This window comes from Agrobacterium sp., from assembly GCF_059499945.1.
Window position 1 is genome coordinate 1 of sequence record NZ_JCABZP010000022.1, and the last position, 228,952, is coordinate 228,952.

General features: G+C 59.6%; 204 protein-coding genes and 2 tRNA genes (1 of these 206 cut by a window edge). 114 read left to right on the forward strand and 92 right to left on the reverse strand.

Annotation, left to right across the window (positions count from 1 at the left end; genetic code table 11):
- Positions 1 to 342: 342 nt before the first annotated feature.
- Positions 343 to 2,289 carry a M23 family metallopeptidase gene (locus tag AC5I5B_RS24525; protein WP_111834551.1) on the forward strand — a complete coding sequence of 649 codons (1,947 nt, stop codon included), beginning with the start codon at positions 343 to 345 and terminating at the stop codon, positions 2,287 to 2,289.
- Positions 2,290 to 2,357: 68 nt separating this feature from the next.
- On the opposite strand, the gene clpB is transcribed toward AC5I5B_RS24525, so the two are convergent.
- From clpB to AC5I5B_RS24555, 6 genes are all read right to left on the reverse strand, one after another.
- Positions 2,358 to 4,982, reverse strand: a complete 2,625-nt coding sequence (clpB, locus tag AC5I5B_RS24530; protein ID WP_003508767.1) for an ATP-dependent chaperone ClpB — start codon at positions 4,980 to 4,982, stop codon at positions 2,358 to 2,360.
- 367 nt (positions 4,983 to 5,349) lie between these two features.
- Positions 5,350 to 6,141, reverse strand: a complete 792-nt coding sequence (locus AC5I5B_RS24535) for a DUF4167 domain-containing protein (protein ID WP_099086375.1) — start codon at positions 6,139 to 6,141, stop codon at positions 5,350 to 5,352.
- A 396-nt stretch (positions 6,142 to 6,537) separates the two neighbouring features.
- Entirely contained in the window at positions 6,538 to 7,407 is an 870-nt protein-coding gene (prmC, locus tag AC5I5B_RS24540; protein ID WP_003508764.1) for a peptide chain release factor N(5)-glutamine methyltransferase, read from the reverse strand.
- Positions 7,404 to 8,483, reverse strand: coding sequence for a peptide chain release factor 1 (gene prfA / locus AC5I5B_RS24545; RefSeq protein WP_111834552.1), 1,080 nt, complete (start codon positions 8,481 to 8,483; stop codon positions 7,404 to 7,406). The genes prmC and prfA overlap by 4 nt, the downstream gene beginning before the upstream one ends.
- Before the next feature lie 30 nt (positions 8,484 to 8,513).
- On the reverse strand, positions 8,514 to 10,781 hold the full coding sequence (gene ptsP, locus AC5I5B_RS24550; RefSeq protein WP_003508762.1) for a phosphoenolpyruvate--protein phosphotransferase: 2,268 nt from the start codon (positions 10,779 to 10,781) through the stop codon (positions 8,514 to 8,516).
- 175 nt (positions 10,782 to 10,956) lie between these two features.
- Positions 10,957 to 12,234 carry an aspartate kinase gene (locus AC5I5B_RS24555; protein ID WP_003508761.1) on the reverse strand — a complete coding sequence of 426 codons (1,278 nt, stop codon included), beginning with the start codon at positions 12,232 to 12,234 and terminating at the stop codon, positions 10,957 to 10,959.
- 390 nt (positions 12,235 to 12,624) lie between these two features.
- On the opposite strand from AC5I5B_RS24555, the gene AC5I5B_RS24560 reads away from it, so the two are divergent.
- Positions 12,625 to 14,472, forward strand: a complete 1,848-nt coding sequence (locus AC5I5B_RS24560) for a DEAD/DEAH box helicase (protein ID WP_003508759.1) — start codon at positions 12,625 to 12,627, stop codon at positions 14,470 to 14,472.
- Positions 14,473 to 14,758: 286 nt separating this feature from the next.
- On the opposite strand, the gene AC5I5B_RS24565 is transcribed toward AC5I5B_RS24560, so the two are convergent.
- Positions 14,759 to 15,997, reverse strand: coding sequence for a saccharopine dehydrogenase family protein (locus AC5I5B_RS24565; RefSeq protein ID WP_003508758.1), 1,239 nt, complete (start codon positions 15,995 to 15,997; stop codon positions 14,759 to 14,761).
- Positions 15,998 to 16,056: 59 nt separating this feature from the next.
- On the reverse strand, positions 16,057 to 17,154 hold the full coding sequence (gene nspC / locus AC5I5B_RS24570; RefSeq protein WP_003508756.1) for a carboxynorspermidine decarboxylase: 1,098 nt from the start codon (positions 17,152 to 17,154) through the stop codon (positions 16,057 to 16,059).
- A gap of 282 nt (positions 17,155 to 17,436) precedes the next feature.
- On the opposite strand from nspC, the gene AC5I5B_RS24575 reads away from it, so the two are divergent.
- From AC5I5B_RS24575 to galE, 3 genes are all read left to right on the forward strand, one after another.
- Complete coding sequence (locus AC5I5B_RS24575) at positions 17,437 to 17,781, forward strand: ElaB/YgaM/YqjD family protein (RefSeq protein ID WP_003508755.1); 345 nt, start codon at positions 17,437 to 17,439, stop codon at positions 17,779 to 17,781.
- A 10-nt stretch (positions 17,782 to 17,791) separates the two neighbouring features.
- Positions 17,792 to 18,229 carry a hypothetical protein gene (locus AC5I5B_RS24580; RefSeq protein WP_020810995.1) on the forward strand — a complete coding sequence of 146 codons (438 nt, stop codon included), beginning with the start codon at positions 17,792 to 17,794 and terminating at the stop codon, positions 18,227 to 18,229.
- 171 nt (positions 18,230 to 18,400) lie between these two features.
- The gene (gene galE, locus AC5I5B_RS24585; protein WP_111797852.1) at positions 18,401 to 19,384 is read left to right on the forward strand and encodes a UDP-glucose 4-epimerase GalE; all 984 of its coding nucleotides are present in this window, start codon (positions 18,401 to 18,403) and stop codon (positions 19,382 to 19,384) included.
- 104 nt (positions 19,385 to 19,488) lie between these two features.
- Here the strand turns inward: galE and AC5I5B_RS24590 are convergent, their stop codons facing one another.
- Positions 19,489 to 20,061 carry a PRC-barrel domain-containing protein gene (locus tag AC5I5B_RS24590; RefSeq protein ID WP_111834553.1) on the reverse strand — a complete coding sequence of 191 codons (573 nt, stop codon included), beginning with the start codon at positions 20,059 to 20,061 and terminating at the stop codon, positions 19,489 to 19,491.
- 236 nt (positions 20,062 to 20,297) lie between these two features.
- Here AC5I5B_RS24590 and AC5I5B_RS24595 point away from each other — a divergent pair, with 236 nt between their 5' ends.
- Complete coding sequence (locus tag AC5I5B_RS24595; protein WP_003508750.1) at positions 20,298 to 22,022, forward strand: sensor histidine kinase; 1,725 nt, start codon at positions 20,298 to 20,300, stop codon at positions 22,020 to 22,022.
- 297 nt (positions 22,023 to 22,319) lie between these two features.
- On the opposite strand, the gene AC5I5B_RS24600 is transcribed toward AC5I5B_RS24595, so the two are convergent.
- Both AC5I5B_RS24600 and AC5I5B_RS24605 read right to left on the reverse strand, forming a co-directional pair.
- Entirely contained in the window at positions 22,320 to 23,309 is a 990-nt protein-coding gene (locus tag AC5I5B_RS24600; protein WP_035213313.1) for a sensor histidine kinase, read from the reverse strand.
- A 95-nt stretch (positions 23,310 to 23,404) separates the two neighbouring features.
- On the reverse strand, positions 23,405 to 24,199 hold the full coding sequence (locus AC5I5B_RS24605; RefSeq protein ID WP_003508747.1) for a response regulator: 795 nt from the start codon (positions 24,197 to 24,199) through the stop codon (positions 23,405 to 23,407).
- Positions 24,200 to 24,337: 138 nt separating this feature from the next.
- On the opposite strand from AC5I5B_RS24605, the gene AC5I5B_RS24610 reads away from it, so the two are divergent.
- Together AC5I5B_RS24610 and AC5I5B_RS24615 are read left to right on the forward strand one after the other, a co-directional pair.
- The gene (locus AC5I5B_RS24610) at positions 24,338 to 24,544 is read left to right on the forward strand and encodes a NepR family anti-sigma factor (protein ID WP_003508746.1); all 207 of its coding nucleotides are present in this window, start codon (positions 24,338 to 24,340) and stop codon (positions 24,542 to 24,544) included.
- Positions 24,544 to 25,110 (forward strand): RNA polymerase sigma factor, encoded by a 567-nt coding sequence (locus AC5I5B_RS24615; protein ID WP_003508744.1) that lies wholly within the window; start codon positions 24,544 to 24,546, stop codon positions 25,108 to 25,110. Before AC5I5B_RS24610 ends, AC5I5B_RS24615 begins: the two co-directional genes overlap by 1 nt.
- Before the next feature lie 58 nt (positions 25,111 to 25,168).
- Here AC5I5B_RS24615 and AC5I5B_RS24620 read toward each other — a convergent pair whose 3' ends face one another.
- Positions 25,169 to 25,639 carry an Lrp/AsnC family transcriptional regulator gene (locus AC5I5B_RS24620; protein WP_003508741.1) on the reverse strand — a complete coding sequence of 157 codons (471 nt, stop codon included), beginning with the start codon at positions 25,637 to 25,639 and terminating at the stop codon, positions 25,169 to 25,171.
- A 175-nt stretch (positions 25,640 to 25,814) separates the two neighbouring features.
- On the opposite strand from AC5I5B_RS24620, the gene putA reads away from it, so the two are divergent.
- Positions 25,815 to 29,489, forward strand: coding sequence for a trifunctional transcriptional regulator/proline dehydrogenase/L-glutamate gamma-semialdehyde dehydrogenase (putA, locus tag AC5I5B_RS24625; RefSeq protein ID WP_111834555.1), 3,675 nt, complete (start codon positions 25,815 to 25,817; stop codon positions 29,487 to 29,489).
- A gap of 45 nt (positions 29,490 to 29,534) precedes the next feature.
- Here putA and AC5I5B_RS24630 read toward each other — a convergent pair whose 3' ends face one another.
- From AC5I5B_RS24630 to amaB, 4 genes are all read right to left on the reverse strand, one after another.
- Positions 29,535 to 30,359, reverse strand: a complete 825-nt coding sequence (locus AC5I5B_RS24630) for an ABC transporter ATP-binding protein (protein ID WP_020009952.1) — start codon at positions 30,357 to 30,359, stop codon at positions 29,535 to 29,537.
- A gap of 8 nt (positions 30,360 to 30,367) precedes the next feature.
- On the reverse strand, positions 30,368 to 31,147 hold the full coding sequence (locus AC5I5B_RS24635; RefSeq protein ID WP_020009953.1) for an ABC transporter permease subunit: 780 nt from the start codon (positions 31,145 to 31,147) through the stop codon (positions 30,368 to 30,370).
- A 15-nt stretch (positions 31,148 to 31,162) separates the two neighbouring features.
- Positions 31,163 to 32,116: a sulfonate ABC transporter substrate-binding protein gene (locus AC5I5B_RS24640; protein WP_060727496.1), complete on the reverse strand. Its 954-nt coding sequence runs from the start codon at positions 32,114 to 32,116 to the stop codon at positions 31,163 to 31,165.
- Between the two features lie 242 nt (positions 32,117 to 32,358).
- A complete protein-coding gene (gene amaB, locus AC5I5B_RS24645) occupies positions 32,359 to 33,888 on the reverse strand; it encodes an L-piperidine-6-carboxylate dehydrogenase (protein ID WP_077998595.1) in 1,530 nt (509 codons plus the stop codon).
- A 201-nt stretch (positions 33,889 to 34,089) separates the two neighbouring features.
- Here amaB and AC5I5B_RS24650 point away from each other — a divergent pair, with 201 nt between their 5' ends.
- Positions 34,090 to 34,992 (forward strand): LysR family transcriptional regulator, encoded by a 903-nt coding sequence (locus AC5I5B_RS24650; protein ID WP_003508730.1) that lies wholly within the window; start codon positions 34,090 to 34,092, stop codon positions 34,990 to 34,992.
- Positions 34,993 to 35,009: 17 nt separating this feature from the next.
- Here AC5I5B_RS24650 and AC5I5B_RS24655 read toward each other — a convergent pair whose 3' ends face one another.
- Positions 35,010 to 35,978 (reverse strand): glutathione S-transferase family protein, encoded by a 969-nt coding sequence (locus tag AC5I5B_RS24655; RefSeq protein WP_107677726.1) that lies wholly within the window; start codon positions 35,976 to 35,978, stop codon positions 35,010 to 35,012.
- A gap of 105 nt (positions 35,979 to 36,083) precedes the next feature.
- Entirely contained in the window at positions 36,084 to 36,971 is an 888-nt protein-coding gene (locus tag AC5I5B_RS24660) for a DMT family transporter (RefSeq protein WP_111792998.1), read from the reverse strand.
- Between the two features lie 382 nt (positions 36,972 to 37,353).
- On the opposite strand from AC5I5B_RS24660, the gene AC5I5B_RS24665 reads away from it, so the two are divergent.
- Positions 37,354 to 38,670 carry a UDP-glucose dehydrogenase family protein gene (locus AC5I5B_RS24665; RefSeq protein ID WP_003508722.1) on the forward strand — a complete coding sequence of 439 codons (1,317 nt, stop codon included), beginning with the start codon at positions 37,354 to 37,356 and terminating at the stop codon, positions 38,668 to 38,670.
- An 86-nt stretch (positions 38,671 to 38,756) separates the two neighbouring features.
- Positions 38,757 to 39,779: an NAD-dependent epimerase gene (locus AC5I5B_RS24670; protein ID WP_495752902.1), complete on the forward strand. Its 1,023-nt coding sequence runs from the start codon at positions 38,757 to 38,759 to the stop codon at positions 39,777 to 39,779.
- A gap of 2 nt (positions 39,780 to 39,781) precedes the next feature.
- On the opposite strand, the gene AC5I5B_RS24675 is transcribed toward AC5I5B_RS24670, so the two are convergent.
- The 3 genes from AC5I5B_RS24675 to AC5I5B_RS24685 are packed head-to-tail and all read right to left on the reverse strand — an operon-like array spanning position 39,782 to position 43,543.
- Positions 39,782 to 40,828: a glutathione synthase gene (locus AC5I5B_RS24675; RefSeq protein ID WP_003508719.1), complete on the reverse strand. Its 1,047-nt coding sequence runs from the start codon at positions 40,826 to 40,828 to the stop codon at positions 39,782 to 39,784.
- Between the two features lie 10 nt (positions 40,829 to 40,838).
- Positions 40,839 to 42,716, reverse strand: coding sequence for a flavohemoglobin expression-modulating QEGLA motif protein (locus tag AC5I5B_RS24680; protein WP_111834588.1), 1,878 nt, complete (start codon positions 42,714 to 42,716; stop codon positions 40,839 to 40,841).
- Positions 42,713 to 43,543: an N-formylglutamate amidohydrolase gene (locus tag AC5I5B_RS24685; RefSeq protein ID WP_080867460.1), complete on the reverse strand. Its 831-nt coding sequence runs from the start codon at positions 43,541 to 43,543 to the stop codon at positions 42,713 to 42,715. The genes AC5I5B_RS24680 and AC5I5B_RS24685 overlap by 4 nt, the downstream gene beginning before the upstream one ends.
- A 291-nt stretch (positions 43,544 to 43,834) precedes the next feature.
- On the opposite strand from AC5I5B_RS24685, the gene AC5I5B_RS24690 reads away from it, so the two are divergent.
- The 6 genes from AC5I5B_RS24690 (at position 43,835) to AC5I5B_RS24715 (ending at position 47,715) form a co-directional block, all read left to right on the forward strand.
- On the forward strand, positions 43,835 to 44,056 hold the full coding sequence (locus AC5I5B_RS24690; RefSeq protein WP_020009963.1) for a hypothetical protein: 222 nt from the start codon (positions 43,835 to 43,837) through the stop codon (positions 44,054 to 44,056).
- A gap of 18 nt (positions 44,057 to 44,074) precedes the next feature.
- Positions 44,075 to 44,635: a type 1 glutamine amidotransferase domain-containing protein gene (locus tag AC5I5B_RS24695; RefSeq protein ID WP_111834557.1), complete on the forward strand. Its 561-nt coding sequence runs from the start codon at positions 44,075 to 44,077 to the stop codon at positions 44,633 to 44,635.
- A gap of 61 nt (positions 44,636 to 44,696) precedes the next feature.
- Entirely contained in the window at positions 44,697 to 45,137 is a 441-nt protein-coding gene (locus AC5I5B_RS24700) for a PPC domain-containing DNA-binding protein (RefSeq protein WP_020009965.1), read from the forward strand.
- 54 nt (positions 45,138 to 45,191) lie between these two features.
- Positions 45,192 to 46,052 carry a TIGR02587 family membrane protein gene (locus tag AC5I5B_RS24705; RefSeq protein ID WP_020009966.1) on the forward strand — a complete coding sequence of 287 codons (861 nt, stop codon included), beginning with the start codon at positions 45,192 to 45,194 and terminating at the stop codon, positions 46,050 to 46,052.
- Between the two features lie 7 nt (positions 46,053 to 46,059).
- A complete protein-coding gene (locus AC5I5B_RS24710; RefSeq protein WP_111834558.1) occupies positions 46,060 to 46,470 on the forward strand; it encodes a TIGR02588 family protein in 411 nt (136 codons plus the stop codon).
- Positions 46,471 to 46,488: 18 nt separating this feature from the next.
- A complete protein-coding gene (locus AC5I5B_RS24715; protein WP_111834559.1) occupies positions 46,489 to 47,715 on the forward strand; it encodes an NAD(P)/FAD-dependent oxidoreductase in 1,227 nt (408 codons plus the stop codon).
- A 6-nt stretch (positions 47,716 to 47,721) separates the two neighbouring features.
- Here AC5I5B_RS24715 and AC5I5B_RS24720 read toward each other — a convergent pair whose 3' ends face one another.
- The gene (locus tag AC5I5B_RS24720) at positions 47,722 to 48,207 is read right to left on the reverse strand and encodes an MgtC/SapB family protein (RefSeq protein WP_003508703.1); all 486 of its coding nucleotides are present in this window, start codon (positions 48,205 to 48,207) and stop codon (positions 47,722 to 47,724) included.
- Positions 48,208 to 48,379: 172 nt separating this feature from the next.
- Here AC5I5B_RS24720 and AC5I5B_RS24725 point away from each other — a divergent pair, with 172 nt between their 5' ends.
- Complete coding sequence (locus AC5I5B_RS24725) at positions 48,380 to 48,880, forward strand: YciE/YciF ferroxidase family protein (RefSeq protein WP_111834560.1); 501 nt, start codon at positions 48,380 to 48,382, stop codon at positions 48,878 to 48,880.
- 68 nt (positions 48,881 to 48,948) lie between these two features.
- On the opposite strand, the gene AC5I5B_RS24730 is transcribed toward AC5I5B_RS24725, so the two are convergent.
- From AC5I5B_RS24730 to AC5I5B_RS24785, 12 genes are all read right to left on the reverse strand, one after another.
- Positions 48,949 to 51,285, reverse strand: coding sequence for a glucose/quinate/shikimate family membrane-bound PQQ-dependent dehydrogenase (locus tag AC5I5B_RS24730; protein WP_111834561.1), 2,337 nt, complete (start codon positions 51,283 to 51,285; stop codon positions 48,949 to 48,951).
- A gap of 103 nt (positions 51,286 to 51,388) precedes the next feature.
- The gene (locus AC5I5B_RS24735) at positions 51,389 to 51,730 is read right to left on the reverse strand and encodes a flagellar basal body-associated FliL family protein (RefSeq protein WP_080867105.1); all 342 of its coding nucleotides are present in this window, start codon (positions 51,728 to 51,730) and stop codon (positions 51,389 to 51,391) included.
- A gap of 494 nt (positions 51,731 to 52,224) precedes the next feature.
- A complete protein-coding gene (locus AC5I5B_RS24740) occupies positions 52,225 to 53,268 on the reverse strand; it encodes a helix-turn-helix domain-containing protein (protein WP_080867104.1) in 1,044 nt (347 codons plus the stop codon).
- A 118-nt stretch (positions 53,269 to 53,386) separates the two neighbouring features.
- Positions 53,387 to 54,172 carry a 3-hydroxybutyrate dehydrogenase gene (locus tag AC5I5B_RS24745; protein WP_099086366.1) on the reverse strand — a complete coding sequence of 262 codons (786 nt, stop codon included), beginning with the start codon at positions 54,170 to 54,172 and terminating at the stop codon, positions 53,387 to 53,389.
- A 4-nt stretch (positions 54,173 to 54,176) separates the two neighbouring features.
- A complete protein-coding gene (locus tag AC5I5B_RS24750) occupies positions 54,177 to 56,132 on the reverse strand; it encodes an acetoacetate--CoA ligase (protein WP_111834562.1) in 1,956 nt (651 codons plus the stop codon).
- A complete protein-coding gene (mmsB, locus tag AC5I5B_RS24755) occupies positions 56,129 to 57,013 on the reverse strand; it encodes a 3-hydroxyisobutyrate dehydrogenase (protein ID WP_111784239.1) in 885 nt (294 codons plus the stop codon). Before mmsB ends, AC5I5B_RS24750 begins: the two co-directional genes overlap by 4 nt.
- 13 nt (positions 57,014 to 57,026) lie before the next feature.
- Complete coding sequence (locus AC5I5B_RS24760; protein ID WP_111834563.1) at positions 57,027 to 58,622, reverse strand: GMC family oxidoreductase; 1,596 nt, start codon at positions 58,620 to 58,622, stop codon at positions 57,027 to 57,029.
- A 74-nt stretch (positions 58,623 to 58,696) separates the two neighbouring features.
- Positions 58,697 to 59,704 carry a branched-chain amino acid ABC transporter permease gene (locus tag AC5I5B_RS24765; protein WP_003508689.1) on the reverse strand — a complete coding sequence of 336 codons (1,008 nt, stop codon included), beginning with the start codon at positions 59,702 to 59,704 and terminating at the stop codon, positions 58,697 to 58,699.
- Between the two features lies 1 nt (position 59,705).
- Positions 59,706 to 60,593, reverse strand: a complete 888-nt coding sequence (locus tag AC5I5B_RS24770) for a branched-chain amino acid ABC transporter permease (RefSeq protein ID WP_026363562.1) — start codon at positions 60,591 to 60,593, stop codon at positions 59,706 to 59,708.
- A gap of 2 nt (positions 60,594 to 60,595) precedes the next feature.
- Positions 60,596 to 61,297, reverse strand: coding sequence for an ABC transporter ATP-binding protein (locus tag AC5I5B_RS24775; RefSeq protein ID WP_020009981.1), 702 nt, complete (start codon positions 61,295 to 61,297; stop codon positions 60,596 to 60,598).
- Position 61,298: 1 nt separating this feature from the next.
- Positions 61,299 to 62,084 carry an ABC transporter ATP-binding protein gene (locus AC5I5B_RS24780; RefSeq protein WP_111792985.1) on the reverse strand — a complete coding sequence of 262 codons (786 nt, stop codon included), beginning with the start codon at positions 62,082 to 62,084 and terminating at the stop codon, positions 61,299 to 61,301.
- Positions 62,085 to 62,113: 29 nt separating this feature from the next.
- Complete coding sequence (locus AC5I5B_RS24785) at positions 62,114 to 63,322, reverse strand: ABC transporter substrate-binding protein (protein ID WP_060723414.1); 1,209 nt, start codon at positions 63,320 to 63,322, stop codon at positions 62,114 to 62,116.
- A gap of 233 nt (positions 63,323 to 63,555) precedes the next feature.
- Between AC5I5B_RS24785 and AC5I5B_RS24790 the strand changes: the two genes are divergently transcribed.
- Together AC5I5B_RS24790 and AC5I5B_RS24795 are read left to right on the forward strand one after the other, a co-directional pair.
- Complete coding sequence (locus AC5I5B_RS24790) at positions 63,556 to 64,473, forward strand: LysR family transcriptional regulator (protein WP_003508684.1); 918 nt, start codon at positions 63,556 to 63,558, stop codon at positions 64,471 to 64,473.
- Between the two features lie 136 nt (positions 64,474 to 64,609).
- Positions 64,610 to 65,632 carry an LLM class flavin-dependent oxidoreductase gene (locus tag AC5I5B_RS24795; protein WP_003508682.1) on the forward strand — a complete coding sequence of 341 codons (1,023 nt, stop codon included), beginning with the start codon at positions 64,610 to 64,612 and terminating at the stop codon, positions 65,630 to 65,632.
- A 187-nt stretch (positions 65,633 to 65,819) separates the two neighbouring features.
- On the opposite strand, the gene AC5I5B_RS24800 is transcribed toward AC5I5B_RS24795, so the two are convergent.
- Positions 65,820 to 66,938, reverse strand: coding sequence for a mandelate racemase/muconate lactonizing enzyme family protein (locus AC5I5B_RS24800; protein WP_111834564.1), 1,119 nt, complete (start codon positions 66,936 to 66,938; stop codon positions 65,820 to 65,822).
- A gap of 229 nt (positions 66,939 to 67,167) precedes the next feature.
- Between AC5I5B_RS24800 and AC5I5B_RS24805 the strand changes: the two genes are divergently transcribed.
- Positions 67,168 to 67,842: a GntR family transcriptional regulator gene (locus AC5I5B_RS24805; protein WP_111834565.1), complete on the forward strand. Its 675-nt coding sequence runs from the start codon at positions 67,168 to 67,170 to the stop codon at positions 67,840 to 67,842.
- A gap of 107 nt (positions 67,843 to 67,949) precedes the next feature.
- Positions 67,950 to 69,419: a mannitol dehydrogenase family protein gene (locus AC5I5B_RS24810; RefSeq protein ID WP_111834566.1), complete on the forward strand. Its 1,470-nt coding sequence runs from the start codon at positions 67,950 to 67,952 to the stop codon at positions 69,417 to 69,419.
- 51 nt (positions 69,420 to 69,470) lie between these two features.
- On the opposite strand, the gene AC5I5B_RS24815 is transcribed toward AC5I5B_RS24810, so the two are convergent.
- From AC5I5B_RS24815 to AC5I5B_RS24850, 8 genes are all read right to left on the reverse strand, one after another.
- Positions 69,471 to 70,316: an ATP-binding cassette domain-containing protein gene (locus AC5I5B_RS24815; protein ID WP_003508678.1), complete on the reverse strand. Its 846-nt coding sequence runs from the start codon at positions 70,314 to 70,316 to the stop codon at positions 69,471 to 69,473.
- Positions 70,313 to 71,152: an ABC transporter ATP-binding protein gene (locus AC5I5B_RS24820; RefSeq protein ID WP_020813549.1), complete on the reverse strand. Its 840-nt coding sequence runs from the start codon at positions 71,150 to 71,152 to the stop codon at positions 70,313 to 70,315. Before AC5I5B_RS24820 ends, AC5I5B_RS24815 begins: the two co-directional genes overlap by 4 nt.
- A 3-nt stretch (positions 71,153 to 71,155) precedes the next feature.
- On the reverse strand, positions 71,156 to 72,070 hold the full coding sequence (locus AC5I5B_RS24825) for an ABC transporter permease subunit (protein ID WP_003508674.1): 915 nt from the start codon (positions 72,068 to 72,070) through the stop codon (positions 71,156 to 71,158).
- Complete coding sequence (locus tag AC5I5B_RS24830) at positions 72,067 to 73,074, reverse strand: ABC transporter permease subunit (RefSeq protein WP_003508673.1); 1,008 nt, start codon at positions 73,072 to 73,074, stop codon at positions 72,067 to 72,069. The genes AC5I5B_RS24825 and AC5I5B_RS24830 overlap by 4 nt, the downstream gene beginning before the upstream one ends.
- Positions 73,075 to 73,135: 61 nt before the next feature.
- Positions 73,136 to 74,740, reverse strand: a complete 1,605-nt coding sequence (locus tag AC5I5B_RS24835) for an ABC transporter substrate-binding protein (RefSeq protein WP_003508672.1) — start codon at positions 74,738 to 74,740, stop codon at positions 73,136 to 73,138.
- A 117-nt stretch (positions 74,741 to 74,857) separates the two neighbouring features.
- Positions 74,858 to 76,045, reverse strand: a complete 1,188-nt coding sequence (locus AC5I5B_RS24840) for a M24 family metallopeptidase (RefSeq protein ID WP_111834567.1) — start codon at positions 76,043 to 76,045, stop codon at positions 74,858 to 74,860.
- Positions 76,046 to 76,597: 552 nt separating this feature from the next.
- A complete protein-coding gene (locus tag AC5I5B_RS24845; RefSeq protein ID WP_060723420.1) occupies positions 76,598 to 77,347 on the reverse strand; it encodes an SDR family oxidoreductase in 750 nt (249 codons plus the stop codon).
- Positions 77,344 to 77,958, reverse strand: a complete 615-nt coding sequence (locus AC5I5B_RS24850; RefSeq protein WP_162686891.1) for a nucleoside 2-deoxyribosyltransferase — start codon at positions 77,956 to 77,958, stop codon at positions 77,344 to 77,346. Before AC5I5B_RS24850 ends, AC5I5B_RS24845 begins: the two co-directional genes overlap by 4 nt.
- Before the next feature lie 163 nt (positions 77,959 to 78,121).
- Here AC5I5B_RS24850 and AC5I5B_RS24855 point away from each other — a divergent pair, with 163 nt between their 5' ends.
- The 4 genes from AC5I5B_RS24855 to AC5I5B_RS24870 all read left to right on the forward strand — a co-directional run bounded on the left by AC5I5B_RS24855 (position 78,122) and on the right by AC5I5B_RS24870 (position 82,230).
- Positions 78,122 to 78,748 (forward strand): ribonuclease D, encoded by a 627-nt coding sequence (locus AC5I5B_RS24855; RefSeq protein ID WP_060723422.1) that lies wholly within the window; start codon positions 78,122 to 78,124, stop codon positions 78,746 to 78,748.
- An 83-nt stretch (positions 78,749 to 78,831) separates the two neighbouring features.
- Positions 78,832 to 80,061, forward strand: a complete 1,230-nt coding sequence (locus AC5I5B_RS24860) for a hypothetical protein (RefSeq protein WP_111834568.1) — start codon at positions 78,832 to 78,834, stop codon at positions 80,059 to 80,061.
- Positions 80,062 to 80,109: 48 nt separating this feature from the next.
- Positions 80,110 to 80,418, forward strand: coding sequence for a hypothetical protein (locus AC5I5B_RS24865; RefSeq protein ID WP_003508655.1), 309 nt, complete (start codon positions 80,110 to 80,112; stop codon positions 80,416 to 80,418).
- A gap of 261 nt (positions 80,419 to 80,679) precedes the next feature.
- Positions 80,680 to 82,230: a hypothetical protein gene (locus AC5I5B_RS24870; RefSeq protein ID WP_111834569.1), complete on the forward strand. Its 1,551-nt coding sequence runs from the start codon at positions 80,680 to 80,682 to the stop codon at positions 82,228 to 82,230.
- A 96-nt stretch (positions 82,231 to 82,326) separates the two neighbouring features.
- On the opposite strand, the gene rpsA is transcribed toward AC5I5B_RS24870, so the two are convergent.
- The gene (gene rpsA, locus AC5I5B_RS24875) at positions 82,327 to 84,027 is read right to left on the reverse strand and encodes a 30S ribosomal protein S1 (RefSeq protein WP_020009998.1); all 1,701 of its coding nucleotides are present in this window, start codon (positions 84,025 to 84,027) and stop codon (positions 82,327 to 82,329) included.
- 150 nt (positions 84,028 to 84,177) lie between these two features.
- Positions 84,178 to 84,858 carry a (d)CMP kinase gene (cmk, locus tag AC5I5B_RS24880; RefSeq protein WP_003508652.1) on the reverse strand — a complete coding sequence of 227 codons (681 nt, stop codon included), beginning with the start codon at positions 84,856 to 84,858 and terminating at the stop codon, positions 84,178 to 84,180.
- Positions 84,859 to 85,057: 199 nt separating this feature from the next.
- Between cmk and AC5I5B_RS24885 the strand changes: the two genes are divergently transcribed.
- The 3 genes from AC5I5B_RS24885 (at position 85,058) to AC5I5B_RS24895 (ending at position 86,251) form a co-directional block, all read left to right on the forward strand.
- Positions 85,058 to 85,444, forward strand: a complete 387-nt coding sequence (locus AC5I5B_RS24885) for a TIGR02300 family protein (RefSeq protein WP_003508651.1) — start codon at positions 85,058 to 85,060, stop codon at positions 85,442 to 85,444.
- Between the two features lie 152 nt (positions 85,445 to 85,596).
- A tRNA-Ala gene (locus AC5I5B_RS24890) sits at positions 85,597 to 85,672 on the forward strand.
- A gap of 294 nt (positions 85,673 to 85,966) precedes the next feature.
- A complete protein-coding gene (locus tag AC5I5B_RS24895; protein WP_448799428.1) occupies positions 85,967 to 86,251 on the forward strand; it encodes a hypothetical protein in 285 nt (94 codons plus the stop codon).
- 55 nt (positions 86,252 to 86,306) lie between these two features.
- Here the strand turns inward: AC5I5B_RS24895 and AC5I5B_RS24900 are convergent, their stop codons facing one another.
- Complete coding sequence (locus AC5I5B_RS24900; RefSeq protein WP_448799427.1) at positions 86,307 to 87,611, reverse strand: hypothetical protein; 1,305 nt, start codon at positions 87,609 to 87,611, stop codon at positions 86,307 to 86,309.
- 303 nt (positions 87,612 to 87,914) lie between these two features.
- On the opposite strand from AC5I5B_RS24900, the gene AC5I5B_RS24905 reads away from it, so the two are divergent.
- The 6 genes from AC5I5B_RS24905 (at position 87,915) to AC5I5B_RS24930 (ending at position 96,503) form a co-directional block, all read left to right on the forward strand.
- Positions 87,915 to 88,193, forward strand: a complete 279-nt coding sequence (locus AC5I5B_RS24905) for a hypothetical protein (protein ID WP_448799426.1) — start codon at positions 87,915 to 87,917, stop codon at positions 88,191 to 88,193.
- A gap of 167 nt (positions 88,194 to 88,360) precedes the next feature.
- Entirely contained in the window at positions 88,361 to 90,628 is a 2,268-nt protein-coding gene (locus AC5I5B_RS24910; RefSeq protein ID WP_495752903.1) for a hypothetical protein, read from the forward strand.
- 50 nt (positions 90,629 to 90,678) lie between these two features.
- Complete coding sequence (locus tag AC5I5B_RS24915) at positions 90,679 to 94,458, forward strand: hypothetical protein (protein WP_495752904.1); 3,780 nt, start codon at positions 90,679 to 90,681, stop codon at positions 94,456 to 94,458.
- A gap of 114 nt (positions 94,459 to 94,572) precedes the next feature.
- A complete protein-coding gene (locus AC5I5B_RS24920) occupies positions 94,573 to 95,172 on the forward strand; it encodes a ribonuclease H family protein (protein WP_495752905.1) in 600 nt (199 codons plus the stop codon).
- Between the two features lie 312 nt (positions 95,173 to 95,484).
- On the forward strand, positions 95,485 to 95,991 hold the full coding sequence (locus tag AC5I5B_RS24925; protein ID WP_495752906.1) for a hypothetical protein: 507 nt from the start codon (positions 95,485 to 95,487) through the stop codon (positions 95,989 to 95,991).
- Entirely contained in the window at positions 95,976 to 96,503 is a 528-nt protein-coding gene (locus AC5I5B_RS24930; RefSeq protein WP_448799421.1) for a virion core protein, T7 gp14 family, read from the forward strand. The genes AC5I5B_RS24925 and AC5I5B_RS24930 overlap by 16 nt, the downstream gene beginning before the upstream one ends.
- A gap of 426 nt (positions 96,504 to 96,929) precedes the next feature.
- Here AC5I5B_RS24930 and AC5I5B_RS24935 read toward each other — a convergent pair whose 3' ends face one another.
- Entirely contained in the window at positions 96,930 to 97,124 is a 195-nt protein-coding gene (locus AC5I5B_RS24935) for a hypothetical protein (RefSeq protein ID WP_448799420.1), read from the reverse strand.
- Between the two features lie 876 nt (positions 97,125 to 98,000).
- Positions 98,001 to 99,110 carry a protein NO VEIN domain-containing protein gene (locus tag AC5I5B_RS24940; protein WP_495752907.1) on the reverse strand — a complete coding sequence of 370 codons (1,110 nt, stop codon included), beginning with the start codon at positions 99,108 to 99,110 and terminating at the stop codon, positions 98,001 to 98,003.
- Between the two features lie 190 nt (positions 99,111 to 99,300).
- On the opposite strand from AC5I5B_RS24940, the gene AC5I5B_RS24945 reads away from it, so the two are divergent.
- The 3 genes from AC5I5B_RS24945 (at position 99,301) to AC5I5B_RS24955 (ending at position 102,364) form a co-directional block, all read left to right on the forward strand.
- Positions 99,301 to 99,846 carry a recombinase family protein gene (locus AC5I5B_RS24945; protein ID WP_448799418.1) on the forward strand — a complete coding sequence of 182 codons (546 nt, stop codon included), beginning with the start codon at positions 99,301 to 99,303 and terminating at the stop codon, positions 99,844 to 99,846.
- 60 nt (positions 99,847 to 99,906) lie between these two features.
- Entirely contained in the window at positions 99,907 to 100,851 is a 945-nt protein-coding gene (locus AC5I5B_RS24950; RefSeq protein ID WP_448799417.1) for a hypothetical protein, read from the forward strand.
- A 154-nt stretch (positions 100,852 to 101,005) separates the two neighbouring features.
- Entirely contained in the window at positions 101,006 to 102,364 is a 1,359-nt protein-coding gene (locus tag AC5I5B_RS24955) for a hypothetical protein (protein WP_495752908.1), read from the forward strand.
- A 38-nt stretch (positions 102,365 to 102,402) separates the two neighbouring features.
- Here AC5I5B_RS24955 and AC5I5B_RS24960 read toward each other — a convergent pair whose 3' ends face one another.
- The 3 genes from AC5I5B_RS24960 to AC5I5B_RS24970 all read right to left on the reverse strand — a co-directional run bounded on the left by AC5I5B_RS24960 (position 102,403) and on the right by AC5I5B_RS24970 (position 104,917).
- Positions 102,403 to 103,716, reverse strand: a complete 1,314-nt coding sequence (locus AC5I5B_RS24960; protein ID WP_448799415.1) for a tyrosine-type recombinase/integrase — start codon at positions 103,714 to 103,716, stop codon at positions 102,403 to 102,405.
- Between the two features lie 265 nt (positions 103,717 to 103,981).
- Positions 103,982 to 104,482, reverse strand: a complete 501-nt coding sequence (locus AC5I5B_RS24965) for a hypothetical protein (protein WP_060727516.1) — start codon at positions 104,480 to 104,482, stop codon at positions 103,982 to 103,984.
- 60 nt (positions 104,483 to 104,542) lie between these two features.
- Positions 104,543 to 104,917, reverse strand: coding sequence for a PAS domain-containing protein (locus AC5I5B_RS24970; RefSeq protein ID WP_111834570.1), 375 nt, complete (start codon positions 104,915 to 104,917; stop codon positions 104,543 to 104,545).
- A gap of 207 nt (positions 104,918 to 105,124) precedes the next feature.
- On the opposite strand from AC5I5B_RS24970, the gene AC5I5B_RS24975 reads away from it, so the two are divergent.
- From AC5I5B_RS24975 to AC5I5B_RS25005, 7 genes are all read left to right on the forward strand, one after another.
- On the forward strand, positions 105,125 to 106,027 hold the full coding sequence (locus AC5I5B_RS24975) for an NUDIX hydrolase (protein WP_111834571.1): 903 nt from the start codon (positions 105,125 to 105,127) through the stop codon (positions 106,025 to 106,027).
- 69 nt (positions 106,028 to 106,096) lie between these two features.
- Positions 106,097 to 107,068 carry a quinolinate synthase NadA gene (gene nadA, locus AC5I5B_RS24980; RefSeq protein ID WP_060723428.1) on the forward strand — a complete coding sequence of 324 codons (972 nt, stop codon included), beginning with the start codon at positions 106,097 to 106,099 and terminating at the stop codon, positions 107,066 to 107,068.
- Positions 107,065 to 108,636, forward strand: a complete 1,572-nt coding sequence (locus tag AC5I5B_RS24985; RefSeq protein ID WP_111834572.1) for an L-aspartate oxidase — start codon at positions 107,065 to 107,067, stop codon at positions 108,634 to 108,636. The genes nadA and AC5I5B_RS24985 overlap by 4 nt, the downstream gene beginning before the upstream one ends.
- A 1-nt stretch (position 108,637) precedes the next feature.
- Positions 108,638 to 109,495, forward strand: a complete 858-nt coding sequence (nadC, locus tag AC5I5B_RS24990) for a carboxylating nicotinate-nucleotide diphosphorylase (RefSeq protein WP_111834573.1) — start codon at positions 108,638 to 108,640, stop codon at positions 109,493 to 109,495.
- 144 nt (positions 109,496 to 109,639) lie between these two features.
- On the forward strand, positions 109,640 to 109,891 hold the full coding sequence (locus AC5I5B_RS24995; protein WP_003508605.1) for a GlsB/YeaQ/YmgE family stress response membrane protein: 252 nt from the start codon (positions 109,640 to 109,642) through the stop codon (positions 109,889 to 109,891).
- 12 nt (positions 109,892 to 109,903) lie between these two features.
- Complete coding sequence (locus tag AC5I5B_RS25000) at positions 109,904 to 110,320, forward strand: DUF3597 domain-containing protein (protein WP_111834574.1); 417 nt, start codon at positions 109,904 to 109,906, stop codon at positions 110,318 to 110,320.
- A gap of 22 nt (positions 110,321 to 110,342) precedes the next feature.
- Positions 110,343 to 110,531 carry a hypothetical protein gene (locus AC5I5B_RS25005; protein WP_003508603.1) on the forward strand — a complete coding sequence of 63 codons (189 nt, stop codon included), beginning with the start codon at positions 110,343 to 110,345 and terminating at the stop codon, positions 110,529 to 110,531.
- A 233-nt stretch (positions 110,532 to 110,764) separates the two neighbouring features.
- On the opposite strand, the gene cydX is transcribed toward AC5I5B_RS25005, so the two are convergent.
- From cydX to AC5I5B_RS25040, 7 genes are all read right to left on the reverse strand, one after another.
- Complete coding sequence (cydX, locus tag AC5I5B_RS25010; protein ID WP_003508602.1) at positions 110,765 to 110,887, reverse strand: cytochrome bd-I oxidase subunit CydX; 123 nt, start codon at positions 110,885 to 110,887, stop codon at positions 110,765 to 110,767.
- A gap of 22 nt (positions 110,888 to 110,909) precedes the next feature.
- Entirely contained in the window at positions 110,910 to 112,067 is a 1,158-nt protein-coding gene (gene cydB, locus AC5I5B_RS25015; protein ID WP_111834575.1) for a cytochrome d ubiquinol oxidase subunit II, read from the reverse strand.
- A 6-nt stretch (positions 112,068 to 112,073) separates the two neighbouring features.
- Positions 112,074 to 113,651: a cytochrome ubiquinol oxidase subunit I gene (locus AC5I5B_RS25020; RefSeq protein ID WP_111834576.1), complete on the reverse strand. Its 1,578-nt coding sequence runs from the start codon at positions 113,649 to 113,651 to the stop codon at positions 112,074 to 112,076.
- Between the two features lie 67 nt (positions 113,652 to 113,718).
- Entirely contained in the window at positions 113,719 to 115,410 is a 1,692-nt protein-coding gene (cydC, locus tag AC5I5B_RS25025) for a thiol reductant ABC exporter subunit CydC (protein WP_111834577.1), read from the reverse strand.
- Positions 115,407 to 117,131 (reverse strand): thiol reductant ABC exporter subunit CydD, encoded by a 1,725-nt coding sequence (gene cydD / locus AC5I5B_RS25030; RefSeq protein WP_423753530.1) that lies wholly within the window; start codon positions 117,129 to 117,131, stop codon positions 115,407 to 115,409. The genes cydC and cydD overlap by 4 nt, the downstream gene beginning before the upstream one ends.
- A gap of 80 nt (positions 117,132 to 117,211) precedes the next feature.
- Complete coding sequence (locus tag AC5I5B_RS25035; RefSeq protein WP_020010012.1) at positions 117,212 to 117,790, reverse strand: GbsR/MarR family transcriptional regulator; 579 nt, start codon at positions 117,788 to 117,790, stop codon at positions 117,212 to 117,214.
- Positions 117,791 to 118,170: 380 nt separating this feature from the next.
- A complete protein-coding gene (locus tag AC5I5B_RS25040) occupies positions 118,171 to 119,202 on the reverse strand; it encodes an L-idonate 5-dehydrogenase (RefSeq protein ID WP_111782236.1) in 1,032 nt (343 codons plus the stop codon).
- Positions 119,203 to 119,421: 219 nt separating this feature from the next.
- On the opposite strand from AC5I5B_RS25040, the gene AC5I5B_RS25045 reads away from it, so the two are divergent.
- From AC5I5B_RS25045 to AC5I5B_RS25055, 3 genes are all read left to right on the forward strand, one after another.
- Positions 119,422 to 120,177 carry an SDR family oxidoreductase gene (locus AC5I5B_RS25045; RefSeq protein ID WP_107677826.1) on the forward strand — a complete coding sequence of 252 codons (756 nt, stop codon included), beginning with the start codon at positions 119,422 to 119,424 and terminating at the stop codon, positions 120,175 to 120,177.
- 89 nt (positions 120,178 to 120,266) lie between these two features.
- The gene (locus AC5I5B_RS25050; RefSeq protein WP_111834589.1) at positions 120,267 to 121,160 is read left to right on the forward strand and encodes an NAD(P)-dependent oxidoreductase; all 894 of its coding nucleotides are present in this window, start codon (positions 120,267 to 120,269) and stop codon (positions 121,158 to 121,160) included.
- Between the two features lie 145 nt (positions 121,161 to 121,305).
- Positions 121,306 to 122,289, forward strand: a complete 984-nt coding sequence (locus tag AC5I5B_RS25055) for an aldose 1-epimerase (RefSeq protein WP_111794669.1) — start codon at positions 121,306 to 121,308, stop codon at positions 122,287 to 122,289.
- 17 nt (positions 122,290 to 122,306) lie between these two features.
- Here AC5I5B_RS25055 and AC5I5B_RS25060 read toward each other — a convergent pair whose 3' ends face one another.
- On the reverse strand, positions 122,307 to 122,768 hold the full coding sequence (locus AC5I5B_RS25060) for an Lrp/AsnC family transcriptional regulator (protein ID WP_003508584.1): 462 nt from the start codon (positions 122,766 to 122,768) through the stop codon (positions 122,307 to 122,309).
- Between the two features lie 167 nt (positions 122,769 to 122,935).
- Between AC5I5B_RS25060 and AC5I5B_RS25065 the strand changes: the two genes are divergently transcribed.
- Together AC5I5B_RS25065 and AC5I5B_RS25070 are read left to right on the forward strand one after the other, a co-directional pair.
- On the forward strand, positions 122,936 to 123,649 hold the full coding sequence (locus AC5I5B_RS25065) for an aspartate/glutamate racemase family protein (RefSeq protein ID WP_080864607.1): 714 nt from the start codon (positions 122,936 to 122,938) through the stop codon (positions 123,647 to 123,649).
- The gene (locus tag AC5I5B_RS25070; RefSeq protein ID WP_107677756.1) at positions 123,650 to 124,420 is read left to right on the forward strand and encodes a class II glutamine amidotransferase; all 771 of its coding nucleotides are present in this window, start codon (positions 123,650 to 123,652) and stop codon (positions 124,418 to 124,420) included.
- 123 nt (positions 124,421 to 124,543) lie between these two features.
- Here the strand turns inward: AC5I5B_RS25070 and AC5I5B_RS25075 are convergent, their stop codons facing one another.
- Positions 124,544 to 124,876: a hypothetical protein gene (locus tag AC5I5B_RS25075; protein ID WP_223564973.1), complete on the reverse strand. Its 333-nt coding sequence runs from the start codon at positions 124,874 to 124,876 to the stop codon at positions 124,544 to 124,546.
- A 36-nt stretch (positions 124,877 to 124,912) separates the two neighbouring features.
- Here AC5I5B_RS25075 and AC5I5B_RS25080 point away from each other — a divergent pair, with 36 nt between their 5' ends.
- The 10 genes from AC5I5B_RS25080 (at position 124,913) to AC5I5B_RS25125 (ending at position 139,021) form a co-directional block, all read left to right on the forward strand.
- Positions 124,913 to 127,375, forward strand: a complete 2,463-nt coding sequence (locus tag AC5I5B_RS25080; protein WP_003508578.1) for a glycogen/starch/alpha-glucan phosphorylase — start codon at positions 124,913 to 124,915, stop codon at positions 127,373 to 127,375.
- Positions 127,375 to 129,582 (forward strand): 1,4-alpha-glucan branching protein GlgB, encoded by a 2,208-nt coding sequence (gene glgB, locus AC5I5B_RS25085; RefSeq protein WP_003508576.1) that lies wholly within the window; start codon positions 127,375 to 127,377, stop codon positions 129,580 to 129,582. The genes AC5I5B_RS25080 and glgB overlap by 1 nt, the downstream gene beginning before the upstream one ends.
- Positions 129,583 to 129,603: 21 nt before the next feature.
- Positions 129,604 to 130,866 (forward strand): glucose-1-phosphate adenylyltransferase, encoded by a 1,263-nt coding sequence (glgC, locus tag AC5I5B_RS25090; protein WP_003508574.1) that lies wholly within the window; start codon positions 129,604 to 129,606, stop codon positions 130,864 to 130,866.
- Positions 130,867 to 130,871: 5 nt separating this feature from the next.
- Positions 130,872 to 132,314 carry a glycogen synthase GlgA gene (gene glgA / locus AC5I5B_RS25095; protein WP_060723437.1) on the forward strand — a complete coding sequence of 481 codons (1,443 nt, stop codon included), beginning with the start codon at positions 130,872 to 130,874 and terminating at the stop codon, positions 132,312 to 132,314.
- A 4-nt stretch (positions 132,315 to 132,318) separates the two neighbouring features.
- Complete coding sequence (locus AC5I5B_RS25100; protein WP_111834580.1) at positions 132,319 to 133,947, forward strand: alpha-D-glucose phosphate-specific phosphoglucomutase; 1,629 nt, start codon at positions 132,319 to 132,321, stop codon at positions 133,945 to 133,947.
- 105 nt (positions 133,948 to 134,052) lie between these two features.
- On the forward strand, positions 134,053 to 136,008 hold the full coding sequence (gene glgX / locus AC5I5B_RS25105) for a glycogen debranching protein GlgX (RefSeq protein WP_111834581.1): 1,956 nt from the start codon (positions 134,053 to 134,055) through the stop codon (positions 136,006 to 136,008).
- Positions 136,009 to 136,062: 54 nt separating this feature from the next.
- Positions 136,063 to 136,551, forward strand: coding sequence for a MaoC family dehydratase (locus AC5I5B_RS25110; protein ID WP_003508562.1), 489 nt, complete (start codon positions 136,063 to 136,065; stop codon positions 136,549 to 136,551).
- Between the two features lie 23 nt (positions 136,552 to 136,574).
- Positions 136,575 to 137,612, forward strand: coding sequence for a DUF2332 domain-containing protein (locus AC5I5B_RS25115; protein ID WP_111834582.1), 1,038 nt, complete (start codon positions 136,575 to 136,577; stop codon positions 137,610 to 137,612).
- A 106-nt stretch (positions 137,613 to 137,718) separates the two neighbouring features.
- On the forward strand, positions 137,719 to 138,270 hold the full coding sequence (locus AC5I5B_RS25120; RefSeq protein ID WP_212318572.1) for a hypothetical protein: 552 nt from the start codon (positions 137,719 to 137,721) through the stop codon (positions 138,268 to 138,270).
- Positions 138,271 to 138,412: 142 nt separating this feature from the next.
- Positions 138,413 to 139,021, forward strand: a complete 609-nt coding sequence (locus AC5I5B_RS25125) for a hypothetical protein (protein WP_003508557.1) — start codon at positions 138,413 to 138,415, stop codon at positions 139,019 to 139,021.
- An 87-nt stretch (positions 139,022 to 139,108) separates the two neighbouring features.
- Here AC5I5B_RS25125 and AC5I5B_RS25130 read toward each other — a convergent pair whose 3' ends face one another.
- Genes AC5I5B_RS25130 through AC5I5B_RS25150 form a run of 5 tightly spaced genes read right to left on the reverse strand, consistent with a single transcriptional unit; the run spans position 139,109 to position 144,605 of the window.
- Positions 139,109 to 139,663, reverse strand: coding sequence for a sarcosine oxidase subunit gamma (locus AC5I5B_RS25130; protein ID WP_003508555.1), 555 nt, complete (start codon positions 139,661 to 139,663; stop codon positions 139,109 to 139,111).
- The gene (locus AC5I5B_RS25135) at positions 139,656 to 142,616 is read right to left on the reverse strand and encodes a sarcosine oxidase subunit alpha (protein ID WP_111834583.1); all 2,961 of its coding nucleotides are present in this window, start codon (positions 142,614 to 142,616) and stop codon (positions 139,656 to 139,658) included. Before AC5I5B_RS25135 ends, AC5I5B_RS25130 begins: the two co-directional genes overlap by 8 nt.
- The gene (locus AC5I5B_RS25140; protein WP_020809520.1) at positions 142,613 to 142,927 is read right to left on the reverse strand and encodes a sarcosine oxidase subunit delta; all 315 of its coding nucleotides are present in this window, start codon (positions 142,925 to 142,927) and stop codon (positions 142,613 to 142,615) included. Before AC5I5B_RS25140 ends, AC5I5B_RS25135 begins: the two co-directional genes overlap by 4 nt.
- 11 nt (positions 142,928 to 142,938) lie before the next feature.
- Entirely contained in the window at positions 142,939 to 143,349 is a 411-nt protein-coding gene (locus AC5I5B_RS25145) for a hypothetical protein (protein ID WP_035213317.1), read from the reverse strand.
- 2 nt (positions 143,350 to 143,351) lie between these two features.
- Positions 143,352 to 144,605: a sarcosine oxidase subunit beta family protein gene (locus AC5I5B_RS25150; protein ID WP_003508543.1), complete on the reverse strand. Its 1,254-nt coding sequence runs from the start codon at positions 144,603 to 144,605 to the stop codon at positions 143,352 to 143,354.
- 317 nt (positions 144,606 to 144,922) lie between these two features.
- On the opposite strand from AC5I5B_RS25150, the gene rpsU reads away from it, so the two are divergent.
- On the forward strand, positions 144,923 to 145,150 hold the full coding sequence (rpsU, locus tag AC5I5B_RS25155; protein WP_003508541.1) for a 30S ribosomal protein S21: 228 nt from the start codon (positions 144,923 to 144,925) through the stop codon (positions 145,148 to 145,150).
- 133 nt (positions 145,151 to 145,283) lie between these two features.
- Positions 145,284 to 146,180 (forward strand): tetratricopeptide repeat protein, encoded by an 897-nt coding sequence (locus AC5I5B_RS25160; RefSeq protein ID WP_003508539.1) that lies wholly within the window; start codon positions 145,284 to 145,286, stop codon positions 146,178 to 146,180.
- A 71-nt stretch (positions 146,181 to 146,251) separates the two neighbouring features.
- Here AC5I5B_RS25160 and AC5I5B_RS25165 read toward each other — a convergent pair whose 3' ends face one another.
- The gene (locus AC5I5B_RS25165; RefSeq protein ID WP_020812422.1) at positions 146,252 to 146,518 is read right to left on the reverse strand and encodes a DUF6074 family protein; all 267 of its coding nucleotides are present in this window, start codon (positions 146,516 to 146,518) and stop codon (positions 146,252 to 146,254) included.
- 340 nt (positions 146,519 to 146,858) lie between these two features.
- Between AC5I5B_RS25165 and AC5I5B_RS25170 the strand changes: the two genes are divergently transcribed.
- Positions 146,859 to 147,137, forward strand: coding sequence for an exopolysaccharide production repressor protein (locus AC5I5B_RS25170; protein WP_003508530.1), 279 nt, complete (start codon positions 146,859 to 146,861; stop codon positions 147,135 to 147,137).
- 110 nt (positions 147,138 to 147,247) lie between these two features.
- Positions 147,248 to 148,237, forward strand: coding sequence for a glycosyltransferase family 2 protein (locus AC5I5B_RS25175; protein ID WP_111834585.1), 990 nt, complete (start codon positions 147,248 to 147,250; stop codon positions 148,235 to 148,237).
- Between the two features lie 255 nt (positions 148,238 to 148,492).
- Here AC5I5B_RS25175 and AC5I5B_RS25180 read toward each other — a convergent pair whose 3' ends face one another.
- Together AC5I5B_RS25180 and AC5I5B_RS25185 are read right to left on the reverse strand one after the other, a co-directional pair.
- Positions 148,493 to 149,461 (reverse strand): polysaccharide pyruvyl transferase family protein, encoded by a 969-nt coding sequence (locus tag AC5I5B_RS25180; RefSeq protein ID WP_080867078.1) that lies wholly within the window; start codon positions 149,459 to 149,461, stop codon positions 148,493 to 148,495.
- Between the two features lie 51 nt (positions 149,462 to 149,512).
- The gene (locus AC5I5B_RS25185) at positions 149,513 to 150,478 is read right to left on the reverse strand and encodes a glycosyltransferase family A protein (protein ID WP_107677763.1); all 966 of its coding nucleotides are present in this window, start codon (positions 150,476 to 150,478) and stop codon (positions 149,513 to 149,515) included.
- 117 nt (positions 150,479 to 150,595) lie between these two features.
- Between AC5I5B_RS25185 and AC5I5B_RS25190 the strand changes: the two genes are divergently transcribed.
- The 10 genes from AC5I5B_RS25190 to AC5I5B_RS25235 all read left to right on the forward strand — a co-directional run bounded on the left by AC5I5B_RS25190 (position 150,596) and on the right by AC5I5B_RS25235 (position 163,110).
- On the forward strand, positions 150,596 to 152,074 hold the full coding sequence (locus AC5I5B_RS25190; protein ID WP_060723448.1) for a lipopolysaccharide biosynthesis protein: 1,479 nt from the start codon (positions 150,596 to 150,598) through the stop codon (positions 152,072 to 152,074).
- A 371-nt stretch (positions 152,075 to 152,445) separates the two neighbouring features.
- A complete protein-coding gene (locus AC5I5B_RS25195; protein WP_111834590.1) occupies positions 152,446 to 153,594 on the forward strand; it encodes an acyltransferase family protein in 1,149 nt (382 codons plus the stop codon).
- Positions 153,595 to 153,598: 4 nt separating this feature from the next.
- Positions 153,599 to 154,390 (forward strand): endo-1,3-1,4-beta-glycanase ExoK, encoded by a 792-nt coding sequence (gene exoK / locus AC5I5B_RS25200; RefSeq protein ID WP_111834587.1) that lies wholly within the window; start codon positions 153,599 to 153,601, stop codon positions 154,388 to 154,390.
- Positions 154,391 to 154,473: 83 nt separating this feature from the next.
- Complete coding sequence (locus AC5I5B_RS25205; RefSeq protein WP_112958448.1) at positions 154,474 to 155,655, forward strand: glycosyltransferase family protein; 1,182 nt, start codon at positions 154,474 to 154,476, stop codon at positions 155,653 to 155,655.
- Between the two features lie 17 nt (positions 155,656 to 155,672).
- Positions 155,673 to 156,671, forward strand: a complete 999-nt coding sequence (locus AC5I5B_RS25210) for a glycosyltransferase family 2 protein (protein WP_060723808.1) — start codon at positions 155,673 to 155,675, stop codon at positions 156,669 to 156,671.
- On the forward strand, positions 156,668 to 157,612 hold the full coding sequence (locus AC5I5B_RS25215) for a glycosyltransferase family 2 protein (RefSeq protein ID WP_060723807.1): 945 nt from the start codon (positions 156,668 to 156,670) through the stop codon (positions 157,610 to 157,612). The genes AC5I5B_RS25210 and AC5I5B_RS25215 overlap by 4 nt, the downstream gene beginning before the upstream one ends.
- Positions 157,612 to 158,607 carry a glycosyltransferase family 2 protein gene (locus tag AC5I5B_RS25220; protein ID WP_111834839.1) on the forward strand — a complete coding sequence of 332 codons (996 nt, stop codon included), beginning with the start codon at positions 157,612 to 157,614 and terminating at the stop codon, positions 158,605 to 158,607. The genes AC5I5B_RS25215 and AC5I5B_RS25220 overlap by 1 nt, the downstream gene beginning before the upstream one ends.
- A 67-nt stretch (positions 158,608 to 158,674) precedes the next feature.
- Positions 158,675 to 159,580 (forward strand): UTP--glucose-1-phosphate uridylyltransferase, encoded by a 906-nt coding sequence (locus AC5I5B_RS25225; protein WP_060723805.1) that lies wholly within the window; start codon positions 158,675 to 158,677, stop codon positions 159,578 to 159,580.
- 107 nt (positions 159,581 to 159,687) lie between these two features.
- A complete protein-coding gene (locus AC5I5B_RS25230) occupies positions 159,688 to 162,036 on the forward strand; it encodes a polysaccharide biosynthesis tyrosine autokinase (RefSeq protein ID WP_111834838.1) in 2,349 nt (782 codons plus the stop codon).
- Between the two features lie 129 nt (positions 162,037 to 162,165).
- On the forward strand, positions 162,166 to 163,110 hold the full coding sequence (locus tag AC5I5B_RS25235) for a 2-hydroxyacid dehydrogenase (protein ID WP_003508503.1): 945 nt from the start codon (positions 162,166 to 162,168) through the stop codon (positions 163,108 to 163,110).
- Between the two features lie 24 nt (positions 163,111 to 163,134).
- On the opposite strand, the gene AC5I5B_RS25240 is transcribed toward AC5I5B_RS25235, so the two are convergent.
- Entirely contained in the window at positions 163,135 to 166,110 is a 2,976-nt protein-coding gene (locus AC5I5B_RS25240; RefSeq protein ID WP_060723804.1) for a PAS domain-containing protein, read from the reverse strand.
- A 366-nt stretch (positions 166,111 to 166,476) separates the two neighbouring features.
- Here AC5I5B_RS25240 and AC5I5B_RS25245 point away from each other — a divergent pair, with 366 nt between their 5' ends.
- The 3 genes from AC5I5B_RS25245 to AC5I5B_RS25255 all read left to right on the forward strand — a co-directional run bounded on the left by AC5I5B_RS25245 (position 166,477) and on the right by AC5I5B_RS25255 (position 169,635).
- Positions 166,477 to 167,475, forward strand: coding sequence for an ABC transporter substrate-binding protein (locus tag AC5I5B_RS25245; RefSeq protein ID WP_003508499.1), 999 nt, complete (start codon positions 166,477 to 166,479; stop codon positions 167,473 to 167,475).
- 218 nt (positions 167,476 to 167,693) lie between these two features.
- Entirely contained in the window at positions 167,694 to 168,581 is an 888-nt protein-coding gene (locus tag AC5I5B_RS25250; RefSeq protein WP_060723802.1) for an ABC transporter permease, read from the forward strand.
- A complete protein-coding gene (locus AC5I5B_RS25255; RefSeq protein WP_003508494.1) occupies positions 168,574 to 169,635 on the forward strand; it encodes a quaternary amine ABC transporter ATP-binding protein in 1,062 nt (353 codons plus the stop codon). Before AC5I5B_RS25250 ends, AC5I5B_RS25255 begins: the two co-directional genes overlap by 8 nt.
- Here the strand turns inward: AC5I5B_RS25255 and AC5I5B_RS25260 are convergent.
- Positions 169,627 to 170,871: a TIGR03862 family flavoprotein gene (locus AC5I5B_RS25260; protein ID WP_111834837.1), complete on the reverse strand. Its 1,245-nt coding sequence runs from the start codon at positions 170,869 to 170,871 to the stop codon at positions 169,627 to 169,629. The two genes, AC5I5B_RS25255 and AC5I5B_RS25260, sit on opposite strands and share 9 nt — an antisense overlap.
- Positions 170,872 to 170,924: 53 nt before the next feature.
- Between AC5I5B_RS25260 and AC5I5B_RS25265 the strand changes: the two genes are divergently transcribed.
- Genes AC5I5B_RS25265 through AC5I5B_RS25275 form a run of 3 tightly spaced genes read left to right on the forward strand, consistent with a single transcriptional unit; the run spans position 170,925 to position 172,855 of the window.
- Positions 170,925 to 171,512, forward strand: a complete 588-nt coding sequence (locus tag AC5I5B_RS25265) for an IMPACT family protein (protein ID WP_111834836.1) — start codon at positions 170,925 to 170,927, stop codon at positions 171,510 to 171,512.
- A 39-nt stretch (positions 171,513 to 171,551) separates the two neighbouring features.
- Complete coding sequence (locus tag AC5I5B_RS25270) at positions 171,552 to 172,220, forward strand: pseudouridine synthase (protein ID WP_111834835.1); 669 nt, start codon at positions 171,552 to 171,554, stop codon at positions 172,218 to 172,220.
- Between the two features lie 8 nt (positions 172,221 to 172,228).
- Complete coding sequence (locus AC5I5B_RS25275; RefSeq protein WP_111834834.1) at positions 172,229 to 172,855, forward strand: class I SAM-dependent methyltransferase; 627 nt, start codon at positions 172,229 to 172,231, stop codon at positions 172,853 to 172,855.
- Here AC5I5B_RS25275 and AC5I5B_RS25280 read toward each other — a convergent pair whose 3' ends face one another.
- Positions 172,856 to 173,041 (reverse strand): hypothetical protein, encoded by a 186-nt coding sequence (locus AC5I5B_RS25280; RefSeq protein WP_003508485.1) that lies wholly within the window; start codon positions 173,039 to 173,041, stop codon positions 172,856 to 172,858.
- Positions 173,042 to 173,224: 183 nt separating this feature from the next.
- Between AC5I5B_RS25280 and AC5I5B_RS25285 the strand changes: the two genes are divergently transcribed.
- Both AC5I5B_RS25285 and AC5I5B_RS25290 read left to right on the forward strand, forming a co-directional pair.
- Positions 173,225 to 174,454 (forward strand): PQQ-dependent sugar dehydrogenase, encoded by a 1,230-nt coding sequence (locus tag AC5I5B_RS25285; RefSeq protein WP_111834833.1) that lies wholly within the window; start codon positions 173,225 to 173,227, stop codon positions 174,452 to 174,454.
- A gap of 86 nt (positions 174,455 to 174,540) precedes the next feature.
- Positions 174,541 to 175,557 (forward strand): DNA topoisomerase IB, encoded by a 1,017-nt coding sequence (locus tag AC5I5B_RS25290; protein ID WP_003508482.1) that lies wholly within the window; start codon positions 174,541 to 174,543, stop codon positions 175,555 to 175,557.
- 4 nt (positions 175,558 to 175,561) lie between these two features.
- Here the strand turns inward: AC5I5B_RS25290 and AC5I5B_RS25295 are convergent, their stop codons facing one another.
- Complete coding sequence (locus AC5I5B_RS25295) at positions 175,562 to 176,284, reverse strand: response regulator transcription factor (protein ID WP_087746354.1); 723 nt, start codon at positions 176,282 to 176,284, stop codon at positions 175,562 to 175,564.
- 1 nt (position 176,285) lies between these two features.
- On the reverse strand, positions 176,286 to 177,521 hold the full coding sequence (locus AC5I5B_RS25300) for a GAF domain-containing sensor histidine kinase (protein ID WP_111834844.1): 1,236 nt from the start codon (positions 177,519 to 177,521) through the stop codon (positions 176,286 to 176,288).
- Between the two features lie 304 nt (positions 177,522 to 177,825).
- Between AC5I5B_RS25300 and AC5I5B_RS25305 the strand changes: the two genes are divergently transcribed.
- The 6 genes from AC5I5B_RS25305 to recX all read left to right on the forward strand — a co-directional run bounded on the left by AC5I5B_RS25305 (position 177,826) and on the right by recX (position 183,907).
- A complete protein-coding gene (locus tag AC5I5B_RS25305) occupies positions 177,826 to 178,842 on the forward strand; it encodes an ABC transporter substrate-binding protein (protein WP_003508476.1) in 1,017 nt (338 codons plus the stop codon).
- 100 nt (positions 178,843 to 178,942) lie between these two features.
- Positions 178,943 to 180,406 carry a sugar ABC transporter ATP-binding protein gene (locus tag AC5I5B_RS25310; RefSeq protein WP_111834832.1) on the forward strand — a complete coding sequence of 488 codons (1,464 nt, stop codon included), beginning with the start codon at positions 178,943 to 178,945 and terminating at the stop codon, positions 180,404 to 180,406.
- Positions 180,403 to 181,344: an ABC transporter permease gene (locus AC5I5B_RS25315; protein WP_111834831.1), complete on the forward strand. Its 942-nt coding sequence runs from the start codon at positions 180,403 to 180,405 to the stop codon at positions 181,342 to 181,344. The genes AC5I5B_RS25310 and AC5I5B_RS25315 overlap by 4 nt, the downstream gene beginning before the upstream one ends.
- Positions 181,341 to 182,288, forward strand: a complete 948-nt coding sequence (locus AC5I5B_RS25320) for an ABC transporter permease (protein ID WP_111834830.1) — start codon at positions 181,341 to 181,343, stop codon at positions 182,286 to 182,288. The genes AC5I5B_RS25315 and AC5I5B_RS25320 overlap by 4 nt, the downstream gene beginning before the upstream one ends.
- 35 nt (positions 182,289 to 182,323) lie before the next feature.
- Positions 182,324 to 183,244 carry an SMP-30/gluconolactonase/LRE family protein gene (locus tag AC5I5B_RS25325; protein ID WP_003508469.1) on the forward strand — a complete coding sequence of 307 codons (921 nt, stop codon included), beginning with the start codon at positions 182,324 to 182,326 and terminating at the stop codon, positions 183,242 to 183,244.
- Positions 183,245 to 183,316: 72 nt separating this feature from the next.
- The gene (gene recX / locus AC5I5B_RS25330; RefSeq protein ID WP_111784232.1) at positions 183,317 to 183,907 is read left to right on the forward strand and encodes a recombination regulator RecX; all 591 of its coding nucleotides are present in this window, start codon (positions 183,317 to 183,319) and stop codon (positions 183,905 to 183,907) included.
- Positions 183,908 to 183,910: 3 nt separating this feature from the next.
- Here the strand turns inward: recX and AC5I5B_RS25335 are convergent, their stop codons facing one another.
- From AC5I5B_RS25335 to AC5I5B_RS25360, 6 genes are all read right to left on the reverse strand, one after another.
- On the reverse strand, positions 183,911 to 184,309 hold the full coding sequence (locus tag AC5I5B_RS25335; protein ID WP_111792929.1) for a c-type cytochrome: 399 nt from the start codon (positions 184,307 to 184,309) through the stop codon (positions 183,911 to 183,913).
- A gap of 97 nt (positions 184,310 to 184,406) precedes the next feature.
- Positions 184,407 to 184,934: a DUF992 domain-containing protein gene (locus AC5I5B_RS25340; protein WP_003508463.1), complete on the reverse strand. Its 528-nt coding sequence runs from the start codon at positions 184,932 to 184,934 to the stop codon at positions 184,407 to 184,409.
- Between the two features lie 247 nt (positions 184,935 to 185,181).
- Positions 185,182 to 185,991, reverse strand: a complete 810-nt coding sequence (locus AC5I5B_RS25345) for an ATP-binding cassette domain-containing protein (RefSeq protein ID WP_060723788.1) — start codon at positions 185,989 to 185,991, stop codon at positions 185,182 to 185,184.
- Between the two features lie 30 nt (positions 185,992 to 186,021).
- A complete protein-coding gene (fhuB, locus tag AC5I5B_RS25350) occupies positions 186,022 to 187,989 on the reverse strand; it encodes a Fe(3+)-hydroxamate ABC transporter permease FhuB (RefSeq protein WP_080864624.1) in 1,968 nt (655 codons plus the stop codon).
- Entirely contained in the window at positions 187,986 to 188,888 is a 903-nt protein-coding gene (locus AC5I5B_RS25355) for an iron-siderophore ABC transporter substrate-binding protein (protein WP_162687294.1), read from the reverse strand. The genes fhuB and AC5I5B_RS25355 overlap by 4 nt, the downstream gene beginning before the upstream one ends.
- A 28-nt stretch (positions 188,889 to 188,916) precedes the next feature.
- Positions 188,917 to 191,079, reverse strand: coding sequence for a TonB-dependent siderophore receptor (locus AC5I5B_RS25360; RefSeq protein ID WP_162695575.1), 2,163 nt, complete (start codon positions 191,077 to 191,079; stop codon positions 188,917 to 188,919).
- A 156-nt stretch (positions 191,080 to 191,235) separates the two neighbouring features.
- Between AC5I5B_RS25360 and AC5I5B_RS25365 the strand changes: the two genes are divergently transcribed.
- From AC5I5B_RS25365 to AC5I5B_RS25385, 5 genes are all read left to right on the forward strand, one after another.
- Complete coding sequence (locus AC5I5B_RS25365) at positions 191,236 to 192,150, forward strand: LysR family transcriptional regulator (protein ID WP_003508453.1); 915 nt, start codon at positions 191,236 to 191,238, stop codon at positions 192,148 to 192,150.
- Between the two features lie 225 nt (positions 192,151 to 192,375).
- Positions 192,376 to 192,639 carry a spike base protein, RCAP_Rcc01079 family gene (locus tag AC5I5B_RS25370; RefSeq protein ID WP_003508451.1) on the forward strand — a complete coding sequence of 88 codons (264 nt, stop codon included), beginning with the start codon at positions 192,376 to 192,378 and terminating at the stop codon, positions 192,637 to 192,639.
- A 196-nt stretch (positions 192,640 to 192,835) separates the two neighbouring features.
- Entirely contained in the window at positions 192,836 to 194,503 is a 1,668-nt protein-coding gene (locus AC5I5B_RS25375) for a phosphoethanolamine transferase (RefSeq protein WP_495752909.1), read from the forward strand.
- A 65-nt stretch (positions 194,504 to 194,568) separates the two neighbouring features.
- The gene (locus tag AC5I5B_RS25380) at positions 194,569 to 195,222 is read left to right on the forward strand and encodes a response regulator (protein WP_020809211.1); all 654 of its coding nucleotides are present in this window, start codon (positions 194,569 to 194,571) and stop codon (positions 195,220 to 195,222) included.
- A gap of 19 nt (positions 195,223 to 195,241) precedes the next feature.
- Positions 195,242 to 196,579, forward strand: a complete 1,338-nt coding sequence (locus AC5I5B_RS25385; protein WP_112295870.1) for a sensor histidine kinase — start codon at positions 195,242 to 195,244, stop codon at positions 196,577 to 196,579.
- 67 nt (positions 196,580 to 196,646) lie between these two features.
- Here AC5I5B_RS25385 and AC5I5B_RS25390 read toward each other — a convergent pair whose 3' ends face one another.
- Positions 196,647 to 197,951: an MFS transporter gene (locus AC5I5B_RS25390; protein WP_065695327.1), complete on the reverse strand. Its 1,305-nt coding sequence runs from the start codon at positions 197,949 to 197,951 to the stop codon at positions 196,647 to 196,649.
- Positions 197,952 to 198,244: 293 nt separating this feature from the next.
- Between AC5I5B_RS25390 and AC5I5B_RS25395 the strand changes: the two genes are divergently transcribed.
- From AC5I5B_RS25395 to AC5I5B_RS25415, 5 genes are all read left to right on the forward strand, one after another.
- Positions 198,245 to 199,354, forward strand: coding sequence for an RHE_PE00001 family protein (locus AC5I5B_RS25395; protein ID WP_112295871.1), 1,110 nt, complete (start codon positions 198,245 to 198,247; stop codon positions 199,352 to 199,354).
- Between the two features lie 250 nt (positions 199,355 to 199,604).
- Positions 199,605 to 199,835 carry a helix-turn-helix domain-containing protein gene (locus AC5I5B_RS25400; protein WP_020809209.1) on the forward strand — a complete coding sequence of 77 codons (231 nt, stop codon included), beginning with the start codon at positions 199,605 to 199,607 and terminating at the stop codon, positions 199,833 to 199,835.
- Between the two features lie 232 nt (positions 199,836 to 200,067).
- Positions 200,068 to 201,312 carry an adenylate/guanylate cyclase domain-containing protein gene (locus AC5I5B_RS25405; RefSeq protein ID WP_003508438.1) on the forward strand — a complete coding sequence of 415 codons (1,245 nt, stop codon included), beginning with the start codon at positions 200,068 to 200,070 and terminating at the stop codon, positions 201,310 to 201,312.
- Between the two features lie 240 nt (positions 201,313 to 201,552).
- Positions 201,553 to 202,545 (forward strand): inositol 2-dehydrogenase, encoded by a 993-nt coding sequence (iolG, locus tag AC5I5B_RS25410; RefSeq protein WP_026363582.1) that lies wholly within the window; start codon positions 201,553 to 201,555, stop codon positions 202,543 to 202,545.
- Positions 202,546 to 203,022: 477 nt separating this feature from the next.
- Positions 203,023 to 203,904 carry a DMT family transporter gene (locus tag AC5I5B_RS25415; protein ID WP_111834827.1) on the forward strand — a complete coding sequence of 294 codons (882 nt, stop codon included), beginning with the start codon at positions 203,023 to 203,025 and terminating at the stop codon, positions 203,902 to 203,904.
- 22 nt (positions 203,905 to 203,926) lie between these two features.
- On the opposite strand, the gene ocd is transcribed toward AC5I5B_RS25415, so the two are convergent.
- The gene (ocd, locus tag AC5I5B_RS25420) at positions 203,927 to 204,982 is read right to left on the reverse strand and encodes an ornithine cyclodeaminase (protein ID WP_111834826.1); all 1,056 of its coding nucleotides are present in this window, start codon (positions 204,980 to 204,982) and stop codon (positions 203,927 to 203,929) included.
- Positions 204,983 to 204,995: 13 nt separating this feature from the next.
- Positions 204,996 to 205,916 (reverse strand): arginase, encoded by a 921-nt coding sequence (rocF, locus tag AC5I5B_RS25425; protein WP_111834825.1) that lies wholly within the window; start codon positions 205,914 to 205,916, stop codon positions 204,996 to 204,998.
- 129 nt (positions 205,917 to 206,045) lie between these two features.
- Here rocF and AC5I5B_RS25430 point away from each other — a divergent pair, with 129 nt between their 5' ends.
- From AC5I5B_RS25430 to AC5I5B_RS25465, 8 genes are all read left to right on the forward strand, one after another.
- On the forward strand, positions 206,046 to 206,483 hold the full coding sequence (locus tag AC5I5B_RS25430) for an Lrp/AsnC family transcriptional regulator (RefSeq protein WP_003508428.1): 438 nt from the start codon (positions 206,046 to 206,048) through the stop codon (positions 206,481 to 206,483).
- Between the two features lie 123 nt (positions 206,484 to 206,606).
- Positions 206,607 to 206,680, forward strand: a tRNA-Gln gene (locus AC5I5B_RS25435).
- Positions 206,681 to 206,768: 88 nt separating this feature from the next.
- Complete coding sequence (locus tag AC5I5B_RS25440) at positions 206,769 to 208,496, forward strand: DUF6538 domain-containing protein (protein ID WP_495752910.1); 1,728 nt, start codon at positions 206,769 to 206,771, stop codon at positions 208,494 to 208,496.
- Positions 208,497 to 209,046: 550 nt separating this feature from the next.
- Positions 209,047 to 209,280, forward strand: a complete 234-nt coding sequence (locus AC5I5B_RS25445) for a hypothetical protein (protein ID WP_495752911.1) — start codon at positions 209,047 to 209,049, stop codon at positions 209,278 to 209,280.
- A 245-nt stretch (positions 209,281 to 209,525) separates the two neighbouring features.
- Positions 209,526 to 209,756 carry a hypothetical protein gene (locus AC5I5B_RS25450; protein ID WP_495752912.1) on the forward strand — a complete coding sequence of 77 codons (231 nt, stop codon included), beginning with the start codon at positions 209,526 to 209,528 and terminating at the stop codon, positions 209,754 to 209,756.
- 331 nt (positions 209,757 to 210,087) lie between these two features.
- Positions 210,088 to 210,606 (forward strand): hypothetical protein, encoded by a 519-nt coding sequence (locus AC5I5B_RS25455; protein WP_495752913.1) that lies wholly within the window; start codon positions 210,088 to 210,090, stop codon positions 210,604 to 210,606.
- A 49-nt stretch (positions 210,607 to 210,655) separates the two neighbouring features.
- Positions 210,656 to 211,033 carry a hypothetical protein gene (locus tag AC5I5B_RS25460; protein ID WP_495752914.1) on the forward strand — a complete coding sequence of 126 codons (378 nt, stop codon included), beginning with the start codon at positions 210,656 to 210,658 and terminating at the stop codon, positions 211,031 to 211,033.
- Complete coding sequence (locus AC5I5B_RS25465; RefSeq protein WP_495752915.1) at positions 211,030 to 211,380, forward strand: hypothetical protein; 351 nt, start codon at positions 211,030 to 211,032, stop codon at positions 211,378 to 211,380. The genes AC5I5B_RS25460 and AC5I5B_RS25465 overlap by 4 nt, the downstream gene beginning before the upstream one ends.
- Positions 211,381 to 211,426: 46 nt before the next feature.
- Here the strand turns inward: AC5I5B_RS25465 and AC5I5B_RS25470 are convergent, their stop codons facing one another.
- Positions 211,427 to 211,642, reverse strand: coding sequence for a hypothetical protein (locus AC5I5B_RS25470; protein ID WP_495752916.1), 216 nt, complete (start codon positions 211,640 to 211,642; stop codon positions 211,427 to 211,429).
- Between the two features lie 93 nt (positions 211,643 to 211,735).
- Between AC5I5B_RS25470 and AC5I5B_RS25475 the strand changes: the two genes are divergently transcribed.
- Complete coding sequence (locus AC5I5B_RS25475) at positions 211,736 to 211,957, forward strand: hypothetical protein (protein ID WP_495752917.1); 222 nt, start codon at positions 211,736 to 211,738, stop codon at positions 211,955 to 211,957.
- Positions 211,958 to 212,542: 585 nt separating this feature from the next.
- On the opposite strand, the gene AC5I5B_RS25480 is transcribed toward AC5I5B_RS25475, so the two are convergent.
- From AC5I5B_RS25480 to AC5I5B_RS25495, 4 genes are all read right to left on the reverse strand, one after another.
- Positions 212,543 to 213,862, reverse strand: coding sequence for a plasmid recombination protein (locus tag AC5I5B_RS25480; RefSeq protein WP_495752918.1), 1,320 nt, complete (start codon positions 213,860 to 213,862; stop codon positions 212,543 to 212,545).
- 7 nt (positions 213,863 to 213,869) lie between these two features.
- Positions 213,870 to 214,226, reverse strand: a complete 357-nt coding sequence (locus AC5I5B_RS25485) for a hypothetical protein (protein ID WP_495752919.1) — start codon at positions 214,224 to 214,226, stop codon at positions 213,870 to 213,872.
- A 343-nt stretch (positions 214,227 to 214,569) separates the two neighbouring features.
- Positions 214,570 to 215,910, reverse strand: a complete 1,341-nt coding sequence (locus AC5I5B_RS25490; protein WP_495752920.1) for a hypothetical protein — start codon at positions 215,908 to 215,910, stop codon at positions 214,570 to 214,572.
- Between the two features lie 156 nt (positions 215,911 to 216,066).
- Complete coding sequence (locus tag AC5I5B_RS25495) at positions 216,067 to 217,335, reverse strand: DNA cytosine methyltransferase (RefSeq protein WP_495752921.1); 1,269 nt, start codon at positions 217,333 to 217,335, stop codon at positions 216,067 to 216,069.
- 87 nt (positions 217,336 to 217,422) lie between these two features.
- Here AC5I5B_RS25495 and AC5I5B_RS25500 point away from each other — a divergent pair, with 87 nt between their 5' ends.
- The 3 genes from AC5I5B_RS25500 (at position 217,423) to AC5I5B_RS25510 (ending at position 221,052) form a co-directional block, all read left to right on the forward strand.
- Positions 217,423 to 218,514: a restriction endonuclease, SacI family gene (locus AC5I5B_RS25500; protein ID WP_495752922.1), complete on the forward strand. Its 1,092-nt coding sequence runs from the start codon at positions 217,423 to 217,425 to the stop codon at positions 218,512 to 218,514.
- 81 nt (positions 218,515 to 218,595) lie between these two features.
- Positions 218,596 to 220,089: a DUF8370 family protein gene (locus tag AC5I5B_RS25505; protein ID WP_495752923.1), complete on the forward strand. Its 1,494-nt coding sequence runs from the start codon at positions 218,596 to 218,598 to the stop codon at positions 220,087 to 220,089.
- A 3-nt stretch (positions 220,090 to 220,092) separates the two neighbouring features.
- Positions 220,093 to 221,052, forward strand: a complete 960-nt coding sequence (locus AC5I5B_RS25510; RefSeq protein ID WP_495752924.1) for a hypothetical protein — start codon at positions 220,093 to 220,095, stop codon at positions 221,050 to 221,052.
- Between the two features lie 219 nt (positions 221,053 to 221,271).
- Here AC5I5B_RS25510 and bioZ read toward each other — a convergent pair whose 3' ends face one another.
- Genes bioZ through bioB form a run of 5 tightly spaced genes read right to left on the reverse strand, consistent with a single transcriptional unit; the run spans position 221,272 to position 226,418 of the window.
- Positions 221,272 to 222,258 carry a 3-oxopimeloyl-[acyl-carrier-protein] synthase BioZ gene (gene bioZ / locus AC5I5B_RS25515; protein WP_111834824.1) on the reverse strand — a complete coding sequence of 329 codons (987 nt, stop codon included), beginning with the start codon at positions 222,256 to 222,258 and terminating at the stop codon, positions 221,272 to 221,274.
- A gap of 56 nt (positions 222,259 to 222,314) precedes the next feature.
- Positions 222,315 to 223,610 (reverse strand): adenosylmethionine--8-amino-7-oxononanoate transaminase, encoded by a 1,296-nt coding sequence (locus AC5I5B_RS25520; RefSeq protein WP_111834823.1) that lies wholly within the window; start codon positions 223,608 to 223,610, stop codon positions 222,315 to 222,317.
- A complete protein-coding gene (bioD, locus tag AC5I5B_RS25525; RefSeq protein WP_003508378.1) occupies positions 223,607 to 224,245 on the reverse strand; it encodes a dethiobiotin synthase in 639 nt (212 codons plus the stop codon). The genes AC5I5B_RS25520 and bioD overlap by 4 nt, the downstream gene beginning before the upstream one ends.
- Positions 224,242 to 225,387 carry an aminotransferase class I/II-fold pyridoxal phosphate-dependent enzyme gene (locus tag AC5I5B_RS25530; RefSeq protein ID WP_111834842.1) on the reverse strand — a complete coding sequence of 382 codons (1,146 nt, stop codon included), beginning with the start codon at positions 225,385 to 225,387 and terminating at the stop codon, positions 224,242 to 224,244. Before AC5I5B_RS25530 ends, bioD begins: the two co-directional genes overlap by 4 nt.
- The gene (bioB, locus tag AC5I5B_RS25535) at positions 225,384 to 226,418 is read right to left on the reverse strand and encodes a biotin synthase BioB (RefSeq protein WP_111834822.1); all 1,035 of its coding nucleotides are present in this window, start codon (positions 226,416 to 226,418) and stop codon (positions 225,384 to 225,386) included. The genes AC5I5B_RS25530 and bioB overlap by 4 nt, the downstream gene beginning before the upstream one ends.
- Positions 226,419 to 226,651: 233 nt before the next feature.
- Between bioB and AC5I5B_RS25540 the strand changes: the two genes are divergently transcribed.
- The 3 genes from AC5I5B_RS25540 to AC5I5B_RS25550 all read left to right on the forward strand — a co-directional run.
- The gene (locus tag AC5I5B_RS25540) at positions 226,652 to 227,098 is read left to right on the forward strand and encodes an acetyltransferase (RefSeq protein ID WP_020810257.1); all 447 of its coding nucleotides are present in this window, start codon (positions 226,652 to 226,654) and stop codon (positions 227,096 to 227,098) included.
- A 99-nt stretch (positions 227,099 to 227,197) separates the two neighbouring features.
- Positions 227,198 to 228,097 carry an AraC family transcriptional regulator gene (locus AC5I5B_RS25545; RefSeq protein WP_031233879.1) on the forward strand — a complete coding sequence of 300 codons (900 nt, stop codon included), beginning with the start codon at positions 227,198 to 227,200 and terminating at the stop codon, positions 228,095 to 228,097.
- A gap of 84 nt (positions 228,098 to 228,181) precedes the next feature.
- Positions 228,182 to 228,952: the 5' portion of a hypothetical protein gene (locus tag AC5I5B_RS25550; protein WP_080864629.1), read on the forward strand. The gene runs 162 nt beyond the window's last position; 771 of the gene's 933 nt are visible here — the first part of the coding sequence; it begins with the start codon at positions 228,182 to 228,184; the stop codon falls past the right edge of the window.

The window sequence follows — 228,952 nt, forward strand, 5'->3', positions numbered from 1 at the left end:
GCAATATCAAAAAAATCAAGAAATGTGACAGATCCCTGATTTTAAAAGGGAATTTCGTTTTCACCAGCCGATCGGCTTAAAACCGCCCCGCCGTGCCTGTGGTTTTGCACAGGAGAACAGCCCAACGGGCGGCAAGGCGGGTCTCGCGCCTTCTTTTAGCCCCCTTCCTCGCTAATTGCTTTGCCAACGAAGCGTTAATACGAGACATGCCTGCGCGTGTCCTTATATGGGCTGTTGCGGCATGTCCGCCGGTGCGTCGAGCGATTTGACTCACGGCTTTGAAAGTTGCACACCTTCGCCTGAAGTTTCTGGAGAGCGCATGACCGACGGGGCACAGCTGGTATGACTGCGGATCGCAATGTGGTCCGGTCGCTAGGCACAGAACCGCCAATTCTGGCGGAAGGACGCCGTGCACCCGATCGCCGCGAAATTTCGCTCAGATGGCTTTCCGGCACGTTCCTGACCGGCATTACCTCTTCCATATTGATGGGCGTGGCGCTGTTTGCTGCTCTCGACGGCCGCCAGCAGCTTGCCATTCCCGCCGAAGCCTTCGCCAAGGCGGATATGGGCAACAACGCGACGGAAGCCGCCCGTCGGGGCACACGCCTCGTCGCACCGAATATCGCGGCCCGGCCATCCGACCGGTCGATCATGGAAGTCTCCACCGTTATCAATGAAGGCGACAAGGAAGTGGTCCGCAAGGTCCCCTTCTCCCACGTCAAGATCCCGCTGGCGGCAAATTACGCCAAGCAGGACGACTATCCCGCCTTCGATCCCCTGAATATTTTCGCGAGCAACGAGGACAAGGACGCATCGGCGCCCGCACCAAGCCGGACTGGAACGATCTACGGCTCCGAGGTGGAATCCGAAGTCAGCCTGAAGACAGTCGCCTTTCCCGTTCAGCACTCCAAATATCCCTTCGCCGGCTCCCTGAGTTTCGACGAGGTAGAGGAGGCGGTACGTTCGAACGGCTCGATCTTGACGGATGGCAACGAACAGCTTGCCGCGCTCTATTACATCGACCCCCGCCGTTTCGATAATGATGAAGGCGATGTCGATATCACCGCCGGCCTCGCGGCCCGCGTCGTTGAACAAAACATGTCGGTTTCGACCCCGCAGTCAGCCTCGGTGCCCGTCAAGGAATATGCCGACGACGTGATCCCTGCCCGCCAGACCGAGACCATCGAAGCCGCCCTCTTTGGCGCCGGCTATTCGAAGGCACAGTCGTCGGAAATCGCAGGCCTGCTGTCGCCGCAACTCCAGTCGAACAATGTCGAAAGCGGCGACGTGCTGCGCGTCGGCATTATTCAGGAAGACGACAAGAGCGACATCGTGCGCGTGAGCCTTTACCGCAAGGGCCGCCACATGGTCACCATGGCCATTGATGACCACAAGCGTTTCATCAAGGCAAGCGAACCGCCAAAGCTCGACGCGGTGGCGACCGCCTTCGACAGCACCCCGGCACCTGCCGCCGGTCGCGATCTGCCGAGCGTTTATGACGGTGTCTACCGTGCGGCCCTGGCTTACGGCATGAACCAGAGCATGGTTTCCCAGCTTATCAAGCTTCTGGCCAGCAGCGTCGATTTTCAGGCGCAGCTCAAGCCGGCGGATACGCTGGAAGCCTTCTTCTCCGTGGAAGACGCGGATGGCAAGGCGACGGACAAGTCGGAACTGCTCTACGTCAATGCCAAGTTCGGCGACAACGAGACACGTTTTTACCGCTTCCAGAATCCCGACGATAACAGCATCGATTATTTCGACGAGAACGGCAAAAGCATCCGGCAGTTCCTGTTGCGCAACCCCGTTCCTAACGGCCGCATGACCTCAGGTTTCGGCATGCGCCGCCACCCGGTTTTGAAATTCAGCCGCATGCATACCGGCACCGACTGGGCCGCCGCCCGCGGTACGCCGATTATCGCGACGGGCAACGGCACCGTCGAGAAGGCCGGATGGGCCTCGGGTTACGGTAACCAGACGCTGATCCGCCATGCCAATGGCTACGTCTCTTCCTATAACCACCAGAGCGCCATCGCCAAGGGTGTCACCGAGGGCTCCAAGGTCCGGCAGGGCCAGGTCATCGGTTATGTGGGATCGACCGGCCTTTCGACCGGCGCGCATCTGCATTACGAGCTGATCGTCAACGGCACCAAGGTGGACGCGATGAAGGTGCGCCTGCCGGGTGGCAAGTCGCTTTCCGGCGATGCGCTCGCGCGGTTCTCCGATGAGAGAAAACGTATCGACAATCTGCTGAATATTGACGAAAAGCCCAATCAGGTGGCGAGCCGCTAATTCGCCGGACTTTTACGGCCCCAAAAGCTGCCAAATGAAAAGGGCTCCGTTTCCGGAGCCCTTTCGTTTTATGCCGCATCGGCCGTTTCGGCTTCGGCCTCGCCCTTTGCGGGCTTGACCTTGAACAGCAGCCGGTCGGTGCCCGAGGTCACCTTGACCCGTGAACCGTCAGGAACTTCGCCGCCGAGGATCATTTCGGCAAGCCTGTCCTGAACCGCCTTCTGGATCACCCGCTTCAGCGGACGCGCGCCGTAAGCCGGATCGTAACCCTTGTTGGCAAGCCAGCTGCGGGCATCCTCATCCAGTTCGAGCGAAATCTTGCGATCGCCGAGCAGCGAGATGAGACGCTTCAGCTGGATTTCGACAATTGCACCCATCTCATCGCGCCGCAGGCGGTGGAAGAGGATGATATCGTCGATACGGTTGAGGAATTCCGGCCGGAAATGCGACCGGACCCGCTCCATCACCAGATCACGAACCGAATCCACATCGTCATTGTCGCCCATCTGCGTCATGAATTCCGAGCCGAGGTTCGAGGTCATGATGATGATGGTGTTCTTGAAATCGACGGTGCGGCCCTGGCCGTCCGTCAGACGGCCATCATCCAGCACCTGCAGCAGGACGTTAAAGACGTCAGGATGCGCTTTTTCAATCTCGTCGAACAGCACGACCTGATAGGGCCGGCGGCGAACCGCTTCCGTCAGGGCACCACCCTCTTCATAACCGACATAGCCGGGAGGTGCGCCGATCAGCCGGGCAACGGAGTGTTTCTCCATATATTCCGACATGTCGAGACGAACCATCGCGGTTTCGTCGTCGAACAGGAAGCGGGCCAAGGACTTGGTCAGCTCGGTCTTGCCCACGCCCGTCGGGCCGAGGAAGATGAACGAACCGATCGGCCGGTTGGGATCCTGCAGGCCGGCGCGCGAACGGCGCACCGCTTTCGACACCGCCTGAACGGCCTCGCCCTGCCCGACAACGGACTTGGCAAGCTCGTCTTCCATGCGCAGCAGCTTTTCGCGCTGACCTTCCAGCATCTTGTCGACCGGAATGCCCGTCCAGCGGGAAACGACATGGGCGATATTGTCGGCCGTCACAACTTCCTGAACCATCGAACCGACACCGCTGCTGTCGCGGGCTTCCGCCGCAGCCAGTTCCTTTTCGAGGCCGGGAATGATGCCATAGGTCAGCTCGCCAGCGCGCTGGAACTGGCCGTTGCGCTGGGCAATCGCCAGTTCGTTGCGGGCTTCGTCCAGCCGCTTCTTCAAGTCTGCGGCGTGGCCGAGCTTCTGCTTTTCCGCCTGCCAGCGGGCCGTCAGCGCATCTGCCTTTTCTTCCGTATCGGCCAACTCGTCCTCGAGCTTCTTGAGGCGGTCGGCGGAGGACTGGTCCGTCTCCTGCTTCAAGGCTTCGCGTTCGATCTTCAGCTGAATGATGCGGCGATCCAACTCGTCCAGTTCTTCCGGCTTGGAATCCACCTGCATGCGAAGACGCGAAGCAGCTTCGTCCATCAGGTCGATTGCCTTATCAGGCAGGAACCGGTCGGTGATGTAGCGGTTGGAAAGCGTCGCAGCCGCAACCAGGGCCGAATCCGAGATACGGACCTTGTGGTGCTGTTCGTATTTTTCCTTCAACCCGCGCAGGATCGAGATCGTGTCCTCAACGGTCGGCTCATCCACCAGCACCGGCTGGAAACGGCGGGCAAGGGCCGGATCCTTTTCCACATGCTTGCGATATTCATCGAGCGTGGTGGCGCCGACGCAGTGCAACTCACCACGGGCAAGGGCGGGCTTCAGGAGGTTGGACGCATCCATCGCGCCATCGGCCTTGCCGGCGCCGACCAGCGTGTGCATCTCGTCGATGAACAGGATGATGCCGCCATTTTCGGCCTGCACCTCGTTCAGCACAGCCTTCAGACGCTCTTCAAACTCACCGCGATATTTCGCACCGGCAATCAGCGCGCCCATATCGAGCGCCATCAGCTTCTTGTCCTTCAGGCTTTCGGGCACATCGCCATTGACGATGCGCAACGCAAGACCTTCGGCAATCGCCGTTTTACCGACACCGGGTTCACCGATCAGCACGGGATTATTCTTGGTACGGCGCGACAGGACCTGAATAGTGCGACGGATTTCGTCGTCGCGACCGATCACCGGATCGAGCTTGCCTTCGCGGGCTTCCTCCGTCAGGTCGCGGGCGAACTTCTTCAGCGCGTCAAAGCCCTGTTCGGCGTTGGCGCTGTCAGCCGTGCGGCCCTTGCGGATGTCGTTGATGACCTGATTGAGCGCCTGCGCCGTTGCACCCGCCTTCTTCAGGGAAGCCGAGGTGGAAGCGGAGCTTTCAATCGCAAGCGCCTGCAGAAGACGCTCGACGGTGACAAAACTGTCCCCGGCCTTCTTGGCAAGATCTTCCGCGGTCGAGAACACTTTGGCGAGCGGCGCGGTGAGCGAAAGGCCACCATTTCCACCGGAAACCTTGGGCAATTTCGCAAGTGCCGCATCATTGGCAAGACGCGCTTCCTTGGCGCTGCCGCCGGCGCGCTCGATCAGCGATGCCGCCATGCCCTGCTCGTCATCGAGCAGAACCTTCAGAACGTGTTCAGGCGAAAACTGCTGATGGTTTTCGGCAAGCGCAAAGGTCTGCGCCGATTGCAGAAAACCACGAACGCGCTCGGAGTATTTTTCAATATTCATAGTCAAACCTCCATAGACCGGCCCGCCCGCTTTCGGCACGGCTCCGGGTGTTAGGGTTGAGGCTCCCTCAAAAGGCAAGCCCCGCTACGACAGCCGTGTTCAAAGGATTTCACGATCGCCGCCTCTTGAAGGTCGGTCGCCGGCGAATGCGGCTTCCGTCCTTCCTGCACGAATATGGGAGGCATTTTCATCGGTTTAAAGGGGAGAAAATCCACCATCCGGGAAATTTTCATCCGAACTGACAGGCGTCAATTCGCCGCGTGAAATCCACGCTGACGGCCAGCGGAATGTTCATAGCCAATCGCAAAAAACAAAAAACTCCGGCAAGCCGGAGTTTTTCGATCGCAGAGTGGTTTGCAGAAGCTGCTTATTCGGCAGCGTTCTCAAGCGTGGCAGGTGCAGCGTCGTCACCGGCCGGCGCATCTTCGCCTTCGGCGCCTTCCGCAGCGGCGGTGCGGCGCGGACGGCGCGGGCGCGGCCCTGTTGCACGGCGTGTCTTCGGTGCACGTTCAGCCGTCGGAGCCTCCGCCTGCTGCTGCTCTTCCTCAACGGCCACTTCCATGGGAGTGCCTTCGATGACCGGCTGCGGCGCCTGGCTGGCGTCGTAAACCGGCGGCTGCTGTTCGGCGGCCACCTGCGGCTGGCGCGGCTGACGTTCCTGCCGCTCGCGGCGGTCCGGACGCTCACGACGCTCCTGGCGCGGTTCGTTCCGCTCAGTACGCTCCTGGCGTTCGGGCTGCTGCGCGCGCTCGACCTGTTCGGCCTGCTGCTGCGGTGCAACGACGCCTTCATCGCCGTCATTCACATCCATATCGTCGCCATCGGCACCGCTATATTCGCCGCGATCGTCGCGCTGGAAGCGTTCCTGCATCTGGGCCTGAGCCGAAGCGATGATGCGGTTATAATGTTCAGCGTGCTGCAGATAGTTCTCAGCGATCACGCGGTCGCCGGAACTCTGCGCGTCGCGCGCCAGAGCCGCGTATTTTTCCGCTATATGCTGGGCTGTGCCACGGATTTTAACATCGGGGCCGGAGCTGTCATAAGTCCTGGTGAGCGGGTTGCCGCCCTTGCGGTTGAAGTTGTTGTTGTTACCGCCACCATTGTTATTGTTGTTGCTTCCACGCCCCCGGCCGCGCTTGTTTTGCTGTCCTGGCCTCATCAATTGCTCACCTGAATTCTGTTTTGCTGACAATCTGGTTGTTTTCATGCAATTCCGGGCGGAAAACCGCTGGAAATTTTTCCTGAAATTGCTCCATCACGCGCCTTGCCGAAGATAACCCCGGGACAAGACCTCGCGTATGACGACCGGCTGCGCAAATGCTGCACCGAGCCGCCTGCGAACAAAGTTTACTGATTCACATGCCGGAAACGCCCAGCCTTTCAGGGCTCTCAAAAGAACCCGCTTCGGGACTGACCCATACCCTGACGAATCTGTATTCGTCCTCAGCCACCCAGCATGTGGCCGCAAACTATCCCGCTTCATGCGGAAATCCAAGCCTTTTCTTTTGCTGTGCAAAATATCCTTGCAAAAAATCCGCAGACATATCGCGAACAACTATCTCCGGAAGGTCAAAACTCTGTCGTTACCGCCATAATCCTTCACGGCGTCCAGAAGAGAGAAGCCGTGGGAAGCAAATATAGCGGAAACATCAAGCCTTTGATCGAAACCGATCTCCACACCGACAATCCCGTTTTCCACAAGAAAGCGGCCTGCATCGGCAGCGATGAGGCGGTACGGTGCAAGGCCGTCCTGACCTCCGTCCAGCGCCGCCATCGGATCGTGGTTACGAACCTCTTGGTCAAGCGTTGCGACGATATCAGTCCTTATATAAGGCGGATTCGACACAATTATGTCAAAGCTGCCAGAGATTTTTTCAAACCAGTCGCTGCGTATGGTCTCAAAGCGCGCGCCAAGATCATTTCGGGCCGCATTCCTGGCCGCCGTTTCCAGCGCATCGGCGGAAATATCGCTGCCGATGCCGGTGGCATCGGGGCATTCTTTCAACAGCGCCAGACAGATCGCGCCCGTGCCGGTGCCCATGTCCAGAATGCGGGCGCTGCCCTTGGCGGAGATGGCTTTTTTCAGCTCCGGCAACAGCGTGTCGACCAGAACTTCCGTATCCGGCCGGGGCTCGAGCGTCTCCTTTGACAGAAGAAGATCGAGGCCATGAAATTCCCGGTGGCCGAGAATGCGGTGAACGGGTTCGCCATTCGCCCGCCTTTCGATCATGGTGGCGATACGGGCGCTTTCTTCCGGCGTAACGACACGATCAGGCTTCATCACGAAATCGGTCAATGAAAAATCGATGACCTCCGCAATCAGGAGCCGTGCATCGAGAAGCGGCTCATCGATCCCTGCCGCCTGCAGCCTTTTGCGGGCGGCGGCAAGCGCGCTCGCAACGCTCGCTTCGGCCGCCGTGCTCAAAGCTGCTCGCCGAGCTGGGCAAGCTGACCGGCCTGATAATCGGCGATCAGCGCATCCACGAGTTCATCGATTTCGCCCTCGATCATCCGGTCGAGCTTGTAGAGCGTGAGGTTGATACGGTGATCGGTGACACGACCCTGCGGGAAATTATAGGTGCGAATGCGCTCGGAGCGGTCGCCGGAACCCACCTGGCTCTTGCGGTCCGCCGAACGTTCGCTCTCCACTTTCTGGCGTTCGATATCGTAAAGCCGCGAGCGCAGAACCTGCATGGCCTTGGCGCGGTTCTGATGCTGGGATTTCTCCGAACTGGTGACGATCAGACCTGTCGGAAGATGGGTGATACGAACCGCCGAGTCGGTGGTGTTGACGTGCTGGCCGCCCGCACCGGAAGCACGCATCGTATCGATGCGAATGTCTTCCGGGCGAATTTCGACGTCGATGTCTTCCGCTTCCGGCAGCACGGCAACCGTGGCGGCCGAGGTGTGGATGCGGCCGCTCGCTTCCGTTTCCGGCACGCGCTGCACCCGGTGTACGCCGGATTCGAACTTCAGCTTGGAAAATACCCCTCGCCCGCTGATCGTGGCGATGATTTCTTTGTAACCGCCCGCTTCACCCTCGCTGGCGGAAAGCACTTCGACTTTCCACTCCTTGGTCGATGCAAAACGCTCATACATGCGGAAGAGATCACCGGCAAAAAGTGCCGCCTCGGAGCCGCCGGTGCCGGCGCGGATTTCAAGGATCGCGCTTTTTTCGTCCGCCGCATCCTTCGGCAGCAACAGGACCTGCATGTCCTTTTCAAGCTCGCCGATGCGGGTCTCGATTTCCGGCAGCTCCATTTCCGCCAGGTCGCGCATATCCCTGTCGGTCGTCTTGTCAGCAAGCAACGCCTCGAGATCGGCCGCTTCGGAGACCGCCTTCTCGTATTCGCGGATTTTCTTCACTACCGGCTCGAGTTCGGAATATTCCGAAGCCAGCTTCACATAAACATCCGCTGCAGGCCCGGCCGACATACGCGCTTCGATCTCGCCGAAACGTCTTTCCAACTCGCGCATTTTTTCGACGGGAAGCTTCGCCACCAGTCACTCCAATACTGAAACAGGTCTTTTTTAAATGGGAATGGAATGCGTCGCCGCAAAGCGTAACAACACCTCGCGCGCGCTTTCCAGCGAATTATGGTCGTCCAGCGCCGCGTTCAGCTCATCGGCAAGGCGTGCGGCATCAAGCCCGAGCAGCATGGCCTTCACAGGGCCGATCGCCGTCGGCGACATCGAAACCGAACGAAAACCGAGGCCAATCAAAGCCATGGCCGACAGCGGCTTGCTCGCCATTTCACCGCACAGCGTCACCGAAGTGTGGTGCCTTTCGCCGGCGCGCACGATATCGCGCAGAATGCGCAGGAACGGCTTGCCCAAATTATCGAAACGATCCGAAACACGCGCATTGCCGCGATCCACCGCCATCGAGAACTGGAACAGGTCATTCGAGCCGACGGAGACGAAATCCACCTCCTGCATCAGCTCATCGAGCTGCCACATCAAGGACGGCACTTCCAGCATCGCGCCGAATTGCAGCTTTTTCGGCAGCGCGTGGCTGAATTTCGAGAGATGCTGCACTTCCTTCTGGAGAAGGTCGCGCGCGGCGCGGATTTCGGACACTTCCGTCACCATCGGCAGCATCATGCGCAATTCAGCACCGGAGGCGGCGCGCAGCAGCGCGCGCATCTGCGTGCGCATCAGGCCCGGACGGTCGAGCGACAGGCGGATCGCCCGCCAGCCAAGCGCCGGGTTTTCCTCTTCCTGGCCGCGCATATAGGACACAACCTTGTCGCCGCCGATATCCAGCGTGCGGAAGGTGACGCTTTTTCCCTTCGCCTGCCGCAGAACGGACCGGTAGAAAGCCTCCTGCTCCTCGCCCTTCGGCATGTTGGAGGCAATCATGAATTGCAGCTCGGTGCGGAACAGGCCGATGCCATCGGCGCCGGATTCCTCGAGCTGCGGCAGGTCTACGAGAAGACCCGCATTCATCTTGAGGTTGACTTTCTGGCCATCCTTGGTGATCGGCTCCACATTGCGAAGCGCGCGGAACTGCTCCTGGCGCTTGGCGCGCAGGCGCACCTTTTCCTCATAGGCGCGCTGCAAATCCGACATCGGGCGCAAATGCACCTGGCCGTCATCGCCGTCGATGATGATGGGATCGTTATTTTCAGCGAGGGCGACGATGCCTGTCGCCTGCCCGATGATCGGAATGCCCATGGCACGCGCCACGATGACGACATGGCTCGTCACCGCGCCGTCTTCGAGCACAAGACCGCGCAGTTTTTCGCGCGGATAATCCAAGAGTTCGGCGGCACCCATGGCGCGGGCCAGAACGATGGCGTCGAGCGGGAAATCCTGCTCAGGACCACGCCCGCCGAAACCGATGAGCTGGCGCAGCAGCCGGTTGGCGAGATCGTCGAAATCATGCATGCGTTCGCGCAGGTAAGGATCGGTCAGGCGCATCATGCGCGCCTTGGTGTCGCTCTGCACCTTTTCGACAGCCGCTTCCGCCGTCAGGCCGTTGCGGATCGCCTCTTCCATGCGGCGTACCCAGCCCTGATCGTGGGCAAACATGCGATAGGTTTCGAGAACTTCGCGATGTTCTCCTTCGGTCGGCACGTCACGGCGCTGCAACATGTCGTCGATCGACAGGCGTAGCGACCCAATGGCATCGGCAAGACGCCGGATTTCCGTATCCGCATCTTCATTGAGGAGATTGGTGACGACAATGCGGGGATCGTGCAGCACGACGTGACCAAGACCGATGCCTTCGCCATAGGCGTCGCCATCGATGGAAACGGCACGCGTCAGATCAAGCTCCACACCGGGGCGGGTGATCTTTTTCAACTCGCCGCTCGCCACTATTTCAGCGATAAGCATCGCGGTTGTCTCGAGCGCTTCAATTTCATCCTCCCGGTATGTTCGGCTGGCCTTGTTCTGGACCACAAGAACGCCAAGAGTGCGACCGGAGCGCAAAATCGGCACGCCGAGGAAGGAATGATAAATTTCCTCACCGGTTTCAGGAAGATAGCGGAAAGCCGGATGCGCCTGCGCATCGGAAAGATTGAGCGGCTGGGCCGAAGCGGCAATCGTGCCGACAAGACCCTGCCCCATTTTCAGCTGTGCGAGATGCACGGCATCCTTGTTGAGACCTTCGGTGGCGTAAAGTTCCAGCACGCTGTCGGAGCGCAGCACGTAGACCGAGCAAACCTCCGCCACCATGTTGCTGGCAATCTGACGGACGATCTGGTCCAGACGGTCCTGCGGTTCAAGGTGCTCCGCCATCATTTCGCGCAGCCGCTTGAGCAGGACGCGCGGACCTGCGGAAAGGTCTCTCATCGCGTTTGCTCCCCGACGCTTCCGATCCGAATGTCATAATATTCGAGAATCAAAACGTCATTTAAAAATTTATAGCGCGAGAAGCGCGTCCCGCAAGGGACACGCTTTCATGAAACGCCACATCGGAAGAACGCAACTCCGAAGAATCGGAGCATCGGGAACCGATGTCTCGGCTTCAAGCCTTATCGAGGCCGTAGGCGGAATGCAAAGTGCGGACCGCAAGTTCGGCATAGGCGCCGTCGATCAGGATCGAAATCTTGATCTCGGACGTAGTGATCGCCTTGATGTTGATGTTCTTCTCGGCAAGCGCCTTGAACGCGCTGGCGGCAACGCCGGCGTGGCTGCGCATGCCGATGCCGATGACGGACACCTTGGCAAGGCCGGTTTCGTTCTGTGCGACGTCGAAACCGATCTGGGCCTTGTTGTCATCCAGAACCTTCAGAGCCTTGGCAACATCGCCCGAGGGAACGGTGAAGGTCATGTCGGTGCGCGAACCATCTTCGGAGATGTTCTGCACGATCATGTCGACATTGATATGCGCTTCAGCGAGCGGCCCGAAGATCGCGGCCGAGACGCCCGGACGGTCGGCCACGCGGCGCAGCGAGATCTGTGCTTCATCCTTGGCATAGGCGATGCCGGTTACGACTTCCTGTTCCACGATTTCATCCTCGTCACAAATCAAAGTACCGGGCGGGTTGATGAGGTCGCCCATGCCCGGCGCATCGGGATCCTCGAAACTGGAGCGAACGAAGGTGCGCACCTTGTGTACCATGGCAAGCTCGACCGAGCGAACCTGCAGAACCTTCGCGCCGAGAGACGCCATTTCGAGCATTTCCTCGAAGGCGATCTTCTTCATGCGGCGAGCCTTGGGCTCGATGCGCGGATCGGTGGTGTAGACGCCATCGACGTCAGTGTAGATGTCGCAGCGATCTGCCTTGACGGCGGCAGCGATGGCGACAGCGGACGTATCCGAGCCGCCGCGACCGAGCGTCGCGATGCGGTTGTCAGGACCGATACCCTGGAAGCCGGCAACGACGGCAACCTGGCCTTCGCCCATGCGGTGGACGATATCCGAACCGTCGATCTCGAGAATGCGGGCGGCGCCATGCGCATTGTCGGTGCGGATCGGGATCTGCCAGCCCTGCCAGGAGCGCGCATTGATGCCCATGGATTGCAGCGTGATCGCCAGAAGACCCGATGTCACCTGTTCGCCTGATGCGACAACCGCGTCATATTCGCGCGCGTCGAAGAACGAAGCGGCGTTGGCGCCGGCAACCTTCGCGGCGTTCTGCACCCAGTCCACCAGCTCATTGGTTTTGCCGGACATGGCGGAAACGACCACGGCCACTTCATGGCCGGCATCCACTTCGCGTTTCACATGCCGTGCGACATTGTGAATGCGTTCGAGGTTCGCGACGGACGTGCCGCCGAATTTCATGACAATGCGAGCCATAGCCTTGACCAGTACCATCCCATTTTCCCGCCGGCTCCCTCTGGAAACGGACGGACAAGAACAAACCCAGTCGGCCCTTCCTGACAAAGAGCCTCAAGTTGCGGGTCTCTTAGCGAAAAGGCGGGGGGCACGCAATGCCGTTTATGAACCATGCGGTACGCCTTTTTCGGGAGCCTGAGCATGGAACAATGGCGCAAGGAAGCGCCGGCGGGATAAAGCACACGCAAAAGAGCGTACCGCAGTGCACTGTACAAACGGGCCCATTCGCAGTATGAGCGCGGCAATGCAACCGGCCAGATGGCCGAAATGGCCTGTATCGGCTGCCCCGGAGACTTTAGGACCTATTGGTTTCGGGCGGATGCGGGCAGCTTCATATCCGAAAGACGGTAGATGACAGACACCCAGGGTATCGCCCCGGCGATCGCGCAGGCGTTGGAAAAACGCGGCTACAAAGATTTGACCCCCGTGCAGCAGGCCATGCTTGCGCCGGAACTCGCCGACAAGGACGCGCTGGTTTCCGCGCAGACCGGTTCCGGCAAGACGGTCGCCTTCGGCATCGCGCTTGCGACCACGCTGCTGCGTGACGACAACCGCTTCGGACAGGCTTCCGCGCCGCTGGCGCTTGCCATTGCGCCAACCCGCGAACTGGCCATGCAGGTCAAGCGCGAACTGGAATGGCTTTATGAGTTTGCCGGTGTTTCCATTGCCTCCTGCGTTGGCGGCATGGACATCCGCAATGAGCGGCGGGCGCTGGAGCGCGGCGCGCACATCGTCGTCGGCACGCCCGGTCGTCTCTGCGACCACATCAAGCGCAATGCACTTGATCTGTCCTCCATCCGTGCGGTTGTGCTTGACGAAGCCGACGAGATGCTCGACCTCGGTTTCCGCGAAGATCTGGAATTCATTCTGGAAGAATCGCCCGACGATCGCCGCACGTTGATGTTCTCGGCCACCGTGCCGCGCAGCATCGCCAAGCTTGCCGAAAGCTACCAGAAGAATGCCGTGCGCATCGCCACTGCTTCCGAACAGAAGCAGCATGTGGATATCGAATATCGCGCCATGCTGGTGTCCCCGGCAGACCGCGAAAACGCCATCATCAATGCGCTGCGCTTTTATGAAGCCCGCAACGCCATCGTTTTCTGCTCCACCCGCGCGGCCGTCAACCATCTGACGGCGCGGCTGAATAATCGCGGCTTTGCCGTCGTGGCGCTGTCAGGCGAATTGACCCAGAACGAGCGCACCCATGCGCTGCAGGCCATGCGCGATGGCCGCGCCCGCGTCTGCGTTGCGACCGACGTTGCCGCGCGCGGCATCGACCTGCCGGGTCTCGAACTCGTCATACACGCCGACCTGCCGACCAATTCCGAAACGCTTCTGCACCGTTCCGGCCGTACCGGCCGCGCCGGTCAGAAGGGCGTTAGCGCCATCGTGGTGCCGGTCAACCAGCGCCGCAAGGCAGAACGCCTGCTTGAGGGCGCCAAGGTCAGCCCAGCATGGGTTCGTCCGCCTTCCGCCGAAGAGATCGTCGAGCGCGACGGCGCCCGGCTTCTGGCCGATCCTTCGCTGACCGAGGCTGTAGCCGACGACGAACGCGATTTCGTCACCAAGCTCCTGGAACAGCATGGCGCGGAAAAGGTCGCCGCCGCTTTCGTGCGTCTTTACCACGCCGGACGGTCTGCACCTGAAGACATCACGGAAGTCTCACTGGACAACAGCCGCAAGCCGCGCCGCGACAGTTTCGAGACGGTCGAAAACGATGCCCCGCGCCGCGAACGCTCCGATTTCGCCGACAGCGCGTGGTTTTCGCTGTCCGTCGGCCGCAAGCAGAGCGCCGAGCCGCGCTGGCTCATCCCCATGCTCTGCCGCTTCGGCAAGATCACCCGCCAGGATATCGGCGCGATCCGCATGCAGCAGACGGAGACCTTCGTGGAACTGGCGGCCGATGCCGTCGACCGTTTCACCTCCGCCATCGGCAAGGACATGATGCTCGAAAAGGGCATCCGTCTGAAGGCGCTGGAAGGCAAGCCGGAAATAACCGGCGGCTTCCGCGAAGACACGCGTCCGGCCAAGGCCCAGCGCAAGTTCAGCAAATCGGACAATGCGGCCGCTCCCCGCGACGACCGCAAGACTGACGACAAGCCCTGGAAAAAGAAGAAGCCCTTTGGCGACAAACCTAAATACGAGGGCAAGAAGGACAGGCCTTTCGAAAAGCGTGGGCCGAAGCCGACAAAGGGCTGAGGTCGACCCTTCGCAAGCCTCAGAAATTTCGGATCCCGTTCATTCGGGGCCTGAGGCCGGCGGCAAGGTTTCTGCCGTCATGCCGGCCTTGAGCCGGCATCCAGCCACGGCGCTTCGCGCCGTGAGAAGACTCTCCCGCGATCAAGGACTTGATCGCGCCGGCCCCCGGACTAAATCCGGGGTGACGGTGGGGTGCTACGAATTCGCCAAACTATTTGGGTCGCCTCCAACAAAAAGCCCCGCTTTCGCGGGGCTTTTTTATTTCCATCAATCAAAACGCCGGCAATCAGAACTCCAGCGCGCGGTCGCCGTTTTCGTCCTTGATGCGGTTCGGAAGACCGATCTTGTTCAGAATGTTCAGGAACGGCTTCGGCGGCAGTTCTTCAACGTTCGCCATCTGCTTCACGTCCCATTCGCCTGTCGCAATCAGCATGGCGGCGGCGACCGGGGGAACGCCGGCGGTGTAGGAAATGCCCTGCGAGCCGACTTCCTCATAGGCTTCCTTGTGATCAGCCACGTTATAGATGAAGACTTCGCGTTCCTTGCCGTCCTTGATACCCTTGACGATATCGCCAATGCAGGTCTTGCCGACATAATCGGGCGCCAGAGAAGACGGATCGGGCAGCACGGCCTTCACCACCTTGAGCGGCACGACTTCAAGGCCTTCAGCCGTCTTGACCGGCTTCTCCGACAGGAGTCCGAGGTTCTTCAGCACGGTGAAGACATTGATGTAGTGATCGCCGAAACCCATCCAGAAGCGCACATCGGCGCCGTCCATGTTCTTGGACAGCGAATGCACTTCGTCGTGGCCCGTCATGTAGGCCTTCTGCTTGCCGACGACAGGCAGGTCGAATTCCTGGCCGACTTCGAACATCTGGTTCGTCTGCCACTCACCCTTCTGCCAGGAATAAACAACACCGGTGAATTCGCGGAAGTTGATTTCCGGATCGAAGTTGGTGGAGAACCAGCGGCCGTGGCTGCCGGCATTGATATCGACGATATCGACCGAGGTGACCTTGTCGAAATAGTCATCCTTGGCAAGACGCGCATAGGCGTTCACCACACCCGGATCGAAACCGACGCCGAGAATGGCGGTAATGCCCTTTTCCTTGCACTCTTCCGCGCGCTTCCACTCGTAGTTTCCATACCACGGCGGCGCTTCGCAAATCTTGGTCGGATCCTCGTGGATCGCCGTATCCATATAGGCAACACCCGTGTCCATGCAGGCACGAAGAACGGACATGTTGACGAAAGCCGAACCGACATTGATGACGATTTCTACGCCGGTTTTTTTGATCAAGGCTTTCGTCGCCTCGATATCCATCGCGTCAAGCGCATGGGCCTCAAGTTTCACATCAGTCTTGAGGCTCTTCTTTTCGCGTACGGACTCGACAATCTTGCGGCACTTTCCCAAGGTCCGTGACGCAATATGAATGTCTCCCAATACATCGCTGTTCTGGGCGCACTTATGCGCCACGACCTGTGCTACGCCACCGGCGCCGATGATCAGAACGTTCTTCTTCATTTCAGGTGATGCCTCCTTTTCCCCGCAGGGATAAGCTTCGTTGGATGTTGAAACAGGGTTTAAGACAGGCTTTGCTCGAAATCGGCAAAGTCGAATTCACGAACGGCGCGCACGGTGCCGTCCAGTTCCTTGATGGCGATCGCCGGCATCTTCACGCCGTTGAACCAGTTCTTCTTGACCATGGTGTAACCGGCCGCATCCTGGAAGGAGATGCGGTCACCGACCTTCAGCTCCTTGTCGAAACGGAAGTCGCCGAAAATATCGCCGGCGAGGCAGGACTTGCCGCAGACCATATAGGGATGTTCGCCCTCATTCGGCGACACCTTGGCGGTTTCGCGATAGATCAGCAGATCGAGCATATGCGCTTCGATCGAGCTGTCGACGATGGCGAGGTTCTTGCCGTTGAACAGCGTGTCGAGAACCGTCACTTCGAGCGTCGTGCTCTTGGTGATCGAGGCTTCGCCCGGCTCAAGATAGACCTGCACGCCGTATTTTTCTGAGAAGGCGCGCAAACGGTCGCAGAACTGGTCGAGCGGATAATTGTCGCCGGTGAAATGAATGCCGCCGCCGAGGCTCACCCATTCGGCGCGAGACAGCAGCGATCCGAATTTTTCCTCGATCTGCGTCAACATGCGGTCGAACAGCGAGAAATCACCGTTTTCGCAATTATTGTGGATCATGAAGCCGGAAATGCGATCCATGACCTTGTCGACCTTGGCGACATCCCATTCGCCGAGGCGGCTGAAGGGGCGCGCGGGATCGGCAAGATCAAAGCTCGAAGAGCTGACCTGCGGATTGAGACGCAGACCGCGCGTGATGCCGGAAGCCTTGTCCGCGAAACGCTCGAGCTGACCGATCGAATTGAAGATGATCTTGTCGGCATTCGCAATCACCTCGTCGATTTCATAATCGGCATAGGCGACGGAATAGGCATGGGTCTCGCCGCCGAATTTCTCGCGACCGAGACGCACCTCATAAAGCGATGACGAGGTGGTGCCATCCATATATTGCGACATGAAATCGAACACCGACCATGTGGCGAAGCACTTCAGCGCCAGCAGCGCCTTGGCGCCGGATTTTTCCCGCACATAGGCAATCTTCTCCATGTTGCGAAGAAGTTTTGTCTTGTCGATAAGGTAATAGGGCGTCTGGAGCATGTCGTTTCACATATTGATTGAAGTCAAGGTACGTCTCGATGATGGGCCTTATATGATGCTTGTGACAGGAAAACAAATGTCCGGCACCGAATTCCCGGAAAATAGCCCCCGAGCTGAAATGCCTGTGAAGAAAACACCTTCCCTTGCGGAACCAAGCCGGCATGGGCGCGTTTGAATGACGGACAGGCGGGTGTTTCGGCCGCCATAACGAAGGTTCGTGAGCGGCGGCAATCTGTAACATACCGTCATTCTCATCAATGATGTTCAGGAAGGACTTCACCTATGGCAAGCGTGCGTAGCAACGTGAATGACAAGATCCAGCAATCCCTCGAAAACGGTGATGCAGCCGATGTGGCGGCGCAGCTCGCCCAGCTTCGCGAAGATCTGGCAAATCTTGCCAAGAGCGTGAAGGCGCTCGGCGTCGGAGCATCGCACGAGCTAAAGGCGCAGGCAGCCCGTGTGGCCGATGACGCGCTGACCGCGTCCGGCGAAATGGCCGACAGCGTCCGCAGCGAAATCTCCACGCTGAATGACAATCTGACCGACCACGTCCAGAAGAACCCGCTGCAATCGCTCGGCATCGCCGTCGGCGTCGGTTTCGTGCTCGCCCTTCTGACGCGTCGATAAGGCCGCGCTCATGCTTGAGGCATTGCTGGTCTATCTGGGGGAGACCCAGCGCGAAGGGCGCGTCGTCACAAGGCGATTGCGCGCGACCATAATCCTGTCGGTTCTGACCGGGATATTCTTTCTGATCGCCTTCATCGCCGCCGTGGTGGCGGGGTCCATCTATCTTGCCCGGCATGTGGGTGCAGGCCCCGCGGCGCTGGTCGTCGCCGGCACGGCATTTCTGCTCGGCGTCATCATGCTGGTGGCGCTGGCGATCGTCAAACGCCCGAGAGTCTATGCCGCACGGCCTGCAGTCGCACCTTTCACGGCAGCGCCGCTTGCCGCAGCACCGCTGGCCCTGCAATCGCTGCTGACACTGGCGATCCAGGCGCGTCCCTATGCAACGCTCGCCGTGGCTGTCGCGGCCGGTTTTCTGGCCACCAGGGTCAATACGAAAAAGTCCAAGTAATTTCTTGGCGACACGGCAAGGCAAACCGCGCATCCAGACGATGGATGCGCGGTTTTTTTTATGTTACCCGCGAAGGATAGACTGGTTGATGGCATCCTGCGCCACGCCGCCCTTATTTGAACAAAGTGACATAGAGTCTCGGCGCGTCCGTAATTTTCTGAAAGGCAATTGATGAAGAAGAAAGTCCTTGTCGTCGGCGGTGCCGGCTATATCGGTTCGCACACCTGCCTTCTCCTGTCTGAGCGAGGATATGAACCTGTCGTTTTCGACAATCTGTCCAACGGCCATGAGGAATTCGTCCGCTGGGGACCCTTCGAACAGGGCGATATTCGCGACCGGGCGCGGCTGGACGAGGTCTTCGCCAAACACCGGCCGGAAGCCGTTCTCCACTTCGCCGCACTGATCGAAGTCGGTGAATCGGTCAAGCAACCCGTGGCTTTCTACGACAACAATGTCATCGGCTCGCTCAACCTGCTCTCCGCCGCCATTGATGCCGGCGTCACGTCATTCGTTTTCTCCTCCACCTGCGCCACGTATGGATTGCCGGAACAGGTGCCGATCGACGAGACGCACCGGCAGGCGCCGATCAACCCCTATGGCCGCACCAAATGGGTGGTGGAGCAGGCGCTGAAGGATTACAGCACCTATAAGGGGCTTCGCTCCGTCATGCTGCGCTACTTCAATGCCGCGGGCGCGGATTTCGAAGGCCGCATCGGCGAATGGCACAAGCCGGAAACCCACGCGATCCCGCTTGCCATCGAGGCAGCGCTCGGCCGGCGTCAGGGCTTCAAGGTGTTCGGCACGGATTACGACACGCGCGACGGCACCTGCGTGCGCGACTATATCCACATTCTCGATCTCGCCGATGCGCATGTACGGGCGGTGGATTATCTGCTCGCCGGCGGAGAAACAGTCGAACTCAACCTCGGCACCGGCACCGGCACCACGGTGAAGGAACTGCTGGCGGCGATTTCGGAAGTCTCCGGCCGCCCCTTCCCCGTTGAATATACCGGACGCCGCGACGGCGATTCCACGACGCTTGTCGCGAATAATGACAAGGCGAAAGAAGTTCTGGGCTGGGAACCGCGTTATTCCCTGGCCGACATCATCAAATCCGCCTGGGCGTGGCATTCCTCCCGCAATGCCGGGGACTGAGTAATCAGCGACCAGATACAAAAAAGACACCGGCCTTCTGGCCGGTGCCTCCCGCGGGACGGCTGATGAAAGCCGGTCCCGCTCCTGCCTCCCAGGTATAGGAATTAGGGCTTGGTGGCGGACGTCGTCGTGCTGTCGGGAGCCGCCGGCACTGCCGCATTCTTTTCGCTGGCCTTCTGTTCCAGCGTCTTGAATTCGGGAGCGGCCTTCAGCGTTTCCGCCGTTTCCGTCGTCGTCAGGCGGATCGTGCCGTCCTGCGCATTACGCGTCATCGTTACCTTGTCCATGGGAACGGCAACGTCCTTTGCGCCGATGCCCAGGAAGCCGCCGACGCCAATCACAGCCGCAACGAGACCACCATCTTCTTCCATGATCAGGTTGGTGACGTTACCGATGCTTTCATCGGCCGCTGTATAGACCGACTTGCCGATATAGTCGTTGGCGCTGACCTGCGTTTCTCCCTGTTCGGTCAGATAGGCGCCGCCCGTCGTTGCAGCCGCGCTGTCATCGGCCGCGGGAGCTGCAGGCGTCATCGGGGTGGCAGGGGTCGCCGGCTCCGTCTGCGCGCTCGGATTTGCCGGCGCAGGCTGGGTGGTGCCCTGAGCGATGGCCAGCGGCGCGAAAGCCGTCGTGCCCATCAGGGCGGCGGTGACGAGTATCGTAAGTTTCTTAGCCATTTCGTACCTTCCTTTCATCGTTCTCAACTGGCCGGCGGGGATGAATTTCATGTCCGCTTTTCGGCCGGTTCGTCTGGCAAACGGGTTGGTCGTTGAAATAGTTCCGATTTTTTCAATCACACCGACGCAATTGCGGCCTGCCGCAACAACCGAAGGTAAAAATCAGGCATTGCTAAAGGGGGATGGCACGGTATTATCCGTGTCGTAACAATGCCATAACTGCCGGAGTTTTTTGTATGCCTCGACCCGGCGACAGACTGAAAGACATGATCTCGGCTTTGCGTCGGCGCAGTGCGAATTTTTTCCCCACCGCCTCCATCGGCACCTATCTGGTGGTGATGGCGACTGTCATCACGCTCCCGCTCATTCTTTTCGGCGGCTATCTGATGCTCCGCCTCGAGGCGGAAAAACGCGACGACCTGCAGCGGGAAACCATCGAGGATGTGCGGGTGGTCTCCCGCAACATCGACCGCCGCCTGCAGGAAATCGCCACCTCGCTCAATCTCCTGTCGCAATTTCCGGAACTCGAGAACGGCAACCTTGCCGCATTTCAGGGACGCGTCGCAGACAGCCTGAAGCGGGAGGGCCTCTACGCCATTCTCGCCACCAAAGACGGCCAGCAGCGTCTCAACACCCGGGTGCCCTATGGCCAGCCACTCGGCAAGGTGCCGGAGGAAGCCAATCTGGCCAGGGCGGTCGACTCCCGTCGCATCACCGTCTCGGACATGTTTTTCGGCTCGACCAGCAAGGAATGGGTGTTCAACGTTACCTTGCCGCTTGGCCCGGAACTGGATTCGGCCGGGGATGCCCTAATCCTGACGCAGAATGCCAGCGACCTCAGCCGGCTGATCCCCACGGAAAACCTGCCGCGCAACTGGGCGGTCGCCATTATCGACGGGACCAATCGCGTCGTCGTTTCCAGCGCGCAGGATGAGGCGGAAGTGGGCAAACCCTTCGTCAACCCTGACGTACTCTCGGAAATGCAGGCCTTCAGCGGCAATTTTTTTGACGGCAAAGGTAATCTCTATGCCTATGCCCAATTGCCGGGCTGGCAATGGAGGACCGTGATGTGGGGGCCGCTTGCGGCGAGCCAGGCGGTGCTGGTGGATACATGGCGACAGATGATGATCGGCAGCCTTGTGCTGGTGCTGATCGCCATTGGTGGCGCCTATCTGGTCGGCCGGCAATTGCGCAGCTCCATTCGTGACCTGACCCTGATGGCCGAGCGCATCGGCGAAGGCGAAATCGTCGCCCCTGTCGATACCAAGATAAAGGAAGCGAACCAGGTCGCCATCGCACTCTCCAACGCGTCTTTCGACAGAAGCCAGTCGGAAGAGCGGCTGCAATTGCTGCTGCACGAACTGGTGCACCGCTCCAAGAACATTCTGACGCTGGTTCAGGCGATGATACGGCAATTGGGGCGCGAGAATAAAAGCATTCCGGAATTCCAGAAGGAGGTGGATCACCGCCTGCGCGGTCTTGGAATGTCGATCCGGGCGTTGGCGGAGGTTCAATGGCAGGGCCTGCCTATCCGCAAGCTGATCGAGACCCACCTCGATGTTTTCGGCACCGTGGCGCAGCGCATCATGCTGGTGGGAGATGATTTCATGCTCTCTCCGGAGGCGGCGCAGAATTTCGGCCTGGTAATCCATGAGCTGACAACGAATTCCATCAAATATGGCTCATTGTCGGTTCCATCAGGAAAAATCACGGTGCGATGGCAGTCGCTTGAAAAGGACGGGCGGCAGATGATCCATCTCGTCTGGACCGAAACGGGCGGACCACCGGCGAGAGAGCCAAGCCGCAAGGGCTTCGGCACCACGGTCATCAAAAGGCATGCGGAAGGCGCCTTCGGCGGGCAGGTGGTGACGGAATATCGCGAATCCGGCTTCGAGTGGTCTCTGGAAGCGCCGATCCGTTATTTCACGCCAAAACGATCGGAACAGACAGGCACGCACTGAGGCCGTCCGCTGGCGGGCCGTCTCCGCCATACGGATAGCAAAAAGCAGCGAAAAATGGCTGATATCTTGCGTAATGTTAAAAAAACGCATTTTTCGGGAACCGAATCCAGCCATGCGTGTTTTTACTGCAGGCCAAGCAATTCCCCCGTCCCCGCCTGAAGCTTGGCTGAAAATAAACAGGTTTCACCCCTGAAAACCTGTCATAAAAATAGCACGGCTCTTTCATGGGCCGTGCTTTTTGTTTTTTATCTTCACGAAATGGAAGTTAGACCCGGCTCTGCGAGGAACAGACGGATTTCAGGCGTCCGCGCTGTCGCCGGAGGGAAATCTCAGCCGGTAGACGATCCGTTCAGGCGTCAACTGATACTCGGCGCTTCCCCCCAATGCGGACGGAACCACCTTTTCCAGCACGACACTGCCGAAGCTGCCGCGCCGGGCCTCCGCCGGCTCTTTCGACGGCATCATCGGCTCATTCCATTCGACGACATAAAAATCACCCTCCTGGCGACATTGCAGGGTTATGGGCGGGTGGTAGGCAAGATTGCCGCTATGGCTGACGGTGTTGACAACCAGCTCATGGAAGGCAAGTCCGATATAGAGCGCACCATTCGGGTTGAGGAGAAGGTTCTCCCCTTCCATATGGATGAGGTTCGGATATTCCGGCACGTAAAGATCAAATTGCTGGCGCAGCAGCTCGAATATACGCGCACCCCGCCAGTCCGAATCCGTGATGAGATCCTGACTTTGGGCAAGAGCGTGCAGCCGCCCCCGGAACTTGCGCAGGAAATCATCCTTGGTGAGGCTGAAGCGGGCCGTCTGGCCGGCGAGGCTCTGGATGATCGCCAGCAGGTTCTTGGAGCGGTGGCTGACTTCGCGCAACAGCGAGCGCAGAAGCTGCTCGCGCCGCCTTTCCGCCGTCACCTCGCGAATGGTGGTTTTCATCACCACCTGGTCCGTTTGGTTGAAGGTGGAATGGACTTGAAACTGGAAGACGCGATCATTGCCGGCATTGACTTCCAGCATGCCGCGGCTGCCCGCCGTGTGCATGTCCTTCTTGAGTTCGGCAAGCCGCGCTGAGAGATCGTTGCCAAACAGATTTTCATCTGTCGGGTGGGAATCTGCCGGAAGTTTCCAGACATCCGGCAGATTGGCCACGAATATATAGTCGCGGTTCCAGTCCTGCAGCATGACTGTCTCACCCGAATCGAGCAAGGCGAGGACGAGCGAGTCGTGAAGTTCGCTTTCGTTCCTCTCCGCGTTATGCCATGCCAGCCGATGCAAATTCATCTCCTTGCAGAAAGCCGCGGGGCATCCCCACGACCGTAACCGCCAACGCCCGGGTACCAGACTGGTTCCCGGTCAGTCCGCGGTTTCGGCAAAATTCACGCCGCGACGCGTGAGCTTTCGTTGAAAAACAGGGCTTGGCTGATAAGCGCTTTCACCATGTCCGGATTAAACGGCTTCGTCACAAGGAAGGTCGGCTCCGGCCGCTCGCCCGTCAGAAGACGTTCGGGGAAAGCCGTGATGAAGATCACCGGGAGGGTGGTCATCTGCAGGATGTCCTTCATCGCATCGAGACCGGAGCTGCCATCGGCGAGCTGGATATCGGCGAGGATCATCTTCGGCTGGGTGCGATGGAAGAGCTCGAGCGCTTCCGTGTGGGTGCGGGCAATGCCCGTGACACGGTGGCCGAGATCGGTGACCATCTGTTCGATATCCATGGCGATCAGAGGCTCGTCCTCGATGATCATGATATCGGTCGCCACCTGCCGGGCGATTTCAGACGCCGCCTCGTCGATCAGCTTGCCGACCTGATCTTCGGAGACCTTCAGAACCTCTGCGGTTTCCGATGGCGTGAATTCTTCAACAGTCGTCAAAAGGAAAGCCTGACGGGCCAGCGCCGGCACGGCGGAGAGGTTGGCCGAGGCGCGTTTTTCCCATCCAGACAGGTTTTCATCGGTCTTAATATTGATCGTGACGGAACTAAAGATCGATACGAACAATTGATAGAGCGAAACGCGATCGCCGCTTGTCTGCGGAAAAATGCTGATATCGGCGATCAGAGCTTCGAGTGTTGCCGCAACATAGGCATCGCCCGTTGATTGTGAGCCGCAAACGGCACGCGCGAACCTGCGCAGATATGGCAGGTGCGGTGCGATGCGTGTAGAAACTGACATGGAATTCTCCCCTTTCATGCGGTCTGCAGCGCAAACCCACGATAGCAACGTGCGCATCGCAAAAATAGTTCCGGATCGCCGGAACTATTTTTTTTACCGCGCATTATTTGCCACGACACAAAAGGAATACCGGACGTTATGAACATATTTCAATCGGACCAAGAATCTCCGGACAATCCAGCCGCCCCCCAGGTCCCGCACTCCGGGCGGGCGGTGATTTCCCGTAAGCTCAGGGAGCTCTACGATGCCGTTCAGGAAGAGGGCATCCCTGACAAATTCCTCGATCTTCTCGAGAAACTCGATGAAGCCGAAAATAAAGCCAAAGCCAAGGCTTCGGAGGAATGATGGCGAAAGAGCCAGAGCAGACAGAATACAATTTCAAGCGGGAAATGCTGGCGGCGCTGCCAAACCTGCGGGCATTCGCTATATCGCTCATCCGCTCGAGGGATCGTGCTGACGACCTCGTGCAGGACACGATCATGAAGGCCTGGGCCAAACAGGACAGCTACCAGCCGGGCACCAACATGCGCGCATGGCTGGTGACGATCCTGCGCAACGAGTTCTATAGCCAGATCCGCAAATCCGGCCGTGAGGTGCAGGATACGGACGGGGTCTATACCTCGCGCCTGTCAGTCCCGCCCGAACAGCATGGTTCGGTGGATCTTCAGGATTTCCGGGCAGCACTCGCAAAGTTGCCGGATGACCAGCGTGAAGCCATCCTGCTGATCGGCGCCTCGGGTTTTGCCTATGAGGAAGCCGCCGAAATCTGCGGCTGCCCGGTCGGCACGATCAAGAGCCGTGTCAGCCGCGCAAGACTGCGCCTGCAGGAACTGCTGGGCATCGAAAACGAAAACGAGTTTGGTCCGGACGCGCAGATGAGCGCGGTCACCGCCGCCGCCACGGCGCGCTGAGGAAACTGAACGGCAAAACGGGCAGGCAGGCGCCTGCCCGTTTTTTTATGTCCGCTTTTCAGATGCCGGTTTCCTTCACCGATTGCATGACCACGAATGTCGAGGTGTTAGAGACGGATGGCAGGCTGGAGATCTTCTCACCGAGTACCCTTCGGTATTTGCGGATATCGCTGGTGCGCACCTTCAGAAGATAATCGAAGGCGCCGGCGATCATGTGGCACTCCTCCACTTCCTTGATCTTGCGCACCGCCGTGTTGAACTCCTCCAGCGCCTTTTCCCGCGTATCGGAGAGTTTCACCTCAGCGAAGGCGATGTGATCGACGCCGAGCTTCTCCGGGTTGAGCATGGCGCGGAAGCCGAGAATATAGCCCTCATCCACCAGCCGCTTAAGCCGCGTCTGGCAGGGCGTCTTGGAAAGGCCGACCCTTTTCGACAATTGCAGAACGGACATGCGCCCATCCTCGCTTAGCGCCTCGAGAATCTTGAGATCGAAGTGGTCCAGACCGTCTGTTTTCTGACTGTTTGCCATGTGATTTCACGCAAAATCTGAAAAATAAAAGTTCATATTGCCTGTTTTATCCTGAAAATAGGGCCATAGCAATTTCTGCGATGATGATATTGTCTGCGACAGGATGACAAGCGGCGGGCGGAGGACACGCTGCCGCCGACGGTCTGTCTTCAACAGCTTTTTCAGGATTTTCAGAATGGCCGATGGTGCAAGCAACGCCGGTGTAATGGCGAACGGTATCTTCCAGAATTTTGCACCGCCGGTGCGCGAGCAGAGCCTGCTACGCAAGGCAATCACCGCCGCCTATCGCCGCCCCGAAGAAGAATGCCTTGCGCCACTGCTCGACGCGGCAACGGTGACGGCTGAAGAGGCGAAAGCCATTCGCGACACTGCCCGAAAACTGATCGAGGCATTGCGTGCCAAGACCAAGGGCACCGGCGTCGAGGGGCTGGTGCAGGAATACTCGCTTTCCAGCCATGAGGGCGTGGCGCTGATGTGCCTTGCCGAAGCGCTGCTGCGCATTCCCGACACCGCCACCCGCGACGCGCTGATCCGCGACAAGATCGCGCGCGGTGACTGGAAATCCCATATTGGCGGCGGGCGCTCGCTCTTCGTCAATGCCGCAACCTGGGGGCTCGTCATCACCGGCAAGCTGACCTCGACGGTCAATGACAGCGGCCTTTCGGCGGCGCTCACCAAGCTGATCGCCCGGGCCGGCGAACCCGTCATCCGCCGTGGCGTCGACATGGCCATGCGCATGATGGGCGAGCAATTCGTGACCGGGGAGACGATCGGCGAAGCGATCAAGCGTTCGAAGCCGCTGGAAGAACAGGGCTTCCAATATTCCTACGACATGCTGGGCGAAGCCGCGACCACCGCGAAGGATGCGGAGCGTTATTACAAGGATTACGAAAACGCCATCCACGCCATCGGCAAGGCGTCTGCCGGCCGCGGCATCTATGGCGGGCCAGGCATTTCGATCAAGCTTTCGGCGCTGCATCCGCGTTACGCCCGTGCCCAGGCCGAGCGGGTGATGGCGGAGCTTTTGCCGCGCGTCAAATCGCTGATGCTGCTCAGCAAGAAATACGATATCGGCCTCAATATCGACGCGGAGGAAGCCGACCGGCTGGAACTGTCGCTTGACCTTCTGGAGGAACTGGCGCTCGACAAGGACCTCGCCGACTGGAACGGCCTCGGTTTCGTCGTGCAGGCCTATGGCCGCCGCTGCCCCTTCGTTCTGGATTACATCATTGATCTCGCCCGCCGTTCGGGACGCCGCATCATGGTGCGCCTCGTCAAGGGCGCTTACTGGGATGCGGAAATCAAGCGCGCGCAGGTGGAAGGGCTGGAAGATTTCCCGGTCTTCACCCGCAAGGTCCACACTGACGTCTCCTACATCGCCTGCGCCCGCAAGCTGCTCGCCGCGCGCGATCTGGTCTTCCCGCAATTTGCGACCCATAACGCGCAGTCCATGGCGACGATCTACCATCTCGCCGGTCCTGACTTCAAACTCGGCGACTACGAGTTCCAGTGCCTGCATGGCATGGGCGAACCGCTTTACAGCGAAGTCGTCGGCAAGAAGAAGCTCGACCGGCCCTGCCGTTTTTATGCCCCCGTCGGCACCCATGAGACGCTGCTGGCCTATCTCGTCCGCCGCCTGCTGGAAAACGGCGCGAACTCTTCCTTCGTCAACCGCATTGCCGATCCCGCTGTACCAGTGGACTCCCTGCTGGAAGACCCGGTCGCGGTGGTCAAGGCCTATGCCGTTCCCGGCGCACGGCATGACCGCATCGCCGCGCCCGCCGACCTGTTCGGCCCGGAACGTAAAAACTCCGCCGGCCTCGATCTTTCCAGTGAAACGACGCTCTCTGCACTGGACAATACCCTGAAAGCAGGTGCTGCGACCGAATGGAAAGCCACAGCGCCACAGGCAGGTGGCAACACGCGCCCGGTTCTCAATCCCGGCGACCACAATGATATCGTCGGCCATGTGACAGAACCGACGCAGGCCGATGTCGAAACCGCCATGCAGCGGGCAGCAGCCTCGAACTGGCCTTCCACCCCGGTGGAAGAACGCGCCGCCTGCCTGGAGCGCGCCGCCGACGCCATGCAGGCCGAAATGCCCGCCCTGCTCGGCCTCATCATGCGCGAGGCGGGAAAATCCATGCCGAACGCCATTGCCGAAGTGCGCGAGGCCATCGACTTCCTGCGTTATTATGCGGCGGAAGCCCGCAGGAACTTCAAGACCGGCGAGATGCCGCTCGGTCCGGTCGTCTGTATCAGCCCCTGGAATTTCCCGCTCGCCATCTTCATCGGTCAGGTCACGGCGGCGCTGGTTGCCGGCAATCCGGTTCTGGCGAAGCCCGCCGAAGAAACGCCGCTGATCGCGGCCCAGGGCGTGCGCCTGCTGCATGAGGCCGGCGTTCCGCAGGATGCCGTGCAGCTTCTGCCGGGCGACGGCAAAACGGGTGCGGCACTCGTCGGCTCCCCGCTGACGGCGGGCGTGATGTTCACCGGCTCGACGGAAGTGGCACGGCTCATTCAGGGCCAGCTTGCCGGCCGGGTTCTGGCCAATGGCCAGCCGGTTCCGCTGATTGCCGAGACTGGCGGCCAGAACGCCATGATCGTCGATTCCTCGGCGCTTGCCGAGCAGGTCGTCGCCGATGTCATCGCGTCTGCCTTCGACAGCGCCGGCCAGCGCTGCTCGGCGCTGCGCATTCTCTGCCTGCAGGAAGATGTGGCGGATCGCACGCTGACCATGCTGAAGGGCGCGCTGCATGAGCTGCGCATCGGCCGTACCGACCGGCTTTCCGTCGATGTCGGCCCTGTCATCACCGCCGAGGCGAAGGGCATCATCGAAAAGCACATCGAGGGCATGCGCGGGCTCGGCCACCGGATCGAACAGATCGAGCTTGCTGGAGAAACCGGCAAGGGCACCTTCGTGCCGCCGACGATCATCGAGATGAAATCGCTGGCCGATCTGAAGCGCGAAGTCTTCGGGCCGGTGCTGCATGTCATCCGCTTCAAGCGCGACAATCTCGACCGGCTGATCGACCAGATCAACGCCACCGGCTATGGCCTGACCTTCGGCCTGCATACGCGTCTTGACGATACGATCCAGCACGTCCTGTCGCGTGTCGCGGCCGGCAATCTTTATGTGAACCGCAACATCATCGGCGCGGTGGTCGGCGTACAGCCCTTTGGCGGACGCGGCCTTTCCGGTACCGGTCCCAAGGCTGGCGGCCCGCTCTATCTCGGCCGCATGACGCAGGAAGCGCCGAGGATCGACCGCGTTGCGAGCCAGCAGGATCAGGCAGCCGTCGATCTCGCCCGCTGGCTGGACGAAAACGGCGAAACCGTCGCGGCCGAAGCCGCACGGCAGGCGGCAGCACTTTCCGGCCTTGGCTTCGAAACCGAGCTGGCGGGTCCTGTCGGCGAACGCAACGTCTATGCGCTGCATCCACGCGGCAAAATCCTGCTGGTGCCGGCAACTGAACAGGGGCTCTACCGCCAGCTTGCCGCGGCGCTTTCCACGGGTAACTCGGTTGTCATCGACAATGCGTCGGGACTGGAAAAATCCATTTACGGACTGCCCGCAACCGTGACCTCACGGATTGTCTGGGCGGATGACTGGGCAAAGTCCGGTCCCTTCGCCGGCGCACTGGTCGAGGGCGATGCGGAGCGTATCGTGGCGGTCAACAAAAAGATTGCCGCCCTGCCCGGCCCGCTGGTTCTCGTTCAGGCCGCGACAACGGAAGCGCTTACCAGTGAAAGCCAGCCCTATAATCTCGACTGGCTGGTCGAAGAAGTCTCCGTCAGCGTCAACACCACAGCCGCCGGCGGCAATGCCAGCCTGATGAGCATTGGCTGATGATATTGTCCGGCGGGGCCTTCGGCCCTGCCGGTTCATCCTTTATCAGCTGACATCACCACGGCCGAAGAGCTGGTTCAGAACCTGCTCTTCCAGTCTCGCAAATTCCGCCGTGCCGTGGCGGCGCGGGCGCGGCAGTTTCACATCGAGATCGAGCGCGATGCGCCCCTCATCGATGACGACGATGCGATCCGCGAGAGCAACGGCCTCGGAAACATCATGGGTGACGAGGACGGCGGTGAATTTCTGCTTGCGCCAGATGCGCTCCAGCAGAAGCTGCATTTCGATGCGGGTAAGTGCATCGAGCGCGCCAAGCGGCTCATCCAGCGCCAGGATCTGCGGATGGGCGACAAGAGCGCGCGCCAGCGCCACGCGCTGCTTCTGGCCGCCCGAGAGCACATAGGGCCATTCGCCCGCCCGGTCCTTCAGGCCCACCTCATCGAGAATGGCAAGGGCCTGCTCCTTTGCCGCCTCTCCTTTGGCGATGCCGGTCAGCCCCACGGACACGTTATTCGCGATACGCTCCCACGGCAGAAGACGCGGCTCCTGAAACATCATACGGGTGCGGCTCGATGGGTCTTTCGAGACGGTTCCGGTCGTCGGCGTGTCGAGACCGGCCAGAATACGCAGGAGCGTGCTCTTGCCGCAGCCGCTTTTGCCGATGACGGCCAGAAACTCGCCTTCCCGCACATCGAGATCGATGCCGCGCAGAACCGGCTTGTCACCAAAGCTCTTCGTGACGTTGCGGAAGCTGAAGGCGACCTTGCCATCGGTCGATTTCGTGCGGTGTTCGGTCTTCGCCTCCGTTTCAGGCGGAATGGGTGGCCGGGCATCGGGGCGTCTCAGCGTCGTCACATTACCGGTCGACATGGGTTACCTCAGACTTTCTTGAAGGCTGGATGCCATTGCAGGAAGATGCTTTCGAGGAAGCGGGCGAAACTGTCGGCCAGCTTGCCGAGAAGCGCATAGATGAGGATCGACAGCACGACGACATCGATCAGCAGGAACTCGCGCGCCTGCATGGCCATGTAGCCGAGGCCGGAGGAGGAAGAGATGGTTTCCGCCACGATAAGCGTCAGCCACATGATACCGAGCGCATAACGCAGGCCGGTGAAGATGGCGGGCAGCGCGCCGGGCAGAATGACTCGCCGGAAAAGCGTAAAGGGCGACATGCCATAGGTACGGCCCATCTCCACTAATTGTGGATCGACACCCTGAATGCCCAGCAGCGTGTTGATGTAGATCGGGAAAAACACTCCCAGCGCAACGAGAAAGAGCTTCGCCTCCTCATCGATGCCGAACCACAGGATGACGAGCGGAATGAGCGCCAGATGCGGAATGTTGCGGATCATCTGCAGCGTCGTATCGGTGAAGCTGCGGGAGAATTTGGAGAGGCCGTTGGCCAGCCCGAAAATGAAGCCGATGGAACCGCCGATGGCGAAACCGGCGAGTGCGCGGGCGGAACTGACGCCGATATTGGCGACAAGCTCACCCGAGAGCAAAAGCCGCCAGAAGGCTTCCGCGACAGCGGAAGGGGCCGGAAGCACATTGGCGGAAATCAGACCGGCGCGCGCCGCCGCCTCCCAGCCTGCAAGAATGAGTGCGGGGAGCAGCCAGCCTGTGATGCCGCCAATCTCGATACGCTTTCCGGTGCTCACGGCGCTTCCTCCGGCTCAGTTGGTCGCGCCCGACCAGACGGCATCCTTGATGCTGATCTGTTTCGGGATCAGGCCAAGACGATAAAAGCGGTCGGCGGTTTCCTGCTGGCTGGCGACGATCTTGTCATCGATCTTGGTAATGCCGAATTCCGAGCGGTTCGCGGCCAGCGTCTGCGCCTCCAGCGGAACACCCGTCACCTCATGCAGGGCGGCAGCAACCTTGTCGCGATTGGCGGCGGACCATTTCGCCGCCTCGCCCAGCGCATCAATGGTGGTGTTGATGGTGTCCGCATGGGATTTCGCATAATCACGATTGGCGAGGAAATAGGTGCTGACCGCAAGCACATCGCTGGTGCGGGCAAGCGTCACCGGCTTGTAGCGGGTTTCGGCGATCGCGTAGAAGGGATCCCAAACGGCCCAGGCGTCGATCTTGTCGCTGGCGAAAGCGGCCGCGGCATCGGCGGGGCTGAGATAGACCACCTCGATATCGCTGAATTTCAGGCCGTTCTTCTCCAGCGCCGCGACCAGCAGATTGTGGGCGCTGGTGCCTTTGCCGACGCCGACCTTCCTGCCCTTCAAATCGGCGACCGACTTGATGCCGCTTTCAGGCTTGGTGAAGATCGCCTCGCCCTTGCCGTTAGAGGGAAGAGCCGCGACATAAACGATGGCCGAACCCGCCGCCTGCCCGAAGATCGGCGGCGCATCGCCGGTCCAGCCGACATTGATTGAGCCGACATTCAAAGCCTCCACCAGCGGCGGGCCTGCGGTGAATTCGACCCAGGAAACCTTCACGCCCTTGGCCTCGAGCGCCTTTTCAATGACGCCCTGCTGCCGGGCGATAACCGGCAGGCCGGTTTTCTGATAACCGATCTTCAGCTCTTCCGCCGCCTGCGCCTGCAGCGGCAGGACGGAGAATGCGGCGGCAACAAAAAGGCTGGCGGAAAGCGCACGGCGGGTGATGGCTGGCATTTCATCTCCTTGTCACCAGCCCCTCTGGCCGGTTCACGATATGGAGCAATGCTAGGGTTTTCCAGTAAAACGATAGAGAGACGATAATTCAATATGAGCGATATTGCGGGAATAAAATTCCGCGCAAATGCGTCTTTTCCGCAAATCGTCTCGGGCACCCTCGTCTGACCCATCAAATAGAAATGCCGGCGCGGATGACGCCGCGCCGGCACGATGGATCAATTTTTCTATCGCCGAGGCGATTATTCGATATCGAAGGAAACGCCCTGCGCCAGCGGCAGCGCCTTGGAGTAGTTGATGGTGTTGGTGGCGCGGCGCATATAGGCCTTCCACGCATCCGAACCGGATTCACGGCCGCCGCCGGTTTCCTTCTCACCGCCGAAGGCGCCACCGATTTCCGCACCCGAGGTGCCGATATTGACATTGGCAATGCCGCAATCGGAGCCTTCCGACGACAGGAACCGTTCCGATTCCTGCATATCGCGGGTGAAGATCGATGAGGAAAGACCAGCCGCGACGGCGTTATGGTCGTCAATCGCCTGGTCGAGATCGCTGTATTTCATGACATAGAGGATCGGCGCGAAGGTTTCTTCCAGCACCGGTCCCGCCTGCTTCGGCATTTCGACAAGCGCCGGCTTGACGTAATAGGCATCCGGCGCACCCGTATCCACACGGCCGCCGCCATTTACCACGCCATCATGGGCTTTCGCCGCTTCGAGGGCCTTCTGCATGCCGTCGAAAGCCGCCTTGTCGACCAGCGGGCCGACGAGTGCGGAGGTTTCCAGCGGGTTGCCGACAGAAACGGAGGCATAGGCCTTTTTCAGACGCGGCACGAGCTGGTCATAAACGCTGTCATGCACGAAGAGACGGCGAAGCGTGGTGCAGCGCTGGCCGGCCGTACCCATGGCGCCGAAGGCGATGGCGCGCAGCGCCATGTCGAGATCGGCGGACGGGCAGACGATGCCGGCATTGTTGCCGCCAAGCTCCAGAATGGCGCGGGCGAAGCGTTTCGCCAGACGCGGGCCGACATCGCGGCCCATGCGGGTGGAGCCGGTGGCCGAGACGAGCGGCACCTTGGGATTGTCCACCAATGCCTCACCCACGGCGCGGTCGCCGATCAGCAGCTGGGACAGGCCTTCCGGCGCATCACCGAAACGGGCGGCGGCGCGTTCGAAGATGCCCTGAACGGCCAGCGCCGTGAGCGGCGTCTTTTCCGAAGGCTTCCAGACAACCGAGTTGCCGCAGACGATGGCGAGTGCCGCATTCCACGACCACACCGCGACCGGGAAATTGAAGGCGGAGATGACGCCGACGACGCCGAGCGGATGCCAGGTTTCCATCATCCGGTGGCCGGGGCGTTCGGTGGCGATGGTGAGGCCATAAAGCTGGCGGGAAAGGCCGACCGCGAAATCGCAGATATCGATCATTTCCTGCACTTCGCCGAGACCTTCGGAGGGAACCTTGCCTGCTTCCAGCGAGACGAGACGTCCGAGATCGGCCTTGAAGGCCCGCAGCTCTTCGCCGAGCAGCCGGATCAGTTCGCCACGGCGGGGCGCCGGTACATTGCGCCATACCTTGAAGGCGGCATCGGCCCTGTCGACCACGGCGGCGACACCTTCGACCGAAATGGTCTTGAGGCTCGCGACCTGTTCACCGGTCACCGGGCTGAAGGAGGCCATATCGCCGCCGGTATAGAGATCGCGGGCAACGCCCATCCTGTCGAGCAGGGCCGCGGCTTCCTGTTTCACGTCGAGCTTCGTGGTCGCATCCATGTCCATCGTCCTTTTGGCTGAAAGGGGAGGAAAGGCCGTTTTGATACGGCGCTTTCAACTCCCGTCACTCGTCTTTCCCCGAATTTGTCATTCGTTCTTTGAAACTGGCGTTTTGCACCGTTCCATTCTTTCCCGTAATCATATATGGCCATAATGACCCTTTTCCAATGAGGAAAGCGGGTAAGTTGATGCGAGAATGGAATGGATCCGCGCAGAAGACTGGTCCCTGACATCGTTACCCTGCAGGCGTTCGAATGCGCGGCACGGCACGGCAATTTTACGCGTGCTGCGGAAGAACTCAACCTCACGCAGAGCGCGGTGAGCCGGCAGATCGGCGAACTCGAAGCGCAGACGGGAATGCAGCTGTTCGAGCGCATCCGCAGGCGGGTCGTGCTTTCAGAGGCGGGGCGCAAATTCCTGCCCGATGTGCGGCGCCTCCTGCAGCAATCCGAGCAGCTGATGGTGCGCGCGGTTTCGGCAGGAACATCGCAGGCATCGCTTTCGGTCGCGACACTGCCGACATTCGGCAGCCGCTGGCTGATGCCGCGCCTCTCCCGCTTCATCGAGACCAATCCTGATATGACGATCACGATCGGCTCACGATCGCACCCCTTCGATTTCGACGAGGAAGGGTTCGATCTCGCCATTCATTATGGCCAGCCGGTCTGGGCCCATGGCACCTGCACATTTTTATGCAATGAGGTGATCGTGCCGGTCGCGAGCCCCGCCCTGCTGCGCCGCACCGGCGTGAGCCAGCCGCAGGGTCTGACCGGGCAACCGCTCCTGCATGTGACGACGCGACCGAAACTATGGACGGAATGGCTGGAGATGAACGGGGTGACGGCGGAGAATGCCTATCAGGGCAGCCGTTTCGACCAGTTCTCAATGATCATCGAGGCTGCGGCGAGCGGCATCGGTTTTGCCCTTCTGCCGAAATATCTCATCGAAGCGGAGATCGCCTCCGGCCGCCTCGAAATCGTCTTCGACATCCCGCTGCAGACCGACAAGAGCTATTACGTGGCCCTGCCGGAAGGACGGCAGGACAATGCGCTGGCCCGCGCCTTTCAGGCCTGGCTTCTCGATCAGGTCGGCAAGCCGGTTTAGTCCGTTATCCGTTCACCTCACAGCGAAACGTCATCCAGCCCCGGAAGATCAGGACCGACAGGCACGATGCGGGTCGGGTTGAGCGCCTTGATGGAATAATAACCGCGCTTGATATGGTCGATATTGACCGTGTCACGCACGCCCGGAACGTTCAGCACCCGCATCATATAGGCCTGCAGGGCGGGATAATCGGCGATGCGGCGGAGATTGCATTTGAACAGGCCGTAATAGGCGGCATCGAAACGCACCAGCGTCACAAAAAGCCGGACATCCGTTTCGGTCAGGAGATCGCCGAAAAGGAAAGGCCCGCCTGAGACGAGGCGGCTTTCAAGCTCCTGAAGCGTCGCGAACACGTCGGCGAAGGCTTCTTCATAAGCGACCTGCGTGGTGGCAAAACCGGTTCTGTAAACGCCGTTGTTGAGCCGCGGATAGATGTGGTCGTTGAGAGCATCGATCTCATCGCGCAGCGCTTCCGGATACAGGTCCACGCCATTGTCGGCCAGAGCGCCGAAACCGGAATTCAGCATGCGCAGAATATCGGCGGATTCGTTGTTGACGATGGTTTTCGTCTTTTTGTCCCAGAGCACGGGCACGGTGGCGCGACCGGTATAGTGCGGATCCGCGCTGGTATAGACCTCATGCATATAGGTAAAGCCGTTGAGCGTATCGCGATCCGAGCCCGGATAGTCGCCGAATTTCCAGCCCTCGTCGGAAAGGGCGGGCTCGACAACGGAGACCGAAATCACCTCTTCCAGCTTCTTCAACTTCCGGCCAATCAGCGTGCGCGATGCCCAGGGGCAAATCAGCGCGACGTAAAGATGATAGCGGCCGGGCTCGGCGGCAAAACCGCCCTCACCCGTTGGTCCAGCCGAACCGTCAGGTGTCACCCAGTTGCGGAAGCCCGAGGTCTGGCGGACAAAGCCGCCTTTCTTGTCGGTCGCCTGCACCGGATGCCAGTCAGCGGTCCATTTTCCATCCACGAGCATTTGCGGCTCCCCGTTCATCTAAAGATGAAAGCCTTATGGGCCGGGTCACCACCGCTTCACAAGCCGCGCTTCGGTTGACGCACTGTTTCCGATCGGCGGATGGACTCAAAGGCGATTGCGGAAAAACGGGTTCCAGCGCACGGTGCCCAGCCTCACCTTTTCGCGGATCATCGTGAGCAGCCCCGACGCGGCGATGACGCTCAATCCCAGCACCGCCATGGCGTCAGGATATTCGTGGAAGAAGGCCATGCCGATCGCCACGGCCCAGAGGATTTGCGAATAATGCGACGGCGCAATCTGGCTCGCCGGCGCGATACGGGTTGCGACCAGAAGGGTGACCTGCCCCGTTGCCGTGCAAAGCCCGATGAAGGCGAAGGCCAGAAGCTGGTGCAGATCGGGCATGACGAAATCGGGGATGGAGGCAATACCGTTGAAGGTGAGGCCATAGATCAACAGCACGCCCATGATCGAAGTCCGCTTTTCCTTGCCCGCAAGTGAGCGCAAAAGCACGATGGTCATGGCCGCCAGGAAGGCGACGCCGATGGCGGCGATATGCCCAAGTTCCAGCGTCTTGAAGCCCGGCCGCACGACGAGGATGACACCGACGATGCCGGCCAGAACCGCCGCCCAGCGCCAGGGGCCGATATTCTCCTTCAGCACGACGGCGGAAAGGACGGTCACGAAGAGCGGTGACAGGAAGATCAGCGCATAGGCTTCCGCCAGCGGAATGGTGGTGAAGGCATAGATGCCTAACATACCGGCGAAGAGGCCGGAAATGGCCCGGCCATGCACGGCGAAAGGCCGGCTCATGCGCCAGAATTCACGCCATCTTTCCTCGCGCGGCTTGCTGAAGAAGATGAAGATGCCGGAAAAGAGGATGCTGAAGAAGCCGATTTCGAAAACGCTGATCTGCGATCCAAGCGACTTGATGGTGGCATCGCCCAAGGAAAAGGTCGCATAAGCGAACAGGCCGAGCAGAAAACCCTTTTGCATTTGAACGTCCCCGAACACCGACCGCAAGGCAAAGCTTCCCCCGGCCGCGTGGAACGCGACCCGGACGCCCCTTTAAGGGACAGACAGTCTGGCAGATTTGATCCTCACCCTATGGCTAGACCCGGCTACCTATGAGTGCAAGCCGCAAAACAGGCAAAAATGCGCGATCGCACCGCATTGATGCAATCGGCTGCAAGGTGCGGCAAATTTGTCCCGCCGCGGCCATCACATCACCGTCATGGAAAGAGGTTAGCCGGTGTTGATGGTGGCGCTTGGCGACGGGCATGAAGGCGGCTAAGTATGTCATGGAATTTTTCACCCGCCGATTTCCCCGGCCGGTGCCGCTGCGTTAACATGACCTTGCTAACCGAAAGGAAAAAGAATGCGGATTGTGATGATCGGTTCGGGTTATGTCGGCCTCGTGTCCGGCGCGTGTTTTGCAGATTTCGGCCATGACGTGGTCTGCGTCGACAAGATGCCGGAGAAGATCGAAGCTCTGAAAAACGGCCATATCCCGATCTTCGAGCCGGGTCTCGATGTCATCGTCGCCAACAATGCCAAGGCTGGCCGATTGAGCTTCACGACGGATCTTTCCGCCGCGGTCGCCAATGCCGAGGTCGTCTTCATCGCGGTCGGCACCCCCTCGCGGCGCGGCGATGGCCATGCCGATCTCGGTTATGTCTATGCGGCGGCGAAAGAGATCGCCCATGCACTCGACGGATTTACCGTCATCGTCACCAAATCCACCGTTCCCGTCGGCACCGGTGACGAGGTGGAACGCATCATCCACGAGGAAAACCCCTCGGCCGATTTCGCCGTGGTCTCCAACCCGGAATTCCTGCGCGAAGGTGCCGCCATTGAGGATTTCAAGCGGCCGGACCGCATCGTCGTCGGCCTTTCGGATGAGCGCGCCCGCCCCGTCATGACCGAGGTTTACCGCCCGCTTTATCTCAACCAGTCGCCGCTGCTCTTCACCACCAGACGTGCGTCCGAACTCATCAAATATGCCGCCAACGCTTTTCTGGCGATGAAGATCACCTTCATCAACGAGATGGCTGATCTGTGCGAAAAGGTCGGCGCCAATGTGCAGGATGTCTCGCGCGGCATCGGGCTCGATGGCCGTATCGGCCCGAAATTCCTGCATGCCGGCCCCGGTTATGGCGGCTCCTGTTTTCCCAAGGACACGCTGGCGCTCGCCAAGACCGCACAGGACTATGACGCCCCGGTGCGGCTGATCGAGACCACCATCGCCATCAACGACAACCGCAAGCGCGCCATGGGCCGCAAGGTCATCAACGCGATGGGCGGTGATGTGCGCGGCAAGAAGATCGCCGTGCTTGGCCTCACCTTCAAGCCGAATACCGACGACATGCGCGACAGCCCGGCAATCGCCATCATCCAGACCCTGCAGGATGGCGGCGCGAAAGTGGTCGGTTACGATCCGGAAGGCATGGCGAATGCCCGCCACCTGATGGAAGACATCGACTATGCGGACGGCCCTTACGAGGCAGCGGAAGACGCCGACGCCGTGGTGATCGTGACGGAATGGAACCAGTTCCGCGCGCTCGACCTGCCGCGCCTGAAGGCGATAATGAAAAGCCCTGTTCTGGTGGACCTGCGCAATATCTACCGCACGGATGAAGTCGCCGCGCATGGCTTCATCTATGCCGCAGTCGGTCGTCCGCACGAAGGCGCATAGAGGTTTCGTTTTCTCAATTTCATTAAAAGGTTTTCTGCGCTTCGGTCAGACCGAAAACGCACCAACGGATTCGGGATATAATCATCATGCGTTATCTGATTACCGGTACGGCTGGCTTCATCGGCTTTTACGTTGCGAAACGGCTGCTGGACGCCGGCCATTTCGTGACCGGCTTCGACGGCATGACGAAATATTACGATGTCAGTCTCAAGGAAAAACGCCACGCCATTCTTTCCCGCTCCAACGGCTTCCGGGCCGAGATCGGCATGCTGGAAGATACGGATGCGCTGAAGCGAGCGGCAGAGGCCGCCGAGCCTGAGATCATCATCCACCTCGCAGCCCAGGCGGGTGTTCGTTACAGCCTTGAAAATCCGCGCGCCTATATCGATTCCAATCTCATCGGCTCGTTCAACATGCTGGAGCTCGCCAGAAGCCTTGATGTCAAGCACCTGATGCTGGCATCGACCTCCTCCATCTACGGCGCCAACGAGAAAATCCCCTTCGCGGAGAGCGACAAGGCCGACGAGCCGATGACGCTCTATGCGGCCACCAAAAAATCGATGGAGCTGATGGCGCACAGCTATGCCCATCTGCACAAGCTGCCCACCACCGCCTTCCGTTTCTTCACGGTCTATGGCCCGTGGGGACGGCCGGACATGGCGCCGATCAAATTCGTCGACGCCGTCTCCAACGGCAGAGCGATCGATATTTACGGGCAAGGTAATATGAGCCGCGATTTCACCTATATCGACGATCTGGTCGAAGGCATCGTCCGGCTGAGCACGGTCATCCCTTCCGAGGAAAACCGGGTCACGCAGGAAGGTGTCACCGACACGCTCTCGCACCATGCGCCGTTCCGCATCGTCAATATCGGCGGCGGCCAGCCGGTGGAGCTGATGCGCTTTGTCGAAACGGTGGAAAAGGCGGTCGGCAGGCCGGCTATCCGCAACATGCTGCCGATGCAGCAGGGCGATGTGCCCCGCACCTTCGCCTCGCCTGATCTTTTGAAGGCCCTGACCGGCTACGTGCCGCAAACCCCGGTCGAGGAGGGCATCAGGGCCCTCGTCGCCTGGTATCGCGAGATGCACCCGGCCGAATTACGGGAATAAGCTCACAGCGTCGCCAGCAGGCGGTTGGAGATGGTGCCGCCGGACGCGCTCTGCATGCTGATCTTGGTTTCCACGGCCTCGATGATCGTGTCGCTGAAATCCATCTCGGTGAGATCGCGGATATTGGAAAGGCCGCCCGGCGAAAACACGTTCACTTCCAGTATCTTGTCACCGACAATGTCGAGCCCGACGAGGAACATGCCGTCCTCCACAAGCTTCGGCCGCACCATCTCGGCAAGCGCCACGATTTCATCCGTCACCTTCACCGCCTCGGCGGTGCCTTTGGCATGGATGTTGGAGCGCAAGTCGCCCTTGGCCGGCACGCGGCGAAGGGCGGCATATTTGCCGTCACGCATCAGCGGCCGGCCATTCATCATGAAGAAGCGGATATCACCATCCTTCGCAGCCGGCAGATAGGCCTGCGCGATCAGATAACCCTCAAGGCTGACCGCCTCGAAAATCTGGTTGAGATTGGCCTCCTTGCTGGAGCCGATCTTGAAGACGTTCTTACCGCCGGAACCCTGCAGCGGCTTGACGATGACGCCCTTGGGGTGGCCATCGGCAAAGGCGCGTATTTCATCGACATTGCGCGAGATGATCGTGGTGGGGCGGACGATTTCAGGAAAGCTCTGGAAATAGAGCTTGTTTTGCGCCAGCGCCAAGCCTTCGGGATCATTCAGCACCACGACGCCGCGCTGTTCTGCAAGCCGCCCGAACAGGATGCCGGCATGCACCGCCCACGGCCGCGTTGTCTGGTCGAGCGAGGGGTCGTTGCGCAGCATCAGCGCATCGATTTCCTCCACATCCATGGTGCGCCGCTCCAGCGCCTTGTCCTGAAGGGCGGCATGGAAGCCTTCCGATTTCTTGTATTTTGTCTTCGGCAATACGGTGGCATGGATGGTGAGGCTGTCATCCGCGCGCAGGGTAAAATCCCCTGGTGTCAGATAGACCACCTCATGGCCGCGATTGAGTGCCGCCATGGCAAGCAGGCCGGTCGCGTAGTTCGGCCCCTCGGTTTCGATGGAATTGACGAAAAATGCGATACGCATGAAGCCCCTCCTATAAAGTCGCCAGTTCGGCAATGGATAATCCCGCCCGTATTTTTTCCAGCCGCTCATTGGCCTTGGCGGGCAGCAGAAATGCGGGTCGGACACCCGGCGGACGAAGCAGGCCGCGCAGGGCGAGCTCCTGCATGACAGGAAAATGGGCGGCGGCGATCTTGCCCATCCAGAAAGGATCGAGCGCGCCGCCCCTGCGCAGATGGTCCATCACCTCGGCCAACCCGCGCAGATAAATCGCATCCTTGGAGAGACCCCCGCCGCGATAGATGCGCAGCACCATGTTGAAGGCCGCGGCCTCGTCGAAACCGTGTTCGCGGGTCATGATGCGGAAAGTGTCCACGAAAGTCGCACCATCCAGCATGGCGGCGCAGCCGACGACGCGGCCGGCGATCAGCCGCAGGCGCTCGCGCGTCATGCCGCCGGCCAGATGTTCCGCCAGTACCGCCAGCCCTTCCTGCACGCCCTCATAACCGGAAAGGCCGGTGCGGAAGAGCCGCAGCCCCTGAAACGAGCCGTTGAAATAGGTAAGAAGATGCACACCGATCTCATGCGACAGGAGCGCCTCGACACGGCGCTGTTCCATGACGGTATGGCGGGAGATCAAGAGCTTCTCGCCCGTCACCATCAGGCCGGGTGGCAGGTCATCACGGATTTCGACGCGGGCCTTGAATTCCGGCTCCTCGCCCAGATAGGTCTCGACCATTTCGCGCGACTTCCTGGCGACCACGTAACAATCCACCATGGCGATTTCGCCGCTTTCTTGCCTGTGCGGGCAATCCTCAAGCACGCGAAGCGCCAGCGTCAGAAGAGCGGGTTCGACGGCGCCATAGAGGGCGCGTGAAAAATCGGTGAAGGTGCGATGATGCAGGCTCGCCAGCATCGTCAGCTGCAGATCGATCTCCCGCTGTTTCTCCCGGTAGAGATGATAGAGCACCGGGTCTTCAAGATGGTCGAAGACGACGGAATAGAGCTTGCGCTTCTGCTCCTCCACATCCACGCCCAGCGGCCGGTAAAGCAGGCGCGGCGCGTACTGGAAGCTGCCATCGCGAAATTCCTCGAACGCCCGCCGCGCATTGATGGGCGTGACGGAGAGAAGAAAATCGAAGGAGGAGACAATCTCGTCGATCGACCGGTCGGCACGTTTGACCGCATCGACAAAGGCCTTGCGGCCAAGCGCCCGGTGACTGGTGACCTTCAGCGCATCCATGCCGGAGGAAAAGGACGAAAAGGCCTGCAGACCGGCATCGAAGAGATCGGCAATCATCGTCTCGCGCAGACCGGGATAATCCGCACCGGATTCCGGCTGGCGATAGATCGGCGCGAAGCGCACGCTGATGCAGGGAAAATCCAGTCCGGCATTCTGAAACCGGAGGACCGGGTCGGCTTCCGGCTCCGGCCGGGTGATGCGCGGCGTGCGAAAGCGCACTTCGGCATCACAGACCGCCTTGATGAAGACCCGACGCGCTTTCTGGGTTTCCGGTTCTGACGTCGCGGAGACCGAAACCTCATAATGCGGCAGGAAGGGAGAGTCGTCGGCGAGCAGGATGTCGTGTTCAAGCTCGCCAATATCGAGAACAATAAAGGCGCCGAAACGCTCGCGCATCACCGCGCCGACCGCCTCGATCAGCGGCGCGGCCTCCTGAATGTTCGAAGCGATGAGATAGGAGGCATGGGCGGCGGCGATGTCGCGCGCGGCGAGATCTTTCGTGCCGCCCGTCAGATGCAGACAGAGGAACGGCAGCGGCCGGTCGATGTGCAAACGGCCGTCTTTTCCGACATCGCGGCGGATGGCCTTGCCGGCTTCCAGGCATGACACGACGTCGTCGACCAGATCGGCGATGGGGGAAGGCGCGCTGCGGACGGATGAGAGGTTCATCGCCGCGCCCTCAGACATTCTTCAAGAACCGGCTGGAGCGTTGCGATCGCTTCACGAATATCCGCCACCACGCGCGCATCCGGCTTTCCCGTCCACTCGTCCATGAAGAATTTCTTGAACTCGATTGCGATGGCGCAGCCATTTTCGGCGAAACGCTCGTGGATGAAGCGTGTCTGCTCGCCCTTGCCCTGAAACGCCACATTCTCGCGAACATCGAGACGGCGTCCGCCGATGGTCGCAGACGCGAAATGATGACCGACCGCGCTGACGACATCACCCCAGCGGCTGCGATCCATGGAAAAGGTGCCGATATTGATATCGGGTGCTTCCGCCTGCGCCGTCGCCGGTGCGTCGGCGCCCTGCCGGCGATGATTGTAACTGTGCACATCCAGCACCACGAAAGCACCATGCCGTCGCTCGAGCGTTGAGAGAACGGTTTCAAGCATCGCGTAATAATCGGCGTGGAAATCGAGCGATTGCCGGCTGGCCTCTTCCGGCGGCGTCTGGTTCCAGACCTCCAGCCCCCAGGATTGTTCCGGCTTCAGATAGATCGCCTGATCGGTGGCGCGATTGAGATCGACTTCAAAACGGGAATGGTGAACAACGATCCGGTTCGTCAATCCGGCGACCATCTCGCCGGTAAAGGGATCCTCCTCTCTCAGCCGCTTTTCCGGCGAAAGAGCCATCAGATCGGCTATATCCATGCGGATGAAATGACCGTCATGGATGGCCGTGCCGATAACGGGCGAATTGCCGAAATCGATCGACCAGAAGCCCCTGTTTTCGTTGTTACCCCGGTATTCGCCGTCACTCTGTGTGGCTGCCATGCTGCCTCCCTGCATCGGGGATAAAACAACACGACATGTCCGTTTGTTCCGGTAAAAAATTGCGCACTATTCATTTGTGCCTGGCAATGATGCCGCCCGAAAAAACTGCGGAACCATCCTTTAAAGCTCACGTTGTTCCAGCAGGAGGGCCGCCGTGTCAAACGGACACGATGGTGCCGAAGAACACCGGGATTTTTCCGTTTTCTCCCGGTGGCCAACGAAATGGCAGCCGAGCTTCTTACCCATCCGGCGCCCCTCCGTTCCCGCTTTCCACGCACAAGGAGCTGCGACATGGAAAAGACCGAAACACGCAAACTTGCGGAAGAATATCTGCGGCTCGGCGGCACCCGCAAGGTCATGATCGACGACAACAAGACCTTCGTGCGCCAATGGAAAGCCGAACCGGCGGAAGCCGAGCGATTTTGGCAAACCAACATCGAAAATCTCGATGAGAAGCGCCTCAAGGACGTGGAATTTTTCCTCCCCTCCATGAATTCCGACAAGGACGACTGAACCCACAAGGAGACAGATATGACTGCCATCAACGCCGCAAAAATCCTCATTCTCGCAACGGACGGATACGAGCGTTCCGAGCTGCGGGTGCCGTATGACCAGTTGAAGGCCAAGGGTGCGGACGTGAAGATCGCCGCCATCAAGGAGGGCGAAATCAAGAGCTGGGATAAGAAGAACTGGGGCGACAGCATCACCGTCAATCTCTCGGCCAAGACCGTAAAAACCGAAGATTTTGACGCGCTGGTTCTTCCCGGTGGCCAGATCAACCCGGATATTCTGCGCCATGACGAGGATGCGATGCGGGTGGTTCGCGATTTCGTCAAATCGGGCAAGGTGGTTGCCGCCATCTGCCATGCGCCGTGGCTGCTTGTCGAAGCGGACGCCCTGCGCGGCCGCGACGCCACTTCCTATTGGTCGATCAAGACCGACCTCAAGAATGCCGGTGCCAACTGGAAGGATGAAAAGGTGGTAACCGACAAGGGTATCATCACCTCCCGCAGCCCTGACGATCTCGATGCCTTCGTCGCCAAGATCGTGGAAGAGATTGAGGAAGGCCGTCACGAACGTCGCGCCGCTTAAGACACGAACGACATTCCCGTGCCGCCGGTTTCCGGCGGCACTTTTATTTTGGAGGAAGAATATGAAAAGCAGATTGCTGGCAAGCGGCGCGGAGCGCACCTTCATCCTCGTCATCGATCCCGAGGAAGAAGCCTTCGAGGCCATCAGGCGTTTTGCCCGGGCCGAGAACATCAACGCCGCCTCTGTCACCGCGATCGGCGCCTTCGCCACGGCAACGCTCGCCTTTTTTGATCTGTCCACGCAGGACTACAAGGAAATACCGGTCACCGAACAGAGCGAGGTCCTGAGCCTGCTTGGCGACATTACGCTTGACGAGAACGACACGCCCAATCCGCACCTGCATGTGGTTCTGGGTTTTGCCGACGGGTCCACAAAAGGCGGCCATTTTCTGAAGGGCGTGGTTCGTCCCACTCTGGAAGTCGTCATTCGCGAAACGCCCGCAGAATTGCGGCGCAGCTATAACAGGGAATTCGGCATCGCCCTTATTGACCCTGCGAAATAGACCCAACGGAACCGGAAAAACGCCATTGCGTTATCCTTCGCACGAGGGGACGGCATGGCGGCTACGGTCAATCAAAAACATGGGGAAGATGACGAGGTCAGGCAGTTCCTGATCGGCCTTGCGCGCGGCACAGCGGGTGCATTGCTGTTTGCCCTGCCCATGCTGATGACCATGGAAATGTGGTTCCTCGGTCTTTACGTCAACTCATGGCGGCTTCTGCTGCTCTGCATCCTCAACCTGCCGCTGCTTCTTCTTCTCGCCCGCCGCATCGGTTTTGAGAATATCAATTCCTGGAGCCAGGCCCTGCGAGACGCGATAACCGCCTATGGGCTGGGCATCGCTGTCAGCGCGGGCGTGCTCCTGCTGTTCGGCATTCTGAACGACCAGCTCACCGCCTCCAATATCGTCGCCAAGGTCGCGCTGCAATCCGTTCCCGCCAGCATCGGCGCGCTGCTCGGTCGCAGCCAGCTCGGCCAGCATTCCGACGCAGAGGATGAAGAGGAAGGCGAGTATTCCGGCGAGACAGGTTATCTGCACGAGCTTTTCATGATGGTGGTGGGCGCGCTCTTCCTCAACCTCAATGTCGCCCCGACGGAGGAAATGATCCTGATCGCCTACAAGGTGACGCCCTATCACGTTCTGGCCCTTTGTCTGCTGTCGATCGCCATCATGCATGGCTTTGTCTATGCGCTTCACTTCAAGGGCTCGCATCAGCTGCATGAAGGACAGCAATGGTGGCAATCCTTCATCCGCTTCACCCTGCCCGGCTATGTCATCGCCATCGCCATCAGCATCTATACGCTCTGGACCTTCGAGCGCCTCGACCACACCTCGCTGTCGCAGATCATGAATGCCGCCGTCATTCTCGGTGTTCCCGCCTCGATCGGCGCGGCGTCGGCCCGGCTGATCCTGTGAGGACAAGATGACGATATCGAAAGACGGAAAACAGACGGAAAGCGCCGATCCGCATTGGATAGAATGGGTGACGGGAACCATCTGCACCTTGCTCGTCGCCGCGATGCTCGGCTGGATCGCCTATGACATCTATCGCTATGTACCCGAGGATGCCCGCTTCGACATCGCCGTCACCAGCGTGGAGGGGCAGCCCGGGCAATATCGGGTGAAATTCGACATCCTCAACCTCTCCATGACCACCGCAGCGCAGGTGCAGGTGCGCGGCGACCTGCAGCGGAATGACGCCGCGCCGGAAAACGCCGATGTGACCTTCGATTATGTCGCCTCGGAATCGAAGGACAGCGGCACGCTTTTCTTCCGCAGCGATCCCCGCAGCGGAACGCTCACCCTCACTGTCGCCGGTTATACCGAGCCTTGACCCATTCAGGACATCTTCATGACGACACCGGAACTGACGAAAGAACGCGATCTCAGGGATTCAAAACCGGTCTGGGCCGATAGCCCGCGCATCGGCATCCGCAGCGGGCACACACCCGCCGCCGACCATTACGACACGATCGTGGTCGGCGCCGGCATCAGCGGCGCACTCGTAGCCCATGCCCTGCAAAGGCCGGGTCAATCCATGCTCATCATCGACCGGCGCGAACCGGTCATGGGCAGCAGCGTGGCCAGCACCGCAATGATACAGCACGAGATCGACACGCCGCTGACGGAACTCAGAAAGATGATCGGCAGGCCCGCGGCCGACAGGGCATGGCAGCGTTCCGCACGCGCCGTCCTGCGTCTGGAGGAAATCGTCTCCTCGCTTGGCATCTCCTGCAGCATGAAGCGCAAGCAGGCGCTTTATCTCGCCGGAGACGAAATGGGATCGCGCGCGTTGAAAGCCGAAGCGGCCGCGCGCGAAGAAGCTGGCATCGAAGCCCGCTTCCTCTCCGCTGCAGAACTGCGAGAGCAATATGGGCTGGACCGGACCGCCGCCATCCTCAGCGATATCTCGGCCTCCGCCAATCCCGCACAGCTGACGGCCGGCCTTTTGCGCCATACGGCCGGCGCAGGTGCCGAAATCGTCTCCCAGCTTGAGATCACCGATCTTAGAAACCTCGGCAACGAGGTTGTCCTCGCCACCGCCGGCGGCAAGATCCTTTCCGCGCGCAATGTCGTTTTCTGCACCGGCTATGAATTCCTGAAAATGCTGGAGAGCCCGAAACACCAGATCATCTCCACCTGGGCGCTGGCGAGCAAAAAGCGGCTCGATCTACCCGGCTGGCTGGAGAACCATATCGTCTGGGAAGCGTCCGATCCCTATCTTTACCTGCGCACCGACCGCGATGGGAGGATGATCGCCGGAGGCGAGGACGAGGAAAACCCCACCGCCTATCTGTCGGAGCGCAAGCTTTCCGCGAAGGCGAAGACGATCAGCCGCAAGATCGAAAGGCTTCTTGGCATCGATATGGGAGAGCCGGACTATCGCTGGGCCGCGGCCTTCGGCACAACCACCACCGGCCTGCCGCTGATCGGCGCGGTGCCGGGCATGAAAAACGTCTATGCCGTGATGGGTTTCGGCGGCAATGGCATCACCTTCAGCCAGATCGCCGCCGAAATCGTGGCGGCCGCCGTTAATGGCGGCAAGGACCCGGACGCCGATCTCTTCCGTTTCGGCTGATGCCCGTCAATCCTCCTTGATTCCGGTGGCCACCTGCAAGCGACGGAGCGTCCAAAGGACAACGATACCGGCGCCTGCGGCAACAAGGGCAAGCGGCCACATGCCGAGACCTGCCGAGAGGCCGATTGCCGCCGAAAGCCACATGCTGGCGCCCGTCGTCAGGCCTTTGACATCCCCTCTCGTATAAACGACCACACCCGCTGCGAGAAAGGCGATGCCCGCCGTCACGGCTTCCACCAGACGGATAGGATCGAGCCGCGCGGCCTCATGACCTTCCGCCATCGTCTCCATCATATGAATGGTGATGATGCAGAAGGTGACGGCAGCAAGGCCGATGAGCATGTTGGTGCGCAAACCGGCCGTGTTCTTGTGAAACTCCCGCTCCAGACCGATCAGGCCGCACAGGATGACCGCGCCGAACACGCGCACCAGCAGTACCTCGAAGGGGATGGAAATATTCATGGAAAATTCTTCTGCAAGGCTCTGGGGCACGTCATGTCTCCTCCCGACATTTATTCCCACTAAGTTCGGAAAGGCTGCGTTGGTTCCGCGCAGCAATATAAACGTTGCGCGCAACCGAGCCGGAACCATGGCAGCGGCAAAGGGTTTGTCTCCCGTGCGCATGGGCGCACATCATGCATTTTCACACATGGGAGAAGGACCAATGGCCGAGAAGAAACTCGACGACCTGTTTTACGACACGCTGAAGGACATCTACTACGCCGAAAGGCAGATCCTGAAGGCCCTGCCGAAAATGGCGCGGGCGGCGACAGATCCGAAGCTGAAACAGGCCTTTGAAAAGCACAAGGAAGAAACCCAGGGCCACGTCGAACGCCTGCAGGAAGTGTTCGAGATCATTGGCAAGCGCGCACAGGGCAAGACCTGCGAAGCCATCCAGGGCATTATCGCCGAGGGCGAGGAGATCATGGAGGACTTCAAGGGCACACCCGCGCTTGATGCCGGTCTCGTTTCGTCGGCACAGGCGGTCGAACACTATGAGATCGCCCGCTACGGCACGCTGAAGGCCTGGGCGGAAAAGCTGGGCCACACGAAGGCGGTTTCGCTGATGGATGCCACGCTCAAGGAAGAGGCAAAGACCGACGATGCGCTGACCGCGCTCGCCGAGACTTCGGTCAACGCCGCCGCCCAGAAAAAGGCCGCGTAATACCCTCAACAACAAAAACCGGAATGGTCACCCATTCCGGTTTTTATGTGTCTTGAAGACTGCAGAGATTACGGCAGGGTATAGGCGATCACATAATCGCCCGGCTTGGTTCCGACGGAACCGTGACCACCTGCAACCATCACCACATATTGCTTGCCGCCCTCCAGCGCATAGGTCATGGGCGTTGCCTGGCCGCCGGCCGGCAGGCGCGCTTCCCATAGCTGCTTGCCGGTGGTGAGGTCATAGGCGCGCAGATAGTTGTCGACGGCAGCGCCGAGGAAGGCCACGCCACCCTTGGTGATCATCGGCCCGCCAATACCAGGCACACCCACCTTGAAGGGCAGTGGCAGCGGCGTCATGTCATAGACCGTGCCGTTCTTGTGCTTGTAGGCGATATCGCCGGTGCGCAGGTCGGCACCCGTGACATAACCCCATGGCGGGGCCTGGCAGGGAATTTTCAGCGGACCGAGGAACGGACCCATGAACACGCCGTAGGGTGCGCCGTCATTGCGGTTCAGTCCCTGTTCGCTACCCTTCTCGTCCTGCCCCTTCGGCGGAATGTCGGCGCGCGGCACGAGCTGCGAGGTGAAGGCGAGATATGTCGGCATGCCGAACATGACCTGGCGTTCGGGATCAACCGCCACGCTGCCCCAGTTGAAGGTGCCGAAATTGCCGGGATAGATGATCGAGCCGGTCAGTGACGGCGGCGTATAGCGGCCCTTGTAGTTCAGCTGATGGAAGCGGATGCGGCAGGCGAGTTGGTCGAACATGGAGACGCCCCACATGTCCTTTTCCTGCAATGGCTCCGGCTTGAACGACAAGGCCGTCGTCGGCTGCGTCGGTGAGGTGAAATCCTCAGGGATCGCACCGCCCGGCGCCGGCTCCTCCGTGATCGGCAGAAGCGGCTCGCCGGTGCGCCGGTCGAGAACGTAGATATCGCCCTGCTTGGTCGGGCCGACGAGAGCCGGGATGGTCTGGCCGTCCTTGGTGATGTCGAGCAGCACCGGCTGGGCCGGCACGTCCATGTCCCAGAGATCGTGATGAACCGTCTGGCGCACCCAGCGATCCTTGCCGGTGTTAATATCGAGCGCGACGATGGAGGAAGAATATTTCTCCACATTCTCGCTGCGGCCCATGCCGAGCTGATCGGGCACCTGATTGCCGAGCGGTATATAAACGAGACCGAGGCCTTCATCATAACTGAAGACCGACCAGCTGTTGGGCGAATTGGTGGTGTAGGTTTCACCCGCCGCAATCGGTTCGGTTTTCGCCGGATTGCCGGAATCCCAGTTCCAGACGAGCGCACCGCTATTCACATCGAAAGCGCGGATGACACCGGACTGTTCCTGCGTGGAATAGTTGTCGTTCACCGCGCCGCCGATGATGATCTTGCCCGCCGCGATGACCGGCGGCGAGGTCGAATAATAATAGCCGGCAGGATTGTATTTCATGCCCTGCTCAAGATGCAGCACACCCTGATCGGCAAAAGACGTGCAGACCTGACCGGTGGCCGCGTCAAGCGCGATCAACCGCGCATCCGAGGTCGGCAGGTAGACGCGTTGGGCGCAGGCCGTGCCTTCAGCAGCATTGGGCTCGGCATAATAGGACACGCCGCGGCAGGTCTGGTGCTGGCGGTCCGGATTAAGACCGACATTCGGGTCATATTTCCACTTTTCCTTGCCGGTGGCGGCATCGATGGCAATCGCCCAATTATGCGGTGTGCAGATATAAAGCGTATTGCCGATCTTGAGCGGCGTCACCTGATAGGTGGTTTCCCCCACATCATCAGGCAGCTTCACATCACCAGTCTGGTAACGCCAGGCTTCCTTGAGCTGCGAGACATTCTCGACATTGACCTGGGTCAGCGGCGAATAACGCTGTCCATAGGGCGTGCGGCCATATTGATGCCAGTCACCGTCAGGCACATTGCCGCCATAGGCGGGCGTGGCGGAGGCGGTTTCCTGCGGCAGGGAACCTGCCGTGTCGTGTGGATCCTGCGCCATGGAATATCCGGCCACGACGATGGAGGCGAGCACGGAGAGCGCAAGCGGCCAGGCGTTCGGCCCGTAGCGAAGCCCGGTGGGGCTCGCAAAACCGAGCGGCTTCCGGACCCATGGAACCAGAAGCCAAAGGCCGATGAGAATGACGATGCCGCCGCGCGGGCCAAGCTGCCACCAGTCGAAGCCGACTTCCCAGATAGCCCAGGCGAGCGTGGCGACAATGAAGACGGCATAGACGTGAAGGGCTGCGCGATTGCGCTTGAACAGCAGAACGGCCGTCAACAGGAAGGCCAGTCCGGAAAGCACGTAATAGAAGCTCCCGCCCAGCATGATGAGCTGAGAGCCGAAACCGAACAGCCCAAGACCGATCAGCGTAAGAACAACTGCAGTGACGGTGACTGCCATGAATGAAACCCCCGATTCCTGTCACTTTGCGTGAAATGAAATCGGGCGCAATCTGGTTCCATGGAAATTATCATCATCGCGAAAAAACTTCACGCTAGGGTGGTCACGGGTTTTGCGGCGCCCCTGTCGAATCCTGTGGCGAGGGGTTTGTCTCTGTCGATGACGGCGGTTGGACGCGGCCATTCGCGGGATTGTTGTCGAAGCTTCCCGATCCGGACGGCTGCTGCGGCACGGGCGCAGTCTCGGTCTGCGGGTTCTGCGGCAGGTTTTGGTCGGGTTCGAAAACGGAATATTCGACGACAGCCCAGACCACCAATGCAAGAAGCACGCTGACGATCAGAATGACAAGGACGGGACGTCCGCGCGATCCCTGCCGCGCACGCGTTGCCGTTTCGCTTTTCGGAGCATCCCGACTGTCGAGATAGCTGGCATTTTCTCTGGCCATGTCTTTCACTCCCTGTAACCCTGTTGATCTAATCCTTGGGGTCAGGGTTTTGTTCCAGATCGCTGGAGAACGACGTTAACTGCACTCGGCCGGCAAACGCGCCCTGTCACAGTCTTCCGCATCCAGCGCGCTGAAGCTTTGCCCAAGCCCGAGCCAGGAAACCGGCAGGCGTGCTTCGCCGTCATCCGTTTCCGACGGATCGTCTGCGGGGCTGTCTGAATTCGCCGATGGCAGGGGCGATGGCGACCTGTGAAATGTGGCGCCGGAAAAGGAGAGGTGTTGTTTTACCGCATGGCGCCATTGGCGACACAGGTCCAGAAAAGCGAGGATTCTCAGCATCATGATTGTCAGGCAATATATTGATAAAAATAACGCGCCCTGTTTGGCACGTCTGGAAGACATGCGCATCCCCATCGCGCCGCAGCCGCAGCGAATGGTCGGATTGTGCCAACAAACCGTCATAAAGTGTCAGAACGGCGCACGGCCAATCGTCATCAGCGGCCGAGCTGCACGATCCAGCGTGTCCATTCCGCGCTATCCGGCTTCAGAATATCCGACGTGAGGTCGCGGTTTTCCGAAGCGAAATGCCGCATTTGACGCGGCGAAAGGCCGAAAGTCTTCTTGAAGACGCGGCTGAAATTTTCCGGATTGGTGAAACCATAGGACGCGGCCACCTCGGCAATCGTCATATGCGCCGATTGCGGCGCCCGCAGGAAATCCATCGCGCGTTCGAGACGTCGGTGGGTGATACAGGCCGAAAACCCGCCAAGCGGCTCGAAGAGCCGGTAGACGGTGCGTCGCGACACACCGAATTCGCCCATGACCTTTTCCACCGACAGGGCCGGATCGAGAAGGTGACTGTCGATATAACGGCGGATGGATGCCCTGAGCGCCCGCTGCACGCCCTGCGCATTGTCTTCCCGGACATGATTGTTGATGGCGGCCGCAGCCAGTTCCAGAAGCGGCGAGACCGTGGCTGCACCCTCGCTGGCGTTCATGACGTCGAAATGGCGGTAGATGCTCGTCATCGTTTCGCGCAGCAGCGATACCAGCGGCAAGCCGGCCGGCAGCACGCGTTCATGATGATTGCCGGAACCGGCAAGCCTGCCTTCCAGCAGCCGGCGCGGCACGACGAGGCTGAGATGATCGTGATCCGAGGTGGCAGTGGCCAGCGGCTGCGCCATATCGATGAGATAGAGGTCGCCCGGACCAGCGGTCTCGCCCGATCCGCGCCGCGACATGCTCTTCCCGCTGGCATAAAATTGCAGGAGAAAACCGTCCATGCCGTCGCGGGCAAGCTTGTGGCGCGAACGGTCGAAATCCTGCGCCGAAGACTGGGTGCGACCGAGCGCAACATTACCGATGAAAGCGGCGTCCACGCTGGCGAAAAAACCATCATCCTGCGAGCGGCGCAGGCGAGCATCAAAAAGCACGTTGATTGAATCCCGCCACAACGCCATGGCGTCGCGTTTCGGCACCTGACGCGTATCGAAGCGCGAACGCGCCAGCGGCGCTTCAAAAGACCCTGTGTTGATCATGCCGCTTTTCCGTGAACACGGCGCTAACCCCACCGTTCCCGAAAACTATACAGGATTGAAATCGCCTAACAATACCAGAAACCAGCGCGATCGTTCGCTTCAGGCGCGTGCGCGAAATTTATTTCGCCGTCCAGCCGCCATCGATGGAAATGGTGGTGCCGGTGATGGAGCGCGCCATATCACCAGCGAGATAAAGCGCCATTTCCGCCACTTCTTCCGGTTGCACAAACCGTCTGGTCGGCTGCGGCGCAAGCATCACCTTCTTCACCACTTCCTCCTCGCTCATGCCGTGCACGCGCGCCTGATCGGCGACCTGGGCGGCGACAAGCGGGGTCCAGACATAACCGGGGCAGATGGCGTTGCAGGTAATGCCGAGTTCGGCGACTTCCAGCGCCACGCTTTTCGTCAGGCCCACCACCGCATGTTTGGTCGCCACATAAGGCCCCTTGAAGGGTGACGCGCGCAGACCATGGGCGGAGGCGATGTTGACGATGCGGCCCCAGCCCCTTTCCTTCATGCCGGGCAGCGCCGCATGGATGGTGTGAAAGGCGCTGTCGAGCGAGATGGCGACGATGCGGGAGAAATCGGCGAAATCGAACTCGTCGATCGGCGCAACCTTCTGGATGCCCGCATTGTTGACGAGGACGTCGATATGACCAAATTCGGCGATGACGGTTTCCGGCAGATGCGCGCTTTCATCATAATTGGCGAGATTGGCGGAAAAATAGACCGGCCTGTGCCGCGCCGCCTGTGCCACCATCTCCAGGGCCTGCGTCGCCTCCTCCGTCGTCTCTATGCCATGCACCGCGACCAGATATCCCGCTTCGGCGAAACGCCTGGCGATGGCGAGCCCAATGCCGCTGGTGGAACCCGTGACCAGCACGGTTTTTGGTTGATCCTCCATCGGCCTAGTCCTTCAGCTGCGGCAGGTTGCGGAAAAGTTCGAGCGCTTCAGGATTTGCAAGCGCATCGGCATTCTTCACCGCGCGGCCATGGATGGTATCGCGGACCGCGATTTCGGAAATCTTCCCCGAACGGGTGCGGGGAATGGCGCTGACGGCAATGATTTTTGCCGGGACATGCCGCGGCGTGGCGCCCGAGCGGATGCGGCTGCGGATGGTTTTTTCCAGCTCTTCCGTCAGGGTCGCGCCGCCCTTCATGCGCAGGAAGAGGATGACCCTCTGGTCACCGTCAATATCCTGCCCGACGGCAATCGCCTCCTCGACTTCAGGCACGGTTTCCACCTGCCGGTAGATTTCCGCAGTCCCGATGCGGACCCCGCCGGGATTGAGGGTCGTGTCCGAACGCCCATGGATGACATATCCGCCCGAGGGGCGCATTTCGGCGAAATCGCCATGCGCCCAGATGCCGGGGAACCGATCGAAATAGGCGGCCTGATACCGCGAACCGTCCTCGTCGCCCCAGAACTTCACCGGCATGGACAGATGCGCGTTGCGGCAGACGAGTTCGCCGGCGACACCGCGAACCGAACGGCCATCATCATCCAGCGTGTCAATATCCATACCGAGCATCGCACCCTGCAATTCGCCGCGATGCACGGGCTGTAGAGGATTGCCGCCGAGGAAACACGCGCAGATATCAGTACCGCCGGAAATGGAGGCGAGATGCACATCGGGCTTCCAGTCGCGATAGATATAATCGAAGGATTGCGGGATGAGCGGCGAGCCTGTGGAAAGGATCGTTCTGAGCGACGAAAGGTCATGGCTTTCGCGCGGTTTCAACCCGGCCTTCAGGCAGGCATCGATAAACTTCGCCGATGTGCCGAAAGTGGCGATCCGTTCGGCATCGATGAGATCGATCAGCCGCGCGGATGTTGGATAACCGGGATTGCCGTCATAGGTGACAAGCGTTGCGCCGAGCGCCAGACCCGAAACCTGCCAGTTCCACATCATCCAGCCGCAGGTGGTGAAATAGAAAAAGCGCTCACCTTCCTGAATATCGCATTGCAGTTTCAGCTCTTTCATATGCTGAAGAAGCAGGCCGCCGCCGGAATGGGTGATGCATTTCGGCTTGCCTGTTGTGCCGGAGGAATAAAGGATCGCCAGCGGCGCCTTGACGGGCAGACGGTTGAAGGCAATCTCGCCCGCCGCATAAGGCGCGACGAAATCCTTGAGCGTCACACAGTCGAGATCGGCGAGGCTTTCGGGAACGGCATCGCCGATCAGCACGATCTTTTCAGGAGCCGCACTTTCCGCCACCGCACGGATGGTCGGGCCGACATCGATGCGTTTGCCGGCATAACCATATTCCGACACGGCGATGAGGATTTTCGGGTCGATCTGCGACAGGCGGTCGGAAGCGCCGGCCGGGCCGAAATCCGGCGAGCAGGAAGACCAGATGGCTCCAATGGCGCTGACAGCCAGATAGCTGACGATCGCCTCGATATCATGGGTGACGATGGCGCCGACGCGGTCGCCTTCCTTCACGCCCGCATCAACGAGCGCCTGCACCATCAGGGACACTTCGTCGTAAAGCTGTCTGCGGCTGATCTCGCGCCGTGTGCCATCGTCGCGATGGGCGATGATGGCCAGCCGATCGTCGGCATCGCGCAGCAGATTTTCGGCGTAATTGAGCCTTGCGCCCGGATAGAACTCAGCGTCTCGTATAGTCTTGCCGGGTTTGAATGCCATCTCGCTGCGGGTTCCGATAATGCCGAGTTCGTCCCAAAGCGCATCGTAAAATTCGTTCGGCGCGTCGATCGACCAATGCAGCAGGCCGGCGTAGTCATCAGCCGCCTGCTTGTGCAGCTCTGCAGTTCTGGCCGCGAATGAAAACAGAGCCGAGTGCTTCACCCTCTTCTCCGGCGGCACCCATAAGATGTCGGATGGCGCGGCGTCCGTCATGCTTTGCCCCCGCGCAGCATTTCGACGATAGCGGAAAAATCGCGCCCGCCGCTCCCGTCATCAACGAAATTCTCATAAAGCGCCGCCGCAGCTGCACCGAGCGGGGTGGTGGCCCCGGCACCGTTCGCAGCCTCCTGCGAAAGCTTCAGATCCTTGAGCATCAAGGCCGCCGCAAATCCGGGCTGGTAGTCCTTGTTGGCTGGTGATGTCGGCACCGGTCCCGGCACCGGGCAATAGGTGGTGAGCGACCAGCATTGCCCCGAAGAGGTGGAGGCGACATCGAACAGCGCCTGATGCGAAAGGCCGAGTTTTTCGCCCAGCACGAAGGCTTCGGAAACGGCGATCATGGAAATACCGAGGATCATGTTGTTGCAGATCTTGGCAGCCTGCCCGTTGCCGCCCTTGCCGCAATGCACGATCTTCTTGCCCATCGCTTCCAGCACCGGCTTTGCGGACGCAAAGGCTTGCCCCTCGCCGCCGCACATGAAGGTCAGGGTGCCGGCAGCAGCGCCACCCGTGCCCCCGGAGACCGGCGCGTCAACAGAGGGGCAACCGGCGGAAGCGGCCAGTTCATGCGCCTTCAGCGCGCTTTCCATATCCACCGTCGAGCAATCGATGAGCAGCGTGCCGGCAGATACCTTTTTAACCAGATCGCCATAGGCGGAAACGACATGTTCGCCCTTCGGCAGCATGGTGATGATCACCTCAGCCGCTTCGATGGCCTCGGCGGAATCCGCGGCAACGGGAATGCCCGCCTCTTTCGCCGCCGCGCGGCAGGCGTCGGCAAGATCGTAACCCCTGACGGCATAACCCGCCTTGACGAGATTGGCGGCCATCGGCAGGCCCATATGTCCCAGCCCGAGAAAAGCGACGGTCTTCATCGGTGCGCTCCTTTCAGCGATTATCCGCAAGGATCATGTCGGCGGCCTTTTCGGCAATCATGATCGTCGGCGAATTGGTATTTCCGGATGTGATGCGCGGCATCACCGAGGCATCGGCGACACGCAGCCCGGCAAGCCGCCGGAACTTCAGCCGCGCATCGACAACGCTTTCCATATCCGACCCCATGCGCAGCGTGCCGACGGGGTGGAAGATGGTGGTGCCGATATCGCCCGCCGCTTTGGCGAGATCATTGTCGTTTTCAAAGGAGGAGCCGGGCCGGTATTCCTCCGGCTTGAAGCGTGCGAAGGCCGGCTGGGCGACGATGCGGCGCGTCAGCCGCATGGCGTCGATCGCCACCTGACGGTCGCCTTCGGTGGAAAGATAGTTCGGGCGGATTTCCGGCTGCATGGCGAAATCCGGTCCTTTCACATGCACTGAGCCGCGGCTTTCCGGCCGCAGATTGCAGACACTTGCGGTAATGGCCGGAAAAGTGTGAACCGGATCACCAAACTTGTCGAGCGAAACCGGCTGGACATGATATTCCAGATCGGCTGTTTCCTTTTCCGGCGAGGAGCGGGTGAAGACGCCGAGCTGGCTCGGCGCCATCGACATCGGCCCGGAGCGGGTGAGCGCATATTCGAGACCGATCCTCGCCTTGCCGAACAGGGTGGAGGCCCTTTCATTCAACGTCAGGACGCCGGAGACCTTGTAGACCATGCGCAGCTGCAGATGGTCCTGCAGGTTCTCGCCCACACCCTGGACCTCCGCCACCGTATCGATACCGGCAGCCTGCAACACATCGCCACGACCGACACCGGAAAGCTCCAGAATATGCGGCGAGCCGATCGCACCGGCGGACAGCACCGTCTCGCGCCGGGCGCGCATCTTTTTCAAGACGCCGTCATGGTGGAACTCCACGCCCGTCACCCGGCCTTCTTCGATGATGAGACGCTTGACATGCGCCTTGGTCAGAACCGTCAGGTTCTTGCGGCCAAGCGCCGGCTTCAGGAAGGCTTTTGCCGTGTTCCAGCGCCAGCCGGCCCGCTGGTTCACATCGAAATAACCGGCGCCTTCATTGTCGCCCCGGTTGAAATCATCGGTCGCGGGAATGCCGGCTTCTCCTGCCGCCCTCTGGAAGGCGTCAAGCACATCCCAGCGCACGCGCGCCTTCTCCACGCGCCATTCACCGCCGGCAGAGTGCAAGTCGCTTTTGCCGCGATAAAAATCTTCCGATTTCAGGAAATAGGGCAGGATGTCGTCCCACCCCCAGCCCTCGCAACCAAGCTGCCGCCAGAGATCATAGTCCCGCGCCTGCCCGCGCATATAGATCATGCCGTTGATGGAGGAGCAGCCGCCCAGCACCTTGCCGCGCGGATAGATCAGCGAACGGCCGTTAAGCCCCGGCTCTTCCGCCGTCTTGAAACACCAGTCGGTGCGCGGATTGTTGATGCAATAGAGATAACCGACCGGAATATGGATCCAGTGGTAGTTGTCGTTGCCGCCAGCCTCCAGCAGCAGCACGCGGTTGTTCGGATCTTTCGAAAGGCGGTTGGCGAGGACACATCCGGCACTCCCCGCTCCGATGACGATATAGTCATATTCGCCCATGCTTTTCTCCATGCGCCGCCCTTGCCGCACCGTCCCGGACGCGGGGGAAGCCTTTCACGTGTTTTCAAAAATCTCTAGCCGCGGTGCTGGAAGCCGAGTTTTCTCCCGAGCCACGACGCATAAAATTCGCCGATCAGACCACGCCGGAACACCAGAACGCAGGCCATGAAGACAAGCCCGGTGATGATGGTGACCGGGAAATCCGATGTCGCGAGATAGTTCTGCAGGGTGACAACGAGACCCGCGCCGAAGATAGGGCCGATCATGGTGCCGATGCCGCCGAGCAGCGTCATCAGGATCACCTCGCCCGACATCTGCCAGGTGACGTCGGTCAGCGTCGCGAACTGGAAGACCAGCGCCTTCAGACCGCCCGCAAGACCGGCCAGCGCCGCCGACATGACGAAAGCACCCAGCTTGTAACGCTGCACGCTGTAACCCAGCGAAATGGCGCGCTGCTCGTTTTCACGGATCGACTTCAGGATCATGCCGAAGGGCGAGTTGACGAAACGCCAGATGACCAGAAGTGCCAGGACAAAGGCGGCCAGCACCGTGTAATAAATATTGAGCGGCGCATTGAGATCGAGAAGGCCGAAAAGATGGCCGCGCGGCACGCCCTGCAAGCCGTCCTCGCCATGGGTAAACGGCGCCTGAAGGCAGAAGAAATAAAACATCTGCGATAGCGCGAGCGTAATCATGGCGAAATAGATGCCCTGACGGCGAATGGCGAAAAAGCCGATGACGAGGCCGAGAAGGGCCGCGCCCGCCATGCCGATGACAAGGCCGATCTCCGGCGTAACGCCCCATTCCTTCACCGAATAGGCGGTGAAATAGGCGGCGCCGCCGAAAAACGCCGCATGGCCGAAGGACAACAGCCCCGTATAACCGATCAGCAGGTTGAAGGCGCAGGCGAACAGCGCAAAGCACAGAAGCTTCATCAGAAAGATCGGGTAAACGAACATCGGCGCGGCGATCAACACGGCAAGACCCGCCAGTATGAGAACGGTCTTGATGGTTCCGGCGGTCGCGGAAACTTCCGTCTGCGGCAGCGTGCCGGCAGTGGGGCTATGGGTGGCTTTGGACATATCAGGCGTCCTTTCCGAAAAGTCCGGCGGGGCGGATGAGCAGCACAAAGGCCATGATGACGAAGATGACGATATTGGAGGCTTCCGGGTAGAACACCTTGGTGAGGCCCTCTGCGACGCCCAGCATGTAACCGGTGACGATGGCGCCCATGATCGACCCCATGCCGCCGACCACGACAACCGCGAAGACGACGATGATGAGGTTGGTGCCCATCAGCGGCGAGACCTGATAGATGGGCGCGGCGAGAACCCCGGTGAACCCGGCAAGGCCCGCACCCAGCGCGTAGGTCAGCGTCAGGAGAACGGGCACATTGATGCCGAAAGCCTGCACCAATGTCGGGTTTTCGGTGGCAGCGCGCAGATAGGAGCCAAGACGCGTCTTTTCGATCAAAGCCCAGGTGGCAATGCAGACGATGAGTGAAATCACGACGACGAAAGCGCGGTAATTCGGCAGGAACATGAAGCCGAGATTGGTGCCGCCGGCAAGCTCGCGGGGAACCGAATAGGGCTGGCCCGCCGCGCCATAAAGCCAGCGGAACGTGCCTTCCACCACCAGCGCCAGGCCGAAGGTGAAAAGCAGCCCGTAAAGCGGATCGAGATCATAAAGCCGCGACAGCAGGAAGCGTTCGATGATCGCGCCGAAAAGCGCGACGACAAGCGGCGTGACGATGAGCGCCACCCAGAAAGTGATGCCGAAATACTGAAGGCCGAGAAAGGCCACGAAAGCGCCGAGCATATATTGCGCGCCATGGGCAAAATTGATGACGCGCAGCAGGCCGAAAATGACGGCAAGGCCGAGCGACAGCAGCGCATAAAAGGACCCATTGATGAGGCCCACCAGCAATTGCCCGAGCAGTGCCTGAATTGGAACGCCGAAGATCATTGTCATGGTTAAACCCCCAGCACCTTGTTGAGCTCGCCCATGCGGCCGGAAAGCTCGCCGACCGGAAAATTGCTGACCATCTGGCCGTGATCCATCAGATAGAAACGGTCAGCGATGCGGCTCGCAAAACGGAAATTCTGTTCGACCAGAACCACGGTCATGCCGCGGCTCTTCAGTTTCTGCAGCACCTCGCCGATGCGCTGCACGATGACAGGGGCAAGTCCCTCAGTCGGTTCGTCCAGCAGCAGCACCTTTACCCCGGTGCGCAGGATGCGCGCCATGGCCAGCATCTGCTGCTCGCCGCCGGAAAGCTTGGTGCCGGGGCTGGTACGGCGTTCGTAGAGATTGGGAAACAGCTCGTAGATTTCATCGAGCGTCATGCCACCGGATGCGACGACGGGCGGTAGCTTCAGGTTTTCCTCGACGCTCAGCGTCGCGAAGATGCCGCGCTCTTCCGGCACAAAACCAAGACCGTATTTCGCCGTGCGATGCAGCGGCACCGGCATCAGATCCTTGCCGCCGAGCTTGATGACGCCCTTGCGGTTGCGGATGATGCCCATGATGGTGCGCAGCGTCGTGGTCTTGCCCACGCCGTTGCGTCCGAGAATGGTGATGGTTTCGCCTTCGCCGACGGTTAGGTCGACGCCGTGCAGGGCCTGGCTTTCGCCGTACCAGGATTTCAGGTTGGAGACTTCGAGCATTGCCGCCATATCAAGCCTCCTCCGTGCCCATGTAAGCCGTGCGCACGCGCGGATCAGCGGAAACGGCGGCATAATCGCCTTCCGCCAGAATTTCCCCCCGCTGCAGCACCGTGACGTGGTGGCAGATATCGGCCACGACCTTCAGATTGTGTTCGACCATCAGCACCGCACGGGTTTTGGCCACCTCGCGGATGAGCTCGGCGACATGCGAGACATCTTCCCCGCCCATACCGGCCATCGGCTCATCAAGCAGCAGCACCTTCGGGTCGAGCGCCAGCGTGGTGGCGATTTCGAGAACGCGCTTGCGACCATAGGAAAGATCGGCCGCAAGCGCATGTTTTTCCCGCGTCAGGCCAACCGTTGCGATCAGCTCCTCGGCGCGCGCATTGAGCCTGTCGAGCGACGACAGGGGTAACCAGAATTGCGTTGAAAGGTTGTTGGGCCTTTGCAACGCCACCCGCACATTCTCCAGAACCGTTAGATGCGGAAACACCGCCGATATCTGGAAGGACCTGACGAGGCCGAGACGCGCCACCTTGTCCGGCGGCGTCCTTGTTATGTCCGTTTCCATGAAGGTGATCGCCCCGCCCGTCGGCTGGAGAAACTTGGTCAACAAATTGAAGACCGTAGTCTTGCCGGCGCCGTTCGGGCCGATCAGCGCATGCACGCGGGCGTGATGCACGTCGAGATCGACGTTTTTCACGGCTGCGAATGCACCGAAGGTCTTGGTGAGACCACGCGCCGAAAGAACGACGCGAGGTTCGGCCTGCCCGGCGGGGGCGGGAGCGATCGTCATGAAACTTTCCCCTTTATTGCGTCAGTCTTTTATTGCGTTACCAGCGGGCAACCGCTTTTTGCGGGGTCCATGAAGGCTTCCTTGCCGGGAATGGTGGCGAGCACCTTGTAATAATCCCACGGCTGCTTGCTCTCGTCCGGCTTCTTCACTTCCATGAGATACATGTCGTGGATCATGCGGCCATTGGCGGCCACATGGCCATCCTTCGAGAAGACGTCGTTGACGGGCATTTCCTTCATGGCCTTGGCGACGGCATCAGCATCGTCGGTGCCGGCCTTTTCGATGGCTTTCAGGTAATGCAGCACGGCGGAATAGGTGCCGGCATGCACCATGTTCGGCATGGCGCCGGTGCGTTCCTTGAAGCGTTCGCCGAATTTGCGCGATTCATCGTCGCGGTCCCAATAAAAGCCTTCCGTCAGCGTCAGTCCCTGGGCCGCTTCAAGACCGAGGCCGTGGACTTCGGCGAGCGTGAAGAGAAGGGCCGCAAGCCGCTGGCCGCCGGCGACGATGCCGAATTCGGCCGCCTGCTTGATGGCGTTGGAGGTATCGAGACCGGCATTGGCAAGACCGATGACCTTCGCGCCCGAGGACTGCGCCTGCAGCAGGAAGGAGGAATAATCCGTCGTGGCAAGCGGATGGCGCACGGAGCCCAGCACCTTGCCGCCATTGGCCTTGACGAAATTCGCGGTATTTTCTTCCAGCGAATAACCGAAGGCATAATCTGCGGTCAGGAAGAACCAGCTGTCGCCGCCCTGCTTCACCAGCGCGCCGCCGGTGCCGACCGCCAGCGAATAGGTGTCATAGGCCCAATGGAAACCATAGGGGCTGCACTGCTTGCCGGTCAGTTCGGTGGTTGCCGCCCCGGTGTTGACGGTGATCTTCTTCTTGTCCTTGGAGAGCGCCTGCACGGCAAGGCCGACCGACGACGAGGTCAGTTCCATGATCGAATCGACCTGTTCGGTATCGTACCATTGGCGGGCGATATTGGAGGCCACATCCGCCTTGTTCTGGTGGTCGGCGGTCACCACCTCAACCGGCGCGTTCAGCACCTTGCCGCCGAAATCCTCAACCGCCATCTTCGCGGCTTCATAAGAGTACTTGCCGCCGAAATTGGCGTAGACACCCGACTGGTCGTTCAGGATGCCGATCTTGACCTTGCCGTCTGAAATCTCGGCGGCATAAGCGGCGGTGCCCGCGGCCAGTGCCATGGCCGTGGATAAAAGGATACTCTTGCGCATGACTTCTCCTCCCAGAGATGATTGCGAGCCTCAGATGGGTCTGTGCAACGGTGAACGAAACCGCGTGGGGGGTTTCCATGCCATTGCACCTGAACGGTCACACCGCCCTCCTCAAAGCGATGCATCCTGAGCCTAGACTTCTCGAATTCGGTCGTTGACACAAGAGCTGGGCATCATCAAATTGCGAACAGGAACTGTTCATTTTTGAACAGAACTCTTGATTGGAGACAAATATGGCCACCCCTTTCACCTGGGACGACCTGCAATATTTTCTGGCCGTGGCCCGCACCGGACAGCTCTCCTCGGCGGCGAGAAGCCTGCGCACCAGCCACGCCACCGTCTCCCGCCACATCGACCGGCTGGAATTCTCGCTTAAAACCAAGCTGTTCGAGAGAAACCCGCGTGGTTACGAGCTAACCACGGTCGGGCGGCGGCTGGTCGATACCGTCGAGCGCATCGAGGCGGAAGCGGAAAGATTGCAATCGGATATTTCCGAAAGCGGCAGCCTGCTGCGCGGCGTGGTGCGGCTCAGTGCGCCCGAGGGTTTTTCCAATTTTTTCTTCGTGGAAAGGCTGAAAGACTTCGCCATCACCCATCCTCACATCATGGTGGAGATGGTGACGATCCAGCAGATCATGGCGCTGTCGAGGAAGGAGGCGGATGTGGCGGTCACGCTCGACCCGCCGAAAGCCGGTCCCTACATCAACGAACAGATCATCGATTACACGCTGCATATCTATGCCTCGCGCTCCTATCTCGCCAGCCACCCGAAAATCACCCGGCGCGAGGATTTGCCCGATCATTTCTTTATCGGCTACGTGCAGGACCTGATCTTCTCACCGGGCCTCGATTATATGCGCGACGTGATGCCCGGCCTGCGTCCGGGCTTTCAGTCCTCGAGCATTTTCGCGCAGCTGACGGCCACGCTGAGCGGCAGGGGCCTGTGCATCCTGCCGAATTTCATCGCGGCACGTTTTCCGGACCTGCAGATGGTGCTTGCCGGTGAGGTGGAACTGCGGCGCGGCTACTGGCTGACCAGCCACCACGATCTCGCCAATGTGCCGCGGGTACGCTCTCTGATGGATTTCATCCTCGCGACCGCACGCGCGCATGAAAATCTCTTCATCCTGGACCGCAGAACAATCGCCTGACGCGGTCATCGTTCACATTTCGGCGACACCGTGTTTACGGGTGGCCGATTGGAGGATGCGCACGGTTGCCTATATGACTGACAACAACGAAGCCGGTTTGTGACGACCGGCATCCTCCGACATCTGGAAGGTCATCATGAAAAAGATCGGATTCCTCTCCTTCGGCCACTGGACGCCGTCGCCCCAGTCGCAGACCCGCTCGGCTGCGGACACGCTGCTGCAATCGATCGACCTCGCCGTCGCAGCGGAAGAACTGGGAGCCGACGGCGCCTATTTCCGCGTGCATCATTTCGCCCGCCAGCTTGCCTCGCCCTTCCCGCTTCTGGCTGCCGTCGGCGCCCGCACGAAAAAGATCGAAATCGGCACCGGCGTCATCGACATGCGTTATGAAAACCCGTTCTACATGGCCGAGGATGCCGGTTCGGCCGACCTCATCGCCGGCGGCCGCCTGCAGCTCGGCATCAGCCGCGGCTCGCCGGAACAGGTGATCGATGGCTGGCGTTATTTCGGTTACCGTCCGGCCGAAGGCCAGAGCGAAGAAGACATGGCGCGTCAGCACACCGAAGTCTTCCTCGAACTTCTGAAGGGCGAAGGTTTCGCTGAGCCGAACCCGCGTCCGATGTTCCCGAACCCGCCCGGCTTGCTGCGGCTGGAACCGCATTCCGAAGGGCTGCGCGAGCGCATCTGGTGGGGTTCGAGTTCCAATGCAACGGCGGTGTGGGCGGCAAAGCTTGGCATGAACCTGCAAAGCTCCACCTTGAAGACGGACGAAACGGGCGAGCCTTTCCATGTCCAGCAGGCGCAGCAGATCCGCACCTTCCGGGAAGCCTGGAAGGAAGCCGGACATGCCCGCGAGCCCCGTGTATCGGTCAGCCGCAGCATCTTCGCCCTCGTCAACGATCGCGACCGGTCGTATTTCGGTTACGGCAACGAAGGTGATGACAAGATCGGCTACATCGACGACAAGACACGTGCGATCTTCGGGCGCAGCTATGCCGCCGAGCCGGAGCAGCTGATTGAACAGCTGAAGGCCGACGAAGCCATCGCCGAAGCCGACACGCTGCTCCTGACCGTGCCGAACCAGCTGGGCGTCGACTACAACGCCCATGTGATCGAGACGATCCTCAAGCAGGTAGCACCGGCACTCGGCTGGCGCTAAATTTGGAAAAATTGCATCATCCACACTCCGTCACCCCGGACTTGATCCGGGGTCCAGCGCGATCAAGTCTTTGATCGCGAAAGACTCTTTTCATGGCGCAGACGCGCCGTGGCTGGATGCCGGATCTAGTCCGGCATGACGGAGGACGGGCTTTCCCTCCCTTAAAATCCGGGCTGTATACCGCTGCTCATTTTACCGATTTGCCATAGCGGGCAAAGCTTTCAGCCAGAGGCGTGGTGCTGGCGCCGGGGTGTTCCGGGCGCTTGTAAACACCGTCACGGACATGGATCGGTTCTTCGAAATGATCTTTGATCCACGGAATATATTCGAGAATGGTCGATGCCGGGTGCCAGTAGCTCAGATGCACATGCACCTGGCTCATTTCGCCGGCATGCGGCACCACCGGCAGGCGATGGGCGAGCGCGAGATCGGCAACCTGGATATATTCGGTTATGCCGCCGAGCCGGGTCACATCCGGCTGGACATAGGCCACCGCGCCGGCATCGATGAATGAGCGGAACGCATCCACCGTGTAGAGCTGCTCCCCGAGCGCAATCGGAATGGACGTATTGCGCGCCAGCCGCGCGTGGCTCGTCACATCGTCATACCACAACGGCTCCTCGAACCAGTAGATATCCAGATCCTTCGCCGCCGCGCAGAAACGCTGGCAGGTCGGCAAATCCCATTTGCCGTTGCCGTCAATGGCGATGCGAATGGACGAACCGACACGCTTGCGGACGGCGGCAAGGCGGGCGATATCGATAGTCGGATCATCATGCCCGACCTTGATCTTCAGGCGGGTGAAGCCGTCTTCCTCAACCGCCCTCGTGCTGCCCGCCAGCAAATCCTCCAGCGTGAAGGAAAGCCAGCCTATATCGGTATTGTAGGCTTCCACCGCCGCCGTGCGCGCGCCGCCGAGATATTGCCAGAGCGGCACGCCCGCCTTTTTCGCCTTCAGGTCCCAGAGCGCCACGTCGATCGCGGCCAGCGCCAGATGCGTGATGCCGGCGCGGCCAACCCACTGCAGCGAGGGACAACGGGCAAGTTTCGTCCACAGCCTTGAATGGTCCGACGCATCCTCTCCCACCAGCAAGGGCGCATAACAATCGCTGATGCAGGATGTGATCAGCCTGTCGGACGGCAGATGCGCATGGGTGCCGGTGAAACCATAGCCCTCAAGGCCGTCACTGGTGGTGATCTTCGCGCCGACGACGCCCCAATGGGTGATGCTGTGGGTGGAATCGGAAATGGACTCCGAGGTCAGCGGCAGGTGCAGGATGAAAGGTTCGACGGCGGTAATTTTCATGATCGGTCATTCCTCGATGCTGATTGCTTCCGGGGAGGAACAAACGCCACCGCCCCGCGATCAGAGATCGCGCGGATGGCTTTCGGGAATTTGCAGGCCACCCTCCTCCAGCAGCCCGCTTCCGCTGGCAGATAGAGCTAAAGGAAAATCGGCTTTTGTAAAATAAAAAATTTTTTATTTTTAATATTCAGCCATTGCCTGTCCCGCGAAGCTGGGCAATGATGCAGCCATGAACACGCTGGTCAAAATCACGCTCGCCGAACAGGCGCATCAGGAACTGCGCGCACGCATCGTCAGCGGCAGATTGCGCGGCGGCGAACGCCTGTTGCCCAATGAGCTTGCCGCCGATCTCGGCATCAGCCCCACGCCGGTGAAGGAAGCCTGCCTGAAACTCGAAGCTGACGGGCTGGTGGTCAATTCCTCCCGGCGGGGCATGGTGGTGCGCGATTTCACTGTGGAGGATGTGGAAGAGCTCTACGCCGCCAGAATGCTGCTCGAAAAAGGCGCGGTGGAAGTGGCTTTCGACGCCGGCCAACTGGATGGAGCGCTGCACGCGGAACTTCTGGAAAGCCTGGCGAAACATCGTGAATTCGCCAAGGGCTCGACGCTGGACGAATTGTCGAAAGCGCTTTTTTACGATCGCAGCTTCCATACGACTCTTGTTTCGGCGGCGCGCATTCCCGTCATTTCCGGCTCGCATGGGCGCATTCTCGACCAGACCCACACGGTTTTCGTCTCGATCCTCGGCGATTACGCCCGCTCGGTCGAGGAACACCAGAATATCGCCGACGCCATTGCCGCCGGCAGCAAGGTCCAGATCATCGATGCCCTGTGGCGGCATCTCGAGCGCAGCCGGCAGAACACGCTGCGCCAGGTCCGGCTGCTCAAAGAGGCCGGCGTCTGATCCATTCAAAAGACAATGGGAGGAACTGACATGCGCGAAAACCCGAGCGTCGCAACTCCATCGGCGCGAGCCGCGACCATCTCGCTCCGCACGGGGATTTCGCGTCGATGACAGACCGGCTTTCCGCTGCGACCCTGCCCCGCCTGCCGCAAACAGTAGCAACACCCGCCTATGAGCGTGAGAAGATCACGCCCGGCATCGTGCATCTCGGCGTCGGCGCCTTTCACCGAGCGCATCAGGCGGTTTTCATCGATGATTGCCTCAACCGCGGTGAGACGCAATGGGGCATCGTCGCCGCGTCGCTGCGCAGTCCGGACACACGCGACGCCATCGAACCGCAGGACAATCTCTACACCTTTTGCCTGCGAGACGGCCAAAGCGAGCGCCTGCGCATCATCGGCTCCATTCTGGAAACCATCGTTGCCCCGGAAGACCCCGAACGGCTGGTGGAGCGGATGGCCGATCCGCGCGTTCTCATCGTCACCCTGACCGTGACAGAGAAGGGCTACCTGACCAATCTCGCCTCCCGCAGCCTGCTGCGCGAACACCCTGATATCGTCCATGATCTCGAAAACCCGGACAGGCCACGTTCCATCTTCGGCTTCATCCTTGCGGCCACGCGGCGCAGGCGCAAAGAGGGTTCTCGGCCCCTGACGCTGCTGTCCTGCGACAACCTGCCCGCCAACGGCCATGTGCTGCAAAAGCTGCTGCTGGAATTTGCGGAACTGGCCGATCCGGAGCTGGCCTCCTTCATCGAAGCCAATATCACCTGCCCCTGCTCGATGGTGGACCGGATCGTACCCGCCACCACGGATGCGGACCGGGATGCGATTTCGGTCGCACTCGGCTTGCGTGATGCGTGGCCGGTCGTTGCCGAACCCTATTTCCGTTTCGTCATCGAAGACCGCTTTCCGCATGGAAGGCCGAAGCTCGAGAAATCGGGCGTGGAATTTGTCGGCAATGTCGAACCGTATGAGCATATGAAGCTCAGGATGCTGAACGGTTCCCACAGCGCCATAGCCGCCATTGGCCAGATTGCCAGCCTTGCGACGGTGGCCGATGCCTGGGGTGAAAAGACCGTGCGCGATTTCATCGACGCCTATTGGCGCGAGGTCGGCCGGACGCTGGACCCTGTCGTCGATGGTGCGGAATTCGCAGCCGGCCTGCGGGAACGTTTCGCCAATCCCTCTCTGCAGCACAAGACCATGCAGATCGCCTCCGACGCTTCGCAGAAGGTGCCGCTGCGTATTCTTGCGCCCTTACGCGAATTGCTGGAGGAAAACGCCGGAAGCGGCGCTGTCATTTTTGCCGTGGCCCTTTGGATCAGGTCCTGCGCGGACAGGAACGAAAAGGGAGAGCAGATCACGATTCTCGATCCGGCCTTCAGGGAGTGGGATGCGCCGGATCAGCTGGCAATGGCACCGGACGATGTTATCGACCGCTTTCTCGCGTTCAAACGCACGTTCGGCGATGATCTGCCCGGCAATGAGACCTTCGTCTCGAACCTGAAGGCCGCCTATCGCAACGTCAGGGAACTTGGCGCACTCGCCGCCATCGGCATATTTTTGAAGTCCTGAAAGACGAACAGGCCGGAAATCCGGCCTGTTCTCAACTTTGGCGTCTCGCGTTTAAGCCGTCGCGGCCTGCCGTGCCGCCTTGCGGCGCTCCACGCGGGCGCGGATGGCGTCGGCATCCGTGATCGGTGTCGCGGCAAAAAGCTGGCGCGTATAGGGGTGCTTAGGGTTGGCGAAAAGTTCCTCGCGCGTGCCCTGCTCCACTGCCTCGCCCTTGGAAATGACCAGCACGTCATCGGCGATGTAGCGCACCACGGAAAGATCGTGGCTGACAAAAACATAGGTCAGTTCGAATTCTTCCTGCAGATCTCGGAGCAGGTTCAGCACCTGCGCCTGCACCGAAAGATCGAGCGCGGAGACCGGTTCATCCAGCACCAGCAGCGCCGGGTTCAGCATCAGTGCGCGCGCGATGGCGATACGCTGGCGCTGACCGCCCGAGAACATGTGCGGATAGCGGTTGAAATGCTCAGGACCGAGGCCGACCTTCACCAGCATGGCTTCGGCGCGCTCGCGGCGCTCGGAAGCCGGCATTTTCGTGTTGATGAGCAGCGGCTCCATCAGCACATCACCCACCTTCTGGCGCGGGTTGAGGCTGCCATAGGGGTTCTGGAACACCATCTGCACCTTGGAGCGCATTACCGTATCGGGGCGGCGCTTGGCGATATCGACCGGCTTGCCTTCGATCTTGAGTTCACCGCCGGATGCCGGGTCGATCAGCGCGATGATGCGGGCAAGCGTCGACTTGCCCGAACCGGACTCACCGACGATGGCGAGCGTCTTGCCACGCTCGACGGCAAAATCGATGCCTTTGAGGGCCTGAACCGTCTTGGCGCCGCCAAAGATGCCGCCGGGAACGTGATAATGGCGGGTAATGCCCTTGCCTTCGACAACGATACTCATTGAACGCCCTCCTTGCCGAAGAAATCGGAAACCGTGGGCAGACGGTCGCCGGTGGCATTTTCCGGCAGGGCCGAAAGCAGTGCCTTGGTATAGGGATGCTGCGGGGCCTCGAACAGGCTTAAGACATCCGCCTCCTCCATCTTGCGGCCCTTATATTGCACGACGACGCGATCCGCGGTTTCCGCCACGACGCCCATGTCGTGGGTGATGAGGATCAGCGCCATGCCATATTCCGTCTGCAGATTCATCAGGAGATCGAGGATCTGCTTCTGGATCGTCACGTCGAGCGCGGTGGTCGGCTCGTCGGCGATCAGCAGGCGCGGCTTGGAGGCGATCGCAATCGCTATCATCACGCGCTGGCACTGGCCACCCGACATCTGGTGCGGATAAGCCTTGAGCTTGGTTTCCGGCTCGGGAATACCCACGGCACGAAACAGTTCCAGAGCCCGGGCACGCGCGGCAGCGCCGCTCATGCCGAGATTGAGGCGCAGAACCTCCTCGATCTGGAAACCGACCGTAAATGACGGGTTGAGCGAGGCGACCGGCTCCTGGAAGATCATGGTGATCTCGCGGCCGATCAGCTTGCGGCGCTCCTGCGGCGACATGGCGAGCAGGTTGATGCCGTCAAAGGTCATCTCATCGGCGGTGATCGTCGCCGTATCGGGCAGAAGCCCCATGACGGCGAGCATCGAAACCGACTTGCCGGAACCGGATTCGCCGACGATCGCCAGCACTTCGTGCTTGTCGACGGAGACATCGATGCCGTCGACGGCCGTGAAGGCGCCGGTGGCGGTGGCGAATTTGACGGTGAGGTTCTTGATTTTCAGCAGGCTCATTGCTCAGCTCCGCTTCAGTTTGGGATCGAGCGCATCGCGCAGGCCGTCACCCATGAGGTTGATGGCGAGCACCGAGATCAGGATCGTCAGGCCCGGAAGGGTGACAACCCACCAGGCGCGCAGGATGAATTCACGCGCTTCCGCCAGCATCGTGCCCCATTCGGAAGCGGGCGGCTGTGCACCCATGCCGAGGAAGCCGAGGGCTGCGGCATCGAGAACCGCAGACGAGAAGGAGAGCGTTGCCTGAACGATCAGCGGCGCAAGGCAGTTCGGCAGGATGGTCTTGAACATCAGCCGTAAATTGCCGGCGCCGGCCACGCGGGCGGCGGTGACATATTCGCGCCGGAGTTCGCTCATGACGGCAGCACGCGTCAGGCGGGCGAAATGCGGCTGGTAGACGATGGCAATGGCAATCATCGCATTGGTGAGCCCCGGCCCGAGGACCGCGACCAGGACCAGCGCCAGAAGCAGTGACGGAAACGCCAGAATGACGTCCATGACGCGCATGATGACGGTATCGACCCAGCCGCCGAAAAAGCCGGCGACGAGACCGATAACGATGCCGCCGACAAGGGCGATGGAGACGACAACGACGCCGATGAACAGCGAATATTGTGCGCCATAGATCAGGCGGGACAGCATGTCGCGCCCGACCGCATCGGTGCCGAAGAAGAAGCCGGCACGACCGCCTTCCTGCCAGACCGGCGGGACGAGCAGCGCATCGCGATATTGCTGGGTCGGATCATGCGGCGCGATCAGGGGCGCAAAGACCGCGATGAGGACGAGGAGAATGAAGACGGCAAGGCCGATGACGGCGCCGCGGTTCTGACGGAAGTAGAACCAGAAATCGGCGATCATCCGGCGGCGGATGGCGGCGTCCGAAAGGCGGACGCCGGGGGTGGTGATCACATCGGTCATTTGTGACGGATCCTCGGATTGATGAGGCCATAGGTCAGATCGACAAGCAGGTTGACGACCATTACCAGACCCGCGATCAGAAGCAGGCCGCTCTGCACGACTGGATAGTCGCGGCGCGAGATGGAATCGATCATCCACTTGCCGATGCCCGGCCAGGAAAAGATGGTTTCGGTCAGGATGGCGCCAGCCATCAGCACGCCGATCTGGAGGCCGATGGTGGTGATGACCGGGATCATGGCGTTGCGAAGCGCATGGACGCCGACAACGCGGGCGGGCGACATGCCCTTGGCGCGTGCGGTCCGCACATAGTCCTCGCCCATGACTTCCAGCATGGCCGAGCGCGTCTGGCGGGCAATCACCGCCAGCGGAATGGTGGCAAGCACGACCGACGGCAGGATGAGATGCGAAAAGGCCGACAGGAAGGCGCCCTTCTGCCCCGAAATCAGGCTGTCGATCAGCATGAAACCGGTAACGGAGGGGAAGAAATACATCAGCGAAATGCGGCCCGACACCGGCGTCCATTGCAGGATGCCGGAGAACATGATGATCAGCAGCAGGCCCCACCAGAAGATCGGCATGGAGAAGCCGACGAGCGCGGTCGTCATGGAAATCTGGTCGAACCATGAACCACGACGGATGGCGGCAATGACGCCGACCGGTACGCCGATCAATGTTGCGATGATGATGGCGACGAGACCAAGCTCGACTGTCGCGGGGAAAAGCGACAGGAACTCGGTGAGAACCGGCTTCTTGGTGACCAGCGAATTGCCGAGATCGCCCTGAAGCAGCCGTCCGAGGAAATGAAGATATTGCTGCCAGACGGGCTGGCTGAAGCCGAGCTGTTCGGCAAGCTGCGCATGCCGCTCAGGCGAAATGCCACGCTCGCCCGCCATCAACAGCACGGGATCGCCCGGCAGGACGCGCACGAAGGCGAAGGCGACGAAGGTAATCCCGAGAAATGTCGGAACGAGGTAGAGGAGTTTGCCGAGAATGAACCGGATCATGGTTTTTTCCTGAAAAGACGCGCGGAAGAACAGGGTCCTTCCGCGCGTCCGTTGTTTGGGATTATTCCGCGATGTCGACGTTTTCGAAGGTGAAGTCACCAAGCGGGCTCATGGTGAAGCCGGAAACCTTGGCGGACATCGGAACGAACTGCGTGGAGTGCGCAAGCGTCGCCCACGGAGCCTGTTCCTTGAAGATCACCTGCGCCTGCTCATAAAGCTTGGTGCGTTCGGCAACGTCAGTGGTCTGCTTTGCCTTGGACAGCAGTTCGGAGAACTCCTTGTTGCACCACTGGGCACGGTTTGCACCGCCTTCGCCGGTTGCAGCGCAGGAGAGCAGAACGCCCATGAAGTTGTCAGGGTCACCGTTGTCGCCGGTCCAGCCGAGGATGACGGAACCGTCGCGGTTCACTTCAGTCGACTTCTTGAGGTATTCACCCCATTCGAAGGAGACGATCTCGGCCTTGACGCCAACCTTCGCGAAATCCGACTGGATCAGCTCGGCGGTGCGGCGGGCGTTCGGCATGTAGGGACGCTGAACCGGCATCGCCCAGATCTTCATCGTCAGATCCTTGACGCCAGCGGCTTCGAGAGCCTTCTTGGCTGCTTCCGGATCGTAAGGATCGTCCTTGATGCTGTCGTTGTAGGACCACATTGTCGGCGGGATCGGGTTCTTGGCAACCGTGCCGGCGCCCTGGAACACGGCGTCGATGATCGCCTGCTTGTTCATCGCCATGTTCAGCGCCTTGCGGACTTCCGGCTTGTCGAAAGGCGCAACGGTCGTGTTGTAGGCGAAATAGGCGACGTTCAGACCGGGCTGCTCGTCGAGCTTGAGGTTCTTGTCGGCGCGGATGGTGGCCAGATCAGCAGGAGCCGGATAAGGCATCAGGTGGCATTCGCCGGCCTTCAGCTTCTGCAGGCGAACGGCGGCGTCAGGCGTGATCGCGAAGATCAGATCGTCGATCTTCGGAGCTTCGCCCCAGTAGTCGGCGTTCTTCTGGTAGCGGATGACCGCGTCCTTCTGATAGGCGACGAACTTGAACGGACCGGTGCCGATCGGCAGGTTGTTGAAGTCTTCCTTGGTGCCGGCCTTATCAAGCGTATCGGCATATTCCTTCGACACGATCGAAGCGAAAGGCATCGCGATATTGGCGAGGAAAGGCGCTTCCGGACGGGTCAGCACGAACTTGACGGTGTAATCGTCAACCTTGACGATTTCCTTGATCAGCGACGGCATTTCCATGGAGTTGTAATATTCGTAGGTGATGCCTGCGATATACTGGTTCCACGGGTTCTTCGCGTCGCCCTGGCGGTTGTAGCTGAAGATCACGTCGTCGGCGTTGAAATCGCGGCTCGGCGTGAACTTCTCGTTGGAGTGCCACTTCACACCCTTGCGCAGGTGGAACGTGTATTCGAGGCCATCGCTCGAAACATCCCATTTTTCAGCGAGACCGGGCTCAACTTCGGTCGTGCCCTTCTTGAACTCGGTCAGACGGTTGTAGACCGGATGCGCGGAAGCGTCGAAGGTGCCGCCTGCGGTGTAGGGCGACGGATCGAAGCCTTCCGGCGATGCCTCGGAGCAATAAACGAAGGTCTTCGCCATGGCTGGCATGGCGGAAGCCATCGCAAGCGCAGAGGCGATAAGCAAACTGCGGGTCAGCGTTTTCATCTGGTGGTCCTTTCCCTCTTTTTCTGAGTTCCTGCGGCCCCCTTTGGGGCCTACCTCTTCTGGTCAGCGGCGACGCGGAGACCCGTGTCGCCGTTCGGTCTTTTGCCTCCCGACCAATTACCCGGCGACCGGCTGAAACAGCCGGTCGAGGTTCGTCTCCGGTGGACAGAACCAGCGCGGCCCCGCCTCCGTCATATAAGCAATATCCTCGAGACGGACGCCGCATTCGCCATAAACGCACAGCATCGGCTCGATGGAAAAACACATGCCCGGCTCAAGCGCCGTGGCATTTCCTGCAACGATATAGGGTTCTTCGTGAATATCCAGCCCAAGCCCGTGACCGGTGCGGTGCGGCAGGCCGGGAACCTGATAATCCGGCCCAAAACCAGCCGCTATCAGGCTGTCGCGCGCCGCCTTGTCCACATCCGAGCAGGCAGCGCCGAGGCTCGCAGCCGCAAAGGCCGCAGCCTGGGCATCGCGCTCGGCGTTCCAGAGAAAACGCTGCCGTTCCGTCGGCTTGCCGAAGACATAGGTGCGGGTGATATCGGAACGATAGCCATGAAGAATGCCGCCGAGATCGACCAGCACCATGTCACCCTCGTTCAGCGTCTGCGCATAGGGTACGCCATGCGGATAGGCCGTCGCCTCACCGAACTGCACCGCCACGAAAAGCGGCTTCAGGCCCAGCGCAATATGGGCGGCGTTGACGAAATCGGCCACTTCGGTGGTGGAAACACCCGCGCGAAGCCCTTCGAACACGGCTTTCTGCACACCGTAGCTGGCGTCCATCGCGGTCTGGATGAGAGCGATTTCGGCCGCGGATTTGACCTGCCGCTGGGCAACGATCATCGGCTGGGCGGAAATGATCCGTCCTTCGAGACGCTGCATCAGGGCCGATGCGAAAACAAAGGGTGTTGCGGGATCGATGGCGACAAAATGACCGGGACAGGAAAGTGCGCCAATGCGTCCTGCCATCAGGTCGAAGGGACTTTCATCCTCTTCCCAGACGGCGACCTCACCCGGAATGCGGATGAGCGTCTGAAGCTTAGGCTCCTCGAAGGTCGGGCTGACATAGACCGGCGCACCCTCGGCAGGAACGAGAGCGCCATGAATGCGCTCGGAAAGGCCAAGCGACAGACCGGTATAATAGGTCAGCGACGATGATGCATCGAGCCAGACCGCCTTCACATTTTGCTGGATCATCCGCGCTTGCAGGCCACGTAGCCGCAATCTGAACTCGTCTTCAGCGATCGATGAAACCGCGATCGGCTGAAACCGCTTCAGCGCCTCTTGAAAGTCTGCCATTCTCTCCCCGCCGCTTTCGGGCCGCAGACACAAGCGTGCCGGCAACCTCCCAAGCGTTCTTTTGCTCATGCTTAAACACAGGGCGGGGGCTAGGCAATGGCCCGGCGGGGCGCGCCACCACAAAACTGTGCAAATTCATCTAGACATAACGAAAATGTGATCAACACACGCCCGATTTAAGCCCTCATTGCCTTGACGCAAAAAATCAAAATCCCCCGGAAATTCAAGGGGAGTTTGCGGCCAGCCTTCAACGCGGAGCGGGCACACCAGAGGACGACAGCGAGAGGCGCTCAAGAAAAGACGCCCAGAAAAGGAAAAAGCCTGCCGCGGGAGGAGGTGCGGCAGGCTTCAAACTTGATCGGTGATTGGGAGGAGGAGTACCACCGATCCACATCGAGCGACACTGGGAGGAGGAGTGCGTCGCTTCGATGATTTGAATATAGCGGTATCGGCGATTTTTAACAGAGCAAGTCTCGCAATGCAGCATTGCATTTCTGCATAGCTCAAGAATTCCTGCCCGGTTTTTCAGCACTCCCCAAAATCGTGAGAAAATCAGCTTTCCCGATAGACCTGGAAACCGGCAAAGGACTGGTTGACCGGCATCAGTTCGAGGCTGTTGATGTTGATATGTTTGGGCTGCGAGGCGACCCAGTGGATGGTGTTGGCAATATCGTCTGCCGTGATCGGATTGACGCCCTTATAGAGATTATCCGAGGCTTCCTGATTGCCGCCGGTGCGCACCAGCGTGAATTCCGTTTCGCACATGCCCGGTTCGATCGAGGTTACCCTGACGCCCTTGCCATGCAGGTCGGAACGCAGGCCGAGCGAGAATTGCCGCAGGAACGCTTTGGTACCGCCATACACATTGCCGCCCAGATAGGGGTAGTGCGCAGCAACAGACGAAAGGTTGATAACAATACCCTTGCGCTCGATCAGCGTCGGCAGCAGATGGTGGGTGACGTTCAGGAGACCGGTGATGTTGGTGTCCACCATGGTCTGCCAGTCTTTCAAAGGCACCTGCGGCGCAGGCGCCGTGCCGAGTGCAAGACCGGCATTATTGACGAGAATGTCGATATCCCTGAATCCATCAGGCAAGCCAGCCAGCGCCTTTTTTGTCGCCTCCTCGTCGGTGATATCGAAGGCGACGCCATGAAAGGCGGAACCGAGTTCAGCCGAAAGCGCCTCCAGCCGTTCCGCCCGCCGGCCCGTGCCGATGACCTTCCAGCCTTCCTTGACGAAGCGCTGCGCCGTGGCCTGTCCGAAACCGGATGTCGCGCCGGTGATGAGGATGGTTCCGCTCATGATGATGCCTCCACTATATCAGTTCGTTCGGGGTCAATCGGTGTCAATAATTTTTCAGCCGCCGCCGTGAGGCAGCGTCTATAGGCGTCCAGATCCGTATACAGAGCGTCTTCCGGCGCATCGCCGACGATGATGATACCGCCGCGCCGCAAAATCCCGCCATGCAGCATGAGATTGTCGACCATGTCGAAATTCTCGATCGACAGCCCGTCCGGTCCGCGATAGCGGCCCGTTTCATCCAGGGTGGCAACGCCGCCATAATGCGCCTTGATACGGGTGAAATGATTGGCCGCGACATTGGTATAGGCGAAAACCGGCTTGCCCAGCGCGCACATGAAGCCCAGCTCGTAGCTCGTTCCCGTATCGGCGGCGATGCCGCGGAACGGCGTGAGATTAGCAATGATCGCGTCCGCTTCCAGCATCATCTGCTCATCGACGGCATTGATGTTGCAACCGTGGCCGATCCTGGTGTCCGCCGGCGGAATCTGCAGATCACCCGGCGAAAGCGGTATGAAACCGGCTTCCCGCGCCAGCGAGGCCTTGAGGTCGAGCATTTCACGCGCATTCGGGAGGAAGACTTCCGGGCCGGCGAGATAGATTTTCTTTGTCATCGGGAATTCATGCGATCTGTCAGGAAAGGATGTTCCGAACCTAACCCGGGCTGTTTCGCAAAGGCAAGCCGAAGGAGGACGGAAACGACCCATAAAACGGTATCGTCCAGACACTCTTTCCGTTATAGCCGGTGCCATAAACAGGAAATTTCCGGAGCAAGACATGGCAGCCACCATCCGCTATCACGAAGGCGATATTTCCGCCGAAGATGCAGCCCGCTACACCGGTGCTATCGCCATCGACACGGAAACGCTGGGGCTGGTGCCGCGCCGCGACCGTCTCTGCGTCGTCCAGCTTTCGCCGGGCGATGGCACGGCTGACGTCATCCGCATCGCCGCCGGCCAGACGCAGGCCCCGAACCTCGTCCGCATGCTGGCCGATCCCGCCCACCAGAAGATTTTTCACTACGGCCGTTTCGATATCGCCGTTCTGTTCCATACCTTCGGCGTGACGACCACACCGGTCTTCTGCACCAAGATCGCCTCGCGGCTGACCCGCACCTACACGGACCGGCATGGTCTTAAGGACAATCTCAAGGAAATGCTGGAAGTCGACATCTCCAAGGCGCAGCAATCCTCCGACTGGGCGGCCCAGCCGCTGTCGCCCGCCCAGCTCGAATATGCCGCCTCCGACGTGCTCTACCTGCACGCGCTGCGTGACAAGCTGACGGCGCGCCTCATCCGCGACGGCCGCCTCGACCATGCCGACGCCTGTTTCGCCTTCCTGCCGACCCGCGCGAAACTCGATCTCCTCGGCTGGGAAGAAACCGATATTTTCGCCCATAGCTGAGCGTTCCGCCGCTTCGTTTAAGCACTGATTTACCAGAATTGCCTATTCTCGGCCGCAACTTTGGGCGGTCGGGAACTTTGAAGATGATCACTCCGCTACAGCAGACGGCGGGCATTGCAGTCAGCGACCTCATGCGCTCGATGGTGGAAGCCATCGAGGACCGCCAGCGCGAAGAGCAGGAAAAGGCGAACGGCACCCAAAAGGACGATGCGGTCAAGACCAACCCGCAGCCGGACGAAAGCCATCGCGCCGCCAATGAAAAGATAAGCGCCTATCTGTTCGGCATCATGAAACCGGACGCCGATGCTTTCGCCTCACTTGTTTCCCGCTTTTCCTCCGCCCTCGGCATCACACAGGAAGCCGACGAGTCTAGCTTCTCCTTCGCCAAAAGACTTCAGGATGCCCTGACGCTGACGGACAGTTTCGAAAAAACCGATGCGCAGGGAAAAGCCACGAAAATTTCCCTGACATCTTTCGGTGTTTCGGAGGGACAGGTCGTCGAGGTGCTGAATAACGGCGCCACCACCAAGACCGATCCCATGGCCGCCCTCGCCGCCCGCATCGCCAAGGGCGCCGGCCTGACGGGCAACGAAGATAATTTCGGCGATGAGATGTCGAAAGCCATCATGGCGATGCGCGCGACTTTGCCGAAAAATGTCAGTGAACTGGAAGAAACCACCGGCCTCAAGCAACTCGGAATCTCCGCCAGACAGATGATCGCCGCCATCGCCAACCCCTATGGCGACGAGGCGCGCGCCGTGAAAGGTGCGCTGGACACGCAGGCGCAGGGCACACGCTTCATGACGCGGGAGACCCTGAAAGTCATTCAGCGCCTCGAAGATGTCGCCGATCCCAAAACCAAGGAAGAGTTGCAGGCCGAACGCGGTAAGGAGCGCATTGGCGAAATCAACGATGCCGAAGTGAAGGCCGAGCGGGAAGAGGATATCCAGGCCCTCGATGCGCAGGGCAAGCTTGAAGACGTGCAGGAACTCCAGGACGTCGTGAAGGAGCATATCGATGCTTCCGGCGAGGAAAAGACGGTAGACGCCGATCCGCAGGCGTCGGCCGACATATCATCGGAAACCGCCCTGATCTCCGTGCTTGCGGCTGCGCCTGCGGATGAAGCCGAGCCGGCGAAGAACGAAGATGAACCTGCCGAGACAGACGCAGCCACCAATCCGGCCGATGCGGAAGACGACGCCGAAAAACTGCTCGATGCGCAGACACTTGTCGAAGAGACCCGCAATGCCATTCTGCCGGTTTCGATCGATGACAATGGCCTTTATGAACTGCTGAAGAAAAAGGCGGCATGATTGCCGCTTCCGAAAGTCACTTGAGCGAAACATGATGTGAGTTCAGACATGACCGATATTTCCGGCCTATCCGGCAGCGTCGTTTACGACAATGAGCCCAATGCGGCGCAGGCCCTGCTGTCCATGGCCGCCCCGCCGCTTGTTCCCGATGACGGGGCCTTCACCGCAGCCGGCGAAGAGGACAATCCCATCGCCCCCATTGAAATGCAGCCAGAGCGAAGCCTTCCCAAGGCAAGCTGGCTGGATGCGATGCCACCGGAGGCTTTTGAGGCCGCAACCAGCGACCCCGATCATATTTCCTCTGTCAATTCCGACGATAACGGCCTTTACCGCATGTTCATCGGCGTCTCACCCTGATTGCGCCCGCACAGGCAATTCTTTGGTTAGCCAAATCTTAATATCTGCAAGCCAAGATTGAACCAGATGATTCTGTATGCGCTGCAACCGACATTTGCGGCCAGAGGCGTATACGGCGCTCCCGCATGAGCGGGCGAGATGACACCTGTCCATCACCGGCGCGGCGATTTTTCAACATTTAAGCCAGATGCGGACCAGAGAGCCAATGGGGATTGGCCCTTTCGCAGCCAGCGGCGGTCACCGATAGAAACGGAGCGCAGCATGTTACCGCCTGTACCGAAAATTGCGGCAACCGATGCCGCCTATGGAACCACGGTCCCGCTGATGCCGCGCGGGCAGGTGAAAGAGACCACACCGCCGCAACCGAGCAATCCCGTCCCTGAAAATAGCGGCAGCCTTTTTGCCCGGGCGGCAATCGCCTCCCTCACCAGCGAATTTCAGCTCTCCCGCAGCACCGCCGTTCTGGCGGAAGCGCTCGGCAAGCTGATGAACCTACCGCGGCGGGATGGCGAAGCGATCCAGACCTATGTGACGCGACTGACAGAGGCGCTCCGCACCCTGCCGGCGCCACAACGTCTGGCGCTTGAACAACAGGTCGGCAAAGCCCTGCAGGGCCTGACACTTTCAATGCTCGCCGAAATCCTGAAACAGCCGACCGGGCCGGATGCTGCCCGCCTCGCGCTGCTGATCGAGCTCTCCCGTTACAAGGGAGCGGATCTGGCAGCAAAGGCGGTGGTCTCTTCCTATCAGCAAAACAATTCCTCCAATCCCACCCCCGCGCAATCGGCCCCGCCGAAACAACAGAACGCGCCGAGCCAGAATGCCGAAGGTCGCCCCTCTCCGGCCGTGACCGCACAGGCGGCAAATTCCTCGACCGCCAGCCGGCTTCTGCCTCTGCTGATCGGCCCGCTCGCCCTCAGTGGCGCAGCGGTGAAAGCCACGGTGGCGGCGCTAACCGCGCAGCTGGACCCTCGGCCCACGCTTTCCACCCCGCCTGCCGACACACATGATACGCCGAGCAATGCCGCAAAGCCGGATGGAAGAGCCGAAAACACGGCACGTCCGCTTCTGCCACAGACCGGCAACGTGACAAAGGAAGTGCCGGCCGAAACCCGCCCGGCAAACCCGCCTCGCGCCGAAACCGGTGAAACGCGCCCTGCCCTGCCGCATCGAGAGATAACGAAGGCGGAGCAGAAAGAGCCCCGCACGGGCTTTAACCCACCGTCCGGTCCGCTCGCGGACGACGCCGAGACCATGAACACCCCGCTGCTTGCCGCTACGGCCGGCAAACTTCCTGCCAAGGCAGCCGGCACACAGCAGCCTCTGCCCGCGCCGAAAAGTGGCGCGCAGCAGTCCTCCGACGATCAGGCCGTGGAAAAACCCGCCCTCGCAACGGCCGCCGCCCGCCCCTCCGGCGAAGAAACGGAAACGGCGACCCATCGTCCCGAAACCCAGCTGCAGCCGCGGGCCACGCTGGACCCGGAAGCAAGAATGGCGATGCTGGAGCAATCGGCTTCGCAATCATTGATCGCAGCCGCTCTGGTAAAAGACGGCACGCCGCTGCCGCTCGTCGCCTATCCGCCGGCGGATGAGGACTATGAATCGGAAACCCCGCCGCGGGGAGGCGGCCCCTTTTCCGAGGATGAGGCTGAAGGTGAAGCCGAGGCCGGCGCTGAAAACTCCGATGGTCAGGACGATACGGAAGAACGCATTGCTGCCAATGACACGACAGACGAGCGGGAAAGCACGCCTGCGGCGGCTTCCGACGACAGCGCGGAAAATTATTATCTCAAGATGAGCGGCATGCTCTGAGAAGAGCGCCGCTGCCCGCCCGCCGGCGCAACCTGAAAGCAATAAAAAACCCGCCGGAAAATTCCGGCGGGTTCTTCATTTCAAAGATCTTGGCGATTATTCGCCGCGGTTCTTCAGAGCCGCGCCGAGGATGTCGCCGAGCGAAGCGCCCGAGTCGGAAGAACCGAACTGTGCGACGGCTTCCTTCTCTTCAGCGATTTCCAGAGCCTTGATCGAAAGCATGACCTTGCGGTCCTTCTTCGAGAAGTTGACGACGCGGGCGTCGACAACCTGGCCAACGGAGAAGCGCTCAGGGCGCTGCTCGTCACGGTCACGGGAAAGGTCAGCGCGACGGATGAACGAGGTGAGGTCTTCGTGGTTGACGAGCTTCACTTCGATGCCGCCATCGTTGACGCCGATGACTTCAGCGGAAACGACTGCGTTCTTGCGCAGGTCGCCGGAAGAAGCGGCTTCGCCGACAGCATCCTTGCCGAGCTGCTTGATGCCGAGCGAGATGCGTTCCTTCTCGACGTCAACATCGAGAACGACGGCCTTGACCACGTCACCCTTGTTGAACTCTTCGATGACCTGTTCGCCCGGACGGTTCCAGTCGAGATCCGACAGGTGAACCATGCCGTCAACATCGCCTTCGAGGCCAATGAACAGGCCGAATTCGGTCTTGTTCTTGACTTCGCCTTCAACTTCAGTGCCGGCCGGATGGCTGTAGGCAAATGCCTGCCACGGGTTTTCCAGCGTCTGCTTGAGGCCGAGCGAGATACGGCGCTTGGACGGATCGACTTCGAGAACGACAACGTCGACTTCCTGGCTCGTGGACAGGATCTTGCCGGGATGTACGTTCTTCTTGGTCCAGGACATTTCGGAAATGTGGATCAGGCCTTCGATGCCCGGCTCCAGCTCAACGAATGCACCGTAGTCGGTGATGTTCGTGACCGTACCGGAGATCTTCTTGCCAACCGGGTACTTGGCGGAGATGCCATCCCACGGATCGGACTCGAGCTGCTTCATGCCGAGCGAGATACGGTGGGTTTCCTGGTTGATGCGGATGATCTGAACCTTGACCTGCTGGCCAATGTTGAGGATTTCCGAAGGATGGTTGACGCGGCGCCATGCCATGTCGGTAACGTGCAGCAGGCCGTCGATGCCGCCGAGGTCAACGAACGCACCGTAATCGGTGATGTTCTTGACGACGCCGTCAACAACCTGGCCTTCTTCGAGGTTCTGAACGATTTCAGAACGCTGCTCGGCGCGGGACTCTTCGAGAACCGTGCGGCGCGAAACAACGATGTTGCCGCGACGCTTGTCCATCTTGAGGATTTCGAAGGGCTGCGGGTTGTGCATCAGCGGGGTAACGTCGCGGATCGGACGGATGTCGACCTGCGAACGCGGAAGGAAGGCAACAGCGCCGTCCAGATCGACGGTGAAACCACCCTTGACCTGGTTGAAGATAACGCCTTCGACGCGTTCGCCAGCTTCGAACTTGGCTTCGAGCTTGACCCAGCTTTCTTCGCGGCGAGCCTTCTCGCGCGACAGAACGGCTTCGCCGAGAGCGTTTTCGATGCGCTCGACGTAAACTTCGACTTCGTCGCCGACCTTCAGCGTGCCGTCCTTGGACTTCGCGCCGAATTCCTTCAACGGTACGCGGCCTTCAACCTTGAGGCCGACGTCGACGATGGCAACGTCCTTCTCGATTGCCGTTACGATACCCTTGGCAACATAGCCTTCGGCAAGATCGTTAGAGGCAAAGGATTCTTCGAGAAGCGCTGCGAAATCTTCGCGCGTGGGGGTAGATACTGACATGAAATCTCCTGATTGCATCCGCACTATGGCGAATACAAAAGCGCCGGTGGGCTAGTGTTGTTGATACCCGACCCCATGCCCGCCTTTTCAAAAGGCTTTCCGGCGCAAGGACATGACTTCGGGCAATTCCGGACTAAACGCGGACCGAATTCAAGCGGTTCCGCGAGAAACCTGTTTCTCCAGGGCGGCGTCGATGATCGTCCGCGCGGCCTGAAACGCCGCCTCTATACTCATTTCCGACGTATCTAGCAAGTGCGCGTCTTCAGCCGGCTTCAACGGGCTGTCGGCGCGGCCCATGTCGCGCTCGTCGCGTTTTTTCACCTCGGTGAAGATGGCATCATAATCGCCGCTGCCGCCATTGGCCAGAATTTCGTCGTAACGGCGTCGCGCCCGCACGTCGGCAGAGGCCGTGACGTAAAGCTTCACCGGCGCCTGCGGGCACACCACCGTGCCGATGTCGCGTCCGTCAAGCACCGTGCCCGGCTCCTTCAAGGCAAAACGCTGCTGCGCCTTGACGAGCGCGCGTCTCACCGGCGTCATCACCGCTATTTTGGACGCCGCCTCACCAATATCGTGCCGGGAAAGAACGGCGCGATCGAGCCCCGCAAGATCGACTTCCAGCGCCATCTTCTCGGCCACGGCCTCGTCATCGAGCGGCAGGCCGGCATCGAGAAGCGCCTTGGCGGTCGCCCTGTAGGTCAGCCCGGTATCGAGATGGTGGAAACCATAGGTCTCGGCGATCCTGCGTGATAGGGTTCCTTTGCCCGCCGCGGCCGGCCCGTCTATGGCGATCGTGAAGGTCATGAAGCTTTCCGCCTGTGCATCCGTCATTGATATAATAGAGTGTGTCATGCCTCCCTATTTATATCAGCATCCCCGCATAGGGGTTGCGCCGAGGCAGGCGGCACCCGAAGTTTGTCTTTGACACGAAAGAGCGCAACGATTAAGGGGACCGGCTATAAATTTTACCGTCTATGCCGGTTTTACGGCGTACACACCGAAACTCATCCGACAATTTGAGGCTTAGACAGTGGCAAAAGCGGAACTTGGTACCAAGCGCACAGACCCCGATACCGGCAAGAAGTTCTACGATCTGAACCGCGACCCGGTCGTTTCTCCCTACACCGGCAAGTCCTGGCCGCTGTCCTTCTTCGAGGAAAGCACCGCCCAGGCCAAGATGGAGCAGGCTGAAGAAGAGGAAGTGGCGGAAGTCGATACCGAAAACACGGAAGTCGAACTCGTCTCGCTGGAAGATGCCGATGGCGACAACAGCGGCGACGAAATCCCTGATCTGGGTGACGACGATGACGTCGAAATCGACGACGATGACGACACCTTCCTCGAAACCGACGACGAAGATGACGACGACGACATGTCCGGCATCATCGGCGTATCGGGCGACGACGAAGAAGCTTGATTTTACTCGATAATTCGGCCCGACGACAAAAAAATGACGCCGGGCCGTTTTTTATGCTTGCACTCGTCGGAAAGCCGCAGTAGTAAGCCGCCACCGAACGGAACAACAACCGCTTCGGTTCCCGGAACCGGAAGAAATGCCGGAACCCTTATGGGGCTATAGCTCAGCTGGGAGAGCGCTTGCATGGCATGCAAGAGGTCAGCGGTTCGATCCCGCTTAGCTCCACCAATCACTTTGATAGTGATATTTTCCTTTTAAAAACAATACTATACACTTGCTGCAGATTTCGTTGCGTACCCCGCCTCGTACCCCATTTGGGTACCCCGCATGGAAATCAGCCCGACCCGCAACGGACAGAGACCGCCTAGAAGCCTCCAGGAAGAATCATGGGGCAACCATAGGCGCGGCTGGCATGTTCCTTTCGCTCACCTCCTGCTCTTCCCCGTGGTCCTTCCTGGGGGCTTCGCTTCCAGGCCTTCCGAACAGTGCGGAAGGCGCAGCGCTTATCAGGGGATATTTTTCATGCGCAACATCATCATCAGCATCATTGAAACGGCCCGTGTTCTAGCATCGGATTTTCGTGACTGGATTAGATCCCATTTTGACATGTTCGTTGAGCCGGGGACCAACACGCTGAATTCGGTCTATCTCAAGATGCCGGGAACAGGACTTGAGCTGTTCGTTGAGCGGTCAAACTTGAATGTCGGTTTCAGTTATGAGCGCACCAGCGGAAACGTTGAGTTTTTTTTGGGGAAAGTCCGTGGCGTAGTCTCGATTGAAACGAAGGCCGCAAGGCAGGCGCGGTGACAACCACCTTTGTGCTTTAACAGGTGGGGGACGATTCGATACCACTTTGCATCGACTATACTGCCAAAAGCAGGACGATAATGTCTGCCAAGCTGTCCCACATGGACATTAGATGCTCTGGAGACGGTGCAAAGTTTGGGGAATGAACGTAGCGGTTAAGTGTATCGGCAGAGATCAGCTTGTCACCCTGTTTGAACTTTTTCACGACTTCGGCTTGCTTTGCATCGATCTTGCCAGCCGCAAGCAGATGCAGGGCAGCCTTTTCAAAACGGGTCGCTAGTTTGTCGTTGTCGTAAACGGTGACAGCGGCTTCCTTGATGTAGTTTTCCAACGCCAACTCAATCAAAACCCGCAGCAGCACGGACACCGCATTAGGGTGTTTTTTGAGATCAAGATGGAACTGGAGTTCTTCCCAAATCTGGTGATGGCGTTGAAGCCGTCCGGGCCAGATCAGGCCGAAATCTTTATGCGGTATAAGATTGGCGCGAACGGTCGGAGCGGCCTTGGCGGTTGGCTTTAACCTAACCGGCTTCGACACGGGCGCTACCGGCTGGCTGATTTTTGGCATAGGTGCGGCTGCTGGCAAAACACCCTCATCTTGGAGAGCACTTAGATATCGGTCTTTTCCATCCAAGTCCCACACATCGTTCAGCACAACATTCCGCGTTGCTAGGTCATTAGCAATGCGCGCCAACGCTCCTAAGGAAGCTGTCTCATCCCTTGTAAATTCGAACCGTCCTCCCTTCATGGTTACACCTACTCGCGCACGTAACGGCTCAGCAGAAAGCAGACGATTCAATGTGGAGCGCGGTATTTTCCTGCGAGATGGTAGCAAATGTGCACGGGCCAGCCTCTGCTCAATCTCATCTGCAATGCTTGGCCCATTGCTCTTGCCTGTCCGAGCTACGAACGTAGCCTTCATACGGTCGTCCCACGTAGTCTGCCCCACCCCGCTTTGTGTCCCCGTATGCCGTCGATACAGGATTTCGTCTATCCGATCGCGATCTGTCTCAACTTGACATTGGAAACTCGTAGGAAACGTCCCTTTCCAACGCTCACGCTGCTCACGGAAAAATCCCTGCAACTCAACAGTGGGAGCGCGACGAGGCTCATCAAGCAACTTGAGGCAAGTAACTCTTCGGTTTCCATCGAACACGATGAACTTGTCGCCGTCAGGCGATACTAACGGGAATTCGTAAATCTCTCCTCGATCAACGATGTCTTTCGCAAGGTTCCGCATATGCGTCTCGCGTTCCTTGAAAAGCCAAGCGATAGCGGAGGTTTCATTCTCAAGTTCCCCGTGGCGGTCATTCGCTCGATTGACCTCAAGAGAAGCCAGTAAAAGATTCCGTATCGCCATCAAATTCCCCCAAGTGTTCAAACTCACCTTAGGTTGAAATGTCCTCCATTTCCACCACTTCGTAATTCAGGGACGACGACCTCTACACAATGACTATTCCTCTCTGCGACGCCGTCTTTTGAATTGGTAGAGCGTGATAGGACGTCGCCTCCAGCGATTACCCCTCACCATAGACCACCCACGCCGCACCACTCGTGATGATCGGGTTGCAGTGCCGGTGGTCCTCGCATTGTTCAATTACAACCCACCATAGACATCGCTCAAAGGCCACCTCGTTTGCGAAGGGGCAACAGGAAAAACGAAATGACCTCCGAAACGATATCCGTCCTATCAGTCCTCGCGGCTGTAACAAACGATGCTCATGAAAAAACCACCAGACGCTCTTCCGAGGGAACACTGCATGCCATACGTGCGGGGGACGCCTTGCTTGCCGTGAGTACGATGGTGCCGGACAGCAAGTTTGACGCTTGGGTCGAGGCGTTCTGCCATTTCGGCCACCATCAGGCAGACAGCTATATGTCGATAGCGAAAAGCGGTGGCGGCTTCCTGCCGTTGCTCACCTCCGTAACCAAGCCGGAATAATCCCCCCCTGCTGCGGCCTCTGTTCAATTCGGTCGCTACCGGCAAACCCATGGCGACCCCCGGTTTTCCTCACGAAAGCTGGCAGTGATCTTTTCCATTTCTATCACCGACCTCCGGTCTCATCCATCAAACGCTCGGCACCCCTTCGGCTGCCAGAAGGAACCCCCATGACAAAACTACCGGGATTGACCCGACAAGATGACCGCCCCTCCGTGGGTGGTTCGAACCGTGGCCGTGTGCAGGTTCGTAACCCCTTCGGGGACGTAGCCTTGCAGCCGCAGGCTCGCCCGGTGGATACCTATAGCCGCCCTCAGGCCGCACCATCCAGACCTAACGGCCTCCAGCAGCTTGCCGGGGCGCTTGCTCAAATCAGCCCAGCGCTCACCAACTTTCTCGACAACTCAGCCGCTAAGGCACAGAAGGACGCCGAGGACCGCGCTATGCGACGGATTGGCGGCATGAGCTTCCAAGAGGCTCGTGATGCTGTGAATAGCGGCAAGATGACCGAGATGGATAACCCGTGGTTCAAGGCTGCTTTCATGAAGCAGTATGGCGAGCGGCTGGCCTATGAGCGCGTCAATGAGCTTTCCACGGAATATGAGACCAACTTCGACAAGAACTCCGGTGATGTCGATGGTCTTATCCGGGGCCGAACCTCGGATGACTTGGACCAGTACGGTAATGACCCTCATTTCACCGGGGCGTACACCAAGGTCATGGATGGCTTCGGTGCTAGGGCAAAGACCGCCCAAGCTCAATACAAGACCGAGCAGGTGAAACAGGACACTGTTAGCGGGGTCTACGACACCTTCCATGGTGAAGCCACATCGCTCCGGGAAGCCGGTAAAACCCCGCAGGCAATCGTTACCGCTCTCCGGGGGAAATACGAGGGGAACCGCTCGCTGCTCCATGTGGACTTCAAGGAGCAGGACAGGGAGATGGTCCGGCTGGCCGAAGCGTTCGCGGCCAAGGGCGACATGGAGATGGTCAATGCCATCCTCAACTCCGACCGCAAGGGGGCCGATGGCACTGTTCTCGGTCCCCTGTCAGCTAACCGCGAATTTCAGACGGATGCCGTTCGTATCCAGAATGGTGCCAAGAGGCAGAACTTCGAGCAGAATGAAGAGGCCACCCGCGATATTCGGATGGTGTTTTGGGATGATGCACGTACCGGCAAGCTCAACCGGGAAAAGCTGGTGGGGTGGCACAAAGCGAACCCCGGCGCTTATTCGGAAGCTCAGGTTCTCTCCCTGATCAACCAGAACGATACCTTCAATGAGCAGCAGGCCAAGGAGTTGGCCAAGGCGGAACAGAAGATTGCATGGCAGAAAGCCGCTGATCAGGCCGAGGAGGAACTCGTTTCCCGAAACCTTGACGCTACCGGTAGGGGCATGCTGCCGTACATCGAAGAGGCCACCGTCCCAACGAAGACAGGGGAAACCCGAACGATCTCCGTGGATGACCAGAAGAAGGCCGTTGCCAAGCGCTTGGTCGATCAGACGGAATGGCTTGTAGGGAAGGGAAAGGCGACCCCCGAGCAGGCTTTTGGCATGCAGGTGGAAAGCTTCTCAGTCGGAAATCTGACAAACCCGAAATGGGAAAACATCCTTAAAGGGGGGCCGAAAGCAGCCACCCCGTTCACTCTTTCAGGGGGAGCCGTTCCACCGACTCTACAGGATAGCGTTGACCTCTACATGAAGCTCCACGCCGCCAACCCGAAGCTCTTGGATACGCATGTCAAAGACAGCTCCGACCGGGATTTCTACGAGGCGTATCGCATCGCCACGCAATACAGCAAGCTCGGCCCGGAGCAGGCCATGCAGGTGGCCATGATGCAGACCTCGGACCCTGATAAAGTCCGGTCACCCGCAGCAGCGATGCGCACCGAGCAAATTGAAGAGCGCGTGGATTCCGTCCGGTATGGTGGTTACTGGGGCAGTAAATATTCCCCATCCAACAAGAGTTATGTTGCCTCCGAGATAACCCGACTTGGAAAGTTCTACGTCCAAAACGGCATGGATACGGAGGACGCGCTGGACGAAGCCAAGAAGCGTTTCGAGGCCACGCACACAGCCGTCCGGGGAAACTTCGTTTACACCGCTGGCCGCGACGTACCTCAAAATTTCGCCGACCTCGCGGGATATGCCATCGAAAAATATGTGGCCGATTTCGGGGACGCCGAAGACCTTGAGGCGGAAGACCTCACAATCCGCCCCGCAACCAACGGTCAATCATGGGTGATTGTCCACCAATCCGGTCAATACCCTGTGGAAAATTTAGCCAGAGCAAACCTCACCCTCAGGTCTCTGTACGAGCTGGACCAGAAGCGCCGGACCGAGAAGGCGCAAGGCGTGGTGGATGCACAGGATAGCAAACAGAAAGAGCGCGCCATTTCAAAAGAGCGGTTCGATATCGAGAAGCACTTTGTTCCATAACCATCATTGGGTCACCTTCGGGTGGCCCTTTCCATTTCTAAGGACCACCTATGTCAGACAGTAACAACGCACCCTCGTGGCTGCGGTACGCCAACCGTGGCGCAAAGCGTAACCTTCCGATCAGCGGCGATCTCGTCAGCGCCCTTGGGTTCCTTGAGGACATGGGCGTCGAGATGGAAGTGTTCAGCGGCGGGCAGGTAACCAAGGAAGAAGCAAAGGCAGGCAAAGGCCAGCGCACGGGTTCCGTTCGTCACGACCACGGCAGCGCCGCCGATGTTTTCTTCTACCAGAACGGCAGAAAGCTCGACTGGTCAAACCCCTCTGACGTTCCGGTTTTCCAAGAGATCGTCCAGCGTGCCCGTGGAGCGGGGGTGACCGGCTTCGGCGCAGGACAGGGCTATATGCAGCCGGGTTCCATGCACATCGGCTATGGTAACCCCGGAGTATGGGGAGCAGATGGGAATGGCGACAACGCCGCTCAATGGCTCCGTGAAGCTTACAATCGCGCCCCTTCCTCATCACCTCCTGCAAGCAAGGAACCGACGAGGCTTACCTTCTCAAACCCCGGTCCCGACCAGCCGCAATCCAAGTTCACCATGGGCCAGCCCGAAAACTCCGTGTCCGTCATGGATGCGACCCAGCCGATGCTTCCGACCACCATGCAAGATGACCGGGAAGCTGCGCAGGCCCGTGAGGATGCGATGCGGGGTGTCTCCCTTTGGCAGGGTGTGAAGGACGCCGTGAACACCGACTGGTCGTTATCTGCGGTCTGGCAGGACCGACCGGAGGCCAAGCCCGACCCCAACTTCCGGCTGGACCAGAAGCTCACCGAGGAACTGACGAAGGGTATCCCGGAGCAATACTGGGACCGCTTCGCGGATGCTCAATCTCTCCCTCATGCCGAGGGTATGCGGGCTTCTCTCATGAAGCAGCTCGAAGCCGAACAGCGCTTGTCCTCAATGGGCTGGGGTGGTGTCGGCCTCCGGGTAGCAGCAGGCGTAACGGACCCTCTGGCTTGGGCCGCAGCGGCTGGTATCTCTGTTGCGTCCATGGGTGCAGGGGCACCGGCTGCGATGGCTGCTCGGTTCGGAAAGATCGGACAGGTTGCCTTGGCCGCTGCCGAAGGCGGTGCTGGTGCTGCCGTCTCCGAAGGCATTCTGTACGCGAACAAGCCCACCGCCGAGAGCGCTGATCTCTGGTGGGGCGTGGGAACCGGAATGCTCCTCGGGGGTGCCTTCGGTGCGCTTGCCAGAAACCCGGCCACCCGTGAGGAAGCCCAGCAGCTCCAGCAGATCGGCAGAAACATGCAGAACGGGACAGCCTTATCACCGCCCGGTGGGTCCACCACGGGTGCGATGCAGATTAGCCCAAGGGAACCCCTCAGAATGGACACTGCGGATATCATCCGTGATGCTGAGAGGCCCGATGTCTTTCACGCTGGTGGGGCGCGCTATGACAGCGCTTACTCGCTCAAGAGTTCCGACAACGATCTCACCTCCATGATCGGCAACGTGATCGTTGAGGACGGTGCCCGCAACAAGACCGGCCTAACCCCCATTGGAGCTTCGGAAGTTCAGGCGCTCCTTCATCAACGCGCCGAGGCCCGCTGGGCGGCTACCAATCAAGCCAACTGGAAGCAGTTCAAGGAACGGAACCCGGAAATCAGTCGTGATGAATTTCATCGGCAGGTGACCGCGTTCGTCCGTGATCGCGACCTGATGGTGGAATATGACCCTGCCGTTAAAGCCCAGGGCGCAGTCCTCCGGGATGTCTTGGGAACCTATGCCGAAACTGCCGCAAACCCCGGCCTCATTGATGGTCGCACCTTGCGCCCCGTTCGGGGTTTCGAGGGGATGACCCGGAACGACTTCTATGTCCCGCGCATCTTCGACCTCGGCTCCATCCAAGAACACCTCACCAAGTTCGGTCATAAAACCCTCTCTGGTTTGGTTGCCCGTGCGATGCGTGAGGTCAATGACGAGATCAGCGAAGAGCTGGCAGGGAAGTTCGCCACGAACTACATCAGGAAGCTCCACTCGCTTTCTGCTGGTGAGCTACAGGGAATGTCCCGTGTGTTCTCCGGGGAAGACCTTGATGCCCTCAAGGCAAACCTCACGAGGGACACCGATCTCTCCGAGGCCGACATCGACGCGGTTGTCAGTCACATGAAGCCGGGGAAGAAGGATGGTGCCAGCCGCCACGGGAAAAGCCGTATGTTCTATGATGAGAACTTCGGCCTCATGCTTCCGTATTCCAATGGCCAGCCGGGGACACAGTTCGTCCGCATCTCGGACCTGTTCGTCAATGATGCAGATACGCTCATGCGGTCCTATTCCCGCCAAATGTCGGGCCGGATTGCCATGGCTCGCATGGAGCTCAGGAACCCGAAGTGGCAGATCGGGGACATGGCCGATGAACACTTCGTCAAAGGCATCACCTCGGATGGCGAGTGGCAAACCTTGATGGACAAGGTGCGTGACGTGGGTGACCAGAAGGGCATCCAGGCTACCACCAAGGAGGACATTGAGCGCCTCAACTGGGTCTATAACACCATCGTCGGGAAGCCAACGCGGAACGAAGGCGATAGGTGGAGCCAGTTCCTTCGGATGGTGCGGGACTACAACTTCATCCGCGTAATGGGACAGGTGGGCTTTGCCCAGTTGTCGGAGACCATGAACACGGTTTCCCAACTCGGTCTTAAGGCGTCGTTCACGAATGTCCCTTCATTCCGGGCGATGTGGCGCAATGCCAAGACCGGGATGCTAGACGATGCCTTGGCGCGTGAATGGGAAGATATGACCGGCATAGGTGCGGACTGGGTGCGCCATGCGACCCACCGCAGGGAAGACCTCTTCGATAATCCTCTGGACGCCTTCAATAACCCTATGCTCCAGAAGCTGGACGATGGGCTTCAAGCCGGGAAACGTGCGGTTTCCGCAATGTCCGGCATGGCTCCGGTGAACACCGCGCTCCAGCGTTGGACAGGCAGGGCGATCATGAACAAGTTCGCCTTGATGGCCCGAGGGAAAACTACGATGAACCCAAGGCGACTGGCTGCGCTTAACCTCGATCAGCGCCGCGTGGATGCGATCTATGAAAACATCCGCAACCATGCGACGTTCAAGGATGGTCGGCTCAAGTCAATGAACTTCTCCAAGTGGGCCGATCAGGAGGCCGTGGCAAACTTCGAGTTCGCTGCGTTCCGCCTTAGCCGCTCCATTATACAGGAGAATGACATCGGCCAGATGGCCATGTGGATGTCACATCCCTTGGCCCGGACGTTCCTCCAGTTCCGTTCCTTCGTGCTGGCGGCTTACACCAAGCAGACGCTACAGGGGTTCAACTTCCGAGACGCCACGACAGCCACGGCGTTCATCACAACCACCTTTGCTGCCTCCATGAGTTACATGATGCGGACCTATGCCAACTCGGTGGGCCGCAGTGACCGGGAGGAGTTTCTGGAAAAGCGCCTTTCGCTTGGCAGCATTGCGGCTGCTGGCGTCCAGAACGGCTCTTGGGCGACCATTATGCCGGTGGCTGTGGATACGGCCGCCGCACGGTTCCGTGAGAAAGGAAACCCGCTGTTTGACGCCCGTTCCACAGCGATGGGAGCTGATGCGATCTTTGGGAACCCCTCTGCCGATCTCGCCCAGTCCGGTCTTGATGCCTTGGGCGTGGTCGGAAAGCAATTGCACGGTAAGCGGTTCTCTCAGCAGGACGCCCGAGCGATTGCGCGGGTGCTGCCATTCCAGAACCTCAACGGGGTCGCTCAGCTTCTCTCCACGTTCATTAGCCCGCTACCAGAGCGATCTCGCGATACAAGGCGGTAACGTCAACAATCGGATGACTTTTGTCGCCTCTGGCAATTTCTACCCTCGGTCCTCGCAGGCCGGGGGTTTTCTTTTTCCAGCGCTTATGCGCGATCAACAACCGATGGAAACAACATGACCATAATCCCCGATATCAGCCTAACCAGCATCAAAGCGGGCAGGCATTACATCATCGCCACCGATGGCGCTGCCATTCCCAATCCCGGCCCCGGTGGCTGGGCTTACATCAAACAGCTTTGGGACGGTGAACAGCTTCTCCAGCAGGCACCCAATGCAGCCCGCTCGGAAGAGCTGGAAAGCACCAACAACCGCATGGAAATGACAGCAGTTATCATGGCCGTGGAAAGCATCCGGGAAACGGAAACGCCGACCATCATTCAAACCGATAGCGACTATGTCCTTAAAGGTTTCACGCTCTACCTGCCCCAGTGGAAGGTCAAGGGCTGGAAGTCGTCTAGCGGCAGGGTGAAGAACAAAGAGCTATGGGAAAGGCTCGATGCTGCTTGTGCTGCGAAGACCATCTATTGGGAGAAGGTGCTTGGTCATTCCGGTCATCACCTCAATGAGATGGCTGACACTCTAGCGAATGACGCAGCGAACGGAGGTTTCCCAAAAGGACGGCTTTCGATCGGTAGATTGCACCCGGATTGGTTCTTTCCGAGACCCATGATTTCCAGACCGAAAAAACAGACCGTCAATTACACCTCACCATAGGAGGATGATGTTATAGCCCACCATAGGAGGAGAGATGGTCTTCCCTAGGTAAAACCTAAGATATTTATTCATAGGATGATTATAAAAGCATAATCATAGGTAATACCTATGGGAACCTTCTGGCGTCTCCATGTTGACCCATGGTCGCCTATGTCCCTCGGCAGGTTTGTCCGCCTCCATCGCTGCCGAGATAGATTGCCTTCGCTGGTCATCAAACGCTCCAGCGCAAACTCACCTCCATCACCCATCCCAACAGCACCGCCTCATCTTTGAGGGGCGGCTTTATGTCTGCGACACCCGCAAGGATATTCCATGAAACGCAAACCAACGCCATCACCGGCTTGTCTTAAGGTCCGGCCATCCCGCCCCGACGACGTTGCCTATCTCGCCCCAAGACTTCGCAAGGCCGACCTCGCAAGCCTCGTGGCATGTGCATCGCCTTCCGCCGAAGTCAGTCTCACCCGCGGTCTTCAACATTCCGACATTTGCCTGACCGCCTTGGATGACGAGGGTTTGCCGGTAGTGATGTTCGGGAGCGTTCCGTATCGCCAAGACAGCACCGTGGGGAACGTTTGGTTTCTGATGGCTGATGGTTTGAGCATCGACGCCGAACGCTTGACCATTACAGCCAGTCACTACGTTGAAACTTTCCACGGAAAATATCCAATCCTGTCGAGTTTCATGGATTGCCGTGATCGTCCTCGGAAACGGATGTTGCGACGTTGTGGTTTTGATTTCGGCAAGATCGCCAAAAGCCCCAGCGGACACAATTTCCAAGAAGCATTCAAGATCAGGAGCGCCGCATGTGTGATCCAATAACGATGGTCGCTGCGGCGCTCGGTACTGCACAGACAGTTACCGGATACATTGGCGAACGGCAGGCCGCAGCAGCTCAGAACGCAATGGTCCGTGAGAACCAGAAGGCCGCCAACGCGAACCTTGTCCGTGAATATGCTGACGTACAGACACGGCAAATTCAGGAAGAGGATGCGGCGGCTGTCCAGAAGCAGGACATTTCCCGTGAAGCCCGTGCTGCCCGAGCCACCACCACGGCCGCAGCCGGGGAAGCCGGTGTGTCCGGCCTCTCGGTCGATGCTCTCCTTGCGGACGTTTACGGCAAGGAGGCGACCGCCAAGGACCGCATCAGCCAGAACTCAGGTTTCACCACCGCTAACCTCACAAGGGAGATGGACGGCCTCAAGGCGAAAGCCCAGGACCGCATCAACTCCATGCCGTGGGCAACCGGACCCAGCCCCTTCGCAGCAGCGCTCAAGATCGGCGGTGTCGGGCTGGACAGCTATAATCGTTATGGGAAACCCAAGCAGCCCTGACGGTAGAGGGATGAGGGCCGCAGTCTCGATCACCGCGACCCTCGTGTTTCAGCCCCTCTAGCGTAATGAGGCCCGGTGGTAGCCACCGCTACCGGGAGTTAAGTTATGCAACTTATCTTTTAAAGCCAAGCCCTCGGGCCAAACTGTATGGACACTCACCGACGCGAGTGGGTATATCCTTCAATACGCTGGGGATAGGCCACGCTGTGGTGACATTTCTAGAAAAATGCCAGTTTTCATTATAGCTGTTGAGAGTTTCGCAATGTTTCCGGAATGGATGGGTAATGGCTGGGCGCTAACATACTTTACCTGTGTTTTCTTTATCATAAGCCATCTGATTTCCTACTTTCTCAAAAGCGAGAAGGTCAGATTCTTGCTTACCTACGCGGCAATCTTCATGGGCGGCGCAGCTTTGCTAACCAGCTTTCATTCTGCGTCGAGTGCCATGAGCGCGGCCAAAATGAAATTAGCTTCGGAGCGGGTGGACAGAGCCGGGGTTGAGGTGAAACGGGCGATCTCCGCTACCAAAAATACCGTGTGCGGACTCAGCTTCATTAGCGGCCCGGATTCTCCCCCTAACTTCATCGAAATAGAAACGGACCGCAAATCGATGTGCGACATGTTCACGCGTCTCGAATTGTATGGGAGTCAAGAATGGGACCCGCAAAGTGAGTTCACACCTCCAAATGTCGGTCTAAGTTCAATTAAGAGCCTTGTGTTTCGCGTGTGGGCTAACGATCTACAATATGCCAGTGATGAACACCAAAAAGCGCGGAGTGAGGTTATACTCCATAGGCCGCAATCTTGGTTGTTCTGGACCGCGCTTGAGCCTTTCGTAATATCTGCATCTTGGTCACTTGGTCTCGCGTTAATGATACCTCATCGAAGACGCCAACAAGGTTACCATTTAGGGTGAAGAGCCTCCAGCGCCCACATTACCAGTGGCTATTTTGCCGAAAAAATCCAAGGCGGCAATCGATGGAAATGCTCACGCGCGTTCCCCCGTGCCCCCACGGACGCACGGAATAGCTCGGGCGGATGTGCAGGCGCGGCTAAGCTCCCTCTTGGTGAAGATCAAGTCTTGACCTTGGCATTCCTTCCGGCATCTTCATAACATGCAAAGGGAGACCATATGGAACTAGCGATTGAGAGGCGGAGGACGCCCAAGCGGGTGAGTGCACTGCGTACCCTGAGTGACCGCATTGAGGTACTGCGGGAGTTTCGGGCTGATATGCCGATACACATGGTCTCGGTATTCTTGGCTGTGGCAATGCGTCCCGGCGTTCTCCAGTGCGACCTCCCGGAACTTGTCGGCATTAGCCAGTCATCCGTCTCGCGAAACGTCTACGCCCTCGGTAAGTATGATAGGCATGGCAAGCCGGGACTGGGCCTCGTGGAGCAGCGGTGTGGACCCACAGGAGCTAGATCACCCGAGATACACCTGACGAAGACTGGTCGAGAATTGGCAAAGCGGTTGCTGTGATGTTGCTTGTTTGGTCAATTTGCGCCGGGTGCAGCGGCTATCACGGACGGAGTTTCCAGAGGTGATATGGACACACGATAAGCCGTGGGTTCGAGTTTAACTACGCCTTCCAGCGGACCAGGAAGAACATAAATCATCGGATGTTTTCCGAATCGGAACACTCGATATAACCGATACCTTTCAGCGTTCATGATCGCGAACAATCGCTCTGTCTCTGTCAAATAGAATGGCGTGTAGCTGTCTCCGCGTGTCGATTTGACTTCAATAAAAATCCGTTCACCGTTGTCATCATACGACAGGACATCATAGCCCAGCCCATCTCCATCGTCGCGAGCCACCCATCGCACAAGTTTCGCTTGCTCGTGTAATCCCAGGTCACGTAAGCGAGCCTTCTCAACGGCGACAACGAATTTTTCCCCGGCATGTCCAAGTGCCTCGTTCCTTGCATCAATAGCGGCGAAATCAACTTTTCTCGCGACAAACTTGTTATCTCGCTTCTGGGTTTGACGTTCTTTGACCTCCGGTCGGTCAACGAAAACCGTATCGAGCGTTTTCCGTGTCACCTTCGGTTTTGCTAAAGCGTCCGAAGGGCGAGGGTTGTCCGCTTCAAGCTGTCTCAGTACCTCTTGCGTGAGCGCCTCTTGAACATTTTTCAAAGGCTTATACCCCTGAATCCAGGGATAGCCGAGCTTGCGCAGAACTGCACTGACGTTCTGGTGCTTCCGCTCTATCGCGCCATTGGTCCGTGAAATGGTTTCCATCAATTGCTCTCGGTGAGCTGTTTTGTTGTATTTGTGCCCGCGAAGTTCCTCGGACAACATGCTGAAATAATCGGAAACCAAGTCCGAAACTTCTGCATCTGACCAAGGGCGCTCTGCGGTCACGCCATCTCGCAGCGACCAAATTCCAGTGCCGATTCCATCACTTGAGAACAGATCAAAGCGCCCTTGAAAGCTCTCGCTGTCACTGGAGTTGTATTCAAGCTCTCGCCGGACGACTGCCTCCCAGGTTTTAGGCAGCTTCGTTTGGCGGCGCTTGCGCACAGCGTCGTAGATTTCTGAAAGTGTCCCCTTCCCTCCGATGTCTTCCAACGCGGCAACAACATCATCACGCCATTTCACCATCACACACCCCCGATTTTCTTATTGGTACTTCGCCAAGTTTCTCACGCTGAGTCAACTAGGAGTGGTCCGATAAGGTATACCCACGCCGGACGATCTAAATGAAATGAATTATGTCCGATATGGATTGACATGTAATTTATCGGACGTTATTCCGATTTCATCTTAGACTTTATCGGACAAAAGGTGTCTTATGAAAATCGGCTATGCCCGCGTATCTTCCACCGGCCAGAATGAAACCGCTCAGGTCGATATCCTTACCCGTCATGGTGTTGAGGAGGTCTTCATCGACAAGGCAAGCGGGACCACCCGTGAGGGCCGCATAAAGCTCGCGGAGGCCATCCGCTTTGCTAGGAAGGGGGATGCCTTGGTTGTGACCCGCCTTGATCGCCTAGCCCGCTCTGTGCCCGACCTGCACGCAATCTCTCAGGAGCTACAGGTCAAAGGTGTGGACCTGATTGCGACGGAACAGAACATCGATACCACGACTCCCACGGGACGCCTCATGTTCAACATGCTGGGTGCGATTGCCGAGTTCGAGACCGACCTCAGAAAGGAGCGGCAGCTTGAGGGTATCGCCAAGGCGAAAGAGGAAGGCAGATACAAGGGCCGTCCTGTGACGGTCGATGGGGATGCTATAAGGGCGGCCTTGGCTGCCGGGGATAAACCCATGGCAGTGGCTAAGCGTTTTAATGTTGCGCGTTCCACGGTTTATCGCATGATGGAAGGCGTTCGATAGTGAGCGATTACTCACGTCTGCCTCTTTGTCGGGGCGTCTACTTGTTTTGCAGGGGTAATAATGCTGGACGAAGATCAATGTGTAGATCGTCTCGTAGCTACTTCGATCAATCTCACGTCAATTCGGAATAGCCTGATAAACGCTATACCCTGCGATCCAGATGCCGCTCGACGTGAGCTACGCAGTATGCCCTTCTCAGATTTGCTCGCGGTATATATTGGATGGATTGATCGCTTCATCGAACCGCGCCCCCGAGAAGTGAGGGCGTGGGATGGCTTCTTTTCATCGCGCGCCGCGTCCCATGCTGATAAGATTTCCGCGATAGCACAACTGTTCACGCAAGGTGGAGACCTAAAGCCTTATCTGTCTCCTCGTGTGAATATTAGTGGCTACTCACCATATTCTAAAACACGCTCAGGCCTTGTAACTGCGGGGAAAGATAGGGCGTTGAACGCATATGGCACCCATCACTTGCATCTCGTTTCTAGTAACGAGAAGGGAAAGCGAAAAGGCCACAGTAAAGACCTCCTGTTCGTCAAGGTGAGACGCGACCATGTGCTTTTTGTAATGTGCGGTAACCACGCAAGTTTTGATGATGGGACGCTCAGGCAAGCAGTTTCTGACCTAGAGGTTGCCTCTGGTAAATACATCCGAGGAATTTCGGGCGTATCTGGCGAAGTTGATGCGCGGCAAGGCGAAGCCCTCGCACGGCAAGCCATAAATTCGCTTACTCAATCTAATGGGCACTACGCAGCGCCGAGTTTTCTTTCATCAGCCTTGACATCAATGGACCATCGGATTCATGCCGATAAGATAGCTGACTGTATTGAGCAGTGGGAGCCTCTCATTCGAAATGCGCAAGGGAGACAGAAAGTTTGCTCTGAATTCTCCTTCCCTTTTTTCGAGGGGGCAACGTTCGGGTGGACACTCAACTACACAACTCTTTCTCTGGTGGAGGAAACGTCAGGGCGCGCTGTTTTTGAGTTACCGCATGAAAGGCATTAACCTCGTCAATTTTTTACGTTTTCCGCAGAATGGTTCCTACGCTGACAGCCGACATTTCGGAACAACCACGCCATAGCTCGTCCCTCAAGATGTAGTCCAGACGCAAAGAATCATCTAAAGATTGTCGCGTCTTAGCGGTTCAACTTGGGTAAACATGACGAACGTTTATCAATTCCACCCTAGCGCGGAAAACTCCATCGAGGCGTTGGCGAAAGATGCCTTATTAGCAGTTGGGAAAATAAGTCTAGCGAAAACAAAACAACCAACGCCAGATTGGCTGCTATCGCGCGATATAACCACCATAAGAGACGAAGACATTGTGGGTGATCCTACGGCCTGGTTACCACAGGACGACGGGAAAATGGCATTCGTTTTCATGTGGGACAAACAGGATGCCTTCGGATTCAAAGAAGAAGACTACGAATATTTATCAAAGTTAGCGCGCGCGATACTGAAGGTTAAGTGGGCAAAAAAATCCATCAGCTCGAATTTTATCTGCAACGCGTTTGTGGAATGGGCATGTTCTCGGCTTCGCGAAGGTAATACAGATAATTTTTGCTCATACTTTATTCGGAAATGCGATACAGAGATTATGGAGTGGAAAGCGATCATTCCAATTCAGCATCTTGCAATTGAAGAAAGATTCGCATTCGGAAAAGCTAACATCATTCCTCTAAATGATGAGTTCTTTGACGATCTTTCGCGGACACTCACGGAGTACAGCCCCACTCAAATTGAGGAAACAAGCGCGTTGATCTCAAAAATGCGGAGCACTATGAAACGGTGCGCGGGAATTGAGATCGTTATTAAGGCCGAACCCGGATACACCCAAGAAGCCGCGCTGAGCTTGGCTGGGGACGCTGTAGGACTGCTCCGATTTTTTTCCCTTGCGACAATTACTTCAACACGGATGTCTCCGACATCACTTTTATCGTCTCTAATAGTCCCTCAAAAACATATAATCCTCAACTCTGCGAATGGAAAATTCAGGTACTCCACCGGCATAGCAATGAGCGAGGTGGACAATTGGATCATAAGTCGGGCTAATATAAACGATTTACAGCAATACGGCCTTGATGAGGTTGCGGCCCTTCTAGACGCAGATGAACTCAACGACTTTCAAAGGGCTGTTAGATCAAGTCTCTTGGCGTTCTCCCGTGCGACAACATTCCCGGAGATGGCAGATCGACTAGTTTTTGCTTTCTCTGCGATAGAGGGGCTCATGTTGCGGAATGCGAGTGAGTCGATACAACAAAATGTCGGAGACCGGGTAGCATTTCTAACTCAGACAGACCCATCGAAGAGACAGCGTGTCGTGGAAAACTTCCGCGAAGCGTACCGAATGAGGTCGCAGTATATACATCACCGCCTTACTGAACTTGATGTAAGGGAGCTTGACGAAGCGTTTACTAACATTCGGGCAGCGATCAGTTCTGCTGTATCAAACGCAAATTTTTTTAAAACTAAAGATGATTTTCTAGCAGCTATCGAGCGAAAAAAGTACGGGGCGTAAAGGTGCCTATATTAGCGTTTAAAAGTTTTTGCAGGGAATTACTTGGCCCGAGTTATCATGGGCAACCGAACAGCTTCAACACAAATACGCGCCTGTTCAATCAGCGGTCCTGCCGAATACACACCCAGCGTCATGCCCTGCCTCTTATGCCCCACCACAGCCGCGATCAGGCTTTCCGGTTGTGAGGCTCGCTCAGCCTGGGTGATGAACCAACGGCGAAATGAATGGAAGTTTACCAGAGAGCGTCTACGGCCTTCCAGTTCCTCACGGACACCAATCGACCGAGCATAGGCGGTGAATTGGTTCGAAGTCTTGAATGATCGTTCTCGTTGGCTCTCTGTGCTTCTTGGACCCGGCCACTCGGGAAAGAATGGGGCATCTGGCCCTTTACCTTTCGTTCGACGCTCCACGATTTCAGCAAGATCGGAATGGATGGGACATAGACGCTCTGCCTTCTCCTTCTTTTGAGGCTTGAAAACAAATACACCATCGTCGCGGCAGTCTCTAACCCGGAGACACACAATTGGGTCCAAGCGACAACCCGTTAAAGCTGCTATACGCATTAGATCATGCATCGCCTGAGACGTGTCTCCAGAGAGAAGCTTCACCATTTCGTCCTTCGTGAAGGGACGCTCTCTTTCATCATGGGCGACTGAGGGCGTTGCCAAAGCCAGACCTCTCCAGACATCCAGAGGCACTTCCTCTCTCTTCTCCAGCCATTGCCAGTACCTCGACAACCGGTTGATGTACTTGTTCAACGTCACGGGAGACAGCTTCGGCTCTAGCGACCGCAAATCATCAACAAAACGAACGGCGAGTTTCTTTGACGGGAAAGACTGTAGGAACGGCTCGACATTCTTTTCAGCACACCAGCGCTTCAAAAGCTTTATGGCCCGCTCATCATCTCCCTTAGTGCGGGGCTTTACGGTCAATTGGGCCACGTATTGTGAATGGAAATGGTCGATGAGTGTTGCGTTCCCTGATACCATCTTCGTGAATTGCTGCGCCTGCTTGACCTTTGATGGCTCAAAAACAGGCTCTTCTTCACCCGTTACCGGGTCTAACTCAACGCCTACAGGCTTCCCGAGCACAGCATCGATTGTCACAGCTATACCCGCATCAATCTCATCAACTTCTCGGTCAGTTTCAGCCTTGGCATGCTGGCGGCGAAATTCCTCTGCGATTGCGCGTAAATCGGGACGACCATCTCTTCCGGCTGCATCAGCAATCCTTGCCCGCATTTCATTTACCACCGGCCACTTGAGCTGATTGGCGATGGCCAAGCTGTCAGTATTGAGTGGATGTTTCAGCCGCGTCGGTAGCCGTCCATGGAGAGTTTTCGGGACGGCCATAGTGACCCTCCACTTTCCCCGGTGCTGCTCTAGATACTGCCGGTCATTCGCTGCCGATCTCGCCATAAATGTGCCCTACGTACCCCAGTACGTACCCCATTGACGTACCACTATGGCGTTGTTATACAGCGACAAAATTGATTTTCAACGGATAATTTGGATGGCTCGTTCTAACCCGCTTAGCTCCACCAAATCTTCTCAGACAATAAATTCTGCTTTCGGCCAACCGGTCCTATTCATCTTTTAGGCCATTTGACGTCATCGCCTATTGCAGCAGCGCCCGCACATCCTGCCCGTTGATACGGCACTCCAGGGAACCCGGCGCACTCACCTCCTCCACCACCCGACATTCGAGATATCTGCCGCGCAGCCGGTTCTCCAGCGCCTTGAAGGCGTTGAGGCCGCAGGCGTAACGGCGGCCGTCGGGGCCGGTGCAGACGCGGTTGCGTTCGACCTCCTCCACGCCGGCGAGGCGGAATTCCTGGCCCTTGAAGGTAAAGCGGTTGCTGGAAATCACACGCAGGCGCTGGTCCGCATGCATTTTCAGCGGATAGAGATCGGGCGGCGTCGGAATGCGCTCGTAATTTTGGCTACGGGGATCGACCCGCACCGGCGAGGTGGTCCACAGCAGTTCCGTATTGGCGGCAAGTCCTGCCGGTGCGGAAGTCGCCTCGCCATTGACGAGCGAGGCGATGCGGATGCCGGCTATGCCGAGGCCTATGGCAAGGACGACCTGAAACAGCAAAATTGCGATCTGCCTGACCATGTCACCGCAACATCAAAACAATGAACGACATAAATTAGATCGGCTGTCTTTAGCCGCATATCACATCAATAAAACCTTGCACGCATTAACATCCCGCACGGTGCCCATGGCCATGATCGGAAGCTGGTCGTTATCCAGGATCACCCGTCCGGTTGTCCGCAACCAGCGGAAACCGCCGGATTTGAGCTGAATGCGATATTCCTGATCATAGAACACGCCATTTGTCAGCGAATTATAAACCGCCTTGGCGACGCGTGCGCGCGAGCCGCTTTCGATCTGCGCGATGAAATCTTCGACCGGAATGCCGCAGGCGGCTTTTTCCGGCGAGAATTCGCGCAGGCGGGCCGACACGGCATCGAGATAGATCAGGTTCTGCCCGATGTTCCAGGTATAATAACCCACAAGTGTCTCTTCGAGCGATATGTTCTCCAACATCGGCCTTCTACCGTCTGAAATGCTTGTGCGGGTCTGTAACATACCAGACGATAGACGGCTAACCACAAGAATTCATCCTTTTGTCTGATGAGACGCGGTTTTGTGGGCGGCGGATTATCGACAGCCCATTTCGGCCGCCATGTTGGCGAACCAACCTTCCTGTGCCAAAGAAGGTTGACCCTAGAGCCAACGACCAGAGGAGCCGCCGTGACCATCGGGCTTGCCCATGCCGAACTCATCGCCGTCGTCACCGCCATCACCACGGATGAGCCGCGGGTCATGACCGTTCGCGAAGGCGCAGCACTTCCGTCGGGGCCGTTCGAATTCGGGCACAGAACGCTCCAGAGCGGGTTGCGGGAATGGATCCACGAACAGACCCACCACCCCGTCGGTTATCTCGAACAACTCTACACCTTCGCCGATCGCGACCGTAACAACGACATTTTAGGCGGAAGAACCATCTCCATCGGTTATCTCGGGCTGGTTCGCGAGCAGGAAGCATCAGGCGGCAAACGCGCCCTCTGGCACGGCTGGTACGAATATTTCCCCTGGGAAGATCATCGCCAGGGACGCCCTGAGGTTTTGGACAGCATCATCGACAGGCTGCGTGCCTGGGCGGATTCCGATCCCGCCTGCAAAAGCCAGCGCCATTTGCGGGCGGACTTCACCTTCGGCCTAGATGGCGGCGGCTGGAACGAGGAACTGACCCTGCAGCGCTATGAGCTGCTGTATGAAGCCGGGCTGGTCGAGGAAGCGCAGGGCGATCCGCGGGTCAATTTCGGCAGGCCGATGTTTGCCGATCACCGCCGCATTCTCGCCACCGGCATTGCGCGATTGAGGGCCAAGATCAAATACCGGCCGGTGGTGTTCGAATTGATGCCCGATGCCTTCACGCTCCTGCAGCTGCAGCGCGCCATCGAGGCGCTGGCCGGACTGACGCTGCACAAGCAGAATTTCCGCCGGCTGATTGAACAGCAGCAGCTGGTGGAAGAAACCGGCGACATGGCGACCGAAACCGGCGGCCGCCCGGCAAAGCTTTTCCGCTTCCGCCAGACCGTTCTCGATGAGCGCGCCCTCTCGGGTACAAAACTGCCCCTCTCCCGCAATTGACATATACTCACAATGAGAATATCTCTTTGTCCTGGATATACTCAAACAGAGTATAAATGGGAGAGTGCCGTGAACGAACAGATATCCGCCGCAAGCCTCTATGATCGCGTCGCCCGGGTGATTCCCAAGGCCGAATGGATGGGCTTTCAGGACGATGTGGATGCGATCCTCGAGTTGAAGCGCAAACGTAACGCGGTCATCCTCGCCCATAATTACCAGACACCGGAAATCTTCCATGGCGTCGCCGACATCGTCGGCGACAGCCTTGCCCTTGCCCGCAAGGCGATGGAGGTGGAGGCGGATGTGATCGTTCTCGCCGGCGTGCATTTCATGGCCGAGACGGCAAAGTTGCTCAATCCGCAAAAAACCGTGCTCATTCCGGATATGGGCGCGGGCTGCTCGCTGGCGGACTCCATCACGCCCGAGGACATTGCCCTTCTGCGCAAGGCCTATCCCGGCGTTCCGGTTGTCACCTATGTGAACACGTCCGCTGCGGTGAAGGCGGCCTCCGACATCTGCTGCACGTCAGGCAATGCCCGCCAGGTGGTGGAATCGCTCGGCGTGCCGCGCGTGCTGATGCTGCCGGATGAATATCTGGCGAAGAACGTGGCGAAGGAAACCAATGTCGAGCTGATCGCCTGGCGTGGCCATTGCGAGGTGCATGAGCTTTTCACCGCCGATGACATCAGAGAACTCAGGGAGAGCCATCCCGGCGTCACCGTGCTGGCGCATCCGGAATGTCCGCCCGATGTCGTGGAGGCTGCAGATTTTTCCGGCTCCACCGCCGTCATGTCTGACTATGTCGGGCGCGAGCGCCCCGCCCGCGTGGTGCTTCTGACGGAATGCTCGATGAGCGACAATGTCGCCGTGCATCACCCGGATGTCGAATTCATCCGTCCCTGCAATCTCTGCCCGCATATGAAGCGCATCACGCTTGGCAACATCCGCACAGCCCTTGAGGAAAACCGCCACGAAGTGACGGTCGATCCGGCCATCGCCGTCGCCGCCCGCCGCGCCGTGGAAAGGATGCTGGAAATATGAGCGAGCGCCTCTCGTCGCATGCGGGCTGGACGGTCATTGTCGGCAGCGGCATTGCCGGCCTGATGGCGGCGCTGACGCTTGCGCCGCAGCCTGTGCTGCTTATCACACGCGGCGTTCTCGGCGGCGAGACGTCCAGCGCCTGGGCGCAGGGCGGTATTGCGGCAAGCCTCGGCCCCGACGATAGTGCAGCCCTCCACCTTGCCGATACGCTCGCCGCGGGTGACGGCCTCTGCGATGCTGAAATGGCCGCAGAGATCGTTTCCGCCGCCCCCGCCGTCATCGAGGCGCTGGAGCAGGCGGGGGTGCGCTTTGACCGTGATGCCGCGGGCAGGCTCCTCTTCGGGCTGGAGGCCGCCCATGGCAGAAGGCGCATCCTGCATGCCGAAGGTGACGGTTCGGGCGCGGCCATCGTCAGGGCTCTCGCCGCCAGCGTTCTTCGCACGCCCTCCGTCACTGTTCTGGAAGGCACGGAAGTGCGCCGCCTGCTGACGGAAAACGGCGCCATCGCCGGTCTCGCCTGCATCGGCCCCAAAGGCTGCTTCACTTTGCCGGCCACACAGGTCGTTCTCGCCACCGGCGGCCTCGGCGGGCTTTATGAGGCGACGACCAATCCATCCGGCAATTTCGGACAGGGCATCATGCTCGCCGCCCGCGCCGGCGCCATCCTCGCCGATATGGAATTCGTCCAGTTTCACCCGACGGCGCTTTCCTCGCCACGACGGCCGCTGGCGCTGGTGAGCGAGGCCGTGCGGGGCGAAGGCGCGCTTCTACTTAATGAGAACGGCGAACGTTTCATGGCTGATGTTCCGGGTGCGGAACTTGCCTCGCGCGATATTGTCGCCCGCGCCATCGACCGCGAAATGCTGCGCGGCGGCAGGGTCTTTCTCGATGCCCGCAAGGCGCTCGGCTCGGGCTTTTCCACCCGTTTCCCCTCGATCAACCTGCTCTGCCGGGAGGCAGGGATAGACCCCGCCCGCGAACTCGTGCCGGTCCGCCCGGCGGTGCATTATCATATGGGCGGCGTCGCCACCGATGGCAGAGGCCGAAGCTCGTTGCCGGGCCTTTGGGTTGCCGGCGAAACCGCCTGCACGGGGCTGCATGGCGCGAACCGGCTTGCCAGCAATTCCCTGCTGGAAGCGGCCGCCATGGGCATGCGCGCAGCGGAAGACATCGCCGGCAGACGTACTTATGCTGGAAAACAGCCAGCTGATATCGCAACTTTCCCCACACCTGACTTCCCGGCAGTCGACCTCTCTCCCGTCCGGCCCATCGTTTCCCGCCATCTCGGCATCGTAAGACATGCGGAAGGATTGGCCGGTGCGATCCGTGACCTCCTGCCATTGGCGGAGCGGAACGGCGCGGCATCCGATCCCGCCCTTGTTGCCCTTGCCATCGCCGTCTTCGCGGCGCTGCGCACGGAATCTCGCGGTGCGCATTTCCGCGACGATTTTCCCGAAAAGGGCGCAGCGGCGACAAGGCGCAGGCTGAGCCTCAGCGACGTCCTCGCCATCGCCCACGAATTTTCCTCTTCCAGCCATTCTTCGGCCAGCCTTGCGCGGAGCGCCTGACATGATCCTTTCTCCCCTGCCACGCCTCATCATCGAACCGCTCGTGCGCAACGCCCTCCTGGAAGACCTCGGGCTGGCGGGCGATATCACCTCCGCCGCCGTCATTCCCGCCGATCATCGCTCGGTCGTCGTCATGGCTGCGCGCGAACCGGGCGTTATTGCCGGTCTCGATGCGGCGGACCTTGCTTTCCAGCTGGTAGACCCGGCCATCGCGATGAAACGGCATGTGCAGGATGGGGCAACCGTGGCCCCCGGCGATATCATCGCGACGATCGAAGGCCCCTCGCGCGGCCTTCTGACGGCGGAGCGCACGGCGCTGAATTTCCTTGGCCACCTGTCGGGCATCGCCTCCGTCACCGCAAAAATCGTTGCCGCCATTGCCGGCAGCAAAGCCTCGGCCGCCTGCACCCGTAAGACGACGCCGGGGCTGAGAGCACTGGAAAAATATGCCGTGCGCGCCGGCGGCGGCATGAACCATCGTTTTGCGCTCTATGACGCCGTTCTCATCAAGGACAACCATATCGCCGTGGCCGGCGGCGTGCGCGACGCCATCCGCCGCGCCCGGCAGGGCGTGGGGCATCTCGTCAAGATCGAGGTGGAAGTCGATACGCTTGCGCAGCTGCGTGACGTCATGGACGAGGGCGTCGATGCGGTTCTCCTCGACAATATGGCCCCCGAACAGCTGCGCGAGGCCGTAGGGATCGTCGCCGGTCGCGCCATTACCGAAGCGTCCGGCCGCATCAATCCGCAAACGGCCGCGGCCATCGCCGCAACCGGCATCGACCTCATTTCCGTCGGCTGGCTGACCCATAGCGCACCGGTTCTCGATATCGGGCTGGATTTTGAGAGCCAGGGTTGAGTTTGCGATAGCGTGCACGCCGCACGGAACAAAAGTTCCGCGTCATCGTTAGTATCCCGCCTGGGGTCAATTCAAGGCGGGGGGACGTGCGCAAAAAATGCGGGTCCAGTGCCTTCTGACCTCTTTAGAAAGGAAAGGCCTGTTATGGAAGACGCACAAGTTGGCTGGATTGCAGCAATCATCATCGGCGGCGTAGCCGGATGGCTCGCGGAACAGTTCATGAAAAGCAATATGGGTGTTTTCATGAACATTATTCTCGGCATTATCGGCGCCATCGTCGCCAATTTCCTTCTGGGGCTCGTGGGCATTTCGCTCGGAGGCTGGATTGGCTATCTCATCGCCGGTTTCATCGGCGCCTGCATTCTCATCGCCATCGGGCGGGCATTTCGCCGCTAAGGGGAGGACACCATGAGCTTTTTCGACAAGATCAAGAACGCGATTTTCGGCAAGGCCGAGGCCGCACCTCAGACTTCGGCTCCGGCCGGAACACCGTCGACCACCGCCAGCCCGACCACAGCAAGCCCGGCCGCGCCCGCTCCGACAGCGGCGGCTCCGGCACCTGCCGGCAATGTCGACGTCGCTTCGATTCTGGATGCGGCTGTCAAGAAGAACGGCCAGAAGCTCGACTGGAAACGCTCCATCGTCGATCTTCTCAAGGCTCTCGACCTCGACAGCAGCCTGACGGCCAGAAAGGAACTCGCCGGCGAGCTCGGTTATACCGGCGACACCTCGGATTCGGCGACCATGAACATCTGGCTGCACAAGACCGTCATCAAGAAACTGTCCGAGAACGGTGGCAAGGTTCCGGCCGACCTTCTGGATTGAACCGATAAACGGGAGAGCCGCGATGGACGACTATTCCAGCCTCCGAGAGCAGATCGGCCAGGACCTCGACACCCTGCACAGGACCGAGCATCCGAAGTCGATCTTCGAGATCGCCGACGACTATCTTCTGGGAAATCCAAATCTCAACAGAGTCATCGTCGAAGACATCATCAAGGAAGAAGCGGACAAGCGCGGCATCGCGATCCACTGAAGCCGCGCATCGCAGGCACGGCTGTTGTAACAAAAGGGCGGCATCCTAACCGGATGCCGCCCTTGTATATTTGGCAGAGTTGCATCATCCGCACTCCGTCACCCCGGACCAGATCCGGGGTCCAGCGCGATCAAGTCCTTGATCGCAAAAAGACTCTTCTCACGGCGCAGACGCGCCGTGGCTGGATGCCGGATCTAGTCCGGCATGACGGAGGAGAGGTTTTCGCCAAAGCTTTATTTATCCAGCTTCGCTTCGGCCTTTTTCGCGTTTTCTTCCATCAGCTCATACCACATCGCGTTCATGACGGCGAAGATGGCGGCGAGAGGCAGGCCGAGCAGCCAGGCGAAATACCACATGTTCGATCTCCTTCTTTCTTGATCAATAAGCGTGACCGCTGTCGTCGCGGATCGCCTTTTCGTCCACCTTGCCCCACAGCACGCGATAGACCCATGATGTATAGGCGACGATGATCGGGATGAAGATGAGGGCGACGACCAGCATGATGAACAGCGTCATATGGCTGGACGATGCATCCCATACCGTCAGGCTCGATTTCGGATCAACCGAGGACGGCAGGATGAAGGGAAACATCGCTAGCCCTACCGTTGAGATGATGCCGAAAATGGCGAGCGAGCTGGAAAGCAGCGCCAGCACCTCCTTGCGGGCCCTGAACAAGATGAAGGCCACGAGCGGGAAGACAAGACCGAGCGCCGGCGCCAGCATCATCCATGGATGCGCCGCATAGTTGGAAAACCAGACGCCGCTTGCGACCTCGACCGTCTTCGACAGCGGATTGGACGGACCATCGGTCACGATGTCAGAGGTGAAGCGATATCCATCGATACCGAGCCACAGAAAGACGCCGCCGAGCGCAAACAGAACTGACGTGGCAAGGGCCGCGATGCTGCCAAAAGCGCGGGCGCGGGCCGCCACCGGACCATCCGTCTTCAGCACCAGCCATGCCGCACCATGCATGATGAGCATGGCGACGGATACGAGGCCGCAGAGGATGGCGTAGGGGTTCAGAAGTTCGAACAGCGTCGTGCCGTCGTAGAAAATCCTGAGGTCGTCATTCAGGTGGAAGGGAACGCCCTGCAGCACATTGCCGATCGCCACGCCGAAGATCAGCGTGGGAACGAAGCCGCCGATAAAGAGCGCCCAGTCCCAGCCGGTGCGCCATGCGGTGCTTTCACGCTTGGAGCGATATTTGAAACCGACCGGCCGCAGGATCAGCGCAAACAGGGTGGCGAACATCGCCAGGTAAAAACCTGAAAACGACACCGCATAAAGCGGCGGCCAGGCGGCGAAGATCGCGCCGCCGCCAAGGATGAGCCAGACCTGATTGCCTTCCCAGACCGGGCCGATGGAATTGATGACGACACGCCGCTCGATATCCGTTTTCGCAACGAAGGGCAGCAGCGCGCCGGTGCCGAGATCGAAACCGCCGGTAACGGCGAAACCGATCAGCACCACGCCGAGCAGCAGCCACCAGATAACGCGGAGGATTTCGTAGTCGATGAGTTGGTGCAATATCATGATCGTTTACTCCGCAGCGACGAGTTTTTCAGGAACGAGCGGCGCTTCCGGCTCATGGTCCGGATCAGGCCCCTTGCGGATCGCCTTCAGCATCAGCCCCATCTCGACGATGAACAGCACCGTGTAGATGGCGATGAAACACAGGAGCGTGATGAGGACCGTAGAGGCGCTGAGGCTGGAAACGGCCGCCGCTGTTGGCAACACGCCCTCGATAATCCATGGCTGGCGGCCGAATTCGGCCACGACCCAGCCCATTTCCGCCGCGATCCACGGCAGCGGAATGGCGAAGACCGCCACTTTCAGCAGCAACGGATAATGATCCAGCCGGCGGCGGGCCGAAAGATAAAAGAACGTCGCCGTCAGAAGGATGAAGAACATGCCAAGGCCGACCATGATGCGGAACGCCCAGAACAGTGTCGGCACATGCGGAATGGTATCCGCCGCAGCTTTCGCAATCTGCTCTTCGCTCGCCTGGCGCGGATCATCGACATATCGTTTCAGCAGCAGGGCATAACCAAGCTCGTGGCCGAGTTCCGCAAAGGTGCCGCGCACCTCTTCGGGCAGTTGCGCGCCTTTACCGGTGGCGCGTATCTGCATCAGCGCGTCATAGGCCTTGATGCCGTCGCGGATGCGGGTCTTGGCCTGCTCCACCAGATCGTTGATGCCCGGAATTTGCGTATCGAGCGAGCGGGTGCCGATAAGACCCATCACCCACGGGATCTTCACCGCGAAATGCGTCTCGCGCGCTTCCTGATCGGGAAAACCGATGACCGTGAAGGGTGCCGGGGCCGGCTCGGTTTCCCACATGGCCTCGATGGAGGCGAGCTTCATCTTCTGGTGTTCGGTCGAGAGATAGCCGCTTTCGTCACCCAGCACGACGACCGACAGCGCCGATGCGAGACCGAAGGAAGCGGCGACCGTCATCGAACGCTTGGCCAAATCGACATGGCGGCCTTTCAGCACATACCAGGCCGAAACGCCGAGCACGAAGATGGAGGCCGTCACGTAACCGGCGGAAACCGTGTGAACGAACTTCGCCTGCGCCACCGGGTTGAACAGGACCTCGAAGAAGTCAGTCACTTCCATGCGCATGGTCTGGGGATTGAAGGCGGAGCCCGTGGGGTTCTGCATCCAGCCATTGGCGATCAATATCCATAGCGCCGAAAAATTCGAGCCGAGCGCCACGCACCATGTCGCGACGAGATGGCCGAGTTTTGATAATTTATCCCAGCCGAAAAAGAACAGCCCGACGAAGGTGGCTTCCAGGAAGAAGGCCATCATGCCCTCGATCGCCAGCGGCGCACCGAAAATATCGCCGACATAGTGGCTGTAGTAGCTCCAGTTCATGCCGAACTGGAATTCCATGACGATGCCGGTGGAAACGCCAAGCACGAAGTTGATGCCGAACAACGTGCCCCAGAATTTCGTCATCTGCCGCCAGATCGCGCGGCCGGTCATGACATAGACCGTTTCCATGATGGCGATCACCACCGACAGTCCGATCGTCAGGGGAACGAACAGAAAGTGATACAAAGCCGTCACCGCAAATTGCAGGCGCGACAGCGCCACTATGTCGAGTTCCATAGTCTTACCCACCTTTTCCGGAAGGCCGGCCTTCCATTTCAAAGACGACGCCGGCTCTCAAAAAATCTCAGTCCGGGCGCAGTGTCTTCAGCACTACGCCGTATTCCGGGGCGCCGCTTTGACATTCATCAAATTGACGCCCCTCTTTCAGCACGATGATGCGCTCGGCAAATTCCGCCTCGCGGCGATTATGGGTGATCATCACGACAGTCTTTCCCTGCGCCCTGGCAAACAGCCGGGTGAGGACGTCGCGGGCAGTCTCGCCGTCGAGCCCCTCCGTCACCTCGTCGAGAAGCCAGAGCGGCCGGTCGGCGAGCAGGAAACGGGCGAGCGCCAGCCGGCGCGACTGGCCGCCGGAAAGCCCCTGGCCTGCCTCACCAAGCCTTGTCTCCAGCCCGGCGGCCAAGGATTTGACATGTTCGGCAAGGCCTGCCGCCGTCAGCGCATCCCACAATTCATCCGCGGTTGCGGCGGGTTTCGCCAGCCGCAGATTGTCGGCGATGCTATCGCGAAAAAGCTGGCTGCGTTGCGTCATAAGAGTGGACGGCAGCGCGCTAACCGTGCCCGCAGCCGGCCGCAATTCACCCGCCAGAAGCTGGATGAGGCTCGTCTTGCCCGCGCCGCTCGGGCCGACGATCGCAACCCTCTCCCCGGCAGCGATTGCAAGGTTGATATTCGTCAGGACCGGATTGTCGTTCCCCTCCCGCTCCAGACGCACATCTTCGAGTTTTGCCGCCATCCCGCTGACCGGCAAGACGGGACAGCGACCCTCAACCGTTGCCGAGAGACGCGGCGCGATGCGCCGTGCGGAGAATAGCGTACGCCCAAGTTCCATCGCCCCACGACGCAGCGCCGTGAAAGGCTCCAGCGCAGCAAAACAGACGAGCAGCCCGAGCGCCGCAGCAGGCGCGCTCACCGCCCCCTGTTCCGCAAGCCAGGCCATGCCGAGAAGGGCTGCGCTCAAAAGAACGGCCGCTGCAACTCCGAAGGAAAAACCGGCATTGGTCTCGATACGGTTCAGGCTATCGTCACAGGCAGAGAGGTAATCATCCGCCCGTTTCACCGCCGCGACCTGCGCGGAAAGGCGGCCGGTGGTCAAGAGCTCCGTCTGTCCGCTCACGAGGTCGGCCGTGCTGGCCCGAAGCGCTTCAAGCCCGATTGCCCGGCGGCGCGAGAATGTTTCCGCGCGCAGGGCGGAGCGCGCCGAAATTCCAAGCCCCGCCACGATCAGGAAAGCTGCCGCCAGAATGCCGGCCATCGGATGGAGAAAAGCAAGCCCGAAGCCTGTTGCAATCGCGGCGAGGATCGCCACGGCGGCGGGAACCAGCACGCGCAGATAAAGCGAATCAAGCGCGTCTATATCCGCCGTCAACCGGTTCAGCAGGCGGGCAGGCCTTGCCTCCAGGGATTTCGCGGCCTGCGGCGCGGCAAAACCGCGAAACAGTTTTTCCCGAAGGGCTGCAAGCACGGAAAGCGTGGCTTCATGGGTGGTCATGCGCTCGCCATAGCGGGCGGCGGTGCGCGCCAGCGCCAGAAGACGAATGGCGGCCGAAGGGGCAAAGACATCGAAAGCATAGGCCGTTGCGGGCAGAAGACCGGCAATCGCCGTTGCGGTGATGAACCAACCGGAAACGCCGAGAAGGCCAATGCCCGCCAACACCGTCGTTACCGCCAGAACCGCGCCCGCCAGCAGCATGCCGCGCCGCGCCGACCAGAACAGGGCGATAACGGGTCTCAATATCGCAAAACGCGCGATCATGGCTGCCCCCTCGAATGGATCGCCGTCATATCCACGATCCTGTCCATGCGCGCCGCAAGCACCGGATCATGGGTCGCGACGATCAATGTCCTGCCATTTGCCAGTTGCAGCAGGTTATCCGTGACGAGAGCAGCCGTTTCCCGGTCGAGATGGGCTGTCGGCTCATCGGCCAGAACAAGCTGCGTGGCGGGGTCTGCGAAAGCGCGCGCAATGGCAAGCCGCACCGCCTCCCCGCCTGAAATGCCATATCCGCCATCACCGATCTGCAGATGCCGGCGTGCATGCGTCAATTCATCGAGCCCTGTGCGGCGCAGCGTCTCTTCCACCATGCCATCACTGACACCGGAACGACCGAAACGAATATTCGCCTTCAGCGAACCGGCAAAAAAGAACGGCTTCTGGCTGACCCAGCCGATCGTCCTGCGCAGCCCATCGGCCGTCGCATTGTCGAGCTTTACGCCGCCGATCCTGATCGAACCCTCTCCAGCCTCGGCCAACCCGGCAATCAAGGAGAGTACAGTGGATTTGCCACAACCGGAAGGCCCGAGAATCGCAACTCGCTCACCCTGTTGAACCGTCAGGTTGAGATTTTGGATGACAGACCGGGCGTTCGGATAAGCAAAGGAAAGATTGTCGATCTCCAAGAGGCCGGGCGTCGGGGATGGGACAGACGCCACATCCGCACCCTCTCCCGCGATGGCCGCACCACCAGCCGTCAGTTTGCCGAGCGCATCAAGCGCCGCTTCGCCGGCCGCGCGGTCGTGCCAGACGGCGGAGAGTTCCCGCAGCGGCTCGAAAAAGGCCGGCGCCAGAAGCAGGATGAAGAGACCTTCGGCTAGCGTCAGCTTGTGGCCCCAGGCGCCGAAATCCAGAAAACCGAGCAGATGAAAACCGATATAGACGGCGGTCATGGCAACGCCGAGCGCTGCGAAAAGCTCCAGCACCGCAGAGGAGAGAAAGGCGATCCTGAGCACCGCCATCGTCCGCTTCTTGAGGTTCTGCGCATCGGCGCTGAGACGCTCCGCCGTCAGATCGACGGCTTCGAGCGTGCGGATCGTTTCCAGCCCGCGCAGGCGATCAAGCAGGAAGGCATTCATATTGCCCGTCTCGGCAAGCTGCTTTTCACTGGCGGCCTTCGCCTGCCAGCCGATGAGCGCCATGAAAAGAGGGATGGTTGGCATGGCGAGCAACAGCACCAGCGCCGCGATCCAGGTAAATGGCAGGATCGCCAGCACGAAAACCAGGGGAATGATGGTGGCCTTCATCCGCGCCGGCTGGAAACGGGAAAGATAGGGCACCAGCGCTTCCGCCGCCTCAGCCACGACGCCCGCCGCCTCACCCGAGGCGGTGCGCGACAGATCGAGCGGGGAAACCTTCGCCACAGCCTGCAGCGCTTCCAGCCGCCGTTGCGACAGCACCGCGCGGGCGGCACGAAACGACAGCCGCGCCGCCATCTTTTCCAGCCACGCCTTGACGAGGCCGAGGATGAGAACCGCAGCGGCGGCCGGCACGATCGCCATCATCGGCGCGCCATCGGCAATTCTTCCGACGGAAAAGGCAAGCAAAGCCGCCTGCGGCAGCCACAGTAAAGCCGCCAGCACATGCAGCAGGGCAACGGATCTCCCCACCACCGGCGCGCGTGTCATTTTCGCCCGCCCGTCGGCTCTGTTGCGGGAGGTTCTGCGGTTGGCGTTGCGCCGACGCATCGCATCGGGCGAGATTGCAGCCGGCGCGGGACAGACTGCGCCGTCACCGTCGGCCCCCTGGCGGATTTCCACTGACATGCTCACGGCCGCTCTCCTCACCCGTCCTTCTTCGCGCCACGGGGTCTGGCGAGGGAGACGATCCTGTCCTTGGCCTCCAGCAGCTTCGTGACCTTCGAACCGAGCGCGAGAAGCGACGCCAGCCTTTCCGTCTCCAGCCGCTTCACATCGTCATACCAGCCGGTGAGCTGCTCGATCAGCGTCTTCATCTCATCGATGCGCTTTTGCGCATGCCGCTCATCTTCGTTTTCCGGCGTCTCCATCAGAATTTCACGCAGCACGCTGAGCGTCGGATCGATCTCGCGTTTCTTGCGCTCCTCGGCAAGGGTGCGGAGAATTTGCCAGACATCGTCAGGCGTCGTGAAAAAATCGCGCCGGTCGCCGGGAAAATGCTTGAGAATTGCAAGGTTCCACGCCTGCAGCTCCTTCAGGCTCATCGACACGTTGGAACGGGAAATGCCAAGCGCCTCCACGATATCGTCCGCACACAACGGCTGCGGCGAAATGTAAAGCAAAGCATAGACTTGGCCGACGGTGCGGTTAATGCCCCAGCGGCTGCCCATCTCACCGAAATGCAGCACAAAGGACTGAACGAGCGGGGAGAGATTGGTTGGCATTTCTTTGTTTCCTGAATTTTCAGTAATTTCTGAAATTTCGATAACGCAAAAAAAGACAGGCGGCAAATCACCTTTTTGACCTGCGTCAAAATGTGCAAATGGGCAGAGACGACATCGGTGAAGATGCTCGTGGGCGCAGCCAGGGCAAAATATGCGGCAGTCGTGTTGGGGCTTTATGACAGGCTGGGCGTTTGCTCGGGTTCGTCACCCTCTCTCCGTCATTCCGGCCTTGAGCTGGAATAACGCACTCCAAAGCAGCTGATGATATCGATAACATAGCTGCAGGCCGCCGCAGGCAAAAATCCACCCATAAAAAATCGGCGGCGGAAAGATCCGCCGCCGATCGAAACGTCCGCACATTCCCCGTGCGGCAAAAGCGCTTACGAAAAAGCGATCTGCACCTTCATGGCGCGACTGCGGTCGGAGGCGAATTCGAAGGCCGAGATGGCGTCGTCGAGATCGACGGTCTGGGTGATGAACGGCTTGACGTCGATCAGGCCCTTGCGCATCAATTCCACACCAGTGGCGAATTCCTCATGGAAGCGGAAAGAACCGCGCAGATCCAGTTCCTTGGCGGTGATCGCCATCATCGGCAGGTTCATATCGCCGCCAAGACCGAGCTGGACGATGATGCCGCGCGGACGAAGCGCCGCGATACCGCCGGCAAGCGCCACGGCGGCACCCGAGCATTCATAGAGAACATCGAAAGTTCCCTTGTTTGCCCCATAGGCGGCAAGCGCGTCGGGCTCATCCTTGCTGTTGATAACACGGTCCGCACCCGCCTCACGCGCCTTAGCGAGCGTGAAATCGGAAAGATCGGTGGCGACGATTTCAGCCGCGCCGGCACGGCGCGCGGCCAGAATGGAGAGGATTCCGATCGGGCCACAACCCGTGACAAGCACACGTTTTCCCAGCAAATCACCGGCGCGGCGGGTGGCATGCAGCGTCACCGCGAGCGGCTCGGCCATGGCGGCCTCGCCGGCGCTCAGGCCATCGGCCGGCACGCATTGCAGGGCGTCCGCCACCAGAACCTCACGGAAAGCACCCTGAATATGCGGGAAAGGCATGGCGCTGCCATAAAAGCGCATGTTGAGGCACTGGTTGTGCAGTCCTTCCTGGCAGAAGCGGCAGGTTCTGCAGGGACGGGACGGCGAAACGGCGACCAGACCGCCGACCTTCAGCCCTTCGACGCCCTCGCCCAGTTCTTCGATGACGGCCGAGACCTCATGGCCCAGCACCATCGGCTCACGAAGCCGCACCGCGCCGAAGCCTCCGTGATTGTAATAATGCAGATCGCTGCCGCAAATTCCGCCCCGGACCAGACGAAGCCGCACTTCTCCCGCTCCCGGCGCTTCCTCGGGCCGTTCCTCGATGCGCACATCCTTGGCCCCATGGGCAACAATCGCTCTCATAAATATCTCCCGTTCGACATCGCGCCTGAGCAGCACGACAAATAATCCGCATCCCTGTCACCGCCGCCTGCCGTGCATTTGCACGCCGTGCAGCCTCCCCGCCCGCCCGATCCGTACCGAAACCGGGCGTTTAAGCCTTGACATCCACGTCTGAAAGGGATGAATGTTATCGATAACATAAACCGGTATGAATGCAATGTCGAGAGACTGGAGGAAACAGTGGGCCTTAATTTGTTCGATCTTTCCGGCCGCCGCGCCCTGATCACGGGTTCGTCCCAGGGCATCGGCTTCGCGCTGGCGCAGGGGCTGGCGGAAGCCGGAGCGGAAGTGGTGCTGAACGGGCGCGATGAAGCGAAGCTGAAGGCCGCCGCCGCTGGCATCAAGGGTGCGAAAACACTTGCCTTCGACGCTACCGATCATGGCGCGGTGCGCGAGGCCATCGACCGTTTCGAAGCGGAGGTCGGCCCCATCGATATTCTCGTCAACAATGCCGGCATGCAGCATCGCACGCCGCTCGAGGATTTTCCGGCGGATGCCTTCGAGCGCCTGCTGCAGACCAACATCGCCTCTGTGTTCCATGCCGGACAGGCGGCCGCGCGCCACATGATCAGCCGTGGCCGTGGCAAGATCATCAACATCGCCAGCGTTCAGACCGCCCTTGCCCGCCCCGGCATCGCGCCCTACACCGCCACCAAGGGCGCCGTCGGCAATCTGACGAAAGGCATGGCGACGGACTGGGCCAAATACGGCCTGCAATGCAACGCCATCGCGCCCGGCTATTTCGATACGCCGCTCAATGCGGCTCTGGTTGCCGATCCCACCTTTTCGGCATGGCTTGAAAAGCGCACGCCGGCCGGCCGTTGGGGCAAGGTCGAAGAGCTCGTCGGCGCCTGCATCTTCCTGTCATCCGATGCCTCGTCCTTCGTGAACGGGCATATTCTTTACGTCGATGGCGGCATCACCGCTTCGCTTTAACAAACACCAAAACCGGATGGCCGGCTGCGGCCGCCATCCGGTTTTGAACCGATGACACCACGACACTTTGGGAGGAGGCCGTGAACACCATGACCGAGAAGAACAAAGTCGCGCTGATCGGCGCCGGCGCCATGGGCGGCGCGATCGGCACACGGCTCATCGAGACCGGCAATCAGCTGACGGTTTTCGATCTGGATGCGGAAAAGGTGGCGGCGTTGACGAGCCTCGGCGCGCAGAGCGCCGGCACGGCGGCGGAAGCGGCTTCAGTTTCCGATGTGGTGATCCTCAGCCTCAATTCCCCGAAAATCGTTCGCATCGCCGTCTTCGGCAAGGATGGCGTGGCGGCGGGGGCAAAGCCCGGCACACTCATCATCGACATGTCCTCCATCGATCCGGAGGCGACCAAGGAGCTAGCGGCCGATGCTGCGGAAAAGGGCCTGCGCTGGGTGGACAGCCCGCTTTCGGGCGGTGCGCCCAAGGCGCTTGTCGGCCAGTTGACGCTGATGGCCGGCGGCAGCGAAAAGGATGTCGCCGATGCGCATCGCGTGCTGCGGCATGTGGCCAGCAACTATACCCACATGGGACCCTGCGGCGCGGGACAGACGACGAAACTCATCAATCAGGTTCTCTGCGGGCTGAATTTCCTTGCGGTGGCGGAAGCAACACAGCTTGCGCTGGATGCTGGCGTCAATGCCGCCAAAATCCCGCAGGCGCTGAAGGGCGGCCGCGCCGATAGCGCCATCCTGCAGGAATATATGCCGCGTTACCTGGCGAAGGATTACCGGCGCACCGGCCGTATCGACAATATGGTGAAAGACCTCAACGGCGCGCAGGATCTCGCCCGGCGCACCAACACGGCCATGCCGCTGACGGCACTTTGCGCCGAAGTGCACCGCATGCTGACGGCGGCAGGGCTGGGTGGAGAGGATCAGGCCGCACTGATGGAGTTTTTCAGCGGCGCGAAACGCACCTTTCCGGACTGATTGCCCGATGGGCATGAAATGGCAGGAGCCTGTTGATACGGCCCCCACGGGCCATTGCGAAATTGTCCTTCAGCGAAGATGATCGGGCGAATCGGCACGGCAGTTGCCCCGATCATCGCAGATGCATGCAAAGGACAATTTCCCGATGACTACCTCCACGACAGGCACGGGGATTGCCGGTTTGACCGTTTCCGGAAACGGTTTCATTGCCGAAATCGCTTTTGAGGGCGCGACGCTTCTGAGCTGGCGGCCGATCTCTGCCGATGGCGGAGAAGGCGAAGATCTTGTCGACGGATATTCGACGCCCGCCGAACTGCAATCGCAAAACGGCGTGAGAAACGGCATTCTCGCACCCTTCACCAATCGCATTCCGGATGGCCAATTCAGTTTTGGCGGGCAGGCGCACCGCATTGAACCGGTGCTTGCCCATGAAACTCTCGTCTTCCACGGATTTGCCAGAGCCCTGCCCTTCGCCCTCGCGCAATCTCTTGAGGAAAACGGCGCTCGCATCCTCATCTTCCGCACTGAAATATCGCCTGCGGATTTCAAGGGTTATCCCTACCGTCTCGCCATCGAGGTGGAATATCGCTTCGCCGGCCATGAGGTCACCATCGACATACGCGGCATCAATCGCGACGACCGGCCCCTGCCTTTCGCCGCCGGCTGGCATCCCTATTTCCGCCTGCCCGGCACAACGTCTATCGACGACCTTCTTCTCACGCTGCCCTCGCGAACGGCGATTGAAACAGACAACGATCTGATCCCCCTTCGCGACCCACAGGGCGGGATAGTCAAACGGGACGACACCCGCTTTCTCTATGCGCCGCTGGCCGGCCATGTACTCGATGTCTGCTTCACCGATCTGGTCGCATCCGAAAACGGGCTTTACGAGACGAGGCTCGAAAACCGGCACGATGGTTCGAGCCTGACGGTATGGCAGGAGCGTGGGCACATGCATGTCTTCACCGGCGATACGCTCGCCCGCGACAGGCGGCACTCCATCGCGCTTGAACCCGTGGAAACACCAACCAACGCCTTCAACCACCAGGAACTCGCGGATGCGATTACCCTGCAACCCGGCGAGACTAGAGGCTTCCGCTTTGGCGTCCGTTTCAAGGCGGCGCGCTGATAAGGCTCGATAAGCCCTCAGATATGCGTCGTCGGCAGCGAAGACGACAGCTTAACCGTCTCCATGGAGATATAGGCGGACATGTCGTAAAGCTGCACGCGGCGCAGGATCTGTTTATAGACCGTGTCGTAATATTCGACATTCGGCAGCACCAGCTTCAGAATATAGTCGAAATTGCCGGTCAGCCGGTGAACCTCGACGATCTCAGGTATGGTGCTGACGGCGGCATGGAACCGGTCCAGCCAGTCCTCCGCATGCAGGCCCGTTCTCACCAGCAGAAAAACCGTGGTCGGCAGGTTGATCTTCCGTCGGTCCAGCAGCGCCATCGTGCCCGTCACATAACCTTCCGTTCGCAGCCGCGTGATGCGGCGCGAACAGGCCGATAGCGACAGGGAAACCTCCTCTGCGATATCCGCGAGTGGGGTCTCGGCATTCTCCTGGAGAATCGCAAGGATTCGGCGGTCACGGTCGTCAATCATCCGTTAAGAATGCACCGGTTAACGCAACGGCGCAAGAAATTTGCGATATTATCTAATATGGCGCGTTGCATTTGCATACTTGCCGCGCAATCCTCTAAAAAACGCATGCCGTTTTCGTTTCGGTGGTGGCATTCTTGTCTTCAATCAAACTTGATAAGGGAACTCTTATGAAACGGATCGGCCTGATCGGCGGCATGAGCTGGGAATCTACCGCAACCTATTACCGCATGATCAATGAGGCCGTGCGCGACAGCCGCGGCGGCCTGGTCTCGGCCGATATCGTCATGCATTCGCTCGATTTTTCCGAGGTCGTCGCCCTTCAGAAAGCCGATCGCTGGGATGAGGCAGGCGCACTTCTGGGCGCTGCCGGTGCACGCCTTGCCAATGCGGGCGCCGATTGCGTGCTGATCTGCACCAACACCATGCATCTTGTCGCTGACACCGTAGCGAAAATGTCCGGCGTGGCGCTGATCGACATCATCGATGAAACCGCAGCAGCCCTGAAGGCGGATGGACGCCGCAAGCCGCTTCTGCTCGCCACCCGTTACACGATGGAGCACGGCTTCTACACCGACCGCATGCGCCGCCACGGCGTCGAGGTGGTCGTGCCCGATGCGGAAGACAGGGCTGCGATCCACGACATCATCTTCGGCGAACTCTGCCAGGGCGAGATCAAGTCCTGCTCGCGTGAACGCTATCTCGCGGTCATCGACAAGGCTCGCGCACTCGGCGTCGATTCCGTCATTCTCGGCTGCACCGAAATTTCGCTGCTGATCGACCCCGACGCCCTGCCGCTGCCGGGTTACGATTCGACCGCCATTCACGCGAAGGCCGCCGTCGGCTTCGCGCTCGGAAACAAGGCTTTCGACAGAGCCGCATGAATGTGCCGCCTCTTTGCCTATTCCGGTAAACCCGTCTGGCTCGACAGCCTGCTGATCGAGCCGGAAGCATCACTGGTCAGCCAGTCCATGGCCGCAAGGGAAGCGAAAACCGTCGTCAATGGCGATGGTTGCGGCCTTGGCTGGTATGGTGACCGAGGAACGCCCGGCGTCTTTCGTGATACCAGGCCCGCCTGGTCGGATGCCAATCTCGCGGCACTCTGCCACCAGCTTCGCTCGGGCATGTTCATGGCACATGTCCGCTCCGCCACCTCAGGCGAAGTATCCCGCGCCAATTGCCACCCCTTTGCCCATGGCCAATATCTCTTCATGCATAACGGCCAGATCGGCGGCTACGAGCAGATCAGGCGCGACATCGACTCCCTTATCCCCGACGATATCTATGCATCCCGACGCGGCACCGGCGACAGCGAAGCAATATTCCTCATCGCCGCCGGCCTTGGCCTTGATGCCGATCCCGTGCGCGCAATTTCCACCGCCCTTCGTCTCTGTCAGGAAAAGATGGTCGCGGCGGGCGTTTCCTCCGCACTGCGCTTCAGCGCCGTGCTGATGGACGGCGATTGCGTGCACGCCTTCCGCTGGTCGAGCGATGACAAGCCGCCGACGCTCTACTGGCGCGGCCTGGAAGAAGGCATCGCGTTGAGTTCGGAGCCCTTTTCCTTCGATTGCACTCCCTGGTGCGCCGTTCCGCCGAATACCCGCGTGACGATCCGCGCCGGGGAAATGACGACAGAGCCTTTTTTCCTGCCGTAAACATCGTCTTCGAGGACGGTGTTACTCCGTTTTCACACCGCCGCCACGCGAGACAAACATGGCTGTGGCGGCGACCCGTTTATTTTCATTGAATTTTTGCGGCCGCGAAGGCTAGTGTGTGATTTAGAGCATCGGACCGAAACATATGCGCGGTTTTCGGTCTGGTGTGTAAAGATAATAGAGCGAAACAGATTTCAGGACCGGTGAACCATTTAAAAGTGTTGCAGCCTCTCTCCCTTTTTTGAACGATGCCCGGCATCGCGACCACCACGCAAACCTCTTCAGGAACGGCGGATAAAGGGCCGGCAATGCCTTCGGCGATCCTTGGGACGCGGAAGAAAAATTCTTATTTTTCATAAACCTAAGCCGTTCAACTTTCCGCAAAAAATGCTGTTGCCACACCTCCATATCGATGCATAAACTGGCATCAGCAAAGGCAACACGGATCGACCTCATCAGACCCTCTCCTCCCACCAAGGTGCTGACCGACCAATGATCAATAATCTAAACGCCGCCGATCTTCCCCGCCCCGCCCCGCGCAGTTCCAACCCGGAAATCATGGCGTCGGAAATCATCGAACGCCTCACCTACCGCATCGGTAAGGACGTCAAGGTCGCCAAGCCGCACGACTGGCTGACCGCAACCATCCTCGTCGTCCGCGACCGCATCATCGACAAATGGATGGAATCCACCCGCAAGGCCTATCACAACAATTCCAAGCGCGTTTATTACCTGTCGCTCGAATTCCTGATCGGCCGCCTGATGCGCGACGCCATCTCCAATATCGGCCTGATGCACGAAATCCGCGATGCGCTGTCCTCGCTCGGCGTCGATCTTGACGTCATCGCCGGTCTGGAGCCGGATGCAGCCCTTGGCAATGGCGGCCTTGGCCGTCTCGCCGCCTGTTTCATGGAATCCATGGCGACCGTCGATATTCCCGCCTATGGCTATGGCATCCGTTACGTGCACGGCCTCTTCCGCCAGCAGATGGCGGATGGCTGGCAGGTGGAACTGCCGGAAACCTGGCTGGCGCATGGCAACCCCTGGGAATTCGAACGCCGCGAAAGCTCCTATGAAATCGGCTTCGGCGGATCGGTGGAGACGATCGGCGGTTATGAAGATCCGCAGCGCTTCGTCTGGAAACCGGCCGAACGCGTCATCGCCATGGCTTACGACACGCCGGTCGTCGGCTGGCGCGGTACCCGCGTCAACACGCTTCGCCTGTGGTCGGCGCAGCCGATAGATCCCATTCTTCTGGCCGCCTTCAATGCCGGCGACCATATCGGCGCATTGCGCGAAAGCAACAAGGCGGAAAGCCTGACGCGGGTTCTCTACCCCGCCGATGCGACGCCGGCCGGTCAGGAACTGCGCCTGCGGCAGGAGTTCTTCTTCTCCTCCGCTTCGCTGCAGGACATTCTGCGCCGCCATCTGCAGCAGTACCCGGATTTCACCTCGCTGCCCGACAAGGTTTCGATCCAGCTTAACGACACGCATCCGGCCATTTCCATCTGCGAAATGATGCGCCTTCTCTGCGATGTCCATGGCCTTGAATTCGACGAAGCCTGGAAGATCACACAGGGCACCTTCTCCTACACCAACCACACGCTTCTGCCGGAAGCGCTGGAAAGCTGGCCGGTGCCGCTGCTCGAGCGCCTTTTGCCCCGGCACATGCAGATCGTTTACGCCATCAACGCCAATACGCTGCTGTTCGCCCGCAAGGAAAAGAAGATGGCGGATCAACAGATCCGTTCCATCTCTCTCATCGATGAAGGCGGCGAGCGCCGGGTGCGCATGGGCAACCTCGCCTTCATCGGCTCGCATTCCATCAACGGCGTTTCCGCACTTCATACCGAGCTGATGAAGGAAACGGTCTTTGCCGACCTGCACAGCCTTTATCCTGATCGTATCAACAACAAGACCAACGGCATCACGCCGCGCCGCTGGCTGATGCAGTGCAACCCCGGCCTGACGGGATTGATCAGGGAAGCGATCGGCGACGATTTCCTCGATGATGCGGAAAAGCTGACGGCACTCGACCGTTTCGCCGACGATGCCGGTTTCCGCGAGAAATTTGCCGAGGTGAAGCGTCTGAACAAGGTGCGGCTTGCCAATACGGTGGCGCAGCGCATGGGCATCCGCGTCGATCCCTCGGCCATGTTCGACATCCAGATCAAGCGCATCCACGAATATAAGCGCCAGCTTCTGAACCTTGTTGAGACTGTCGCCCTTTACGACCAGATCCGTTCCCACCCGGAACTGGATTGGGTGCCGCGCGTTAAGTTCTTCGCAGGCAAGGCGGCGCCGAGTTATCACAACGCGAAGCTGATCATCAAGCTTGCCAACGATATTGCCCGGGTCATCAACAACGATCCGGCCGTGCGCGGGCTTCTCAAAGTGGTGTTTGTTCCGAACTATAACGTCTCGCTTGCCGAAATCATGGTTCCCGCCGCCGATCTTTCGGAACAGATTTCGACGGCCGGCATGGAAGCCTCCGGCACCGGCAACATGAAATTCGCGCTAAACGGCGCGCTGACCATCGGCACGCTCGATGGCGCGAATGTGGAAATGCTCGAACATGTCGGCGCTGAGAACATCGTCATCTTCGGCATGACGGCGGAAGAAGTGGCCAGAGCTCGCGCCGAGGGCCACAATCCGCGTGCCATCATCGAAGGGTCTGCGGAATTGTCGCAGGCTCTGTCGTCCATCGCGTCGGGTGTGTTTTCACCAGATGATCGTTCGCGGTTTTCCGCCCTCATCGACGGCATATACAACAGCGACTGGTTCATGGTCGCCGCCGATTTCGACGCCTATGCCGACGCACAGCGCAAGGTGGACGCGATCTGGAGCGATCAGGATAGCTGGAACACCAAAGCAGTGCGCAACACGGCGCGTATGGGCTGGTTCTCGTCCGACAGGACGATCCGCCAGTATGCCACCGAGATCTGGAGAGCCTGATGAAAAAACCGCTCAATTCGGCCGAAGAGAAAAAGACTGGCGAAATCACGAAGGCTGAAATCGAGGCGATCAAGAGCGGTTTGCATTCCAATCCCTTTGCCCTTCTCGGCGTTCACGAGACGCCGGAAGGGTTTTCCGCCCGCTGTTTCATTCCGGGCGCCGAGGAGGTTTCCGTCCTCACGCTGGATGGAAATTTCGTAGGTGAATTGAAGCGGCTTGATCCTGATGGTTTTTTCGAAGGCCGGATCGATCTTTCAAAGCGCCAGCCGGTGCGGTACCGCGCCAGCCGCGACGATGCCGAATGGGCGGTGACCGACCCCTACAGCTTCGGCCCTGTTCTCGGCCCCATGGACGATTATTTCGTCCGTGAAGGATCGCATCTCAGGCTCTTCGACAGGATGGGCGCGCATCCGCTGAAACTCGAAGGCGTCGAAGGTTTTCACTTCGCCGTGTGGGCGCCCAATGCGCGGCGTGTTTCCGTCGTCGGCGATTTCAACAATTGGGATGGCCGCCGGCATGTGATGCGCTTCCGCAAGGATACCGGCATCTGGGAAATCTTCGCGCCTGACGTCTATGCCGGCTGCGCCTACAAGTTCGAAGTCCTCGGCGCCAATGGCGAGCTTCTCCCCCTGAAGGCCGATCCCTATGCCCGCCGCGCCGAATTGCGGCCGAAGAACGCTTCCGTCACCGCGCCGGAACTGACGCAGAAATGGGAAGATCAGGCCCACCGGGAACATTGGGCGCAGGTGGATCAGCGCCGCCAACCGATCAGCATCTATGAGGTGCATGCCGGCTCCTGGCAGCGCCGCGAGGACGGCACCTTCCTCAGCTGGGATGAACTCGCCGCCCAGCTCATTCCCTATTGTACGGATATGGGCTTCACCCATATCGAATTTCTGCCCATCACCGAACATCCCTATGATCCCTCCTGGGGTTACCAGACGACCGGCCTTTATGCGCCATCCGCCCGTTTCGGCGATCCCGAGGGCTTTGCCCGCTTCGTCAACGGCGCGCACAAGGTCGGTATCGGCGTTCTTCTCGACTGGGTTCCGGCGCATTTTCCGACCGATGAGCACGGGTTGCGCTGGTTCGACGGCACCGCGCTTTACGAGCACGCCGATCCGCGTCAGGGTTTTCACCCCGACTGGAACACGGCGATCTACAATTTCGGCCGTATCGAGGTCATGTCCTACCTCATCAACAACGCGCTTTATTGGGCCGAGAAATTCCATCTCGACGGCCTGCGCGTCGATGCGGTCGCCTCGATGCTCTATCTCGATTATTCCCGCAAGGAAGGCGAGTGGATTCCCAATGAATATGGCGGACGCGAAAATCTCGAATCCGTCCGCTTCCTGCAGAAGATGAATTCGCTCGTCTACGGCACCCATCCCGGCGTCATGACGATCGCGGAGGAATCCACCTCGTGGCCGAAAGTGTCCCAGCCCGTCCACGAGGGCGGTCTCGGTTTCGGCTTCAAATGGAACATGGGCTTCATGCACGACACGCTGAGTTATTTCGCGCGTGAGCCGGTGCATCGCAAGTTCCACCATCAGGAACTGACCTTCGGCCTGCTTTACGCCTTCACCGAGAATTTCGTGCTTCCGCTTTCCCACGACGAGGTGGTGCACGGCAAGGGATCGCTGATCGCCAAGATGTCCGGCGATGACTGGCAGAAATTCGCCAATCTCCGCTCCTATTACGGCTTCATGTGGGGTTATCCCGGCAAGAAGCTGCTGTTCATGGGGCAGGAGTTCGCACAGTGGAGCGAATGGAGCGAAAAGGGGTCGCTCGACTGGAACCTGCGCCAATATCCGATGCATGAGGGCATGCGCCGCCTCGTGCGCGATCTCAACCTCACCTATCGATCCAAAGCTGCCCTGCACGCCCGTGACTGCGAACCTGACGGCTTCCGCTGGCTTGTGGTCGATGATCACGAGAATTCCGTCTTCGCCTGGCTGCGCACGGCGCCCGGCGAAAAGCCGGTGGCGGTCATCTGCAACCTCACCCCGGTCTATCGGGAAAATTATTATGTGCCGCTGCCTCTGGCGGGGCGGTGGCGGGAGATTCTCAACACCGATGCCGAAATTTATGGCGGCAGCGGCAAGGGAAATGGCGGACGCGTTCAGGCGGTCGATGCCGGCGGCGATATCGGGGCGATGCTCGTCCTGCCGCCGCTTGCCACGATCATGCTCGAACCGGAAAACTGACAGACAGAGAGGGAGGACACCATGTCGGAAAAAAGAGTTCAGCCTTTGGCGCGTGATGCAATGGCCTATGTCCTCGCAGGCGGCAGAGGCAGCCGCCTGAAGGAACTGACGGACCGCCGGGCAAAACCCGCCGTCTATTTCGGCGGCAAGGCGCGTATCATCGATTTTGCGCTTTCCAACGCGCTCAATTCCGGCATTCGCCGCATCGGCGTCGCCACGCAATACAAGGCGCACTCCCTCATTCGCCACCTGCAGCGCGGCTGGGACTTCTTCCGCCCTGAACGGAACGAGAGCTTCGACATTCTTCCCGCCTCCCAGCGCGTTTCCGAAACGCAATGGTATGAAGGCACCGCCGACGCGGTTTACCAGAATATCGACATCATCGAGCCCTATGCGCCGGAATATATGGTCATCCTCGCCGGCGACCATATCTATAAGATGGACTACGAATACATGCTGCAGCAGCATGTCGATTCCGGCGCCGACGTGACGATCGGCTGCCTTGAAGTGCCGCGCATGGATGCGACCGGTTTCGGCGTGATGCATGTGAATGAAAAAGACGAGATCATCGATTTCATCGAAAAGCCGGCCGATCCGCCAGGCATTCCCGGCAATGAAGGCTTTGCGCTTGCCTCCATGGGCATTTATGTCTTCCACACGAAATTTCTGATGGAAGCGCTGCGCCGCGACGCCGCCGATCCGACCTCCAGCCGCGACTTCGGCAAGGACATCATTCCCTATATCGTAAAGCACGGCAAAGCCGTCGCCCACCGCTTCGCAGACTCCTGCGTCCGCTCGGATTTCGAGCATGGTCCTTACTGGCGCGATGTGGGCACCATCGATGCCTACTGGCAGGCCAATATCGATCTCACAGATGTGGTGCCTGACCTTGATATCTACGACAAGTCCTGGCCGATCTGGACCTATGCGGAAATCACCCCGCCGGCGAAATTCGTGCATGACGATGAGAACCGCCGCGGTTCGGCCGTGTCTTCGGTTGTTTCCGGGGACTGCATCATTTCCGGTGCGGCCCTCACCCGCAGCCTCCTGTTTACCGGCGTGCGCGCCAATTCATACTCCCGCCTTGAGAATGCCGTAGTACTGCCGAGTGTGAAGATCGGGCGTCATGCCCAGCTCAGCAATGTCGTCATCGACCATGGCGTGGTCATTCCGGAAGGACTGATTGTAGGAGAAGACCCAGAACTGGATGCCAAACGTTTCCGCCGCACTGAAAACGGCATCTGCCTTATCACCCAATCGATGATCGACAAGCTGGACCTGTAGAGCCCATGAATGTCCTTTCGGTTTCATCCGAAGTCTATCCCCTGATCAAGACCGGAGGGCTCGCCGACGTTGCCGGCGCGCTCCCCATCGCGCTCGAGGCCCTTGGCGTCAGGACGCGGACATTGATACCCGGATATCCGGCGGTGAAAGCCGCCGTGACGGACCCCGTCAAATGTCTGGAATTTACCGATCTGCTCGGCGAAAAAGCCGATGTGCTCGAAGTACGGCATGAGGGGCTCGATCTCCTCATTCTCGATGCGCCCGCCTATTACGAGCGCTCCGGCGGCCCCTATCTCGACCAGACCGGCAAGGACTATCCAGACAATTGGAAGCGCTTCGCGGCACTGTCGCTCGCGGCAGCCCGTATTGCCGCCGGCGCGCTTCCCGGCTGGCGGCCGGATATCGTGCATGCCCATGACTGGCAGGCCGCCATGGCGCCGGTCTATATGCGTTATGCCGAAACGCCTGAGATTCCGAGCCTTCTCACCATCCACAACATCGCCTTTCAGGGCCAGTTCGGCGCCAATATCTTCAGCAAACTGGCGCTGCCACCGCATTCCTTCGGCATGGAAGGCATCGAATATTATAATGATGTGAGCTTCCTGAAGGGCGGCCTGCAGACGGCAACGGCGCTCAGCACCGTCAGCCCGTCCTATGCCGAGGAGATCCTCACCCCGCAATTCGGCATGGGCCTGCACGGCGTCATCGGCAGCCGCGCCCATGTGCTGCACGGCATCGTCAACGGCATCGATGCCGATGTCTGGAACCCGGCAACGGACCATCTGATCCACGACAATTATTCGGCCGCCAATCTCAAGAACCGCGCGCTGAACAAGAAGGCGGTCGCCGAACATTTCCGCATCGATGATGATGACAGCCCGCTGTTCTGCGTCATCTCCCGCCTCACCTGGCAGAAGGGCATCGACCTCATGGCGGAAGCCGTGGATGAGATCGTTTCGCTCGGCGGCCGTCTCGTGGTGCTTGGCGCGGGCGATGTGGCGCTGGAAGGCGCGCTTCTGGCGGCGGCATCCCGGCACCATGGCCGCGTCGGCGTTGCCATCGGTTACAACGAACCCCTGTCGCATCTCATGCAGGCGGGCTGCGACGCGATCATCATTCCCTCGCGTTTCGAACCCTGCGGCCTCACCCAGCTTTACGCGCTGCGTTATGGCTGCATTCCGGTCGTCGCCCGCACCGGCGGCCTTGCCGATACGGTGATCGACGCCAACCATGCCGCCATCGCCAATAAATCGGCGACAGGCGTGCAATTTTCACCCGTCACGCTTGATGGTCTGAAACAGGCGATCCGCCGGACCGTCCGTTATTATCACGACCCGAAACTGTGGACACAAATGCAGAAACTCGGAATGAAATCCGATGTTTCCTGGGAAAAGAGCGCCGGTCTCTACGCCGCGCTTTACAGCCAGCTTATTTCGAAAGGCCATTGAAACAATGATCAAAACCATCAAGACGACGCCCTATCAGGACCAGAAGCCGGGCACATCCGGCCTGCGTAAGAAGGTGCCGGTCTTCGCCCAGGAAAATTACGCGGAGAACTTCATCCAGTCGATCTTCGACGCACTCGAAGGCTTTGAGGGCCAGACGCTGGTGATTGGTGGCGACGGCCGTTATTACAACCGCGAAGTCATCCAGAAGGCGATCAAGATGGCCGCCGCTGCCGGTTTCGGCAAGGTGCTTGTCGGTCAGGGCGGCATTCTCTCCACACCCGCCGCCTCCAACGTCATCCGCAAATACAAGGCCTTCGGCGGCATCGTGCTTTCCGCCAGCCATAATCCCGGCGGTCCGACCGAAGATTTCGGCATCAAATACAATATCGGTAATGGTGGTCCCGCACCTGAGAAGATCACGGACGCTATCTATGCCCGCTCGAAAGTCATCGACAGCTACAAAATCTCGGATGCCGCCGATATCGATCTAGACAAGATCGGCAGCTTCAAGGTGGACGAGCTGACGGTCGAGGTGATCGATCCGGTTGCCGACTACGCCGCCCTGATGGAAGAGCTGTTCGATTTCGACGCCATCCGCACGCTTATCACCGGCGGCTTCAAGGTCGTGGTCGATTCCATGAGCGCCGTCACTGGCCCTTATGCCGTGGAAATCATCGAAAAGCGCCTCGGCGCACCGAAGGGTTCCGTCCGCAACGCCACACCGCTGCCGGATTTCGGCGGCCATCATCCCGACCCGAACCTTGTCCACGCCAAGGAGCTTTATGACGATGTCATGAGCCCGGAAGGCCCCGATTTCGGCGCCGCTTCCGATGGCGATGGCGACCGCAACATGGTCGTCGGCAAGGGCATGTTCGTCACGCCATCAGACAGTCTGGCCATCATCGCCGCCAATGCCAAACTCGCCCCCGGTTATGCGGCCGGCATTTCCGGTATCGCCCGCTCCATGCCGACAAGTGCGGCAGCCGACCGTGTCGCCGAAAAACTCGGCCTTGGCATGTATGAGACGCCGACCGGCTGGAAATTCTTCGGCAACCTCATGGACGCCGGCAAGGTGACGATCTGCGGCGAAGAAAGCTTTGGCACCGGTTCCAACCATGTGCGCGAAAAGGATGGCCTCTGGGCTGTGCTTTACTGGCTGAACATCGTCGCCGCGCGCAAGGAAAGCGTGAAAGACATCGTCACCAGGCACTGGGCCGAATATGGCCGCAACTATTATTCCCGCCACGATTATGAGGAAGTGGATTCGGATGCGGCGAACACGCTGGTCGCCACCCTGCGCGAAAAACTCGCAACGCTTCCCGGCACCAGCTACGGCAATCTGAAGGTCGCGGCGGCGGATGATTTTGCCTATCACGATCCGGTCGATCAGTCCGTCAGCAAAAATCAGGGCATCCGCATCCTCTTCGAAGGCGGTTCGCGCATCGTGCTGCGCCTTTCCGGCACCGGTACTGCGGGCGCGACGCTTCGCCTTTATGTCGAGCGTTACGAGGCGGATGCGGCCCGTCATGGCATCGAAACGCAGGAAGCGCTTTCCGACCTGATTGCCGTTGCCGATACGATCGCCGGCATCAGGGCCCATACCGGCCGCAACGCGCCGAGCGTTATTACGTAAGGGCTTGTCGCCCGCTCATGAGGGACGCACTGAAAGCGTCCCTCATTCGGCCTTGCCTCCCTTTTCCGTTCTGGGAGAGAAACACCATCCCCGGAGAGACAGACCATGCAGACAACTTCCGTTTTCCCCAAAGGCGCAATCCAGACGGAAAACGGAACGGAATTCACGGTCTATTCCCGGCATGCCTCCCAGATCGATCTCTGCCTTTTCGATAAAACCGGCGAAAAAGAAACGGCGCGCCTGCCGATGGTGCGCGGCGAAGACGATATTCACAGATTGATCGTCGCCGACGTCGGCCTCGGCACGCGATACGGCTTTCGCGCTCACGGCATTTACGCCCCTGAACACGGCCTCTGGTTCGATCCCGCAAAGCTGCTGCTCGATCCCTATGCCACGGAGATCGACCGCCCCTTCCGGCACGATCCGGCGCTTTACACCTTTGGCGCGGAGACCGGCGGGATCATGCCGAAGGCGATCCTTTCTGAGCACGAACCGGTCAAGCGCCATCAGCCGCATTTTGCCGAAGGCGGGCTGATTTATGAGCTTGCCGTCAAATCCTTCACGCAGTTGCATCCCGAGGTGCCGAAAGACATCAGAGGCACCGTCGCAGCACTTGCCCATCCCGCCATTCTCGCACACCTGAAAAAAATCGGCGTCGATGCGGTGGAATTGATGCCGATCACCGCTTGGATCGACGAGCGCCACCTGCCGCCTCTCGGCCTTTCCAACGCCTGGGGTTATAATCCCGTCGGCTTCATGGCGCTCGATCCGCGCCTCTGCCCCGGCGGCGTGCGGGAATTGCGAGATACGGTTGCGGCGCTGCATGCGGAAGGCATCGGCGTCATTCTCGATCTCGTCTTCAACCATACGGGTGAAAGCGATATCGAGGGCTCGATCCTGTCGTTGCGCGGGCTCGACAATCTCACCGCCTTCCGTCACCCACAGGGAAAACCGGGCGTGCTGGTCAACGATACCGGCACCGGCAACACGGTTGCCTGCGACCATCCCTATATTCGCCAGCTCATCGTCGATTCCCTCAGGCATTTTGTTCTGAATGCCGGTGTGGACGGCTTCCGTTTCGATCTCGCGCCCGTGCTCGGGAGAACGGCCGCCGGCTTCGACATGGCGAGCGAGACGCTGGCCGCCATGCATTCGGACCCGGCGCTTTACGACCGGATATTGATCGCCGAACCCTGGGATATCGGTCCCGGCGGATATCAGCTCGGCAATTTCCCTGAAAGCTTCCTCGAGTGGAACGATCGCGCCCGCGACGACATGCGCCGTTTCTGGCGTGGTGATGCCGGCACGACCGGGGCGCTGGCCAATGCGCTGTCCGGCTCATCGCCGATCTTTTCCCGGCATGGCCGCGCGAGAAGCCGCAGCGTCAATTTCCTTGCCGCCCATGACGGTTTTACCCTGTTCGATCTTGTCAGCCATGAACGCAAGCACAATGAAAGGAACGGCGAAAGCAATCGCGACGGCCATAATGATAACCATTCCTGGAACAATGGTTTTGAAGGCCTGACCGATGATCCCGCCATTGTCGCCGCCCGGCTTGCGGATGTGAAAGCGCTGCTTTCCACGCTTTTCGTCAGCCGCGGCGCCCTGATGCTGACGGCGGGCGACGAGGGCGGCCGCAGCCAGCAGGGCAACAACAATGCCTATTGCCAGGACAATGAGATCAACTGGGTCGACTGGTCATCGCTTGTCCCCGAACTGATCGACCACGCGGCCTTTCTTGCCGCATTGCGCAAACGTTTCGGCGTGTTTTCTGAGACAGGCTTCTTTTCCGGCAGGGGCGATGTGACATGGCTTGCCCCCGCTGGAGAGCCGATGACGACAGCAGATTGGGAAAGACCGGATGCGCAGGCCTTCGCCATGCTGCTTTCCACCCCGGACCGGGAGACCGGCGAGGATACCGAGCTTGCCGTTCTTATCAATCGCGGCCGCGAGATCGTTCCCTTCACCCTGCCGGGTGATGGCTGGCGCGCCATAGGTACGGATTTCGGCAATCCCGCCTTCCTGCCCGCCCGTTCGGTGGTGTTTTATCTGCGCAGTTGATCCCTTCGCGTCACGAGCCGTATAAGTCGCGGGAAACAATGCGGACGAGGTAACATGACAAAAGAAATTGCGCTGGCGGAAATGAAGGATCGCGTCGGCACGGAAATGGGCGTTTCCAACTGGATCACCGTTGACCAGACGATGATTGATGCCTTCGCAAAAGCGACGCTGGACGAACAGTTCATCCACACCGACCCGGAACGCGCCAAAGCGGAAAGCCCCTTCGGCGGCACCATTGCCCATGGCTTCCTGACGCTCTCCCTGCTTTCGGCCCTGAATTACGATGCCCTGCCCCGCATTCGCGAACAGACCATGGGCATCAATTACGGCTTCGATGCCATCCGTTTCGTCACGCCGGTCAAAAGCGGCGCGCGGGTGCGTGGCCGGTTCACGCTGGCGGAAGCGCGTTTTCGCGGGGCCGCCATGCTGATGACGACTTATGACGTGACGGTGGAAATCGAAAACGAGAAAAAACCGGCGCTTACCGCACGCTGGACCACCATCAGCCAGTTCAACCCGGAGGACAGGCCGCAAGACGCCTGAAACCACCGCAAGGGAGAGAGCGCATGCATGACGACGCCGTAAGGAATGCGTTTCTCGTGCAGGCAAGAGCCTGCGACAGCCTTGGCTCGCCCTTTACCGCACGGCTATGCCGCGCGGTGGCAGCAAGGCTCGACCGCCAGACGGAGGTGGGCGAGCGGATTTTATCCTGGCCCGGCGATGTCGGCCCCTCAGGCGATTCCGTTCCCCTGCGGTTGGCGGGCGCCCTGCATGCGCTTGCCATCAAGGAAAAGATCGCGCCGCTTGTCGATATCCCGCCGGAAGACGAGGAGGCTCTCTGGCAGGCTTGCGCCAGCGCCCTACGTTTTCATTCCGCCTTCATCCTTGAAAGGTTGAAATCACCACCGCAGACCAACGAGGTTCGCCGTTCCGCCGTGCTGCTGCCGGGCTTTCTTTCGATTGCGGAATTGACCGGCAAACCGCTGGTGCTTTCCGAAGTGGGAGCCAGCGCCGGCCTCAACCTGCAATTCGACCGTTACCAATATCACCTCGGCAAACTCACCTGGGGCGAACAATCCGATGTTATCCTGTCACCAGAATGGCGCGACAATACCCCACCCCATGGGCGGATCGAGGTTATCGAGCGCGCCGGCTGCGATCTCAACCCGCTCGATCCGTCATCGGCCGAGGATCGTCTGCGCCTGATGTCCTATGTCTGGGCCGACCAGACCGACCGTCTGGAGCGCATCGCCGCCGCGTTGCGGATCGCGGTGGAGAACGGCCTGCAGGTCGAAAAGGCCGACGCCGTAGACTGGCTGAAACGCCGCCTTGCCAGGCAATATCCGGGTACTGCCCACGTCGTCTATCATACCGTCGCCTGGCAATATCTGCCCGATCCCTTGAAACAGGCAGGCGAGGCACTGATCGCCGAGGCCGGAACCCGTGCCACGCTGGAGGCCCCGCTTGCCCGCCTGCAAATGGAGGCGGATACGACGTCCGGCAGTGCCGCCATTACCCTGCAAATCTGGCCGACCGGCGAGAAGCAGGAAATTGGCCGCGCCGATTTCCATGGGCGATGGGTGCAATGGCGGGGCTGGAAATAAGGGCAAAAAATTTAGACGAAGAGATTGCCCAAAATCCAACTAGTACTTGTAAAATGAATACAACCATGCTCCTCTTCTTGAGACCTTATCTAGAGGGGGATTCTAATTGCGTATCAAAACCCCAAAAATCATAAATATTCTTATGTTTTGGACGTTAATTTCGACCCCGGCGCTCGCCCAGCAACAAATGGGATCGCAAGCCGCCATGAATGCGTGCGCAAACATTGCCACCTTACTGCAGATGGGAGGGCCACAACTGCAATCTGCATTTGGGCAGCATGCATTATTTGCAATTTTTCAACAAACTGGTGGAACAGGTCGCTATCTACCCCTAGTACAACTTGGACCTGTTCATAACGTTATGATAGGCGGGGAAAATGTACTTCCGTTGGGCAGTTTTTTGACTTGCCGGACCGTTCATCAGAATGGATATGCGGATTGGCAGCTTGCATTTTCTCAAATGACGCAGAGATTTGAGAATTTTCAGTTCAATTCGGTGCCTGGTGGAAACCCAAATCCAAACCCGAATCCGAATCCGAATCCGAATCCGAATCCGACGCCAAATCCCAATCCCAACCCGAATCCCACACCGAATCCGGTGCCAAAACCACCTTCGGATAATCAGGCCTGTCAAAAATTTCCCGAACTTTGCCCCTGAGGTGAACGCCATGATTACGAGACGCAGTCTTATTGTCGGATGCGGCGCAAGCCTCGCACTACCCGGGATATGCCGATGCCAGACATATAACGGATGCACGCTAACCGCCTCGGAGATTGCATCCGAAACGGATAACAAAACGATGGAGTTCTCCTACGTCGACGGCCAGGCTCCAATCGCCACGTCTGGAGACAAAGACTTCGACTACGCGCTGGCGCAGACGCTGAACTATCTCAGTAATCTTTTCGATGTCCTGCCCGGCTTCACTTATCTCGACGACGCGAAGGGGAAAAATGCCTATGCCAGTTCAGCCAACTATATGGGGCGCTCGGACGGTACGGTTCTTTTTGGCCTACGTTTTCTACAGGAATTTCTCAATCAGCCAGCCTATCCCGCCGCTTACATCGCAGCCGTATGCGCTCATGAGTTTGGGCATATCGCACAATATAAATATGGAATAGACGACCGATTGCGCGGGCAGCCGACCGTAAAAAGAATAGAGTTACATGCGGACTATCTAGCGGGATATTTTGCGGGCAACCGCAAGCTAGATAACGCAAATTTCCCGGCAGCGGTTATCGCCCAGGCACAATTCAGCGTGGGAGATCACGCAGTTGATAATCCCGGGCACCACGGCACGCCGGACGAGCGCGGAAATGCCGTAAAAGCCGGTTTTCTTGCCAGCTATCGTCAACGCCTAAAGTTCAAAGATGCACTGGAGGCCGGCGTTGCATATGTCCAAACCCTCTAAATTAAACACCCTGCCTGACTTTGGCTTTAAAAACTCCATGTCTTCAGACAGATATAAGCCGCTCTCTTTTTAAAGCGCGTGAAGAGTCTAAACCGCCACGTCCGCCGCCGCCTCCTGTAGCAGCCCGCCGACATATTCGGCAAAGGAGCGCCAGCATTCCACCCGGAACGTATCGTCCGCGGTGCGCAGCAGCACCACTTCCGCCTTGCCGAAGACGGTGCGTGAGCAAGCGCCGACAGGGAATTTTGCGTGAGAAAGGTCCTGCGGGCAGCCGGCATTGAGCGCTGCTTCCGCGCCAGCGCCGGAGACGATGACGGCCGTGTTACGGTGGGAAACATCGGTTGCCGAAAACAGGCCCGAAACATTGGCGAGCGCTGCCATCAGGTCGCTTTCGCCCTGATCGATCACCAGCCATTCATCCGGCCCAATCCACAGGGCGGACCGCAGGCCCGAGGTGACGGAGCTCTTCGGGCTGGTGGGCAGCGCAAGACCGAGCGCTTCGGACAGCGCCGGTACGGCGCTTTCCCGTGCGCGTAGCGACAGCCGCGAGGCGGAAGCAGCAGGCTTCAGCGATACGAAGGGCGAGCCGCCGTGAAAATCCTCAAGCACGGATTTGCGTTTTGCGTGCAGCATGTCAGCCATTGAGACGGGCTCCTTCCTTGTCGAGGAAGACCATGTCGGTCACTTCGACGGCAATGGTTTTATCGGCAAGTGGAATATAGAGTGTTTCGCCCATGCGCGCCCTGCCATCCGCCACCAGCGCAAAAGCGATGGAATGGCCGAGATTTTCCGACCAGTAGGCGGAGGTGACATGGCCGAGCATGGTCATCGGTTTCGGCTGGTTCGGATCAACGACGATCTGGCCGCCCTCGTCCGGAACGGTCAGCCGGTCCTTCGTCTTAAGGCCCACAAGCTGCTTGCGGCCGGAGCGCGTGAGATCGGGGCGTTTCAGGCCACGAATGCCGACGAAATCCGTCTTCTTTTTCGAAACGGCCCAGGCAAGCCCGGCATCGTCAGGTGTCACCGTTCCGTCTGTATCCTGCCCTACGATGATGTAACCCTTCTCGGCACGCAGGATATGCATGGTTTCGGTGCCATAAAGGCAGCCGCCGACGGCTTCCGCCCTGTCGCGGATCGCACTCCAGACGGCGGCGCCGTAATCGGCCGGCACATTGATTTCGAAGCCGAGTTCGCCGGTGAAGGAGACGCGGAAGAGGCGCGTTGGCACGCCGCAGAACTTGCCTTCGGCTACCGCCATATGCGGGAAGGCTTCCGGCGACAGATCGATACCCTCAACGAAGGGCGCGATGACTTCCCGCGCCTTCGGCCCCTGCACGGCAATGACAGCCCACTGTTCGGTTGCCGAGGTGAGCCAGACGTCGAGATCGGGGAATTCGGTCTGGAGATAATCTTCCATGTGCTGGAGAACGCGGGGCGCGCCGCCCGTCGTCGTCGTGACATGGAACCGGTCTTCGGCAAGACGGCCGACAACACCGTCATCGTAAACGAAACCGTCTTCACGGGTCATGATGCCATAACGGCAGCGGCCGGGTTTCAGAGTATCCCAGGCATTGGTGTAGATGAGGTTCAGGAACTTCGCCGCATCCGGGCCAACCACCTCGATCTTGCCGAGCGTGGAGGCATCGAACACGCCGACGCTCTCACGCACCGTCTTGCATTCGCGGTTGATCGCCTCATGCATGTCCTCGCCCGCCCGCGGGAAGAACCAGGCGCGTTTCCAGTTGCCGACATCCTCGAACACCGCGCCGGCTGCAAGCTCTTCCTCGTGCATCGGCGTCTTGCGTGTGGGGTCAAACAGCGCGCCGCGCGAATGGTTGATGAGCGTGCCGAAGGTGACCGGCGTATAGGGCTGGCGGAAGGTGGTGAGGCCGACCTTGGGCAAATCCCGACCAAGCGCCTCCGATGCGATGGCGAGACCATGCATGTTGGACATCTTGCCCTGATCCGACGCCATGCCGTTGGTGGTGAAGCGTTTGATATGCTCGACCGAATGCATGCCCTCGCGCACGGCAAGGCGAATATCCTTGGCGCAGACATCGTGCTGGAAATCGATGAAGGCCTTGACGCCGGTGCCCTCACCCGCGCCTTCGGCAGTACCGATCATGCCGCCCGTCCAGGCGCGCGCATTCTCGCCGGAAAACGCCACAGAACCGCCGCCGGCAGCTGCTGCCTCGGCAATGATTGCGGAAAGATCATCCGTGCCGTTGCAGGCGCCGATGGAAACGCAGTTCTGCACATGGATATCCGGCAGGAAGCGCTGGTTAGCCGCGTCAAACTTCAGCTTGCCGCGCGATTGCGAGAAGAGATGCACCGAGGGTGTCCAGCCGGCGGAAACGACAAGCGCATCGATGGCGATCTTGCGCTTGTTGGCGCCACCATTGCGGCCAACGGTCATCGAGGAGACGCGCAGGCGGCCGGCGGTGTTGTAAACACTGTGACCCGCCAGCACTTCAATGCCGAGCGCCCGTGCTTCGTCCAGCAGGCGCTGATCCGGGTTCTCCCGGCAATCAACGATGGCGGCGATCTTCACCCCCGCCTTCTTGAGATCGAAGGCCGTCTCATAGGCCGAATCATGGGCGGTGTAGACCCCGACATTATGGCCGACGGCCACACCATAATGGTTGAGGTAGGTGCGGGCGGCCGCAGCCAGCATGATGCCCGGGCGGTCATTGTTAGCGAAGACCATGTGGCGCTCGATTGCGCCCGCCGCGAGCACGATCTTCTTCGCACGCACTTGCCACAGCCGCTCACGCGGCTGGTGTCTGGCGGGCGTGGCGAGATGGTCGGTCACGCGCTCGGCCAGCGCCACGAAATTGTGGTTGTAATAACCAAAGGCGGTGGTGCGCGTCAGAACCCGCACATTGGGCAGAGACTTCAGTTCGGCGAAGACCTTCTGCGCCCATTCATAACCGGAAAGACCGTCGATGACCGCACCGGTATCGAAGCGCAGCACACCGCCGACTTCGGCATTCTCGTCCACCAGAATGACGCTGGCGCCGGTCTTTGCAGCAGCAAGCGCCGCCGTCAGGCCGGCAACGCCGGCGCCGGCGACGAGCACGTCGCAATGGGCATAACGGCCGGAATAATGATCCGCATCCGGTTCGCTCGGCGCCTTGCCGAGACCGGCGGCGCGGCGGATCAGCGGTTCGTAAATCTTGTGCCAGGCGGCCTTCGGCCACATGAAGGTCTTATAATAAAAACCGGCCGCGAACATCGGAGACAGAACGTCGTTGATGGCGTTCAGATCGAAGGACAGCGACGGGAAACGGTTCTGCGAGGCGATGATGGCGCCGTCGAAAACCTCCTGCACCGTGGCGCGAACATTGGGCTGCTTGCGCAGGCTGTCGCGTGAGACATCGATCAGCGCATTCGGCTCTTCCGGTCCGGCGGAAAGGAAACCACGCGGCCGGTGATATTTGAACGAGCGGCCGATCAGATGCACGCCATTTGCCAGAAGCGCTGACGCGACCGTGTCGCCCTCCAGCGCCGGATAGATCTTGCCGTCGAAGGTGAAGCGTGCGGTTCTGGCGGGGGTCAGACGGCCAGCGCCCTTGATACGATAATCGCCGCTCATTTCCCGGCTCCCTTTTCTGCGGAAAGGACCGTTTCAGCATCGGGTTTCGGTTCACCCGCCTTGTAGGTCATCAGGAATTTGTCGCTCACCGAATCGCGGGCGGCGTTGAAGAAGCGGCCGCAGCCGTGAATGTGACGCCAGCGCTCGAAAACGAGGCCCTTGTCATTGTCGCGGATGAAGAAATACTCCGCGAAGGCCTCGTCGGAAATATCGGCGATGTTTTCCGGCCGGGCAATATGGGCTTCGCCCGCCCAGCGGAATTCCAGTTCGGAACGGTCTTCCCCGCAATAGGGGCAATGGATCAGAAGCATCGTCGCTCCACCTAGAGAGAATTTTCCGGAAGCGCTGTTCCGGCGGGTTGGTCACACAGCCGTCTGCCCATCGAAACGAACGGAGAAAGCCGCTTTAAAAGTTGCTCGAAATTATCGAATGGCCTCAGCGCCGAGGCCCGGCCCATATTGACGATGGCAACCGCCATCATGTCGGTGTCGATCGCGAAGGGGTAGTCCTGCTTACCGTCGTCCTGCTCGCCGACGAAATAAACCATCTTCGTCGTAAGGCTCGGCGCGCAGAGAAGCAGGCCCTTTTCCGCCACGAAGGGCCAGTCTTTCTCACCCTGCATTTTCGCAATCTTCTGGCTGCGGAAATCCTTAGCCTCGGGAATGACGCTGCCGGCGGGCACGGCTGCAGCCGCGCCAGATATATTGAGCGCAAGCATAGCCGCCGCCGCCAGCATCAATGCGCCACCGCGGCAGCGGCAGCCTCGTCGATAAGACGGCCGGTGCGGAAGCGGTCAAGCGTCAAACCGGCCGCCAGGCGATGCGGTTCGCCACGGGCGATGAGATGCGCGAAGAGATTGGCCGAACCCGGCGTCGCCTTGAAACCGCCCGTGCCCCAGCCGCAATTGACGAAGAGGTTCTGCACCGGCGTCACGCTCTGGATAGCGGAACGATCAGGCGTGTTGTCGGTGATCCCGCCCCATTGCCGCATCATCTTGACGCGGCGGAAGATCGGGAACAGCTCGCAGATGGCGTCGAGCGTGTGGGTGATGATCTGCAGGCCGCCGGTCTGCGAATAGGAGTTATATTGGTCCGTGCCAGCGCCGATAACCAGCTCGCCCTTGTCGGACTGCGAAATATAGGCATGCACCGTGTTGGACATGACGACACAGGGGAAGATCGGCTTCAGCGGTTCCGACACCAGCGCCTGCAGCGGGTTGGAATGCAGAGGAACACGCACGTCCGCCATCTTCATGATGACCGAGGAATGACCGGCGGCGGAAACGCCGATTTTTTTCGCGCCAATGAAACCGCGATTGGTCTCCACGCCCGTCACCGCGCCATCAGGCCCGCGGCGAATGCCCGTGACCTCACAATTCTGGATGATGTGCACGCCACGGTCTGAAGCCGCGCGCGCATAACCCCAGGCCACCGCATCGTGGCGGGCCGTGCCGCCGCGGCGCTGAAGGGCTGCACCATTGATCGGGTAACGCGCATTGCCGGATATATCGAGTGGTGGGCAATAGGCTTTCGCCTGCTCCGGCGTCAGCCACTCATTGTCGATGCCATAAAGACGGTTGGCATTGATATGGCGGCTGAAGGATTGCCGATCATGGATATTGTGCGACAGCATCATCACGCCGCGCGCCGAATACATGACGTTGTAATTGAGATCCTGGCTCAAGCCTTCCCACAGTTTCAGGGAATGCTCGTAAATATCCATGCTCTCTTCATAGAGATAATTGGAGCGGATGATGGTGGTGTTGCGGCCGGTATTGCCGCCGCCGAGCCAGCCTTTTTCCAGAACTGCGACATTGGTAATGCCGTGTTCCTTGGCAAGGTAATAGGCCGCTCCGAGCCCATGCCCGCCGCCGCCGATGATGACGACATCATAATCCTTGCGCGGCTCGGGTGAAGCCCATTGCGCATCCCACCCTTTATGACCCCGCAACGCCTCACGCGCCACGGCAAAAACGGAATATTTGCGCATTCGCAGTCTGCTCCTCAAGAACCGGCCAGAGGCCGTAAACATAGTTCCGGCCCGTATCATACACATGGCAAATCGGGATGGGAGGCAATATTCATTTTGCGACGTCGCAATGATTTTGTTTCGACATCGCAGGCGGAATTCCGGGCAGGCCGCATTTTGCTGGTTGATTATGCGCTAGCGGCTGGACTTGCTGCAAATGATCTGTTATTGCACGTCACCAATCGCCCAGCTCGACAGCCGGACGAACCATTTTTTGTTTGCGTGTGAATGCCTTTATTCACACAGCAAGATAACCAAACTAAAGGAACGGGTTTAACGTGCAGGTACTAGTCCGCGACAATAACGTTGATCAGGCGCTCCGCGCCCTGAAGAAAAAGATGCAGCGCGAAGGCATTTTCCGTGAAATGAAAATGCGCGATTATTACGAAAAGCCCTCCCAGAAGCGCGCCCGCGAAAAGGCTGAAGCCGTTCGCCGCGTTCGCAAGCTGGCACGCAAGCGTGCACAGCGCGAAGGTCTGGTTGCAGGCCCCCGCGCAGGCCGTTAATAGGCCGTCTTTTGGACGTTTTTGAATGCTTGTTGGGCGGGGGCGATCAATTCGCCGCCGCTCTTTGTGTTTGTGGCCGGAGAATGTTCTTGAGAACGATCGTGAGACCGGCCTGCGAGGGAACCCACACCGAATGATCGCTGTCGACGCCTGTGTTGTGAAAAACTCCGATGCCTCCACGCGCCGGGTGCCATTGAAAAACAACAGAGGGTTCCGCGCTTCTCTGGTCGTCTGTACCGTCCTTGCCGGTCTTTCCGGCTGCGCGACTTCCAACCAGACGGAAGATGTGTTCAGGATCGACCGCGCCCAGGGTTCGCAGGAAAATATCGCCTCGCTTACCTCGGTCATCAACGCCAATCCGCAGGATCCCGAAGGCTATAACGTCCGTGGTTCGGCTTACGGCCGCGCCGGTGATTCGCGCCGCGCCATCGAAGATTTCAACAAGGCGCTGCAGCTCAACCCGCGCTTTTACCAGGCCTATGCCAACCGCGCGCTGGTTTACCGCAATAGCGGACAGCAGCAGCAGGCCTTGCAGGACTACAACGCCGCCCTGCAGATCAATCCGAGCTATGACGTGGCGCTGATCGGCCGTGGCAATCTTTACCGCCAGTCCGGACGCGTGAACGAGGCTTTCAACGATTTCTCCCGCGCCATCGAGCTTGAAACCACCGACGGACGCGCCTGGCACAATCGCGGCCTGATCTACCAGCTGCGCAACCAGCATGCCCAGGCCATCGAAGACTTCTCCAAGGCGATCTCGCTGTCGTCGACATCGCCGGAGCCCTATAATGGCCGCGGTCTTTCTTACGTCGCACTCAATGACGACGAAAACGCCTTCGCGGATTTCAACCACGCCATTTCGCTTGACGGTAATGTGGCAGAATCCTGGGCCAACCAGGCGCTCGTCTATGAGCGGCGCGGCGAGATGGCCAAGGCCGCCAAGTCCTATGGGCATGCGGCCCGGCTCGACCCGAAATATAAGCCGGCACTTGACGGCGTTGCCCGCACACGCGGCGCCGGCGCCTCCTGATCAAACGGGCACGAACAAAAAAGCCGGCGGGTCTGTCACCCGCCGGCTTTTTTATGGAAACCGATGAGGCCTCAATGGCTGTCGCGGCGTGCTTCCGGCGTGGCGTCACCCGCCCACAATTCCGCCTGCACCGCATTTTGAAACTCCATGACTTCACGCCGCATGGCAGCGTCCTCATAACCGAGTTCCGTCAGATAGGCGGCCAGTTCACGGCACTCCCTGCGCCAGAAATCATTCGCCTCCACACCATGTAGCCGGTCGAGCATGGTTGCACATCGTTTAACGTCGGCAATACGGTTCTTTGCCGGAAAGGCGATTACTTCTGAACTCGTTGTCACGCGGGCACCTTGCTCTTGCTGAGGAATCAATACCGACTTTTTAAAGGCGAGATGGTTAACGAAGTCTGCAGAGGATGTAAGACAGCGAGCAATGGCCGCAAGAGAAGGCTTTTATGCCTCTCAAAAGCATGGAATCGCATGGTAAGGCAGCCCCGATCGGGGGAAGTCAGCAATTACCGAGGAATTTACCAATCAAGATTACCGAAATTTCATGCCGCAACCGTTAGAAGAAGTATATGTGTGTTGAAACAGCACCGGTCTCATCGTATATTTCTTGCAAAGAAAAAAAATGCCGCAGCGCAGTCAAAAATGGAGAAATCGTTCTCGGGAGGAGAGCACCATGTATGCACCTCGTGTTTTTTTCAGCATGATCGGTGCATTGCTTGCCTTTGCGGTTGCGACATATTTCATCCACGGCTCCTTCTATACGGCATTCATCCAGACCCTCATCTGTGCGGTCATTCTGCAAGTCGGTTATTTTATTGGGATTCTTGTTCTGGTCGCCCGGGAAAAACGGCGCATGCGGGAAACCTTCGCGGGGGACCGTGGCACCGAGGCAATACAGGCGGACGCCGTAAAAAGCCCGCCGCCGCATGGCGCCAAACTGACCGATATGTGAGTTTTTACGCAGCTTCTTTTATTGCGCCGCAAAAAAATCGCTTGCATCCACACGCCTGACACTTTCTGCTGGCCAAATCCTGACGGTTGGTCAAAGCAGAAGGACAACACATGGTGAGTGGTTCACAGCCCATTTGCGTCATCATCGCTGCGAAAAATGCATCCGAAACGATCGATATAGCCATCCGCTCCGCCCTTGTGGAGCCGGAGGTCGGGGAAGTCGTGGTTATCGACGACGGTTCCACCGATACGACGAGCGATGTGGCGCATGCGGCGGATGATGGCACGGGCCGTCTGCGGGTCGTACGATTCGATGTCAATCGCGGCCCTTCGGCCGCGCGCAACCACGCCATCTCGATTTCATCCGCGCCGTTGATCAGCATTCTCGATGCGGACGACTTCTTTTTCCGGGGTCGTTTCGCAGCCATGCTGGCCGATGACGACTGGGATCTCGTGGCCGACAATATTGCCTTCATCCAGCAATCGGTCCCCGGCGCATCCTCCATACAGCCGGTCCGTTTCGAACCGCAGGCCCGGTTTCTGTCGCTCACGGAATTTGTGGAAGGCAATATTTCCAGGCCCGGTGTGGAGCGCGGGGAGACCGGCTTTCTGAAACCGGTGATACGCCGCGCATTTCTCGACAAACATGCATTGCGTTATGACGACGGCCTGCGGCTTGGCGAAGACTACGAACTTTACGTGCGGGCGCTTGCCGCCGGTGCACGTTACAAGGTCATCCGCCATTGCGGTTACGGCGCGATCGTGCGCGGCAACTCGCTGAGCGGCCGTCACCGCACCGAAGATCTTCGCCGCCTATATGAGGCGGACAAGGCCATTCTCGCCGGTTGCCGGCTCTCGGCAGAGGAAACGGCGATCCTGCGCGAACATGAAAAACATATCCGCGCCAAATTCGAGCTCCGTCATTTTCTCGATGCGAAAAATCAGAAGGGCATGGGCGGTGCGCTGAGCCACGCCCTGACGCGGCTGCCCGCCCTGCCCGCCATCACGCGCGGCATCTGGACCGACAAGACCGCGCGCTTCCGCAAACCGCCGCCGGTGCGGGATGTTCGTTATCTGCTGGATGGCACGCCGGTTTCGTGAGGGTAGAACCCACTGGCGCAAGAACGACGACAAGTCCGCCGTTCCCTCCTCCGTCATGTCGGACTTGATCCGGCATCCAGCCACGGCACGCCTGCGCGTGAAAGAGTCTTTCGCGATCAATGACTTGATCGCGCTGGACCCCGGATCAAGCCCGGGGTGACGGCCTGCGGATGCTCCGCTTTGCCAAACGCATAGGTGCCGCTGCACTTTATCCGTGGCGCGAGCGGAAGCACCGCCGCCGACTATCTTAGACCCTCAGAGATAGTCCCGCTTCACCGTTTCCAGAACGGCGGCGAAACGCTCCTTGCGCTCCTCCAGCCGGCCGTCCGGGCTGAGGCGTGGCTCCGCACGGCTTGCCTGCCAGAGCGCCAGCGTGGAAGGCGCGGCCAGCACCTGCTTGGCCAGTTTGCGCAGCGATCGGGACTGATTCTCCTGCGGCCGCACCAGCACATCGCCCTCATGCGCCGGGCCCCCATGCGCCGAGACGGAACCGGTTTCGGCAATGACCGGGCCTGGCGGCGGCGGGAAACTCATGCCCCAGAAGCGCGAGCCCTTTTTCGCCGCCTCGGCGCGGGTTGAAACCGGCACGTAGCGCGGCTGATATTCGACACCCACGCTGCCGGCCCAGTCGCTCCATTTGAAGCTGTTGATCGACGGCGAGGTGCTGACCGCGACCCACGGCACGCGGAAGGCATCGGCAAGGATTGCGCCATGCATGGATTCGGCGACGATGAATTCCGACTGCGCGATGGCGCGGATGACAGCCTTCGCCTCGCCGCGCGGGTCGAGATAGGTCAGCCCGGCCGGTTCGCAGACCGTTTCCCACATGCCGAATTCCGCCGATTCCCAATGGGGAACGAAGGTCTTCTTGTAGAGCTTCGGCAGGCCTTTGAAGTCAGGCATCTCGGTGACCATGACAGCCGGGTCGACAATGCCCTTTTCAGGGGCGAGCCCGAGCTTGGCGGCGGTTTTGTCGCCGCGCACACAGCGAATATCCCAGAACTCGGTGCTGGTATCCGGCACTGCGCCATAACCATAGCCGCTGCCGATCACCAGCTTGCGCTGCTTTGCGGGCAAAAGAACATCGTTCAGCACGGTGCCGACGCCGACCAGCATGACATCGTCATGCACATCGCGCAGGCCCGGAAGCAGAAAGTCCCACAGCCACAGGTTGAGATCGTCACCGAAATTGCCGTGATGAGATTCCCAGTGGTAAGGTTTCATGAGGTCACTCCTGGGTGAAAAACATATAAATTCTTGTGGGCGAGAATTCGCTCATCTCGAGCGGACGATTTTTCCGGCACCGAGTTCGAAAGCAGCACGCAGCAGTGCGGGATCGCGCATCGCCCATTTCAGAAGCAGTCCGAATTCGGGCGCCTTGCGCCGTTTCAGATTGCCCGCCTGACTCCACAGCGCCTGTTTGCGCGCCGTGTTTTTATAGGAAGCGATGGAGGCGACATCGTCCGGCCGGCGTGAAAAACGGCCCTCCAGCGTATCGAGCGCCACCCAGGTATTGAACTGCTGGCGCAGGAATTCCGGAGAGGTATTGTCGATGCTGTGGAAGATATTGACGCCCATGCCACGCATCGCGCCGGCATCATCACACAGAAGCGTCCGCTTCGATGCGAGGATGGAATCACAGAAAAACAGCACGTCTTCCGCCGCCAGACGCAGCGCCGGGTCGAAGCGGATCTTCTCGAAAAGAGGACGGCCGATCACCATGCAGGAGAGATGCAGGAAGCTCCAGTTGCGCAGCATGACACTTGCCAGATCCGGCAGTTCGATCACCAGCGGCTTCTCGGAAAGCCTTGCCGCACCCTCATTTTTTTCCAGCTCGGAAATGGCGAAATGATAATAAAATTCGTCACTTGCCTGCATTGAGGCCCAGTAGCACTCGCCGCCATAGGTCTGAAGCGCGAAGGCAGCATTGCGCAGATGATCAGGTGTCCAGATATCGTCGGAATCCAGAAAGGCGACATAGTCGGTGCCATCAGGGATATTGTCCAGACCGGTATTGCGGGCGCCGCCCGGTCCGCCGTTGGACTGTTTAATGACGATAATCCGGTCTTTCTGTTCCTGCGAAATTTCCGCAAGTTCCTGATCGATCGGGTATGGCGATTCGTCATCGACGATGACAAGATCGAAGTCCTGGTAAGTCTGCGCAAAAACCGATGCGAGTGCACGTCCCAAGATACCGTGCTGCTTTTGGTAGTAGGGAATGACGACAGTAAATCTTGCCATTGTTTCGCCCCTTGCGTTGATCAAGAAGTGTCGGGCCCGATCCTAAAAGCGGCCCCGATGGTATCGGCAACTCCCAACCGGCTTCCTCCCGCCGGCCTCCAGAAACAGGATGCTTGTATGCCCCCAGCGCCAAATGTAAAGACCATCACCACGAATGTCGGCTGGAGCGTTTTATCAAAAACAGGGACATTCGGGCTTAAATTTGTCACGGTCCCCATTCTTGCACGGTTGCTTTCCCCAGAGGAATTCGGGGTGGTGGCGGTAGGACTAACGGTTGTACAGTTTCTGACCATGATCGCCGGCGCGGGGCTCACCTCTGCCCTCATCGTCGAAAAGGAAGAGGATATGGAAACGATCCATACCGTCTTCTGGGCCAATCTGGCGATCTCCTGCACCATGGCTGCCGTCCTCTACATCTGGGCGGAGTTTTTCGGCGGGCTGCTAGGTGCAGTGGAAAGCGCCTATCTGCTGCGCATCATGGCCTTCCTCATTCCGCTGCAGCTTGCTGGCGATGTTGCCTATTCGCTGCTCGCCCGGCGCATGAATTTCAGCAAGGACGCGCTTTGGAGCATGGCGTCGGAAAGCATCGCCGCGGTTGTCGCCGTGGTGCTCGCCCTTCTCGGCTTCGGCGTCTGGGCGCTCATCATCCAGCTTTTCGCCGCCGCCCTCATCCGGCTTGTCGGGCTGTATGCCGTTTCGCGCTATTGCCCGCGTTTCGTCATGAAACCGCGCCGTCTCGTGCCGCTTCTCGGCTTCAGTTCGGGGCTGATGGGATCGGAAATCGCCAATTTCGTCACCTTCCAGTCACCGATGGTGGTCATTGCCCGACACCTGGGTCTGGCGGATGCCGGCGCCTATTCCGCCTCCAATCGTTTCGCCAGCATTCCCAATCAGGTGGTTCTGTCCGCCGTCATGGGCGTTCTGTTTCCCGCCTTCAGCCGCATGATGGACGATCCGCAGCGCCGTCGTGATGCACTGATGTTCAGCACGCAGGTTCTGACCGTGCTCTTGGCGCCGATGATGTTCGGCCTCTGGGCCGTGGCCGAGCCCGCCATGCTTGTCATCTTCGGGCAGAACTGGGCCTATGCCTGGCCGGTTCTCGGCCTGCTGGCGCTATCGAAGGCCATTCTGACACCATGCAGCACCTTCATCCCCTACCTGAAGGGTGCAGGTTACGGCCGCGTATTGTTCTGGTCGGCGACGATCCGCGCCATCGTCACCACGGTGGCAGTGTGGCTCGCAGCACTTTACGGCACGCTGATCGACGCCATGGTCTGGCTCTGCATCGTCAATGCGGTAACGCTGGTCGCATATTCCTGGGCGGTGTTCAAGGCGAGCGACACACCGTTCTTCCGCGGCCTTTATGTCAGCAGCAGGCCGATGATCGCGGCACTCGTGATGGCCGTTGCGGTGCGTTATCTGCTTCACGTTCTGGCTGAGCGCATTCCCAGTGCCACCCTTCAGGTTCTCATCGGCGCAGCCGTGGGCGGCGTCATCTACGGGGTGCTGATCCTGCTCACCGAACGCGCGCTGCTTGGGAAAATCTTAGGCATGGTCAAATCGCGGCGTATGCGGGACACTGCAACCCAAGGTTAGAAATATAGCGGAAAAATGCGCCTCATTTCCGCCGTTAAGCGCCCTCGCCGCGAGGTTTTCATTCACCGCGGCGAGGTCAAGTCAGCCGTCTTTTTGCAGCGCAACATCACGGCAAATGACAAATTCACACGCTTCAGCGATTTTTAACGATGTGTGAGTTTGTAAAAATTGCAGTTATTTCAATTATTTGACTTCCATTCAGCGAAGAAATGGCGCTGACGCCAGACATTCACCCGCAAAATCTAATCTTGTGTTTTTCCCGCGTCGCCACATTTTATCCCAAAGTCGAAACCAGACTTTCCAGTGCGGGCTTACGTTCGCTCTGGTTGCAACGCGGCGTGGGTGGACGCCGCCCAATAGGGGTGACTGATGTGACTGTCGATCAGAACCTATCCTCCCGTATCAACTTGATGCGCATATTGCTGATATCAGGAATCGTGTTCGTCCATGTGCCGCACGATGCCGAGACCAGCCCGTTTCTTGGCCTTTACGGCTTCTTCGACTGGCTGCGGGTTTTTCTGGGCGATGCGCTGTTTCGCATCGGCGTTCCCTGTCTCAGCGCCATTTCCGGCTATCTGCTGTTTCGCCGCGGCATGAGCGGGTTCGATTATCCGGCGACGATCCGCTCCAAGTCAAAAACCGTGCTGCTGCCTTTCCTTCTGTGGAATGGCGCGCTGTTTGCGGCCGTATTGCTGATCCAGCTCTTCGATGTCGGCATCGGGTATTTCCCCGATCTGTGGAATGCCAGCCCGCGTGAAATCATCAGCCATGGAACCGCACTCGAAGAGCTGCCGGTAAATGTGCCGCTTTATTTCCTGCGCGACCTGTTCGTCTGCATCCTGCTGTCGCCGGTGCTCGCCTTTCTGATGCGCCGCTTCGCACTGCCGACCCTCGCCATCCTGCTCTTCATCACCGCCATGCCTGACCTGACGATCTTCATCGTCCAGAAGAAATCCATTCTCTTCAGCTTCTCGCTCGGTATCGCGCTTGCCCTCCACCGTATCGACGTCAAGGCGCTCGACCCCTACGCCGTGCCGATCATGGCGCTGACCTTTGTCGCCTCGGCCATGTTGGCGACGGGACTTTATTTCACCGGGCCGGAATTCACCTTCTGGCTCAACATGTCGCGCAATCTGCTTGCCGTCTTCGGCGCGCTCGGCTTCTGGGCATCCTCCGCGCTGTTGATCCGCAGCCGGCTTGGCCAGCGGCTTGCCGAAACCGGCAGCCTGAGCTTCTGGATATTCTGCGCCCACTATCCCCTGCTCGTCATCATGTGGATGGTCTGGAACAAGGGCGGGCCGGACTTCTATCCCGCCTTCTATATCACCGCGACACTTTCCGCCTTTGTCATTCTGATCATCAGCAACGCGCAGACGCGGAAATATCTACCGGCCGTCTATTCCGTGCTCACCGGAAGCCGCAACGGCAAACGCAAGACGATGACCGATTTTGCGACCAAACGGGCCTCCATGATCGGCCCGCCCACATCCGAAACAGTTTATTCGCAACGACAGAGGTGAACCAATGACAACATTTGTCACCCCCGTTCAGACACGCATTCTTCTTGCCACGGCCCTTTCGGCCGCAGCTTTTGCAACGCCGATCCACGCGCAGGAAGGCAACGGCACGTCCTTCATCGAGAACTTCGATTCCATGGACCGATCTTTCTGGTACGTTTCCGACGGCTGGAACAACGGCGCGCATCAGAACTGCACCTGGTCGAAGAAGCTGGCAACGGTGGAAAACGGCCAGCTCACGCTCGGTTTCGAGGAAGCCAAGGCCGGTGATCGCAACTTCGCCTGCGGTGAAATCCAGACCAAGGGGCGTTATCGCTACGGCACCTATGAAACACGGATGAAGGCCGCCACCGGCTCCGGCCTGAACTCCGCCTTCTTCACCTATATCGGCCCGACCGACAAGAAGCCGCACGATGAAATCGACTTCGAGGTTCTCGGCAAGAACACGGGCAAGGTGCAGCTGAACCAGTATATTTCCGCCAAGGGCGGTAATGAGAAGCTGGTGCCTGTGGAAGGCGGCGCCGATGCCGGCTTCAACGACTACGCCTTCGTCTGGGAGCCGCAACGCCTGCGTTATTACGTCAACGGCAAGCTCGTCCATGAAGTGACGGACGAGACGAAAATCCCCCAGAACGCCCAGAAGATTTTCTTCAGCCTGTGGGGCACCGACACGCTGAAGGACTGGATGGGCCGGTTCTCCTATGCGGGACCATCACAAATGATCGTTGACCGGTTTGCCTTCACGGCGCTCGGTGACAAATGCCAGTTTCCAGAGTCCATCGCCTGCGCCCTTAACTGACCGCATTTTTGAACCGCTCCGATTTTTTGCACCAAAACCTAAGCTGCGGCGTCTCTGACGCATGAAACCAACCGGAACCCTGCATGACCCATGTTCTTTATCTCGCGCATGATCTGTCGGACCCCGCCATTCGTCGGCGGGTGCTGACCTTGCTTGCGGGCGGGGCACGGGTCACGCTGGCCGGTTTCCGGCGCGGGCAGAACCGGCTGGCGGAGATTGAAGGCGTCGTGCCCGTTGTGCTCGGGGAAACCGCCGACGGGCAGTTTCTGCAGCGTATGGCGGCGGTGGCGAAAGCCAGCCTCTCGCTGGGCAAAACCCTGAACGACATCCCCGCGCCCGATGTCATTCTTGCCAGAAACCTGGAAATGCTGGCTTTGGCAAAGCGGGCCATGTCGATCTATGCCGGGCAGCCGGCACTGGTTTATGAATGTCTCGACATTCACCGCCTGCTTCTCAACAAGGGCAAGCCCGGGCAGATGCTGAATGCCGCCCAGCGTTATTTCGCCCGCGACGCGAAGCTGCTGATCACCAGTTCTCCGGCCTTCGTGGAGCATTATTTCAAGCCCGTGTCGGGCCTCGACCTTCCCGTCCTGCTGCAGGAAAACAAGGTGCTGGCGCTCGACACCGCCGTTGCCGCCGCCCCGCAACCGCGCCCGCCCGCCCCCGGCGAGCCGTGGAAAATCGGCTGGTTCGGCGCGCTTCGCTGCCGCAAATCACTTGAAATCCTTGCCGAATTTGCCGGACGCATGGAAGGCAGGGTCGAAATCATCCTGCGCGGCCGGCCGGCCTATTCGGAGTTTTCAGATTTCGACGGTTTCGTAGCCGCCGCCCCGGATGTGCATTTCCACGGGCCTTACAAGAACCCCGAGGACCTCGCCGCCATCTATAACGAGGTGCAGTTCACCTGGGCGATCGACTTTTTCGAGGAAGGCCAGAATTCGAGCTGGCTTCTGCCCAACCGGCTTTATGAGGGTTGCCTTTATGGCACCCTGCCGATTGCACTTGCCGGCACGGAAACTGCGCGTTTCATCGAAAAGCGTGGTATCGGCTTTGTCCTGCAGAATGCCGACGCTGACGATCTTGCCGCCCTGTTTGCGGAGATGACCCCGCAAATCTATGCGGACGCCTTCAACACCCTCTCGACAACAGACAGGAAACAATGGCTGACCGACCGCGACGATTGCCGTCAGCTGGTCCAGCACTTGTCCTCTCTCGCCAAATCCGCCTCCGGCCACGCCCGCGAAGCGCAGTTTTCACCCGTGTAGTGCGTAGGGGGCAAATCATGGAAGGTCTTGGTCATTCCGGCATCAGAACGCTGATCGTCATACCCTGCCTCAATGAGGCGAAGACGATCGAGGGGCTGCTTGTCAAATTTACCGATGCGATGCAGGGGCGTCTCTTCCGCATCGTGGTCGCCGATGGCGGCAGCACGGATGGAACCCGCGATATCGTTTCCGCCTTTGCCGCAAAGGACGATCGCGTCACGCTTCTCGCCAATCCGAAGCGCATCCAGAGCGCCGGCATCAATCTTGCCGTCGCCACCTTCGGCGAGGATTTTGATTACCTCATCCGCATCGACGCCCATGGCGATTATCCCGATGATTATTGCCAGAGGCTGATCGAGGACGCCGAGCGCACCGGCGCGGATTCCGTCGTCGTCGCCATGGATACGGTCGGCCACGGCCTGTTCCAAAAGGCGACGGCCATCGCCCAGAATTCCAAGCTCGGCAATGGCGGCTCCAAGCACCGCGAAGGCGCCAAAGGCCACTGGATAGACCATGGCCACCACGCGCTGATGCGGATCGCCGCTTTCGATGCGGTGGGTGGTTATGACGAGAGCTTCAGCCATAACGAGGATGCCGAACTGGATTTCCGGCTACGCAAATCCGGTTTCCGCCTCTGGATGACCGACAAGACCCGCATGACCTATTATCCGCGCGCAAGCGTCATGCCGCTGTTCAGGCAATATCTCGCCTATGGCCGTGGCCGGGCAAAGAACCTCTTGAAACATCGCTCGATCCCGAAAATCCGCCAGATGATTCCGCTCGCCGTCCTGCCGGTTTTCATCCTCGCGCTACTGTCGCTCGTGCATTGGGCCGCACTTATTCCGCTCGGCCTCTGGATCGCCGCATGTGTGGGTTATGGCTTGTGGATGGCAATAGGTCAGCAAAACCCATACGGCCCGCTCGCCGCCTTTTCGGCGATGGTGATGCATCTGGCCTGGTCCACCGGCTTCTGGCTGGAACTCCTGAAATTCCGGGGAAGAAAGGCTGTCTCATGACCGACAACACCGTCACCGGCACGCAAAATCTCAAGACCGTCGATATCGGCATCTGCACCTACAGACGCCCGGCACTCGTCGCCACACTTCTGTCACTCTTCGAGCTGGACGTGCCGGAAGGCGTGAAAGTTCGCCTGATTGTGGCCGATAATGACGAGGAGCCGAGCGCCAAGGCAAGCGTCGATCGCCTGCGTGAAACCGCACCCTTCGAGATCACCTATGTTCATTGCCCGAAATCGAATATTTCGATTGCCCGCAATGCCTGCCTGTCGGAATGCAGCGCGGATTATCTCGCCTTTATCGATGATGACGAGACCGCCCCGCCGCACTGGCTGGCCGCCCTTCTGGAAAAAGCCGACGAGACCGGTGCGGAAACCGTCCTCGGCCCCGTGACGGCGGTTTACCGGGACAATGCGCCGGGCTGGATGAAACGCGGCGATTTCCACTCGACAGTTCCGGTGTGGGTGAATGGCGAGATCATCACCGGCTATACCTGCAACACGCTGCTCAAGATGGATGCGCCCTCGGTCAAGGGCCGGCGCTTCGCGCTGGCGCTCGGCCAGAGCGGCGGCGAGGACACCCATTTCTTCTCGCATCTTCACGCCGCAGGCGGCCGTATCGTCTTTGCTGAAGACGCCGTCTTGTCGGAGCCGGTTCCGGAAAATCGGGCAAGCTTCATGTGGCTGGCCAAACGCCGCTTCCGCTCCGGCCAGACCCACGGCCGCGTGCTGGCTGAAAAGAAACCCGGTGCACGCCGTGTGGTTCAGGTGCTGAAGGCAGGTTCGAAAGTGCTGTATTGTGGCGTATTCGCCGCCTTGAACGGCTTCAACGCCGTGCGCCGCAACCGTTATGCGCTGCGTGGCGCGCTGCATATGGGTTCGATGAGCGGCGCATTCGGTGTGCGCGAAATCCGCCAGTATGGCGCGGTGGAGGCGACCTGATGGAAAATCTCACCTCCCCGCCCGATATCAGCTTCGTCATCGCCGCCTATAATGCCGCCGATACGATCGAAGCCGCCGTTCAAAGCGCGCTCGACCAGCAGGGTGTGACGCTGGAGGTCATCGTCGTCGACGATCGTTCCGCCGACGATACCATCCCCTTCGTTGAGGCGATTGCCGCCATCGATCCCCGCATCCGCCTGCTTGCGCTCGAAGAAAACCGCGGTCCGGGTGGTGCACGCAATGCCGGCATCGAGGCCGCGACGGGACGCTGGATCGCCGTGCTCGATTCCGACGACGTCATCCGCCCGGAGCGTTCTGCCTGCATGATGTGCCGGGCGGAGGCCGCGAATGCTGACATCGCTGTCGATAATCTCGATGTGGTCTATACCGACGGCAGGCCGATGGAGACGATGTTTCCGGAAGAGTTTCTGGAGGAACGATCCACCCTCACGCTTGAGGACTTCATTTCCTCCAACATCCTGTTCCGTTCCACCTTCAATTTCGGCTACATGAAACCGATGTTCCGGCGCGATTTCCTCAATAGCGAGGCACTGCGCTTCCGCGAGGATATCCGCATCGGCGAGGATTATATCCTGCTCGCCTCGGCGCTCGCCGCCGGCGGCCTCTGCGCCATCGAACCGAAGCCGGGTTACATTTACAATATCCGCGAAGGCTCGATTTCGCGCGTGCTCGAACTTCATCACGTCGAAGCGATGATGCGGGCGGATCAGGAATTCCTGAGCCATTACACTCTGCTGCCCGCCGCCATGGATGCGCAGCAGGCGAGAGCCCGCAGCCTGCGGCTGGCGCATAATTTTTTGACATTGGTGGAAAACATCAAGAGCCGCTCGGTACTGGGCGCCTTGAAGACCACAATCCGAGATCCTGCCGTGCTGGGGCACTTAAGAATGCCGATTGCAGTGCGGCTGAGGAGGCTGCGGGACGCCATCTTTGCGCCCGGAGCGAATACAGGGGTGAAAAGACAGATTTCGTGAAATTTACGCGTAGACGAAATCTGCGCGGGGACTGGGGACAGATCAAACCTTGATGAAGGAGAACGCGATGGACCTGAACAAAACTGTCAGAAAAGCCGTCATTCCGGTAGCCGGCAACGGCACGCGGTTTTTGCCCGCCACCAAGGCGATGCCAAAGGAAATGCTGACGATCGTCGATCGACCGGTCGTGCAATATGCTGTCGACGAAGCCATGCAGGCCGGTATCGAACACATCATTTTCGTCACGAGCCGCAACAAGACCGCCATCGAAGACTATTTCGACAGCGCGCCTGAACTCATCAATACGCTGACCCGCTCCGGCAAGACCGTGCAGGTGTTGCAGCTGGAAAAGATGCTGCCGGTTGCCGGCACCGTCAGCTATACGCGCCAGCAGGTGCCGCTCGGTCTCGGCCACGCCGTCTGGTGTGCACGCGAACTGGTGGGCAAGGAGCCTTTCGCGCTGCTTCTGCCTGACATGGTGTCCTATGGCGCACGCGGCTGCATTGCCGGGCTGATGGAGCTTTATGACGAAGTCGGCGGCAATATTCTCGGCGTCGAGGAATGCCTGCCCCAGGAAGTGTCGTCCTATGGCGTCGTCGGCGTCGGCCAGAAGGTCAATCATGGCTTTGCGGTCACCGAAATGGTCGAAAAGCCGGAACCATCCAAGGCGCCTTCGAATTATTACCTGAATGGCCGTTACATCCTGCAGCCGGAAATCTTCGATATTCTCGCCAAGCAGGAGCGCGGCGCGGGCAATGAAATCCAGTTGACCGACGGCATGAGGCGGCTTGCGGAAAAACAGTCTTTCCATGCGCAGAAATATAGCGGTCGCACCTTCGACTGCGGCAGCAAGCAGGGCTTCATTGCCGCAAACGTCGCCTTCTCGCTGCTGCGCGCGGACATGGAAGCCCAGGTTCTCGCTTCGGTGAAGGAACTGGTGGCGAACCACGAAAGCCGCGTCCAGGCGGCCTGACTTTAATCGCGCCGCCGGGGGAGGCGGCCGGCGCACCAATAACGGGGGGCGGGAAGGCGAGTTTATTCGGCTTCCCGCGTACCATTTTTAATTCACAAGGTAGGTCCATGCACCACAAGACCTTTAAATCCAATATCGGTTTTCCGGAGTCCGGCAAGGATTCCGACACGTTCATCGACCTCGACCGCCTGTGGGCCGCCGTGGTGCGTCGTGCCAATGTCATTGCCGCCTCCGTCATTGCAGCCGTGGTTCTGGCCGGCCTTTATCTGGTGCTTGCGACCCCCGTTTACACCGCGATGACGCAGGTGCTGCTGGATGAAAGCCTTTCCCGTTATGCGGAAGAGGAATCGCCGGTGCCCGCCGCCCAGATCGTCGACAACCGCATCGCCAGCGCCGTGGAAATTTTGAAATCCAAGGAAATGGCGCTGACAGTGGTCGACAAGGCCAAGTTCGACGAGAATGACATCATCGTCAATCCGCCGATGTCGCCGGTCGAACTCGTCAAAACCTCCGTGCGTGGTATCCTTGATCTCGTCCTGCCGGGCGATCCGCCCGTCTCCGAAGCCGCAATCCGCGCCGGACGCCGCGAAAAGGCCGCCGCCGTGCTGCAGCAGTCCTTGACGGTGGAACGTGTCGGCCGCAGCTCCGTCATCGCCATCTCCACCCGCTCGACCGACCGTCAGCTGGCTGCGCAGATCGCCAAGACCTATGCACAGGCCTACCTCACCGAACAGCTGAACGCCAATTTCGACGCCAGCGAGCGCGCTTCTGTATGGTTGCAGGAACGCATGACCGACCTCAACCAGCGCGCCCAGGCCGCCGAGCTTGCAGTTCAGAAATACAGGTCTGACAACAATATCGTATCCTCACGCGGTGAGCTTATGTCGGAAAGCCAGCTTGCCGATCTTAATGGCCAACTGATTTCCGCACAGGCGGATGCAGCTACTGCCTCTGCCCGCTACAGCCAGTACAAGTCGATTATCGACCGCGGGCCGGAGACAGCTGTCGACAATGCCGTCGTGTCGGCCCGTGATACCGACAACTCGGTCATTCAGGATTTGCGCAAGCGCTACATCACCATTTCCGACAGGCAGCGCGGCATCGTCCAGCAATTCGGCGCCGACCATCCGCAGGCGGCCGCGCTCGAAGCCGAGAAAAAAGAGATTTCGCAGCAAATCTTCCAGGAATTGCAGCAGCTGACCGGCAGCTTCAAGAACGAGGTCGACGTTGCCAATTCGCGCGTGCAGTCGTTGCGTGACAGTATCGACAAGGTAGCTGGTCGCAATTCTCAAGCCAACATCACCATGGTGCAGCTGCGTGAACTCGAACAGCGGTCCACGGCGCTGCGCACCCTCTATCAGTCCTATCTCGGCCGCTTCGAGGAAGCCTCGCAAAAGCAGTCGCTGCCGATCGCCAAGGCACGCATCATCTCCGAAGCGGGCCTGCCGACATCGCCTTCCAGTCCGAAAAAGACCATGACCATGGCGCTTTCGGTCGTTCTCGGCCTGATGCTGGGCGGGGGTATCGCGGCGCTTCTCGAGTTCCGGGACCGCTTCTTCCACACCGGCAATGACGTGCGTGACAATCTGCGCATGCGCTTTCTCGGCTACCTCCCCTTCATCGGGGAAAGGGGCGTGGAAAACGCCAAGGCCGGCACCAGCGCCGCCACCCCAGGCGGCGAACATGCCACGCTTGACGAAAGCGGGCAGGTCTCGTTCCAGAAAATGCTGCGCCTTGCCGTCGACAGCCCGCGCTCCAGTTTCGCGGAAACGTTGCGCAACGTGAAGCTGACCGCGGATGTCGTCATTCAGGAACGTCAATGCCGGGTCATCGGCGTCATTTCCTGCCTGCCGAACGAGGGCAAGTCGGTCGTGGCGCTCAATCTCGCCGGTCTGATCGCCTCCACCGGCAAGCGCACCCTCGTCGTCGATGCGGATATCCGCAATCCCGGCCTCAGCCGCATGCTGACGACGCGGCAATCCGCCGGTCTGGTGGAAGTTGTGCTCGATGAAATTCCGTGGACGCAGGCGGTAAAGGTCGATACGCGCACGAAAATGGGCATCCTGCCGGTTTCGACCAGCAACCAGTTCGCCCATTCGAGCGAGTTGTTGTCCTCCTCCGGCATGCGCAAATTCATCGACTCGGCGCGCGAGGCCTGCGATTACATCATCGTCGACCTGGCGCCTGTCGTCCCCGTCATCGATGCCAAGGCCTTTGCACCGCAGGTGGACGGTTTCGTCTTCGTCACCGAATGGGGCAAGACGCCGATCCAGATGGTGCAGAACCTGATGGCCAACGAGCCGCAGATCGCCAACAAGACGCTCGGTATCGTGCTGAACAAGACCGACATGACGGAACTGCAGCGTTATGCCGGCCCCGGCGGTTCGGAGCACTATCACGAGAAATTCTCGGCCTATTACGGCGATGCGAAGCCGCCGGTGAAGGAAGAGGCGTGATCGTGAAACGGCCCGGTGAAAACCGGGCCGTTTTATTCTGTGGAAGATTTGAACGATAAACCCATGGTATTGCCCCCCGAAATTGCGCATTGATGGCGTAAAGCTAAAATCGCAAGCAGGATCAGTCCCATGCCATCACCCATCGCCTTTGTTTCACGGATGAATGCGGAAACGGAAGCCGTCTGGAAACAGGCGCTACGCGCCGCCATGCCGCAGGAGGACATCCTCTCCTTCTCCGAATTGACGGACGAACAGCGACGGGCAGTGGACTTTGCCATCGTCGCCAATCCCGATCCCGCCGATATCGCCGCGCTTCCGGGCCTCACATGGATTCACAGCCTGTGGGCGGGCGTCGAGCGGCTGGTGCTGGAGCTGGGCGACAAGGCTCCCCCCATCGTCCGGCTGAAGGACCCGGAGCTTTCCCGCGTGATGGCCGAAGCCGTTCTGGCATGGACCTACTATCTGCAGCGCGACATGCCGGCCTATCGTGAAAACCAGCAAAAGGCCCTTTGGCAGGAGCTGGACTACCGCCATCCCGGCGAGATGACCATCGGTCTCCTTGGCCTTGGAGCGCTTGGCACCGCTGCAGCCGAACGCCTCACCCATGCGGGCTTCAACGTCGTCGGCTGGAGCCGCTCGGCCAAGGTGATCGAAGGCGTGGAAACGCTGACCGGCGATGCCGGGCTGCAAGCCCTGCTGGAAAAAAGCGACATTCTCGTCTGCCTCGTCCCGCTCACCGACGCGACGCGTGGCCTTCTCGATGCCGGCCGTCTCGCCGCAATGAAACAAGGGGCGGCGCTGATCAACTTCGCCCGCGGTGCGGTCATCGTCGCCGACGACCTGATCGCGGCGCTCGATTCCGGCCGCCTTTCGCATGCCGTTCTCGATGTCTTCGAACAGGAGCCGCTGCCCACGGCTTCGCCATTCTGGCAGCACCCGAAAGTCACGGTCCTGCCGCATATTTCCGCCCCGACAAGCCGCGAAAGTTCGGCGCGGATCGTCGCGGGCAATGTTCGCGCATGGCGCGAGACCGGCAGGCTGCCGGAAACGGTTGACATGATCAGAGGTTACTGAGCCGGCAACAAAGCGGCGGGCGTACTATTCCGCCACGGCGCTCTTTGCCGTATGGGCCTGCTCGACGGCCGAAACGATCTGCTGTTCGTCATAGGGCTTGGTGAGCAGCACCGCGCTTTCGGGCGCCCCTTCCGGCAAATGGCTGTCGCCCGTCGCAAACACGATGGCAAGCCCCGGCTTGCGGCGCAGAGCCTCCACCGCCAGCTCGCCGCCCTTCATGTCGGGCAGACCGAGATCGGTGACGAGAACATCTATGCGGTCTGCCTCGATCACCTTCAGCGCCTGAGCCGCATTTCCGGCCTCGACGACGGCAAAGCCGCTCTCCGCCAGCATCTCCGTCGAATTCATCCGGATCAGCTCGTCATCTTCGACCAGAAGGACGCGTATGGACCGGTTTTCGTTTTCGACCGTCCTCACCGGTTCGGAAGGCTTGGAATAACCCGGCGCAACTGCCGGCCGCGCTCTCGCCAAAGAAACCTGCTTGCGGTTGGCAATCACATGGCGGATGCGCCGTGCCAGCGCTTCGCGCGTATAGGGCTTGGAGAGAAGCTCCACCCCGGCATCCAGCTTGCCGCCATGCACGATGGAGTTTTCGGTGTAACCCGAGGTGAAGAGAACGGCGAGGTTGGGCAGCCTTTCCTGCGCGCGGCGCGCCATTTCCCGGCTTTTCAAAGGCCCGGGCATTACCACGTCGGTGAAGATGACATCGATCGGAATGCCGCTTTCCACCACCGTCAAACCGGCCTGCGCATCACGGGCGGTGAGCACCCGGTAACCGAGATCGCTCAGCGTCTCGACGACGGTGTTGCGCACTTCCTCGTCATCTTCCACCACAAGAATGGTTTCCGTTCCGCCCTCCACGGGGCCGGTCGGCATCACTACTTCCCGGTCCTCATCGGCGGCGGAGCGCGGCAGATACATCTTCACCGTCGTGCCCTGCCCCACCTCGCTATAGATGTTGACGTGGCCGCTGGACTGTTTTGCAAAACCATAGACCATCGAAAGGCCGAGACCGGTGCCTTTGCCCTCCGGTTTGGTCGAAAAGAACGGCTCGAAGACTTTTTCGAGGATCTCCGGCGACATGCCCGACCCGGTATCGGTGACGGCGAGCATGACATATTGCCCCGCCGAAACCTCCGAATGCTTGCGGGCATAATCGCGGTCGAGCACCGCATTGCCCACTTCAATGGTCAGCTTGCCGTGCCCTTCCATGGCGTCGCGCGCATTGATGGCGAGGTTGAGAAGCGCATTTTCCACCTGGTTGGGATCGGCATAGGTGTTCCAGAGACCGCCCGAGGTGATAACCTCCACCTCGATCGCCTCACCGAGCGAACGGCGAAGCAGATCGTCCATGCCGGTCACGAAACGGGAAATATTGATGACGCGCGGTTCCAGCGCCTGGCGACGGCCGAAGGCCAGCAGCTGGTTGGCCAGCTTTGCACCGCGATGGACACCGGCCAGCGCATTTTCCAGCCGCCTTTCGGCGCGCTCATTGCCGATCACATCCTTGGAGAGCAATTGCAGATTGCCGGCGATCACCTGCAGAAGATTGTTGAAATCATGCGCGACGCCGCCGGTCAGCTGGCCAATGGATTCCATCTTCTGCGCCTGTTGCAGGGCCTTTTCGGTCTGGCGGCGCTCCGCCATTTCCGCCTCGACACGGGCTTCAAGGCTTTCGTTCAATTGCCGAAGCTGCTCTTCCGCCCGGATGCGGTGGCGGATTTCGCGCTCGAGATTGCTGGCATGTTCCTTGAGGGTGTCTTCGGCCCGCCGCTGCTCGGTTATGTCAGTGTGAACGCCGACCCATTCGGTAATGGCGCTGGACTTGTCGAAAATCGGCACGCCGCGGATCAAAAAAGTGCGGTAGACGCCGTCGTGACGGCGCACGCGGTGTTCCCAGACATAGGTCGACTTTTCCGCGACCGCGCTGTTCCAGCTTTCGACAGACCCCTGCCTGTCCTCCGGGTGGACGGCGTCCGCCCAGCCAAAGCCCTGATATTCTTCCGGAGTCTGGCCCGTCAGCGCCGCCCAGGCAGGCTGCTCGCCCAGCATCCTGCCATCGGCGCTGTTGGTCCACAGCACGCCGTGCACCGCATCCACCGCCGCACGGAAACGGTTGTTGCTGATGAGGATTTCCTGTTCCGAGCGCTTGCGGTCCTCGATATCGATGATCAGCACATAGATGCCATCGATGGAGCCATCCGTGATATAGCGCGGCACATAGCGGATTTCGGCGGCGCGCATGGTGCCGTCGGGCCTGCGGATCACGGTGTCGGAAACGATCTTCTCGCCGGCGAGCGCACGATCCAGATAGGCCCTGCGCGCCTCAAAAAACGCCTCGCCGACGATTTCGGGAACGCTGCGGCCGATCACCTCCTCGGCGCGGCGGCCGAACCATTCCAGATAGCCGTCATTGGCGAATTTATAAACGTAGTCACGATCGACATACCCGACCAGAATGGGCAGGGCATTGGTGAGCCGGCTTAGTTCCTTGCGGCTCTGCTCCAGCGCCTCCACGGCCTTCACCTTGTCGGTATTTTCGAGCACGGTACACAAAACGCCGTCCACCGTGCCGCCCTCATTGTAGATCGGCGTGTAGAACAGATCGAAGATCACCTCTTCCGGCAGGCCATGTCGCATCAGCGTCATCGGCTGGTCGCGATAGGCCATGACCTCACCGCGAAAACCGGCTTCCAGAATACGGCTGTTCCAGTCCCATATTTCCGGCCAGATGCCGGGCACCGTTCCGCCCAGCGCCCGCGGGTGATAATTGCCGGCGATCTCCGCATAGCCGTCATTGTAGATCATCACGTGATCCCTGCCCCACATCAGCACCTGCGGAATGGGGGAATTGACGACGGAATTAGCCTTTTGCCTCAGATTTTGCGGCCATTCGCAAATAGGACCGAGCGATGTCTTCGACCAGTCGAAGCGGCGCACAAGCTCACCCGTTTCACCACCACCGATCGGCCATACCGGGGCAGCACGAAGATTGGTCATTCAACATCACCACAAAAACCGAGAGGAAATCTCCCGTAATACAGAACAAGATAAAAGTCCAAGAAAACAGAAACTTCCGTTTATTGTTCCCCCGGGTTTCTTCAAATACTGAAAAAGTTCCGTTCTTCCGAAATATTGGGATGCGCGAGCGCAGGGGCGCGGCGAATTCGGTGTCTCCACACCACGGATTTCAGGCTCGCGTTCGCGGGACCGGATAATTGATTGATAATTGCCATCCTCAATACGCCAGAATCTGCCGCAAACGGAACGGCCAGAAAGCAATTATTAAGCCTCAATAAAGGCGCTGGCGGTCGCGGTGCCGTCAGCACCCGGGTCTTCGCCACACCGCGACCAGAGGGAACAAAAATGAAAATACTTTTGGGTGCCACAATTCTTTCCGCCGGCTTCGCCTTTTCAGGCGGCGCAGCCTATGCTGCCGACTGCGGAAACGTGACAATCGCCAGCATGAACTGGCAATCCGCCGAAGTTGCCGCCAACCTGGACAAGTTCATTCTTGAAAAGGGCTATGGATGCTCCGCCGAAATCGTGACCGGCGACACCGTGCCGACACTGACCTCCATGGCCGAAAAAGGCCAGCCGGATATTGCCCCCGAGGCATGGGTCAGCCTGCAGCCGGAAATCGTCAAGCAGGGTCTGGAAGGCGGCAAAGTGGTCGCGGCCGCAAAAATCCTTTCCGATGGCGCTGTTCAGGGCTGGTGGATCCCGAAATACCTCGCAGAGGCCAATCCCGATCTCAAGACCATTCCGGACCTCTTCAAACATCCCGAACTCTTCCCGTCGCCGGAAGACAAGTCGAAGGGCGCCGTGTTCAACGGCCCGCAGGGCTGGGGCGGCACTGTCGTCACCGCGCAGCTGTTCAAGGCTTTCGGCGGTGAAAAGGCCGGCTTCACCCTCGTTGACACCGGCTCCGCCGCAGGTCTCGACGGTTCCATCGCCAAGGCTTACGAAGCCAAGCAGCCATGGGTCGGCTATTATTGGGCGCCCACCTCGCTGCTCGGCAAATACGAGATGGTAAAGCTCGAATTCGGCACGGACTATGATGCGGCAGAATGGAAGCGCTGCACCTCGGTTGCCGATTGTCCGGACCCGAAGCCGAACGCATGGCAGGTGGACGACGTGCAGACGCTGGTCAGCAAGTCCTTTGCCGATCGTGCCGGCCCCGCTATGGACTATCTCAACAAACGCGCCTGGACCAACGCGACCGTCAACAAGCTGATCGCCTGGATGACGGATAACCAGGCGACCGGCGAAGATGGCGCCAAGCAGTTCCTGAAGGAAAACGAAGCTCTCTGGACGGGCTGGGTTTCTCCCGAGGTCGCGGAAAAGGTCAAGGCCGCCCTTTAAAAGCCGGTCCTTACATATCTGCCCGGCAACCGGCGTTCGCCAGCGGCGACGCCGCGCCCGCACCGGCTCCGAAATGCCCAAGGCTTTCGGTGGCGATGCGCCGGTTCAACAGAGCGTTCCGCCTTGCGTCCTGAAGGATGCGCGGCGCTCTGGCGATTTTGCTCCCGGAGCGCGGAGGACATCGATCCCCGCCTCCGGTTCGTCATGGAGAACAGGATATGGAATGGCTTTTCAAATTTCCGACCATGAATGACGATGCTCTGCGCGCGCTGAAAAAAGTCATCGACGAGGGGTTCCGGGCTTTTACCCGAACCTATGGCGGCGCAATCGAGGGGCTGTTTACCCCCCTTCAGAGCTTCCTCATCTGGGCGGAAAGGCTTTTGATCGGCGCACCCTGGCCGGTCGTTATTCTTATTGTCGCCGCGCTCGCCTGGTTCGGCAGCCGCAGCGCCACCATTGTTTCGCTGTGTTGCGGCATTCTCTTCGCCATCGGCTGGTTCGGCATGTGGGAAGACACGATGAAGACGGTCTCGATGATCTTCGTCTGTGCGGTGCTGTCCATCGTCGTCGGCCTGCCTATCGGCATCGCCATGGCGCGCTCCAACCGCCTGCAGAGCGTGGTCAATCCCGTTCTCGACGTGATGCAGACGATGCCGAGTTTCGTCTATCTCATTCCCGTCGTCATGCTGCTCGGCATCGGCCGCGTGCCTGGCGTCATCGCCGTCGTCATCTATGCCATTCCGCCGATGATCCGGCTCACCAATCTCGGCATCCGCATGGTCGACCACGACGTGCTGGAGGCTGCCGATGCCTTCGGCTCCTCGAAGCGCCAGAAGCTTTTCAAGGTGCAGCTGCCGCTCGCACTCCCCACCATCATGGCCGGCATCAACCAGACCATCATGATGGCGCTCGCCATGGTCGTCATTGCCTCGATGATCGGCGTGCAGGGTCTTGGCCAGCCGGTGCTGAAGGCCATCGCCAACCAGTATTTCACGCTCGGCGTATTCAACGGGCTTGCCATCGTCGGCATCGCCATCATCTTCGACCGCATCAGCCAGGCCTATGGCCTTCGCCTGCAAAAACACCGGGAAGTGGCGCATGGCTAGTCAATCGATCGAAATTCGCAGCCTCTACAAGATTTTCGGCCCCAAGGCGGCCGACTATGTCGACCCCGTCAAGGCCGGCATGTCCAAGGCGGATCTCAATGCCAAACATGGCCACGTGCTCGGCCTGCGTGATATCAACATCACCATGCCGGGCGGGCAGATCACCGTTATCATGGGCCTTTCCGGCTCCGGCAAATCGACGCTGATCCGCCACGTCAACCGGCTGATCGACCCGACCGCCGGCGAAATCCTCTATGGCGGCACCGATGTCTGTCGCCTCAACGAAGCGGACCTGCTGGAATTTCGCCGCCACAAGACGGCAATGGTGTTCCAGAAATTCGGCCTCTTGCCGCACCGCAACGTGCTGCAGAATGTCGTCTATGGCCTTGAAGTGCAGGGCGTCGACAAGCGCGAGCGGGAGGAAAGGGCGGAAGTCTGGATCAGGCGCGTGGGGCTGGAAGGCTTCTCCAACCATTATCCCAACCAGCTTTCCGGCGGCATGCAGCAGCGTGTGGGTCTGGCGCGGGCGCTCACCAATAATGCCGAAATCCTTTTGATGGACGAAGCCTATTCTGCGCTCGATCCGCTCATCCGCGTCGACATGCAGACAGTGCTTCTGGAACTGCAGAAGGAATTGAAAAAGACCGTGGTCTTCATCACCCACGATCTCGACGAGGCGCTGCGGCTGGGCGACAAGATCGCCATTCTGCGCGATGGCGAAATCATCCAGCAGGGCACGGCAGCCGAAATCGTCATGTCGCCGGCCGACAGTTATATCGAGGCCTTCGTGGAGGAGGTCAATCGCGGCAGGGTCATTCGCCTCGGCGCCATCGTGCAGCCGGAGTTTTCCGGCCAGTCGCGGCTTCAGCTCGATGCGGATATGACGGTTGAAGAGGGCCTGCGCGCGCTCGTCCGGGAAAATGTCAGCAGCGCCACGGTCGTTGGAGAAAATGGCAAGGCGCTCGGCGCCGTCACCACCGACGCCATCATGCGCTGCCTCGTCAGGACCGCCTCGGGTGAGGAAGCGGGCGCGGCGGAACGGCTCTCAGGCTGAGCCTTCAAGCCACCCGGCCATGCCCTTCGCGGCGGCCTTGCCGGTGGCGAAACAGGCGGTGAGCAGATAACCGCCGGTCGGCGCTTCCCAATCCAGCATTTCCCCGGCAGCGAATATGCCGGGGAGCTTTTTCAGCATGTAACTTTCATCAACGCCGCTCCAGGCGATACCGCCGGCCGACGAAATCGCCTCGGCAATCGGTCTCGCCCGCAAAAGCGGTATCTCCGCATGTTTTATTCTCGCGGCGACAAACTCGTCCGGCATGGCGGCGATATCGGGAAATATTTCCCGCAGAAGCCCGACCTTCACAGCCGATAAGCCAGCCGCCTTGCGCATACGGTTTGCAAAACTCTCCTTCCGGCCGAGCTTCCCCAGATCCAGACTGAGGCGTTCCACCGTACGTGCCGGTGCAAGATCAATCGCGAGCGATACTTTGCCCACCTGTTCCAGCCGGTGGCGCAGGGCGGCGGAATGGGCATAGATCACGCTGCCCTCAATGCCATGCTTTGTTATCACGAATTCGCCCTGAAAGGCTCCTGCCGGCGAAATGGTGATCGCGGATTTCACCGCTTCACCCGCAAAACGCTCGCGGAAGACATCACTCCAGTCGACGTCGAAACCGCAATTGGCCGGGCGGAACGGGGAGAACTCGACGCTTCTGGCCGCAAGCGCCGGAACCCATGCGGCATCGGAGCCGAGACGCGGCCAGCTGGCGCCGCCCAGCGCCAGCAGCACGGCATCGGCGTTGATAGTGATCTCGCCCTCCGGGGTCGAAAAAACCAGGTGCTCTCCGGAAAAACCCGTCCAGCGATGCCGCGTTCTGATGGTTACGCCCTGCGCCTCCAGCCGGGCGAGCCATGCCCGCAGCAGCGGTGAGGCCTTCATGACCGTGGGAAACACCCGGCCCGAGGTGCCGACAAAGGTCTCCTGCCCCAGCCCCAGCGCCCACTCGCGCAACATATCGGGGGTGAAATCATCGAGGGCGGCACGCAGCCGCGGTTCCGCCTCGCCAAACCGCTGACGGAAACTGTCGTAGTCTTCGGCATGGGTGATGTTGAGGCCGGATTTTCCGGCCATCAGCAATTTGCGCGCCACGGTCGGCATCGCTTCGAACACCGTCACGGCATGGCCCGCGGCCGAAAGCACCTCGGCCGCCATCAGCCCCGCCGGCCCGCCGCCGATAACAGCAACCTGCCTCGCCTTGCTCAAAACCTTCTCCATCGCCATCTTCGCCATTCCGAGCCTTATACCGATTTCCGCATGCGAATATATGCGTTATTGAAACGCCCATGTTCACGCTCGACCGCCCCGTTTCCTTTTCGCAGGATATCAAGAAAAGCCGCTTCATCGCCTTTGCCGCGCCGGTGACGGGCGAAGAGGATGCGAAGAACTTCCTCGCGGCGCATTCCGATCCCGACGCGAACCATAATTGCTGGGCATGGCGAAGCGGCCAGACCTATCGTTTCAGCGATGACGGCGAACCCTCGGGAACGGCCGGGAAACCGATCCTTCAGGCCATCGACGGCCAGGCGCTGGATAATGTCGCGGTTCTCGTCATCCGCTGGTTCGGCGGCATTCTCCTCGGCAGCGGCGGGCTCATGCGCGCCTATGGCGGCACGGCGGCGGCCTGCCTGCGGTTAGGCGAGACGTCACCGGTCATCGCTTATGTCAGCGCCACGCTGAGCTGCCCCTTCTCCGATCTGGCGCTGGTGAAATCACGCCTGTCCGCCACGCAGAACCTGCGGATGGAAAGGGAAGATTTCACCGGCACCGGCGCGGATATGGTGCTCTCGGTTCCGGTCGAGGAAGCCGAACGGCTCACCCGGCTTCTGAGCGACCTGACCAGCGGGCGCGTCAATCTCCATATTCCCGACTAGCGGCCTGTCCGAATGTGCAATTCGTGCTAAGGAAGCGACATGTCATCCGAGCTTTCCAACCCTGTCTATAATCCGCCACTCGACCCCTGGCTCACCATCGTGCACCGCGACGAGGACCTGCTGGTGCTGGACAAGCCGAGCGGGCTTCTCTCGGTGCCGGGGCGCGATCCGGCGCTTTCCGACAGCCTGATGACGCGCGTGCAGAAACAGTTCCCGAAAGCACTGATGATCAACCGGCTGGACAAAGACACGTCAGGCATCGTGCTGATGTCCCTGAACCGCAGGGCGCATGCGGCGATTGCGTCGCAGTTTGAAAACCGCCAGACGCGCAAATCCTATGTCGCCATTGTCTGGGGAGAGGTTGCCGGAGAGGCGGGAGAAGTGGACCTGCCACTCGCCATCGATCCCGAAAACAAGCCCCGCCACCGGGTCGACCACGAAAACGGCAAGCCGGCACAAAGCCTTTGGCGGGTGCTGGAACGATTGCCGCTTCCGGCAACACGGCTGGCGCTGACACCCCTCACCGGCCGCACCCACCAATTGCGGGTGCATATGAAGGCGCTTGGCCACCCCATTCTCGGCGATGAATTTTATGCCGAGGGTAAGGCGCTCGCTGCCGCACCGCGCCTGATGCTGCATGCGCAAGAGATTGGCTTCCGTCATCCGGATGGGCGTGACGTCACCTATACCGTGCCCTGCCCGTTCTGAGGTCGCAGATGAAGGAACAAAACGAAAGCTTCGTGGTGGATTTTGTCGGCGGTGCGGTGGGCCACCGTTTCCGCTCCGGCGAAGGGCGCGGACAGGCTCTGCCCAAGGCCGCGGGTTTCACCAAAGGCCGAACGCCAAAAATCGTCGATGCCACGGCCGGGTTGGGGCGCGATGCCTTCCTGCTCGCATCCCTCGGGGCTGACGTCACCCTCATCGAACGCTCAGCGGAAATGCATGCCCATCTCGCCGATGGCATTCGCCGCGCCCTGGAAGCGGGCGGCGCCTACGCCGAGGCGGCAGCACGGATGACGCTGCTTAACGGCGATTCACGCTATCTGCTGAAAGAGCTTTCACCCGAGGTGGTGATTGTCGACCCCATGCATCCGCCACGCCACAACACGGCGCTGGTAAAAAAGGAAATGCGGGTGCTGAGAGAACTGGTTGGCGCCGACCCGGACCAGGTGGAGTTGATGGAGGCTGCACTGGAGAATGCGACAAAGCGGGTGGTCCTGAAATGGCCCCTGCGCGCCGAGCCGATGCCGGGCATTCGCAAGCCTTCGCATCAGATAATGGGCAAGAACACCCGTTATGATGTCTTCATGATCTTCGGAAAATCTCTCGACGAGGAAGAATAATCAGCGGAAGCTCGGCTTGCGCTGCGCATTCATCAAAAGCTCGTGCCGCGAGGCGAACTCGCCGAACAGCTTTCTGAGCCGGGTCTCCTCCGCCTTGTCCAGCCGGTAACGCCGGCAGAATTCCGCAACGTTCAGGATCGGTTTGGTTCTGTTGCCGTCTATGGTCTTGTTGTCGATGATCTGCATGGCGCCCTCCTCATAACAGAGGCCAAACGTCGCTCACGCCTTGCGGTTCCCTATGAATTCGCATGGATGAGAAAAGAGCGTGCAGCCTGCACACGGACCGATCAAGTTTTCTTGAAACTATCGCAGGAAACGAAATCCTCCCCAAATGGTTCTCTGCCTGATGTAACGATGGAAGGGAGACCCATGTTCCACAACAACCGATTTCTGAGTTCGACGATCCTGTGTGCGCTGCTCGCCCTGCCCTTTGCCGGCGCTGCACACGCCCAGACCGCCCCGGCTGCCGAAACGAAACGGCCGAATGCGCCGGATCAGAAGCCGGCTTTTGAGGGCCAGACACGCGCGCCGCAGGCCGCCTCCCAGCCGAATGTCGAAAAAACCATCGTCGCCGAGGGGCTGCCGCACCTGTGGTCCATGGAATTCCTGCCGGATGGCCGCATGCTTGTCGCCGCCAAGGAAGGGGCCATGCATATCGTCGCCGACGGCAAGGCAGGCCCGGCGATTGCCGGCGTACCGGAGGTGGCGTCCGACGGACAGGGCGGACTTCTCGACATCGCGCTCGCGCCCGATTTCGAAACATCGCGCACCATCTTCTTCTCCTTTTCCGAACCGCGCGATGGCGGCAACGGCACCTCCGTCGCGTCGGCCAAGCTGACCGAAGATGGCGGCGCGACGAAACTGGAAAATGTCTCGGTGATTTTCCGCCAGATGCCGACCTATGACGGCGACAAGCATTTCGGCTCGCGCCTCGTCTTCGGACCTGACAACGAGCTTTATGTCACCGTCGGCGAGCGTTCGGATTCAAAGCCGCGCGTGCAGGCGCAGGATCTGTCGAGCGGGCTTGGCAAGGTCTTCCGCATCGATGCTGAAGGCAAGGCCTTTGAAGGCAACCCCTTCGCCGGCCAGCAGAACGCCCTTCCCGAAATATGGAGCTATGGCCACCGCAACCTGCAGGCCTCGGCACTTGATGGTCAGGGCAGGCTCTGGACCGTGGAACACGGACCAAAGGGCGGCGATGAGCTGAACCTGCCAAAAGCGGGCCTGAATTACGGCTGGCCAGTCATCACCTATGGCGTCGAATATAGCGGCCGCTCGGTTGGCGAAGGCGCTACCGCCAAAGAAGGTATGGAGCAGCCGGTCTATTATTGGGACCCGGTCATCGGCCCCTCCGGCATGGCCTATTATGATGGCGACCTGATTCCCGAATGGAAGGGCGCCTTCATCGTCGGCGGTCTGGTGAGCCAGGGTCTCGTGATCCTGCACATCGACGGCGACAAGGTCGCGACCGAAAGCCGTCTGCCCCTCGAGGCGCGCATCCGCGACGTGAAGGTCGGGCCGGATGGTGCGGTTTATGCCGTGACTGAAGAGCGTGGTGGCGGTGAATCGCAGATTCTGCGGATCGCCAAGGCCGGCTGAGAAAACTACGACCGGAACGACAGGCCGCCGGAACGAAGGCGGCCTGTTTTTCGTTTGCCGCAGCGTGAAACCTGCCGGAAAAAACAATGCCACAACCGCCCACCCGCCTTCTTGCCAAAATCGGACTTGCCTATGTCAACGATCAGGAGCCGGGTATTTCCCGCGAAAAACGCGGGCGCGGTTTCTGTTACCGCCTGCCGGGCGGCGAGCTTCTCTCCGACAGCGTCGAACTGAAACGCATCAAATCGCTCGGTGTGCCGCCCGCCTATAAGGACGTCTGGATCTGCATCGACCCATCAGGGCATCTGCAGGCAACCGGCTTTGATGCACGCGGGCGAAAACAGTATCGCTATCACCCCGACTGGCACGCGCTCAGGGGCGAAACGAAGTTCTTCCAACTCAAAAGCTTCGGCAAGGCGCTGCCCGCCATCCGCCGCCGTGCCATCGCCGATATCGAAAAACAGGATCACGGGCAGGAGATGACGCTTGCCGCGCTCACGTTGCTGCTCGATGCCGCCTATCTGCGCGTCGGCAATCGCTCCTATCTCGAAACCAACGGCACCTATGGCGCAACGACATTGCTCAAGCGCCACGTTTCCTTCGGCGAAACAATTGAACTGCGCTTCGCCGCCAAGGGCGGGCAAAAGGTAAGACGGCAATTGCGCCACCCGCGCCTGCAGAAAATCCTCGAGGAGATCGCCGATCTGCCCGGCAAGGAACTCTTCGTCTGGCAGGATAGCGAAAACCGGGTGCATTCGGTCGATTCCAGCGATCTCAATGCCTACCTCTCGCGCATCGGCGGCACCGGCATTTCCGCCAAGACCTTCCGCACCTGGGGTGGAACGCTCGCGGCCTTCTGCAACGCAATGGAGCATGTGGCATCAGGTGAAAAACCGAGCATAAAAGGCATGTGCCAGGCGGCGGCAGTCGAGCTTTCCAATACGCCCGCCATCTGCCGCAAGAGCTATGTGCATCCCGCCGTTCTCGACATAGCGGCTGAGGAAAAAGCCCAGAAAAAACTCGGCCGCATCTTGAAGGTCGGGGCAAAGCCCGTCTCCGGCCTCAGGGCGGATGAAAGACGGCTGCTGGCCTTCCTGCCCTGAGGGGTCAGCGGCTCCCCGCCCATTCCGCCAGTTCGCGCTCGGCCCTTTCCAGCGCGCTGTAATTCAAAAGCTTGCGCAGAAAAGCGACGGTGACGGCGCGGGTTCGAAGATTATATCGCCCTTCCGCCTCGTCATCGCCGGCTGCCTGATGCACGTTCAGTTTCTCATACAGGTTTTGCAGGCGGTTCTGCACGCTGCGCAGTGACAGATTACGGCGGCGCGCAATCGCCTTGTCGGTGAGGCCAAGCGCGACATCGACAAGGATTTCATATTCGGAATCGGTAAAGCCATGCGCCTTGCCGAGGCTCTTTTCCTGCAACCCGCGCACTTCCCGGTCGATCACGCATTGCGCCTCGATGAAGATGCTGCGCAAGGCCAGTCGCAGGCGGTCATCGGAGGCCGATTTCAGCACGTAACCATAAGCAGCACCCTCAGGCACGATGCGGGAGACACCACGCACATAGGCCTCGTCGGAATAGTTGGACCAGAACAGGATGCGGGTATCCGGCCTTTCCTTCCAGATGGTGCGCGCCGCCTCGATGCCGTTGCGCTCGTTCATCTGCAAATCCATGACGATATGGGCGGCGCGATTTTCCCGCGCGAGCTTTTCGCCGGTTCTGCCGTTGGCCGCCTCCAGCACATTGTCGCATTCCGGCAGGGCGGCTCTCACCGCCTCGTTCAGATAGGCGCGGTGCAGCGCATCGTCCTCAACGATCAGCACGTCCATGTCATAAATCCTCCCGCCGGTCGAAAGCATCCGCCGGCAAGGTCACTGTGATGCGGGTTCCCGCCCCCTTGCCGTTGCCGCCAATATCGAACCTGGCTGAAATCAGCCGCGCCCGCGTCTTCATGTTGCCGATGCCGAGGCCGCCGGACGCCCCGCCTTCGCCGCCGCCGCTGCCGTCATCACTCACCGTCACCCGCAAGCCTCCATCGATGGCGACAAGCGTTACGGCAATGGTTTCCGGCTGGGCATGGCGAATGGCATTGTTCACTGCCTCCTGTACGATGCGGAACAGCGATATCGCCACCGTCTTGTCGAGCCTTTCCACCAGCCCTTCCGTCTCATCGCTCACCGACCAGTCGATTGCCGACCCGCTGTCGCGCACGGAGCGGTCTACATAGGTCTCGATGGCCTCGACAACGCCGAACAATTGCAGGATGGAGGGTTTCGCCTCCTCGATGATTTCACGCAGATCCTGCATGCAATGCTGCAGGCTGCGCACCACCGGCTCGAGCATTTCGCCCGAAACGTCCGGGGTATGGCTCATGCGTTCGATGCGCCGCGCCAGCCGGGTCAGGTCCGCCAGCGTCTGGTCATGCAGGTCCATGCCGATACGCTGCCGCTCGGCCTCCAGAGCCTCGGTCAATTGCAAGGCGCCCAGCCTCAAACCCTCCTCGCGGGCATTGGCGCGCGCCTCTTCAATGGCCGAGCGTTTGGCCTGCTCGGCGGCACGGATGGCGTAGAAATAGGGCGCCAGCAGATCCGCAACCGCGCGGGCATTCGTCACATCCTCCATCGTATAGGCGTTCGACTGGTGCGACGAGCAACTGAGCGCGCCAATGATGTCGCCATGCACCTTCATCGGCACATGCAGACGGCTATGCAGATTAAGTTCGATGATCGGGCTGGAAAACGCCCCTTCGAAGTGGAAGCGAGGATCGGAGCAGGCGTCACCGCTTAACAGGTGCTCGACCTCGCCTGACAGCAGCGAACGGATCGGGCTGCCGGTGAGAAGGGCGGGCGGCTGCCGGCTCCAGGCGCTGACGAGACCGCTCTCATAGGCGATATGATATTTGTCATCCAGCTGCTTGATACAGACATCCATATGGTCATGCGGGATGATATGGCTGATCTCTGTGGCGACCGCCTGGATGATGGCATTAAATTCCAGCTGCCCAGCAAGCAGCCGCGAAATGCCCATATAATGGTGAAAAAGAGCGCTTTTCGGCGTATCCAGCATGTGCGGACGCCCTCCCAAGCGTCTGCCTTCGACCTCTGCGGCGAAGTTTGAACCCATTGGGTGCCGCATCATTCATTCTGCGCCCGGCAGTGGCGTTTCGTCCTGCGGGTTCCCGCAAGCTTTTTGCGGAAACCCGCAGGAAGATTGCCGCGATCCGCCTATACAAGCCAAATCTTCTTGGTCATTCTCGCTTCTACTGGGGAAAGGAGCTCCAGTGCAAAGGAATTCCGCCTGCCGCCGAGGAGATTTGCGGCGCGCAAGGATTCCGGGCTCGAAAAGGGCAAGCCACGAGGGAGGAAATCAAATGGCTTTCAGGAAGATGCTTTTGGCATCGGCCGCTGTCGCATGCGCAGCTCTGCCGATCACCGCTCATGCCGACACGTCGGCCAAAAAAATCGCGCTTTCAAACAATTACGCTGGCAATTCCTGGCGTCAGGCGATGCTGACCAGCTGGGACAAGATCACCAAACAGGCGGTTGCCGACAAACAGGTTGCCGCCGCAGACGCCTTCACGACCGCCGAAAACCAGGCAACCGAACAGGCGGCGCAGATTCAGAACCTCATTCTTCAGGGTTATGACGCGATCGTCATCAATGCCGCCTCACCCACCGCCCTCAACGGCGCGGTGAAGGAAGCCTGTGACGCCGGCATCACCGTCGTGTCCTTCGACGGCATCGTCACCGAGCCCTGCGCCTGGCGCATCGCTGTTGATTTCAAGGCGATGGGCGCAAGCCAGATCGACTATCTCGCCAAGGCCATGCCGAAGGGCGGCAACCTACTCGAAATCCGCGGTCTGGCCGGCGTTTCGGTCGATGACGAAATCCATGCCGGCATCGTCGACGCCGTCGCAAAGAATCCGCAGTTCAAGATCGTCGGCTCCGTCAATGGCGACTGGGCGCAGGACGTCGCGCAGCGCGCCGTCGCCGGCATTCTGCCGAGCCTTCCCGAAGTCGCGGCCGTCGTGACGCAGGGCGGCGATGGTTACGGCGCGGCACAGGCTTTCGCCGCCGCCAAGCGCCCGACACCCACCATTGTGATGGGCAACCGTGAAGACGAACTGCAATGGTGGAAACAGCAGAAGGACGCAAGCGGCTACGAGACCATGTCCGTCTCCATCGCTCCCGGCGTCTCGACACTCGCTTTCTGGGTGGCGCAGCAGATCCTCGACGGCAAGGACGTGAAGAAGGACCTGACCGTGCCTTTCCTGCGCATCGACCAGGGCAACCTTGAGGAAAATCTCAAGACGACCCAGAAAGGCGGCGTCGCGAATGTCGAATATTCGCAGGAAGACGCGCAGAAGGCCATCGCATCGGCCAAATAGGCCGGATCGGCTTAGAGCCTGAATATTGCGGCGCTCCCGGAACGGGCACCGCAATAGCCACCGATATTATCCGATTTTCAGATCACTGGCGTAATTGCTCATGAATGACATCATCGAGGCGGAAGAAGTCGTCGCCGCGCGCGGCGTGAAGGTCGTGTTCGGCGCGGTAAGGGCGCTTGATGGGGCCGATCTCGTCATCCGCACGGGAGAATGCCTCGGGCTCGTGGGCCACAATGGCGCGGGCAAATCCACCATCGTCAACGTCATCAATGGCGGGCTGACGCCGCATGAGGGTTCCATTTCCTATCGCGGCGAGCAAGGTCGCCACGGCATCGCGGTCGCCCGCGCCAGCGGCGTGCGCTGCGTGTTTCAGGAATTGTCGCTCTGCCCCAACCTCACAATCAGCGAAAATGTCCGCATCATGCATGCCGCAATCAGCGGGCGGAACTGGCGCGGGCGCGCGCTCATCATGATCCGGCAGACGCTGGACGAGATTTTTCCCGGCCACGGCATTGATTGCGAGCTGACGATTGCCGAACTTTCCATCGCCGAGCGGCAGATGGTGGAAATCGCCATCAATTTCTGCCGAACCCCTGATGCACCGAGACTTGTCATTCTCGATGAGCCGACGTCCTCGCTCGATGCCGGTCTTGCCGAGCAATTGATGGATTATGTCCGCCGTTTCGTGCGCACCGGCGGCTCCGTTCTGCTGATCTCGCATATTCTCGGCGAAATTCTTTCGACGGCCACCCGCATCGTGGTGATGAAGGACGGCCGTGTGGTCGCCAATCGGCCGGCGGGCGAATTCACGACACGCACGCTGGTGGAAGCCATGGGCAGCGTCGTCAAGGAACAGGACAGGCAAAAAAGCGAAAACCGCAAGGCGGGCGAAAAAGTACTTTCCATGCCGCCGCGTCGGGGTGAAGGCCTTGCCTTCGAGGCATTTCGCGGCGAGATCATCGGCCTCGCCGGTCTCGGCGGCCATGGCCAGACCGAAGCGCTTCTCGAACTTTACCTTGCCCGTAACAGCAGCTGGCTGCCCGCGCGCAAGACCGATATCGCCTTCGTGGCGGGGGACCGCAGCCTGAACGGGACCTTCCCGCTGTGGAGCATCCTGAAGAACCTTTCCATCGCTTCGCTCAGGGATATTTCATCCGCGGGCATGGTGGACAGGGGCAAGGAAACCGAACTCGGCGCGCAATGGAAAAAGCGCATCGAAATCCGCACGCCCGACATGGGCAACAAAATTCTTTCGCTGTCCGGCGGCAACCAGCAGAAGGTTCTGTTCGCCCGCGCCCTCGCCACTACAGCCAGCACCGTTTTGATGGACGACCCGATGCGTGGCGTCGATATCGGCACCAAACAGGAAGTCTACGATATCTTGAGAACCGAAGCCTCCCACGGCCGCACCTTCATCTGGTACTCGACCGAAATGGACGAAATCCGTCTTTGTGACCGCGTCTATGTTTTCCGTGACGGCGCCATTCAGGCGGAACTCTCGGGCGAGGACATCACCGAGCAGAATGTGCTGGCCGCCTCCTTTTCCGGAGAAGACCACGCATGAAACTCTCCGCCAGCGCCCTTCGCCTCATCATTCCCGCCGCCTCGCTCGCCTTCCTGCTCGCCGCCGTATTCTACATGCAGCCGCGCGCCATGAGCTATAACGGCCTCAACCTGCTGTTCAATCTGGCGGTACCGATTGCGCTTGCCACCATTGCGCAGATGCTGATCATGTCCGTCAACGATCTCGATCTGTCGATGGGCACCTTCGTCAGTTTCTGCGCCTGCGTCACCGCCACCTTCCTGCAAACCACGCCATTGCTCGGCATTGCGATTTTTGCCGGTGCGATTGCGGTTTATGCATTGCTTGGCGCCATCGTCCATATCCGAGCCCTGCCATCCATTGTCGTCACGCTTGGCATGAGTTTCGTCTGGGGCGGCCTTGCCGTTCTCATTTTGCCCTCGCCCGGCGGCCAGGCACCCGCCTTCATCCGCGCACTGATGACGGCAAAACCGCCGCTCGTGCCGATTGCCATTGTCGCCAGCATCGTGATTGCGGTCGTCGCCCATTACATCGTCATGCGCTCCTCCTTCGGCGTGCTGATGCGCGGCGTCGGCGGCAATTTCCGCTCGGTCGAACGCTCCGGCTGGTCGGTCGTCGGCATCCGCGCCGCCACCTTTGCGCTGGCCGGTTTCTTCGCGGTGCTGTCTGGTATCGCACTTGTCGGGCTGACGACATCGGCTGATGCCAATATCGCGCTTCGCTACACGCTGCTGTCGATTGCAGGCGTTATTCTGGGCGGAGGCGAATTCGTCGGCGGCCGGGTTTCGCCTATTGGCGCCGTCATCGGCGCGCTGACGCTGACGCTCGCCGGCTCTTTCCTGTCCTTCATGCGAATTTCCCCGGATTGGCAGATCGGCGCGCAAGGGGCGATCCTCATCATCGTGCTTGCGCTGCGCATCCTGCTCAACCGTCTCGAAAAGCGGGAGAAAAACCAATGAACGGGCTTTCGTCCTTCTCGAAAAAACCATGGGTCTGGTCGTTCGCCGCAACGGCTGCGGTGTGGATCGTGACCGTCATGTTCACCGGCGGCGCCAGCTCCTTCGGCCTGTCGCACGCAGCGCTGACATTCGCGGCCTTTTCCGTGATCGTCGGTATCGGCCAGATGTTCGTCATCACGCTCGGGCCGGGCAATATCGACCTCTGCGTTCCCGCAACGATGACGCTATCAGGCACGCTGGCGCTGAAATTCATGGATGTGTCCGATGGTCTCATCCTGCCGGGATTGCTGATCGCCATTCTGATCGGCATCGCTATCGGCATCGGCAATTACACGCTGATCAAGCTCCTGCGCATCCCGCCAATCATCGCGACACTCTCCATGAGCTTCATCGTGCAGTCCATCGCCATCTGGTCGAACCGCGGCCTGCGCATCAAACCGCCGGAGACACTGGCCACATTCGCCACGTCGAGCTCTTTCGGCATTCCGAACGTGGCGCTCGTCGCGCTGCTGCTCTCGGTCATCGCCTGGCTGCTGCTCGACCGCACATTTTACGGACGCTGGATTTCCGCGATCGGCCAGAGCACCTTCGCCGCCCGCATGACAGGCATTCCGGTGGATGGAACACGTTTCATCACCTATGTGCTCTGCGCGGTGCTGGCGGCGATTGCCGGTTATCTGCTCGCCAGCTTCTCCGGCGGTGCGGCGCTCAACATGGGATCGGAATACCTGCTGATGTCCATCGCCGTCGTTGTCATCGGCGGCACGGCGGTGGCGGGCGGCGATTCCAATGTTCCCGGCATCTGGGGCGCTTCGCTCTTCATGTTCCTGGTGGTATCGATGCTGAATACCTATGGTTTCGGCGCGGGTATCCGCCTTATCCTCACCGGCCTCATCATCATATCAGTCATCCTTCTGGCAAGCGGCCCCAAGGCCACGCGCTGAACCCCGAACGACAAGCCCTCAAGCGGACGACGCTCATGACCACAGACAAGACCTCCCCTTACGAAATCCACGATGACCGCTTCCGCCATCTGATCGTCGGCAATGCGGAACTGGAAGAGCTTTATTCCGGCTGCCGCTGGGCCGAAGGACCGGTGTGGGTTGCCGATCTGAACTGCCTGCTGTTCAGCGATATTCCCAATGAGCGTATGTTGCGCTGGGTGCCGGATGGCGGGATCTCGGTGTTCCGCCAGCCTTCCAACTTCACCAATGGCAACACACGCGACCGGCAGGGGCGACTTGTCTCCTGCGAACATGGCGGCCGTCGCGTCACCCGCACCGAAGTCGACGGCTCGATCACCGTTCTCGCCGACAGCTACGGCGGCAAGCGGCTAAACTCCCCCAATGACGTGGTGGTCAAATCCGATGGCAGTGTCTGGTTCACCGACCCCACCTACGGCATTCTTTCCGACTATGAGGGATACAAGGCAGAGCCAGAACAGAAGACGCGCAATGTCTACCGGCTCGATCCCGCAACCGGAAAGATCGACATCGCCATTGACGACTTCGTGCAACCGAACGGTCTCGCGTTTTCACCTGATGAAACGAAGCTCTATGTTGCCGACAGCTCCTACAGCCATGATGTCTCCCGCCCGCGCCATATCCGCGTTTTCGACGTGGTGGATGGCGTGAAGCTCGCCAATGGCCGGGAATTCTGCAATCTCGACAGCGGCCTGCCGGACGGTTTCCGTCTGGATACGGCTGGAAACCTCTGGACCAGCGCCGGTGATGGCGTCCACTGCTTTGCGCCTGATGGTACGCTCATCGGCAAGATCAAGGTGCCGCAGACAGTCGCGAACCTCACCTTCGGCGGCCCGAAAAAGAACCGCCTCTTCATCACCGCAACAAAATCGCTCTACTCCGTCTATGTCGCCGCAACCGGCGCGCAAACGCCTTGAGGTGGTGAAAAACCGGAGGACACGGGCCGGGAGGGAACTGGCAAGACGGCTTCACCGCGCTATAAAAGCGGAATGAACGATGATTCCAGCCCTTTCCTGACCGACGATATGGCCCTGGATGGTGAAACGCCGGCCGTTGAGCCCACCAGCCGCATGCAGTCCTGGGCGCGCAATTCCGCTCTCTACCGGCTGGAACAGCGCATGATGACGGAAAAGCAGCTGCGCGACGCCATCATGCGCAAGGCGCGGGAAAAATTCGAGGATATCACCCCGGCGCAGGTGAAGGCGCTCGGCGAATTTGCCGTCACTTTTGCTTATGGCATCAAGGCGCTCGACGACACCGCCTATGCGGAAATTGCCGTGCGGAGCGGCCAGCGCAGCGGCAAGTCGAAACGCGGGCTTGCGCAAAAACTTCAGATCAAGGGCGTCGCCCGGGAAACGGCTGCAGTCGCGCTGCAGGAAACCAATGATCTGGTCGCCGCCGTCATCTTTGCACGCAAGCGCGCCTTCGGGCCTTTTCGCCGGGTCGAGCTGGATGAAAAACGTAAGGCCAAGGAATTCTCCGCCTTCGCCCGCAACGGCTTCAGTTTTGAAATCGGCGCAAGAGTGATGGCGATGACGGCGGAGGAGGCCGAGGAGATTATCGCCGAAGCACCGCTCTGACACCTATTGCGGCATGGGATGGGTTTTCAGATAGGCGATCAGATCGGCTATATCCGTTTCGCTCCAGAGGCCGAAAAAGCGCATCGCATTTCCCGGGATAGCCTTCTTCGGGCTGGAAAGGAATTTTTGCAGTTCCTCCTCAGACCATACCCGGTCAGCCGCACCGGCATCCTTCAGCGCCTGCGAATAATGGCCGTAATCAGCCACGGAAGCCATCGGCCTGCCCACCACGCCCATCAGATGCGGCCCCATGCGGGTGCGCGGCGTGTCAACGCTGTGGCAGGTGGAGCAGCGGCTGAAGACCTTCTCGCCATGGGCCGCATCGCCCTCGGCAAAGGCGCTCGACGCAAACAGGAGGAAGAACGCGGTCGCCGCTGCAGCTTGTTGGGACATGAAAATCATGGTCCGGATAATACAACGCCCTCTCCGTCTGACAACGAAGAGGGCGTTTTTTGACATGCGACAGAATGCCCGGTCAAAACACCGGGCATTTCGCCGATCAGTTCGTGGCCGTCAGCGTCACGGACGTACCGGTGGCAGCGAGGTTGAGACCAACCTGGCCGGTCACGCTGACCGTCTGCAGCTGGATGGAGCCGGAAGTGCCGCCAACGAGAACGTTGGTGCCGACGCCGAGACCGACGGTGACTTCAGCCGTAGCGCCCTGATAAAGGCCACCCAGCGAACCGCGGTGGTAACCGGCGGTCGGGGCGAAAACGGCCCAGACCAGACGGCCCTGCGTGGTGAAACCGAGGTCGACACCCATCTTGCGGATGGCGCCGGAGTAATGGTCGGTGCGACGGGCGCCCATGGTGGACTGGAAAGTGCAATCCAGTTCCTTGGCCGAGCCGAGAACGTAACCGACGCCGCCGCCGATATCGCAGGTGAGGTAACCGATCTTGACGCCGTTGCGATCGTCCTGCTCCTGCGGAGCCGGCTCATATCTTGCAAGGTCGGCAGCGAGGGCGGATGCGGTTCCGCCAAGGCCCATCGTCAATGCGGCAAAAGTTACGGCAACAGCCTTTTTCATCTGATTTTCTCCTGTTTTATTCCTACCCGCAGCAGCCCTTCTTGCCCTCTCCGGATATTGAATTCCGCACTGTTAACGTTTGTTCCCTGAAATCGATCCAAAACAACTTAATTGGAGGCGATGAAAGCGGAACGGTTAACAGTGTCTGATGGCGGTAGGATGCCATTAAGACATTGTTAGGGCGGGAAATGCGTGCGGAATCGCCATCAACAGCCAGCGTTGCCGGCCGTTGTTTTGCTGCAACAACTCAAAGCGGCAGAGCGACGGGAAAGCCGGTGGCGGCATGGGTCATGACATCCATGCGAACGCCATAGATGCGCTGCAACGTCTCCGGCGTCATGATCTCCTGCGGCGTTCCCCGTGCGATAAGCTGGCCGGAATGAAGCGCAACGATCTCATCGCAGAAGCGTGCTGCCATGTTGACGTCATGCAGCACCACGATGACGCCAAGACCCTTTTCGCGCGACAGTCTCTGAACCAGCGAAAGCACTTCGATCTGGTGCGCCATGTCGAGTGCGGAGATGGGTTCATCGAGAAGCAGGCTTTCAGCGTTCTGGGCCACCAGCATGGCAAGCCACACGCGCTGGCGCTCGCCGCCGGAAAGCGTATCGACCAGCCGGTCGCGGAAGGCGACGGTATCGGTAAGCTCGATCGCCTCGTCCACCTTCTCCTGATCCGCCTTGCTAAATTGCCCGAGCGCCCCGTGCCAGGGATAACGGCCGAGCGCCACCAGCTCCTTGGCCAGCATGCCGGAAGCAGCCGGCGTATATTGCGGCAGATAGGCGAGCTTTCGCGCAAATTCGCGATTGCCCCAGGCGCCGAGTGATTTTCCCTCGAACGAGACCTTGCCCGCCGTCGGTTCCTGAATGCGTGCGAGAATCTTGAGCAGCGTCGATTTTCCCGAACCGTTATGACCGATCAGACCGATGGTCTTGCCGGTCGCAAAACTTGCCGTCAGCGGGTGCAGCAATGTCCTGCCCGGCACTTCCATCGTGACGCCATCAAGAGAAAAAAGCGGGATATCGTCGTAATCGACGGCAAGTGCTGCCTCACCCATGGTTCTCATCTCCGTAAATGTTCAAATAAATCATTGGCGCCTGCCTGAAAGCCAGATCAGATAGGGCGCGCCGGCCAGAGCCGCAAAAAGCCCGAGCGGCAGTTCATAGGGAAAGGTCACCGTTCGCGCCCCGAGATCGGAAAGCGCCATCAGCACCGCACCGAACAGGAAGGAAGCCAACAGGTGATCGCGCGGCGTGGTGAAGCCGGCGCGAAGCGCAATATGCGGCGCCATCAGCCCGACGAAGCTCAAGGGACCGACGAGCAGCGAGGCGGCCCCCGTGGCGATGCCGGCCACCGCGATGACGGCGATACGCGCCAGGCCGAGCGGCAGCCCGAGCGAGAGCGGCACATCCCGGCCAAGCGGCAGGATCGTCAACCAGCGCGTCACCGACAGGGCAGTCGCCAGAAGCACGATGGAAAGAATGGCAAGAAAGATTGCCGAAGCCGGTGTCGCGCTCGAACCAGAGCCGCTGAGCCAGGCGAGAATCTGCCATGCCCGCTGGTCACCAATCGCAAGCAGCGCCGAAAGCACCGCCGAGCAGAGCGAACTGATAGCAATGCCGGCGAGCAGGATTTTTTCTGGCGCCAGATGCCGGCGCACGGAAAAGAACAGGACGAGGATCATGACGCCCGCCGAGCCAATGCCGGCGCCGCAAAACAGCTCGAACAGACCGGCCGCCGGAAAAATCGTGATGGCGGCGGCAAAACCGAGGCCTGCGCCGCCGCTGACGCCGATGACCTCCGGGCTTGCCATCGGATTGCCGGTGAGCCGCTGCAAAAGAGCACCCGCCATGGCGAGAAGACCGCCGGCGGCGATGGCCGCCATCAGCCGGGGCCAGCGGAAAGGCAGAAGGCTTTGCAGGTCACCCGCCCCCAGCATCGTCCAGCCCTGAGGCCCCCTGCCGATGGCGAGTGCTGCAAAGATCAGCGCGGCCATGACGATGAGCATCGGCAGCAGGGCCGTAAACCCGCGTCTTGTCGCGAGATCGACGCCTTCGCCGCGATGCACGTCGGTCGGCCGGATTTTCGGCAGCAGCCACAGAAGCAGCGGGCCGCCGATCAGGGCCGTCACCGCGCCGGTCGGAAAAACTTCCGCCGTCTTGTTTGCCAGAAGTTGCACGATACCGTCGCAGAACCAGAGCAGCAAGCCGCCCAGAAGCGGGGAAACGAAGAGCACCGAAGAGGAGCGCCGCACGCCAAGCGCCCGGGTGAGCGCGGGTGCCGCAAGGCCGATGAAGCTGACGAGGCCAACCGCCGAAGCGACGAAGGCGGCCAGCATGACGGCGACGGCGGCGACGGCGAGCCTGATCGAAAACAGCGATACGCCGAGCGATCGCGCGCCGGAATCGCCGAGACCGAGAACCGTCAGCGGCCTAACCAGCAGGCCCGTCAGGACAAGCCCCACGAGAAGCTGAAAGGTGAGAGACAGGGCGTTCGACCAATCCTGCTGACTGAGCGAGCCGCCATTCCAGACCACGAGCGACATCAGATATTCGCCCTGCGCGAGCGTCAGCGCCGCGGAAACGGATGCGGCGGTGATGCCGACCAGGAGCCCTGCCACCACCATGGTTACCGGTTCGAAGGAGCGTCGCCAGCCAAGCAGGAAGACAATACCGGCGGCAGCGGCAGCGCCGGCAAGCGCCACCAAAGCGCGGTTGCCATCCAGCACCGAGGGAAAGAACAGCGTGGCGATGACGATGGCCAGTTGCGCGCCAGCCGAGATGCCGAGCGTCGAGGGATCAGCGATCGGGTTGCGCAGCAATTGCTGAAAAAGCGCGCCCGAGAGACCCAGCATCGCGCCCGCCAGAATGGCGACCGCCACACGCGGCATCAGGCTGAAAGCGAGGATGACCTGATCCATCGACATGGCGGCGGCATCAAAAGGCAGGCCGGGCCACGCACCGAAAGGCAGCCGCAGCAGCCCGGCATGCAGGGAAAGACCGCAGGCCAGAATGAACAAAAGCCCGAAGAAAAGCGGGAGAGGCCGCACCGTCACAGAGCTTCTCCCCGTGCCGAGAGCGCCTCGGTCAGAAGCCTCGCGAAACGCATGCCGGCGGTGATGCCGCCATAGGGGCCGACATTGGCAAGCGTCACCACCCGATTTTCGCGCACGGCAGGCAGCGCGCGCCAGATGGCGCTGTTGCGCAGAGTTTCCCGCGCCTCCACCGGAATATCGGAGACGATGACGATGCGCGCATCGGATGAGGCGGCGAGGTTTTCAAGCGGCACCGGGGCCGCGAAGGTGAATTGCGACCGATCCACCCAGGCATTGGTCAGCCCCAGACGGCCAAGAACATCCCCGAACATGCTATCCGCACCAAAGGCACGAAAATGCCGGGCGTCGCCTATGTTGATGACATAGGTCGGCCGTGCGGAAAACCCGGCAAGACGGGTCCGCATGGCTTGCAGTGCCGCTTCCGTTTCACCCAGAACCTTGCGCGCCTCTTCGGCCCGCCCGAGCTTTTCACCAAGCGCGGTGACCGCCGCCAGCGCCTTTTCGAAAGGCGGCTCACCCTTCACGTAAAAGGGCAGTGAAAAGACGGGGGCGATCGCTTCCAGCCTGCCGGTATAACGTGTGTAGAAAGGCGAAATCAGAATGAGCTCCGGCCGGGTGAGCTGCAGAAGCTCGAAATTCGGAGCGCCGCGCAGGCCGAGATCGGCGACGGTTTCAGGGATATCAGGCTCGACCGCGCCGGCCCGGAACTGGATGAGTTCGGTCGCCGCCACCGGCATGACGCCGAGCGCCACAGATGTTTCCAGCATGGCCCAGTCGATGGCGGCGATGCGCGGCGTCACCGCTGCCCGCGCCTTGCCCGCAAGAGCCGAGGCGGCGAGCAGGCTTAAAAATTCCCGCCGCCCCCAGAGGGAGGAAATCCATCGATCCTTACGCGTCATGCCCCTGCTGCTTCACTTTGATATGGCGTTACCAACGGTAGGTCAGCTTGCCCATAACGGTTCTGCCGTCACCGTAATAGCATCCGAAAGTGGAGCAACTAGAAATATATTCTTTATCAGTCAAGTTTTGCACCAGAAGCGAGGCGCGGTAGCCGTTCTTCTCGTAATGCACGCCGAGATCAAGCAGGGCGAGGCCCTTCATCTCGAAGGCATTGGCCGCATCGCCATAACGTTTTCCGACATAACGGACACCGCCGCCGATGCCGAAACCTTCAAGCGCCGTATCTTCCGGGAAGGTGTAGTCGAGCCAGAGGCTGGCGGCGTGCCGGGGCGTACTATCCAGTTCCTTGCCGTTGTTCACACGGCCGGAGACCTCGCTGTCCATGTAGGTATAGGCCGCCCGCAGGTCGAGCCCATCTGCAAGGCTTGCGACGCCTTCCAGTTCGAGGCCTCTCACATGCGCCTCGTCCATCTGCTGCGTCACCCCGCCCACCGTCGTCGTGACGTTCTTCTGTTTCAGATCGTAGATCGCCGCGGAAAAGAAACCGTCAAAGCCCTCGGGCTGATATTTGATGCCCACTTCCCATTGTTCGCCCGTGGTCGGTTTCGGCGCATCACCGACAGCCGGCTGCGGCACGGGCTCGAAGGAGGTCGCGTAGCTGACATACGGCGCGATGCCGCCATCGAAGAGATAGCTGACCCCGACACGGCCCGTCAGCTTATGGTCGTCCTTGTCGAGAGTGCGGTAGGTCGTTCCGTTGAACGTCTTGCCGCCGGTGCTTGCCCAATCCTGCCGCAGACCGGCGGTGACCCGCCAGTTCTCAAAGGCCATCTCGTCCTGCGCATAAAGACCGATCTGGGAAATATCCGTCTTCACATCGGCATAAAGCGTGCGCGAGGTGAGGCTGATCGGCCCGCCATAAACAGGATTGACGGGATTGAGCGGCGTCGCGGCCCAGAATTCGGTTTTGACGTTATTGTCGAAATAGCGGTAATCCAGCCCGACAAGCAGGGTGTGGTCGACTGGTCCCGTGGAGAACTCCGCCTGCAGGCTGTTGTCGATGTTGAAGGTGTTCAGCAATTCATCCTGGAACGTCGCATTGCGGCGGATGAGATTGCCGATCATGCCGCCGCTGGTCGAAGACATGCCAAGCGCCCGGTAGGACCAGTCGAAATTGGAATAACGCGCATTTTGCCGGAAGGTGAAGGTCTCGTCGAAACGGTGCTCGAATTCATAGCCGATATTGGTGAACTTGCGGCTTGAGGTATCGAAAGAGGGATCGCCGACATAAAAGCTGCGGTCCAGCATATTGCCTGGTCTCAGATAGGTCAGCGCCGGCGGCAGGCCAGACGGTGAACTCGGATTGTCGTGCTGATAGGAGGCGAGAACCGTCAGTTTCGTATCCTCGTCGGGCTGCCATGTCAGCGCCGGGGCGATGAAATAACGGTCATTCTGCAGATTGTCCGTCTGAAGATGGGCGTTGCGGGCCACACCCGTCAGGCGATAGGCAAAACTGTCGCTATCCGCGACCGGCCCACCAATATCGAACATCGATTGGTAATAATCGAAGCTGCCGATCTGCGCTCCGACTTCGCCGAAACGCTCGAAGGTCGGCCGCTTGCTGATGAGATTGATGAGACCGCCGGGATTACCCTGACCGTAAAGCACCGAGGCCGGCCCGCGAATGACTTCCACCCGCTCCAGACCGTAGACCTCATAAGACGGCGCACCGGCCGTGCGCATCAGCCGCAGACTGTTGAGAAACTGCAGCTGGTTACCCTGAAAGCCGCGAATGCGCGGCGCATCGAAACGTGGATCCGCCCCAAACGGCTGCGCGACGACGCCAGGCACATAATTCAGCGCCTCGCTGAGATTACGGACATTCTGCGCATCCATCTGATCCCTGGTGATGACGGAAACCGATTGCGGCGTCTCGATCAGGGATCGCCCCGTCTTGGTGGCGCTAGCGCTGGTTTTTGCCACATAGCCCTTCACCGGCGCCTTGGGGTCCTGATTTTTCGCGCCGTCCACGGTGATGGTCTGCAGCACCGTCGTTCCGGCTTCCTGCGCAAGGGCAACGCCGGAGGTCACGAACGCCACATAGGCGATGGCAGCGCAACCGCCCGCCAGAATGGAAATGTGTTTAGATTTTCCCTGCACGCCAAGACCCTTCATCAACCGCGCCGCCATGAGACGGTTATTTTTCTGGAGAATTTAAGTCATCTTATTACGCAAGGAGCGGATTGTGATCCAATAAGTGAAACTGGATTTTTTCAGAACTACTGATTATGAAAATTCTTACGGATAATAGCTTGGAATTATTCAAATCCGTCAGGAAAGGCAGTGATGATGGGCAGGAAACCGGCAAACCGGGCGGACGCGTTCGAGCTGCGGCACCTGCGCTATTTCACCACGCTGGTGGATGAGCGCAATTTCGAGCGCGCCGCCGCCCGCCTCGGCATTGCCCAGCCGGGTTTGAGCCAACAGATCATGGCGCTCGAGCAGATCGTCGGCATGCCGTTGCTTGACCGGACACGGCGATCGGTGAAGCTCACCACACCCGGCCAGCTTCTTTATGAGGATGCCCGCAAAATTCTCGCCAATGCCGAGGCGACGCTTGCGGCGCTCAAACGCGTCGATCGCGGCGAGACGGGCCGCATCTCCATCGGTTATGTTGCTTCGGCCGCCTATTCCGGCCTGATGATCCAGTCCATCGCCAGTTTCCGCGCCTCCCATCCCGACGTGGAATTGCAGCTCATCGAGATGGAAATGCGGCTGCAGCTCGCCAAGATCGCCGACGGCAACCTGGATTTCGCCTTCATCCGCCCGCCTGCGCCCGTTCCGGAAGGCGTCACAACCCATGTGGTTCTGCGCGAACCGCTGGTGGCCGCACTTCCTGAAAACCATCCGCTGGCCTTTGCGCTGCAGCTCGATCTCAAGAATCTTGCCGACGAGACCTTCATCACGCCGCGGCAGCCGCCGGATGTCGGCTTTCATTACAATACGATAGAAGCCTGCAATGAGGCCGGGTTCCAGCCGACGATCAGCCCGGAAGGCCGGGATTACACCACCATTACCAGCATGGTGGCGATCGGCCTCGGTGTGGCGCTGGTGCCGCGCTCGCTCGATTGTCTGCGGTTGCCGGGCGTGCGCTACGTGCCGCTTGCAGCGAGCGCCACGACTTCGGACCTCGCCATCGCCCACCGGAAAACGGAAGCCTCTCCCGCGGTCAGGGCCTTCATTCTCCATACCCGCAATTGACGCGACAGTACCCGTGGACGAAAAAACCGTCATCGTCCGTTTACGCGGCATCGGCGGCAACAGGCCGGGCGACGCAACCACATGAGATTACGGAAAGAATGGCGCTCTTTTCGGCAAACCGGAAGCAAGGCCTAAATCCCGTCCAGATATTTTCTGTTCCCGCTTTTCCCCGCGGCCGCGGCGCACCGCATAATCGCGGCAGATTTCGATTTACGGGAGACAGCAATGGCTGAGACTTACGAACACCACGCCGCAGGCCTCGAATCCCCGGCATCCCATGCTTTCGAGGTTGTTCCTGATGATACGAACCCGCTTCCTTCCCCCACGCGGGCCATCTATGTGGGCAATGGTGGTCATCTCTGCCTGACCCTGCTTTCCGGCGCGACGGTGACCTTCCAGAACCTGCCCGCAGGCAGCCTGCTGCCGGTCAGGGCCACCCGCATATTTGCAACCCGCACCACCGCCACAGGCATTCTGGGGCTCAATTGAGCGCTCCATCGCCAGCCGATCATCGATCTGAAACGCGGCCCCCGCCAGACACCCACCAAGGAGTGTGACACTTTCATGACAAGCTTTCAGGTTGATGTCAGCAAAATGAAGCATCCGCCATTGATCGGCCCATGCGGCAGCTTGGACAGCGGCGTTCCCGCCCCTTTTTCGTTGCCGCCGGCCTATCGGAAATCTGGTGGATATGGCAGTGGCTCTTTTTACCGCGAAAGCGACGGGAACAATAACGTATCGTCCGGAGATCGGCAGCGTGCCGCTCAGCCTGCTGACGGCGGCCTATCTGCTGTTTTTCACGAACCGGACATTCTGGTCGAAGGTTCACACCTATCTTTCCGCCTATCCGGTTGCCATCGTCGCGCTTTACGTTGCCATGGCCGCCCTTCTCGGCGCGCTCATCATCATTTTTTCCGCCAAATATGTCATCAAGCCGTTTGTGATCTTCCTGATCTTCGCCGCGGCGGCCGCTTCCTGGTTCATGGATCGTTACGGCATCGTCATCGACAGCGACATGATCCGCAACGCCATGGAGACGACACAGGCGGAGGCAGGCAATCTCATCACGCCCGGCTTTCTCTGGCATATGGCGATTTACGGACTGGTGCCGTCCCTCGTCATCATCGCCGTCCGCATCAGACACCGGCAGATCCTCGACAAGCTTTTGTGGAACACGATCAGCATCCTGATCTGTCTTTCCATCGCCGGCATCATCAGCTTCGCCAATTCCAAGACCTTCACCACGGCCGTGCGCCAGCACAAGGATATCGTCAAAAGCGTCAATCCCCTGTCGCCGATCATGTCGGCCATTCATTATTTCACGCTGGCCGGCAAGGAAGTCGATATTCAGGTCAGCCCGGTCGGCAGGGATGCGAAAATTCTGCCTTCATTGGGCGGCGTCCGCAAACCCCGCATCACCGTCATCGTGGCGGGTGAGACGGCGCGGGCCGCGAACTTTTCCCTGAACGGTTATGGGCGCGATACCAATCCCGAACTCGCAAAACGCGGCGTGATCTATTTTCCGAACACGACCAGTTGCGGCACTGCGACGGCAATTTCCATTCCCTGCATGTTCTCGAAGTTCCCGCGTTCGCAATATAGTCACAACAAGGCGCTCGCCAATGAAAACGTCATGGATGTTCTCGTCCATGCCGGGGTCAGCGCGACATGGCTGGATAACAATACCGGCAGCAAGAACGTGGCCGACCGCATCCCTTATTTCGATCTGCCCTCGACCAATGACAGCCGCTTCTGCACTGGCGGGGAATGCCGCGACGACATCTTCTTCGACAAGCTCGACGCCTGGCTCAACAACGTCACCAAGGACAGCGTCATCGTGCTGCACCAGATGGGCAGCCATGGGCCGACCTATTATCTGCGCTACACCGACGAGTTCCGCAAATTCACCCCGGATTGCCGCACGGCCGAGCTTGGCAACTGCTCCGATGCGGAGATTGTCAACTCCTACGACAACACGCTTCTTTATACCGACCACTTCCTTTCGACCGTGATCGACAAGCTGAAGGCCCGTTCCGACAGGCTGGCGACGGGCATGATCTATGCGTCCGACCACGGCGAATCGCTTGGCGAAAACGGCGTCTACCTGCATGGTGCGCCCTATCTGCTTGCGCCCGACCAGCAGACCCATGTGCCGTTTCTCGTCTGGTTCGATGACGATTTCGCCAGATCCATGGGGCTGGATAAAGCCTGCCTGGCAAAAAGCGCGGCAGAGGGCGGGCGCTCGCACGACAATTATTTCCACAGCATCCTTGGAATGATGAACGTCTCCACTTCGGTCTACGATCCCTCGCTCGATGTATTCGGCGGCTGCACCAAGCGCCAGAACAGCTGAAACACCGTGCTTGACGCTTATCCGGAGAAAGAGATACGCAGGACGAAGCGATAGAGGGAGCTGTCTTGCGGGTTCTGCTTGTTGAAGACGATCATGTGCTGGGGGAAGCGCTGCGAGACCATGTCGCCGCGGCGGGTCACGCTGTCGACTGGTTCAAGACGCTGGGTGACGCCATGGCGGCGACGCTGACCATGGGTTATGGCCTGATCCTGCTCGACATGCGCCTGCCGGATGGCGAAGGCATCACCCTTCTGCAAACCCTGCGCAGGCGCGACGACGCGACACCTGTCATCATTCTGACGGCCCATGATCAGGTCTCCGACCGGATTGCCGGGCTGAATGCCGGGGCCGACGACTATCTGGTCAAGCCCTTCGATCTCAACGAGCTTTCAGCGCGCATGCTGGCGGTCTCGCGCCGTTACGAAGGGCGCTCGGCCCCCGTCATCCGCCTGCCCGGCATCGAGATCAACCAGGTGGCGCGCAATATCACCGTTGACGGAACGGCGCAGACGCTGAGCGCCCGGGAATGGGCCGTGCTCGAAAAACTCGTCGAACATCCCGGCGCGGTCGTCTCGAAAGCGCAATTGCACGACACGCTTTACGAATTCGGCGCGGAAATAGAAAGCAACACGGTCGAGGTCTATATCAGCCGGCTGCGCAAGAAAATCGGCCATGACCGCGTCGAGACCGTGCGCGGCGTCGGCTACACCATCAGGTAAGAACGGCAGGCAGGCAGATATGGCCAGACCGACCAGCATGACCCGCAAACTCGTCACAGCGCTGACGAGCGTTGTCGCCATATCCTGGCTTCTCGCCTGCGGATTGGGCGTCATGGTGATGCAGGACGAATTCGCCGAGATTTTCGACGCCGGTGTTAAGGAAACCGCCGAAAGGCTGCTGCCCCTGCTGGTGGACGACCTCAGGGAAAACAATACCGCGCCTGCCGCGCAAAAGCTCAACCAGACGTCGGAACGGGCGGAGTATCTGACCTATCAGGTTCGCGACCGGGAAGGACAGGTGGTGCTGCATTCGCATGACAGTTCGACGGAGCCTTTCGAGGTCTCGCTCGAACCCGGTTTTTCCGAAACCGCGACCCAGCGCATCTTTACGGTTGCGACACCGGACGGCAATTATTTCCTGCAGGTCGCCGATGCCTTCGCCAATCGCCGCGAGGCGATCGAAGAGGCGGGCACCGCGCTGCTGCTTCCCGTTCTCATCCTCATTCCCGCCAGCATTTTCGCCGTCATCGTCGTGGTGCGCAGGACATTGCGACCGATACAGACCCTGCGCGACGACATCGGCAAGAAGGATGGAGGCAATCTCGCACCGCTGCCAACACAGCCCTTTCCGGCCGAACTTCATCCCATCGCCCGTTCGGTCAATCTGCTGCTCGGGCGGTTGCGATCGGCAATCGAGGCGGAACGGGAATTCACCGCCAACAGCGCCCATGAATTGCGCACGCCGATTGCCGGTGCCTTGGCGCAGGCGCAGCGGCTCCATGCCGACATCCCGCCGGAACTGGCGCCGCGCGTGGAAAATATCGAAAAATCCCTGCAGCATCTCGGCCATCTCGCCGAAAAACTGCTTCAGATGTCGCGGGCGGAAGCAAGGATCGGGGTTACCGACAAGGCGAACGATCTCATTCCCGTTCTCGAACTCGTCATCGACGATATGATGAGAACGGCAATCGGCTCATCCCGCATCCGCTTCACCAATCGCTGTGAAGGCGGCCTATCCTGCAAGATAGGCGCGGATGCCTTCGGCATCATCATCCGCAACCTCCTCGAAAACGCGCTGATCCACAGCCCGCCGGAAAGCCCCGTGCAGGTCGTCGCCGAAACAGACGGCACGATCCGCGTCGTGAATTCCGGCCCGGCAATCGACGGGGCGCTCCTACCCAAGCTGACGACGCGTTTTACCCGAGGCCAGACCTCGGCTGATGGCACCGGGCTCGGCCTTGCCATCGTCAAAAGCCTGGTGGAGCAGACCGGCGGAGAGCTGGTGCTTTCCTCTCCGGCGCCGGGCCGGCAGGACGGTTTTGAGGCCCGCATCGTTCTTCCGGTCGAAGCCGCCTGAATGCGCTGAAAACAAAAACCCCGCCGGGAAGGCGGAGCTTTTATCGGTTCGGATAGAGCGGAGGGGCTCAATCCTCGTGGATATGGCTGTGATCGCGCGTATCGCGCATCTTCACATAAACCACCAGCGACAACGCGATCATGATCGTCACATACCAGAAGAACCAGTTTTCGTGGCCGATCTGCTTGAACTTCAGGGCCACGAATTCCGCCGTTCCGCCGAATATGGTGTTTGCCAGCGCATAGGGCAGAGCCACGCCAAGCGCGCGGATATGGGCGGGGAACATTTCCGCCTTCACCACCGCATTGATGGAAGTGTAGCCGGTAACGATCAACAGACCGACCAGCACGAGGGCGAAAGCCATGATCGGATCGGTCGTCGTCGAAAGCGTGCTGAAGATTGCGTAGGTGAACAGCGTGCCAAGAATGCCGAAGCCCACCATCAGCGGCTTGCGGCCGATCTTGTCCGAAAGCGCGCCGGCAATCGGCTGGCACAGCATGAAGACGAAGAGCGCAGCCGTGGTAATTTCGGTGGCGCTTTCCTTGCTGAAACCTGACGTGTTGACGAGGAACTTCTGCAGATAGGTCGTATAGGCATAAAAGGCGAGCGTGCCGCCTGATGTCAGCGCCATCACCATCAGCGCTTCCCTCGGATAGTGCTTGAACAGCGCCCATCCGCTGGATTTCGGCTTGTCGGCGGCTCCGCTCTTGGCGTTTTCGAAGGACTGCGTCTCGGCAAGGCCACGGCGGATATAGAACACCGCGATCGCCAGGATGCCGCCGATGAAGAAGGGAATGCGCCAGCCCCAGGAGCCAAGCTGCTCCGGTGTCAAGGCCCGCTGCAGCACCAAAAGCACCGCCAGCGCCAGAAGCTGACCGGAAATCAGTGTCACATACTGGAAACTGGAGAAGAAACCGCGGCGGTTCTTTCCGGCCATTTCGCTGAGATAGGTCGCGCTCGCGCCATATTCGCCACCAACGCTGATACCCTGCAGAAGGCGGGCGAAAACCAGAATGGCCGGTGCGGCAATGCCGATCGTCTCATGGCCGGGCGTGATTGCGATCAGCAGCGAGCCGAGACACATCAGCGTGACTGACAGTGTCAGGCCGGCCTTGCGGCCCTTGCGGTCGGCATAGGTGCCCATGAACCAGGCCCCGATGGGCCGCATCAGAAATCCGACAGCAAAAACGGCGGCCGCACTCAGGAGTTCGGCGGTCTGGTTTCCGGAAGGGAAAAACACCGGCGCGAAATAAAGGGTGAAGGCCGAATAGACGTACCAGTCGTACCATTCGACGAGGTTGCCCGCCGATCCGCCGATAATGGATTTCAAACGGGTTTTCTGGTCCGGTGCCGTGGCAGGACCATTTGCCATAATATTCACGGGTAAACTCCAATTCATCTTCGTCTGGAGATGGAAGGGCGAACGGAAGGTGTGATAATTTGTCGCTCTCGGTGGGGGTATATACCCGTCATATTGCAGTGCGCAAGTTTATACCGCATCGCAATATTGCCGAGGAAACAGTCAGGGCTTCCAAGACCCTCGTGGCTCCCGACCTTTAACCACCGGTCTTCTCGTCGGGATTTTGGGTAGACACCGAGAAAGTAAAAAGCGCCGCGACTGTGATCCGCCTTGTAAGCCGCCCGCGCTCAAACTAAAAAATATCAATGATTTACGATATATCGGACATCCAGATCGAAAAGCTCCTCATTGCCGCCGCCCGTGCCGGCGAGGCGCTGGCGCGGCTGGACGAGCGGATCGCCCGGTCACCGATGAAACACGGCTTCATCGAAAGGCAGGATTTCACCGACGCCATTTCCTCTATGTGGGTGGACGGCGAACTCGTCCATATGGAAGATCTGGTGCTGCATGACGCGCATATGGATGTGCGCGCACCGACCCATGAAATGACGGCGGCACACCGGATTCTCCGTTCAAGGCGGCTGATCTTTTCCAATGCCGCCGGCTGGGCCTTTACCGCACCGGGTCTTTCGAGGCTCCGCGGCAGGGCCGCGCTTGCCGAAGAGGCAGCGCCCCCCGGACAAACGCTCGATCACTCCCTTGATGAAGAAGCCGACGTGGAGGGGGAAACATCGCTGGATGGCGCTTTTTCCGAGCTGGACGCGCTTCTGGCGCGCAGCGCCGCAACGCTCGATGCGATTACCACCGGCAACGCGCTTCCGACGATGCACCGGGAGGAAAGCCATGCGATCATCAACGAACCCGACTGGGACGAGGATGAAAGACTGAAAGAATGGTGGGAGGTGCATGCACGCACAGAGGAATTACCCGCAATTCTTCGCACCGCCATCCTGCTCGACGCCTGGAACATGATCGAGGTGCTGCAACGCAGCCCCTGGCTCGGCCGGCTTCTGGCCTCCGCTTTTCTGCGCGACGGCGCCGTCACGCCCGATCACCTGCCGGCGCTGAGCGCCGGTCTTCGCGCGATCCCACGCGAGCGCCGGCACGCGAGACACCAGACGCAGCGCCTTATCGCCCTTCTCGACAGCTTCTACGAAGCGGCACAGGCCGGCATGAAGGAACATGACCGGCTGACCCACGCGCGCGAGCGCATGATGCGCAAGCTGGCCGGCCGGCGTTCCTCCTCGCGTTTGCCTGAACTCGTGGAGCTTGTCGTCTCCCGGCCGGTGGTCTCGGCGGCGATGATCGTCAAGGAACTCGGCACCACGCCGCAGGGCGCGATCGGCCTCGCCAACCAGCTGGAATTACGGGAAGTGACGGGTCGTGGCCGGTTTCGCGCCTGGGGCATGCTGTAGCGAAAGCCGCCCTAACCCCCGCGGAAACCCCGAAAAACGGCATTTTTTCGGCCTTTTCCCGGCAAGACGCGCCGCAGGAATGCAGCGATCACGAATCTTAACAAAATTTAACTATTGCGTAGGTGGATGAAGCCGCTATGTTCCTCGCTGCGTTGCAACACCGATTTCTTCTCCGGCAACGCGGTCGCATTCGGCCCGGCAACTTTTCTTTGCCGCCCGCATTTAAGTGTCCACCATCAGGGAGATGCAAATGACAATTTCAGTCTCACAACCCGATTCCGATCACGAAACCGATGCTCCTTTCGCCAAAAAAGTCCTCACCGCTCGCAATCTCGCCGGATATACGGTCGAACAGCTTGCCGTGACCTGCGGCCTGACCACCAGCGAAATACGCGCCCTGGAAGACGGCACGGACAGCGATCCGCTGCGCATCAGGCGCGTTGCCGCCGCACTGCATATTCCCGTCGAAACCGTTATCTGATCCTTCTAGCGATCACCAAAAATCTCAGCGCCGCCGGGGGACAATGTTCCCGGGAACATCCGGGCGGCGCGCGTGGCCTGATGCCGCCAATCCCTTCCGGAACATTTTCCACGCCCCTCTCTTAACATTTTCGTTATCCGGCACCACATGGGGTTCACGAGCGACCATGTTCGGCCGAGTTCGACATGTGCCCTGCCCGTGCGAGAGCAGCAACAACCTCCGGAATCCTGCCATGACACTAAGTCTCGACACCGAAGAACGCGTTTCTTCAGCACTGGATGAATTGTGGCCAGCGGAAAAGACGGAAATTCTCGACTGGCTCATCACCGGCACCAAGGACGAACGCTTTATCGACGAGATATTCGTCGAGCTCTGCAGCAGGCTGCGGGCGAGCGGAATTTCCGTGGCGCGGGGCGTGCTCGCTTTCCGCATTCGCCATCCGCAATGGCTTGGCGCGCGCATCCTGTGGAAAGCCGGCCTGTCCTCCGCCGAGATCGCCACCTATGGCTATGGGTCTGAAAATACGCCCGAATATCTCAACAGCCCCATCAACGACATTCATCAGGGCGCCACCGAAGTTCGCCACCGGCTGAACGGAGAGGAGATCGATGAACCCGGCTATACGATCTACGAAGATCTGCGGGCCGAAGGGCTGACGGATTATTGCGCCTGGCCGATCGAACACACCTTTGGCAAGCGCCATGTCGCCACATTCTCCAGTGACCGGCCCGGCGGTTTTTCCGACAGTGAAATCCTCGCCTTGAAAAACCTGCTACCGGCGCTCGCGCTGGTCAGCGAAATACGCCTGAAAAACCGCATGACGCGCACCCTGCTGGAGACCTATGTAGGGCCGCATGCGGGTGAAAAGATCCTCAATGGCGCAACGACACGCGGCAGCGGCATGACGGTGGGCGCGGCGATCCTGATCTGCGACCTGCGCAATTTCACCCATATTTCCGACCTCTGGCCGCGCGACGATGTCATCGAGCTTCTGAACGGTTATTTCGACGCCATGTGCGATCCCATCGAGGAATTCGGCGGCGAAATCCTGAAATTCATGGGCGACGGGCTGCTGGCGATTTTCCCGCTCAGCGATCCCAAGGCCTGCGAAAACCTGTTGAAAGCCATCGCCAGCGCGCAGAAGAGCCTCGTTGCGCTCAATGAAATCAATCGCCGGAAGGGCCACGATTCCCTGGGTTACGGCATCGGCGTGCATGTCGGTGATGTCATGTACGGCAATATCGGTTCGAAAACCCGCCTCGATTTCACCGTCATCGGCCCCGCCGTCAACATCGCCTCGCGGCTGGAAACACTGACCAAGGAGACCGGGCGCAACGTGCTTTTCTCCGAAGAATTCGTCCGCATGGCGGGACATCAGGAAAAGCTCGAAAATCTCGGCCCATGGCTGCTGCGCGGACTGGAAACCCCGGTCGAGGTTTACGCGCTTCCGCCAGAGACGAACATAATCTCCGACTGAACGGGTCGCCTTCACCCACCTTGCTCCACCCCGCACGGCTCCTTCTGACGGAGGTGACGCTTTGTTGCGGGCGCCTTTTCGGCGATGCCGTTTCCGCTGTTCCGTCCCCTCTCAAAACGCTTGACACATCTGCGATGTCGATCTAGCAAAATAGAACATATATTCCATATCGAAACATTGCTTGCATTCATATTCTGTCTTTCCGGGAGTGAGGGACGGGTGTGAGAAACCGGAGGAAAGATGGTTACGAAATTGGCACTGCTCGGCGCTGGACGGATCGGCAAGGTCCACGCCAAGGCGATCACCACCGACAGCCGTGCGCAGCTGGTGGCCGTTGTGGACGCCATGGCCGGTGCTGCGGAAGCAATCGCCCGCGAAGCGCAGTGCAAGGTCAGCACGATCGATGAGGTTCTGGCCGACAAGACGATCGATGCCGTCATCATCTGCACGCCGACCAACACCCATGCCGACCTGATCGAGCGTTTCGCCCGGGCCGGCAAGGCGATCTTCTGCGAAAAGCCCGTCGATCTCGATGTTGCCCGCGCGGAAGCCTGCGCGAAGGTGGTTGAGGAAACCGGTGCAAAGGTGATGCTCGGTTTCAACCGCCGTTTCGACCCGCATTTCCAGGCCGTTCACAAGGCCATCGAAGATGGCCGCATCGGCAAGGTGGAAATGGTGACCATCACCAGCCGCGACCCCGGCCCGCCGCCGGCCGAATATATCAAGGTCTCCGGCGGTATCTTCCGCGACATGACCATTCATGATTTCGATATGGCCCGCTTCCTGCTCGGCGAGGAAGTGGAAAGCGTGTTTGCAACCGGTTCGGTTCTCGTCAATCCGGAGATCGGTGCGCTGGGTGATTTCGACAGCGCCAGCATCATCCTGACGACGAAAAGCGGCAGGCAGGCGGTCATTTCGAACTCTCGCCGCGCGACCTATGGTTACGACCAGCGCATCGAAGTGCATGGCTCGCTCGGTTCGGCAGCGGCCGAAAACCAGCGCCCGGTTTCCATCGAAATCGCCAATGCGGAAGGTTACACCCGCCCGCCGCTGCATGACTTCTTCATGACGCGTTATACGGCGGCCTATGCCGCGGAAATCACCGCCTTCATTGACAGCATCGAAAACAATGTCGCGCCCTCGCCTTCCATCAAGGACGGGCTGGTCGCGCTGAAGCTGGCCGACGCCGCGCTGAAATCCACCGCCTCGAAGGCGGCCGTAAAGATCGGCTGAAGCCACAATCGGGACGCTGTGCGTCTTGCTGAACCCTCTGTCCGCCGCACAATTGTTGACGGCGGACAGCCGTGCCTGGCCCAAGGCCTTCGGCAGCAGGCCCACATCATCCAAGCTCCACGTCAACCTGCAGCGCGTCGCACCTCTCAGATCTCACAATAGGCTGGCGCACCCACCGCCCTCATTCCTGTGCTCGTCACAGGAACCAGCCGACGCGCGTCTGCGCGGCGGGAGGACCGCTTTCAGTCCAAGGACTTGGACTGGCTGGATCCCTGTGACAAGCACAGGGATGAGGGGGAGAGCATCGCAAAATTACATTCCAACAATTGACCTTTGAGAAGGCAGCTTCCGGACTTGCATGGCAGCTATTCGGAAAATAAGGTTGTCTGACAAGGTACGGCCATAACATATGGCTGTTACCCACCTCATTCACCCCGAATACTCTTTTGCCGGCGGCAGTCGGATAGCGGTTTTTTCATGCCATCACCCAGGACCGGCTTTGTTTATGCGCTTGTCGCTTTCACGATCTTTGCGGCGCAGGATGGCATTTCGAAGCATCTGGGCAGCGCCTATCCGCCGGTCTTCGTGGCCATGCTGCGATACTGGGCATTTGCCGTTTTTGTTCTGCTGATGGCTGCAAAATCCTCCGGCGGCATCAGGGGCGCCGTCATGGCCAACCGTCCCTGGCTGCAAATCGGCCGCGGTGTGCTTCTTGCCGTGCAGATCGTTTTTTCCATCTTCTCCTTCGCCGTCGTCGGGCTGGCGCACAGCCACTCCATCCTCGCCTCCGCGCCGCTGATCGTTGCGGCATTGTCCATGCCGTTGCTGGGAGAACATGTGGGCTGGCGACGCTGGTGCGCCATTTTTGTCGGCTTCATCGGCGTTCTAGTCATCCTCAAGCCGGATGGCGAAGGCTTCGACAACAAGCTGATCATCACCTTCGTGGCCGCCTTCATGCTGGCGCTCTACAGTGTCCTGACCCGCCTCGGCAGCAAGAGCGATTCAGCGATGACCAGCTTCTTCTATACCGGCGTGGCCGGTGCGGCGGCGCTGACGCTGGTCGGCCCGTTTTATTGGGTCAACCTTGCCCCGCAGGATTGGGGATGGATGCTGGCGCTCTGCATTACCGGCATGAGCGGCCATTATTGCCTGATAAAGGCGTTCGAACTGGCGGATGCCGCCTCGGTGCAACCCTTTTCCTATTACCAGCTGGTGCTCGTCTCCATCATCGGCGTCACCATCTATGGTGAAGTGGTGACGTCCAATATGGTGATCGGTGCGGCGATCGTCATTGCCGCCGGCCTTTTCACCATCTGGCGGGAACATGTGGTTGCCAGGAGGAACCGCCGCCAAGCCTGAGCCTCACGCCCGGCGAGATCAATCAGACGAGAGCCGCCTCACAACGCAGAAGCATCCCAAACAGATCACGCGGCTCATCCGGATCGGCCAGCAGATCAAGCTCCGTATAAAGGCCCGTGGATGGCAGTTTCGCGCGCACGTAACGCAAAGCCGAAAAATCTTCGGTCGCGAAACCAACGCTGTCGAACAGCGTGATCTGCCTGTCGCTTGCCCGTCCCTCCCTAGCGCCGGCAATGACCTGCCAGAGCTCGGTAACGGGATAATCCGCCGGCAATTGCTGGATTTCACCTTCAATGCGCGTCTGCGGTGGATATTCCACGAAAATATCCGATCGCAAGAGGATGTCCCGATGCAATTCCGTCTTGCCGGGGCAATCGCCGCCGACGGCGTTGATGTGAATGCCGGGCCCGACCATGTTGTCGGTCAGGATCGTCGCATATTGCTTGTCAGCGGTAACTGTTGTGATGACGTCAGCCCCTTCGACCGCTTCCTGCGCGCTCTCGCAGATCTTGATGGCAAAACCCTGCCCGGCGAGATTACGGGCGCATTTTTCACTGGCGGACCGGTCGATATCGAAAAGACGCAACGTGTCGATGCCGAGAATGGCCTTGAAGGCGCGCGCCTGGAATTCGCTCTGCGCGCCATTGCCGATGATGGCCATGGAGCGGGAATTTTTGCGGGCGAGATATTTCGCCGCGACGGCTGATGTTGCGGCGGTGCGCAGCGCCGTCAGGATCGTCATCTCGGTCAGGAGCAGCGGATAACCATTGCCGACATCGGAAAGCACGCCGAAGGCCGTCACGGTCTGGCGGCCTTCTCTCATGTTCTTCGGATGGCCGTTGACATATTTGAAGCCGTAAAGCGTGCCATCGCTGGTCGGCATCAGTTCGATGACACCTTCCTTCGAATGCGAGGCGATGCGCGGCGTCTTGTCGAAGCTTTCCCAGCGGCGGAAATCCTCTTCCACCACATCGGCAAGCTCGCGCAGGAAGGTATCGATACCCACGCGCAGCACGAGTTTCATCATCTGATCGACGCTGACGAAGGGCACGATATTGAGTTTCGGTATCACGGTCATCACATCATCCCTTTCAGCCGGCCCGTGTCGGGCGGTCCATGACCCGCTTGCCCAGCAGGCTGGCGGCAAGATCGACCATCAGGGTCGCGGTTCTGCCGCGCTCGTCGAGAAACGGGTTGAGTTCCACGAGATCAAGGCTGCAGACCAGCCCGCTATCATGCAGCATTTCCATGACGAGATGCGCCTCGCGGAACGTCGCGCCACCCGGAACCGTGGTGCCGACGGCCGGCGCGATGGACGGCTCAAGAAAATCGACATCGAGACTGACATGCAAAAGACCGTTTGCCGCCTGAACCCGCGCCAAAAATTGACGCAGGAGAACGGCAACGCCATGTTCGTCTATCGAACGCATGTCGTGAACGGTGATGCCGCTCTCTTCCAGTGCGGCCCTTTCGGCCGGATCAACGCTGCGGATGCCGATCATGCCGATATTGTCTTCAGGAACCGCATGGGAAAGCGGCGGGAAATAACCGTCAAACCCCTTGCGCCCGCTGAAATAGGCAACCGGGGTGCCGTGCAGATTGCCGCTGCGCGTCGTCTCCAGCGTGTGGTAATCGGTATGGGCATCAAGCCAGAGCACAAAAAACGGCCGGCCGGTCTCGGCCACCCGGCGCGCCATGCCGGCGACCGTCCCCGCAGAAATCGCATGATCGCCGCCGAGGAAGATCGGCACAGCGCCGGCGCTTTCACGATAGGCAGCCTCCGTCAGCGCCTCCGTCCAGGCCACGGTTTCAGCCAGATGATGCACCGCCGGGTTGGGATGGCAAAATTCTCGCAACGGCGCGGGCGTCACATTGCCGGTATCGACGACCCGATGCCCCAGTTCTTCGAGAGCGTGTGCCAGCCCTGCGACGCGATAGGCGCTGGGGCCCATCTCGCATCCCAATTGCCCGGCCCCGATCTGCAGCGGCGCACCGATCAACCTGATTTCCATTCCCGTCCTCGCTTTCCTGCCAACACGCCCAGTTCAACACAATGACCTGGCGAAATGAACATCAAATATTGGCAATATTATCGAAATAAGCTATCGATCTGCTAAAATTAATTTATCAAACTGGTCATCATGGATAATCTCGACGAACGGCTCATCACCCTTTTGCGGCATAATGGCAGGCGCAGCATTTCTGATCTCGCAATCGAGACGGAAACCTCGCGCGCGACGGTGCGCTCGCGCATCGAAAGAATGGAGAACGACGGCACCATCATCGGTTACACCGTCATTCTACGCGCCGACGCGGTGGAGGCGGCGATCCGCGGCATCATGATGATCGAGATTGAAGGCCATGTGACTGATCGTGTCATCCGCACCCTTGGCGGTTTTCCGGAAATATCCGAAATCCACAGCACCAACGGCCGCTGGGACCTGATCGTGGAACTCAACGCCGCCACACTCAGCGATTTCGACGCGGTGCTCCGCCGCATCCGCCTGGTGCCCGGCATCACCGGCAGCGAGACCAGCCTCCTGCTCTCCACCCCGCGCTCCACCCGCGCACGGCTCTGACCCCTGAGACGAAACGCAAAACAGGGATAAAACGCATTTTTCGATTTTTTCGACTTGCGCCCCGCAATAAATCATCTATATGACGACCCACCAAAGCGAACGCGGCAACGTGCTTCAGGCTTTTGGGGAATAGTTCAATGGTAGAACGACGGACTCTGACTCCGTTAATCTTGGTTCGAATCCAGGTTCCCCAGCCACTTTCCCTGTTATAATTCAATAAGTTAGCTGCATGTCGCCAGTGCCGGGAATACCCCCACACTGCACCCCCACAAGGGCGCTTTGGCGATGTCAAATTTCCTCCGGCGCGAAGCCGATTCCTTCTTCTTCCGGCGGCGCGTCCCCGTCCCTCTCCAAGCCCGCCTCGGTCAATCGGAAATATACAGGTCTTTAAAGACCACCGTGCGAAGAGTTGCACGGCAGCGAGCAGCGAGCCTGTATCTTGCGACAGAGAGGCTTTTCGAGATGTTGAGTGATGACCCGCAAATCCTATCCGACGCCGACGTCCGCGCTGCCGTCCGGTACTGGCTGGATCGGGAAGAATGGCAAAACATGATCGGGAAATACATCCAGAGAAACTCCCCGGCCAACCTCAAGAACTACGGAGGGCAATTCCCGGACCTCTTTCCGGACTTACTTGGAGATGAAAGAGTCCCGGCCTGGGAGAAGCTCAGACGGGAAGCAGTATGGGCGCTCGAACACGCTGGCTATGACGGCTACCATGCGAGCGAAGAAGAGCAGACACGGACCGAGGAAGAACTCAAGAAGCAGATCCGGGAGCACGTCGACCGACGCATGCAAGAACTTTTCGGGGAGACGACATCCGTGGTCGACCTGCCCGTCGCAACCAGCGCTGCTGAGCCGCCAAGTAACATGGCTAAGCTGTCCAGCTTCCTCCCTGCATGGCAGAAGGACATCATTGCAGGCTACAACCATAACAAGGCTCTTAAGGACGCGGACCAGTACCTTAAAACCGTGGAGATGTTCATCGGCCTCATGGGTGACCTCCCAGTGGGGAAGATCACGTTCGAGACGGCCGGGGAGTTCCGGGAACTAATTCTTCAGATGCCGGCCACACATGGGAAAGGCGGGGCGGCTTCCCCCAAGAAAGAACTCGTCCGGGCCCGTGCCGACAAGACCTTGCCGCGCGTCACCATGAAGACCGCCAAGCGGCACTTCTCCGGCATGAACTCGGTCTGGAAATGGCTCATCTTCAAGAAGCATGTTCCGGCCAGTCTTCAACCGTTTTCCGGACACGCATTCCCCGGAACCAAATCTAAGAAGTCCGCCCGAGACGACTGGTCGCGGGAAGACCTACAACGCCTCTTCACATCTCGTGACTATCGCGATGCGCCGGATTCGAGCGCACTACACTGGTTGCCCCTGATCTCCCTCCATTCCGGCATGAGACTAGAGGAGATATGCCGCCTGCGTCCAGGCATCGACATCACCATCAAAGACGGCCTTCCCTGCTTCGAAATCACGCCTCGTGACGGATGGGACCCGAAGACCGAGGCTGGCACCCGTCTGATTCCCATACATTCATGGCTGATCCGACACGGCTTCATGGATTTCGTAAAGGCCCAGCGTTCCAGACGTGCCGAACACCTTTTCTCGCCCGAACTCCCGTACGGCAAGAGCATTAGTCAGGGATTCAGCCGCGAATTCTCGAGACTCAAAATCGATTTAGGCGTCGGTAGGAAAACTACGTTTCATTCATTCCGGCACACGTTCAGAACCGTCCTGGAATCGACCGACCTGAAGGAATCACATATCGACGCCGTCATGGGCCATGAAGGCGGAGGTAGCGAAGGACGCACATACACCAAGCGCGTCAGCACCGCGAAGCTCAGGCAGGTAGTCGAAGCTTTCGAGCCACCTCTTGATCTTGCCTTCCTCAGATCGGCGTCAACCGATGTTCCGCCGCCCTTGCCAAAGATCATGGTAAAGAAAAGGAAGCTCGTACCACCGGTTCTCGATGAAAACGGCAGGATCGTGCGGCGGCGGAAGGCCTAGCTTCTACGCCGCCCAAAGGAATGTCTCGCCGGAGGCAGTCGGCCCCGGTTCCCGCAATTCGCGGCGCTACGCTGAACCTCCTGCGGCTGCCTTCTTCCCGGTCTCGTCATGCGCGAATTCCCGCCGTGACCCGTGCCGGGTCGCTATGCTCACGGCTCCGATATGCTCGTCGTCTCTTGGTCCTCGCGGAGGCTCTGCCTCCTGGCGCGCCTCCGGTTTGCCCGCCACCTGGTCGGCATGATCCGACTGATCTAGTCCGGGGATCGGCACAGGGTGCGGCCTTCGGCCTCTTTCACCCTTTGTCTCCCCCGGATGCGGAAGGATATCTTCGCTCCGGTCCGTCAAAGGTTCGCTTCGCGCCGTCCTCGCCATGCTCGGCCTGTGGCCTGCGCGTGTCTCTGGGCGGCCCCTTGACCGCCCTCCCGCTTTGAATGCCGCAGCCGGGACTCAGACGTTAGATCTCTGTTGGTCCTCTCGGCGCCTTCACCTGGGCCCATCCTTCTGATTCTGCTATAAAATTGTTATAAAACAAAGATTTATGGAGATTTTCATGGAGACGAAAACCACGACGATCAAGGGCCTGGCGGTAGACCTCATCATCACCGAAACGACGCACCGTGACACGCGCGGCATTTTATTCTACCTTGCAACTATCGCCGTCCGCTCACACAGGACAGGCGTCGAGAAGATCGCGCGTCGGTCCCGCATCCCCGGAGCCGTGAACAGTCTCGCCTGCGATGTCCGGCGGATGGGAATCCGCGCCTTCGACAGGCTGATCGACTGATTTTCTACCATTGCGTGAAATATTTTTCTAATAGGATTCGAGAATCGTCCAGAAGGATTCGAGAATCGACGGCAAGGATTCACGTCTCTTCGAATCCTTGCGGGAACTCCCGTGTCAAGGATTCGAGGCCTTGACCGACCGGGCGCGACGACGTCGCATCCGATGCTAGTGAAATGAAATTCCACGACTTTTCTCCCGTCATCTGGTTCCCTTCATCCGTCATCAACGGAAGGAGCCACACGGCCATGACAACAAAAACAGTCGCTATCAAGGAGGTCATCAAGGCCTTCGACACGTTCAGGGAGGCATACGACCAATACGTGCATACGGTAGACACCGCGTTGCCGAGCGAGATCGAGGACGATGTGCTGCGAGAGCGGATCGCTGCGCTCGTCATCGGGTCCGGTGAGGTGGGGATCTACCTGCGAGACTACGGCTACACCGTCGATAGCCTGCGGTCGCTGGTACGTCAGTAGCGGTAAGCCGGCTCCCGGCGGCATGTGCCGCCCGGAGCCATTCCAGAGACCAACGGGAGACACCGATATGCAGACACCCGATTGGCGGGCAACGACGAAGACATGCGCGAACACGTGGCCCGGTGCGAATGGAGTGTGGAAGTCGTGCGGGGAACCGCTTCTCGAATGGCGGCAACTCCACCCCGAGACGGGCGTAATCATGATGACGTGCTGGCACTGCCGGGAGTGCGGTAACGATTCATTCAGGGCGCAGCCCGCGGTCGGCAGCCCCCTCGCCCTGGCCCGCGCAGCGGCCCTTCAAATCAAACCATAGCAAAGACAGGAGCATGACATGAACATGATCGCACTTTCACGCGGCGCGACCTATCCGCTTCCCATCCGGGCGGCGGAAGGGGCATCCGCCAACTTTCTTACAGACAGTGGTAACCTACTTCAGATCGGCATGCCGAACATCAAGAGGTCTGAAGCTCGATCAATCAGGAATGATCCAATGAAGGCCGGGATCCTCGTAGACGGATCTCTCATCCTCTGGGTCTTCCAGTTCGGCACGCTCATCTTCGATGCTCCATTCGATGCCCGTATCATCTCTCCCGAGGTGCGATGGCTGCCAGACATTGAGAACGAACAGCAGCGGCTGGCCATCGAGGTCCATCTGGTGGACACCGCAACGAACATTGTTCGTGGCCTGCGTCATGTCACGCTGTCACCGGCTCTGACGCGCCGCTTCTTGATCGGCGTACAGGAGCAACTCGCCGATGCGCGTTCGATCGCGCCCTACGTGACGCGATGGAACGCGATGCCGATCACCCGCCTTCCGGCGTTGGCACAGGTTGAGAGGTGCGGAGCTTGAGGCCCGCATCGTTCACCCTTCAGACCTCAGCGGCGACAGGAATAACCATATGCTGAAGATCGAAATGAGCGTGGAAGAGCCGTGGTTCAAAGACCCCGGTGTCGCCGACATATTCGGCGGTAGGGCTGATGTCGGGTCGGTCGAAGGAACAAGCATTGTCATTCGAATAGACGACGGGATTCTTGATCTCGTGGAACTCACGGTCGCTCGCTTCAATGGTCGTGACGAGTGGGTGTGGGACACTCCGGATGCCTACGGATGGACCGGAGACATCGACGCTGCGAAAGCGGCAGCGATGAAGCGAGGGTGGCACGAAGCGATGCTTCGCCTTCGCCAGGAGATGGCAACGGAGGTGGTTGAGCCGCTGGACAGGATCGCAAAGACCGCGGCTACCGCCGTCAGGAACGAAAGAAGTAGAAGGCAATGAAACAGATAACTGGCACCGCGTCTTTCGCGACGTGGAAAATGCTGTCGCCGGTCATTCAGATGGCCGGGAGATTCGGCTTTGAAATAGAGCCGTGCTTGAGCTGGGAAGACTACGGAGAACGCTTCCGTACCGCGAACGACAAAGATGCGGGCTACATGGTCAAATCGGCACGTGAGGCCTTCAATGGTCTCTCGACTGACGAGCGTCCGGTGCTCGCAGCAATGTTACATGCCGCCGATTTCTCTTGGCTTGCGGACGAGCTTTCCGGATCGCAGACATGGACACGTCTCGACCGGACATACGGCGATCACGCCGCCGCCGTAGCCTTGGCGATTATGCGTCCTTGATCGCTAGGCTACGGGCTACGGCCCGCGATTTCGGAAACCGGGGCCGTCAGGCCCCGGTTTCATGACTGACCCTGGCTCGGGCGAGTCCGTCGTAGAAAGACACAACGGCATGGGCCAGAGCCTCGACGTCGGTCGAGGCTGGTGCGCGGTCGCTCGATAGGAGTTCAATGTACGCGGCATCGAGTGCGTCGAGTTGCTGCCGCTGGTTTGCCGTCAGGTGACAGAGGAACGTCCCGGCATCCGCGTTAAGTTCCTGTTCCATCGCCTTCTCCTCCTAGCGCCTACCGGGGTGCGGCCCGGCGTCCTCTTCATGCGCGGCATCCACTCCTGGAGCCGCCGTCTCTGACTCCAGTTCATGGCTGCGCTCGACGCGAGCGGCGACAATGGCGCGCTGCACCAGTTCCGCAGGTCCTGCGCCGAGTCCAAGCAGTCGGAGCTGGATGCGGTCGTCGGAGGCAATCTGACGGCGCAGCCAGTCGTGACAGAGGGACGGCAGCCGCTGCTCAAGAGCAACACGAGCGGACTCACGGCGGCGAGGAGACGGCGAGTCGAGTTCGCGGACGAGCCGCCGCCATGATTTAAGAGCCGGCCGCAAACGCGGCGCTGGCTTCTCCGACACCGCGTTTTCGGCTCCGGGCTCTGGCTCAAGACCACGCTCGCGAGCCCATGCGTCACGTCCAAGTGCATATCCCGGTGGAGGATCGTACCGCGACCGATGTCGCGGGCGAGCGATGACTTCGAACGCCGGTTCGGTCGGCTGCATGAGAGCGAGCGCAGCAGACAGCAGCGCGAGCAGTTGGAGCAGCGTCTTCGCTGCCGGGTCAGCTCGGCGCTCGCGGCGCCGCGCGAGATCGCGCCGCCATTCGTCCGCGCACGTCCGACGTCGCCGCTGCCCCTCCGCTGCTGTCGAACCTTTGCTCATGCCGCCGCCTCCAATCTCTCCATGAAGCATGCGTGCCGGCTAGAATCGACGCAAACGCACGCGGGCGTCGCGACGCCCGGAGGAGGAACTCGACGGCAATTTCGGATGGGTTAGGACACGGCGACGTCGCCCGGACGCGCTTAGAAGGCCACTTCCGGCGTCCCCATTTTTGGATTCGGGCGATTTCGGGAGATTTTCGGCCTCCGGGCACCCCGGAGCCGGAGCCGTCGAGGGCGGCATCTACCGCCGTCCAGGCGTCGGCTTCATGCTCGGGCCGAGTGCAAGCGACGGCTCCGGAGGGCGAAGGCGAGTCACCTCGCGCCTCAAAGTGTCGCGCTGCGCTTCCGTTTCGGCGAGCGCGGCATCAAGCGATGATGCCCGTTCCACGGCCTTCTGGCGAGCCGCGTCGGCCTTCGCCGCCTGTTCGAGCGCGGACGAAGCGCGCTCGCGCAGCGCGCTCATGTCGGACTCAAGAGCGGCACGAATCCTGTCGGCAACCTTGGAATGCCGCCAGCCGTCGAAGACGGTCCTCAAGATCGACGGTAGCCGCTGGAGGCGAGCCGCTGCTGCCGTGACGCGGGCGGCTTCCTCGCGGGCGCGGGACATCATGGAGCGCGCCTTCTGTTGCTCGGCCATGGCCTTCTCATACGCGGCCTTGGCGGCATCCGTGACCGTCTTCGCCTCCGCCAGGCGTCGGGCCGCATCGGCCTTCACGGCGTCGGCTTTCGCACGTAGCGCGGCGGCTTCCATCTCTGCCGTCGAGACCAGAGACTCGACTTCCGCTTTTTTCGCGCCGATATGCGTCTTGATTTTTTCCTTCAAGGCAGCGGCGCGATCGAGGGACGCACGCAGCGCGCGGGCCTGTGTCTGCTCTGCTTGCCATTCCATCCGCGTCAGACGGCGGCGCTGGGGGCCAAGGCGTGTCAGTCCGCAGGGCACGCCGACGGTCTCGTGGTACGAGTCCTGCCATAACCTCATCGCCGCTCTATATACCTTGTCGCCGCGCTTGTTCAGCGACTTTGTGTCTTCGCCGTCAAAGGGACCGGCTGCCATCACGGCGGCCTTCGCGCACTGACCGGGATGCAGTGCATTCGCACGCATGGCCGGATCGTCCGGCAGTACATAAGCGTGTAAATGGTAGTGGGACTCGTCTTCGTGACGCACAACGCTCTTCAGCGCGTCACCGTATTGCGACCGAAGCCATCCAACCGTCCGTATTTCCCACTCCTCGGCTTCGCGACGCTTTTCCGGATCGGCGCGGACCTCTTCCATCGAATGCGGATGCGAGGCGACCACCGTCATGAGGGTGTGCTGGGACTTCTGAACTTTCCGGGGCTTGCCGCCCTTCGGCGTCGTCGTAGCGGCTTCGGCAGCGGCATCGTGCATCCGTTCCACCTCGTCCAGGCCGGTGCCGAAAACGACGACAGGCGGTGATGGGTTCAGAACGTGAAGGGACGCGCTCGGATCGCGTCGGGCTTCGCCGAACACGAAGCCCGTGGAACGCCCCTTGCTATCGCCTTTGCGGCTGTACGCCGAGAGGTGGATGAACTGGAAACCCATGGAGAACTCACTGTACGTCAGCGTACTCGAAGTCGATGCCGAACGAGAATGCTGCGACAAGCTGAACGCAGGCAAGGAAGGCATCGTCGCTCATATGCTCATGACCGCCGTTCTTCTCGGTCCTGTCTTGAGAGAAAGCCGCATACCGTTCCGGGTCCTCCCATACGACGGCGTACCACGAAGATGGCAGCCGGATGACCTTGAGCCTCGCATGAAACTCTGGACCTTCGCTGGTAACGAGTATCTGACGTTCGTATTCCTGCATGTGATCCTCCCGATGAATGCTGGTGGAAGAATCTTCAACGCCGGCGGAGCCTGAAACAATGGTCTTTAGTGACCGACTAATGACTTTCCCTTTGGTCAAGTCGTCGGCTCTCCGAGGGCGCCCGCGCGGCACCTGGCAGGGGCCTCGTCGCCGTCCGGCAGGACGACGAGACATAACGTGGTTCACGTCATGTCGTGGTGACGACGGTCACCCGACGTCGCGCCGCTCACCGCTTCCGAAACTCCGAACACAAGATCTATGTCCTGAGTTTGTCATTCCGGTTTCTCGTGCGGCAGTCTGCAATCAACTAGATTCTCTAACTATAATAGAGAAACGGGACAATTTCATGTTAACCACATGAATTATAATAATTTTCCTTCAATTTTCGACTGAAGAAAACCGAACATCCCATCCCGATACCCACCGACGGACGCACCTGTGTTCATTCCTTCGGAGGCAGGAATGCCGCCAATTGCTTTGCCGTGGGAGCAGTCCACTTTCCGACCCTCTCGTCGTCCGGCAGCGCCCTGCATCTCTTCGTGGTTGCAGATATCGGGTTCGGATCGTTCTCATACTCTGCCGCGATTTCCGGAAGCACGACGTCCCGGAAGTACCTGAGCTTGGCATAGGACTTCGGCGAGTTCGTCGCCAGGTACGTCATGAACCGGAGTTCTTGATCGACGTCCGCGAAGAAATCGACAGGCTCCCAACCTCGTTCCGCATAAAGCTGTACGGTCTCGATGACGTTCGCGAGCTTGTATCCGGCGTTCCTCACCTCCCGATCAGTTACGCCCGCACAGAGGCCCCGTAAATCAGCCACGAAATCGCCCTGCGTAGCACGGCGAACGGCGATATCAATGACGGTGACAAGCGGACGGGGATCGAGCAGAGGCCGCAGCAGTCGTAGCCATGGTTGCAGTTCCTCCGTGCTGGAGAACGTCCGCCATGCTGCACCCGTGAACATCACCGCCAGTACGTCCAAGAGCCATGGATCGTCCCAGAAGGTTTGCGTCCGGCTTTCGACCTCTGGACGTCGCAGGAGCTTGAAACCGTTGATCCGCTCTTCGTCCTCGATCCACGTCGCAGCGTCCTTCATGCCCTTGAACCGCCGGCCTCGGCGGATCGCAATCACGTTGCCACTCACGAGGATATTGAAGCCGATGCCGGCCGCCGTGATTGCCGCCAGAAGCTCCGGTAGTTTCTTGCGGCGTTCGGATCTGGTGGAGCGCGGCAAGGCTTCGGACAGGACGTCAGCATCATCCCACAGCTTTGCGACGCAATGATCCACCTCAACGAGCCATGCGCCGTCGATCGAGAAGGTGCTGTCGAGCAACCGGGCAAGGCGTTTCACCGTAGACGGCAGCGCATTGATCTTCTTTTCGCGAAGGGGGGCGATGCCTTGCATACGCAGATGCCGCGCCATCGTGGATTTCGACTGACCAGAGATCCGGGCAGCGTTCCTTATGCTGGGCTTCAGGCCGTCTTCCGTAGCGTATTCGAGAAACAGAGGAGCAGCCGCCGCTTGTGCTGCGCGCTCTTCACGCCGCCGCGAAGGCTTCCGCTTCGGTTTGTGGTAACGCTGGCTCACCCAGCTAGAAACAGCGTCCACGAGTGCGGCTGCTTCACTGGCATGCAAGTCACCACCTGCCCCTCCCTCGCGGAGCCAGGCGTCGAGAACGTCCCGGCAATGCTGACGTAGCGCTTGCGCATCGTTTCCGTGCTTCTGCACATGGCCATACGCGCTCTTGCGAAGGAACTCAAAAGCATCCGGATTCGCGCTCATTCCATCGTCAACGGCGGCTTTACAATGTCAGCGATGTCATTCAACATTCTGGAACACCTTGATGAAAAACCGCCTGAGGGGGCCAACCCGTTGATGGCGGTTTTTCTATGTTCGTCCCACGACGCGCGTAGGTCAATTGCTGACGTCGCCCACGAGCTAGTCGCCGGTAGCGATCTTCAGTCGCGGTTTGGTATTGAAGGCAGTAGGTAAACCCAGCGCAGCCTTTCCCTTGCCGGTTCCCGGATGAGCGCGGTGGTCACCTTCCATGTGGAAGTACTGAGCTGGAACATCCGCGACTTCAACGGCTGATGGCACGGGTAGCCGACGTTTCGGCATAAGGTGCATCGGCCCATTTTGCGGTACGTCGAGTAGCTGCGAACTGATCGCCCTGGCCAAGATCTCGGCGATAAGGCTAGGAACGGCGTTCCCGAGCATTCTTTGCATTTCGGTGCGTCCGACATCGATCTTCAAACCGTCGGGGAACGTCTGAAGTCGACACAGTTCTTCGAAAGTCAGCTTCCTGGAATTCCAATGAAACGGACCGATTGCAGAGCCTGGTTGCGCCTGCACAGTCCAAGAAGGAAGACGTTTCGACAGTTTGAGGAGAAAGGACCAATATCTCGTCCGCCAGCCAAACAAAGGCCGTCCTTCCCCTCTGGGCGTATGATAGAGATAGTTTTGCCCCTCAGGAATGCTTGGCAGCAGATCGCCCCACTTTCCACCGACTTGGAGACCGGTGACGTCGTTCGGTTCTGCGAGATCGCCTATGGCATCCCATGCTGTCATGAAGGGCTCTCGTTCGGCTCCGAACATATCGTCCGAGACAGCGATAGCAGCGCGGTGGGTAGGCTCGGGGAATCGAAAAGTTCTTCCATCTCGGGCACCGATAATGAAAACCCGCTCCCTTATCTGAGGAACCCCGTACTCGACACACTTGATTACTCGCCATGTCGGTCGGTAGTCGGTGCCCACTTCCCTGTTGACGTTCTCGATACCTTCCAGAAGTAGCTGTAAACCCTCGTCCTTCCCCTCGTAAGCAAGGCCGCCCACGTTCTCAAGAAGGAAGGCCTTTGGCCGAGTATCACGCAGCACTCTTAGATAGGCAGCGAGCGTGTTCGAGCGCGGGTCATCCAGCCGGAGAGTGTCACCCCTTACCCAATAGCTCGACTTTGAGAACGGCTGACATGGGGGACCCCCGATCAACATATCCGCTTCCCCGACTGCCAATGATGCGGCATCGAGGATTTGGTCTGAAGGGACATTATGAATGTCGCCCTCTATCACGTTCCAGGCAGAACGATTTAAGCGCATCGTCCGACAGGAGAATTTGTCGAGTTCGACGGCCACGCGAGTGTTAAAGCCAGCTTCTTCGAAGCCGAAATCCAAACCGCCGATGCCACTATAGAGACTGATTGTCTTAAACATGAACAAGCCTTAACCGGCTGAGTAACCGGTCGTTAACCGTAAACGATGACATTGGGCCTTAGTCCACAAGAAATTGCGACCGGTCAAATGCTACGAATCGACAAGAAGTTAGCGGAAGAAATCCTCCGTGAGGAGGCACGAAATTCGGAAGCTGATGGCGGCGATCTATCTTGGATCCATCACATCGAGAAGCTGTCAGATTTATGTGAACAAGGAAATGCCCGCACCCACATTGCCTTCATCGGGACGGCAATCCTCGCGAAGTGCATCGACCGACGCGCTGACCTGAAATGGGTGAAACCGTCCCATGCGAAAGACGCTCCTTTTGCGTTCTCCGCACGCACCTTGGCAGAGGGTGTGTTGGTCCCCGTGGCGGCGGACCTCGGCATCCACATTGGGGTGACGTCCCCACAGCCTCTCAACAACCAGCCGTATTTTCGTATGACGTATCTAGGAGATGCAACCCCAATCCACGCTGGAGGGCGACCCGCGTTCGACTACGTGCTCGAGTTAGTCCGCCTCCTCGACACGATGGACGAGCAGCAGAGCAGAGCGGCAATGAGGGCCTATGTTGCAGTACGTCGACGCTATCAACCCCGATACGCTGAGGCTCCAGGTGAATTACACGTCACACCCGCCACTCTCGCAACCGCAATCCAGATCTTCGTGGGTGAAAACTCGGAGGGTGGAAAACGAGCACAGGCAGTCGTGGCTGGGCTCTTCGATGCGGCTTTTGGCGACGAAAATGTAGAGTCCGCGAGAATCAACGATCCATCGCGTAGTCACCCTGGTGATGTCTGTGTGGTCATTGAAGATGCCACCATCAAAGCCGTGGAGGTGAAGGACAAGCCAGTAACCTTTAATGATGTCCAGATCTTTGGCAAAAAAGCGATCGACATGGGAGCAACCGATGCCGCCTATGTTATGGTCGCAGCACGCCAGAATGAGCTTGATGCGAATGCGCTTCATAACTGGGCAGATAGATTTGGTCTGGCGCTTTCATTGTTCTACGGTTGGCGCTCGCTTGTTCAACAAGCATTGTATTGGTCGAATCGTCCGATGAGGGCAGCATCAAAGGTCGCGGCTGAACGAATTCGTCACAGACTACTCGCTGTGGAGGTCCATCCGAATTCGATTTCCCGATGGGATACTTTAATCGCTGCGACGGCAGGCGATTAACGCGTTCAACAGCCTGCGGCCGATCTATTGCAGGCTGCCACACTTAATACTACCTTTCCGCGTGGATAGGTGGAGATTCGGATGGCACGTGCCGCGAAAAAGCTTGTAAAGCCGTATCTATTTTCTCAGGTATTCAAGGGCACTGCATTCGCGTTGGACAAGGCCGGACTTTTTGACCCCGTCCTCAACTCCGATAGTAAGCTTTTCATTGATCCACTGTTGATCGAAGCCAGTGATAACCCTCACATGGCGAGCGCATACGACCAGCTCCGGAAGCACTTCGAGAAGGCCGTGAAGCTCCTAGCAGCAAGCAAGTCCGTGAACGATCCTGCCTGGAAGGCTGCTCGTGGAATTTTGGACCTTAAGGAGAGATCCGAGACCTGTCTTGGATACGGCGGATCGAGCATCAGCGGAAATTCAAGATCCGAGGAACTGAGAGAACGGATTCTGACAACCACTAAACAGATCATAGAGCTTGGCGAAGACAACCCCGAAATAATCTCTCTCATGGGTATGTTCGAAGAAGGGGTCGGACCTGACACGATTAGCGACCTTACAACCTTCGCGATACTTCCTGCGCTGTGCGCACTGACTGAGGAGTTCTGTCAGCAGAACAAGGTGCCCGTTCGCCAGTTCAAGGACTACTTCGGCGCGATGCTTCCTGAGAACCCCATCGATCCTGCCAAACCCATTCTTCTCGTTCCGCAGGACATTTTACGCGATCTACCACTCGCAACGGATTGGTCGGACGTATCTCGGGTAACGTTCGAAAACGAGAAAATCAGAAAGGCCTTCAACGAATTCGTCGGCTTGATTTCCCAAGCAACACTCACGGAGAAGAAGGAGGCTATAAAAAAGACTGCTCTTCTATCGCTGGAGCACTTCCGAGCGATCCTGGATGCAGTGCTTGGATCCAGTGACGCTTACGATCCGAAGGCGGATCCTCTCAATCTCTACCGCTTCCGAGAGATGATCGCTGGCGATCTGAGTGCGTTCATGCAGCCGGGCTTGAAGATTGGGCAGCCTACAGCCGCCGAACTCCAACGGCTCGTAAAGTTGATTATCGCGCACTTCACGACACTCGTCGAGAAGAACAACTTGTGGGAACTCCTTTGGCAAGGAGACAAGCCTAAGAGAGAGAAGGCCGCGCAATTGATCTTCTTCGCCGTGGCAGACACCTTCTGCAAGGCGAATGATATCGACATCGCACCAGAAACCAACCCCGGCGGCGGTCCGGTAGATTTTCGATTTTCTAAGGGCTACACAAACCGAGTGCTGGTGGAAATCAAGCTCTCGAAAGGCAAAGTTGTCCAAGGATACAAGACCCAGATCGGCATATACCAGGGTGCATCCGGTACAGACTGGGCTATCTTTCTTCTGATCAACGTTGGCAAGATGGGGCAGAAGCTTGCTGACATCACGAAACATCGCGATGCCCAGGTTAAAGCTGGCCTTGCCGCCCCCGAGATTATCCTGGTCGACGGGCGTCGAAGACGTTCGGCCAGCGTTCGAGATACCCTCCTCGAAGTGATCGAGGATGATTTCGAGGACGATGACGACGTGGATGGCGAATAGCTCATGAAGGATCAGCAAGAGCACAACAAGATCGACAGCGACGAGTGCGTTTTTCCGCCCGACCACCCGCTGCCAGCCGACCAACTCGGGCGTTACAGTCCGGAACGAGACTTCTACGCTGAGCGAGACATTGCAGACTATGTCGAAGGGCAGGCTCATGGCGAAGAAACTGTGCTGAACGTGGAGCGTGTTAAGACCGAATACGTCTTAGGTGATGCATACGAAATTTGGGATGTTCATACGGACAAAAATCGTTGGTGGGTCATTACTCACCCCACCAACCTCTATTCTCAACGCCATTTCCCGAGCCTCGATTATACCCTGTCGTTTCACATCGGGCTCATGATGAGGGTGATGAGCCGATCTAAGAAGGACGGTGACGACGAGGGCTCGCCATTCGATGAAGTGATGCGCCGTCAGGTGCAAGCAGCAAAATTACTTGAAAGAGCGATCGAGGCCGTCGACTTCCAATCTGTCGGGATGCAGCTTCGCGAATGCCTGATTTCACTGGTCAGTGCCGTGAGAAGGAGAGTGGAACTGGAGGGGGTGACTGACAGGCCGAAGGACGCGGATGTCGTCGGATGGAACCGTCTGCTGACGAGCAAGCTATGCCCAGGCGAGAAGAATGACGAACTACGGAACTACATGAGAGCGGTCGTCGAAAAGGCTTGGCCCCTGGTCAACTGGCTGACTCATCATCGGAACGCGAACAAGACCTCGGCGCTTATCGCGCTGGATGCGGTGGACGCGATCGTCAAGCATTACATGCGGCTGCTTAGTCGAGAACGTCATGATCGAATTGATCAGTGCCCACGGTGCGCATCCCGGAATTTGCGGACGTTCTTCGACATAGCTATCGCAACCGAGGGAGCCTATTTTGAATCCTGCGCCGAGTGCGGCTGGGATAGTCACCCTGGTTATCCCGATGACGAGGAGGATCGAGAGAACGTCGAGGCTCATTAGATCTTAAACATGGGTTCGCTGTCGTCGCGGCATCCCGCGTCACGTAATTGTTGACACCCCCACAAACTACCCCCACATTGTTGACGTGACATTGAGCAACGCATTGAAAGTCAACAGGATTCCAAAGCGCCCGTCCGGCTCCAGGTTCCCCAGCCAAATTTCTCCAAATAAAATCAGCTTCTTGAGTTTGGAATGGTCCGCGTCATCGCGATGCCCCGTTCAAACGCGATAAACGGCCGCTCCACCAGACATGCCCGCGCCAGCCGCTGTTAAAAGCAGGGTTTCGCCTTCCGTGAAAGGCCTTTCGGCATTGGCGACGGACAGCGAAAGCGGAATGGTTGCGGCGGAGGAATTGCCGAAGCTTTCTATCGTGCGAACCGTCTTTTGCCTGTTGATACCGAGATTGCCGCAGACGGCGTCAAACATGCGGGCATTGGCCTGATGGGGTACGAAACGGTCGATGTCGGCTGCCGTCATTCCGGCCTCGTTCAGCACCCTTTTCGAGGTCTCTGTCATCAGCATCACGGCGCGGGAGAAGACCTCGCGGCCATCGCGCATTGTCATTAGCACCTCTTCGGCGGATGTATCGGCAGAGAACGGCTGGCTACTGCCTCCCGCCGCTATCTGGATCAGATCATAACCGCCGCCATCCGCAACAAGATCGGCTGACAAAAGCCCACGCTGCGCCTCTTTGCAGGGCTTGAGTACAACGGCGCCGGCGGCATCAGCGAACAGGACCGCGCTTGCCCTTTCCACCGGATTGATACGGCGGCTCAATATATTGGCGGCAACGACGAGCACGGCGCGGCCGTGGGTGCGGACAAAGCCATCGGCAAGGGTGAGCGCATAAAGAAAGCCGGAACAGGCCCCAGCGAGATCGATCGCGCCGGATCGGACGAGGCCCAGCCGGTGTGCGAGCAGCGGTGCCGAGGGTGGCAGAAGATGATCCGGTGTAGAAGTTGCAAGCAGCGTCAGCGCGATCTCGGCGGAGCCAATTTCCGCATCTTCCAGCGCCATGCGGCTGGCTCTTGCGGCAAGGCCGCTCAACGTGTCACCCTCATGCGCCCAATAACGCGTGCGGATGCCGGTGCGCCTCTCGATCCAGCCGGCCTCCAGCCCGAGGCTGGCCTCTATCTCGGCATTATCGACACATCTTGACGGAACGGCATGACCAAAACCGGCCATGCGGGAAGAACGGGTCTGCATTGTCAGGGCTTTCGGAGACGGTTCTGGAACAGGCTGAACATGGCCGTACGCTGTTTTCACGCGATGCCGGCCGCACGCGATTTTAACGATGCGGTTTCGGTGACGATCCCGGCCACCTCGTCGATGGCGTCAAAGGCGCTGGTCAGATCTTCCCCCGTCGAACAATAGGGCGGCATCAGATAAAGCACATTGCCGAGCGGGCGGATGACGAACCCGCGCTCGCGGAACAATTGCCGCATGCGCGGGCCCGCCTCGGCGAGATAACCACCGCCAGGCACCACGAGGTCGAGCGCCGCGATGGTCCCCATTTGCCGGATGCCGGTGAAACGCCGGTCATCCGCAAATCGCCGGAGATTGTCGCGCAGCATCTGTTGCAATTGCCCGATGCGCTGAAGCACGGGCTCATCCCGCCAGACCTGAAGATTGGCGACAGCGGCAGCGCAGGCAATCGGATTGGCCGTATAGGAACTGGAATGGAAAAAGGTCTTGCGGCGATCCGTCGAAAAATGCGCATCGAAGATTTCCGCGCTGCACAGCGTTGCGGCGAGCGGCAGCGAGCCGCCCGTAAGCCCTTTGGATGTGCACAGAATATCCAGCGAAATACCTGCCTGTTCGCAGGCGAACAGGGTTCCCGTTCTGCCCCAGCCCGTCATCACTTCGTCTGCGATGACGAGACAGCCATGGCGCTCGGCGATCTGTTTCAGCCCGGCCAGTATATCCGCACCGTACATCTTCATTCCGCCGGCTCCGAGCACCAGCGGCTCGATCAGCAAGGCGCCGATACGGCCCGAACGGCAGAAACTCTCGAACATGTCCAATGTCTGCTGTTCGCCGCCCGCTTGCGGAAAAGCCAGCCGGTCGACGCCGAAGAGTAACGGTTCGTAAGCGGCATTGAATACGCCGCGCTCACCTGTTGACATGGTGCCGATCGTATCGCCGTGATAACCATGCTCCATCACCACGATACGGTCGCGCTTTTCCCCGCGATTGTGGAAATAGCCGAGCGCCATTTTCAGCGCCACCTCAACCGCAGTCGAGCCACTATCGGAATAAAACACGTGGCTTAGCCCGTTGGGTGCAAGCCCGATCAGCCCGCGCGCCAGCGTTTCGGCGGGTTCATGGGAGAACTCGGCGAAAATGATCTGGTCGAAGGCCTCGGTCGCGGCGCGGATGGCCGCCATGATCGCCGGGTGCCGGTGCCCGTGGGTGATGACCCACCAGGAGGAAATGCCGTCGAACAGGCGATTGCCGTCCTCATCGACGAGAAATGCGCCTTCCGCTGATACGACGCGTTTCATCGGCGGTTCCAGCCCATGCTGGGTGAAAGGATGCCAGACAGGGGAACGGCTCATGCCGGCGCCTCCAGAAAATCAGCGAGATTGAAGTGTTGGGCAAATGCCTGATGCAGCGCCTCTGATGTCATCTCCGGCAGGCGCGGCAGACGACCAAGCGGGCGGACGGCGCCGACATTGGCGATAACGCGCTCATTTTCCCGGTTCTCGTCGCCGATGAAGACTACGCCCTGCACCGGAATGGCGCGGCGCCGCAACGCCTCGAGCGAGAGCAGCGTGTGGTTGATGGTGCCAAGCGAGGTCCTTGCGCACAGCACAAGCGGAATTTGCCAGCGGGCGAAAATATCGGCGAACAGCAATGTGTCTGTCAGCGGCACCAGAAGCCCGCCCGCCCCCTCGATGACAAGAGGTCCATCCGTTTGCGGCGGCAGCAGCCGCGAGGGATCGATCGTTGCATTCTCGAGGCGGGCCGACAGATGTGGCGAGGCCGGCATTTTCAGGCGATAGGCCTCGGGCAGGATACGCGCCTGCGGCACGCCACCCAGTCGTTCCACCGTCTCACTGTCTGTTTCTTCCTCCAGCCCGGATTGCACGGGCTTCCAGTAATATGCCTGCAGGGCGTGGGTCAGCGCCGCGGAAAAAACCGTCTTGCCGATGCCCGTGTCGGTGCCTGAAATGACGAAACGAGGGCTCATTTCCGCTCCTCCGCCAGCGAAAGGGCAAGCAGCCCAATCATATCGGCGATCTGTCTCTCATCCACGTTGAGCGTGATGGCGATGCGCAGGCGCGCCGTGCCTTCCGGCACCGTCGGCGGGCGGATCGCCCGCACATCGAAACCGCCTTCCCGCAGATGCGCGGCGATACGAAGCGAGCGGGCATTGTCACCGATCATCACCGGTAATATCTGCGAGCCGCTGGGCGCAACACCGAGCCGGGAGCGAAGCTCTTCGCCGGCAAAGTTTACCAGCTCCGCCAGCCGCACACACCGCCACGGCTCATCGACGATGATACGCAGGGCTTCCCGCACCGCCGCCGCCATCAGCGGCGAAGGCGCGGTCGAATAGATGAAACCGCGGGCGCGGTTGACGAGATAATCGGCAAGAACCGCCGGCAGGCTCAAAAGCGCGCCGGAAAGGCCGAGCGCCTTGCCGCAGGTGTGCAACGCCACCACATTGCCGTGGCCTTCCAGCTCCGCGGCAAGGCCGCGCCCGCCGGGGCCGAACACGCCGGTCGCATGCGCCTCATCGACGACAAGGAAGCCCTCATGTTTCCCGGCAAGATCAGCCAGGGCCGCAAGCGGGGCACGGTCCCCATCCATGGAATAAAGGCTTTCGACAGCGATCCACGGGCGGCCCCGGCCACCCTCCTGCCGCCAGCGGATTATTTCCCGTTCGAATGCCTCGACCTGATTATGCGGCACGGCGATCACCTTCGCCTTGCCGGCAGCGATACCATCATGGACGCTGGCATGGATCAGGGCGTCGTGAAGGACGAGGTCTTCCCGCAGCGGCAATGTGGAGAACAGCGCGACATTGGCGGCAAAACCGCTGCCGAAATAGATTGCTTTTTCAGCCCCGAACAGCCCCGCTGCTTCCGCTTCCAGCGCCTCATGTTCGCGGTGGTTGCCGCGCAGCAGCCGCGAGCCGCCGGCCCCTGCCGGCACGCCCCTTCCGATGGCATCGGCAAATGCCTCCTTCAGCCGGGGTGAATCCGCAAGGCCAAGATAGTCGTTGGAGGTGAAATCGATCCCCTCCTGGGGAGCGAGCACGCGCAGCCGCGACTTGCGCTGCAGGCCGGCGAGCTTTGCCTCATAGGGGGAGAGCGCCGTGAGATTCACCGGCACCCTCCCGTCTCCCCAGACTGCAATTCCGTACGCTGCAGTTCCATCGGCTTCAGGCCCAGACGGCGGAAAAGCGCCGTATCGTGGTCCTCACCCGGATTATCCGCCGTCAGCAGTGTCTCGCCGATGAAGATGGAATTGGCACCGGCCAGGAAACAGAGCGCCTGTGTCTCATCGCTCATCTCCGTACGCCCGGCCGAAAGCCGCACATGCGAACGCGGCATCAGGATACGCGCCAGCGCGATGGTGCGGATGAAATCGATGGGATCAACGGGATCGGCATTGGCGAGCTTCGAGCCGGGGATCGGGATCAGCATGTTTATCGGCACGCTTTCCGGCGGAACCGGCAGGTTGGCGAGCGTCACCAGCATCGAAATCCGGTCTTCCACCGTTTCCCCCATGCCGAGAATACCGCCGGCGCAGACCTTGATGCCGGCATCGCGGACATTGGCAAGCGTTTCCAGCCGGTCCTCGAAGGTACGGGTGGTAATGATCTGCGAATAAAACCGCTCGGACGTGTCGACGTTGTGATTGTAGTAGTCGAGACCGGCATCGGCCAGCCGTTCGGATTGTTCCGGGGTCAGCATGCCGAGCGTCATGCAGGTTTCCATGCCGAGCGCCTTCACGCCCTCGACCATGGCCACCACCGCCTCCATGTCGCGTTCCTTGGGATTACGCCAGGCAGCCCCCATGCAATAGCGCGTCGCCCCGCCTTCCTTCGCCTTGCGCGCCTCAGTCAGCACCCGCTCCACTTCCATCAGCTTGGAGGCCTTGAGGCCGGTGGGGTTGCGAGCGGACTGGCTGCAATAACCACAATCCTCCGGGCAGCCGCCGGTCTTGATGGATAAAAGCCGGCTCATCTGGATGGCATTGGGATCGAAATGACAGCGATGCACCTGCTGGGCGCGGAACAGGAGATCGTTAAACGGAAAATTATAGATAATTTTTGCTTCTTCGAGTGACAAGCTGCTGCCAATATCTAGAATCGGAGCTGGGTTTCTGTCGATTTGCGTGACGATCTGGTCCATCTGTCGATCTTTCCTTCAAAATAAATAGATAGAAGTTATTTTTATCTATTTTTTTCGGGCTGCTTTTTGCAAGCACTTTTTTCGAGAAAAATTTCCGAGAGGAGAGATGGGCGGCACATGCGGGATCAGAATCGCCGGGTTTCAATGCTGAAATTCATTGAATACGCACGCACTCACGGAAAAGATCGGATCGGCCAATGGCGTGAAAACTCCGCACTTGCTAAGGGTGAGACATGATCGCACTTCGTCCCTCCGAGAGCCGCGACGCTGCCCGCATCCTCGACATATGGAGCAAAGCAGTCGACGCCACCCACCAGTTCCTCCTGCCGGCGGATCGCGCCGCGATCGGGAAGGAAGTCGAATCTTTCCTGCCGCAGGCGCCGCTGACGCTGGCGGTCGATGCTTCTGACCATGTCCTCGGTTTCATGTTTCTGCATGAAGGGCATATGGAGGCGCTTTTCATCGATCCGGACCATCATGGCCAAGGCATCGGCAAGGCACTGGTGCAGAGGGCGCTTGCGCTTCATCCCGCGCTGACCACTGACGTCAACGAACAGAACGGCGAGGCCATGGGTTTTTATCGTCGGCTGGGATTCGAACCGACCGGACGCTCCGATCTGGACGGACAGGGGCGACCCTATCCACTCGTTCATCTTCGATTTCGCGCAACGGAAAAATAGGCCGCCGAGATCGTCGGGGAGGATCAAGCCACGAACACCATAGTCCGCTTCGCAACCGAAGATTTTTTGCCCGAACACCGCTTCGACCAATGGCGCGAAGTGCGCGGCAAAAGCCTGTTTGGCGTGACGATCGAGCTTGCACGGGATCTTCGCCACAGTTTCAAGGGTTCGTTTCAGGCGCGCGCCGTTGCCGGCGCCGTGGCAACAGAAATGCGCGCTTCTTCTTACCGGGTGAACCGCACGGAAGCCGATATTGCCCGCATTGCCGGCAACAGCCTCTGCATCGGCCTGCAGGTCAAGGGTTCGGGGTTTCTGCATGCCGGCAGGGATCAGGTTCACGCCGTCGGCGGCGGCGATATCACCATCAACTATTCCGACTTGCCCTATGACGCGATACCGGGAAACGAGGCCGATTTTCACTACAAGATGCTAAAAATCCCCGTGGACTACGAGGTCATGCTCGGTCAGGCCACCGATGACCTGTTTGCGACGCGTTATGCGGAAAACAATAGTTTCGCCCTGCCCTTCCGGGCCCTTTTCAACGCGCTGAACGCTGCCCCCGGCAGGCTCATCGATCCCGCACGCGATGTCACGCATATCGCCCGGCTTGCCATGACGGCGCGCGGACGGCTTTCGCCCGCCATGCCGGAGGTGCGCGCCGCGCTCAGGACCGGGCTCTGTTATGCGGCCCAGGACATCATGATACGAAAAAAATCCCGGCAGAACCTCACCCCTGCCGCAGTCGCGAAGGAACTCGGCATTTCGCTTCGGCAATTGCATGTGGTTTTCGAGGGTGCGGAACTGTCGTTTTCCCGCACGCTCTCCTCCATGCGGATCGAGGAAGCGAAGCGGTTGCTGCTGGCATTCCCCGCTCTGCCGGTCACACAGATCGCCTATGGCTGCGGCTTCGACAGCCTTGCAACATTTTACCGTGTGTTCGCCGGCACCTATGGCATGACGCCCGGTGACGCCCGCGCTGAGGATATGCCGCCGGCTTAAAATTTCACCTCTGCGCGCAATGAGAAGACGCGCCATTTCAGCTCCTGTAAGGCCGGTAGACCATCCCATTCCGGAGCGCGGCCCATGACCAATTTTTTCGACTTTGCGATTTCCCGACTACCGGCCGTCGTCGCCGATGGCCGCGGTCCGGCACCCTGCGAAATAGAGGCGATGCTGCAGAAAGAGCCCTTCGCGGCCGCGCTGCGGCTTCTATCGGGTAGCTTTATCGCCCTCTACGAAGGCTCGCCCGAGATGACCGCGCTCTTCGCAACACGCCAGAACCGGCTTCTTTGCCATGCGCTTCTGGCGCTCTATTTTCAGAAATGCGGGGACTGTGAAACGGCAACGGGAGAAGCAGCCCTGACGCGGGAAGATTTCGGCCATCTGGCGCTCCGGCACGGGCTCGCCAGCCACAGCGTTGCCTATGCCTTCTTCAAAGAGGCGCTGAAACGCGGAATGACACGCCCGGTCGACCAATCCGGCAACGGGCCGGGCAATGGGGTGGTGCCTTCAGCCCCGGCGCTGGCGATGCTCGCGCAATGGTACGACGTGCATTTTCAGGCGCTGGACCTGCTCGATGAGGGCTTCAGGGCATCGCGCTTCATCAGGCGATCGGAAGCCCTGCTTCCCCATATCCACCCCCGTGTATCACAGGCGTTTCTGTCACATCCGGAGGTGCGCTGCCCCGGCCCGCTTTCCATCATTTTCAACTGGTTCGATGCGGGCGGCCTGCTGATGGACCGCCTTATCGCCGGGATCGACTGGGAAAGACCGCCCGAACAGGGCAGACGTGTGACCGATGTGGAAACCGTGACACAGCTGGCGACCTCCCTCTCCGTGTCACGCATCCATGTC

Excerpts from the sequence above, each read along its gene's own strand:
- AC5I5B_RS25115 (WP_111834582.1), top strand. The coding sequence starts at position 136,575 with ATGCATGACGACGCCGTAAGGAATGCGTTTCTCGTGCAGGCAAGAGCC.
- AC5I5B_RS25300 (WP_111834844.1), bottom strand. The coding sequence starts at position 177,521 with ATGCTGGATACGCCGAAAAGCGCTCTTTTTCACCATTATATGGGCATT.
- AC5I5B_RS25310 (WP_111834832.1), top strand. The coding sequence starts at position 178,943 with ATGAATGACATCATCGAGGCGGAAGAAGTCGTCGCCGCGCGCGGCGTG.
- AC5I5B_RS25455 (WP_495752913.1), top strand. The coding sequence starts at position 210,088 with ATGAACATGATCGCACTTTCACGCGGCGCGACCTATCCGCTTCCCATC.
- AC5I5B_RS24675 (WP_003508719.1), bottom strand. The coding sequence starts at position 40,828 with ATGCGTATCGCATTTTTCGTCAATTCCATCGAAACCGAGGGGCCGAAC.
- AC5I5B_RS24670 (WP_495752902.1), top strand. The coding sequence starts at position 38,757 with ATGCGTTATCTGATTACCGGTACGGCTGGCTTCATCGGCTTTTACGTT.
- AC5I5B_RS24795 (WP_003508682.1), top strand. The coding sequence starts at position 64,610 with ATGAAAAAGATCGGATTCCTCTCCTTCGGCCACTGGACGCCGTCGCCC.
- AC5I5B_RS25110 (WP_003508562.1), top strand. The coding sequence starts at position 136,063 with ATGACAAAAGAAATTGCGCTGGCGGAAATGAAGGATCGCGTCGGCACG.
- AC5I5B_RS25100 (WP_111834580.1), top strand. The coding sequence starts at position 132,319 with ATGATCAAAACCATCAAGACGACGCCCTATCAGGACCAGAAGCCGGGC.
- AC5I5B_RS24770 (WP_026363562.1), bottom strand. The coding sequence starts at position 60,593 with ATGACAATGATCTTCGGCGTTCCAATTCAGGCACTGCTCGGGCAATTG.
- AC5I5B_RS24895 (WP_448799428.1), top strand. The coding sequence starts at position 85,967 with ATGCGCAACATCATCATCAGCATCATTGAAACGGCCCGTGTTCTAGCA.
- AC5I5B_RS25355 (WP_162687294.1), bottom strand. The coding sequence starts at position 188,888 with ATGACGCGTAAGGATCGATGGATTTCCTCCCTCTGGGGGCGGCGGGAA.
- bioD (WP_003508378.1), bottom strand. The coding sequence starts at position 224,245 with ATGAGCCCTCGTTTCGTCATTTCAGGCACCGACACGGGCATCGGCAAG.
- AC5I5B_RS25500 (WP_495752922.1), top strand. The coding sequence starts at position 217,423 with ATGCTACGAATCGACAAGAAGTTAGCGGAAGAAATCCTCCGTGAGGAG.
- ocd (WP_111834826.1), bottom strand. The coding sequence starts at position 204,982 with ATGACCGTGATACCGAAACTCAATATCGTGCCCTTCGTCAGCGTCGAT.
- AC5I5B_RS25325 (WP_003508469.1), top strand. The coding sequence starts at position 182,324 with ATGACCACAGACAAGACCTCCCCTTACGAAATCCACGATGACCGCTTC.
- AC5I5B_RS25190 (WP_060723448.1), top strand. The coding sequence starts at position 150,596 with ATGCCCCCAGCGCCAAATGTAAAGACCATCACCACGAATGTCGGCTGG.
- AC5I5B_RS24595 (WP_003508750.1), top strand. The coding sequence starts at position 20,298 with ATGCCTCGACCCGGCGACAGACTGAAAGACATGATCTCGGCTTTGCGT.
- galE (WP_111797852.1), top strand. The coding sequence starts at position 18,401 with ATGAAGAAGAAAGTCCTTGTCGTCGGCGGTGCCGGCTATATCGGTTCG.
- AC5I5B_RS24740 (WP_080867104.1), bottom strand. The coding sequence starts at position 53,268 with ATGATCAACACAGGGTCTTTTGAAGCGCCGCTGGCGCGTTCGCGCTTC.
- AC5I5B_RS25480 (WP_495752918.1), bottom strand. The coding sequence starts at position 213,862 with ATGGGTTTCCAGTTCATCCACCTCTCGGCGTACAGCCGCAAAGGCGAT.
- AC5I5B_RS24590 (WP_111834553.1), bottom strand. The coding sequence starts at position 20,061 with ATGGCTAAGAAACTTACGATACTCGTCACCGCCGCCCTGATGGGCACG.
- AC5I5B_RS25270 (WP_111834835.1), top strand. The coding sequence starts at position 171,552 with ATGTCATCCGAGCTTTCCAACCCTGTCTATAATCCGCCACTCGACCCC.
- AC5I5B_RS24660 (WP_111792998.1), bottom strand. The coding sequence starts at position 36,971 with ATGCAAAAGGGTTTTCTGCTCGGCCTGTTCGCTTATGCGACCTTTTCC.
- AC5I5B_RS25285 (WP_111834833.1), top strand. The coding sequence starts at position 173,225 with ATGTTCCACAACAACCGATTTCTGAGTTCGACGATCCTGTGTGCGCTG.
- AC5I5B_RS25185 (WP_107677763.1), bottom strand. The coding sequence starts at position 150,478 with ATGGCAAGATTTACTGTCGTCATTCCCTACTACCAAAAGCAGCACGGT.
- AC5I5B_RS24725 (WP_111834560.1), top strand. The coding sequence starts at position 48,380 with ATGGCCGAGAAGAAACTCGACGACCTGTTTTACGACACGCTGAAGGAC.
- AC5I5B_RS24935 (WP_448799420.1), bottom strand. The coding sequence starts at position 97,124 with ATGTCGCACATCGATTTGCGGTCCGTTTCTATTTCGATGAAGTTAGGG.
- AC5I5B_RS25240 (WP_060723804.1), bottom strand. The coding sequence starts at position 166,110 with ATGACCAATCTTCGTGCTGCCCCGGTATGGCCGATCGGTGGTGGTGAA.
- AC5I5B_RS24945 (WP_448799418.1), top strand. The coding sequence starts at position 99,301 with ATGAAAATCGGCTATGCCCGCGTATCTTCCACCGGCCAGAATGAAACC.
- rpsA (WP_020009998.1), bottom strand. The coding sequence starts at position 84,027 with ATGTCAGTATCTACCCCCACGCGCGAAGATTTCGCAGCGCTTCTCGAA.
- AC5I5B_RS24865 (WP_003508655.1), top strand. The coding sequence starts at position 80,110 with ATGACCGATATTTCCGGCCTATCCGGCAGCGTCGTTTACGACAATGAG.
- AC5I5B_RS24925 (WP_495752906.1), top strand. The coding sequence starts at position 95,485 with ATGAAACGCAAACCAACGCCATCACCGGCTTGTCTTAAGGTCCGGCCA.
- AC5I5B_RS24870 (WP_111834569.1), top strand. The coding sequence starts at position 80,680 with ATGTTACCGCCTGTACCGAAAATTGCGGCAACCGATGCCGCCTATGGA.
- AC5I5B_RS24745 (WP_099086366.1), bottom strand. The coding sequence starts at position 54,172 with ATGGAGGATCAACCAAAAACCGTGCTGGTCACGGGTTCCACCAGCGGC.
- rocF (WP_111834825.1), bottom strand. The coding sequence starts at position 205,916 with ATGGAAATCAGGTTGATCGGTGCGCCGCTGCAGATCGGGGCCGGGCAA.
- AC5I5B_RS24900 (WP_448799427.1), bottom strand. The coding sequence starts at position 87,611 with ATGGCGATACGGAATCTTTTACTGGCTTCTCTTGAGGTCAATCGAGCG.
- mmsB (WP_111784239.1), bottom strand. The coding sequence starts at position 57,013 with ATGAAGACCGTCGCTTTTCTCGGGCTGGGACATATGGGCCTGCCGATG.
- AC5I5B_RS24680 (WP_111834588.1), bottom strand. The coding sequence starts at position 42,716 with ATGAACCTCTCATCCGTCCGCAGCGCGCCTTCCCCCATCGCCGATCTG.
- AC5I5B_RS25295 (WP_087746354.1), bottom strand. The coding sequence starts at position 176,284 with ATGGACGTGCTGATCGTTGAGGACGATGCGCTGCACCGCGCCTATCTG.
- AC5I5B_RS25235 (WP_003508503.1), top strand. The coding sequence starts at position 162,166 with ATGCCATCACCCATCGCCTTTGTTTCACGGATGAATGCGGAAACGGAA.
- AC5I5B_RS25365 (WP_003508453.1), top strand. The coding sequence starts at position 191,236 with ATGATGGGCAGGAAACCGGCAAACCGGGCGGACGCGTTCGAGCTGCGG.
- AC5I5B_RS24650 (WP_003508730.1), top strand. The coding sequence starts at position 34,090 with ATGGATCCGCGCAGAAGACTGGTCCCTGACATCGTTACCCTGCAGGCG.
- AC5I5B_RS25390 (WP_065695327.1), bottom strand. The coding sequence starts at position 197,951 with ATGGCAAATGGTCCTGCCACGGCACCGGACCAGAAAACCCGTTTGAAA.
- AC5I5B_RS25510 (WP_495752924.1), top strand. The coding sequence starts at position 220,093 with ATGAAGGATCAGCAAGAGCACAACAAGATCGACAGCGACGAGTGCGTT.
- AC5I5B_RS25130 (WP_003508555.1), bottom strand. The coding sequence starts at position 139,663 with ATGGCTGACATGCTGCACGCAAAACGCAAATCCGTGCTTGAGGATTTT.
- AC5I5B_RS24785 (WP_060723414.1), bottom strand. The coding sequence starts at position 63,322 with ATGCGCAAGAGTATCCTTTTATCCACGGCCATGGCACTGGCCGCGGGC.
- AC5I5B_RS24855 (WP_060723422.1), top strand. The coding sequence starts at position 78,122 with ATGGCAGCCACCATCCGCTATCACGAAGGCGATATTTCCGCCGAAGAT.
- AC5I5B_RS24630 (WP_020009952.1), bottom strand. The coding sequence starts at position 30,359 with ATGTCGACCGGTAATGTGACGACGCTGAGACGCCCCGATGCCCGGCCA.
- cydB (WP_111834575.1), bottom strand. The coding sequence starts at position 112,067 with ATGATATTGCACCAACTCATCGACTACGAAATCCTCCGCGTTATCTGG.
- AC5I5B_RS25520 (WP_111834823.1), bottom strand. The coding sequence starts at position 223,610 with ATGAGCCGTTCCCCTGTCTGGCATCCTTTCACCCAGCATGGGCTGGAA.
- AC5I5B_RS25040 (WP_111782236.1), bottom strand. The coding sequence starts at position 119,202 with ATGAGAGCGATTGTTGCCCATGGGGCCAAGGATGTGCGCATCGAGGAA.
- AC5I5B_RS25255 (WP_003508494.1), top strand. The coding sequence starts at position 168,574 with ATGGCTAGTCAATCGATCGAAATTCGCAGCCTCTACAAGATTTTCGGC.
- AC5I5B_RS24960 (WP_448799415.1), bottom strand. The coding sequence starts at position 103,716 with ATGGCCGTCCCGAAAACTCTCCATGGACGGCTACCGACGCGGCTGAAA.
- AC5I5B_RS25225 (WP_060723805.1), top strand. The coding sequence starts at position 158,675 with ATGGACCTGAACAAAACTGTCAGAAAAGCCGTCATTCCGGTAGCCGGC.
- AC5I5B_RS25340 (WP_003508463.1), bottom strand. The coding sequence starts at position 184,934 with ATGAAAAAGGCTGTTGCCGTAACTTTTGCCGCATTGACGATGGGCCTT.
- AC5I5B_RS25140 (WP_020809520.1), bottom strand. The coding sequence starts at position 142,927 with ATGCTTCTGATCCATTGCCCCTATTGCGGGGAAGACCGTTCCGAACTG.
- AC5I5B_RS25050 (WP_111834589.1), top strand. The coding sequence starts at position 120,267 with ATGACCGAGAAGAACAAAGTCGCGCTGATCGGCGCCGGCGCCATGGGC.
- AC5I5B_RS24610 (WP_003508746.1), top strand. The coding sequence starts at position 24,338 with ATGAACATATTTCAATCGGACCAAGAATCTCCGGACAATCCAGCCGCC.
- AC5I5B_RS25250 (WP_060723802.1), top strand. The coding sequence starts at position 167,694 with ATGGAATGGCTTTTCAAATTTCCGACCATGAATGACGATGCTCTGCGC.
- AC5I5B_RS25360 (WP_162695575.1), bottom strand. The coding sequence starts at position 191,079 with ATGGCGGCGCGGTTGATGAAGGGTCTTGGCGTGCAGGGAAAATCTAAA.
- AC5I5B_RS25065 (WP_080864607.1), top strand. The coding sequence starts at position 122,936 with ATGAAACGGATCGGCCTGATCGGCGGCATGAGCTGGGAATCTACCGCA.
- glgA (WP_060723437.1), top strand. The coding sequence starts at position 130,872 with ATGAATGTCCTTTCGGTTTCATCCGAAGTCTATCCCCTGATCAAGACC.
- AC5I5B_RS24850 (WP_162686891.1), bottom strand. The coding sequence starts at position 77,958 with ATGACAAAGAAAATCTATCTCGCCGGCCCGGAAGTCTTCCTCCCGAAT.
- AC5I5B_RS25335 (WP_111792929.1), bottom strand. The coding sequence starts at position 184,309 with ATGATTTTCATGTCCCAACAAGCTGCAGCGGCGACCGCGTTCTTCCTC.
- AC5I5B_RS25060 (WP_003508584.1), bottom strand. The coding sequence starts at position 122,768 with ATGATTGACGACCGTGACCGCCGAATCCTTGCGATTCTCCAGGAGAAT.
- AC5I5B_RS24905 (WP_448799426.1), top strand. The coding sequence starts at position 87,915 with ATGACCTCCGAAACGATATCCGTCCTATCAGTCCTCGCGGCTGTAACA.
- AC5I5B_RS24735 (WP_080867105.1), bottom strand. The coding sequence starts at position 51,730 with ATGGCCAGAGAAAATGCCAGCTATCTCGACAGTCGGGATGCTCCGAAA.
- AC5I5B_RS24920 (WP_495752905.1), top strand. The coding sequence starts at position 94,573 with ATGACCATAATCCCCGATATCAGCCTAACCAGCATCAAAGCGGGCAGG.
- AC5I5B_RS25305 (WP_003508476.1), top strand. The coding sequence starts at position 177,826 with ATGGCTTTCAGGAAGATGCTTTTGGCATCGGCCGCTGTCGCATGCGCA.
- AC5I5B_RS24710 (WP_111834558.1), top strand. The coding sequence starts at position 46,060 with ATGACGATATCGAAAGACGGAAAACAGACGGAAAGCGCCGATCCGCAT.
- AC5I5B_RS24955 (WP_495752908.1), top strand. The coding sequence starts at position 101,006 with ATGACGAACGTTTATCAATTCCACCCTAGCGCGGAAAACTCCATCGAG.
- AC5I5B_RS24820 (WP_020813549.1), bottom strand. The coding sequence starts at position 71,152 with ATGAGCCTGCTGAAAATCAAGAACCTCACCGTCAAATTCGCCACCGCC.
- AC5I5B_RS25315 (WP_111834831.1), top strand. The coding sequence starts at position 180,403 with ATGAAACTCTCCGCCAGCGCCCTTCGCCTCATCATTCCCGCCGCCTCG.
- AC5I5B_RS25070 (WP_107677756.1), top strand. The coding sequence starts at position 123,650 with ATGTGCCGCCTCTTTGCCTATTCCGGTAAACCCGTCTGGCTCGACAGC.
- nspC (WP_003508756.1), bottom strand. The coding sequence starts at position 17,154 with ATGCTCCAGACGCCCTATTACCTTATCGACAAGACAAAACTTCTTCGC.
- AC5I5B_RS25000 (WP_111834574.1), top strand. The coding sequence starts at position 109,904 with ATGAGCTTTTTCGACAAGATCAAGAACGCGATTTTCGGCAAGGCCGAG.
- recX (WP_111784232.1), top strand. The coding sequence starts at position 183,317 with ATGAACGATGATTCCAGCCCTTTCCTGACCGACGATATGGCCCTGGAT.
- AC5I5B_RS24565 (WP_003508758.1), bottom strand. The coding sequence starts at position 15,997 with ATGAAGAAGAACGTTCTGATCATCGGCGCCGGTGGCGTAGCACAGGTC.
- AC5I5B_RS25490 (WP_495752920.1), bottom strand. The coding sequence starts at position 215,910 with ATGAGCGCGAATCCGGATGCTTTTGAGTTCCTTCGCAAGAGCGCGTAT.
- AC5I5B_RS24615 (WP_003508744.1), top strand. The coding sequence starts at position 24,544 with ATGGCGAAAGAGCCAGAGCAGACAGAATACAATTTCAAGCGGGAAATG.
- AC5I5B_RS25175 (WP_111834585.1), top strand. The coding sequence starts at position 147,248 with ATGGTGAGTGGTTCACAGCCCATTTGCGTCATCATCGCTGCGAAAAAT.
- AC5I5B_RS25180 (WP_080867078.1), bottom strand. The coding sequence starts at position 149,461 with ATGAAACCTTACCACTGGGAATCTCATCACGGCAATTTCGGTGACGAT.
- AC5I5B_RS24690 (WP_020009963.1), top strand. The coding sequence starts at position 43,835 with ATGGAAAAGACCGAAACACGCAAACTTGCGGAAGAATATCTGCGGCTC.
- AC5I5B_RS25475 (WP_495752917.1), top strand. The coding sequence starts at position 211,736 with ATGGCTGCGCTCGACGCGAGCGGCGACAATGGCGCGCTGCACCAGTTC.
- glgC (WP_003508574.1), top strand. The coding sequence starts at position 129,604 with ATGTCGGAAAAAAGAGTTCAGCCTTTGGCGCGTGATGCAATGGCCTAT.
- AC5I5B_RS25440 (WP_495752910.1), top strand. The coding sequence starts at position 206,769 with ATGTCAAATTTCCTCCGGCGCGAAGCCGATTCCTTCTTCTTCCGGCGG.
- AC5I5B_RS25210 (WP_060723808.1), top strand. The coding sequence starts at position 155,673 with ATGGAAGGTCTTGGTCATTCCGGCATCAGAACGCTGATCGTCATACCC.
- AC5I5B_RS25450 (WP_495752912.1), top strand. The coding sequence starts at position 209,526 with ATGACAACAAAAACAGTCGCTATCAAGGAGGTCATCAAGGCCTTCGAC.
- AC5I5B_RS24840 (WP_111834567.1), bottom strand. The coding sequence starts at position 76,045 with ATGGCAGACTTTCAAGAGGCGCTGAAGCGGTTTCAGCCGATCGCGGTT.
- AC5I5B_RS25540 (WP_020810257.1), top strand. The coding sequence starts at position 226,652 with ATGATCGCACTTCGTCCCTCCGAGAGCCGCGACGCTGCCCGCATCCTC.
- AC5I5B_RS25265 (WP_111834836.1), top strand. The coding sequence starts at position 170,925 with ATGTTCACGCTCGACCGCCCCGTTTCCTTTTCGCAGGATATCAAGAAA.
- glgX (WP_111834581.1), top strand. The coding sequence starts at position 134,053 with ATGCAGACAACTTCCGTTTTCCCCAAAGGCGCAATCCAGACGGAAAAC.
- AC5I5B_RS24805 (WP_111834565.1), top strand. The coding sequence starts at position 67,168 with ATGAACACGCTGGTCAAAATCACGCTCGCCGAACAGGCGCATCAGGAA.
- putA (WP_111834555.1), top strand. The coding sequence starts at position 25,815 with ATGGCCGATGGTGCAAGCAACGCCGGTGTAATGGCGAACGGTATCTTC.
- AC5I5B_RS24535 (WP_099086375.1), bottom strand. The coding sequence starts at position 6,141 with ATGAGGCCAGGACAGCAAAACAAGCGCGGCCGGGGGCGTGGAAGCAAC.
- bioZ (WP_111834824.1), bottom strand. The coding sequence starts at position 222,258 with ATGCAGACCCGTTCTTCCCGCATGGCCGGTTTTGGTCATGCCGTTCCG.
- AC5I5B_RS25020 (WP_111834576.1), bottom strand. The coding sequence starts at position 113,651 with ATGGAACTCGACATAGTGGCGCTGTCGCGCCTGCAATTTGCGGTGACG.
- AC5I5B_RS24730 (WP_111834561.1), bottom strand. The coding sequence starts at position 51,285 with ATGGCAGTCACCGTCACTGCAGTTGTTCTTACGCTGATCGGTCTTGGG.
- amaB (WP_077998595.1), bottom strand. The coding sequence starts at position 33,888 with ATGGATGCGACCACGAAGCTCGACGTGAAACAGGAAGCCGCGGCCCTG.
- AC5I5B_RS25220 (WP_111834839.1), top strand. The coding sequence starts at position 157,612 with ATGGAAAATCTCACCTCCCCGCCCGATATCAGCTTCGTCATCGCCGCC.
- AC5I5B_RS25215 (WP_060723807.1), top strand. The coding sequence starts at position 156,668 with ATGACCGACAACACCGTCACCGGCACGCAAAATCTCAAGACCGTCGAT.
- AC5I5B_RS24845 (WP_060723420.1), bottom strand. The coding sequence starts at position 77,347 with ATGAGCGGAACCATCCTCATCACCGGCGCGACATCCGGTTTCGGACAG.
- AC5I5B_RS25470 (WP_495752916.1), bottom strand. The coding sequence starts at position 211,642 with ATGGAACAGGAACTTAACGCGGATGCCGGGACGTTCCTCTGTCACCTG.
- AC5I5B_RS24915 (WP_495752904.1), top strand. The coding sequence starts at position 90,679 with ATGTCAGACAGTAACAACGCACCCTCGTGGCTGCGGTACGCCAACCGT.
- AC5I5B_RS25445 (WP_495752911.1), top strand. The coding sequence starts at position 209,047 with ATGGAGACGAAAACCACGACGATCAAGGGCCTGGCGGTAGACCTCATC.
- AC5I5B_RS24560 (WP_003508759.1), top strand. The coding sequence starts at position 12,625 with ATGACAGACACCCAGGGTATCGCCCCGGCGATCGCGCAGGCGTTGGAA.
- AC5I5B_RS24575 (WP_003508755.1), top strand. The coding sequence starts at position 17,437 with ATGGCAAGCGTGCGTAGCAACGTGAATGACAAGATCCAGCAATCCCTC.
- AC5I5B_RS24940 (WP_495752907.1), bottom strand. The coding sequence starts at position 99,110 with ATGGTGAAATGGCGTGATGATGTTGTTGCCGCGTTGGAAGACATCGGA.
- AC5I5B_RS24600 (WP_035213313.1), bottom strand. The coding sequence starts at position 23,309 with ATGAATTTGCATCGGCTGGCATGGCATAACGCGGAGAGGAACGAAAGC.
- AC5I5B_RS24910 (WP_495752903.1), top strand. The coding sequence starts at position 88,361 with ATGACAAAACTACCGGGATTGACCCGACAAGATGACCGCCCCTCCGTG.
- AC5I5B_RS25400 (WP_020809209.1), top strand. The coding sequence starts at position 199,605 with ATGACAATTTCAGTCTCACAACCCGATTCCGATCACGAAACCGATGCT.
- AC5I5B_RS24970 (WP_111834570.1), bottom strand. The coding sequence starts at position 104,917 with ATGTTGGAGAACATATCGCTCGAAGAGACACTTGTGGGTTATTATACC.
- AC5I5B_RS24860 (WP_111834568.1), top strand. The coding sequence starts at position 78,832 with ATGATCACTCCGCTACAGCAGACGGCGGGCATTGCAGTCAGCGACCTC.
- cmk (WP_003508652.1), bottom strand. The coding sequence starts at position 84,858 with ATGACGGATGCACAGGCGGAAAGCTTCATGACCTTCACGATCGCCATA.
- clpB (WP_003508767.1), bottom strand. The coding sequence starts at position 4,982 with ATGAATATTGAAAAATACTCCGAGCGCGTTCGTGGTTTTCTGCAATCG.
- AC5I5B_RS24705 (WP_020009966.1), top strand. The coding sequence starts at position 45,192 with ATGGCGGCTACGGTCAATCAAAAACATGGGGAAGATGACGAGGTCAGG.
- AC5I5B_RS24640 (WP_060727496.1), bottom strand. The coding sequence starts at position 32,116 with ATGCCAGCCATCACCCGCCGTGCGCTTTCCGCCAGCCTTTTTGTTGCC.
- AC5I5B_RS24950 (WP_448799417.1), top strand. The coding sequence starts at position 99,907 with ATGCTGGACGAAGATCAATGTGTAGATCGTCTCGTAGCTACTTCGATC.
- AC5I5B_RS24810 (WP_111834566.1), top strand. The coding sequence starts at position 67,950 with ATGACAGACCGGCTTTCCGCTGCGACCCTGCCCCGCCTGCCGCAAACA.
- AC5I5B_RS25430 (WP_003508428.1), top strand. The coding sequence starts at position 206,046 with ATGGATAATCTCGACGAACGGCTCATCACCCTTTTGCGGCATAATGGC.
- AC5I5B_RS24760 (WP_111834563.1), bottom strand. The coding sequence starts at position 58,622 with ATGGGCGAATATGACTATATCGTCATCGGAGCGGGGAGTGCCGGATGT.
- bioB (WP_111834822.1), bottom strand. The coding sequence starts at position 226,418 with ATGGACCAGATCGTCACGCAAATCGACAGAAACCCAGCTCCGATTCTA.
- AC5I5B_RS24800 (WP_111834564.1), bottom strand. The coding sequence starts at position 66,938 with ATGAAAATTACCGCCGTCGAACCTTTCATCCTGCACCTGCCGCTGACC.
- AC5I5B_RS25205 (WP_112958448.1), top strand. The coding sequence starts at position 154,474 with ATGACCCATGTTCTTTATCTCGCGCATGATCTGTCGGACCCCGCCATT.
- ptsP (WP_003508762.1), bottom strand. The coding sequence starts at position 10,781 with ATGAGAGACCTTTCCGCAGGTCCGCGCGTCCTGCTCAAGCGGCTGCGC.
- AC5I5B_RS25245 (WP_003508499.1), top strand. The coding sequence starts at position 166,477 with ATGAAAATACTTTTGGGTGCCACAATTCTTTCCGCCGGCTTCGCCTTT.
- AC5I5B_RS24580 (WP_020810995.1), top strand. The coding sequence starts at position 17,792 with ATGCTTGAGGCATTGCTGGTCTATCTGGGGGAGACCCAGCGCGAAGGG.
- AC5I5B_RS24525 (WP_111834551.1), top strand. The coding sequence starts at position 343 with ATGACTGCGGATCGCAATGTGGTCCGGTCGCTAGGCACAGAACCGCCA.
- AC5I5B_RS25495 (WP_495752921.1), bottom strand. The coding sequence starts at position 217,335 with ATGTTTAAGACAATCAGTCTCTATAGTGGCATCGGCGGTTTGGATTTC.
- AC5I5B_RS25150 (WP_003508543.1), bottom strand. The coding sequence starts at position 144,605 with ATGCGCAAATATTCCGTTTTTGCCGTGGCGCGTGAGGCGTTGCGGGGT.
- glgB (WP_003508576.1), top strand. The coding sequence starts at position 127,375 with ATGAAAAAACCGCTCAATTCGGCCGAAGAGAAAAAGACTGGCGAAATC.
- AC5I5B_RS24700 (WP_020009965.1), top strand. The coding sequence starts at position 44,697 with ATGAAAAGCAGATTGCTGGCAAGCGGCGCGGAGCGCACCTTCATCCTC.
- AC5I5B_RS25280 (WP_003508485.1), bottom strand. The coding sequence starts at position 173,041 with ATGCAGATCATCGACAACAAGACCATAGACGGCAACAGAACCAAACCG.
- AC5I5B_RS24715 (WP_111834559.1), top strand. The coding sequence starts at position 46,489 with ATGACGACACCGGAACTGACGAAAGAACGCGATCTCAGGGATTCAAAA.
- AC5I5B_RS25385 (WP_112295870.1), top strand. The coding sequence starts at position 195,242 with ATGGCCAGACCGACCAGCATGACCCGCAAACTCGTCACAGCGCTGACG.
- AC5I5B_RS24655 (WP_107677726.1), bottom strand. The coding sequence starts at position 35,978 with ATGCTCGTGGATGGAAAATGGACCGCTGACTGGCATCCGGTGCAGGCG.
- iolG (WP_026363582.1), top strand. The coding sequence starts at position 201,553 with ATGGTTACGAAATTGGCACTGCTCGGCGCTGGACGGATCGGCAAGGTC.
- AC5I5B_RS25345 (WP_060723788.1), bottom strand. The coding sequence starts at position 185,991 with ATGGGTGAGGCAGCACTTGCCGTCGATTACGACGATATCCCGCTTTTT.
- AC5I5B_RS25370 (WP_003508451.1), top strand. The coding sequence starts at position 192,376 with ATGGCTGAGACTTACGAACACCACGCCGCAGGCCTCGAATCCCCGGCA.
- AC5I5B_RS25465 (WP_495752915.1), top strand. The coding sequence starts at position 211,030 with ATGAAACAGATAACTGGCACCGCGTCTTTCGCGACGTGGAAAATGCTG.
- AC5I5B_RS24965 (WP_060727516.1), bottom strand. The coding sequence starts at position 104,482 with ATGGTCAGGCAGATCGCAATTTTGCTGTTTCAGGTCGTCCTTGCCATA.
- AC5I5B_RS24930 (WP_448799421.1), top strand. The coding sequence starts at position 95,976 with ATGTGTGATCCAATAACGATGGTCGCTGCGGCGCTCGGTACTGCACAG.
- AC5I5B_RS24695 (WP_111834557.1), top strand. The coding sequence starts at position 44,075 with ATGACTGCCATCAACGCCGCAAAAATCCTCATTCTCGCAACGGACGGA.
- AC5I5B_RS25170 (WP_003508530.1), top strand. The coding sequence starts at position 146,859 with ATGTATGCACCTCGTGTTTTTTTCAGCATGATCGGTGCATTGCTTGCC.
- AC5I5B_RS25160 (WP_003508539.1), top strand. The coding sequence starts at position 145,284 with ATGATCGCTGTCGACGCCTGTGTTGTGAAAAACTCCGATGCCTCCACG.
- AC5I5B_RS24815 (WP_003508678.1), bottom strand. The coding sequence starts at position 70,316 with ATGAGTATCGTTGTCGAAGGCAAGGGCATTACCCGCCATTATCACGTT.
- AC5I5B_RS25055 (WP_111794669.1), top strand. The coding sequence starts at position 121,306 with ATGACTACCTCCACGACAGGCACGGGGATTGCCGGTTTGACCGTTTCC.
- AC5I5B_RS25125 (WP_003508557.1), top strand. The coding sequence starts at position 138,413 with ATGGAGTTCTCCTACGTCGACGGCCAGGCTCCAATCGCCACGTCTGGA.
- AC5I5B_RS25075 (WP_223564973.1), bottom strand. The coding sequence starts at position 124,876 with ATGAGGTCGATCCGTGTTGCCTTTGCTGATGCCAGTTTATGCATCGAT.
- AC5I5B_RS24620 (WP_003508741.1), bottom strand. The coding sequence starts at position 25,639 with ATGGCAAACAGTCAGAAAACAGACGGTCTGGACCACTTCGATCTCAAG.
- AC5I5B_RS25405 (WP_003508438.1), top strand. The coding sequence starts at position 200,068 with ATGACACTAAGTCTCGACACCGAAGAACGCGTTTCTTCAGCACTGGAT.
- AC5I5B_RS24825 (WP_003508674.1), bottom strand. The coding sequence starts at position 72,070 with ATGACCGATGTGATCACCACCCCCGGCGTCCGCCTTTCGGACGCCGCC.
- AC5I5B_RS25320 (WP_111834830.1), top strand. The coding sequence starts at position 181,341 with ATGAACGGGCTTTCGTCCTTCTCGAAAAAACCATGGGTCTGGTCGTTC.
- AC5I5B_RS25460 (WP_495752914.1), top strand. The coding sequence starts at position 210,656 with ATGCTGAAGATCGAAATGAGCGTGGAAGAGCCGTGGTTCAAAGACCCC.
- AC5I5B_RS24765 (WP_003508689.1), bottom strand. The coding sequence starts at position 59,704 with ATGTCCAAAGCCACCCATAGCCCCACTGCCGGCACGCTGCCGCAGACG.
- AC5I5B_RS25290 (WP_003508482.1), top strand. The coding sequence starts at position 174,541 with ATGCCACAACCGCCCACCCGCCTTCTTGCCAAAATCGGACTTGCCTAT.
- AC5I5B_RS24985 (WP_111834572.1), top strand. The coding sequence starts at position 107,065 with ATGAGCGAGCGCCTCTCGTCGCATGCGGGCTGGACGGTCATTGTCGGC.
- AC5I5B_RS25230 (WP_111834838.1), top strand. The coding sequence starts at position 159,688 with ATGCACCACAAGACCTTTAAATCCAATATCGGTTTTCCGGAGTCCGGC.
- exoK (WP_111834587.1), top strand. The coding sequence starts at position 153,599 with ATGACAACATTTGTCACCCCCGTTCAGACACGCATTCTTCTTGCCACG.
- AC5I5B_RS24835 (WP_003508672.1), bottom strand. The coding sequence starts at position 74,740 with ATGAAAACGCTGACCCGCAGTTTGCTTATCGCCTCTGCGCTTGCGATG.
- AC5I5B_RS25395 (WP_112295871.1), top strand. The coding sequence starts at position 198,245 with ATGATTTACGATATATCGGACATCCAGATCGAAAAGCTCCTCATTGCC.
- AC5I5B_RS24555 (WP_003508761.1), bottom strand. The coding sequence starts at position 12,234 with ATGGCTCGCATTGTCATGAAATTCGGCGGCACGTCCGTCGCGAACCTC.
- AC5I5B_RS25035 (WP_020010012.1), bottom strand. The coding sequence starts at position 117,790 with ATGCCAACCAATCTCTCCCCGCTCGTTCAGTCCTTTGTGCTGCATTTC.
- AC5I5B_RS25005 (WP_003508603.1), top strand. The coding sequence starts at position 110,343 with ATGGACGACTATTCCAGCCTCCGAGAGCAGATCGGCCAGGACCTCGAC.
- cydC (WP_111834577.1), bottom strand. The coding sequence starts at position 115,410 with ATGATCGCGCGTTTTGCGATATTGAGACCCGTTATCGCCCTGTTCTGG.
- nadC (WP_111834573.1), top strand. The coding sequence starts at position 108,638 with ATGATCCTTTCTCCCCTGCCACGCCTCATCATCGAACCGCTCGTGCGC.
- AC5I5B_RS25260 (WP_111834837.1), bottom strand. The coding sequence starts at position 170,871 with ATGGCGAAGATGGCGATGGAGAAGGTTTTGAGCAAGGCGAGGCAGGTT.
- AC5I5B_RS25080 (WP_003508578.1), top strand. The coding sequence starts at position 124,913 with ATGATCAATAATCTAAACGCCGCCGATCTTCCCCGCCCCGCCCCGCGC.
- AC5I5B_RS24685 (WP_080867460.1), bottom strand. The coding sequence starts at position 43,543 with ATGGCAGCCACACAGAGTGACGGCGAATACCGGGGTAACAACGAAAAC.
- AC5I5B_RS25275 (WP_111834834.1), top strand. The coding sequence starts at position 172,229 with ATGAAGGAACAAAACGAAAGCTTCGTGGTGGATTTTGTCGGCGGTGCG.
- cydX (WP_003508602.1), bottom strand. The coding sequence starts at position 110,887 with ATGTGGTATTTCGCCTGGCTGCTCGGCCTGCCTCTCGCCGCCATCTTC.
- AC5I5B_RS24830 (WP_003508673.1), bottom strand. The coding sequence starts at position 73,074 with ATGATCCGGTTCATTCTCGGCAAACTCCTCTACCTCGTTCCGACATTT.
- AC5I5B_RS25135 (WP_111834583.1), bottom strand. The coding sequence starts at position 142,616 with ATGAGCGGCGATTATCGTATCAAGGGCGCTGGCCGTCTGACCCCCGCC.
- AC5I5B_RS24780 (WP_111792985.1), bottom strand. The coding sequence starts at position 62,084 with ATGACGATCGCTCCCGCCCCCGCCGGGCAGGCCGAACCTCGCGTCGTT.
- AC5I5B_RS24790 (WP_003508684.1), top strand. The coding sequence starts at position 63,556 with ATGGCCACCCCTTTCACCTGGGACGACCTGCAATATTTTCTGGCCGTG.
- AC5I5B_RS25505 (WP_495752923.1), top strand. The coding sequence starts at position 218,596 with ATGGCACGTGCCGCGAAAAAGCTTGTAAAGCCGTATCTATTTTCTCAG.
- AC5I5B_RS24995 (WP_003508605.1), top strand. The coding sequence starts at position 109,640 with ATGGAAGACGCACAAGTTGGCTGGATTGCAGCAATCATCATCGGCGGC.
- AC5I5B_RS24775 (WP_020009981.1), bottom strand. The coding sequence starts at position 61,297 with ATGGCGGCAATGCTCGAAGTCTCCAACCTGAAATCCTGGTACGGCGAA.
- AC5I5B_RS24605 (WP_003508747.1), bottom strand. The coding sequence starts at position 24,199 with ATGTCAGTTTCTACACGCATCGCACCGCACCTGCCATATCTGCGCAGG.
- AC5I5B_RS25415 (WP_111834827.1), top strand. The coding sequence starts at position 203,023 with ATGCCATCACCCAGGACCGGCTTTGTTTATGCGCTTGTCGCTTTCACG.
- AC5I5B_RS24750 (WP_111834562.1), bottom strand. The coding sequence starts at position 56,132 with ATGACGGACGCCGCGCCATCCGACATCTTATGGGTGCCGCCGGAGAAG.
- AC5I5B_RS24665 (WP_003508722.1), top strand. The coding sequence starts at position 37,354 with ATGCGGATTGTGATGATCGGTTCGGGTTATGTCGGCCTCGTGTCCGGC.